Origin of the sequence: Actinomycetospora sp. NBRC 106378 (genome assembly GCF_030269685.1) — a bacterium.
Taxonomy (GTDB): domain Bacteria; phylum Actinomycetota; class Actinomycetes; order Mycobacteriales; family Pseudonocardiaceae; genus Actinomycetospora.
The window spans coordinates 1-230,686 of sequence record NZ_BSTT01000005.1; the positions used below are offsets into that span (position 1 = coordinate 1).

The 230,686-nt window shown below is 75.9% G+C and carries 146 protein-coding genes, 4 tRNA genes and 2 pseudogenes (1 of these 152 cut by a window edge); 92 read left to right on the plus strand and 60 right to left on the minus strand.

Translation table 11 applies throughout. The features are described from left to right. The first annotated feature begins 156 nt into the window (after window positions 1-156). Window positions 157-1,404 (plus strand): HNH endonuclease signature motif containing protein, encoded by a 1,248-nt coding sequence (locus tag QSK00_RS13575; RefSeq protein WP_285591499.1) that lies wholly within the window; start codon window positions 157-159, stop codon window positions 1,402-1,404. On the opposite strand, the gene QSK00_RS13580 is transcribed toward QSK00_RS13575, so the two are convergent. Further along, the gene (locus QSK00_RS13580; protein ID WP_285591501.1) at window positions 1,364-2,185 is read right to left on the minus strand and encodes a class I SAM-dependent methyltransferase; all 822 of its coding nucleotides are present in this window, start codon (window positions 2,183-2,185) and stop codon (window positions 1,364-1,366) included. The two genes, QSK00_RS13575 and QSK00_RS13580, sit on opposite strands and share 41 nt — an antisense overlap. A 106-nt stretch (window positions 2,186-2,291) precedes the next feature. Between QSK00_RS13580 and QSK00_RS13585 the strand changes: the two genes are divergently transcribed. From QSK00_RS13585 to QSK00_RS13615, 7 genes are all read left to right on the plus strand, one after another. Beyond that, window positions 2,292-3,530 carry an oxidoreductase gene (locus QSK00_RS13585; RefSeq protein ID WP_285591503.1) on the plus strand — a complete coding sequence of 413 codons (1,239 nt, stop codon included), beginning with the start codon at window positions 2,292-2,294 and terminating at the stop codon, window positions 3,528-3,530. Between the two features lie 69 nt (window positions 3,531-3,599). Then, window positions 3,600-4,259: an NADPH-dependent F420 reductase gene (locus QSK00_RS13590; RefSeq protein ID WP_285591508.1), complete on the plus strand. Its 660-nt coding sequence runs from the start codon at window positions 3,600-3,602 to the stop codon at window positions 4,257-4,259. A 134-nt stretch (window positions 4,260-4,393) separates the two neighbouring features. Then, window positions 4,394-4,573, plus strand: coding sequence for a hypothetical protein (locus tag QSK00_RS13595; RefSeq protein WP_285591510.1), 180 nt, complete (start codon window positions 4,394-4,396; stop codon window positions 4,571-4,573). 25 nt (window positions 4,574-4,598) lie between these two features. Further along, complete coding sequence (locus QSK00_RS13600) at window positions 4,599-5,570, plus strand: NADPH:quinone oxidoreductase family protein (protein WP_285591512.1); 972 nt, start codon at window positions 4,599-4,601, stop codon at window positions 5,568-5,570. A gap of 50 nt (window positions 5,571-5,620) precedes the next feature. After that, window positions 5,621-6,409 (plus strand): alpha/beta fold hydrolase, encoded by a 789-nt coding sequence (locus QSK00_RS13605; protein ID WP_285591514.1) that lies wholly within the window; start codon window positions 5,621-5,623, stop codon window positions 6,407-6,409. Between the two features lie 31 nt (window positions 6,410-6,440). Then, on the plus strand, window positions 6,441-6,620 hold the full coding sequence (locus tag QSK00_RS13610) for a hypothetical protein (protein ID WP_285591517.1): 180 nt from the start codon (window positions 6,441-6,443) through the stop codon (window positions 6,618-6,620). Between the two features lie 2 nt (window positions 6,621-6,622). After that, window positions 6,623-7,063 carry an OsmC family protein gene (locus tag QSK00_RS13615; RefSeq protein WP_285591519.1) on the plus strand — a complete coding sequence of 147 codons (441 nt, stop codon included), beginning with the start codon at window positions 6,623-6,625 and terminating at the stop codon, window positions 7,061-7,063. On the opposite strand, the gene QSK00_RS13620 is transcribed toward QSK00_RS13615, so the two are convergent. The 7 genes from QSK00_RS13620 to QSK00_RS13650 form a co-directional block, all read right to left on the minus strand. Beyond that, complete coding sequence (locus QSK00_RS13620; protein WP_285591521.1) at window positions 7,060-7,809, minus strand: IclR family transcriptional regulator; 750 nt, start codon at window positions 7,807-7,809, stop codon at window positions 7,060-7,062. The genes QSK00_RS13615 and QSK00_RS13620 overlap by 4 nt on opposite strands. A gap of 55 nt (window positions 7,810-7,864) precedes the next feature. Beyond that, on the minus strand, window positions 7,865-8,962 hold the full coding sequence (locus QSK00_RS13625) for a COG4315 family predicted lipoprotein (RefSeq protein WP_285591523.1): 1,098 nt from the start codon (window positions 8,960-8,962) through the stop codon (window positions 7,865-7,867). 272 nt (window positions 8,963-9,234) lie between these two features. Beyond that, complete coding sequence (locus QSK00_RS13630) at window positions 9,235-9,825, minus strand: hypothetical protein (protein ID WP_285591525.1); 591 nt, start codon at window positions 9,823-9,825, stop codon at window positions 9,235-9,237. 80 nt (window positions 9,826-9,905) lie between these two features. Beyond that, window positions 9,906-9,977 (minus strand) — tRNA-Val (locus QSK00_RS13635). 1 nt (window position 9,978) lies between these two features. Further along, a tRNA-Cys gene (locus tag QSK00_RS13640) sits at window positions 9,979-10,050 on the minus strand. Between the two features lie 27 nt (window positions 10,051-10,077). Continuing rightward, a tRNA-Gly gene (locus tag QSK00_RS13645) sits at window positions 10,078-10,150 on the minus strand. A gap of 92 nt (window positions 10,151-10,242) precedes the next feature. Beyond that, entirely contained in the window at window positions 10,243-10,662 is a 420-nt protein-coding gene (locus QSK00_RS13650; protein WP_285591526.1) for an SsgA family sporulation/cell division regulator, read from the minus strand. 305 nt (window positions 10,663-10,967) lie between these two features. Between QSK00_RS13650 and QSK00_RS13655 the strand changes: the two genes are divergently transcribed. The 6 genes from QSK00_RS13655 to QSK00_RS13680 all read left to right on the plus strand — a co-directional run bounded on the left by QSK00_RS13655 (window position 10,968) and on the right by QSK00_RS13680 (window position 14,588). Further along, a complete protein-coding gene (locus QSK00_RS13655; RefSeq protein ID WP_285591527.1) occupies window positions 10,968-11,552 on the plus strand; it encodes an RNA polymerase sigma factor in 585 nt (194 codons plus the stop codon). After that, complete coding sequence (locus tag QSK00_RS13660; RefSeq protein WP_285591529.1) at window positions 11,549-12,388, plus strand: anti-sigma factor domain-containing protein; 840 nt, start codon at window positions 11,549-11,551, stop codon at window positions 12,386-12,388. Before QSK00_RS13655 ends, QSK00_RS13660 begins: the two co-directional genes overlap by 4 nt. A 41-nt stretch (window positions 12,389-12,429) precedes the next feature. Continuing rightward, window positions 12,430-12,924, plus strand: coding sequence for a TIGR02611 family protein (locus QSK00_RS13665; protein ID WP_285591531.1), 495 nt, complete (start codon window positions 12,430-12,432; stop codon window positions 12,922-12,924). A 20-nt stretch (window positions 12,925-12,944) separates the two neighbouring features. Beyond that, window positions 12,945-13,016 (plus strand) — tRNA-Val (locus QSK00_RS13670). 390 nt (window positions 13,017-13,406) lie between these two features. Continuing rightward, complete coding sequence (locus QSK00_RS13675) at window positions 13,407-13,646, plus strand: hypothetical protein (RefSeq protein ID WP_285591534.1); 240 nt, start codon at window positions 13,407-13,409, stop codon at window positions 13,644-13,646. An 81-nt stretch (window positions 13,647-13,727) separates the two neighbouring features. Beyond that, complete coding sequence (locus tag QSK00_RS13680) at window positions 13,728-14,588, plus strand: SGNH/GDSL hydrolase family protein (RefSeq protein ID WP_285591536.1); 861 nt, start codon at window positions 13,728-13,730, stop codon at window positions 14,586-14,588. A 24-nt stretch (window positions 14,589-14,612) separates the two neighbouring features. On the opposite strand, the gene QSK00_RS13685 is transcribed toward QSK00_RS13680, so the two are convergent. Beyond that, a complete protein-coding gene (locus tag QSK00_RS13685; protein WP_285591539.1) occupies window positions 14,613-15,254 on the minus strand; it encodes a TetR/AcrR family transcriptional regulator in 642 nt (213 codons plus the stop codon). Window positions 15,255-15,339: 85 nt separating this feature from the next. On the opposite strand from QSK00_RS13685, the gene QSK00_RS13690 reads away from it, so the two are divergent. After that, window positions 15,340-16,557 (plus strand): cytochrome P450, encoded by a 1,218-nt coding sequence (locus QSK00_RS13690; RefSeq protein WP_285591541.1) that lies wholly within the window; start codon window positions 15,340-15,342, stop codon window positions 16,555-16,557. A gap of 42 nt (window positions 16,558-16,599) precedes the next feature. On the opposite strand, the gene QSK00_RS13695 is transcribed toward QSK00_RS13690, so the two are convergent. Continuing rightward, on the minus strand, window positions 16,600-16,938 hold the full coding sequence (locus QSK00_RS13695) for a DUF1330 domain-containing protein (RefSeq protein WP_285591542.1): 339 nt from the start codon (window positions 16,936-16,938) through the stop codon (window positions 16,600-16,602). A 95-nt stretch (window positions 16,939-17,033) separates the two neighbouring features. On the opposite strand from QSK00_RS13695, the gene QSK00_RS13700 reads away from it, so the two are divergent. Continuing rightward, window positions 17,034-17,432: a hypothetical protein gene (locus QSK00_RS13700; RefSeq protein WP_285591544.1), complete on the plus strand. Its 399-nt coding sequence runs from the start codon at window positions 17,034-17,036 to the stop codon at window positions 17,430-17,432. Further along, window positions 17,429-17,761 carry a YnfA family protein gene (locus QSK00_RS13705; protein ID WP_285591546.1) on the plus strand — a complete coding sequence of 111 codons (333 nt, stop codon included), beginning with the start codon at window positions 17,429-17,431 and terminating at the stop codon, window positions 17,759-17,761. The genes QSK00_RS13700 and QSK00_RS13705 overlap by 4 nt, the downstream gene beginning before the upstream one ends. Here QSK00_RS13705 and QSK00_RS13710 read toward each other — a convergent pair. After that, entirely contained in the window at window positions 17,674-19,473 is a 1,800-nt protein-coding gene (locus QSK00_RS13710; protein ID WP_285591548.1) for a chorismate-binding protein, read from the minus strand. The genes QSK00_RS13705 and QSK00_RS13710 overlap by 88 nt on opposite strands. A gap of 55 nt (window positions 19,474-19,528) precedes the next feature. Here QSK00_RS13710 and QSK00_RS13715 point away from each other — a divergent pair, with 55 nt between their 5' ends. Then, window positions 19,529-19,831, plus strand: a complete 303-nt coding sequence (locus QSK00_RS13715; RefSeq protein WP_285591550.1) for a hypothetical protein — start codon at window positions 19,529-19,531, stop codon at window positions 19,829-19,831. 3 nt (window positions 19,832-19,834) lie between these two features. Here the strand turns inward: QSK00_RS13715 and QSK00_RS13720 are convergent, their stop codons facing one another. Continuing rightward, a complete protein-coding gene (locus tag QSK00_RS13720; RefSeq protein WP_285591552.1) occupies window positions 19,835-20,893 on the minus strand; it encodes a LacI family DNA-binding transcriptional regulator in 1,059 nt (352 codons plus the stop codon). A 301-nt stretch (window positions 20,894-21,194) separates the two neighbouring features. On the opposite strand from QSK00_RS13720, the gene QSK00_RS13725 reads away from it, so the two are divergent. The 3 genes from QSK00_RS13725 to QSK00_RS13735 all read left to right on the plus strand — a co-directional run bounded on the left by QSK00_RS13725 (window position 21,195) and on the right by QSK00_RS13735 (window position 27,946). Next, window positions 21,195-24,092, plus strand: a complete 2,898-nt coding sequence (locus QSK00_RS13725; protein ID WP_285591554.1) for an ATP-binding protein — start codon at window positions 21,195-21,197, stop codon at window positions 24,090-24,092. Between the two features lie 345 nt (window positions 24,093-24,437). Next, a complete protein-coding gene (locus tag QSK00_RS13730) occupies window positions 24,438-27,374 on the plus strand; it encodes a helix-turn-helix transcriptional regulator (protein ID WP_285591556.1) in 2,937 nt (978 codons plus the stop codon). Continuing rightward, window positions 27,371-27,946, plus strand: a complete 576-nt coding sequence (locus QSK00_RS13735; protein WP_285591558.1) for an NUDIX domain-containing protein — start codon at window positions 27,371-27,373, stop codon at window positions 27,944-27,946. Before QSK00_RS13730 ends, QSK00_RS13735 begins: the two co-directional genes overlap by 4 nt. A gap of 62 nt (window positions 27,947-28,008) precedes the next feature. Here QSK00_RS13735 and QSK00_RS13740 read toward each other — a convergent pair whose 3' ends face one another. Genes QSK00_RS13740 through QSK00_RS13750 form a run of 3 tightly spaced genes read right to left on the minus strand, consistent with a single transcriptional unit; the run spans window position 28,009 to window position 33,111 of the window. Next, on the minus strand, window positions 28,009-29,433 hold the full coding sequence (locus QSK00_RS13740) for a glycosyltransferase (protein ID WP_285591560.1): 1,425 nt from the start codon (window positions 29,431-29,433) through the stop codon (window positions 28,009-28,011). A 49-nt stretch (window positions 29,434-29,482) separates the two neighbouring features. Continuing rightward, window positions 29,483-31,321 (minus strand): ABC transporter ATP-binding protein, encoded by a 1,839-nt coding sequence (locus QSK00_RS13745; protein ID WP_285591563.1) that lies wholly within the window; start codon window positions 31,319-31,321, stop codon window positions 29,483-29,485. After that, the gene (locus QSK00_RS13750; RefSeq protein ID WP_285591565.1) at window positions 31,318-33,111 is read right to left on the minus strand and encodes an ABC transporter ATP-binding protein; all 1,794 of its coding nucleotides are present in this window, start codon (window positions 33,109-33,111) and stop codon (window positions 31,318-31,320) included. The genes QSK00_RS13745 and QSK00_RS13750 overlap by 4 nt, the downstream gene beginning before the upstream one ends. Before the next feature lie 281 nt (window positions 33,112-33,392). On the opposite strand from QSK00_RS13750, the gene QSK00_RS13755 reads away from it, so the two are divergent. From QSK00_RS13755 to QSK00_RS13775, 5 genes and pseudogenes are all read left to right on the plus strand, one after another. Further along, complete coding sequence (locus tag QSK00_RS13755) at window positions 33,393-34,424, plus strand: GDP-mannose 4,6-dehydratase (protein ID WP_285591567.1); 1,032 nt, start codon at window positions 33,393-33,395, stop codon at window positions 34,422-34,424. 123 nt (window positions 34,425-34,547) lie between these two features. Continuing rightward, window positions 34,548-63,041: a type I polyketide synthase gene (locus tag QSK00_RS13760; protein WP_285591568.1), complete on the plus strand. Its 28,494-nt coding sequence runs from the start codon at window positions 34,548-34,550 to the stop codon at window positions 63,039-63,041. Window positions 63,042-63,052: 11 nt separating this feature from the next. Then, window positions 63,053-80,014, plus strand: a complete 16,962-nt coding sequence (locus QSK00_RS13765) for a type I polyketide synthase (protein ID WP_285591570.1) — start codon at window positions 63,053-63,055, stop codon at window positions 80,012-80,014. A 57-nt stretch (window positions 80,015-80,071) separates the two neighbouring features. Next, a pseudogene (locus tag QSK00_RS13770) lies at window positions 80,072-86,251 on the plus strand (type I polyketide synthase); the annotation flags it as partial. After that, a complete protein-coding gene (locus QSK00_RS13775; RefSeq protein ID WP_285591575.1) occupies window positions 86,248-87,507 on the plus strand; it encodes a cytochrome P450 in 1,260 nt (419 codons plus the stop codon). The pseudogene QSK00_RS13770 and the gene QSK00_RS13775, both read left to right, overlap by 4 nt. An 87-nt stretch (window positions 87,508-87,594) precedes the next feature. On the opposite strand, the gene QSK00_RS13780 is transcribed toward QSK00_RS13775, so the two are convergent. From QSK00_RS13780 to QSK00_RS13790, 3 genes are read right to left on the minus strand one after another with little or no spacing between them, the layout of a single operon-like run. Beyond that, window positions 87,595-88,803, minus strand: coding sequence for a cytochrome P450 (locus QSK00_RS13780; protein ID WP_285591578.1), 1,209 nt, complete (start codon window positions 88,801-88,803; stop codon window positions 87,595-87,597). Further along, a complete protein-coding gene (locus tag QSK00_RS13785; RefSeq protein WP_285591580.1) occupies window positions 88,800-89,858 on the minus strand; it encodes a DegT/DnrJ/EryC1/StrS family aminotransferase in 1,059 nt (352 codons plus the stop codon). The genes QSK00_RS13780 and QSK00_RS13785 overlap by 4 nt, the downstream gene beginning before the upstream one ends. Window positions 89,859-89,872: 14 nt before the next feature. Next, window positions 89,873-91,264 carry a glycosyltransferase gene (locus QSK00_RS13790; RefSeq protein WP_285591583.1) on the minus strand — a complete coding sequence of 464 codons (1,392 nt, stop codon included), beginning with the start codon at window positions 91,262-91,264 and terminating at the stop codon, window positions 89,873-89,875. A gap of 243 nt (window positions 91,265-91,507) precedes the next feature. Between QSK00_RS13790 and QSK00_RS13795 the strand changes: the two genes are divergently transcribed. The 4 genes from QSK00_RS13795 to QSK00_RS13810 all read left to right on the plus strand — a co-directional run bounded on the left by QSK00_RS13795 (window position 91,508) and on the right by QSK00_RS13810 (window position 137,514). Beyond that, entirely contained in the window at window positions 91,508-94,531 is a 3,024-nt protein-coding gene (locus QSK00_RS13795) for a type I polyketide synthase (RefSeq protein WP_285591585.1), read from the plus strand. 46 nt (window positions 94,532-94,577) lie between these two features. Then, window positions 94,578-104,228: a type I polyketide synthase gene (locus QSK00_RS13800; RefSeq protein WP_285591587.1), complete on the plus strand. Its 9,651-nt coding sequence runs from the start codon at window positions 94,578-94,580 to the stop codon at window positions 104,226-104,228. 23 nt (window positions 104,229-104,251) lie between these two features. After that, a complete protein-coding gene (locus tag QSK00_RS13805) occupies window positions 104,252-136,636 on the plus strand; it encodes a type I polyketide synthase (RefSeq protein WP_285591588.1) in 32,385 nt (10,794 codons plus the stop codon). A 122-nt stretch (window positions 136,637-136,758) separates the two neighbouring features. Next, window positions 136,759-137,514, plus strand: coding sequence for a thioesterase II family protein (locus QSK00_RS13810; protein ID WP_285591590.1), 756 nt, complete (start codon window positions 136,759-136,761; stop codon window positions 137,512-137,514). Between the two features lie 60 nt (window positions 137,515-137,574). On the opposite strand, the gene QSK00_RS13815 is transcribed toward QSK00_RS13810, so the two are convergent. The 8 genes from QSK00_RS13815 to QSK00_RS13850 all read right to left on the minus strand — a co-directional run bounded on the left by QSK00_RS13815 (window position 137,575) and on the right by QSK00_RS13850 (window position 144,082). After that, complete coding sequence (locus QSK00_RS13815; RefSeq protein ID WP_285591592.1) at window positions 137,575-137,772, minus strand: acyl-CoA carboxylase epsilon subunit; 198 nt, start codon at window positions 137,770-137,772, stop codon at window positions 137,575-137,577. Continuing rightward, a complete protein-coding gene (locus tag QSK00_RS13820; protein ID WP_285591594.1) occupies window positions 137,769-139,355 on the minus strand; it encodes an acyl-CoA carboxylase subunit beta in 1,587 nt (528 codons plus the stop codon). The genes QSK00_RS13815 and QSK00_RS13820 overlap by 4 nt, the downstream gene beginning before the upstream one ends. 67 nt (window positions 139,356-139,422) lie before the next feature. Further along, window positions 139,423-139,968 (minus strand): response regulator transcription factor, encoded by a 546-nt coding sequence (locus QSK00_RS13825; RefSeq protein WP_285591596.1) that lies wholly within the window; start codon window positions 139,966-139,968, stop codon window positions 139,423-139,425. Between the two features lie 388 nt (window positions 139,969-140,356). Then, entirely contained in the window at window positions 140,357-140,641 is a 285-nt protein-coding gene (locus QSK00_RS13830) for a hypothetical protein (protein ID WP_285591598.1), read from the minus strand. 142 nt (window positions 140,642-140,783) lie between these two features. Then, window positions 140,784-141,305: a MarR family winged helix-turn-helix transcriptional regulator gene (locus QSK00_RS13835; protein WP_285591600.1), complete on the minus strand. Its 522-nt coding sequence runs from the start codon at window positions 141,303-141,305 to the stop codon at window positions 140,784-140,786. Window positions 141,306-141,529: 224 nt separating this feature from the next. Beyond that, window positions 141,530-142,312 (minus strand): FHA domain-containing protein, encoded by a 783-nt coding sequence (locus QSK00_RS13840; protein WP_285591604.1) that lies wholly within the window; start codon window positions 142,310-142,312, stop codon window positions 141,530-141,532. Between the two features lie 4 nt (window positions 142,313-142,316). After that, on the minus strand, window positions 142,317-143,591 hold the full coding sequence (locus QSK00_RS13845; protein ID WP_285591605.1) for an FHA domain-containing protein: 1,275 nt from the start codon (window positions 143,589-143,591) through the stop codon (window positions 142,317-142,319). Next, window positions 143,588-144,082 (minus strand): hypothetical protein, encoded by a 495-nt coding sequence (locus tag QSK00_RS13850; protein WP_285591608.1) that lies wholly within the window; start codon window positions 144,080-144,082, stop codon window positions 143,588-143,590. The genes QSK00_RS13845 and QSK00_RS13850 overlap by 4 nt, the downstream gene beginning before the upstream one ends. Window positions 144,083-144,307: 225 nt before the next feature. Between QSK00_RS13850 and QSK00_RS13855 the strand changes: the two genes are divergently transcribed. From QSK00_RS13855 to QSK00_RS13925, 15 genes are all read left to right on the plus strand, one after another. Next, complete coding sequence (locus QSK00_RS13855; RefSeq protein ID WP_285591611.1) at window positions 144,308-145,402, plus strand: ferredoxin reductase; 1,095 nt, start codon at window positions 144,308-144,310, stop codon at window positions 145,400-145,402. Window positions 145,403-145,418: 16 nt separating this feature from the next. Beyond that, a complete protein-coding gene (locus QSK00_RS13860; protein WP_285591613.1) occupies window positions 145,419-146,618 on the plus strand; it encodes a fatty acid desaturase family protein in 1,200 nt (399 codons plus the stop codon). Between the two features lie 187 nt (window positions 146,619-146,805). Beyond that, entirely contained in the window at window positions 146,806-147,177 is a 372-nt protein-coding gene (locus QSK00_RS13865) for a hypothetical protein (protein ID WP_285591615.1), read from the plus strand. After that, window positions 147,174-147,938, plus strand: coding sequence for a cadherin-like domain-containing protein (locus tag QSK00_RS13870; RefSeq protein ID WP_285591617.1), 765 nt, complete (start codon window positions 147,174-147,176; stop codon window positions 147,936-147,938). Before QSK00_RS13865 ends, QSK00_RS13870 begins: the two co-directional genes overlap by 4 nt. A gap of 323 nt (window positions 147,939-148,261) precedes the next feature. Continuing rightward, the gene (locus QSK00_RS13875; protein ID WP_285591618.1) at window positions 148,262-148,966 is read left to right on the plus strand and encodes a helix-turn-helix transcriptional regulator; all 705 of its coding nucleotides are present in this window, start codon (window positions 148,262-148,264) and stop codon (window positions 148,964-148,966) included. A 153-nt stretch (window positions 148,967-149,119) separates the two neighbouring features. Beyond that, window positions 149,120-149,326, plus strand: a complete 207-nt coding sequence (locus tag QSK00_RS13880; protein WP_285591620.1) for a hypothetical protein — start codon at window positions 149,120-149,122, stop codon at window positions 149,324-149,326. Then, window positions 149,323-149,559: a hypothetical protein gene (locus QSK00_RS13885; protein WP_285591622.1), complete on the plus strand. Its 237-nt coding sequence runs from the start codon at window positions 149,323-149,325 to the stop codon at window positions 149,557-149,559. Before QSK00_RS13880 ends, QSK00_RS13885 begins: the two co-directional genes overlap by 4 nt. A gap of 72 nt (window positions 149,560-149,631) precedes the next feature. Next, window positions 149,632-151,743, plus strand: a complete 2,112-nt coding sequence (locus tag QSK00_RS13890; protein ID WP_285591624.1) for an AfsR/SARP family transcriptional regulator — start codon at window positions 149,632-149,634, stop codon at window positions 151,741-151,743. Between the two features lie 6 nt (window positions 151,744-151,749). After that, on the plus strand, window positions 151,750-152,082 hold the full coding sequence (locus QSK00_RS13895) for a hypothetical protein (RefSeq protein WP_285591626.1): 333 nt from the start codon (window positions 151,750-151,752) through the stop codon (window positions 152,080-152,082). Window positions 152,083-152,162: 80 nt separating this feature from the next. Then, window positions 152,163-153,458, plus strand: a complete 1,296-nt coding sequence (locus QSK00_RS13900) for a DUF222 domain-containing protein (RefSeq protein WP_285591628.1) — start codon at window positions 152,163-152,165, stop codon at window positions 153,456-153,458. A gap of 41 nt (window positions 153,459-153,499) precedes the next feature. Further along, window positions 153,500-154,144 (plus strand): luciferase domain-containing protein, encoded by a 645-nt coding sequence (locus QSK00_RS13905; protein WP_285591630.1) that lies wholly within the window; start codon window positions 153,500-153,502, stop codon window positions 154,142-154,144. Window positions 154,145-154,377: 233 nt separating this feature from the next. Then, a complete protein-coding gene (locus tag QSK00_RS13910; RefSeq protein ID WP_285591631.1) occupies window positions 154,378-155,514 on the plus strand; it encodes an ABC transporter substrate-binding protein in 1,137 nt (378 codons plus the stop codon). A 7-nt stretch (window positions 155,515-155,521) separates the two neighbouring features. Continuing rightward, window positions 155,522-156,373 carry an ABC transporter permease gene (locus tag QSK00_RS13915; protein ID WP_285591633.1) on the plus strand — a complete coding sequence of 284 codons (852 nt, stop codon included), beginning with the start codon at window positions 155,522-155,524 and terminating at the stop codon, window positions 156,371-156,373. Beyond that, window positions 156,361-157,176 (plus strand): ABC transporter permease, encoded by an 816-nt coding sequence (locus tag QSK00_RS13920; protein WP_285591635.1) that lies wholly within the window; start codon window positions 156,361-156,363, stop codon window positions 157,174-157,176. Before QSK00_RS13915 ends, QSK00_RS13920 begins: the two co-directional genes overlap by 13 nt. Further along, window positions 157,173-158,372, plus strand: coding sequence for an ABC transporter ATP-binding protein (locus tag QSK00_RS13925; RefSeq protein WP_285591637.1), 1,200 nt, complete (start codon window positions 157,173-157,175; stop codon window positions 158,370-158,372). Before QSK00_RS13920 ends, QSK00_RS13925 begins: the two co-directional genes overlap by 4 nt. Here QSK00_RS13925 and QSK00_RS13930 read toward each other — a convergent pair. Then, window positions 158,354-158,767, minus strand: a complete 414-nt coding sequence (locus QSK00_RS13930) for an ACT domain-containing protein (RefSeq protein ID WP_285591639.1) — start codon at window positions 158,765-158,767, stop codon at window positions 158,354-158,356. The genes QSK00_RS13925 and QSK00_RS13930 overlap by 19 nt on opposite strands. Before the next feature lie 33 nt (window positions 158,768-158,800). On the opposite strand from QSK00_RS13930, the gene prpB reads away from it, so the two are divergent. Beyond that, window positions 158,801-159,697 carry a methylisocitrate lyase gene (gene prpB, locus QSK00_RS13935; protein ID WP_285591640.1) on the plus strand — a complete coding sequence of 299 codons (897 nt, stop codon included), beginning with the start codon at window positions 158,801-158,803 and terminating at the stop codon, window positions 159,695-159,697. Here the strand turns inward: prpB and QSK00_RS13940 are convergent. Further along, a complete protein-coding gene (locus tag QSK00_RS13940) occupies window positions 159,652-160,878 on the minus strand; it encodes an FAD-dependent monooxygenase (protein ID WP_285591641.1) in 1,227 nt (408 codons plus the stop codon). The genes prpB and QSK00_RS13940 overlap by 46 nt on opposite strands. Window positions 160,879-160,971: 93 nt before the next feature. Between QSK00_RS13940 and QSK00_RS13945 the strand changes: the two genes are divergently transcribed. Next, window positions 160,972-161,466 (plus strand): MarR family winged helix-turn-helix transcriptional regulator, encoded by a 495-nt coding sequence (locus QSK00_RS13945; protein WP_285591642.1) that lies wholly within the window; start codon window positions 160,972-160,974, stop codon window positions 161,464-161,466. A 43-nt stretch (window positions 161,467-161,509) separates the two neighbouring features. Next, window positions 161,510-161,713, plus strand: a complete 204-nt coding sequence (locus tag QSK00_RS13950) for a DUF397 domain-containing protein (RefSeq protein ID WP_285591644.1) — start codon at window positions 161,510-161,512, stop codon at window positions 161,711-161,713. Between the two features lie 6 nt (window positions 161,714-161,719). Here the strand turns inward: QSK00_RS13950 and QSK00_RS13955 are convergent, their stop codons facing one another. Genes QSK00_RS13955 through QSK00_RS13980 form a run of 6 tightly spaced genes read right to left on the minus strand, consistent with a single transcriptional unit; the run spans window position 161,720 to window position 169,079 of the window. Further along, on the minus strand, window positions 161,720-163,225 hold the full coding sequence (locus QSK00_RS13955; RefSeq protein ID WP_285591645.1) for a sodium:solute symporter: 1,506 nt from the start codon (window positions 163,223-163,225) through the stop codon (window positions 161,720-161,722). 9 nt (window positions 163,226-163,234) lie between these two features. After that, window positions 163,235-164,290 carry an SIS domain-containing protein gene (locus tag QSK00_RS13960; protein ID WP_285591646.1) on the minus strand — a complete coding sequence of 352 codons (1,056 nt, stop codon included), beginning with the start codon at window positions 164,288-164,290 and terminating at the stop codon, window positions 163,235-163,237. Beyond that, the gene (nagA, locus tag QSK00_RS13965) at window positions 164,287-165,408 is read right to left on the minus strand and encodes an N-acetylglucosamine-6-phosphate deacetylase (protein ID WP_285591647.1); all 1,122 of its coding nucleotides are present in this window, start codon (window positions 165,406-165,408) and stop codon (window positions 164,287-164,289) included. The genes QSK00_RS13960 and nagA overlap by 4 nt, the downstream gene beginning before the upstream one ends. Beyond that, window positions 165,405-166,538 carry an anhydro-N-acetylmuramic acid kinase gene (locus QSK00_RS13970; RefSeq protein ID WP_285591648.1) on the minus strand — a complete coding sequence of 378 codons (1,134 nt, stop codon included), beginning with the start codon at window positions 166,536-166,538 and terminating at the stop codon, window positions 165,405-165,407. Before QSK00_RS13970 ends, nagA begins: the two co-directional genes overlap by 4 nt. A 7-nt stretch (window positions 166,539-166,545) precedes the next feature. Next, the gene (locus QSK00_RS13975) at window positions 166,546-168,354 is read right to left on the minus strand and encodes an N-acetylmuramic acid 6-phosphate etherase (protein WP_285591649.1); all 1,809 of its coding nucleotides are present in this window, start codon (window positions 168,352-168,354) and stop codon (window positions 166,546-166,548) included. Beyond that, a complete protein-coding gene (locus tag QSK00_RS13980; RefSeq protein WP_285591651.1) occupies window positions 168,351-169,079 on the minus strand; it encodes a GntR family transcriptional regulator in 729 nt (242 codons plus the stop codon). The genes QSK00_RS13975 and QSK00_RS13980 overlap by 4 nt, the downstream gene beginning before the upstream one ends. 109 nt (window positions 169,080-169,188) lie before the next feature. Between QSK00_RS13980 and QSK00_RS13985 the strand changes: the two genes are divergently transcribed. Next, the gene (locus QSK00_RS13985; RefSeq protein ID WP_285591652.1) at window positions 169,189-169,752 is read left to right on the plus strand and encodes an MOSC domain-containing protein; all 564 of its coding nucleotides are present in this window, start codon (window positions 169,189-169,191) and stop codon (window positions 169,750-169,752) included. A 74-nt stretch (window positions 169,753-169,826) separates the two neighbouring features. Further along, window positions 169,827-170,435 (plus strand): dihydrofolate reductase family protein, encoded by a 609-nt coding sequence (locus tag QSK00_RS13990; RefSeq protein ID WP_285591653.1) that lies wholly within the window; start codon window positions 169,827-169,829, stop codon window positions 170,433-170,435. Window position 170,436: 1 nt separating this feature from the next. Here the strand turns inward: QSK00_RS13990 and QSK00_RS13995 are convergent, their stop codons facing one another. The 4 genes from QSK00_RS13995 to QSK00_RS14010 are packed head-to-tail and all read right to left on the minus strand — an operon-like array spanning window position 170,437 to window position 173,351. Then, window positions 170,437-171,210, minus strand: coding sequence for a transporter substrate-binding domain-containing protein (locus tag QSK00_RS13995; protein ID WP_285591654.1), 774 nt, complete (start codon window positions 171,208-171,210; stop codon window positions 170,437-170,439). A 10-nt stretch (window positions 171,211-171,220) separates the two neighbouring features. Further along, window positions 171,221-171,652: a hypothetical protein gene (locus tag QSK00_RS14000; RefSeq protein ID WP_285591655.1), complete on the minus strand. Its 432-nt coding sequence runs from the start codon at window positions 171,650-171,652 to the stop codon at window positions 171,221-171,223. A gap of 20 nt (window positions 171,653-171,672) precedes the next feature. After that, window positions 171,673-172,614 carry a DUF389 domain-containing protein gene (locus QSK00_RS14005; RefSeq protein WP_285591656.1) on the minus strand — a complete coding sequence of 314 codons (942 nt, stop codon included), beginning with the start codon at window positions 172,612-172,614 and terminating at the stop codon, window positions 171,673-171,675. A 29-nt stretch (window positions 172,615-172,643) separates the two neighbouring features. Beyond that, window positions 172,644-173,351, minus strand: a complete 708-nt coding sequence (locus QSK00_RS14010) for an IclR family transcriptional regulator (RefSeq protein ID WP_285591659.1) — start codon at window positions 173,349-173,351, stop codon at window positions 172,644-172,646. 85 nt (window positions 173,352-173,436) lie between these two features. Here QSK00_RS14010 and QSK00_RS14015 point away from each other — a divergent pair, with 85 nt between their 5' ends. The 6 genes from QSK00_RS14015 to QSK00_RS14040 all read left to right on the plus strand — a co-directional run bounded on the left by QSK00_RS14015 (window position 173,437) and on the right by QSK00_RS14040 (window position 179,451). After that, window positions 173,437-174,531 (plus strand): mandelate racemase/muconate lactonizing enzyme family protein, encoded by a 1,095-nt coding sequence (locus QSK00_RS14015; RefSeq protein WP_285591660.1) that lies wholly within the window; start codon window positions 173,437-173,439, stop codon window positions 174,529-174,531. An 11-nt stretch (window positions 174,532-174,542) separates the two neighbouring features. Beyond that, window positions 174,543-175,715: an iron-containing alcohol dehydrogenase family protein gene (locus QSK00_RS14020; protein WP_285591661.1), complete on the plus strand. Its 1,173-nt coding sequence runs from the start codon at window positions 174,543-174,545 to the stop codon at window positions 175,713-175,715. A gap of 94 nt (window positions 175,716-175,809) precedes the next feature. Beyond that, window positions 175,810-176,814, plus strand: coding sequence for a flavin reductase family protein (locus QSK00_RS14025; RefSeq protein WP_285591663.1), 1,005 nt, complete (start codon window positions 175,810-175,812; stop codon window positions 176,812-176,814). Window positions 176,815-176,963: 149 nt separating this feature from the next. Further along, window positions 176,964-178,127 (plus strand): fatty acid desaturase family protein, encoded by a 1,164-nt coding sequence (locus tag QSK00_RS14030; RefSeq protein ID WP_502872040.1) that lies wholly within the window; start codon window positions 176,964-176,966, stop codon window positions 178,125-178,127. A 47-nt stretch (window positions 178,128-178,174) separates the two neighbouring features. After that, window positions 178,175-178,948 carry a GAF and ANTAR domain-containing protein gene (locus QSK00_RS14035; RefSeq protein WP_285591666.1) on the plus strand — a complete coding sequence of 258 codons (774 nt, stop codon included), beginning with the start codon at window positions 178,175-178,177 and terminating at the stop codon, window positions 178,946-178,948. An 89-nt stretch (window positions 178,949-179,037) separates the two neighbouring features. Further along, entirely contained in the window at window positions 179,038-179,451 is a 414-nt protein-coding gene (locus tag QSK00_RS14040) for an STAS domain-containing protein (protein ID WP_285591667.1), read from the plus strand. Between the two features lie 22 nt (window positions 179,452-179,473). On the opposite strand, the gene QSK00_RS14045 is transcribed toward QSK00_RS14040, so the two are convergent. Next, window positions 179,474-180,784 carry a PucR family transcriptional regulator gene (locus QSK00_RS14045; RefSeq protein ID WP_285591668.1) on the minus strand — a complete coding sequence of 437 codons (1,311 nt, stop codon included), beginning with the start codon at window positions 180,782-180,784 and terminating at the stop codon, window positions 179,474-179,476. 134 nt (window positions 180,785-180,918) lie between these two features. On the opposite strand from QSK00_RS14045, the gene QSK00_RS14050 reads away from it, so the two are divergent. The 5 genes from QSK00_RS14050 (at window position 180,919) to QSK00_RS14070 (ending at window position 186,613) form a co-directional block, all read left to right on the plus strand. Beyond that, window positions 180,919-182,199: an alpha/beta hydrolase gene (locus tag QSK00_RS14050; protein ID WP_285591669.1), complete on the plus strand. Its 1,281-nt coding sequence runs from the start codon at window positions 180,919-180,921 to the stop codon at window positions 182,197-182,199. 177 nt (window positions 182,200-182,376) lie between these two features. Next, on the plus strand, window positions 182,377-184,443 hold the full coding sequence (gene thrS / locus QSK00_RS14055) for a threonine--tRNA ligase (protein WP_285591670.1): 2,067 nt from the start codon (window positions 182,377-182,379) through the stop codon (window positions 184,441-184,443). Window positions 184,444-184,455: 12 nt separating this feature from the next. Further along, a complete protein-coding gene (locus tag QSK00_RS14060) occupies window positions 184,456-185,070 on the plus strand; it encodes an HIT family protein (protein WP_285591672.1) in 615 nt (204 codons plus the stop codon). Beyond that, entirely contained in the window at window positions 185,067-185,738 is a 672-nt protein-coding gene (gene pgsA, locus QSK00_RS14065) for a phosphatidylinositol phosphate synthase (RefSeq protein WP_285591674.1), read from the plus strand. Before QSK00_RS14060 ends, pgsA begins: the two co-directional genes overlap by 4 nt. Further along, complete coding sequence (locus QSK00_RS14070; protein WP_285591676.1) at window positions 185,735-186,613, plus strand: phosphatidylinositol mannoside acyltransferase; 879 nt, start codon at window positions 185,735-185,737, stop codon at window positions 186,611-186,613. The genes pgsA and QSK00_RS14070 overlap by 4 nt, the downstream gene beginning before the upstream one ends. On the opposite strand, the gene QSK00_RS14075 is transcribed toward QSK00_RS14070, so the two are convergent. Further along, window positions 186,606-187,031 carry a MarR family winged helix-turn-helix transcriptional regulator gene (locus QSK00_RS14075; RefSeq protein WP_285591677.1) on the minus strand — a complete coding sequence of 142 codons (426 nt, stop codon included), beginning with the start codon at window positions 187,029-187,031 and terminating at the stop codon, window positions 186,606-186,608. The two genes, QSK00_RS14070 and QSK00_RS14075, sit on opposite strands and share 8 nt — an antisense overlap. A 54-nt stretch (window positions 187,032-187,085) precedes the next feature. Between QSK00_RS14075 and QSK00_RS14080 the strand changes: the two genes are divergently transcribed. Next, window positions 187,086-188,054, plus strand: coding sequence for a zinc-binding alcohol dehydrogenase family protein (locus QSK00_RS14080; RefSeq protein ID WP_285591886.1), 969 nt, complete (start codon window positions 187,086-187,088; stop codon window positions 188,052-188,054). Here QSK00_RS14080 and QSK00_RS14085 read toward each other — a convergent pair whose 3' ends face one another. The 3 genes from QSK00_RS14085 to QSK00_RS14095 are packed head-to-tail and all read right to left on the minus strand — an operon-like array spanning window position 188,055 to window position 189,489. Further along, window positions 188,055-188,729 (minus strand): DUF427 domain-containing protein, encoded by a 675-nt coding sequence (locus QSK00_RS14085; protein WP_285591678.1) that lies wholly within the window; start codon window positions 188,727-188,729, stop codon window positions 188,055-188,057. Beyond that, window positions 188,726-189,112: a VOC family protein gene (locus QSK00_RS14090; RefSeq protein WP_285591680.1), complete on the minus strand. Its 387-nt coding sequence runs from the start codon at window positions 189,110-189,112 to the stop codon at window positions 188,726-188,728. The genes QSK00_RS14085 and QSK00_RS14090 overlap by 4 nt, the downstream gene beginning before the upstream one ends. Next, window positions 189,109-189,489, minus strand: a complete 381-nt coding sequence (locus QSK00_RS14095; RefSeq protein WP_285591681.1) for a hypothetical protein — start codon at window positions 189,487-189,489, stop codon at window positions 189,109-189,111. The genes QSK00_RS14090 and QSK00_RS14095 overlap by 4 nt, the downstream gene beginning before the upstream one ends. A 119-nt stretch (window positions 189,490-189,608) precedes the next feature. Between QSK00_RS14095 and QSK00_RS14100 the strand changes: the two genes are divergently transcribed. The 3 genes from QSK00_RS14100 (at window position 189,609) to QSK00_RS14110 (ending at window position 192,164) form a co-directional block, all read left to right on the plus strand. Then, the gene (locus QSK00_RS14100; protein WP_285591887.1) at window positions 189,609-190,106 is read left to right on the plus strand and encodes a CGNR zinc finger domain-containing protein; all 498 of its coding nucleotides are present in this window, start codon (window positions 189,609-189,611) and stop codon (window positions 190,104-190,106) included. Between the two features lie 81 nt (window positions 190,107-190,187). Continuing rightward, window positions 190,188-190,907 (plus strand): GntR family transcriptional regulator, encoded by a 720-nt coding sequence (locus QSK00_RS14105; RefSeq protein ID WP_285591683.1) that lies wholly within the window; start codon window positions 190,188-190,190, stop codon window positions 190,905-190,907. A gap of 42 nt (window positions 190,908-190,949) precedes the next feature. After that, window positions 190,950-192,164, plus strand: a complete 1,215-nt coding sequence (locus QSK00_RS14110) for an alpha/beta hydrolase (protein WP_285591684.1) — start codon at window positions 190,950-190,952, stop codon at window positions 192,162-192,164. A gap of 124 nt (window positions 192,165-192,288) precedes the next feature. Here the strand turns inward: QSK00_RS14110 and QSK00_RS14115 are convergent, their stop codons facing one another. Then, window positions 192,289-192,411 carry a hypothetical protein gene (locus QSK00_RS14115; RefSeq protein ID WP_285591686.1) on the minus strand — a complete coding sequence of 41 codons (123 nt, stop codon included), beginning with the start codon at window positions 192,409-192,411 and terminating at the stop codon, window positions 192,289-192,291. Between QSK00_RS14115 and QSK00_RS14120 the strand changes: the two genes are divergently transcribed. Next, window positions 192,410-192,664, plus strand: a complete 255-nt coding sequence (locus QSK00_RS14120; RefSeq protein WP_285591687.1) for a hypothetical protein — start codon at window positions 192,410-192,412, stop codon at window positions 192,662-192,664. The genes QSK00_RS14115 and QSK00_RS14120 overlap by 2 nt on opposite strands. 78 nt (window positions 192,665-192,742) lie before the next feature. On the opposite strand, the gene QSK00_RS14125 is transcribed toward QSK00_RS14120, so the two are convergent. Then, window positions 192,743-193,876 carry an adenylate/guanylate cyclase domain-containing protein gene (locus tag QSK00_RS14125; protein WP_285591689.1) on the minus strand — a complete coding sequence of 378 codons (1,134 nt, stop codon included), beginning with the start codon at window positions 193,874-193,876 and terminating at the stop codon, window positions 192,743-192,745. A gap of 103 nt (window positions 193,877-193,979) precedes the next feature. On the opposite strand from QSK00_RS14125, the gene QSK00_RS14130 reads away from it, so the two are divergent. The 6 genes from QSK00_RS14130 (at window position 193,980) to QSK00_RS14155 (ending at window position 201,951) form a co-directional block, all read left to right on the plus strand. Then, window positions 193,980-195,191: an ROK family transcriptional regulator gene (locus tag QSK00_RS14130; RefSeq protein ID WP_285591690.1), complete on the plus strand. Its 1,212-nt coding sequence runs from the start codon at window positions 193,980-193,982 to the stop codon at window positions 195,189-195,191. 159 nt (window positions 195,192-195,350) lie between these two features. After that, entirely contained in the window at window positions 195,351-196,154 is an 804-nt protein-coding gene (gene otsB, locus QSK00_RS14135; RefSeq protein WP_285591691.1) for a trehalose-phosphatase, read from the plus strand. A gap of 49 nt (window positions 196,155-196,203) precedes the next feature. After that, window positions 196,204-198,717: a glycoside hydrolase family 65 protein gene (locus tag QSK00_RS14140; protein ID WP_285591692.1), complete on the plus strand. Its 2,514-nt coding sequence runs from the start codon at window positions 196,204-196,206 to the stop codon at window positions 198,715-198,717. 11 nt (window positions 198,718-198,728) lie between these two features. After that, a complete protein-coding gene (locus QSK00_RS14145) occupies window positions 198,729-199,475 on the plus strand; it encodes an HAD family hydrolase (RefSeq protein ID WP_285591693.1) in 747 nt (248 codons plus the stop codon). 8 nt (window positions 199,476-199,483) lie between these two features. Then, the gene (locus QSK00_RS14150) at window positions 199,484-200,491 is read left to right on the plus strand and encodes an ROK family glucokinase (RefSeq protein ID WP_285591695.1); all 1,008 of its coding nucleotides are present in this window, start codon (window positions 199,484-199,486) and stop codon (window positions 200,489-200,491) included. Continuing rightward, window positions 200,488-201,951 carry a sugar porter family MFS transporter gene (locus tag QSK00_RS14155; protein ID WP_285591697.1) on the plus strand — a complete coding sequence of 488 codons (1,464 nt, stop codon included), beginning with the start codon at window positions 200,488-200,490 and terminating at the stop codon, window positions 201,949-201,951. The genes QSK00_RS14150 and QSK00_RS14155 overlap by 4 nt, the downstream gene beginning before the upstream one ends. On the opposite strand, the gene QSK00_RS14160 is transcribed toward QSK00_RS14155, so the two are convergent. Further along, a complete protein-coding gene (locus tag QSK00_RS14160) occupies window positions 201,897-203,816 on the minus strand; it encodes an RNA polymerase sigma factor (protein ID WP_285591698.1) in 1,920 nt (639 codons plus the stop codon). The two genes, QSK00_RS14155 and QSK00_RS14160, sit on opposite strands and share 55 nt — an antisense overlap. After that, window positions 203,816-204,175, minus strand: coding sequence for a YciI family protein (locus QSK00_RS14165; protein WP_285591699.1), 360 nt, complete (start codon window positions 204,173-204,175; stop codon window positions 203,816-203,818). Before QSK00_RS14165 ends, QSK00_RS14160 begins: the two co-directional genes overlap by 1 nt. 96 nt (window positions 204,176-204,271) lie before the next feature. On the opposite strand from QSK00_RS14165, the gene QSK00_RS14170 reads away from it, so the two are divergent. Beyond that, on the plus strand, window positions 204,272-204,886 hold the full coding sequence (locus QSK00_RS14170) for a DUF998 domain-containing protein (protein WP_285591700.1): 615 nt from the start codon (window positions 204,272-204,274) through the stop codon (window positions 204,884-204,886). A gap of 110 nt (window positions 204,887-204,996) precedes the next feature. Here the strand turns inward: QSK00_RS14170 and QSK00_RS14175 are convergent, their stop codons facing one another. Next, window positions 204,997-205,755: an SDR family NAD(P)-dependent oxidoreductase gene (locus QSK00_RS14175; protein ID WP_285591702.1), complete on the minus strand. Its 759-nt coding sequence runs from the start codon at window positions 205,753-205,755 to the stop codon at window positions 204,997-204,999. 212 nt (window positions 205,756-205,967) lie between these two features. On the opposite strand from QSK00_RS14175, the gene QSK00_RS14180 reads away from it, so the two are divergent. From QSK00_RS14180 to QSK00_RS14190, 3 genes are read left to right on the plus strand one after another with little or no spacing between them, the layout of a single operon-like run. After that, complete coding sequence (locus QSK00_RS14180) at window positions 205,968-207,035, plus strand: thiamine pyrophosphate-dependent enzyme (RefSeq protein WP_285591703.1); 1,068 nt, start codon at window positions 205,968-205,970, stop codon at window positions 207,033-207,035. Next, on the plus strand, window positions 207,032-208,000 hold the full coding sequence (locus tag QSK00_RS14185; RefSeq protein WP_285591704.1) for an alpha-ketoacid dehydrogenase subunit beta: 969 nt from the start codon (window positions 207,032-207,034) through the stop codon (window positions 207,998-208,000). The genes QSK00_RS14180 and QSK00_RS14185 overlap by 4 nt, the downstream gene beginning before the upstream one ends. An 8-nt stretch (window positions 208,001-208,008) precedes the next feature. Then, the gene (locus QSK00_RS14190; protein ID WP_285591705.1) at window positions 208,009-209,241 is read left to right on the plus strand and encodes a dihydrolipoamide acetyltransferase family protein; all 1,233 of its coding nucleotides are present in this window, start codon (window positions 208,009-208,011) and stop codon (window positions 209,239-209,241) included. Here the strand turns inward: QSK00_RS14190 and QSK00_RS14195 are convergent. Next, window positions 209,227-209,682 (minus strand): Lrp/AsnC family transcriptional regulator, encoded by a 456-nt coding sequence (locus tag QSK00_RS14195; RefSeq protein WP_285591706.1) that lies wholly within the window; start codon window positions 209,680-209,682, stop codon window positions 209,227-209,229. The two genes, QSK00_RS14190 and QSK00_RS14195, sit on opposite strands and share 15 nt — an antisense overlap. Window positions 209,683-209,721: 39 nt before the next feature. Between QSK00_RS14195 and QSK00_RS14200 the strand changes: the two genes are divergently transcribed. The 7 genes from QSK00_RS14200 to QSK00_RS14230 all read left to right on the plus strand — a co-directional run bounded on the left by QSK00_RS14200 (window position 209,722) and on the right by QSK00_RS14230 (window position 215,193). Continuing rightward, entirely contained in the window at window positions 209,722-210,891 is a 1,170-nt protein-coding gene (locus QSK00_RS14200) for a glycosyltransferase family 4 protein (RefSeq protein ID WP_285591707.1), read from the plus strand. A 9-nt stretch (window positions 210,892-210,900) separates the two neighbouring features. Beyond that, window positions 210,901-211,944 (plus strand): NUDIX hydrolase, encoded by a 1,044-nt coding sequence (locus QSK00_RS14205; RefSeq protein ID WP_285591708.1) that lies wholly within the window; start codon window positions 210,901-210,903, stop codon window positions 211,942-211,944. Window positions 211,945-212,021: 77 nt separating this feature from the next. Next, window positions 212,022-212,924, plus strand: coding sequence for a pyridoxal 5'-phosphate synthase lyase subunit PdxS (gene pdxS, locus QSK00_RS14210; protein WP_285591709.1), 903 nt, complete (start codon window positions 212,022-212,024; stop codon window positions 212,922-212,924). A gap of 79 nt (window positions 212,925-213,003) precedes the next feature. Further along, a complete protein-coding gene (locus QSK00_RS14215) occupies window positions 213,004-213,588 on the plus strand; it encodes a hypothetical protein (RefSeq protein WP_285591710.1) in 585 nt (194 codons plus the stop codon). A 31-nt stretch (window positions 213,589-213,619) separates the two neighbouring features. After that, window positions 213,620-214,042 (plus strand): hypothetical protein, encoded by a 423-nt coding sequence (locus QSK00_RS14220; protein WP_285591712.1) that lies wholly within the window; start codon window positions 213,620-213,622, stop codon window positions 214,040-214,042. A 12-nt stretch (window positions 214,043-214,054) separates the two neighbouring features. Next, window positions 214,055-214,693, plus strand: coding sequence for a pyridoxal 5'-phosphate synthase glutaminase subunit PdxT (pdxT, locus tag QSK00_RS14225; RefSeq protein ID WP_285591713.1), 639 nt, complete (start codon window positions 214,055-214,057; stop codon window positions 214,691-214,693). Between the two features lie 32 nt (window positions 214,694-214,725). Continuing rightward, window positions 214,726-215,193, plus strand: a complete 468-nt coding sequence (locus tag QSK00_RS14230) for a winged helix-turn-helix transcriptional regulator (protein ID WP_285591714.1) — start codon at window positions 214,726-214,728, stop codon at window positions 215,191-215,193. A 2-nt stretch (window positions 215,194-215,195) separates the two neighbouring features. Here the strand turns inward: QSK00_RS14230 and QSK00_RS14235 are convergent, their stop codons facing one another. After that, window positions 215,196-215,699, minus strand: coding sequence for a PaaI family thioesterase (locus tag QSK00_RS14235; RefSeq protein WP_285591715.1), 504 nt, complete (start codon window positions 215,697-215,699; stop codon window positions 215,196-215,198). Window positions 215,700-215,752: 53 nt separating this feature from the next. Beyond that, a complete protein-coding gene (locus tag QSK00_RS14240; protein WP_285591716.1) occupies window positions 215,753-217,951 on the minus strand; it encodes an HNH endonuclease signature motif containing protein in 2,199 nt (732 codons plus the stop codon). A 305-nt stretch (window positions 217,952-218,256) separates the two neighbouring features. On the opposite strand from QSK00_RS14240, the gene QSK00_RS14245 reads away from it, so the two are divergent. The 3 genes from QSK00_RS14245 to QSK00_RS14255 all read left to right on the plus strand — a co-directional run bounded on the left by QSK00_RS14245 (window position 218,257) and on the right by QSK00_RS14255 (window position 220,317). Next, the gene (locus tag QSK00_RS14245) at window positions 218,257-219,015 is read left to right on the plus strand and encodes a YebC/PmpR family DNA-binding transcriptional regulator (protein WP_285591717.1); all 759 of its coding nucleotides are present in this window, start codon (window positions 218,257-218,259) and stop codon (window positions 219,013-219,015) included. After that, a complete protein-coding gene (locus QSK00_RS14250; RefSeq protein WP_285591718.1) occupies window positions 219,015-219,515 on the plus strand; it encodes a GNAT family N-acetyltransferase in 501 nt (166 codons plus the stop codon). The genes QSK00_RS14245 and QSK00_RS14250 overlap by 1 nt, the downstream gene beginning before the upstream one ends. 64 nt (window positions 219,516-219,579) lie before the next feature. Then, window positions 219,580-220,317 (plus strand): hypothetical protein, encoded by a 738-nt coding sequence (locus tag QSK00_RS14255; RefSeq protein WP_285591719.1) that lies wholly within the window; start codon window positions 219,580-219,582, stop codon window positions 220,315-220,317. A gap of 38 nt (window positions 220,318-220,355) precedes the next feature. On the opposite strand, the gene QSK00_RS14260 is transcribed toward QSK00_RS14255, so the two are convergent. From QSK00_RS14260 to QSK00_RS14270, 3 genes are all read right to left on the minus strand, one after another. Then, on the minus strand, window positions 220,356-221,030 hold the full coding sequence (locus QSK00_RS14260; protein ID WP_285591720.1) for a recombinase family protein: 675 nt from the start codon (window positions 221,028-221,030) through the stop codon (window positions 220,356-220,358). 530 nt (window positions 221,031-221,560) lie between these two features. Beyond that, a complete protein-coding gene (locus QSK00_RS14265) occupies window positions 221,561-222,139 on the minus strand; it encodes a GNAT family N-acetyltransferase (RefSeq protein WP_285591721.1) in 579 nt (192 codons plus the stop codon). A 58-nt stretch (window positions 222,140-222,197) separates the two neighbouring features. Next, window positions 222,198-222,437 (minus strand): hypothetical protein, encoded by a 240-nt coding sequence (locus QSK00_RS14270; protein ID WP_285591722.1) that lies wholly within the window; start codon window positions 222,435-222,437, stop codon window positions 222,198-222,200. A gap of 121 nt (window positions 222,438-222,558) precedes the next feature. Between QSK00_RS14270 and QSK00_RS14275 the strand changes: the two genes are divergently transcribed. Then, the gene (locus tag QSK00_RS14275) at window positions 222,559-222,873 is read left to right on the plus strand and encodes a hypothetical protein (RefSeq protein WP_285591723.1); all 315 of its coding nucleotides are present in this window, start codon (window positions 222,559-222,561) and stop codon (window positions 222,871-222,873) included. 31 nt (window positions 222,874-222,904) lie between these two features. Continuing rightward, on the plus strand, window positions 222,905-223,237 hold the full coding sequence (locus QSK00_RS14280; RefSeq protein WP_285591725.1) for a hypothetical protein: 333 nt from the start codon (window positions 222,905-222,907) through the stop codon (window positions 223,235-223,237). A gap of 43 nt (window positions 223,238-223,280) precedes the next feature. Here the strand turns inward: QSK00_RS14280 and QSK00_RS14285 are convergent, their stop codons facing one another. Beyond that, window positions 223,281-224,702 carry an MFS transporter gene (locus QSK00_RS14285; RefSeq protein WP_285591726.1) on the minus strand — a complete coding sequence of 474 codons (1,422 nt, stop codon included), beginning with the start codon at window positions 224,700-224,702 and terminating at the stop codon, window positions 223,281-223,283. 318 nt (window positions 224,703-225,020) lie between these two features. Here QSK00_RS14285 and QSK00_RS14290 point away from each other — a divergent pair, with 318 nt between their 5' ends. Then, complete coding sequence (locus tag QSK00_RS14290; RefSeq protein ID WP_285591727.1) at window positions 225,021-225,146, plus strand: hypothetical protein; 126 nt, start codon at window positions 225,021-225,023, stop codon at window positions 225,144-225,146. 53 nt (window positions 225,147-225,199) lie between these two features. On the opposite strand, the gene tenA is transcribed toward QSK00_RS14290, so the two are convergent. After that, window positions 225,200-225,850 carry a thiaminase II gene (tenA, locus tag QSK00_RS14295; protein WP_285591728.1) on the minus strand — a complete coding sequence of 217 codons (651 nt, stop codon included), beginning with the start codon at window positions 225,848-225,850 and terminating at the stop codon, window positions 225,200-225,202. A gap of 26 nt (window positions 225,851-225,876) precedes the next feature. Between tenA and QSK00_RS14300 the strand changes: the two genes are divergently transcribed. Then, a complete protein-coding gene (locus QSK00_RS14300) occupies window positions 225,877-226,815 on the plus strand; it encodes a cobalamin biosynthesis protein (protein WP_285591729.1) in 939 nt (312 codons plus the stop codon). A gap of 61 nt (window positions 226,816-226,876) precedes the next feature. Here the strand turns inward: QSK00_RS14300 and QSK00_RS14305 are convergent, their stop codons facing one another. The 4 genes and pseudogenes from QSK00_RS14305 to QSK00_RS14320 all read right to left on the minus strand — a co-directional run bounded on the left by QSK00_RS14305 (window position 226,877) and on the right by QSK00_RS14320 (window position 229,348). After that, a complete protein-coding gene (locus QSK00_RS14305; protein ID WP_285591730.1) occupies window positions 226,877-227,686 on the minus strand; it encodes an SURF1 family cytochrome oxidase biogenesis protein in 810 nt (269 codons plus the stop codon). A 23-nt stretch (window positions 227,687-227,709) separates the two neighbouring features. Further along, complete coding sequence (locus tag QSK00_RS14310; protein WP_502872039.1) at window positions 227,710-228,501, minus strand: fructosamine kinase family protein; 792 nt, start codon at window positions 228,499-228,501, stop codon at window positions 227,710-227,712. Next, window positions 228,498-228,959, minus strand: coding sequence for a low molecular weight protein-tyrosine-phosphatase (locus tag QSK00_RS14315; RefSeq protein WP_285591731.1), 462 nt, complete (start codon window positions 228,957-228,959; stop codon window positions 228,498-228,500). Before QSK00_RS14315 ends, QSK00_RS14310 begins: the two co-directional genes overlap by 4 nt. Window positions 228,960-228,977: 18 nt before the next feature. Continuing rightward, window positions 228,978-229,348: pseudogene (locus tag QSK00_RS14320) on the minus strand (VOC family protein). Between the two features lie 57 nt (window positions 229,349-229,405). On the opposite strand from QSK00_RS14320, the gene QSK00_RS14325 reads away from it, so the two are divergent. Next, window positions 229,406-229,837 (plus strand): MarR family winged helix-turn-helix transcriptional regulator, encoded by a 432-nt coding sequence (locus QSK00_RS14325; protein ID WP_285591732.1) that lies wholly within the window; start codon window positions 229,406-229,408, stop codon window positions 229,835-229,837. Between the two features lie 48 nt (window positions 229,838-229,885). Further along, window positions 229,886-230,686, plus strand: the 5' portion of a protein-coding gene (locus QSK00_RS14330) for a Nif3-like dinuclear metal center hexameric protein (protein ID WP_285591733.1). 24 nt of this gene lie beyond the right edge of the window; only the first 801 of its 825 coding nucleotides appear in the window; it begins with the start codon at window positions 229,886-229,888; the stop codon falls past the right edge of the window.

A 230,686-nucleotide genomic window follows, 5' to 3' on the forward strand; every position in this document is an offset into this window, starting at 1 on the left:
TCTCGAACCCTGTCCTGCCCACAGCCGAGCAGGCTGGTCACCACCGTGACCAACCCACCCAGCGGGCCTGCTCAGTGTCCGCGATGTGCTGAGACATCAACTGTCCTCGATGTCCTGAGCACAGACATGTCCGGGTTGGACGACGCCGTACTCACGATGGCTGAGGAGCAGCTCGCCGCTTTGGCGGCGACGCATTCCCCGAAGCGGTTGTATGCGGCGGCCCGGGTGATCGCGGATCGGCTCGACCCGGACGGGGCCGCCCCGAAGGACGACGATCCGGCGGGGAACGAGTTGCACTACGCGACGCGGCGCAACGGGAACCTGCACGCGAAGCTGGTGCTGCGCGACCCCGCGGCGGCGGCGTTGTTCGACGACGCGATCCGCGCCGCCACCCCGCCGCCGGCCTCGGCGGCGGTGACCGACCCCGACGTCGAGCCCGGGCAGGTGTTGCGGGACGAGGCCCGCGACACCAAACCCGCCCGCCAGGCCTCCGGGATGCTCGACCTGATCTCGGCCTCGCACCGCGCTGGGCTCGACCACATCGAGGAGGAGCAGGCCCCGGGCAGCCCCACCGCCTCGATGCCGCTCCCGGACCTCGACGACCACCACACCAGCCGCAGCGACACCGACGTCGACGTCGAGGAGCCCCTGCCCGGCAACGGCGCCGCTGCGAACGACGAGGCCGCCGACCGCGAGGCCACCGAGGACGAGGCCACCGAGGACGAGGCCACCGACCCCGAGGCGCCCGACGAGTTTGTCGACACCGACGACACCGACGACACCGACGACACCGACGACACCGACGACACCGGCGAGCGCGGCGACACCGGACCGCCCGGCGGTCCACCGCCGCACCGGCCGTGGACCCCGCCGGACCTCACGGGCATGACCCTGCCCGGGCGGGAACGGGTCACCCTCACCGTCACCCTGAACTACCAGACGCTGCGCCAACAACTCACCGACACCAGCACCGCACTCGCACTACTGGGCGACTCCACCTTCATCCGCCCCGAGACCGCGCGCCGGTTGGCGTGCGACGCCGACGTCATCCCGATCGTCCTCGGCTCGAAGGGCGAGGTCCTCGACGTCGGCCGCAAGACCCGGGCGATCCCCACCGCCACCGGACGCGCGGTCACCCTCCGGGATCGGCACTGCGCGTTCCCCGGCTGCCGCCGCCGCGCCCGCACCGCCCAGATCCACCACATCGTCCATTGGGCCCATGACGGCGAAACCGAGCCGGACAACCTGGTGTGCCTGTGTCGGTATCACCACGACCTGGTCCACCACAGCGGCTGGGACGTGATCATGGTCGATCACCTGCCCTGGTTCCGGCCACCGGCCTGGCTCGACCCCACCCGCACCCTCAGACACAACCGACCCTGGCAGCTCGTCGATCGCGGCTGAACGCCGTCGCGAGCTCGACGGCGACGGAGCGGACGACCGGGCCGCCCGGCTGGGCGCGGAGACGCTCACGCAGGCAGGCGAAGAGGCCGTCGCGGCGCCACGCGGGCAGCGCACGGTGGTTCGAGAACGTGCCGATCAGGTCCAGGTACTGCTCGGGGTCGTAGTGGTGGTCGACGCGGAACCGCCGCATCTCCGCGCTGTGGAAGTCCTCGGCGTCCTCGATGCCGTAGGCGCTGGCCGCAGGCAGGTCCTCCGCGCGGGGGAGTCGCAGGCCGGGCGGGGTGTCCGGGTCCCACCGCTCGTAGCAGGTCTGGGCGCCCGCGAAGAAGGCGTCGGACGGACCTGCGACGGCGATGGTCTGCACGAGTGCCAGCACCCCGCCCGGCCGGAGCAGGCGTGCGGCGCGGGCGAGCCGCGTGTCCGGATCGAGCCAGTGGAAGGCCGTGGCGCACACGACGACGTCGAACCCGGCCACCTCCGGCTCCCACCGCTCGACGTCGGCGGTCACCACCTCGACCTGCGGGAAGCCGGCGAGTCGGCTCCGGGCGAGCTCGGCGAGGGCAGGCCCGAGTTCGACCGCGACGACCCGGTGACCACGGCGCGCGAGATCGATGGTGGCCTGCCCGGTGCCGCAGCCGATCTCCAGCGTCCGTGGAGCCGTCGTCGCCACCCGCCGGTCGATCTCGTCGAACACCGCCGCCGGGTAGGTCGGACGCGCCCGGTCGTACCGGTGCGGGTCCTCGTCGAAGGTCGCGCGGAGCGTCTCGCGGTCCTCGGCCACGTCAGCAGTGTGGCCGTCGCGGGGCGGGTGACCGCGGGTCCACGGAGGGACACACGTTCGCAACAGGAGCGAGCGCCAGTGGAAACGGTTGCGCACAACATTAACGATGAGTACCTCCTCCGACCTCGAAAGGCTCACCGTGGCCGACCTCTTCAGCTCGTTCACCCTCAAGGGCGTGACGCTGCGCAACCGCATCGGGATGTCCCCGATGACGCAGCACGCGTGCGAGGACCGCAGCGGGAAGATGAACGACTATCACGTGATGTACCTGGGGGCCCGCGCCGCGGGGGGCTTCGGGCTGATCTTCCCCGAGCAGGTCGCGATCGTGCCCGAGGGACGGACCACCGTCGACTGCGCGGGCATCTGGGACGACGACCAGGTCGAGGGCCACGCCCGGGTCACCGCGATCATCAAGCGGCAGGGCGGCGTCGCGGGCATCCAGCTCGGGCACACCGGCCGCAAGGGCAGCGAGGTCGCCGCGCACGACCGCATCGGCGAGTACGGCCCCGGCGCCCAGTTCCCGCCGGACCACGACCGCGGCTGGCAGTGCGTCGGCCCGTCGAACGTCCCCTACGGCGGGGACCACCCCTTCGACGTCCACGCCCTGTCCGTCGACGAGATCAAGAGCCTGCACCGCTCCTACGCCGACGCCGCCCGCCGCGCGGCCGACGCCGGGTACGAGTGGCTGGAGATGCACTTCGCGCACGGCTACCTCGGCGCCGAGTTCTTCTCGCCGCTGGCGAACCGGCGCGACGACCAGTACGGCGGGTCGCTGGAGAACCGGGCCCGCTTCCTGCTCGAGGCCCTCGACGCCGTCCGCGAGGTGTGGCCCGAGCGGCTGCCCCTGACGATGCGGCTGGGCTCGGACGACTTCCACTCCCAGGGCGTCCAGTTCGAGGAGTCGGTGCAGGCGGTGGCGTGGATGGCCGACCACGGGCTCGACGCCGCCGACATGAGCCTCGGGTTCAACACCGACGACATGGAGCGCAAGCCCCCGATGAACGACCCGGGCTTCATGCTCGAGCGGTCGTCGCAGATCAAGCGCGAGGTCGGCATCCCGACCGTCTGCTCCTGGAACCTCGGGGTGCCGCAGAACGCGAACCGGGCGATCGAGGCCGGTCTGACCGACGTCGTCCTGCTCGGGCGTCCCGCGCTGTCCAACCCGCACTGGCCGCTGTGGGCGGCGCGCGAGCTCGGCCACGAGGCGCCGTTCTCGATGCTCCCCGACGACTGGCGGCACTGGCTGGAGAACTTCCGCGGGCACGCGGCCTCGATCGGGCTCCCGCCGACGGGTGCCTGGTCGCCGGCCCCGGAGGACGAGATCGCGATGCTCCGGTCCGCGTGACCTCGTGACCTCGTGACCCGCCCCGGCCGACGCGGGAACACCCGCGTCGGCAGGGCGGTTGCCCCGCGCATGAGGATCGGCATCATCGGAGCGGGCAACATCGGCGGCACCCTGACGCGGCGGCTCACCGCCCTCGGCCACGAGGTGCGGGTGGCCAACTCCCGCGACCCGGAGACCCTGGCGGACCTGGCCGGGGAGACGGGCGCCACCGCGGTGTGGGCGAAGGACGCCGCGCAGGACGCGGACCTCGTCATCGTGAGCATCCCGCAGAAGAACACCCCGGACCTCGCGCCGGGGATCGTCGCGACCGCGAAGCCCGGCGCCCCCGTCGTCGAGACCAACAACTACTACCCGCAGCAGCGCGACGGCCGGATCGAGGCCCTCGAGGACGGGACGCCGGAGAGCGTCTGGGTCAGCGAGCTGCTCGGCGTCGACGTGTACAAGGTCTTCAACGGCATCTGGTGGAAGTACCTGCTCGAGCGCGGGGTCCCGCAGGGCACGCCCGGCCGGATCGCGCTCCCGGTCGCCGGCCCGGACGGGCCCGCCAAGGACGCGGTGCTGGCCCTCGTCGACGAGCTCGGCTTCGACCCGGTCGACGCCGGGTCCCTCGAGGAGTCGTGGCGCCAGCAGCCCGGTACGCCGGTCTACGGCACGGACCTCGACGCCGACGGGGTGCGGAAGGCCCTCGCCGAGGCCCCGCGGGAGCGCCCGGCGGAGTTCAGCGCCTGACCGGGATCGTGACGTACTCCATGAGGTCGAGTCCGTGAGGATCTCCGCGCGGCGAACGTCCTACTCGTGAGTGCGGCGGTCGGATGATCTCCGGCCGTCGCCCACGACCGGGCCGCCGACGTCAGGAGGACAGGATGGCTCCGCTGCACGACACGACCGAGCAGGAGCGCACGAACGACCGGGCCGAGGGCACCACCGGCTGGTCGGCCTGGCTCGCGACCCCCGGGGCGATCCGGGGCGGGCTGGCCCTGCTGGTGCTGCTCGCCATCTACGTGGTGGGCGCGCTCTCGCACCTGCACGTGCTCGGTCTGTAGACCCGGGGTGGGGCATGATCGCCCCATGCGCGCAGTCCAGGTGAGCAAGCTCGAGGGTCCGGAGGCGCTCGAGGTCGTCGAGATCGACGAGCCGGTCGCCGGTCCGGACCAGGTCCTCATCGACGTCGAGTCCGCGGGCGTGGTCTTCCCCGACCTGCTGCAGACCCGCGGCGAGTACCAGATGAAGCCCGAGCTGCCGTTCGTGCTGGGCTCCGAGGTCGCCGGCACCGTGCGGACGGCGCCGGACGGGTCGGGCTTCGCGCCCGGCGACCGGGTCGCCGCGTTGTGCGTCGTCGGCGGGTTCGGCGAGACCGTCGCGGCCCCGGTCGACCAGACCTTCCCGCTGCCCGACGCGGTGTCGTTCGACGTCGGCGCCGGGCTGCCGATGAACTACCTGACCGCCGAGTTCGTGGTCGCGACCCGCGGGCGCCTGGCCGACGGCGAGACCGTGCTGGTCCACGGGGCCGCCGGCGGCGTCGGGATCGCCTGCATCCAGTTCGCGAAGGCGCGCGGGGCGACCGTCGTCGCCGTCGTGTCCACCGAGGGGAAGGCCGAGGTCGCCCGCGCGGCCGGCGCGGACCACGCCGTCCTCGTGGACGGCTTCAAGGACGCGGTCCTCGAGCTGACCGGCAAGCGGGGCGTCGACGTGATCGTCGACCCCGTCGGCGGTGACCGGTTCACCGACTCCCTGCGCTCGCTCGCCCGGGGCGGACGGCTCGTCGTCGTGGGCTTCACCGGCGGCGACATCCCGACGGTGAAGGTCAACCGGCTCCTGCTGCGCAACACCGAGGTGGTCGGCGCGGGCTGGGGCGAGTGGGCCTGGAACAACCCCGGCTACATGCGCCGCCAGTGGGACGAGCTCACCGGGGACATCGCCGCCGGCCGCCTCGCCCCGCCGATCAGCGGCGTCTACCCGCTCGCCGAGGCCGCCGCCGCGGTGGGCGAGCTCGCGGAACGGCGGGTCACGGGCAAGGTCGTGATCCACACCCGGGAGTAGTCCGGCTACCGTCCGTCGGGCATCGTCGCCGTCGTCGTGGAGGTCCGGTCATGCTCGCCCACAGCCGCACGGGATCCGGGGAACCGCTGTTCCTGCTCCACGGCATCACCCACCGCCGGCAGGGCTGGGACCCCGTGCTGCCGCTGCTGGAGCGCGAGCACGAGGTGATCGCCATCGACCTGCCCGGGCACGGCGAGTCCGCCGACGTCGACCCGGGCTTCGACGGGTCGCCGCGGCCGCTGGTCGAGGCGGTCGAGGGCCTCGCCGACGAGCTCGGGATCGACCGTCCGCACATCGCGGGCAACTCCCTGGGCGGCCTGATCGGGCTCGAGATGGCGGCGCGGGGCTCGGTGCGCTCCGCGACGGCGCTCTCGCCCGCCGGGTTCTGGTCGCCGGTCGGGCGGCTGTGGGCCAAGGCGCTCCTGGGCGGTGCGTCGAGCGTGCTGCAGGCGTGGTCGCGGGAGCGCCTCGACTCCGTCCTGTCGACGCCCGCGGGCCGGTACGCGCTGCTCGGGGCCCTCGTCGCCCACCCCGGACGTGACCACTACGCGGCGATGGGGGACGACCTGCAGGGTCTCGCCCGGCCGCGCGAGGGGTTCGCGACGATGCTTGCCGCTCTCGACACCTGGACCGCGCCGCGGCGGTCGGACGTGCCGACGATGGTCGGCTGGGGTTCGCGTGACCTGCTGCTGCCGCGCGCCCAGATCCGGCGGCTGCGCCGGGTGCTGCCCGACGCCCGGGTCGTGGTCCTGCCGGGATGCGGGCACGTGCCGATGGCCGACGACCCGGAGCTGACCGCCGAACTGATCCTGGGCACGGCGCGGCTGTCGCGGGCATGAGCCCATGCGCATCCGTGGCAGAGTGACGCCCGTGGCCCACGAGAACGAGTGGTACTACTGCCTGAAGCACAACACGGTGGAGCCCTACGAGGGCTGCCGCGCGGCCGACCGCCTCGGTCCGTACCCCGACGAGGACACCGCGGCCCGCGCGCTCGAGATCGCCCGGGAGCGGACCGAGGAGGAGGACCGCCGGGACCGCGAGGGCCGGTAGCGGTGGCGCACGAGTACCGGCTGACGGTGTCCTGGTCGGACGACCCGGGCACCGTCGACTACCGCTCCTACACCCGCGACCACACCGTCGCCGCGGACGGGAAGCCGACGCTCGACGGCTCGGCCGACCGCTCCTTCCGCGGTGACCCCGCGCGGTGGAACCCGGAGGAACTGCTGGTGGCGGCGCTGTCCGAGTGCCACCTGCTGAGCTTCCTGCACGTGGCCGCCGAGGCCGGCGTCGTCGTGACCGCCTACACCGACCACCCGGTCGGACGGATGACCCGCGACGACGACGGCGGCTGGTCCTTCGCGTCCGTGGTCCTCCACCCGCGGGTGACGACGACGGGTCCGGCCGGCGACCAGGAGAAGCTCCACCACGCGGCGCACGAGGCGTGCTTCATCGCCCGCAGCGTCGCGTTCCCCGTGACGGTGGAGCCGGACTAGCGGTACCAGAGCCGGTGGGCGGTGCGGGCGACGTCGGTGACGGCCCGGATCGTCGCCGCGCGGCACGTGTCGAGCTGGCGGGTGGGCATGGAGACGGCGAGGCAGGCTGCGACCCGCCCGCCCGGGTCGGCCACCGGCGCGGCGACGCAGCTGAAGCCCTCCGCGAACTCCTCGCGGTCGAGGGCGTAGCCGACCCGGCGGACCGTGGCGAGCTCGGCGTCCAGGGCGATCGGGTCGGTGATCGTGGTGGCCGTGAAGCGGGTCCACGTCGCGCCCTCGAGCCGGGTGCGACGGGCCGAGGAGAACGCCATCAGCACCTTCGCGGCCGCGACCGCGTGCGCCATCGTCGGGGGTACGCGGGCGGGGAGGTCGGGGATGCGCGCGAGCCGTTCGTGGCCGCGGGCGTCGAGCAGGTCGACGTGGTCGTCGTCGGTCCACTCCGCGAGGTAGGCGCGGGCCCGGGTCCGGCGGTGCAGTTCGGTGACCGCATCGGCCAGCATCGTCGGGACCTCCGCCGCACGGGCGACCGGACCGGACGGGGCCGGCGCCGGACCCGGGCGCATCCGGAAGGTGCCGGTGGGCGTCCGTTCGACGTACCCGCCCGCGACGAGCGCGTCGACCGTCGCGCGGGCCGAGTCGGCCGGACGCCCGAGGTGACGGCCCGCGTCCCGCAGGTCCAGCCCGTCCGGGTTCGCCGCGAGCAGACGGAGGGCGCGGAGCGTGCCGGCTGGCGCTACGGTCGTCACGCTCCGGAGCGTAGATTCCGGAGCGTGACGCGTCGTTGAGCTGAACAGGTGAAGCTCAGTAGCCGTACGACCCGCCGCTGTCACCGTAGGACGTCGAGCCGCCCGCGGCCGGAGCCGAGTAGCCGCCCTGACCGGCGGGCTGGCTCTGCTGGGCCTGCTGGCCGCCCGCCTGGCCCCCCTGCTGCTGGGCCCCCTGCGCGCCCGCGGCGGGGGCGTTCGGGGCGACCGGCTTGCCGTCGGGGCCCACGGCGCGCCAGGTGCCGCCGACGCCGTTGCCGGCGGTCTCGCCGGGCGCGGTGTCCTTCGCGAACCGGTACAGCGGCCAGCCGTTGAGGGTGAGCTGCTTGGTGCCGTCGGGCCGGTCGACGGTGCCGACCCGGCTGGCGTCGATACCCTTGAGCCACGGGTCGGCGTCGGAGGCGAGGACCGGCGGCCACTGCTCGGCGCACGTCCCGGTGCAGGTGCTCGCCGCGGGCTTGTTCGAGTCCTTCGTGAACGAGTACAGCGTGTACCCGTCACTGGTGGCGACGGTGCCGAGCGGCGTCTGGCGGGTCGCGAGGTTCGCACCGGTCAGCGAGGTCGGTGCGACCTGACCCGCACCCGCCGTCGTCGTGACCGCCTGGTCGGAGGTGCCCCAGTGGGCGATCGCGACGTAGCCCGCCGCGCCCGCGGCGACCGCGCCCGCGGCGACGAGGGCGAGCAGGGCCGAGCGGCCGCGTCGACCCCGCCCGGCGCCACCGCCGCGACGGTGCCCGGACGTCGGCAGCGGGCCGCTCGGGTGCGCGTCGCGCGGGCGGGCCTCGACGTCGTCGGCCAGGCGCCGGCGGACGGTCGGGTCGGAGGCGCCACGGACGGGGATGTCGTGGGGGAACGAGTGCGGGCCCGACAGGGGGCGCTCGGAGGGCCAGGCGCCGGTGCTCGGGCCACGCCCGGCGACGGGCTGCGGACCGGAGGCGGGCATCGCGGCGTGGGCGCCGGATCCGTAGGGGCTCACCGGCTGGGGGCCCGACACGGGGCCGTAGCCGCCGGTCGGGTAGCTGCCGGTGCGCGGAGCGGTGCCCGGGCCGTCGGGGTGGCCGTCGTAGCGACGCGCCTCGCGCGGCACGGGGATGCCGAACTCCGGTCGCGGGTCCTGCTGGACATCGGGGCGCATGGGGGAGGTACCTCCGGTCGCGGGGGAGCGGTGCCGCCGCGGGAGTCGGGGGCTTCCCGCGGCGGCGCAGCCAGAACGGTAGGGACCGCCTCCCCGACGACCCCCGTTTGCTGAGAGCGAGCGGGCCCGCACACCGGGCAGGGGCTCGTCCGACGCGGCGAACGGCGGCAGGTTCCTCCGGACGGCGCGTCGAGTTGCGCCGTATGCCGATGTCACGGTTCAGCAACGGCGAGGTCGCCGGGTCCCCGGACGGATGCTGGGCGGACGAGGTCTCAGGGGCGGTGCGGCGTGGCCTCCGACCGGTCGTCCTCGGCGGACGAGCGGACGCCGCGACCGGTCGCGGTGGCGACGGCGGTGCCGAGCAGTCCGGGGTTGTCCGCGCCGGCGAACTCCCAGGCCCGGCCGATACCGAGTACGAACAGGACGATGACGACGACGCTCAGGCCGTCGACCGCCGCCGCGTCGTCGGGGCGGGCGGACAGAGCGACCCCGTCGGTCACCTGCAGGACGTAGAGCACCGCCTGGCCGACCACCAGCACGACGCCGCGGATCCGCGGGCCGACCGGGGTGGGGCGGTCGGAGGCGAGCAGGATCAGGAGGGTCGCCATGGCCACGAGTCCGAGGGCGCCGAGGGTGACCGCCACGTCGCCGAGCTGGGGCCGTGGACGCAGGGCCAGCAGGGAGAGCACGAGCGTGTCGAGGAAGGCGGACAGCGCGGCGATCGCGCGCAGTCGGGTGGTGCTGCGGGCCGAGCGGCTCGCGCCCTCGGGGTGGACCGAGATGGCGACGAAGAGGAGACCGATGAGCGCGCCCGCCACCGTCGCCGTCGCGAGGAAGAAGTCGCCGTAGCCGTCGGGAAGCACGGCAAGATGTTAGCGAGGCCAACGACGGCGGGTCCGGGGACGACAAAGGCCCTGGTCACAAGCGTGACCAGGGCCTGTTGTGGGCGATACTGGGATTGAACCAGTGACCCCTACCGTGTCAAGGTAGTGCTCTCCCACTGAGCTAATCGCCCGAGGCGGAGGCGGGAATCGAACCCGCGTACAGGGCTTTGCAGGCCCTTGCCTAAACCACTCGGCCACTCCGCCGGGATCCTCGGAGGCCTGTGCTCCCCGAGCGGACGACGGGACTCGAACCCGCGACCCTCACCTTGGCAAGGTGATGCGCTACCAACTGCGCTACGTCCGCATGTCATCGGGGGAAAGTTCCGGGGAAGTTCTCCCTGCCGATGATGAGAACTCTACTGCATCGTGCGCGGCCCCCGATCAGGGGGGTGGTGATCAGCTGGGGTCGGTCGAGAGCAGCAGGCCGAGGGCGTGCTCGAGGTCCAGCCAGTCGTCCTCGGCGCCCGGCTCGATCACCTCGTGGGTCCGCTGGAGGAACTCCGAGACCTCCCGGGCGAGGGCCCGGAACGTCGCGTGGCCGGAGGGGGAGGAGAGCTCGATCTCCACCGACTCGCCCTCGGAGGGGCGGATGCGGACGTCTCCGTCCCCCGCCGCGTCGATGAGTCCCTCGGTCAGGAGGTCCCGCGAGAACACCCACTCGACCCACCCGGCGCGGCCGGTGCGGAACGCCGCCTGCACGGCGTACGGGTCGCGGGTGTCGTAGCGGAGCTCGACTTGGACCGGGACGGGCGGGTTCGGCGGACCGACGAGGTCGAACACCGCCGTGGACCGGATCGTCACGTGGTCGTTGTGCATTCGAAGGCTGCCTTTCGCGCACGCTGCTGTCGAAGAGGGGAACGACCGGCGGCCGAGCCTGTGACGCCGGTTCACCCGGCTCACGCACCGAGCACATCTTAGGAGTACCCGGTCGAGCCCTTACCCGGTCCGCCTCCGTAACGGTCGACCCTCCCTGCCCGAGCGCCCGCCACTACCCGACCGCACTAACCTGGGCCGCATCGGACCCGGGCACGACGGCACGAGGAGGAGGTGAACCCGTGGCGGAGGCGTCGCAGAGGCGATCCGAGGCGACTGCGGAGCGTGACGGTCGGTCCGGCGACGCCGTGGCGGACGCCACACTGCTCCGCGCCGTGGCCGAGCGGGCCCCTCGGGCGCTCGAGGCGTTCTACGACCGCTTCGACCGCCGGGCCTACTCCCTCGCCCGTCGCATCTGTGTGGACGAGACGCTCGCCGAGGACGTGGTCCAGGAGGTCTTCCTGCACGTCTGGCGGCACCCGGACCGGTTCGACCCCACCCGCGGGAACGTCGCGACCTGGTTGATGACCATGGTCCACCACCGCGCGGTCGACGCCGTCCGGCGCGAGGCCACCCGCCGCAAGTACACGGTGCCCCCCATCGACGACGGTGACGACTGGACCGGCCAGGACCGCCTCCCGCTGGGCCCGGGCGCCGACGAGGCCGCGCTGGACCGGGTCGAGGCCGGTCACGTGCGGGACGCGCTGGAACGCCTCCCCGCCGAACAGCGCGAGGCGCTGACCCTCGCCTACTTCGGGGGTTTCACCCAGCGGGAGGTCGCGAGCATCGCCGGCGTCCCGTTGGGCACGGTGAAATCGCGCATGTTCACCGCGGTGCGCACGCTGCGGGGGATGCTGGAGGGACAGGTCGGGCGAGGGGAGGGGACCCCATGAGCACCACACCGGGTGGTCACCGCGAACTCGCCGTCGCCCGGGCCCTGCATGCCCTGGACCCCGAGGCGGACGCGGAGTTCACCGCGCACCTCGACGGGTGCCCGGAGTGCCGGGACATCGTGGCGGGGACCGAGGAGGTCGCCGTCCTGCTGGGAACTGCGGTCGAGCAGGTGTCGCCGCCGCCGTCCTTGCGGGCGCGCATCCTCGCGGCGGCGGAGGACGACGAGGTCCCCGATGACGTCCCCGATGACCTCCCCGATGGCCTCCCCGATGACAGGAAAGCGTCGTTGCCGGCGTCCGGTGGCAGGGACGCCGCATCGTCGAACGTGGTCCCGCTGCGTCGTCGCCGGCGTCTCGTGGCCGGGCTGGCGGTGGCGGCCGCGGCCGCGCTCGTCGTCGTGATCGGCGGGCTGGTGAACGCCAACCGCGACCTCGCCCAGGAACGGGACGCGGCGACCGCCCAGGCCGACCGGAGCCGTCAGGTCGTGGAGCTCGTCGACGCGGCGGCCCGGCCGGGGACGCCGCATGCGGTGCTGGCGTCGGCCGACGGGGGGTTCGTGGGGCTCGTCGTGGACCGGGGCCGGGGTCCCGAGTTCCTGGCCACCGGACTGCCGGCCAACGACGGTGCGCACACCTACGTGCTGTGGGGGCTCGCGGGCGGGCGACCGGTCGGACTCCAGGCGTTCGACATGTCCGGTTCGGGGCCCGTGACGGCTTCCGTACCCTCGACCTTGGCGGATCGCCGCTTCGCCGGGTTCGCGGTCTCCTACGAGCCCGGTCGGACGGTGCCCGCCACGCCGACGCAGGTCGTCGCGAGTGGTCAGCTGGCGGGCTGACCCTCCGCGGGCCCGCACCGACGACGAGGCCAGGGAAGGCGATGACCCAGGACCAGGGCACCACCTCCGCGCGACCGACCACGACCGCCCCGGGCGAGCCGAGCGACCCGCCGTCGAGAAGGCGCCTGCACGGCCTGCGCGTCCGCCTGCGGGCCTTCCGTATGACGGTGCGCGCCCGGCCGCACTGGAACCTCGCCTGGCGCTGCGGCATCGGGTTCCTCGGCACCGTCGTGCTGATCCTCGGGGTGATCGCCATCCCGTACCCGGGCCCGGGGTGGCTGATCGTGTTCACCGGCCTCGGGATCCTGTCCACCGAGTTCGAGTGGGCCGGCCGCGTCCTGCGCTTCGCGCGCCGGTACTACGACCGGTGGGTGGCGTGGGTGAAGCGGCAGAACACCTTCGTGCAGCTCCTGTTGGCGCTGGCCACCGGCCTGATCGTGCTGGCGACGCTGTGGCTGCTCGATGCGCTGTGGATCGTCGCCAGGCTCGTGGGCCTCGGTCACTGGACCTGGCTGCACAGCCCGATCATGGCGTGAGTTAGGCTTCTTCCTGCTGCGGGCGATTAGCTCAGGGGGAGAGCGCTTCGTTCACACCGAAGAGGTCACTGGTTCGATCCCAGTATCGCCCACTCGCAGGCAGGCCCGGTTCCCGTGCAGGGAGCCGGGCCTTCGTCGTTCCACGGCCTGGGGTGCGCGGCGAGGCGTCACCCATCGGTCCGAGCCGGGCGCTGCAGGCTGACCGGTGACGTCTCGGCGCCGGGTGGGACGACGTCCGTGGCATCGGGGGCACTCAGGTCGCCCCGGTGCCACTGACGTGTCGATGGTTTCCCGACGGCGGGTCCGGCCGGCTCGACGATGCGGCGAACCTGCCACTGGACGCCAGCAACGACGCTTTCCTGCCACGGAGGCCACGGAGGCCACGGCCACGGAGGCCACGGCCACGGGGAGACTGGTCCGGACCACATGGTTGTGTCCAACCGACTTTCGTGGGAACGGTTGAGCGTTCTAGTATCTCGCTCGTGCACGAAGCGACGGTGTGGGGCGAGCGGGCTCGCCTGGCGGCGTGGTCTGCCCTGGTGAACATCGACGAGCTGGGGCTCGACGACGACGGCCGCGTGCGGGTGGTGGAGCTCGCGCGGTCGCTGACCGAGCTCCCCGACCAGCGCAAGGCGCGGCTCCTGCGCGAGGCGCTCTCGCGGTCGACCGGCCTGACCGTCAGCACGGTCGTCTCGTGGCTCGACGAGGTCCCCGCGGCCTGACCCGGTCGGCACCCGCTCTTCTGCTCGTCGGGGGGTGCCTCTACCGTCCTGCTCGGTCGGGTGACACGGGGAGGACATCGCATGGGTGCACGTCGGGCCGTGGTCGCCGCGGCGGCGGTGATCGGGCTGTTCCTGGTGGGGACGGTGGCCTGGGCGAACCAGGCGCAGCCGCTGCGCTACGTCAACCTGGGCGACAGCTACAGCTCGGGTGCGGGCATCCAGCCGGCCGCCCCCGGATCGGCTCCCGCGTGCAGCCAGTCGCAGCTCAACTGGGCGCACGACATCGCCGCCGACACGGGTGCGACGCTCCGCGACGCCTCCTGCAGCGGGGCGGACACGCAGGACTTCCGGACGTCGCAGTCGGTCGGGGTCCCGCCCCAGCTGGACGCGATCGCCTCGGACACGCAGCTGATCACGCTGACGATCGGCGGGAACGACAACAACGTCTTCGTCTCGACGATCCAGAAGTGCGCCACCGCCGCGCTGACGACGGCCGGCCAGGGTAACCCGTGCCAGCGGACGTACGGCTCGAGCTTCGTCGACACGATCAACACCAGCAACTACCCGAACATCGTCCGGGCGCTGCAGGACGTGAAGAAGAAGGCCCCGAAGGCCCGGGTCGCCATCTCGGGCTACCTGCGCATCCTGCCGGCGGAGAAGGGCTGCTACCCGATCATGCCGGTGGCCGCCGGGGACGTCCCCTACCTCAACGGCATCCAGGGCGCGCTCAACGACGCCGTGAAGCGGGCGGCGGCGAAGACCGGGGTGACCTACCTCGACGTCACGGCGATCTCCACCGGCCACGACGCCTGCCAGCTCCCGGGCGTGCGCTGGGTCGAGCCGGTGGTCCCGGTCAACGCCGCCCCGGTGCACCCGAACGCCATCGGCGAGCGGGAGATGGCGAACAACGCGATCGCGAAGCTCGGGCTCGCCCGGGCCTGACCCGGTGAGCCGGGCGGCTCGACGTCACGGACGCCGGGCCGGGAGCTCCGTCAGGGCGCGGAGCTCCTCGGCCAGGCGGTCGCGGTGCTCGTCGAGCATTCCCGACGACGGGTCGGCGCCGTCCGACCACGCGAGGGCGTCGGAGAGGACGCGCAGTGCCGCGTTCACGGCCGCCGCGCGCACGAGGACCGTCAGGTCGTCCGCGGGCAGGCCGAGCCGCTGCCCGAGCGCGGCCGCGAACACCGGCTCGGCCCGCTCGTGGAGCACCAGCCACACCGCGCGCACCCCCGGCTCGTCGCGCGACATCCGCACGACAGCGAGCACCGCCTCCAGGTCCTCCGGGGGCATCACGTAGGCCGCGCGCAGGTGCTCGCCGAGTTCCGCGGACTCCGGCCACGAGCGCAGGACGTGCACGAACGCGTCCAGCGAGACCGACAGCAGCGGCTCGACGCAGGACTCCTTCGTCCGGAACAGCCGCCACAGCGTGCGCTCGGAGACCCCGGCCGCGCGGGCGATCTGCTCGCCGGTCGTCTCGGCGACGCCGTGCTCCCGGAACAGGGCCACCGCCTGCCGGGAGATCTCCAGCCGTCGCCGCCGGCGCTCCTCCTCGGTCACCGGAGGCCGGCCGCGGCGGCCGGCCGACCCGTCGTCGGGAGCTGTGCTCATCCGCACATCTTACCCACCTTTTAATGGCAGGGACTGCCACAAAGACGTACGGTCGGTGATGTCGCCGTCACACCGAGGAGTCCTCATGACTGCCACCACCGACCGGACCGCGGACCTGACGCTGCCGTTCGCGCGCCCGAACATCCTCGAGCTCGCCCCGCTGTACGAGGTCCTGCGCCGCGAGGCCCCGGTCGCCGCGGTGACGACGCCCGCGGGCGACCCGGCCTGGCTGGTCACCCGCTTCGAGGAGGTGCGCGACCTGCTCGGCGACAAGCGGCTCGGCCGCTCGCACCCGCACCCCGAGCAGGCCTCGCGGATCACCGACGGCGCCGTGCAGGAGGGGCCCTCGGGGAACTACGAGACCGAGGAGGCCGACCACACGCGGATGCGTCGCCTGCTCACGCCCGCCTTCTCCGCCAAGCGGATGCGGCGGATGGGTGAGGACGTCCAGGGCCTCGTCGACGGTTATCTCGACACCCTCGTCGCCGCGAAGGAGGCCGACGGCGTCGCCGACCTCCACGAGACGCTGGCGGTGCCGCTGCCGGTCGCGGTGATCTGCCGCCTGCTGGGCGTCCCGCACGACGACTCGGGCTACTTCCGCGACCTCTCCGACCGCATGGCGAGCTACGGCCACGGCGACGACGCCCAGGCGGCCCGGGCGGAGTTCGGCCGCTACATGGCGGGGCTCGCCGAGCAGAAGCGCGCGGACCGTACCGAGGACGTCATCTCCGACCTGGTCACCGCCCAGGAGGAGGACGAGAGCTACGACTACGCCGAGATGATCCGGCTCTCGGTCGGCCTGCTCTTCGCCGGCCACGAGACCACCGTCAACCGCATCGGGCTCGGCGTGCTCATGCTGCTCACGCAGCCGGAGCGGTGGCGCTACCTCGTCGAGGACCCGGCGGGGCGCACCGACCGGGTCGTCGAGGAGATCATGCGGCTCGGGGCTCCCGGCGACCTCGGCCTGCTGCGCTACGCGCACACCGACGTGGAGGTGGGCGGCGTGACGATCCAGGAGGGCGACGCGGTCATCCTCTCGGTCAACGCCGCGAACCGGGACCCGCAGGCCTTCGCCGACGCCGAGGCGTTCGACCCCGAGCGCGAGGAGCGCGCCCACGTCGGCTTCGGTCACGGCGGGCACTTCTGCATCGGCGCGAGCCTCGCCCGCACCGAGCTGCGGACGGTCTTCCGGACGCTCGCCGAGCGCCTCCCCGACCTCCGGCTCGCCGTCGACCTCGACGACATCGACGTCCGCACGCAGCACCTCACCGGCGGCGTGAAGGCCCTGCCCGTCACCTGGTGAGCGCCGGGCGTCCCGGGGCCGCCCGGCGGCCCCGGGTCGTGCTCACCGGCTCGCCGCGATCTCGTCGGCCATCGCGGCGCTGTCGTGGTCCGGCCCGCAGCCCTCGAGCAGGAACGTGATGCTGCGCGTGTTGCGGGTGCGCAGCGGGAGCAGTTCCTGGTACCCGGGGGATCCGTACCAGGCCCGCGCCGACCCGACATCGGGGAAGCCGATCAGGACCACCACCCCGTCGAAGGGGCCCTCGAGCACCTCCGGCATGGAGCCGTGCACGAGGAAGTGCCCGCCGTAGGGGTCGAGGGTCGCCTGGATGCGACGCAGGTAGTCGAGGATCTCGTCGTTCTGGTCGATGTCGTGGAGCAGGCCCACCGCGTATGCGTTCACGACGACGAGCGTGGTCCGCTCCGGTCACCGGCGCGATGACCTCGCAGGTCATGGCCGGGTTGCCCCCGACCCGCGCGTCGCGCACCGTGGGAGGCGTGACCAAGGCGGTGCAGGACCTCATGATCGCCGTGGAGCGGGTGCACGACGCCCTGCACGCGGCGATCCGCGCCGGCGCCCCCGTCGCCCACCTCCTGGCGCAGGACGCGACCTTCGACGTCCTGCCGGCCGGCGTCGGCGCCACCGGGGCCGACGAGGTGGAGCGCTTCGTCGCCGAGCAGGTGGTCGTGCCCGGGGACCTCACCGTGCGCCGGACCTCCCGCACCGGCGACCGGTTCCGCGTGGTGGACGAGGAGGTCTTCGCCTTCACGCACGACCGCGAGCTGGCGTGGCTCCACCCCGGACCACCGACCGGGAAGCCGACCGAGCTCGTCGTCGTGACCCTGACCGCGGTCAAGCGTGGGCAGGTGACGCGGTCCCGGATGATCGTGGCGTGACGCTCCGGTCGGTCCTGCTGTTCCTGCTCGCCGCCGTGACCGAGATCGGCGGGGCGTGGGCGGTGTGGCAGGGGGTCCGGGAGGACCGCGGGTGGGTGTGGATCGCGGTCGGGATCGTGTCCCTCGCGGCCTACGGGTTCGTCGCGACGCTGCAGCCCGACGCCACGTTCGGCCGGGTGCTCGCCGCGTACGGCGGTGTGTTCGTGGCGGGATCGCTGGCGTGGGGCACGGTGCTCGACGGCTACCGGCCCGACCGGTTCGACGTGCTCGGCGCGCTGCTCTGCCTGGCCGGCGTCGCCGTCATCATGTATGCGCCGCGCAGCGTCTGAGCCGGCCGCCACCCGCGCAGGCTGTTCACGACGGCGAGCCCGGTCGCCTCGTCCAGGTCGGCGGCGGTGAGCGTGCGCTCGACCAGCTCGCCGCGTTCGACGAGCTCGGCACGGGCCACCCCCGGCAGGGCGCCGCCCCCGAGCGGCGGGGTATACCAGGTGCCGCCGAGCCGCACGGCGAGCGTGGCGGTCGTGGTCTCGGTCAGCTCGCCCGCGGTGTTGACCAGGATCGCGTCGTCGGCGTCGGGGTACGCCCGGCGCGCCGCGGCCAGCCGCTGCTCGTAGGGGGAGCGGTCGGTGGTCTTGTGGTGCGGCCAGGTCGCCGTCGGGTCGACCGGCTCGCACGCGTCGGGCGGGGCGAGCCGGACGGGACCACGGCCGGCGTCGGGAAGCGGATGCAGCTCGACAGACGGCGTCCCGGAGCGGGGGAGCACGAGCCGGACCCGGGCGTCGCGGACACCGCGCAGGCGGGTGGCGAGCTCGGACCGCACGCGGCGGTCGTCGAGATCGAGGTGGGCCGCCGAGTCGGCGAGCCGTGCGAGGTGGCGCTCGAGGCGGACGGGGTGTCCGTCGCGGACGGCGAAGGTCTCGAGCAGGCCCTCGACCGGTCGGTGACCGAGCACGGTCGCCTTGGCCCGCAGCTCGGCCCACTCCGCGTCGGCGCGGGAGTCCCACGTGATGCCGCCGCCGGTGCCGTAGACCGCGCGTCCGGTCGCGCGGTCGGCGACCACGGTGCGGATCGCCACCGCGAACTCGGCACGCGACCCGGGCCCGACCCAGCCGATCGCCCCGCAGTACACCCCGCGCGGGGAGTCCTCGAGTTCGGTGATCAGGCGCATCGTCGCGATCTTCGGCGCCCCGGTGACCGAGCCGCACGGGAAGAGCGCGCGCATCGTCGCGAGCAGCCCCGTGCCGGGCCGGGCGGTGGCGGTGATCCCGCTGGTCAGCTGCCAGACGGTCGGGTAGCGCTCCGGGGTGCAGAGGTCGGTGACCCGGACGTCGTCGCCGACGCGGGCGACGTCGTGGCGGAGCAGGTCGACGATCATGACGTTCTCGGCGCGGTCCTTGGCGCTCGCGTGCAGGGTCGCGGCGGCGGCTGCGTCCTCGCCGGTCGTGCGCCCGCGCGGCGCGGTGCCCTTCATCGGCCGCACCGTCACCGTGTCGCCGTCGCGGCGCACGAAGAGCTCGGGGCTCGCGGAGGCGACCACCCAGCGGCCGAGGTCGAGCCGGGCGTGGTGCGCGCCGCGCTGCGCGTGGACCAGGGCCGGATAGAGGTCGGCCGGGTCCCCGCGCACCGTGCCGTCGACCCGGCCGGTGAGGTTGACCTGGTAGGTCTCGCCCGCCGCGATGCGGTCGTGGATCCGCGCGACGGCGGCCGCGTGCGTCGCGGCGTCGGTGCGCAGCGACCACGCCGCCGGCGGCGGGGGGCCGGGTGCGACGACGGGGACCGGGCGCGGCGGGACGTCGCTCAGCGCGAACCGGGCCACGGGCGGGCCGTCCGGGTCCGGCCGGTGGGTGACCAGGTCGGGGTCGAGACCCGGCGCGGCCTCGTAGGCGAGGTAGCCGTAGGCCCAGCGGCCCGATGCGGTGGCCGCGTCGACGGCGGCGAGGACGTCGGGCACCTCGTCGGCCCGACCCGCCGTCAGGACCTCGGCGGGACGGTCGAAGGCGACGGCGGAGTCGGCGCGCAGGTCGTCGAAGCGGGCGCGCATCGCCCGGAGCCTTCCCGACGCCGGGGGCCGGAGTCGATGCGCGTACCGTCACACCATGCTCGCGGAGCTCCTCGGCCGTCTCGCCGGCCGGATCACGTGGCCCCCGCCGGACACCGACCGGAACCGCTTCCTGTTCCGGCTCACGTTCCCGCTGGCCGCGCTCGCCGCCGTGTACGTGCTGACCTTCGCGCTGGTGAGCAACGGCTGGCTGCCCTACCTGGTGGCGGTGATCCTGCTGGTGGTCACCGGCGTCAGCGGGATCGGCCTGCTCCTGATGCGCGCGCACCGCCAGGAGGTGGCGCGCGCCGAGGCGGCCGAGCTCGCGCGGGTCGAGGGCCGCTCGCCCGCGACCCCCTAGCCGTCACGACGTCCAGCGCCCGGTCGTCGCGGGGGTGCCGGCGACCTCCGGGGTCGGGGAGCACCCGCACGACGCGCGCAGGACGAGGGCCGGCGGCAGGCGCAGCGCCTCCGGCGTCGCGTCCGGTCGCGCGCGTCGGCGCTGGAGCAGCCGGATGGCCTCGGTGGCGATGCGGTCGAAGGGCTGGGCCATGACCGTGAGCCGGGGTTCGAACAGGTCCGCCCACGCGAAGTCGTCGAAGGCGACCAGCGCGAGGTCCGCCGGGACCCGGACCCCGGCGTCCCGCACGGCCCGCATGACCCCGATGGTCATGCTGTTGTTCCCGACGACGACGGCCGTCGGCGGTCGCGGCGCGGCCAGCAGCGCCGCCATGGCGGCCCGGGCGGGCTCGGTCGCCGACTCCCCGGAGACCTCCAGGGCGGGGTCCCGCTCGATCCCCGCCTCCGTGAGCGCGCGGACGAACCCGGCGCGGCGCTCCTCGGTCGTGGAGAGGCCCGGCAGGCCCGCGACCAGCGCGATGCGCGTGTGGCCGTGCTCCACGAGGTGGCGGCACAGCGTGGCCGTGGCCTCGAGGCACTCGCTGCCGATCTGGTCGAGCCCCGCGGCGGGCCCCTCCTCGGCGAACCGGTCGAGCAGCACCGTCGGGACCTCGTGCTGCGCGAGGTAGCCCAGCGCGGCCTCGGGCTGCGCCGACGGCGCGAGGACGATGCCGTCGACCCGGTGGTGGTGCAGGCGCGTGACGACCGTGTGCTCGTACTCCGGGTCCTCGTGCGGGTCCACGACGAGCAGGGTGTAGCCGTCGGCCGCCGCCGCGGACTCGGCCGCCGAGAGCAGGTCGCCGAAGTAGGGGTTCGTCAGCGCGGAGAGGACCAGCCCGAGCGTCATCGTGCGGCGGGTGGCCAGGGAGCGCGCGACCGTGTTCGGGGTGTAGCTCGTCTCGTCCACGGCCGCGAGGACCGCGGCGCGCGTCTCCGCGCGGACCGAGCGCGTGTTGTTCAGGACGTGCGAGACGGTGGCCGTGGAGACCCCCGCCCGGCGTGCGACATCCGCGATCGTCACCATCCGTGATCCTCCGACGGGTCGTCCGGCGAACTCGGCAACGCCCGTCGGGCACGGGGTGCGTGTAACCCGGCCGCTGCTGCACCGGGAACCCTAGTGAAGCGGGGACTGGGGATTGTCCCAGTTCGTCCGAACCTCCGCCGGGACGCAGGGGCCGCCTGGCACGGTGGTCCTGCCCCTACGGACACCGCGTCCGTGATCACTTGCCGGGTCGTCGCGCCGCTGTCGATACTGCCTCCGACCCGGGGGGAGACGTCGATGGTGGCGGCCGGCGGCGTCCGAGGTCCCTGACCGCGTCGAGGAGGTGGACCCCGTCGACGCCGACGACGTGCAGACCGACGAGCAGGCGGACGGGCGCGACGGCGTCCCCGCGGGGACGGGCCCCGGCGGCCCGCTGCTCGAGCGCGACCACGAGCTGGCGGTGCTGGACGAGGTCACGGACCGGCTCCCGGCGGGCCGTAGCGCGGTGGTGGCGATCGCCGGGCCCCCGGGGGTCGGCAAGACGCGCCTGCTCTCGGTGGTGCGGGAGCGGGCGGCGGCGGCCGGGGCCGTCGTGCTGCACGCCGCCGGCGAGGAGCTGGCGGAGGCCCGGGCGCCGTTCGAGGTGGCGCGTGCCCTGCTCGGCCCGACCCTGCGGGCGGCGGACCCCGCACACCGCGAGGCGCTGCTCGCCGGGGCCGCCCGCCACGCCGCGGCGGTGCTGGAGGAGGACCCGGAGGGTCAGGACCGCGGATCGGCGTCGGGCGGAGCCGCGGTGCACGGCCTCTACTGGTACACGGTGGCGCTCTCCGACTCCGCCCCGCTCGTGCTGATCGTCGACGACCTGCAGTGGGCCGACGACCCGTCCACCCGCTGGCTGCTCCACCTCGTGCACCGCCTCGAGGACCTGCCGGTGCTCGTCGTCGTGGTGGTCCGGACGGGGGAGGAGGGCAGCGACGTGCTCGCCGAGGTCGCCGAGGCCCCCCGCTGCCGCGTCCTGCGTCCGGCCGCGCTGTCCGCCGACGGGGTCGCCGAGCTCGCGGGCGACCTGCTCGGCGGGACCCCGGACGAGGCGCTGGTCGACGCCTGCGTCGAGGTGGCCGCGGGCAACCCCCTGCTCACCGTCGACCTGCTCGAGCGCGTGGCCGCAGCACCCGAGCACGTGGCGGGCCCGGCCGCGGCGGTGCGGGCGCGCGCGGTGGAGGTGTTCGACGACCGGGTCTTCGCCACCCTGGACCGCCAGACCGCGCCGGCGACGGCGCTCGTCGAGGCGGTCGCCGTGCTCGGCGAGGACGCGGACGCGGAGACCTCGGCCCTGGTCGCGGGGCTCGACGGCGCCGAGCGGGACCGGCTCGCGGCGTCCCTCGTCGCCGCGGGCCTGCTGAGCCCGGCGCAGTGGCGGTGCCGCCACCCCCTCGTGCGGGCGGCGGTCGTCGAGCGCATGTCGGCCGCCGACCGGGAGCGCGGGCACGCGCGGGCGGCCCGGGTGCTCGACTCGCTCGCCCGTCCGCTCGACCGGGTCGCCGCGCACCTGCTCGCCGCCGGCCCGCCCCCGGACGAGGCCACCGTCGACGCCCTGGCGGGGGCCGGGCGACGGGCCATGGCCCGGGGGGCGCCCGCCGAGGCCGAGCGGTTCCTGCGCAGCGCCCTCGAGGGACCGACGTCCCGCCGGGCCCGGGTCGGCCTGCTCACCGACCTCGGGGTGGCCGAGCGCCTGCGCTCGCCCGAGGAGGCCCGGGAGCACCTCGCCGAGGCGCTCGGGCTCATCGACTCGCCCCGTGAGCGGGCCGCCACCGTGCTCCACCTCGTCCCGCTGCTCAGCGGCCAGGACGCCGCGGGCCTCGCCGTGCTGCTGGGCGAGGTGCGCGACGAGCTCGCCGACGCCGTCGACGGCCCCGAGGACGTCGAGCTGGTCGCGCGCCTGCGGGCGCTGCACCTCTACTGCTCCTCCGAGCACCGCGATCACGTCCACCGGCTCTGGACGTGGTTGGACGCCACCGACCCCGGGACCCTGGGGGCGGGCGCGGGCAGCGGTGCGCAGCTCGGTGTGCACGTCTACTTCGCGGCCGCCGGACTGCGGGGCGACGCCCGCACGCTCGCCGACCTGGCCCGGCGCTCGCTGCACGGCGAGATGGCCCAGCACGAGCTGTTCCAGCCCATCTCGATGGGCGTGCTCGCCATCCTGGCGTGGGCCGAGCAGGAGGACGAGCTGGCCCCTCGCTACGACGCGGTGCTCGAGCTCGCCCGGGCCCGGCACTGGCCGATGGTCTACGCCTTCGTGTGCGGGGTGCGATCGGCCTCGGCGTTCCGCAACGGGCGGATCCCCGAGGCCCTCGCGGACGCGCGGACCGCGTCGGAGCTGCGCCGCCCGAGCCTCAACGACGAGGTGCGCATGATGCTGGCGCCGGTCGCGGCCGCCCCGCTCGTCGAGCTCGGCGAGGTCGACGAGGCCGCCGCGATGCTGTGGGCGCCGTTCCCGGCCACGAGCGAGAACTCGTGGCGGTGGAGCTGGGTGCTCGAGGGGCGGGCCCGCGTGCACGCCGCCCGGGGCGAGCGGCGGGCCGCGCTGGCCGCCCTGCGGGCCGCGGGCGAGCACCTGCACCGCTTCGGCATCGTCAACCCGGCCGCCATGCCCTGGCAGGGGGCCGCGGCGTTGCTCGCCCACGAGCTCGGCGAGGAGGCCGAGGCGCTGGCGGCGGCGGAGGAGCACCTGCGGCTCGCGCGGCGGTGGGGGACCCACGGGCACGTCGGGGCGGCGCTGCGGGTGCTCGGCGTGGTGCGGGGCGGCCGGGCCGGGCACGAGCTGCTCGAGCAGGCCGTGGCCGACCTGGAGCGCTCGCCGAAGGCCCTGGAGGCGGCCCGGGCCGTGGTCGACCTGGGGATGTCGCACCACCGTCTCGGCCGGGTGCGCGAGGCCCGGGCCGTGCTGCGCCGCGGCCTGGACCTGGCCGACGCGTGCGGCTCGGTCCTGCTCGCGCGCCGCGCCCGGCAGGAGCTGGTCGCCGCGGGCGGGCGGCCCCGGCGCAACCGGCAGTCCGGGCCGGAGGCCCTCACGCCGTCCGAGGCCGACGTCGCCCGCTTCGCCGCGCGGGGGCTGTCGAACCGCGACATCGCGCAGGCCCTGTTCGTCACGCAGCGCACCGTCGAGCTGCACCTGACGAACTGCTACCGCAAGCTCCACATCGACGGGCGCACGCAGCTCGCGGGGAGCCTCGACGGGTGATCGGCCCGCGAGGTGTGGGGAAAAGCCCGGATCCGTCGTGGTGCCCTGGGTCCCGGTGTCGGCGGTCCGGCCGGCACCGGCGGCCGGTCCGGCCGCGGACGCCCCCCGGGAGGACCGTCGATGGCACGCCCGCCCCGCACGGGACGCCCGGGCCCGTCCCGGCAGGGACGGTCCCCGACCGGACGACACGTGTCGTTTTCCCCGTCGTCGCCCCAGGACGGTGTTCCACTCCTAGACTCACCGGTCCGGGCAGGCGGGGGCGGGCCGGCACCCGCCGCGGTCGGCGCCGGTTGCGAACCCGGCGGTCGGACGGTGCGGTCCGCGTGCCCCGACGGACGGAGGCCCGTGCTCCAGGAACGTGACGAGCAGCTCGGCGTGATCGCCCGACTCGTCGAGCGGGCGCGGACCGGGGTCGGGGCGGTCGTCGGCGTCACCGGACCGGTCGGGGTCGGGCGGACGGCGGTGCTCGTCGCCGCGGGGGCGGCCGCGGAGCGGGCCGGGGCGACGGTGCTCCGGGCCCGCGGCACGCCGATCGAGCGCGGGTTCACGCTCGGGCTCGCGCGCCAGATCGCCGAGTCGGTGCCCGCCGACTGCGGCCGCGAGGAACTCGCCCTGCTCGACGAGCTCGTCTCGGACCTCGCCGGGGCCGACCTCGAGCATCCGGACGCCGCGACGACCGCCCGCCTCCAGCGGGCGTTCGCCGTCCTGCTGGAACGGATCCGCGCCCCGGCCCGGGAGAACCCCGTCGTCCTGGTGGTCGACGACCACCAGTGGAGCGATCCCGCCTCCCGGTACTGGCTCGCGCACCTCGCGCGGCGCATCGACCGGCTCGGCGTCGTGGTGCTCGCGGCGGTGCTCGACGGCGACGGCGGGGCACCGGGCTGGTCGGCGAGCGCCCTGCACGCCGACGCCGTCACGCTCCCGCTCGCCGGCCTGACGGCGGCCTCGGTCGCGGCCGTGGTGACCGAGCGGTTCGGGGTGGCGGGGGACGAGGCGTTCCTGGCGGCGTTGCGCGAGGCGGGGGGCCGGACCCCGGCCGCGCTCCACGCCCTGCTCGACGAGGTGGTGGCCGCCGGCGGACGCCCCGACGCCGGGCAGGCCGTGTTGGTCCGCACCGCACGTCCGAGCCTGCTGCGCGAGCGGCTCCTGCGCACCGTGCGGGCGCAACCGCCCTCGACCCGCCGCTTCCTCGCGGCGCTCGGGGTCTTCGACCGGCCCGTCGGGCCCGAGCTGCTCGCCCGGCTCGCGGATCTCGACGACGCCGACCGGGCCGCGGCCCAGGACTCCGCCCGCCGCCTCGGCCTGGTGGTCGAGGACCCGTCCCCCCGGCCGGCCGAGCAGGTCCGGGAGGCCGTCGAGGGCCTGCTCGGGGCCGGCGAGCGCCGGGAGCTGCAGCTGCGGGCCGCGGAGCTCGGCCGGGACGGCGCCCTCGGGGTGGAGCAGGTGGCCGGTCACCTCATGGCGGCGACCCGCCACGGGACCTCGTCCGCCGACGTCGGGTGGGCGTCGGGGGTGCTGCGCGCGGCGGCGGTGGCGGCGGCGCGTCGGGCCGGGGCGCCGGAGGCGGTGGTGCCGCTGCGGCACGCGCTCATCGCGCTGCCGCTGCCCGACCAGGAGCGCGCCGAGGTCCTGGTGGAGCTGGCGACGCTCGAGCGGGACCTCGACATGGGGATCGCGCTGCGGCGCATCGCGCAGGCCGTGCCGCTGCTGCCGGACGCCGCGGCCCGGGCGGACGCCCTGGTGCGGATCCCCGTGTTCGCCCTGGTCGACCTGCCCGAGAGCCTCGTCGTGAGCATGCGGGACGTGGCCGGGCGGGTCGCCCCTGCCGCGGACGGCCCGGACGGTGCGGCGCGGGAGTCCGCGCTCGCGCTCGAGGCCCGTGTGCGCTTCCTCGACCTCGCCGACCGGGAGGGCCTGGCGGCCGCCGCCGACCGCTACGCCGACCGGCTGCCGCTGCCGCTGGACACGCCGGCCGAGCGCGATCTCGCGACCGTGCTCGTCTGGGCCGCGGCCGTGGCGGGTCGGATCGACGCCGCGCGGGTGGGAGAGCACGTCGGTGACCTGCTGCGCCGGGAGCCGGCCTCGTCGAGCCACGTGCACCGGCCGATCTCGCTGCTCGTGGAGTGCGCGTGCATGGCCGAGAGCTCGCTCGACGACCTCGTCCCGTGGCTGGAGATCGCCGTGGACCAGGCCACCCGGCACGCGCTGCGCTCGAGCGAGGCCGTCATGCGGGCGCAGCTCGCCGCCGTGCTCGTGTGCTCGGGGCGCCGCACCGAGAGCGAGGAACAGCTCCGACGGGCCCAGGCCCTGCTCGGCGAGGGGCTGGTGGACGACCCGCTCCTGCCCGACGTCGTGCTCGCACCGCTGCTGCTAGGGGCGGGGGACACCGACCTCGTCGAGCGCACCCTGCGCCGGGTGCGCCCCGGCGGCCGTCGCTTCGCGCCCTTCGACGCCCTCCTGCAACTGCTCCGGGCCCGCCTCGCGATCGAGGCCGGTGAGCTCGCCGCCGCCCTCGAGTACTGCCTCGACTGCGGACGCCGCCTCGAGCAGGCCGGGCGGCGGGGCGTGGTGCCCCTGCCGTGGCGCTCCTTCGCGGTCGCGGTGGCCCTCCACCTCGGCCAGCGTGAGCAGGCCCGGGCCCTCGCGGAGGCCGACCACGCCGAGTCGCTGCAGTGGGGTGCGCCGCTGGCCGTCGGGCGCAGCCTGCGGCTGCTCGCCGCGACCGGCGAGCCCGCGGCGGCGGGGGAGCTGCTCGAGGCGGCGCTCGACCTGCTGCGGGGCTCCGCCGACCGGAGCGAGCTCGTCGGGGTGCTGCGCGAGCTCGCCGCCCACCGGCGGGAGCACGGCGGGGCCGATCCCGCCCTCGACGAGGAGGCCGACCGGTGCGAGGCGGCCCTCGGCCTGCCGGCGACGTCGCCGCCCCTGCGCCCCGAGCGACCGGACCGGTCCGAACGGGTCGACCCGGCCCGGGGCCCGGCGGGGCCGTCGGCGCCACCGGCGCCGTCGGCACCGGAGGCGGACGGGGTCGACCGGGCCGGGAGGAGCCCGGGGCGGCTCACGCTCTCGGAGCGCCGCGTGGCGGGGCTCGCCGCGAGCGGCATCACCAACCAGGACATCGCCGAGCAGCTGGGGGTGTCGGTGCGTGCGGTGGAGAAGCACCTCACGTCCACCTACCGCAAGCTCGGGCTGCCGGGGCGCGGTGCGCTCATCTCGATGTGGACCGACGCGCGCGGCGACGGCGGCGACCGGTCCGCCGCCCCCCGACCGACCCCCGACCGGTGAGCGCCGACGACGGGGCCGCCGCCGGACCGACCGGCGGCTGGTCCACCCACGGCCGGCGGGTCCGCTACACCTCGCCGTGGATGGCGCTCGAACTGCTCGACGTCGCCACCCCCGACGGCCGCCGCTACGAGCACCACGTCGCGCGGCTGCCCGCCAGTTCCTCGGCGCTGGTCCTCGACGAGCACGACCGGGTGCTGCTGATGTGGAAGTACCGGGTCGTCACCGACCGCTGGGGCCACGAGCTCCCCGGTGGCATGGTCGACCCGGGCGAGGCCCCGGCCGCGGCGGCCGCCCGGGAGTGCGCGGAGGAGACCGGCTGGTGCCCGGTGGGGGAGTCCGAGCAGCTGCTGTCCCTCGAACCGCTGCCCGGTCAGGTCGTGGCGCCCTGCGAGGTGCACCTGTGGCACGGGGCCCGGCCCTCCGGGGCGCCGATCGACCCGGAGGAGACGGGGGAGGTCCTGTGGGTCCCGCTCGACGACGTGCTCGGGCTGGTCACCAAGGGCGCCCTCGCCGGTGCCGCCACGCTCGCGGGCCTGACGACGCTGCTGGCCCGGCGGGCCGCCGGCGTCTGACGGGGCGCGGCGGCCCGGGCCGGCCGGCGGACCGGGGTGGTCAGCCGGTGGTCAGCCGGTGCTCAGCTACCGGCCCCCGCGCGCTCGGCGTCGAGCCCGGCGAGGACGTCGAGCACCAGGTCGGCCGCGGCGTCCAGCCCGCCGGCGGCGCGCTGGAGCTCGCCGAGGACCTCGGCCCGGCGCGCGAACGCCCCGTCGCCCAGGACGCGGCGCAGCTTGGCGGTGACCTCGTCGACGTCGACGCGGTCCGGCCGCGCGACGGCGAGCCCGATGCCGGTGTCCACGGCGCGGACGGCGTGGTCGTACTGGTCGACGTTGGTGGGGCGCACGAGCAGGGGGGTCCCGAAGAAGAGCCCCTCGTGCACGCTGTTGCTGCCGCCGTGGGTGAAGAAGGCGCGGACGTGCGGGTGGGCCAGGACGGCGTGCTGGTCGTGCACCCAGTCGACGACCCGCAGGTTGCGCGGCAGCTCCGCGGCGGGCGGCAGGAACCGCTGCTGGTCGCGGCGCAGGACCCAGAGCACGGCGTGCTCGCCCTCCAACTGCCGCGCGACCTCCACCATCGCCCCGACCTGGGCGGCGGTCATCCGGGTGATCGAGCCGAAGGCCGTGTACACGCAGGAGGGCCGGTCGGCGAGCCACGCGTGGACGTCGGCGTCGCGCTCGTCGCCGGACACCGGCGGCACGAGCGCGCCCACCAGGTGCACCTCCGGCGGGATCGGGAAGGGGTAGTCGACCTCGGCCACGGAGAAGCAGAGGAGGCCGCGGGCCGCCGCGTTCTGCACCGGGACCCGCGCCGTCGACGGGTCGATGCCCAGCTCGCCCATCCGCCGGTGCATCGCCACGGCCGCCCGGAGGATCGTGCGGTCGAGGAACAGCGTGCCGGTGCCCACGCGGAACCACGCGTGCGCGAGGCGCTGCGCGAGGGTGCGTCGCAGGGGCAGGCCCGAGGACGGGCGCGGGAAGCCGCGGGGGAGCCGGTCCTCGACGAGGCTCGAGGGCAGGCAGGGCGCGGTGATGACGTAGGGGATCCCGCGCGTGAGCGCCAGCTGGATCGCGTGGGTCGCGAAGCGGTTGACCACGAGGAGCGCGGGCTGCACGCGGTCCACGACCTCCTCGAGGGCCCGGTAGCGCCCGAACAGGTGCTCGACGTCGAAGAGCTGGCGGGCCCGGGCGCGCAGGCCCCGCACCCGGGAGCGCTGGTGGATCCGCGCGTAGGTCCGGTCGTCGACCATCGTCAGGGCGACGGCGGGGTTGACCTCGCCGAGCGAGGCGAACCGGACCGGGGAGGCGCCGTCGAGCTCGGCCACGGGGGCACGCAGGTTCTCGTCACCGGCGAACCACAGGTCGGGGACGCCGCGGCGGGCGAGCTCCCCGGCCAGCACGATGCTGGTCGTCGCCTCGCCCGTCGAGTGCGTGGCGCAGAACAGGATCGGCGCCCGGCCCCCGCTCGTCGCCGGTTCCCGCTGCGTCCCGACCGTCTGCGCCATGCCCGAATCCGACCACCCCCGGCGTCGGGAAAACCCCAGCACCGGGCGGTCAGGCCGGGGCGTCCGGGCCCGCGTGCAGGCGCGCGTAGTGACCGCCGGCGGCGAGGAGCTCCTCGTGGCCGCCTTGCTCGACGATGCGCCCGGCGTCCATCACGACGATGGTGTCCGCCTCGCGGACGGTGGAGAGCCGGTGGGCGATGACGAGGCTCGTGCGCCCGGCGCGCAGCGCGCCCATGGCGCGGGAGATGAGCAGTTCGGTCCGGGTGTCCACGGCGCTGGTCGCCTCGTCGAGGACGAGCACGGCGGGCCGGGCGAGGAAGGCCCGCGCGACCGTGATCAGCTGCTTCTCCCCGGCGCTCACGCCCGCGGCGTCGTCGTCGAGCACGGTGTCGTAGCCGTCGGGCAGCGCCCGGACGAACCCGTCCACGCAGGTCGCCCGCGCCGCCTCGACGACCTCCGCCCGGGACGCCGACGGCGACCCGTAGGCGATGTTGTCGGCGATCGTGCCGCCGACCAGCCACGTGTCCTGGCCGACCAGCCCGAACTGTCGGCGCAGGTCCGCGCGCGACAGGCTGGTGACGTCGGTGCCGTTGATGAGGATCCGGCCGGAGTCCACGTCGTAGAAGCGCAGGAGCAGGTTGCCGAGCGTGGTCTTCCCGGCGCCGGTCGGACCGACGACCGCGACGGTCGCGCCGGGCGGGACCACCAGCCAGAGCCGTTCGATGAGCGGGACGTCGGGGGCGTACCGGAACGACACGTCCTGGAACTCCACCCGGCCGGTGATGCGCCCGGGACGGACGGGATCGTCCGGGTCGGGGGCCTGCTCCGGCGCGTCGAGCAGCCCGAACACGCGCTGGGCCGACGCGACGCCCGCCTGGAGGCGGCCCGCGACGGACGCGATCTCGACGATCGGCTGGCTGAACTGCCGGGCGTAGAGGATGAAGGCCTGGACGTCGCCGAGGGTGAGGGTGCCCGCGAGGACCTTCCACGCGCCGACGACGGCGACGGCGAGGTAGCCCAGGTTCGCCACGAACATCATCACCGGTTCCATGGCGCCGGACACGAACTGGGCCGCGGAGCCGGCGCGGGTGACGGCGGCGTTGTGGGCGGCGAACTCCCGCTCGACGGCGTCCCGCCGATGGTGGGAGCGCACGAGGGCGTGCGCCGTGCAGACCTGCTCGACGTGCCCGGCGAGCGCACCCCCGGCCGTGTACTGGGCGGCGAACGAGGGCTGGGCCCGCCGTGCCAGCAGGGCGGCCAGGGCCGCGGCCACCGGCAGGCTCGCGAGCATCACCCCGGCCAGCAGGGGCGAGATCCACAGCATCAGCCCCAGCATCACCAGCACCGAGAACGTCGAGGTGACGAGCTCGGCCAGGGACTGCTGCAGGGTCTGCTGGAGGTTGTCGACGTCGGTGGTGGTGCGGCCCAGCACGTCGCCCGTCGCGTGCCGGTCGAAGTGCCGGACCGGGAGCCGCGCGAGCTTGGCGCGCGCGTCCGCCCGCAGCCGGTGCACGACCTGCCAGACCGCCGAGGCGACCAGCCGGCCCTGCCCGAGCATCAGTCCCGAGGCGGCCACGTACACCGCGAGCAGGACGCCGAGCAGGCGGCCGATCGCGGCGAAGTCGACGCCCGCGCCCGGGGGACCGGTCACGCCGGCGACGATGATGTCGGTGATGCGCCCGAGCAGCAGCGGGCCGACGGCGTTCAGGGCGGTCCCGCCCAGGCCGGCGAGCAGGGCGAGCAGGGCGGCGCCGCGGTGGGGGCGCAGCAGGCCGACGAGCCGCCGGACGGCGGTCCCCGCCGGCAGGTCGGGCTCGGTGGCGCGGTCGGGCTCGGTGGCGCGGTCGGGCTCGGTGGCGCGGTCGGGGTCCCGGGCGGTCGCCGTCATCGGCCGACCTCCTCCATCGCGTCCTCGGCCGCGTCCTCCACGGCGTGCTCGACCGTGTCCTCGACGGGGTCCTCCACCGCCTGCGAGCGGGCGATCTCCCGGTAGGTCCCGCTCGTGGCGAGCAGCGTCCGGTGGGTGCCCGTGGCGACCACCCGCCCGGCGTCCAGGACCACGATCCGGTCCGCGTCCCGGGCGGCCGCGATCCGCTGCGCCACGAGGAGCACGGTGGCGCCGGCGGTGCGCTCGGCGACGGCCGCCCGCACCTCGCGCTCGGTGACCTGGTCGAGGGCCGAGAAGCAGTCGTCGAACAGGTAGACCGCGGGGCGGCGCAGCAGCGTTCGCGCGAGGCAGAGCCGCTGCCGCTGACCGCCCGAGACGTTGCGCCCGCCCTGCGCGAGCGGCGCGTCCAGCCCCCCGGGCATCTGCGCGACGAACTCGTCCGCGCGGGCGACCCGCAGGGCCTCCCACAGCTCGGCGTCGTCGGCGTCGGGGTGTCCGAAGCGCAGTGCCTCCGCCACCGTCCCGCTGAACAGGAAGGGCCGTTGGGGGACGACCCCGACCGTCGCGGCCAGCAGGGCGGGGTCGAGGTCGCGCAGGTCCGTGCCGCCGACGAGGACCTCGCCGGCCGTCGGGTCGCTCGCCCGGACCAGGAGGTCGACCAGGGTGCTCTTGCCGCTGCCGGTGCCGCCGAGGACCGCCACCCGCTCGCCGGGCTCCAGCAGCAGGTCGAGGTCGTGCAGCACCGCGCGCTCCGCGCCGGGGTAGCGGAACTCGACCCCGCGCAGCTCCACCCGGCCCGGGCGGGTCCGCAGCCCGACCGGCGCGGCCGGCGGCCGGGCGCCCGGCTCGCAGTCGAGGATCTCCTGGATGCGGCCCGCGCAGACCCGGGCACGCGGCACGGCCAGCAGCACGAAGGCGAGCATCACCACCGACATGAGGATCAGTGCGAGGTAGCTCAGCAGGGCGCTCAGGGTGCCGACCGGGGTGGCGCCGGCGGCGATGCGGTGCGCCCCGACCCAGAGCAGCGCCACGGTCGCCAGGTTGAGGATGAGCAGGACCAGCGGGAGCATCGAGGCGATCAGCCGCCCGGCCCGCCGGGAGAGGTCCAGGAAGTCGTCGTTGCGGTCGGCGAAGCGGGCGATCTCCCGGTCGTCGCTGACGAACGAGCGCAGCACCCGCACCCCGGAGATCGCCTCCCGCAGCAGCACCCCCAGCCGGTCGAGGGCCACCTGCATCCGCCCGTAGACCGCGGCCATCCGCGCCAGGAGCAGCCCGAACCCGACCGCGACCACCAGCACCATCGCGACCAGCAGCGCGGCCATCGGTACGTCCAGCGAGAGCGCGAGCACGACGCTGCCGAGACACATCAGCGGGGCCGAGACCAGCACCCCGAGCCCCGAGCGGGCGAGGTTCTGCACCTGGGTCACGTCGTTCACGGTGCGGGCGACGAGCGAGGCGGTGCCGAAGCGGGCGACCTCGCGCCCGGAGAGGTCCAGGACCCGGGAGAACACCGCGGCCCGCAGGTCCCGCCCCATGCCGGTCGAGACGTGGGCGGCGAGTCCGGCCGCGACCAGGGCGGCGACGACCTGGACCACGGCCACCGCGACCATCACCGCGCCGAGCGTCGCGATCCGGTCGCCGTCGCGGCGCAGAACGCCGTCGTCGATCACGGCCGCACCCAGGGTCGGCAGCGCGAGCGTCCCCGCGATCTGCACCGCCTGGAGCACCACCAGGACGCCGACGGCCGGCAGCCAGCCGCGCAGCCGGTCCTTCGCGAGTCGTACCAGCACCGCTCCGCCCTCGCCCCGGTCGTCTCGTGTCGTGTCGTCGACGCTTCGTCGGCCCGGGCATCCGAACGCATCGCGCACCGAGAAATCCCCAGTCCCCGACGGAATGCGCCGCGCATTCCGCGAGGCACTCGGGATTTCCTCGGCAACGGTGCGGTCTCGTTGACATCGCGTTCGCGGCGTTGCGAGCGTCCTGCTCCGTCGAGGAGCGCGGAGCACACCTTCCGCCGGCGCCGCCCGGACCGGGCGCGGACGCCACACCGTCGTCGAAGAGGGGAATCCCCATGTCGAAGCGCGCTCTGGTGACCGGTGTCACCGGCCAGGACGGCTCCTACCTGGCCGAGCACCTGCTCGGGCAGGGTTACCAGGTCTGGGGCCTGATCCGGGGTCAGGCCAACCCCCGCAAGTCCCGGGTCAGCCGGCTCGCGTCGGAGCTGGACTTCGTCGACGGCGACCTGATGGACCAGGCCAGCCTGGTCGCCGCCGTGGACTCCGTGCAGCCCGACGAGGTCTACAACCTCGGGGCGATCTCCTTCGTCCCGCTGTCGTGGCCGCAGGCCGAACTGGTCACCGAGGTCAACGGCATGGGCGTGCTGCGCATGCTCGAGGCGATCCGGATGGTCTCGGGGCTGAGCACGTCCCGCACGGCCGCGCCGGACGGGCAGATCCGCTTCTACCAGGCGTCGTCGTCGGAGATGTTCGGCAAGGCCGCCGAGACCCCGCAGCGCGAGACGACGCTGTTCCACCCCCGCAGCCCGTACGGGGCCGCCAAGGCCTACGGCCACTACATCACGCGGAACTACCGCGAGTCGTTCGGGATGTACGCGGTCTCGGGGATGCTGTTCAACCACGAGTCCCCGCGCCGCGGGCAGGAGTTCGTCACCCGCAAGATCTCCCTCGCGGTCGCGCGGATCAAGCTGGGCCTGCAGCAGGAGCTGGCGCTGGGCAACCTCGACGCCGTCCGCGACTGGGGCTACGCCGGGGACTACGTCCGCGCGATGCACCTCATGCTCCAGCAGGAGGAGTCCGACGACTACGTCATCGGCACCGGGCAGATGCACTCGGTGCGCGACGCCGTCGCGATCGCCTTCGACCACGTCGGGCTCGACTGGCGCGACCACGTCGTCGTGGCCCCGGAGCTCGTCCGGCCGGCCGAGGTCGAGGTCCTGTGCGCCGACAGCGCCCGCGCGCAGGTCCGGCTGGGGTGGAAGCCCGAGGTCGAGTTCCCCGAGCTCATGCACATGATGGTCGACGCCGACCTGGAGCAGGTCGCCCGGGAGACCCGGATGGGCGAGCTGCTCGCCGGCACCTGGTAGCCCCGCCGCACGGGCATCGATTCCAAGGAATTCCCGCCGGGAGCGCCTCGACACTCCACGTCGAGGGTGCGGTGACCGACCGCGCCCGCGCCGCCCTCGGCCGCCGAGACGGGTTGGGACGAGATGGACAACGAAGCAAAGCTCCGCGACTACCTCAAGCGCGCCACCACCGATCTGCGGCGCAGCCGCCGACGCGTGGACGAGCTCGAGGCCGCCGCCGGGGAGCCGATCGCCATCGTCGGCATGACCTGTCGCTACCCGGGCGGCGTCACGAGTCCCGAGGACCTGTGGCGCCTGCTCGAGGCGGGGCGGGACGGCATCACCGCGCTCCCGACCGACCGCGGCTGGGACGTCGACGCCCTCGCGGACGCGTCGGCGGTGGCGGGCGGCTTCCTGCACGACGCGCCCGAGTTCGACGCGGAGTTCTTCGGCATCTCCCCGCGGGAGGCCGTGGCGATGGACCCGCAGCAGCGGGTCGTCCTCGAGGCCGCGTGGGAGGCCTTCGAGCGGGCCGGGCTCGAGCCGACCTCGCTGCGCGGCACCCACACCGGCGTGTTCATCGGCGCCATGGGCCAGGACTACCGGGTCGGGCCGGCCGACGGCGCCGAGGGCTTCGCGCTCACCGGGACCACCGGCAGCGTCCTCTCCGGGCGCATCGCCTACAGCTTCGGCACGGTCGGGCCGGCCGTCACCATCGACACGGCCTGCTCCTCGTCGCTGGTGTCGGTGCACCTGGCCACCCAGGCGCTGCGGGCGGGGGAGTGCACCCTCGCCCTCGCGGGCGGCGTCACCGTCATGTCCGGCCCCGGCACCTTCCTCGAGATGGGCCGCCAGGGCGGCCTCTCCGCGGACGGGCGCTGCCGGTCCTTCGGCGACACCGCGGACGGCACCGGCTGGGCCGAGGGTGTGGGCCTGCTCGTCCTGGAGCGGCTCTCCGACGCGGTGCGGCACGGGCACGACGTCCTCGCCGTCGTCCGCGGGACCGCGGTCAACCAGGACGGGGCGTCGAACGGGCTGACCGCGCCGAACGGCCCGTCCCAGCAGCAGGTCATCACCCAGGCCCTCGCCAACGCCCGGCTCTCGCCCGGCGACGTCGACGCCGTCGAGGCGCACGGCACCGGCACCACCCTCGGCGACCCCGTCGAGGCCCAGGCCCTGCTCGCCACCTACGGCCGCGCGCGCCCCGAGGGCCGCCCGCTGCTGCTCGGCTCGGTCAAGTCCAACCTCAGCCACACCCAGGCCGCCGCCGGCGTCGCCGGGATCATCAAGATGGTCCTCGCGATGCGGCACGGCGTGCTCCCGCGCACCCTGCACGCCGAGGTCCCCACCCACCACGTCGACTGGGGCGACGGCGACGTCCGGCTCGTCACCGAGAACACCCCGTGGCCGGAGACCGGCGCCCCGCGCCGGGCCGCGGTCTCGTCCTTCGGCATCAGCGGCACCAACGCCCACACCGTCGTCGAGCAGGCACCGGCCGGGGAGGCGCCCGACGCGGACCCGGCGCCCGCGCTGGTCCCGGGGACCGTCCCCGTGGCGGTCTCCGGACGCAGCTCCGAGGCGCTGCGCGCCCAGGCCGCGACCCTCGCCGACGCGTGGGACGGCGACCGGCCCGCGGACCTGCGCGACACCGCCTTCTCCCTCGCCACCACCCGCACCGCGTTCGCCCACCGGGCCGTCGTCCTCGCGTCCGGACCCGACGACCTCGCCGCGCCGCTGGCCGCGCTCGCCGCCCCCGACGCGGACGCGACGGCCCTGCCCGGCGTCGTCGCCGGCACGGCCGTCGACGAGCCGGAGCTCGCGGTCCTGTTCACCGGCCAGGGCAGCCAGCGCCTCGGTGCCGGCCGGCAGCTCGCCGCCCGCTTCCCGGTCTTCGCGGACGCGTTCGACGAGGTCCTCGCCGCGCTCGACGAGCACCTGCCGCGTCCGCTGCGCGAGGTACTGCACGGCGACGACCCCGACCTGCTCGACCGCACCGCCTACGCCCAGCCGGCGATCTTCGCCGTCGAGGTCGCGCTGTACCGCCTGGTCACCTCGCTCGGGGTCGCCCCCGCCCACCTGATCGGCCACTCCGTCGGCGAGATCGCCGCAGCGCACGTCGCGGGCGTGCTGTCCCTGCCCGACGCCGCGGCCCTGGTCTGCGCCCGCGGGCGGCTCATGGACGCCCTGCCCGCCGGCGGGGCGATGGTCGCGGTGGCGGCGTCCGAGGACGAGGTCGCCCCGCTGCTCGGTGAGGGCCCGGTCGCGATCGCGGCCGTGAACGGTCCCCGGTCGGTCGTGCTCTCCGGCGAGCGGGCCGCCGTCACCGCGGTCGCCGCGGACCTGGCGGCCGCCGGCCACCGGACCCGCGAGCTGCGCGTCAGCCACGCCTTCCACTCCCCGCTGATGGAGCCGATGCTCGACGGGTTCCGGGCGGTGGTCGAGGGACTGGAGCTGCACGCGCCGCAGGTCCCCGTCGTCACCGACGCCACGGTCGCCGACGACATCACCTCGGTCGGGTACTGGGTCTCCCACGTCCGCCGCGCCGTGCGCTTCGGCGACGGCGTCGGGCAGCTCGTGCAAGACGGGACGACCGCGTTCCTGGAGCTCGGCCCGGACGCGGCCCTCACGGGCCTGGTGCGCGACGCCGTGCCCGCCGACGCCGTGTGCGTGCCCGCCCTGCGCGCCGACCGCGACGAGGAGACCACGCTCACCGCGGCGCTGGCCGCCCTGCACGTCCACGGCGTGGCGGTCGACTGGTCCGCGTGGTTCGCCGGCACCGGCGCCCGGCGCGTCGAACTGCCGACCTACGCCTTCCAGCGCCGCCGCTACTGGCCGCGCGGCGACCAGGGCACCGCCGACCTGCGCGCCGCCGGGCTCGGCGTCGCCGGGCACCCCCTGCTCGCCGCCGTCACGTCCCTCGCCGACTCCGACGGCGCCCTGCTCACCGGACGGATCTCGGTCCGCACCCACCCGTGGCTCGCCGACCACGCCGTGGGCGGACGGACCCTCCTGCCCGGGACCGCGGTGCTCGAGCTGGCGGTGCGGGCGGGCGACGAGGTCGGCTGCGACCGGGTCGAGGAGCTCGTCCTCGCCGCCCCGCTGGTCCTGCCCGCCGACGGCGGGGTCGCCGTGCAGCTCGCGATCGGCGCCGCCGACGGCGCCGGCCGGCGACCGTTGACCGTGTACGCGCGGCCCGACACCGGCGCCGCGACGGACGACGAGATCTCCTGGACCGCCCACGCGACCGGCGTCCTCGCCCCGGCCACCGCCGTTCCCGCGCCGGTCGACGACGCCGCGGTCTGGCCGCCCGCCGGCGCCGAGCCCCTCGCCGTCGAGGACCACTACGACGTCCTCGCCGGACTCGGGTTCGCCTACGGCGCGACCTTCCGCGGCCTGTCCGCGGCGTGGCGCCACGACGACGACGTCCTCGCGGAGGTCGTCCTCCCCGAGTCCGCCCGCGCCGACGCCGAGACCTTCGGGCTGCACCCCGCCGCGCTCGACGCCGCCCTGCACGCCGTCCCGCTGCTCGCGCCCGACGGCCGGGGCGAGGCCCGGGTCCCGTTCTCCTGGGAGGGCGTCACCCTCCACGCCGGCGGGGCCACCGTCCTGCGGGTCCGCGTGTCGCCCGTCGCCGACGACACCGTCGCGCTGACCGTGACCGACCCGACCGGCTCCCCGGTGCTCTCCGTCGACGGCCTCGTGCTGCGCGCCGTGGCCAGCGGTGTCAGCGATGCCGACGGCGAGGCCGCGCTCGCCCGCGAGGCGCTGTTCCGCCTCGACTGGACCGCCGTCGCCGCGGCCGCCGCCGGGCCCGGTCCGGTCGCGCTCGTCGGCGCCGACCCGTTCGGTCTGCACGCCGCCGCCGACCTGACCGACGCCGTCCGGGTCGCCGACCTCGCCGACCTCGCCTCCCGCCCGGCCGGCATCCCCGCCACCGTCGTGCTCGCGCTCACCGACGACCGCGACACCGCCGACGACCGCGACACCGCCGACACCGTCCCGGCCGCGGCGCACCGCCTCGCCGCCGCCGCCCTGCGGACCGTGCACGCCTGGCTCGGACTCGGCGCGGCCGTGGACGGCGCCCGGCTCGTCCTGGTCACCCGCGGGGCCACCACCGGCCACGACCTCGCCTCGGCCGCGGTATGGGGCCTCGTGCGCTCCGCGCAGTCCGAGCACCCGGGCCGCTTCGTCCTGGTGGACCTCGACGCCGCCGCGGCCACGGCGGACGGGTCCGGGTTGCCCGCCGGGACGCTGGCCGCCACCGGGCCGCAGCTGCGCGTCGTCGGCGGCGAGCTGCAGGCCGCCCGCCTCGCCCGCGCCACCCTGCCCGTCGGGGAGACGGGCCGCGGCTTCCCCGGCGGCCGCCCCGTGCTGGTCACCGGCGGCACCGGCGGTCTCGGCGCCCTGCTCGCCCGCCACCTCGTCACCGACCACGGCGTCCGCGACCTCGTCCTGGCCAGCCGTCGCGGTCCCGCGGCCCCCGGCGCGACGGAGCTCGCCGCGGACCTCGTCGCCGCCGGCGCCCGGGTCGAGGTCGTCGCCGCCGACGTCTCCGAGGTCGACGCGGTGCACGACCTGTTCACCACCCACGGCATCGGGTCGGTCGTGCACACCGCGGGCGTGCTCGCCGACGGCGTGGTCGAGTCGCTGACCGACGAGCGCCTCGCGCAGGTGCTCACCCCCAAGGTCGACGCCGTCTGGCACCTGCACGAGGTGCCGGCCCGGCTCGGGGTCGACCTCGACGCGTTCGTCGTCTTCTCGTCGGTCGCCGGCATCTTCGGCAGCGCCGGCCAGGCCAACTACGCCGCCGCGAACGCCTTCGTCGACGCGGTCGTCGCCCACCGACACGCCGCCGGGGCGCCCGGGCTCTCCCTCGCGTGGGGGCCGTGGGAGTCCGGCGCCGGCATGACCGGCACCCTGACCGACGACGAGGCCGAGCGGATCGCCCGCTCCGGCGTCCCGCCCCTGACCCGCGCGCAGGGGCTCGCGCTGTTCGACCTCGCCCTGCGCACCGACGACCCGGTGCTCGTCCCGGTCCGCCTCGACCTCGCGGCGCTGCGCGAGCGTGGCGTGCCGGTCCCGCTGCTCGAGGCCCTCACCCGTCCCCGGCGCCGCCGTGGCGTGGCCGCCCCCGCCACGCCCGCCGGCACGGGCCTCGCGCAGCGACTCGCCCGCCTCGACGCGCAGGGCCGCGACGACCTCGTGCTCGACCTGGTCCGCGCGCAGGTGGCGCTGGTGCTGGGGCACGCCGACGTCGGCGACGTGGACGCCGGGCGGGCCTTCCGCGACCTGGGCTTCGACTCGCTGACCGCCGTCGAGCTGCGCAACCGGCTCGGCGCGGCGACCGGGCTGCGCCTGCCCGCCACCCTGGTCTTCGACCACCCGACGGTCCGCCGGCTCGCCGACCACGTCCTCGCGGAGCTCGCCGGTCTCGCCGAGCCGGCGACGACCGGCGCGCCGGTCACCGCCGTGGGCGCCGACGACCCGATCGTCGTCGTCGGGATGGCCTGCCGGTACCCGGGCGGGGTGTCCGACCCCGACGAGCTGTGGGACCTGGTCGTCTCCGGCACGGACGCGGTGAGCGGGTTCCCGACCAACCGCGGCTGGGACGTCGAGCACCTCTACGACCCCGACCCCGACCACCCGGGGACGACGACGACCCGCCACGGCGGGTTCCTGCACGACGCGGGGGAGTTCGACCCGGCGTTCTTCGGGATGAGCCCGCGGGAGGCCCTGGCGACGGACGCGCAGCAGCGGTTGCTGCTGGAGTCGTCGTGGGAGGCGATCGAGCGGGCCGGGATCGACCCGACGTCGCTGCGCGGGACGGCGACCGGCGTGTTCGCCGGGGTCATGTACAGCGACTACTCGGCGGTCCTGGCCGGTCCGGAGTTCGAGGGGTTCCAGGGCAGCGGCAGCTCGCCGAGCATCGCCTCCGGCCGCGTGGCGTACACGCTGGGCCTGGAGGGGCCGGCGGTCACGGTGGACACCGCCTGCTCGTCCTCGCTGGTCGCGATGCACTGGGCGATGCAGGCCCTGCGCTCGGGCGAGTGCTCCCTCGCCCTGGCGGGTGGCGTCACCGTGATGGCCACCCCCACCACGTTCGTCGAGTTCTCCCGCCAGCGCGGCCTCGCCCCCGACGGGCGGTCGAAGGCGTTCGCCGACGCCGCCGACGGGGTCGGCTGGTCCGAGGGCGTCGGGATGCTCGTGCTGGAGCGCCGCTCGGACGCGGTGCGCCAGGGCCACGAGATCCTCGCGGTCGTCCGTGGCTCCGCGGTCAACCAGGACGGCGCCTCCAACGGGCTCACCGCACCGAACGGGCCGTCCCAGCAGCGCGTCATCCGTGCCGCCCTGGCCTCGGCCGGGCTCACGACCGCCGACGTCGACGCCGTCGAGGCCCACGGCACCGGCACCACGCTCGGCGACCCCATCGAGGCGCAGGCGCTGCTCGCCACCTACGGCCGCGACCGCGACGAGCCGCTGCTGCTGCGTTCGGTGAAGTCGAACCTGGGCCACACCCAGGCCGCCGCGGGTGCCGCGGGGATCATCACGATGGTCCAGGCGATGCGCCACGGGGTGCTGCCGGCGACGTTGCACGTCGACGCGCCGTCCTCGCACGTGGACTGGTCGGCCGGCGAGGTCGCGCTGGTCACCGAGGCGACCCCGTGGCCGGCGGTCGACCGGCCGCGCCGGGCCGGGGTGTCGTCGTTCGGTATCAGCGGCACCAACGCCCACGTGGTCCTCGAACGGCCCGAGCCGGAGACCCCGGCTCCCGCCGACGTCCCCGTCGACGTCCGCACCCCGGGGACCGTGCCCCTGCTGCTCGGCGCGCGCAGCGCCGCGGCCCTGCGCGGCCAGGCCGCCCGGCTCGCCGCGCACCGGCGCGCCCACCCCGGGCAGACGGCCGCCGACCTCGCCCTCTCGCTCGCCACGACCCGCGCCCGGTTCGACCACCGGGCCGCGGTGGTCACCGACGGGTCCGACGACACCCTCGACGCCGCCCTCGCCGCCCTCGCCGCCGGCCGGAGCGACCCGCACGTCGTCACCGGCGAGCGCGCGTCGACCCCGCGCCTCGCCGTGATCTTCCCCGGCCAGGGCAGCCAGCGCGCCGCCATGGGCCGCGACCTGGCCCGCTCCGAGCCGCGCTTCGCGGCCGCCCTCGACGCCGTGTGCGCCGAGCTCGACCCGCTGCTCGACCGCCCGCTGCGCGACGTGCTGTTCGCCGAGCCCGGGTCCGACGACGCCGCGCTGCTCGACCGCACCGGCTGGACCCAGCCCGCGCTGTTCGCGATCGAGGTCGCCCTGTACCGGCTCGCCGAGGCCTGGGGCCTGCGCGCCGACGCCGTCGCGGGCCACTCCGTGGGCGAGATCGCCGCCGCCCACGTCGCCGGGGTGTTCGGTCTCGCCGACGCCGCCCGCCTGGTCACCGCGCGCGCCGCGCTCATGGACGCCCTGCCCGACGGCGGGGCCATGGTGGCGCTCGAGGCGGCCGAGGACGAGGTGGCCGACCTGCTCTCCGAGCGCGTCGGGATCGCGGCCGTCAACGGCCCGGACAAGGTCGTCGTCTCCGGGGACGTCGACGCCGTCCGCGGCGTCGCCGACACCGTGGCCTCGTGGGGGCGTCGCACCCGCGAGCTGCGGGTGAGCCACGCCTTCCACTCGCCGCACGTCGACGCCGTCCTCGACGACTTCCGGGTCGTCGCCGAGTCGCTGACCTACCACGCCCCACGTGTCCCGCTGGTCTCCGACCTCACGGGCGAGCGCCTCGACGAGGCCACCGCCCGCTCCGCGGACTACTGGGTGCGCCACGTGCGCGGCACCGTCCGCTTCGCCGACTGCGTGCGCACCCTGCGCGCGGGCGGCGCCACCGCCTTCCTCGAGCTCGGCCCCGACGGCCTGCTCACCGCCCTGGCCCGCGACGTCCTCGGCGAGGACGACGACGCCGAGCTGGTCCCGTTCCTGCGCACCGACCGCCCGGAGCCGGTCGCGGCCGCGACCGCCGTCGCGCGGCTCGCCGTGCGCGGCACCGACCCCGACCTCCCCGCGCTGCTCGCCGGGACCGGGGCCCGCCGCGTCCCGCTGCCGACCTATGCCTTCTCCCACGAGACCTACTGGCCCGAGCGCCCGCCCGCGGCGCCGGGCGTCGGCGCCGACCCCGCCGACGCGCGCCTGTGGGCGGCCGTCGACCGCGGCGACGCCACCGAGCTCGCCGGACTGCTCGGGCTCGACGCCGCCGACGGCGGCGTGGACGACCTGCTGCCGGCCCTGTCGGGCTGGCGGCGCGGCAGCGGCGAGCGCACGCTGCTCGACGGTCTGCGCTACCGCGAGACGTGGACCCGGCTGCGCCGTCCCGCGGCGCCGGTGCTCGACGGCACGTGGCTCGTCGTCGCGGGGGCGGCCACCGTCCGCGACGACGCCGCGACCGTGGACGGCGTCGCCGAGGCGCTCGGCGCACACGGTGCCCGGGTCCGGCGGCTCGTCCTCGACGGCACCCCCGCCGACCGCGCCGCGCTGGCCGCGGAGCTGGACGCCGTCGCCGGGCCCGACGCCCACGTGCTGTCCCTGCTCGCCCTCGACGAGGACCCCGCCGACGACCCCGGGCACGCCCCGCTGCGCCGCGGCCTCGCGCTGACGATCGCCCTCGTGCAGGCCCTGGCGGCGCGCTCCGGCGCGGAGCAGGCCCCCGGGCGCCTGTGGGCGGCCACCCGGGGAGCGGTCTCCACCGGCCCCGCCGACCCCCTGACCCACCCCGCCCAGGCCGCCGTGTGGGGCCTCGGGCGCGTCGTCGCCCTGGAGCACCCGCAGCTCTGGGGCGGTCTGGTCGACCTGCCCGCCGTCCTCGGCCGCCACGACGGCGGACGGCTCGCCGCGGTGCTCGCCCCCAAGGACGGGCCCGACGGGGAGGACCAGGTGGCGCTGCGCCCCGACGGGGCGGCCGGACGCCGCCTGGTCCGCGGCGGCGCCGAGACCCTCCCGGCGCCGGAGGCGTTCACGATCACCGGCACCGTCCTCGTCACCGGCGGGACCGGCGGGCTCGGTGCCGAGGTCGCCCGCTGGCTCGCCCGCTCCGGCGCCGACCGCCTCGTCCTCACCAGCCGCCGCGGCCCCGGGGCCCCCGGCGCCGAGGCCCTCGCGGCCGAGCTCACCGCCCTCGGACCCGCCGTCGAGATCGTGGCCTGCGACGTCGCCGACCGCGCCGCGCTCGCTGCCCTGCTCGCGGACCGCCCCACCGGCGAGCGCCTCGCCGGCGTGGTGCACACCGCGGGCGTCGGGCACTTCGACGCCCTCGACACGCTCTCGGTCGGCCAGGTCGCCGACCTCGCCGCCGCCAAGCTCGCCGGTGCCGCGCACCTCGACGACCTGCTCGGCGACGCGGAGCTCGACCTGTTCCTGCTGTTCGGCTCGATCGCCGGCGTGTGGGGGAGCGGGCGGCAGGCCGCCTACGCGGCCGCCAACGCCTACCTCGACGCTCTCGCCCGGGCCCGCCGCGCCCGGGGGCGGACGGCGACCAGCGTCGCCTTCGGGCCGTGGGCGGAGGCGGGGATGGCCGCCGACGACACGATCGCAGAGTCGCTGCGCCGCCAGGGCCTCGGGCTGCTCGACCCCGGCCCCGCCATGACCGAGCTCCGCCGCGCGGTCGTCGCCGGCGAGCCGTGCGTCACCGTCGCGGACGTGGACTGGGCGCGCTACGCCCCGCTGTTCACCTCCGCCCGTCCCAGCGCGCTGCTGGCCGAGCTGCCCGAGGCCGCCGCGGCGACCGCGGACGGCGATGCCGCGGCGTCCGGTTCCTCGGAGCTCGCCCGCCGGGTCGGCGACCTCGACGAGACCGCGGGGACCGCCCTGCTCACCGACCTCGTCCGCACCGAGGCCGCCGCCGTGCTCGGGCACGCGGGGACCGCCGACGTCGTGGCCGACCGGGCCTTCCGGGACGCCGGGTTCGACTCGCTGACCGCGGTCGAGCTCCGCCGCCGCCTCGCCGGCGCCACCGGGCTCGCGCTGCCCGCCACGCTGGTGTTCGACCACCCGACGCCCACGGCGCTCGCCGGGCACCTCCGCGCCGAGCTGCTCGGCGCCCAGGACGGGATCGCGGTCGCGCCCGTCGCGGCGGCGAACGCGGACGAGCCGATCGCCATCATCGGCATGGCGTGCCGCTTCCCCGGCGGGGTCACCTCGCCCGAGGGCCTCTGGGACCTCGTCGTCGGCCGCGTCGACGCGACGAGCGAGTTCCCCACCGACCGCGGCTGGGACACCGCCGCCCTCTACGACACCGACCCCGACCACGCCGGGACGACCTACTCCACCCGCGGTGGCTTCCTGCACGACGCCGGCGACTTCGACCCGACCTTCTTCGGGATCTCGCCCCGCGAGGCCCTCGTCATGGACCCGCAGCAGCGCCTGCTGCTGGAGACGACCTGGGAGTCCTTCGAGCGCGCCGGGATCCGCCCCGACACCGCCCGCGGCAGCGCGACCGGCGTGTTCATCGGCTCGAGCTACCAGGAGTACGGCGAGGGGGCCGGCGAGGGCAGCGAGGGACACCGGGTGACCGGGAGCAGCCCGAGCGTGCTGTCCGGGCGTCTCGCCTACGTCTTCGGGCTCGAGGGCCCCGCGGTCACCGTCGACACCGCGTGCTCGTCGTCGCTGGTCGCCCTGCACCTGGCATGCCAGTCGCTGCGGCACGGCGAGTCGACGATGGCGGTCGCCGGCGGTGCCACCGTGATGACCACGCCGAACCCGTTCGTCGCGTTCAGCCGGCAGCGCGCCCTGGCCCACGACGGGCGCTGCAAGGCCTTCGGCGACGACGCCGACGGCATGACCCTCGCCGAGGGCGTCGGCGTCCTGCTGGTCGAGCGGCTCGCCGACGCCCGCGCGAACGGGCACCCCGTGCTCGCGGTCGTCCGCGGGTCGGCGGTCAACCAGGACGGCGCCTCCAACGGGCTGACCGCGCCGAACGGGCCCTCCCAACAGCGGGTCATCCGCCGCGCGCTGGCCGACGCCGGCCTCGAGCCCGGCGACGTCGACGTCGTCGAGGCCCACGGCACCGGCACCCCGCTCGGCGACCCGATCGAGGCGCAGGCCCTGTTCGCCACCTACGGCCGGGGCCGTGACCCGGAGGCGCCGCTGCTGCTCGGCTCCGTGAAGTCGAACATCGGGCACACCCAGTCGGCGGCCGGCGTCGCTGGCGTCATCAAGTCGGTCATGGCGCTGCGCCACGGGATGCTGCCGGCCACCCTGCACGCCGACGAGCCCTCCACCCACGTCGACTGGTCGCCGGGGACGGTGCGCCTGCTCGACGAGGGGCGCGACTGGCCCGCCGTGGACCGTCCCCGCCGCGCCGCCGTGTCCTCCTTCGGGATCAGCGGCACCAACGCCCACACCCTGCTCGAGCAGGCCCCCGCCGCCGCGGAGCCCGCGCCCGCGCTCCCGGTCGCGCCGGACGTCGTCGTGCCCTGGGTGCTGTCCGGCCACGGCCCGGCCGCCCTGCGCGACCAGGCGGACCGCCTGCTCACCCACCTCGCGAGCACGCCGGAGCGCCCGCTCGACGTGGCCTCGTCGCTGGTCAGCTCCCGGGTCGCCCTCCCGCACCGGGCCGTCGTCGTGCCCGCGGCCGGGACCGGGCCGGCCGAGGGACTGCGGGCGATCGCCCTCGACGGGCCGTCGGCTACCGTCGCCCGCGGCGTCGCCGACGTCGCCGGTCGGACCGTGTTCGTCTTCCCGGGCCAGGGCTCGCAGTGGGTCGGGATGGGTGCCGCCCTGCTCGACGCGTCACCGGTCTTCGCCGAGCGGATCGCCGAGTGCGCGGCCGCCCTCGCGGAGTTCACCGACGTCGCGCTGCTCGACGTCCTGCGCGACCCCGACCCGTCCGCGCTGGAGCGGGTCGACGTCGTCCAGCCCGCCTCCTTCGCCGTCATGGTGGCGCTCGCCGAACTGTGGCGCTCCTACGGCGTCGAGCCCGACGCCGTCGTCGGGCACTCCCAGGGTGAGATCGCGGCCGCCGTCGTCGCCGGGGCGCTCTCGCTGCGCGACGGCGCCCGCGTCGTCGCGCTGCGCAGCCGCGCGATCGCCGCGTCCCTCGCCGGGCGCGGCGGGATGATGTCGGTGGCCCTGCCGGTCGCCGAGGTCGAGGCCGCACTGGCCGACCGCGACGGGATCTCCGTCGCCGCCGTCAACGGCCCGCGCGCGGTCGTCCTCGCCGGGACCCCCGAGGCCCTCGACGTCCTCACCGCCGACCTCACCGCCCGGGACGTGCGCGTCCGCCGCATCGCGGTGGACTACGCGTCGCACTCCGAGCAGGTCGAGGACCTGCGCGCCGAGCTGCTCGACGTCCTCGCCGACGTCGCGCCGACCGCCGCGCGCATCCCGCTGTTCTCCACCGTGACCGGCGGATGGCTCGACACCACGACGATGGACGCGACCTACTGGGTCGACAACCTGCGCCACCGCGTGCGCTTCGCCGAGGCGATCGCCGCCCTCGTCGCGGGGGAGTACCGCGCGTTCGTCGAGTCCAGCCCGCACCCCGTCCTCGCGATGGCCGTGCAGGACGTCATCGACGAGGCCGGCGTCCCGGGCGTCGCCGTCGGCACCCTGCGCCGGGGCGAGGGCGGGCCCGCACGGATGCTGCTCTCGGCCGCCGAGCTGTCCGTGCGCGGCGTCGACGTCGACTGGTCCACGGCGTTCGCGGGCACCGACGCCCGCCGCGTCGACCTGCCCACCTACGCCTTCCAGCACGAGCACCTCTGGGCCGTCCCGCCCGCGGCCCGTCCGGGGTCGGCCGACCCCGCCGACGACGCCTTCTGGGACGCCGTCGAGGACGGCGACGTCGCCGCCCTCGGCGCCACCCTGGGCGCCGACGACACCGCGGTCGCCGCGGTCCTGCCCGCCCTCGCCTCGTGGCGGCGGTCCCGCCGCGAGCGCTCCACCGTCGACGCGTGGCGCTACCGCACGGCCTGGCGCCCGCTGCCGACGCTGCCGCCGCGCCCGCTCGGGGGGACCTGGCTGCTGGTCGGCCCCGACGGTCCCGCTCCCGACGGGAGGGGCGCGCTCGACCTCGACGTGCTCGCGACCGCCCTGGCCGGACGCGGAGCCGAGGTCCGTCGCCTCCTCCTCGACCCCGCCGACGCCACCGCCACCGACCGGGCCCGCCTGGCGGAGCGGCTGGCCGTGGCGGCCGACGGTGCCGACGACGGCCTCGCCGGGGTGGTCTCGCTGCTCGCCGCCGGCGCCGCGGACGCCCCGACCGGCACCGTCGTCGCGACGACCGCCCTGGTCGCGGCCCTCGGTGACGCCGGCGTCACCGCGCCGCTCTGGGCGCTGACGCGCGGCGCCGTCTCGACCGGTCCGGCCGACGTCGTCGTCGCCCCCGAGCAGGCCCTCGTGCTCGGCGTCGGCTGGACGGCCGCGCTCGAGCACCCCGACCGCTGGGGCGGGACGATCGACCTGCCCGCCACGCTGGACGACCGTGCCGCCGACCGGCTCGCCGCCGTCCTCGCCGGCGGCGCCGGCACCGAGGACCAGCTCGCGCTGCGCGCCTCCGGGGTGCTCGCCCGCCGGGTGGTGCGTGCCGACGCGACACCGGCCCGCCCGGCGGGCCCGGGCCCGCGGGGCACGACGCTGGTCACCGGCGGCTCCGGCACCCTCGCGCCGCACCTGGCGCGCTGGCTGGTCGCGCGCGGCGCCGAGCACGTGGTGCTCTGCAGCCGCCGCGGTCCGGACGCGCCCGGTGCCACCGACCTGGTCGCCGAGTTCGACGACGCCGCGACCACCGTCGAGGCCCGGGCCTGCGACATCACCGACCCCGAGGCGGTCGCCGCCCTGCTCGCCGACCTCCGCGACGCCGGGCGCCCGGTCCGCACCGTGCTGCACACCGCGGCGACCATCGAGCTGCACACCATCGCCGACGCCACCCCCGAGGGGATCGCCCGCGTCCTGGACGCGAAGGTCACCGGAGCCCGCGTCCTGGACGACCTGCTCGACCCCGCCGAGCTCGACGCCGTCGTCCTGTTCTCCTCCGTCGCCGGCCTGTGGGGCAGCGGCGCCCACGCCGCCTACGTCGCGGGCAACGCCTACCTCGGCGCGCTCGCCCAGGCCCGGCGCGCCGCCGGGGTGCCGACGACCGCCGTCTTCTGGGGCATCTGGGCCGACGACCTCAAGCTCGGTCGCGTCGACCCGACGGCCATCCGACGCAGCGGCCTGGACTTCATGGACCCGGCGCTCGCGCTCGCCGGCCTGGGCCGCGCCCTCGACGACGGCGAGGCCGCCCTCGCGGTCGCGGACGTCGACTGGGCGACCTACCACCCGGTCTTCACCTCCGGGCGGCCGACCAGCCTGTTCGACGAGGTCCCCGAGGTCCGCGCCCTCACCGAGGCGGCCGACGCGCCCGACGAGGCCGCGCGCGGCGAGTTCGCCGCCCGGGTGGCCGACCTGTCCGCCGCCGAGGCGCAGCGCGCCGTCCTCGAGACCGTCCGCGCCGAGGCCGCCGCGGTCCTGGGCCTCGCCTCGCCCGCGGAGCTCGGCGACCGGCGCGCCTTCCGCGACGTCGGGTTCGACTCGCTGACCGCGGTCGCCCTGCGCAACCGGCTCGCCCAGGTCACCGGCCGCACGCTGCCCTCGACCATGGTGTTCGACCACCCGACCCCGGAGGCCCTCGCCAGCTTCCTGCGCGGCGAGCTCGCCGGGAGCGCGGGCGGGCCGACCGCCGTCGTCGCGGACACCGCCCCGGCCGAGGACGACCCGATCGCGATCGTCGGCATGAGCTGCCGCTACCCGGGCGGCGTCGCGTCGGCCGAGGACCTCTGGCGGGTCGCGCTCGACGAGGTCGACGCCATCTCCGGCTTCCCCGCCGACCGCGGCTGGGACGCCGGGCGGCTCTACGACCCCGACCCCGACGCGGCCGGACGCACCTACTCCACCCAGGGCGGCTTCCTGCGCGACGTCGCCGACTTCGACCCCGCGTTCTTCGGGATCTCCCCGCGCGAGGCGCTGTCGATGGACCCGCAGCAGCGCCTGCTGCTGGAGACGACCTGGGAGGCGTTCGAACAGGCCGGCATCGACCCGACCGCGCAGCGCGGCAGCCGCACCGGCACGTTCGTCGGCGCGAGCTACCAGGACTACGGCAGCGGCACCCCCGCCGCGGAGGGCGCCGAGGGCCACATGATCACCGGGACGCTCCCGAGCGTCCTGTCCGGCCGGGTCTCCTACCTGTTCGGCTTCGAGGGGCCCGCCGTCACGCTGGACACCGCGTGCTCGTCGTCGCTCGTCGCGATGCACCTCGCCTGCCAGTCGCTGCGTCACGGCGAGAGCTCGCTGGCGCTGGCCGGCGGCGTCAGCATCATGTCCACCCCGATGCCGTTCATCGGCTTCAGCCGCCAGCGCGCCCTCGCCGTCGACGGCCGCTGCAAGGCCTACGCCGACGGCGCCGACGGCATGACCCTCGCCGAGGGCGTCGGCGTCGTCCTGCTCGAACGCCTCTCCGACGCCCGCCGCCACGGCCACCGGGTCCTCGCGGTCGTCCGGGGCTCGGCGATGAACCAGGACGGCGCCTCGAACGGGCTGACCGCGCCGAACGGGCCGTCGCAGCAGCGCGTGATCCGGCAGGCGCTCGCGAACGCCGGCGTCGGGCCCGGCGACATCGACGTCCTGGAGGGCCACGGCACGGGCACCGCGCTCGGCGACCCGATCGAGGCGCAGGCCCTGTTCGCCACCTACGGGCGCGACCGGGACCCGGAGCGCCCCCTGCTCCTCGGCTCGGTGAAGTCCAACATCGGCCACACCCAGATGGCCTCCGGCGTGGCGAGCGTGATCAAGCTCGTCCGTGCCCTGCAGGAGGGGGTCGTGCCCCGCTCGCTGCACATCGACCGGCCCTCCACCCACGTCGACTGGTCCGCCGGGACGATCTCCCTGCTCGCGCAGCGGACGTCGTGGCCGGAGACCGGCCGGCCCCGCCGCGGCGCGGTCTCGTCGTTCGGGATCAGCGGGACCAACGTGCACACCGTGCTCGAGGCCGCCCCCGCGGCCGAGCCGGCCGCCGTCGTCGAGGGCCCCGCCGGACCGGTCGTGGCCTCGCTGTCCGGGCGGAGCGCGACCGCGCTGCGCGCCCAGGCCGACCGTCTGCTCGCCCACCTCGCCGCGCACCCGGAGCTCCCGCTCGCCGCCGTCGCGTCCTCGCTCGCCACCACGCGGGCGGCCCTCGAGCACCGCGCCGCGGTGATCGCCGAGGACCCGGACGAGCTGACCCGTGGCCTGCTCGCCCTGCGCGACGGCCTGCCCGGCCCCGGCGTCGTCACCGGCACCGCGGGGCGCGGTCGCACCGCCTTCCTCTTCACCGGCCAGGGCAGCCAGCGGCCCGGCGCCGGGCGTGAGCTCGCCGCCGCCCACCCCGTGTTCGCCGACGCCCTGGACGCGATCTGCGCCCGGTTCGACGGCGGGCTCGACCGCCCGCTGCGCGACGTGCTGTTCGCCGACGAGGGCAGCGCGGACGCGGCGCTGCTCGAGAACACCGGCTACGCGCAGCCCGCCCTGTTCGCGCTCGAGGTGGCGCTCTTCCGGCTCCTCGAGTCGTGGGGCGTCGTCCCCGACCACCTCGCCGGGCACTCGGTCGGCGAGATCGCCGCCGCGCACGTGGCCGGGGTGCTCTCCCTGGACGACGCGGTCACCCTCGTCGCCGCCCGCGCCCGCCTGATGGCGGCCCTGCCCGCCGGCGGCGCGATGGTCGCCGTCGAGGCGGGCGAGGCCGAGGTCGCCGCGGAGCTGGACGGCGTCGTCGACGTCGCCCTCGCCGCGGTCAATGGGCCCGGCGCGGTCGTCGTGGCGGGTGCCGAGGAGCCGACGCTCGCCCTGGCCGCGCGCCTGGCCGAGGGCGGGGCGCGGACCCGCCGGCTGCGCGTGAGCCACGCGTTCCACTCCCCGCTGATGGAGCCGATGCTCGACGAGTTCGCGGCCGTCGCCCGGGGCCTGACCTACCACGCCCCGGCGATCCCGTTCGTCTCGAACGTCACCGGCGGCCCGGCCGCCCCGGAGCAGGTCACCGACCCCACCTACTGGGTCACCCACGTCCGCGCGGCGGTCCGCTTCGCCGACGGCGTGCGCTGGCTCGCCGGCCCGGGCGGCGTGCGGACCTTCGTCGAGCTCGGCCCGGACGGCGTGCTCAGCGCCGCCGCGGGCGAGTCGCTGGCCGCGCTCGGCGCCGAGACCGGCGACGACGAGGTCGCGGCCGCCGCGACCCTGCCCGTGCTGCGCCGCGGCCGGCCCGAGGTCCGCGAGGTCCTCGCGGCGGTCGCGGCGGCGCACGCCCACGGGACGGTCGTCGACCGCGCCGCGCTCGCCGGCCCGGGGACGCGCACCGTCGACCTGCCCACCTACGCGTTCCAGCGGCAGCGCTACTGGCCCGACGCCGCGGCTGCCGCGGGCGCGGTCGGCCCTGCGGGTCCCGCGGCCGACGCCGAGTTCTGGGCGGCGGTCGAGCACGACGACGTCGCCACCCTCGCCGGCACGCTGGACCTGCCCGACGAGATCGTCACCGCGATGGTCCCGGCCCTGTCCGCGTGGCGCCGCCGCCGGGACGAGGCCGCCGACCAGGACGCCCTGCGCTACCGCGTCAGCTGGACCCCGGCCGCCGTCGCCCCGGGCGCGGCCGCCGGGCGCCACCTCGTCCTCGTCCCCGCCGACGGGTTCGCCCCCGCCGACCCCGGATGGATCGACGCGGTCCTCGCCGCCGTCGGCTCGCCCGCCGGCCCGTGCCCCGTAGTGCCGGTGGCCGGCATCGACCGCGCGGCGCTGGCCGCGGCGATCACCGCGGCGGTGGGCGACGCCACCGAGGTGACGGGGGTCCTCTCCCTGCTCCCGGCCGCCTCCGGCGACACCGGTGGCGCCCCCGCCGCCCTCGGCCTGACGCTCACCGCGATGCAGGCCCTCGGCGACGCGGGCCTCGACGCCCCGCTGTGGAACGTCACGTGCGGGGCGGTCGCGGTCGGTCGCGGTGAGCAGGTCGGCGATCCGGCCCGTGCCGGGGTGTGGGGCCTGGGGCGCGCCGCGCTGCGGGAGCTGCCCGCGCGCTTCGCCGGCACCCTCGACCTGCCCGCCGTGATCGACGACGCCGTCGCCCGACGGCTGGACGCGGTCCTCGCGGCGCCCGGCGTGGAGGACGGGTACGCCGTCCGCGCGTCCGGGGTGTTCGTCCCCCGTCTCGTGCACGCCCCGGCCGGGCCCGGCGTCGGGTCGGCCACCCGCCCGGACCTGCGCACGGGCACCGTCCTCGTCACCGGTGGCACCGGGGGACTCGGGTCGCACGTCGCCCGCCGGCTCGCCGCCGACGGCGCGGAGCACCTGCTGCTGGTCAGCCGCCGCGGCGCCGACGCCCCCGGCGCGGACGCGCTGCGCGCCGACCTCGAGGGCGCCGGGGCCCGCGTGAGCGTGGTCGCCTGCGACCTCGCCGACCGCGAGGCGCTCGCCGCCGTGCTCGCCGCCGTCCCCGCCGAGGTGCCGCTGCGCGCCGTGATCCACACCGCCGGTGTCGTCGACGACCACGTCCTCGACGCCCTCACCCCCGGCGGGTTCGCGACCGTCCTGGGGGCCAAGACCGTCGCCGCGACCCACCTCGACGAGCTCACCGCGGACGCGGACCTCGCCGCGTTCGTCCTCTTCTCCTCCACCTCCGGCGTCCTCGGCGCCGCCGGCCAGGGGAACTACGCCGCCGCCAACGCCACCCTCGACGCCCTCGCGGCGGCCCGGCGGGCCCGCGGGCTCGCCGCGACCTCCGTGGCGTGGGGACCGTGGGACGGCGCGGGGATGGTCGCCGGTGACGGGACCGACGGCGGGCTCGCCGCCCGCATGCGCCGGGGCGGCCTCACCCCGCTCGCCCCGGCCGCCGGGGTCGAGGCGCTGCTGCGCGCCCTCGACGCCGACGACACCGACGTCGTCGTCGCCGACGTCGACTGGGCCGTGCTGCACCGCGCCCTCGGTGCGACCCGCCCGCTCCCGCTCGTCGCCGACCTGCCCGAGGTCCGGGCCCTGGCCGCGGACCCGACCGACGGCGCCGCGGCCGGCCTGGCGGCCCACCTCTCGGCGCTCGCCGAGCGCGACCGCCCCGGGGCGGTCCGCGAGTTCCTGCGGGTGCGGGTGGCCGGGGTGCTCGGGCACGCCGACGCCTCCGGGATCGACGACGACCGCCCGTTCCGCGACCTCGGCTTCGACTCGCTGACGGTCCTGGAGCTGCGCAACATCCTGACCGCCGCGACCGGGCTCGACCTGCCGGCGACCCTCGTCTACGACCTGCCCACGCCCCGCGAGCTCGCGCGCTTCCTGCTCGACGAGCTGCTCGGCACCCTGCCCGCGGACGGCGACGCGACGGCTCCCGCGCCCCGCGCGGGCGTGGACACCGACGACCCGATCGCCGTCGTCGGGATCGGCTGCCGCTTCCCCGGCGGCGTCCGCACCCCCGACGAGTTCTGGACGCTGCTCGACGAGGGCCGCGACGCGATCGGCGCCTTCCCCGCCGACCGCGGCTGGGACCTCGCCGCCCTCGGCGCCGGGGCGTCCGCCACCCTCTCCGGCGGGTTCCTCGACGACGTCGCCGACTTCGACGCCGGGTTCTTCGGCATCTCCCCGCGGGAGGCGCTCGCGATGGACCCCCAGCAGCGCCTGCTGCTGGAGACCTCGTGGGAGGCGATCGAGCGGGCCGGGATCGACCCGGAGTCGCTGCGCGGGTCGGCCACCGGCGTGTTCGTCGGGACCAACGGCCAGGACTACGCGACGGTGCTGCGCCGCTCGGTCTCCGACGTCGCCGGCTACGCCGCCACCGGCACCACCGCGAGCGTCATGTCCGGCCGGCTGTCGTACACGCTCGGGCTGGAGGGCCCCGCGGTCACCGTCGACACCGCGTGCTCGTCGTCGCTGGTCGCGATGCACTGGGCCGGCGGCGCGCTGGCCGCGGGGGAGTGCGACCTCGCGCTCGCCGGCGGGGTGTCGGTCATGTCCGGTCCCGACTCGTTCGTCGAGTTCTCCACCCAGGGCGGGCTCGCGCCCGACGGGCGCTGCAAGCCCTTCTCCGACGACGCCGACGGCACCGCCTGGTCCGAGGGCGTCGGTGTGCTCGTGCTGGAACGGCTCTCCGACGCCGTCCGCAACGGTCACCGCGTGCACGGCCTGGTCCGCGGCTCGGCGGTCAACCAGGACGGCACCTCGAACGGGCTGACCGCCCCGAACGGGCTCTCCCAGCAGCGCGTGATCCGCGCGGCCCTGGCCTCGGCCGGGCTCACGACCGCCGACGTCGACGCCGTCGAGGCCCACGGCACCGGCACCACGCTCGGCGACCCGATCGAGGCGCACGCCCTGCTCGCGACCTACGGGCGGGACCGGGACGCCGAGCGCCCGCTGCTGCTCGGCACCGTGAAGTCCAACGTCGGGCACACCCAGGCCGCGGCCGGCGTCGCGGGCGTGATCAAGATGCTGCTCGCGATGCGGCACGGTGTGCTGCCGACGACGCTGCACGTCGGGACCCCGTCGCGGCACGTGGACTGGACGACCGGTGCGGTCGCCCTGCTCGACGGGGCCCGTACCTGGCCCGCGTCCGACCGGCCGGCCCGGGCCGCGGTCTCCGCGTTCGGGGTGAGCGGCACCAACGCCCACGTCGTGCTCGAGGCCCCGCCCGCTGCGGTGGAGGCGGACGCCCGGACCGTCGAGGGTGTCGACACCGCCGACGGCTCCGACACCACCGACGGCTCCGACACCATCGACGGCACCGACACCATCGACGGCACCGACACCGCCGCGGGCGCCGTCCCGTGGGTCGTCGCCGCCCGCAGCGCGACCGCGCTCGACGCCCAGGTCGCCCGCCTGGTCGCGGGCACCCGGGGAGCGTCCACGCTCGACGTCGGTGCCACCCTGGCCGGCGCCCGCAGCCGCTTCGCGCACCGGGCCGTCCTGCTGGCCGGCCCCGACGGGACCCGCGAGGTCACCCGCGGCCGCGCCCCCCGCCACCCCGGACGCACCGCGTTCCTCTTCTCCGGGCAGGGGTCGCAGCGCCTCGGGGCGGGCCGCGACCTCGCGGCGCGCCACCCGGTGTACGCCGAGGCCCTCGACGCGGTCCTCGCCCGCTTCGACGCCGAGCTCGACGTCCCGCTGCGCGCCGTGCTGTTCGCCGCCCCCGGCACCGCCGAGGCCGACCTGCTCGACGAGACCGGGTGGGCGCAGCCCGCGCTGTTCGCCACCGAGGTCGCGCTGTTCCGGCTGCTCGCGTCGTGGGGGGTCACCCCCGACGTCCTCGTCGGGCACTCGATCGGCGAGCTCACCGCCGCGCACCTCGCCGGGATCCTCTCGCTCGACGACGCGTGCACCCTCGTGGCGGCCCGGGCCCGGCTGATGCAGGCCCTGCCCCGCGGCGGCGCCATGGTCGCCGTCGCCGCGAGCGAGGACGACGTCGCCCCGTACCTCGGCGACGACGTCGCGCTCGCCGCGGTCAACGGCCCGACCGCGGTGGTCCTCTCCGGGGGCGAGGAGGCGGTCGAGGCCGCCGCCGCCGAGCTGGCCGCGAACGGACACCGCACGCGGCGGCTGACGGTCAGCCACGCCTTCCACTCGCCGCGCACGGAGCCGATGCTCGCCGCGTTCGGGCGGGTCGCCGCCGGCCTGACCTACGGCGAGCCCCACCTGCCGATCGTCTCCACCGTCACCGGCACGGTCGCCGACGAGGCCCTGCGCACCCCGGAGTACTGGGTCGAGCAGGTCCGGGCCCCCGTGCGCTTCGCCGACGCGGTCGCGGCCCTGCCCGCGGCCGGGGTCACCACGGCCGTCGAGGTCGGGCCGGACGCCGCGCTCGCGGCCGCCGCCGGTCCCGTCCTCGAGCAGGCCGACGCCGGGTCCGCCGCGGTCGGGCTCGCGCGGCGCGACCGGGACGAGGGGACCGCGCTGCTGGAGGGCCTCGCCGCCCTGCACGTCCGTGGCGCCGGCCCCGACTGGTCGGCCTGGTTCGCCGGCACCGGCGCGCGGCTCACCGAGCTGCCCACCTACCCGTTCGAGCGCGAGCGGTTCTGGCCGGAGCCGGCACCGGCCGTGGCGACGGCCGACCCCGCCGACGCGGCCTTCTGGTCGGCGGTCGAGCGGGCCGACGTCGCCGAGCTCGGGAACACCCTGGGCCTCGACGACGACACCGTGGCGGGCGTCGTGCCGGCCCTGTCCGCCTGGCGCCACCGCCGCGAGACCGGCTCCGCCGCCGCGTCCCGGCGCTACCACGAGACGTGGCGCACCCTGGCCGACGCCACCGCGGCGACCGGCTCGCCGGCGGGCGCGGTCGTCCTCGTCCCGGCGGAGCTGCCGGACGCCCTCGCCCCGGTCGTGGCGGCGCTCGGCGGCACCACGGTCACCGTCACCGCCGACCCGGACGCGGGCCTCGCGGTCCTCTCCACGCTCGACACCACGCCCGACGTGGTCGTGTCCCTGCTCGGGGCGCTCGGCGGCGAGCCCCCCGCCGCCGCCCACCCGGAGACTCTCCTCGACGCGCTCGAGCGGGCCGGGTGCACCGCGCCGCTCTGGTGCGTGACCCGCGGGGCGGTCGCCGCGCGGGAGGGCGCCCCCGTCGATCCCGCGGCCGCGTCGCTGTGGGGTCGTGGCCGGGTGGCCGCGCTCGCCGCACCGGACCGGTTCGCCGGTCTGCTCGACCTCCCGCCGGTCCCCGGGGCGGAGGCCGCCACGCGGCTCGCCGCCCACGTCGCCGCCCCCGGCCGCGAGCGGGAGGTCGCGGTGCGTGGCGGCGCCGCCCTCGGGCGCCGCCTCGTGCGCACCGCCGCCGGGGCCGTGCCGGCCGCGCGCCCCACCGGCACCGTCCTGGTCACCGGGGCGCCCACCGCCGACGTCCGGGCGGTCGCCCGCTGGGCGGACGCGGGCGGGGCGCAGCTCGTGGTGGCCCCCGGGAGCACCGGGACGGCCGGGGACAGCGACCCCGACCTCGGTCGGACCGTCCCCGGCGACCTCACCGACCCCGCGTTCCTCGCGGCCCTGCTCGACGAGGTCACCGGCCCCCTCACCGTCCTGCACACCGCCGGGACGGTGGGCGCGGAGACCCTGCTCGACGCCCTGGCCGACCGGACCCCGGACGCCGTCGTGCTGTTCGGCTCGGTCGCCGGGGCGTGGGGGGTCCGGGGGCGCGCCGACGAGGCCGCCGCGGGCGCCCACCTGGACGCCCTCGCCCGGGCCCGGCGCGCGACCGGCATGCCGGTCCTCGCGGTGGCCTGGGGAGCCTGGTCCACCGCCGCGGACGCCTCGACCGCCGCGCACCTGCGGGTCAACGGCCTGCCCGTGCTCGACCCCGACGTGGCGCTGGCCGCGATGCTCGCCGCGCTCGGGGACGGGGTCGCCGCGGAGGTCGTCGCCGACGTCGCCTGGGAGACCTTCGCCCCGGCCCACGCCACGCCGACCGCGCTGTTCGACGCCCTGCCCGAGGCCCGGGCGGCGCTCGACGCCGCCGCGACGGCCGCTCCGACCGCCTCCGGGGAGCTCGGACGCCGCCTCGCCGAGCAGTCCGACGCCGAGCGCGACGCGTTCCTGCTCGACCTCGTCCGCGCCCGCGCGGGCGCCGTGCTCGGGCACACCGACCCCGGCGCCCTCGAGGCCGACCTGCCGTTCCGCGACCTCGGGTTCGACTCGCTGACCGCGGTCGACCTGCGCAACCAGCTCGGGGCCGCGACCGGGCTCGACCTGCCCGCCACCCTCGTCTTCGACCACCCCACGCCGGCCGAGCTCGCCGCCCACCTGCGCGACGAGCTGCTCGGGTCCCGCCCGGTCGTCCTCACCGCGCAGGGCGGCCGGGGCGCGCGGGGCACCGCGGACGACGCCGACGACCCGGTCGTCGTCGTCGGGATGGCCTGCCGCTACCCCGGCGGCGTGTCCTCGCCCGAGGACCTGTGGGCGCTGATGGTCGACGAGGTCGACGCGGTCGGGGCCTTCCCGACCGACCGCGGCTGGGACCTCGACACCCTCGCCGGCGACGGCGCGGGCCGCAGCGCCACCGCGCAGGGCGGGTTCCTGCACGACGCGACCGACTTCGACCCCGGCCTGTTCGGGGTGTCGCCGAACGAGGCCCTCGTCATGGACCCCCAGCAGCGCGTGCTGCTCGAGACGACCTGGATGGCCCTGGAGCGGGCCGGGATCGACCCGACCGCCCTGCGGGGCACCGCCGACACCGGGGTGTTCGTGGGTGGCGGCGCCGGCGACTACCGCCCGCCGGAGGAGGCCGGCCAGTGGCAGACCGCGCAGGCCGCGAGCCTGCTCTCCGGCCGGGTCGCCTACACCTTCGGGCTACAGGGACCGACGGTGTCGGTGGACACCGCGTGCTCGTCGTCGCTGGTGGCCCTGCACCTCGCCGCCCAGGCGCTGCGGGCGGGGGAGTGCTCGATCGCCCTCGCGGGCGGCGTCACCGTCATGGCCACCCCGGTCGGGTTCGTCGAGTTCAGCGCCCAGGGCGCGCTGTCGCCGGACGGCCGCTGCCGCGCGTTCTCCGACGACGCGGACGGCACCGGCTGGTCCGAGGGCGTCGGCATGCTCGTCGTCGAACGGCTCTCCGACGCCCGGGCCCGCGGCCACGACGTCCTCGCCGTGCTGCGCGGGTCGGCGATCAACTCCGACGGCGCCTCCAACGGCCTGACCGCCCCGAGCGGACCGGCCCAGCAGCGCGTCATCCGGCAGGCGCTGGCGAACGCCGGGCTCGCCCCCGCGGACGTCGACGCCGTCGAGGCGCACGGCACCGGGACGACCCTCGGCGACCCGATCGAGGCGCAGGCCCTGCTCGCCACCTACGGGCAGGACCGCGACGAGGCCGTGCTGCTCGGCTCGCTGAAGGCGAACCTCGGGCACACCCAGGCGGCCGCGGGCGTCGGCGGCGTGATCAAGATGATCCTGGCGATGACCCACGGGCGCCTGCCGCGCTCGCTCTACACCGAGAACCCGTCCTCGCACGTGGACTGGACGACCGGGCGGCTGGCGCTGCTGACCGCGGCGACCGACTGGCCGGCGACCGGCCGGCCGCGCCGGGCCGCCGTGTCCTCCTTCGGGGCCAGCGGCACCAACGCCCACCTGATCCTCGAGCAGGCTCCGGCGGTCCCGGTGCCGGCGACGGTCCCGGACGACGGCGCCGTCCTGCCGGTGGTCCTCTCCGCGCGGTCGGACAACGCGCTGCGGGAGACCGCCCGCCGGCTCCTCGACCACGTCGAGGGCCACCCCGAGGACGGCCGCCACGACCTGGCACACGCCCTCGCCACCACCCGCGCCGCCCTCGAGCACCGCGCCGTGATCACCACGACGGACCGCGAGGACCTGCGCACGGGGCTCTCCGCGCTCGCCGCGGGCACCCCCGCCGCCCACGTCGTCGGCCACCACCTCCGCGGTGCCGGGCGGACCGCCGTGCTGTTCTCCGGCCAGGGCTCGCAGCGCCCCGGCACGGGGGAGGAGCTCGCCGCCCGGTTCCCGGTCTTCGCCGAGGCCCTGGACGAGGTCTGCGCCCGGCTCGACGCCCACCGGGACGCCGGGACCCCGATGCGGACGGTCCTGCGCGACGCGGACGCGGCGACCCTGTCCGGGACCGGGCTCGCCCAGCCGGCCCTCTTCGCGGTCGAGGTGGCGCTGTTCCGCCTCGTCGAGTCGTGGGGGGTGCGCGTCGACGCCGTCGCCGGGCACTCCGTCGGGGAGATCGCCGCCGCCCACGTGGCCGGGGCCCTCCCGCTCGACGACGCCTGCCGCCTGGTCGCCGCGCGCGGCCGGCTCATGCAGGCGCTGCCCTCCGGCGGCGCGATGGTGGCGGTCGACGCGACCGAGGCCGAGGTGACGCCGCTGCTCACCGACGGCGTCGCGATCGCCGCGGTCAACGGGCCCGCCGCCGTCGTCCTGTCCGGCGACGACGCCGCGGTGACGGCCCTGGCGGCCGACCTCGCCGCCCGGGGTCACCGCACCACGCGCCTGGCCGTCAGCCACGCCTTCCACTCCGCGCTGATGGAGCCGATGCTCGAGGAGTTCCGGGCCGTCGCGCAGAGCCTGACGTCCGCCGCGCCGCGGATCGCCGTCGTCTCCACGCGGACCGGCGGGCCCGTCGACGCCGACGAGCTCGGCTCGCCCGAGCACTGGGTCCGCCACGTCCGCGAGACCGTGCGGTTCGCCGACGCGGTCGGCACCCTCGCCGGTCGCGGCGTCACGACCTTCCTCGAGCTCGGCCCGGACGCGGTGCTCACGGCGATGGCCCGGGCCTGCGTGCCCGACGCCGTCGTCGTCCCGGCCCTGCGCCGGGACCGCCCGGAGGAGGCGACCCTGCTCGGGGCCCTGGCGACGCTGCACGTGCACGGTGTCGGACCCCGGTGGGCCGACGTGCTCGGCCGCGGCCGGGTCGGCGGGCGGGGCCGCCGGGTCACCCTGCCGACCTACCCCTTCCAGCGCGGCCGGTTCTGGCCCGACGTCCTGCCCGGGGCTCCCGTTCCGGCGCCGGCGTCGGCCGTCGCGGTCCCGGCGGGGCAGGCCGACGTGGACGCCGCGTTCTGGGCGGCCGTCGCCCGGGAGGACTTCTCCACGCTCGAGACCGAGCTCGCCGTCTCCGGCGACGCCCTCTCGGAGGTGCTGCCCGCCCTGCGCGACTGGCGCGGCCGCACCGAGACCGAGGCCCGGATGGCGTCCTGGCGCCACCGCGTGGTGTGGAAGCGCCTGACCGGAGCCGCCCTGGCGCACCGCCGCCCGTTGTCGGGCACCTGGCTCGCGCTCCTGCCGTCGGCCGCCGCCGACGACCCGTGGGCGGGTGCGGTCCTCGCCGGGCTCGGTGTCCCGGTGGTCCGCGTCGAGACCGCGGGCCTGGACCGCGCGGCGCTCGCCGAGCGGCTCCGCTCCGTGCTCGCGGACGGCACCCGGCCGGCCGGGGTCGTCTCGCTGCTCGCGGTCACCGACGAGCATGACCGGGACGTGCCCTGCGGGGTCGCCCTGACCACGGTGGCGGTGCAGGCCCTCGGGGACGCCGGGATCGACGCCCCGCTGTGGACGGTCACCCGCAGCGCGGTCGCGACCGCCCCGGACGAGACGCCCGCGCGGCCCCTGCAGGCCGCGGTGTGGGGGCTCGGCCGGGTCGCGGCCCTCGAGTACCCGCAGCGGACGGGGGGCCTGGTCGACCTGCCCGAGACCCTCGACGCCCGCTCGCTCTCCGGCCTCACGGCGGTCCTGGCCGGACTCGACGGGGAGGACCAGGTGGCCGTCCGGGCCACCTCGGTGCTCGCCCGGCGGCTCGTCCCGGTCGTCCGGGACGGCCGGGACGGGCGGGACGGACCCGGCGCGGCGTGGTCGGCGTCCGGGACGGTGCTCGTCACCGGCGGCACCGGTGCCCTCGGCGCCCACGTCGCGCGGCGGCTCGCCGCGGACGGCGCCGCCCACCTCGTGCTCGTCAGCCGTCGCGGCCCGGACGCCCCGGGCGCGGCCGAGCTCGTGGCCGAGCTCGAGGCCCTCGGCACGACGGTGACCGTCGCGGCCTGCGACGCCGCCGACCGGGACGCGCTCGCCGCCGTCCTGGCCGCGATCCCGGCCCGGGCGCCCCTGACGGGGGTGGTGCACGCGGCCGGCGTCCTCGACGACGGCGTCCTCGACCGGCTCACCCCCGAGCGGTTCCAGGCGGTCTTCCGCGCCAAGGTGACCGCGGCGCTCGTCCTCGACGAGCTGACCCGCGAGGCCGACCTCGCCGCCTTCGTGCTGTTCTCGTCGGCCTCCTCGGCGGTCGGCAACCCCGGGCAGGGCAACTACGCGGCCGCCAACGCCGTGCTCGACGCCCTGGCCGAACGCCGCCGGGGGCAGGGCCTCGCCGCCACGTCGATCTCGTGGGGCGTCTGGGGCGGCGGTGGCATGGCCGGGGGCGAGGCCGCCGACGAGGCCGCCCGCCGCGCCGGGATCGTGGCCATGGCCCCCGCCCTCGCCGTCGAGACGATGTGCCGGCTCGTCGGGGAGCGGCACGCCACGGCGCTGGTCGCCGCGGTCGACCTCGACCGGTTCGCCGGCGCCTTCGGCAGCGGCCGCCCGAGCCCGCTGCTGCGCGAGTTCCCCGGCTACGCCGAGCGGATCGCCGCCCGCGAGGCCCCGGCAGCGGGGACCGACCTCGCGGGCCGGCTCGCGGGCCTGTCCCCGGCGCGGCGCCGGGACACCGTCGTCGACCTGGTCCGCGCCCGCGCGGCGCAGGTCCTCGGCTACCCCGACACCGATGCGGTCGGTGCCGAGCGTTCCTTCCGCGACCTCGGCGTCGACTCGCTCGGCGCGGTCGAGCTGCGCAACCAGCTCGCCGCCGCCACCGGCCTGACGCTGCCCGCGACGCTGGTGTTCGACCACCCGAGCCCGCAGGCGGTCGCCGACCACGTGCTCGCCGAGCTGGCCGGCGGGGCGGACGGGGCGGACCCCGGCGACGACGCCGAGCTCCGCGCCCTGCTCGCGTCGGTGCCGCTCGACCGCCTCCGCGAGATCGGGGTGCTGGAACCGCTGCGGGCGCTGCTCGCGTCGGGCGGTCCCGCCGCCGACCCGACCGGCCCGGGCGCCGACCCGACCGGCCCGGACGCCGACGCGGAGGGCCCGAGCGCCGACGTCGACGAGATGAGTGTGGACGACCTGGTCCGGGCCGCGCTCGACGGCCGGTCCGACGACGAGTCCGAGTGATGGAGCAGACGATGAACGCGTCGAACACGACGAACGCACCCGGCACCGATGTCGTCACCGCCCTGCGCGCCGCGGTCAAGGAGACCGACCGGCTCCGCCGCGCCAACCGCAGCCTCGTCGCGGCGGCCAGCGAGCCGATCGCCGTGGTCGGCATGGCGTGCCGGTTCCCCGGCGGGGTCGACTCGCCCGAGGCGTTCTGGGAGATGGTCGCCTCCGGGACCGACGTCGTCGGCGGGTTCCCGACCGACCGCGGATGGGACCTCGCCGCCCTCGCCGGCGGGGGCGTCGACGCCCGCGACACCGAGGTCAGCCAGCAGGGCGGGTTCCTCGACGGCGTCGCCGACTTCGACCCCGGCTTCTTCGGGATCTCCCCGCGCGAGGCCACGACGATGGACCCGCAGCAGCGGCTGGTCCTGACCACGGCGTGGGAGGCGATCGAGCGCGCCGGCATCGACGCGACCGACCTGCGGGGCTCGCGGACCGGCGCGTTCGTCGGGACCAACGGGCAGGACTACGCCTACCTGCTGGTCCGCTCGCTCGACGACGCCACCGGCGACGTCGGCACCGGCATCGCCGCGAGCGCGGTGTCCGGCCGGCTGTCCTACACGCTCGGGCTGGAGGGCCCGGCTGTCACCGTCGACACCGCGTGCTCCTCGTCGCTGGTCGCGATGCACCTCGCGATGGCCTCGCTGCGGGCGGGGGAGTGCGGCCTCGCGCTGGCCGGCGGCGTCAACGTCATGTCGACCCCCGGGTCGCTGGTCGAGTTCAGCCGCCAGGGCGGGCTCGCCCGCGACGGCCGCTGCAAGGCCTTCTCCGACGACGCCGACGGCACCGGCTGGTCCGAGGGCGCCGGCATCCTGCTGCTGGAGCGGCTGTCCGACGCCCGCCGCCACGGCCACCCCGTGCTGGGCGTGCTCCGCGGGTCCGCGGTCAACCAGGACGGCGCCTCGAACGGGTTCACCGCCCCCAACGGCCCCGCCCAGCAGCGGGTCATCCGCCAGGCCCTCGCCGCCGCCGGACTCGGGACCGGCGACGTCGACGCGGTCGAGGCCCACGGCACCGGGACGCCGCTCGGCGACCCCATCGAGGCCCAGAGCATCCTCGCCACCTACGGCCGGGACCGGGAGCCCGGGCGTCCGCTGCTGCTCGGCTCCGTCAAGTCGAACATGGGCCACACTCAGGCCGCCGCCGGCGTCGCGGGCGTCATGAAGATGGTCCTCGCGATGGCGCACGGAACGCTGCCGCGCACCCTGCACGCCGAGCGGCCCTCACGTCACGTCGACTGGTCCGCGGGCGGGGTGGAGCTGCTCGGCGAGGCCCGGCCGTGGCCGGAGCTGGACCGCCCGCGCCGGGCGGGCGTGTCGTCGTTCGGGGTGAGCGGCACCAACGCGCACGTGATCGTGGAGCAGGCGAGCGAGGCGCCGGCCCCGGCGCGGGCCCCGGAGCACACGCCCGAGGCGCTGCCCTGGGTGCTCTCCGGGCGCACCGAGGGCGCGCTGCACGGGCAGGTCACGGCCCTGCTCGACCACCTCGGGCGCGCCGAGGGTCCCCACGTCGCCCTCGACACCGCCTTCTCGCTCGCGACCGGCCGCGCCGACCACCAGCACCGGCTCGCCGTCGTCACCGACCCCTCCGGCGCCGGGGGCCGGGCCGCCCTCGCGGCGTGGGCGGAGCACGGCAGCGCCCGCGACGTCGTCACCGGCAGCGTCGTCGGGCGCGCCCGGGTCGGGATGCTGTTCTCGGGCCAGGGCGCGCAGCGCCTCGGGGCCGGCCGCGAGCTCGCCGCCCGCTTCCCCCGCTTCGCCGCTGCCCTCGACGAGGTCCTGGAGCTGCTCGACGCCGAGCTCGGTCACCCGCTGCGCGAGGTGATCTGGGGGGACGACGCGGCCGCCCTCGACGAGACCGGCCACACCCAGCCCGCCCTGTTCGCGGTCGAGGTGGCCCTCGCCCGCCTCGTCGAGTCGTGGGGGATCACGCCCGACCACGTCGCCGGGCACTCGGTCGGCGAGATCGCCGCCGCCCACGTCGCGGGCGTGCTCGACCTGCCCGACGCCTGCCGGCTCGTCGCCGCCCGCGCCCGCCTCATGCAGGCGCTGCCCCGCGGCGGGGCGATGGTCGCGCTGGAGGCGACCGAGGACGAGGTGACGCCGCTCCTCGCCGGATCCCCCGACGTCGCCCTCGCGGCCGTCAACGGGCCCCGCGCCGTCGTCGTCTCCGGGGCCGGGGCGGCCACCCTCGCGGTGGCCGAGCAGATCGCGGCGCGCGGGCGGCGCACCCGGCGGCTCCCGGTCAGCCACGCGTTCCACTCGCCGCTGGTGGACCCGATGCTCGACGACTTCCGGGCGGTCGTCGAGACCCTCCACCTCGCCTCGCCCACCGTCCCGGTCGTCTCCACCCTCACCGGGGCGCCGGCCTCCGACGCCGAGCTCACCGACCCCGGCTACTGGGTCCGCCACGCCCGCGGCACCGTCCGCTTCGCCGACGCGGTCGACACCCTCGTCGCGGCCGGGACCGACGTCCTGCTGGAGGTCGGCCCGGACGGGGTGCTCGCCGCCCTCGCCGCGCAGAGCACGGAGGTCCCCGCCGTCCCGCTGCTGCGCGCCGACCGCGACGAGGAGGCCGCCGCCGTCGCCGCCCTCGCGCGCCTGCACACCGCCGGCGTCACCGTCGACTGGCCCGCGGTCCTCGCCGGGACCGACGCCCGCCGCACCGACCTGCCCACCTACGCGTTCCAGGAGGAGCGCTACTGGGCCGCCCCGGGTCGTCGGGTCGCGGACGCCGGCGGGCTCGGGCTCGTCGCCACCGACCATCCCCTGCTCGGTGCGGCGATGTCCGTCGCCGGTTCCGACGAGCTGCTGCTGACCGGCACCCTGTCGCTCGCCACCCACCCGTGGCTCGCCGACCACGCCGTCGGCGGCATGATCTTCTTCCCCGGCACCGGCTTCCTCGAGCTCGCCGTCCGGGCCGGCGACCAGGCCGGCTGCGGGCACGTCACCGAGCTGATGCTCGCCGCCCCGCTGATCCTCCCGACCACCGGCACGCTCGGGGTGCAGATCGCGGTCGGCGGCGCCGCCGACGACGGCTCCCGCGACCTGCGGGTCTACTCCCGTCCCGACCCCGACCCGGCCGAGGGGGCCGACGCCTGGACCCTGCACGCGACCGGCCGCGTCGCGCCCGGCGAGCAGGTCCTGCCGTTCACCCCCGGGGTGTGGCCGCCGCCCGGGGCGACCCCGGTGGACATCGACGGCCTCTACGACCGCTACGCCGGCAACGGCCTGGTCTACGGCCCCGTGTTCCGCGGGCTCCGGGGCGTGTGGCGCCACGGCGAGGAGGTCCTCGCCGAGGTCGAGCTGCCCGCCGACGTCACCGACGCCGACGCGTTCGGCCTGCACCCGGCCCTGTTCGACGCGGTGCTGCACAGCACCGTCTTCGCCTCCGCGGACGGCGACGACCGCAGCCTCCTGCCCTTCGCCTGGCGCGGGGTCTCGCTGCACGCCGCCGGTGCCCGCGCCCTGCGCGTGCGCGTCGTCCCCCGCGGCGAGGACACCGTCGAGATCGCCGCCGTCGGCCCCGACGGCGGGCCCGTGGTCTCGGTCGCGGGCCTGACCCTGCGGGCGGCCGACCCGGCGGCGACCGACCCGACCGCCCGGGCCGGGCGGGAGGCGGCCGACTCCCTGTTCCGCGTCGAGCTCACGCCGTGGGCCGCGAGCACCCCGGCCCCGCAGCGCTGGGCGGTGCTCGGCGCGGACCCGCTCGGCCTGCTCGACGCCCTGCGCGGCGACGACGCCGTGACCGACGTCCGGGCGGTGCCGACCCTCGCCGAGCTCGGCGACGACGTCCCCGGCGTCGTCGCCCTCGGGGTCACCGCCGGGGAGGGACCCGTCCCGGACGCGGTCCACCGCGTGACCCGCGAGGTCCTCGCCCTCCTGCAGGGCTGGCTCGCCGACGACCGGTACGCCCACAGCCGGCTCCTCGTCGTGACCCGGGCCGCCTCCGACCTCGCCGCCGCCGGCGTCCACGGCCTGGTCCGCGCCGCGATCACCGAGAACCCGGGCCGGTTCGGGCTCGTCGACCTCGACGACACCGCCGAGTCCGTGGCCACGCTGCCGAGCTGGCCCGCGCTGGCCGCCGAGGACGAGCCCGAGGCCGCCGTGCGCGCGGGGACCGTCGGGCTGCCGCGCCTGGCCCGCCTGCACACCGGCCCGGACCTCGTCCCGCCCGGTGGCCCGTGGCGGCTCGGCAGCACCGCGAAGGGGAGCCTGGACGGGCTCGCCCTGCTCGACCACCCGGAGGCCCACGCACCCCTGACCGGACACCAGGTCCGCCTCGACGTCCGGGCCGCCGGCCTGAACTTCCGGGACGCCCTCAACGCCCTGGGCATGTACCCGGGCGACGCGGGCCTCTTCGGTTCCGAGGCTGCCGGCACCGTGCTCGAGGTCGGGCCCGAGGTCACCGACCTCGCGGTCGGCGACGCCGTCATGGGCATGGTCTTCGGCGGCATCGGCCCGGTGGCCGTCGCCGACGCCCCGCTGCTCACCCGGATCCCTGCGGGCTGGGACTTCGCGACGGCGGCGTCGGTGCCGTTGGTGTTCCTGACCGCCTGGTACGCGCTGGTGGATCTGGCCGGGTTGCGTCCGGGGGAGAAGGTCCTGGTGCACGCGGGGGCCGGTGGGGTGGGGATGGCCGCGATCCAGATCGCGCACCACCTCGGGGCGGAGGTGTATGCGACGGCGTCGGAGCCGAAGTGGGAGGTGCTGCGCTCGTTGGGGGTGGCCGAGGACCGCATCGCGTCGTCGCGGGATCTGGGGTTCGCGCAGCGGTTCCCGACGGTGGATGTGGTGCTCAACGCCCTGTCGGGGGAGTTCGTGGACGCCTCGCTGGGGTTGTTGGGGGCGGGTGGCCGGTTCCTGGAGATGGGCAAGACCGACATCCGGGAGACGGCGCCGGAGGGGGTGATGTATCGGGCGTTCGATCTGGGGTGGGTGGAGCCGGGTCGGATCGCGTCGATGTTGGGCGAGCTGGTGGGGTTGTTCGGGGTCGGGGCGCTCGAGCCGGTGCCGGTGCGGTGTTGGGACGTGCGGCGGGCGCGGGAGGCGTTCCGGTTCATGTCGATGGCCCGGCATGTCGGGAAGATCGTGTTGACGGTTCCGCGGGGGCTCGACCCGGAGGGGACGGTGCTGGTCACGGGTGGCACCGGTGGTCTGGGTGGGTTGCTGGCCCGGCACCTGGTGGCCGAGCGGGGAGTGCGCTCGCTGCTGCTGTCGAGTCGTCGTGGGATGGATGCGCCGGGGGCGGCCGAGCTGGTCGCCGAGTTGGAAGCCCTCGGCGCGAGCGTGCTGGTGCGGGCGTGTGACGTGGCGGACCGGGCGCAGGTGGACGAACTGGTCGCGGCGGCGGAGCGGCCGTTGACCGCCGTGATCCACACCGCCGGGGTCCTGGCCGACGGGGTGCTCACCTCGCTCGACGCGGACGCCGTCGACACCGTTCTCGACCCGAAGGTCGACGGCGCGTGGCACCTCCACGAGGCCACCGCCGGCCTCGACCTCGCCGCGTTCGTCCTCTACTCCTCGACCGCCGGGCTGATGGGCGGCGCCGGGCAGGGCAACTACGCGGCGGGCAACGCCTTCCTCGACGCCCTCGCCGTCCACCGCCGCGACCTCGGCCTCCCCGCGACCTCACTCGCCTGGGGCGCCTGGGAGCAGAGCACCGGGATGACCGCCGGGCTCGACCAGGCCGTCCGTCCCGGCGGCCTGCCGCTCATCACCGCCGAGCGGGGCCTCGCCCTGTTCGACGCCGCCACCCGCGCCGTCGAACCGCTGGTCGTGCCGCTGCCGATCACCGCCTCGTCGGGCGCGGCCGCCGGCCCGGTGCCCGCGCTGCTGCGCGGCCTCGTCCGTTCCGCGGGGCGCCGCGCCCGGGCGGCGGGCCGGGCCGGCGGCGACGCGAACGGCCTCGCCGCGCGGCTCGCCGGTCTGGCGCCGGAGGAGCGCACGGCGTCCGTCGTCGACCTCGTCCGGACCGAGGCCGCGGCCGTCCTGGGCCACGGCAGCGCGGCCGGGGTGGACGCCCGCCTGGAGTTCCGGGCGCTGGGCTTCGACTCGCTGACCGCGGTCGAGCTGCGCAACCGCGTCGCGGCCGCGAGCGGGCTGACCCTGCCCGCGACCCTCGTCTTCGACTACCCGACCCCGGAACGGCTCGCCGAGCACCTGCTGGCCGAGCTCGACGGGACCGACGGGACCGACGGGACCGACGGGACCCCGACCACCGTCGTGCCCGCCGCGACGGCGGACGTCGACGACCCCGTCGTCATCGTCGGCGTCGGATGCCGGTTCCCCGGTGGTGTGCGCACCCCGGACGACCTCTGGGACCTCGTCGTCGCCGGCACCGACGCCATCACCGAGGTCCCCGACGACCGCGGGTGGGACCTCGGCGCCCTCGACCCGACCGCGGCGCACCGGCCCCGCGGCGGGTTCCTCGACGACGTCGCCGGGTTCGACGCCGGGTTCTTCGGGATCGCCCCCCGCGAGGCGCTGGCGATGGACCCGCAGCAGCGGGTCGTCCTCGAGGTCGCGTGGGAGGCCGCCGAGCGGGCCGGGATCGACCCGACCACGCTGCGCGGCTCCCGGACCGGGGTCTTCCTCGGGGTCAGCGGACAGGACTACGCCGGGCTCGTCATGGACTCCCGCGACGACGTCGCCGGGCACGCCACCACCGGTCTGGCCACCAGCGTCGTCTCCGGCCGCGTCGCCTACGTGCTCGGGCTCGAGGGCCCGGCCCTCACCGTCGACACGGCGTGCTCGTCGTCCCTGGTCGCCCTGCACCTGGCCGTCCGGGCGCTGCGCGCGGGGGAGTGCGACGCCGCCCTGGTCGGCGGCGTCACCGTCATGTCCACCCCGGCCAACTTCACCGGCTTCTCCCGCATGGGCGGGCTCGCCGACGACGGCCGCTGCAAGGCGTTCTCCGACGACGCCGACGGCACCGGCTGGTCCGAGGGCGCCGCCGTGCTCGTGGTCGAGCGGCTCTCCGCCGCGCGGTCCGCGGGCCACCCCGTCTGGGCCGTCGTCGCCGGATCCGCGGTGAACTCCGACGGTGCCTCCAACGGCCTCACCGCGCCCAACGGGCCGTCCCAGCAGCGGGTCATCCGCGCGGCCCTGGCCGACGCGGCCGTCCCCGCCGGCGAGGTCGACGTCGTCGAGGCGCACGGGACCGGGACGCCGCTGGGCGACCCGATCGAGGCCCACGCCCTGCTCGCCACCTACGGGCGCGACCGCGACCCGGAGGCGCCGCTGCTGCTGGGCTCGATCAAGTCGAACATCGGTCACACCCAGTCCGCGGCGGGCGCGGCCGGCGTCATCAAGGCCGTGCTGGCGATGCGGCACGGCGTCGTCCCCGGCTCCCTGCACGTCACCGCCCCCTCGCGGCACGTCGACTGGACCGACGGCGGCGTCGAGGTCGTCACCGGGGCCGTCGACTGGCCGCAGCGGTCGCACCCGCGCCGGGCCGCGGTCTCGTCGTTCGGGATCTCCGGGACGAACGCCCACGTCGTGCTCCAGGCCGCCCCGGCCGAGCCCGTCCCCGCCGAGCCGGCCACCACCGAGCCCGACCCCGCCGAGCCCGCCGTCGTGCCCTGGGTCCTCTCCGCCCGCTCACAGGATGCGCTGCACGGTCAGGTCGAGGCCCTGCTCGCGCACCTCGACGCGTCCCCGGGGTGCTCCCGGGTCGACGTCGCGGCCGCCCTGGCCGCGCGCTCGCGCTTCGGCCACCGCCTGGCCGTGCCCGCCGGTCCCGACGACGACGCGGCACGGGCTGTCCTGCGCGCCTGGCAGGACGGTGGCAGCGCACCCGGCGTCACGACCGGCACGGTCGTCGGCGCCCCGCGGTGCGCGGTCGTGTTCTCCGGGCAGGGGGCGCAGCGGCTCGGCAGCGGCCGCGAGCTGGCCGCCGTCTCCGAGGTGTTCGCCGCGGCCCTCGACGAGGTGCTGACCGCGCTCGACGCCGAGCTCGGCGGCGACCTGCGGGCCGTGCTGTGGGGCGAGGACCCCGCCGCCCTCGACGACACCCGCCACACCCAGCCCGCCCTGTTCGCCGTCGAGGTCGCCCTCTACCGGCTGCTCGAGAGCTGGGGGCTCGCCCCGGCCGCCGTCGCGGGGCACTCGGTCGGGGAGATCGCCGCCGCGCACGTCGCCGGGGTGTTCCCGCTGGCCGACGCGGCCCGGCTGGTCGGCGCCCGCGCCCGCCTCATGGCGGCCCTGCCCGCCGGAGGCGCGATGGCGGCCGTGGCCGCGGACGCCGACGAGGTGGCCGCCGTCCTCGCCGGGACCGACGCGTCCGTGGAGATCGCCGCGATCAACGCGCCCCGCTCGGTGGTCGTCTCCGGGACCGCGGCCGGCGTCGACGAGGTCGTCGCGATCATGGCGTCCCGCGAGCGGCGCGTCACGCGGCTGCGGGTCTCGCACGCCTTCCACTCGCGGCTCGTCGAACCGATGCTGGCCGACTTCCGGGCCGTCGTCGGGACGATCACGTTCGGCGCGCCCCGGCTGCCGCTCTACTCGGGGCTCTCCGGCGCGGCGGTCACGGACGAGGTGTGCGACCCGGAGTACTGGGTGCGCCACGTGCGCGAGCCCGTCCGGTTCGCCGCCGCGATGGGCAGCATCGGCGCCGACGGTGCCGCGGACGTCGTCCTCGAGGTCGGGCCGGACGCGGTGCTCGCCGGGCCGGTCGCGGCGACGCTCCCGGACGCCGTCGTGCTCACGCTGCTCCGCGGCCCCGACGGCGAGGCGCACGCCGCGGTCGCCGCCCTGGGCGGCCTCGTGGCCGCCGGGATCGACGTCGACCTCGCGGCGAGCTGGGCCGGCCACCGCCCGCGGCGGGTGGAGCTGCCGACCTACGCCTTCGCCCACGAGCGCTACTGGGTCTCGCCGTCGCGCCGCACCGGGAACGCGGGCGGGCTCGGCCTCGTCGCCACCGACCACCCGCTGGTCGGCGCGGCCCTCCCCGTGGCCGGCGCCGACGAGCTCTACCTGACCGGCTCGGTCTCCCTCGCCACCCAGCCGTGGCTCGCCGGGCACGTCGTCGGGGGCGTCGTCCTCTTCCCCGGGACCGGCTTCCTCGAGCTCGCCGTGCGCGCGGCCGACCAGGTCGGGTGCGACCGCGTCGACGAGCTGGTCCTCACCGCCCCGATGGTCGTCCCCGCCGTGGGCGCGCTGCAGGTCCAGCTCGCCGTCGGCACCCCGGACGACGACGGTGCGCGCACGGTCGACGTGCACTCCCGCCCCGCCGGCGACCCGGCCGCGGCCTGGACCCGGCACGCCACCGGACGTGTCGCCCGGGCCGCGACCCCCGCGTCCCCGGTGACGGTGCCGGAGGCCGCGGTCGGGGTCGACCTGGCCGGGCTCTACGACCGGTACGCCGCGAACGGCCTCGTCTACGGCCCGCTCTTCCGCGGACTGCACGGCGTGCGCCGCCACGACGGCGAGGTCTACGCCGAGGTCACCCTGACCGGGGAGGGCTCCGAGGACGCCGCCGAGTTCGGGCTGCACCCCGCCCTGCTCGACGCCGTCCTGCACGCCTCCGCGTTCGCGACGACCGCCGACGGACCCGGCGCCGGCGACCGCAGCCTGCTGCCGTTCGCCTGGCGCGGCGTCACCCTGCACGCCGGGGGCGCCACCGACCTCCGGGTGCGGATCACGCCCGGGGGCGAGGACACGGTGGCCCTCGCCGCCGTCGACCCGTCCGGGTCGCCCGTCCTCACCGTCGAGGGGCTGACGCTGCGCGCAGCCGGCCCGGGCGACCCGGCCGGCGTCGCGAGCGCCGCCCCGGACGCCGCGTCCGGACTGCTGCGACCCGGCTGGACACCGACCGCACCGCCCGCCCCCGACCCCGCCGCGACCTTCGCCGTCGTCGGCGCCGACCCCTTCGGGATCGCCGGTCTCGTCCCGGCCGCCGCTGCGGACGCCGCGTCCGTGCTCGTCGTGGGCCTCGACGGGCACGACGGGTCCCTCCCCACCGCCCCCGCCGCCCACGCCCTGACCCACCTCGCGCTCACCCGCGTGCAGGAGTTCCTCGACGGCCCGGCGACCACGACCCTGCTCGTCCTGACCCGCGGGGCCGTGCTCGACGGCGGTGCGCCGACCGACCCCGCCGCCGCGACCGCCCGCGGGCTCGTCCGCGCCGCGCAGACCGAGAACCCCGGCCGCATCGTCCTGGCCGATCTCGACCCGGCCGTCGTCTCCGGTCCCGCCGCGGACCCGGCCCTGCTCGCGGCCCTGCCCGCGCTCGCCGCCCGGGGCGAGCCCGAGGCCGCGCTGCGCGACGGGGAGCTCCGCCTCGCCCGTCTCCAGCCGGTCGGCACGACCTCCCTCGTTCCGCCGACCCGTGGGCCGTGGCGGCTCGGGTGTGCGACGAAGGGCAGCCTCGACGGGCTCGCCCTGCTCGAGCACCCCGACGCCGAGGCCCCCCTGACCGGTCACGAGGTGCGGGTCGCGGTCCACGCCGGAGGGGTCAACTTCCGCGACGTCCTCAACGCCCTCGGCATGTACCCCGGCGAGGCGGGTGAGCTCGGCGCGGAGGCCGCCGGCGTCGTCACCGCGGTCGGCCCCGACGTGACCGGGGTCCGCCCCGGCGACCGCGTCCTGGGCACGATCTTCGGGGCGCTCGGCCCGGTCGGCATCGCCGACGCCCGCATGCTGCACCGGGTTCCCGACGACTGGGACCTCCCGACGGCGGCCTCGGTCCCGCTGGTGTTCCTCACCGCCTGGTACGCCTTCACCGAGCTCGCGGGGCTGCAGGCGGGCGAGAAGGTCCTGATCCACGCGGGGGCCGGTGGCGTCGGGATGGCCGCGATCCAGATCGCGCACCACCTGGGGGCGGAGGTGTACGCGACGGCCTCGGAGCCGAAGTGGGAGGTGCTGCGGTCCCTGGGCGTGGCCGAGGACCACATCGCGTCGTCGCGGGATCTGGGGTTCGCCGAGCGGTTCCCGACGGTGGACGTGGTGCTCAACGCCCTGTCCGGGGAGTTCGTGGACGCCTCGCTCGGGTTGTTGGGCGCGGGTGGCCGGTTCCTGGAGATGGGCAAGACCGACGTCCGGGAGAGCGCGCCCGACGGCGTCGTCTACCGCGCGTTCGACCTCGGCCAGGCCGGCCCCGAGCGCACCGGCGCGATGCTCGCCGACCTCATGGCCCGCTTCGCCGACGGTGCCCTCGTCCCGCTGCCCACGGCGCGCTGGGACGTCCGTCGCGCCACCGACGCGTTCCGGTTCATGTCGATGGCCCGGCACGTCGGCAAGATCGTCCTGACCGTCCCGCAGGGCCTCGACCCGGACGGCACGGTCCTGATCACCGGTGGCACCGGAGGCCTGGGCGGGCTCCTGGCCCGGCACCTGGTCGGTCGCGGTGCCCGTCACCTGCTGCTCTCCAGCCGTCGTGGCCCGGATGCTCCCGGGGCGGGCGAGCTGGTCGCGGAGCTGGAGGCGCTCGGGGCGTCGGTCTCGGTGCGGGCCTGCGACGTGTCCGACCGCGCGCAGGTGGACGCCCTGGTGGCCGCCGCGGACCGGCCGCTGACCGCCGTCGTCCACACCGCCGGCGTCCTCGACGACGGCGTCGTCGGCTCGCTCACCGCCGAGCGCGTCGACACCGTCCTCGCCCCCAAGCTCGACGGCGCCTGGCACCTCCACGAGGCCACCGCCGGGCTCGACCTCGCCGCCTTCGTGCTCTACTCCTCGACCGCCGGGCTGATGGGCGGCGCCGGCCAGGGCAACTACGCCGCGGGCAACGCGGGCCTCGACGCCCTCGCGGCCCACCGCCGGGGGCTCGGCCTCCCGGCCACCTCCCTCGCCTGGGGCGCGTGGGAGCAGACCGCGGGGATGACCGCCGACCTCGGCGCGACCCTGCGGCCGGGCGGGCTCCCGCTGCTCACGGCCGAGCGGGGTCTCGCCCTGTTCGACGCCGCCACCGGCGCCGACGAGGCCCTCGTCGTCCCGCTCGACCTGCCCGCCGGGACGGGCGCAGCCGCGGCTACGGTGCCCGCCCTGCTGCGCGACCTGGTGGCCCCGGCCGCCCGCCGTGGCCGGGCGGGGACCGGCGCCGGTCGGGACGCGAACGTCCTCGCCGACCGGCTGCGCGACCTGCCGGAGCCCGAGCGGATCGACGCCCTCGTCGCCCTGGTGCGCTCCGAGGCCGCCGCCGTCCTCGGTCACGGCTCGGCCGACCGCGTCGACGCGCGGCTGGAGTTCCGGGCGCTGGGCTTCGACTCGCTGACCGCGGTCGAGCTGCGCAACCGCGTCGCGGCCGCGAGCGGGCTGACCCTGCCCGCGACCCTCGTCTTCGACTACCCGACCCCCGACCGGCTCGCCGCGTTCCTGCTCGAGGAGCTGGCCCTGGGCGGGCCGGCCGACGCACCCACCGGCGGGCCCGTCGGCGCGGGTGGTGCCGACGACCCGGTCGTGATCGTCGGGATCGGGTGCCGCTTCCCCGGCGGGGTGGCCTCGCCCGAGGACCTGTGGGACCTCGTCGCCTCCGGCACGGACGCCATCACCCCGGTGCCCGTCGACCGCGGCTGGGACGTCGGGTCGCTCGCGGCCGACGGCGCCACCGCGCGGGGCGGGTTCCTCGACGACGTCGCCGGGTTCGACGCCGAGTTCTTCGGGATCGCCCCCCGCGAGGCGCTGGCGATGGACCCGCAGCAGCGCCTCGTGCTCGAGGTGGCCTGGGAGGCCGCCGAGCGGGCCGGGATCGACCCGTCGTCGTGGCGCGGATCGCGGACCGGGGTCTTCCTCGGGGTCAGCGGGCAGGACTACGCCGGGCTCGTCATGGGCTCGGAGGAGGTCGCCGGGCACGCGACGACCGGCCTCGCGACGAGTGTCGTGTCCGGCCGCGTGGCCTACGTGCTGGGCCTGGAGGGCCCGGCCCTCTCGGTCGACACGGCGTGCTCGTCGTCGCTGGTCGCCCTGCACCTCGGGGTGCGGGCGCTGCGGGCGGGGGAGTGCGACGCCGCCCTCGTCGGGGGCGTCACGGTCATGTCCACCCCGGCGAACTTCGCGGGCTTCTCCCGGATGGGCGGCCTCGCGCAGGACGGGCGCTGCAAGGCGTTCTCCGACGACGCCGACGGCACCGGCTGGTCCGAGGGCGCGGCGGTCATGGTGGTGGAGCGGCTCTCGACGGCCCGCGCCGCCGGACACCCGGTGTGGGCGGTGGTCGCCGGGTCCGCGGTGAACTCCGACGGCGCCTCGAACGGGCTCACCGCGCCCAACGGCCCGTCCCAGCAGCGGGTGATCCGCGCGGCCCTGGCCGACGCGGCCCTGGCCCCGGAGGACGTGGACGTCGTCGAGGCGCACGGGACCGGGACGCCGCTGGGCGACCCGATCGAGGCCCAGGCGCTGCTCGCGACCTACGGCCGCGACCGGGATCCGGAGCAGCCGCTGCTGCTGGGCTCGATCAAGTCGAACATCGGCCACACCCAGTCTGCGGCGGGCGCGGCCGGGGTCATCAAGGCCGTGCTGGCCATGCGCCACGGGACGGTCCCGGGTTCGCTGCACGTCACCCGACCGTCCGCGCACGTCGACTGGGCCTCCGGGGCCGTCGACGTCGTGACCGGCGCCGTCGACTGGCCGCAGCGGTCGCACCCGCGCCGTGCCGCGGTCTCGTCGTTCGGGATCTCCGGGACCAACGCCCACGTCGTGCTCGAGGCGCCGCCGGTCGTGCCGGCCCCGCCGTCCCCGGCCCCCGGGCCGGTGCGGGAGGAGGTGCGGGAGGAGGTGCGGGAGGAGGTGCGGGAGGAGACCGTGCCGTGGGTGCTCTCGGCCCGCAGCGCCGAGGCCCTCGACGCGGGGATCACCCGGGTGCGCGCCCACCGGGAGCGCCACCCCGACGTGGCCGCCGCCGACGTGGCGGCGGCGCTGCTGCGCACCCGCGCGCACTTCGAGCACCGTGCGGTCCTGCTCGCCGGCCGCGACGGGATCACCGAGCTCGCCCGGGGTGAGGCCCGGTCGCGCACCGCGGCGATGCTGTTCTGCGGGCAGGGCGCCCAGCGCCTCGGGATGGGGCGGGAGCTCGCCGCGCGGGTCCCCGCCTTCGCGGAGCGGCTCGACGAGGTGCTCGACGTCCTCGACGCGGAACTCGGGCATTCCCTGCGCGCCGTGCTGTGGGGTGAGGACATGGCCGCGCTCGACGACACCGCCGCCACCCAGCCGGCGCTGTTCGCGGTCGAGGTCGCCCTCTACCGGCTGCTCGAGAGCTGGGGTCTCGCCCCGGCCGCCGTCGCGGGGCACTCGGTCGGGGAGATCGCGGCGGCCCACGTCGCCGGGGTGTTCCCGCTGGCCGACGCGGCCCGCCTCGTCGCGGCACGGGCCCGTCTCATGGCGGCCCTGCCCGCGGGCGGTGCCATGGTCGCGGTCGACGCCGGGGAGGAGGAGGCGCTCGCCCTGCTCGGCGAGTCGGTCGCGGTGGCCGCCGTGAACGGGCCCGCGGCCGTGGTCCTCTCCGGTGCCGAGGCCGCGGTGCTCGACGCCGCGGAGCGCCTCGCCGCCGCCGGTCGTCGCACCTCCCGGCTGCGGGTGAGCCACGCGTTCCACTCGCCGCTGATGGCACCGATGCTCGACGAGTTCCGCGAGGTCGCCGCGTCCCTGCGCTACGCCGCGCCGAGGCTGACGGTGGTCTCCACCCTCACCGGCTCCGTGGCCGGAGCGGACACGCTGGGCGATCCCGAGCACTGGGTGCGCCACGTCCGGGAGCCGGTCCGCTTCGCCGACGGCGTCCGGGCCCTCGCCGACCTCGGGGTCACCGCCTTCGCCGAGGTCGGCCCCGGGGGCTCGCTCGCGGCGATGACGCGGGACGTGCTCGACGACATCGACGACACCGACGCCGGGTCCGCCGCGGACACCGTGGTGGTGCCGACCCTGCGGCCGGGCCCGGACGAGCCCCGTGCCCTGCTGACCGCGCTGGCGCGCCTGGGCTGCGCCGGGGTCGACCTGGACTGGTCGGCGGTCCTCGCGCACCCGGACGCGCGTCCGCTCGTCCCGGACGTCGCCCTGCCCACCTACCCCTTCCGGCACCGCCGGTTCTGGCCGACGCCGGCCGCGGGCGCCGGGTCGGACGGCCCGGGGGGCGACGGCCTCCTCGGAGTCGACTGGAACCCGATCGCCCCGTCGGGGCCGGACACGTCCCCCGTCCTCCACGGCGAGCTCGCGCCCGCCGGGGAGGTGCCGCCGATCGTGGTCCTGCCGGTCTCCGGCGAGGGCGGGGGCGGGCTGGCCGAGGGCGTCCCCGCGGCGGCCCACCGCGTCGCCACGGAGGTCCTCGCGGTGCTGCAGGGCTGGACCGCCGACGCCCGCACCCGGGCGTCCCTGCTCGTCGTCGTCACCCGGGGCGCGGTCGACACCGGCTCCGGGGTGACCGACCCGGCGGCCGCCACGGCGTGGGGGCTGGTCCGCTCGGCCCAGTCCGAGGAGCCGGGCCGCGTGCTGCTGCTCGACCTCGACCCCGCCGCGGACCGGACCCGCGACGTGCCCGACGGGCTGGCCGACCTCGCGTCCGCCGGCGAGACCCAGCTCGCGGTGCGCGACGGGCAGCTCCTCGCCGCCCGTCTCGTGCCGCGCCCCGCGGGCGCCGGGGGCGATCCGTCGCCCAGCGCGGAGGGCACCGTCCTCGTCACCGGCGGCACGGGCGGCCTCGGCGGGCTGCTGGCCCGTCACCTCGCCGAGCGGGGGGCACGGCACCTGCTGCTGACCAGCCGCCGCGGCCCGGCCGCCCCGGGGGCCACGGAGCTGGTCACCGACCTGGAGGCGCTCGGGGCCACCGTCACCGTGCAGGCCTGCGACGTCACCGACCGCGCCGCCGTCGACGCCCTCGTGGCCGCCGCGGAGCCGCCGCTCACGGCGGTGGTGCACACCGCCGGCGTCCTCGACGACGGGGTGGTGGGTTCGCTGACCCCGGAACGGGTCGACGCGGTCCTCGCGCCGAAGGTGGACGCGGCCTGGCACCTGCACGAGGCGACCCGCGACCGCGGACTGACCCACTTCGTCCTGTACTCCTCGCTCGCCGGGGTGACCGGCGGGCCCGGACAGGCCAACTACGCGGCGGCCAACACCTTCCTCGACGCGCTCGCCGCCCACCGGCGTGCGCTGGGGCTGCCCGGCCTGTCGCTGGCGTGGGGACCGTGGGAGCACGGTGCCGGGATGACCGGGGGGCTGGCCGACGCCGACCGCGCCCGGATGACGCGCTCCGGCGTGCCGCCCCTGACCCCGGCCCAGGGCCTGGCCCGGTTCGACGCCGCGCTCGCCGCCGGCGGGCCCCTCGTCGTCGCGGCCCGGCTCACCGGCGCGGTCCCGACCGGACCGGGGGTGCCCGCGCTCCTGCGCGACCTCGCCGCCGCGGCCGGGACCGGGAGCGCGCCGCCGGCGCCCGCCGGGCCCGCGCTCGACCTGGGCGGGCTCGAGCCCGCCGCCCGCACCGCGCTGCTGCTCGACACCGTGCGCACCGCCGTCGCCGGCGTGCTCGGGCACGAGGGCACGGCCGACGTGCCGGGGGACCGGGCGTTCGACCGCCTCGGCTTCGACTCGCTCACCGCGGTCGAGCTGCGGGTGCGCCTCGGCGAGGCGACCGGGCTGCGGCTGCCGTCGACGCTGGTCTTCGACCACCCGACCCCGGCCGCCGTCGCCGCGCACCTCGACGCGCTGCTCGGCGAGCGGGAGGCGGCCGACGCACCCTCCCCGCTCGAGGAGCTCGACCGGCTCGAACGGCTGCTCTCGCCGGGCGAGGCCGACGACGACACCCGCAGCGGGGTCGCGCAGCGCCTGCGCCGGATGCTCGCCGCCTGGGAGGACGCGCAGCGCGTCCCGGCCGGACCGGCCGGGACGGGCTCCGACTCCGTCGCCGCCCGGCTCGACGGTGCGAGCACCGACGAGGTCCTCGCCTTCATCGACAACGAACTCGGCCGGTCGGGGCAGCTCGCCGACCCGACCCGCTCGCCGCACCCGTAGAGAAGGGCGACCGCCACCATGCCGCAGGACCAGCACCAGCAGCAGGACGACCCGAAGCTCGTCGACTACCTCAAGTGGGTCAGCGCCGACCTGCAGAAGACGCGGCAGCGGCTCGCCGAGGTGGAGGCCGACCGCGCCGAACCCGTCGCCGTCGTCGGGATGGCCTGCCGCTTCCCCGGTGGTGCCGACACCCCCGAACGGTTCTGGGACCTGCTCGCCGCGGGACGCGACGCCGTGTCGGAGTTCCCGGACGACCGCGGCTGGGACCTCGCCGAGCTCGCCCGCGGTGGCGCGTTCGGCGCGAGCACCACCCGCCGCGGCGGGTTCGTCGACGGCGCCGCCGACTTCGACCCGGGGTTCTTCGACATCTCGCCACGCGAGGCGCTCGCCATGGACCCGCAACAGCGGTTGCTGCTGGAGGGTGCGTGGGAGGCGCTGGAACGGGCCCGCATCGACCCGGCCACGCTGCGCGGCACCCGCACCGGGGTGTTCGTCGGCACCAACGGCCAGGACTACGCGCACCTCGTCCTGCACGCCGACGACGACCTCGGCGGATACGCCGGCAACGGGCTGGCCTCCAGCGTCCTGTCCGGCCGCGTCGCGTTCGCGCTCGGGCTCGAGGGCCCGGCGGTCACCCTGGACACCGCCTGCTCGTCGTCGCTGGTGTCGCTGCACCTCGCCGCCCAGGCGGTGCGCGCGGGGGAGTGCGGGCTCGCGCTCGCCGGCGGGGTCACCGTCATGACGACCCCGGCCAACTTCGCCGGCTTCAGCCTGCAGGGCGGGCTCGCCGCGGACGGGCGGTGCAAGGCGTTCTCCGACGACGCCGACGGCACCGGCTGGGCGGAGGGGATGGGCCTCGTCGTCGTCGAGCGGCTCTCCGAGGCGCGCCGCCTCGGCCACCCCGTGCTCGCGGTGCTGCGCGGATCGGCCGTGAACTCCGACGGGGCGTCCAACGGGCTGTCGGCCCCGAACGGCCCCTCCCAGCAGCGCGTGATCACCCGCGCCCTCACCGTCGCCGGGCTCACCCCCGCCGACGTCGACGCCGTCGAGGCGCACGGCACCGGGACCGCGCTGGGCGACCCGATCGAGGCCCAGGCCCTGCTCGCCACCTACGGACGCGACCGCGCCCGGCCGCTGCGCCTCGGCTCGGTGAAGTCGAACATCGGCCACACGCAGGCCGCCGCCGGCGCCGCGGGAGTCATCAAGATGGTGCTCGCGCTCCAGCACGGATCGCTGCCCGCGACCCTGCACGCCGCGACGCCGTCCTCGCACGTCGACTGGAGCGCCGGGAACGTCGAACTGCTCGACGCCGCCGTCGACTGGCCGCGCGGCGAGCGCGTGCGTCGTGCCGCGGTCTCCGGCTTCGGCATCAGCGGGACCAACGCCCACGTCGTGCTCGAGGAGGCCCCCGACCCCGCCGCCGATCCCGCCGGTCCCGCCGGTCCGGTCCCGGCGCTGGGCGCCGCCCCCTCCCGCACCGTGCCGTGGCCGGTCTCGGCGCGCTCGGCCGGCGCCCTCGACGGCCAGATCGCCCGCCTCGACGAGCTCGCGGCGACGCCCGACCCGGCCGGTGTCGCCCGGTCGCTGCTGCACACCCGCACCGCGTTCGCGCACCGCGCCCTCCTGGGCCACCGCGACGGCGCGCTCCGCGTCCTCGCCCGCGGCGAGGTGCCGACCGGCCGCACCGGTGGGGTCGCGCTCGTCTTCCCGGGCGTCGGGTCCCAGCGCCTCGGCATGGGCCGCGAGCTGCACGCGGCGTTCCCGGTCTTCGCGGGGACGTTCGACGAGGCCGTCGCCGCGGTCGACGCCCGGCTCGGCGGCTCGCTGCGCGACGCGATCTGGGGCACGGACCCGGCCGTCCTCACCGACGCCCGCGTCCTGCAACCCGCCCTGTTCGCGGTCGGCGTGGCGACCGCCCGGCTCCTCGCGTCGTGGGGCGTGCACCCCGACCACGTCGCCGGACACTCCACCGGGGAGATCGCCGCCGCGCACGTCGCGGGGGTCCTGGCGCTGACCGACGCCGCCACCCTGGTCGCCGCCCGCGCCGAGCTCATGGCGGGCCTGCCCGACGGCGGCACGATGCTCGCCGTCGGCGCCGCCGAGCACGAGGTGGTCCCGCTGCTGCCGCCCGAGGTGTGCGTGGTCGCGGTCAACGGTCCGCGGTCCGTCGTCGTCGCCGGCCCCCGCGAGGCGGTGCTCGCCGTCCGGGAGCGGATGGACGCCGACGGGTCGCGCACCAAGCTCCTGCCCGCCGACTACGCGGCGCACTCCCCGCTGACCGACCCGATCCTGCCGGCGCTCGGCGAGGTCGCGGCCGGACTCACGTTCCACGAGCCGACGACCACCATGGTGTCGACGGTGACCGGCGAGGTCGCGGGCCCGGGCACCGTCGCCACGCCCGGGTACTGGCCGCGCAACGTCCGCGAGCCGGTGCGCTTCGACGACGCGGTCCAGGTCCTGCTCGGACGCGGGGTGCGGACGGTGGTGGAGGTCGGCCCGGGCGGGGTGCTCACCGCCCTGGTCGCCGACCGCGCCGCGGACCACGGCGCGGTCGCCGTCCCGGGACTGGCGGCCCGGTCCGCCCCGACGACCGACACCGACACCGAGGCCCTGCTCGCCGCCGTCGGCACGCTCTGGAGCCGGGGCGCCGCGGTGGACCTCGACGCCCTCCGCAGCGCGGTCACCGGGGACGCACCCGGGCCGGGCAGGCCCCTCGACCTGCCCACCTACGCCTTCGACCGCCGCCGGTTCTGGCCCTCGCTGCGGGTCGCCGCGCTCGACCCCGAAGGTCTGGGCCTCCGCGCGGCCGGCCACCCCGTGCTCGGCGCCAGCGTGTCGCTCGCGGGCAGCGACCAGGTGGTGCTCACCGGCCGGATCGGCACCCGCACCCACCCCTGGCTGCTCGCCCACCGTGCCCACGGCCGGGTCACGCTGCCGGGCGCGCTGCTCGCCGAGCTCGCCCTGCGCGCCGGCGACCAGGTCGGGGCCCCGACCGTCGAGCACCTCGAGCTCGCCGCCCCCGCCCGGCTCGACGCCGACACCCCGCTCGCCCTGCAGGTCCTCGTCGGTCCGGACGACGACGGCCGGCGCACCGTCGAGATCCACTCGCGGCCGGCCGACGCCGACGCCGACGACGCCCCCTGGACGCCGCGCGCGCACGGCACCCTCGCCGTCGCCGACCCGGAGCCGGCACCCGCCGTCGCCGCGCCCGCCGACGCCCGCCCGGTCGCGACCGACGTGCTGGAGGCCCGCGCGACGGAGGCCGGCTACGAGCTCGCGGCCCCGTTCCGTGGTCTCGACGACGTCCGGGCCTCCGACGACGTGGTCGTCGCCCGGGTGCGCCTGCCCGCGGGGTCCGTCGGGTCCGGCGACACCGGCTTCACCGTGCACCCCGCCCTGCTCGCGACCGTGCTCCGGTCGGCGGCTGCGCTCGGTCTCGACGCGGGCGGCTCGCCGACGATGCTGCGGGGGCTGGTCGTGCACGCCGAGGGCGCCGATGCGGTGCGGGTCCACCTGGCCCGCACCGGCCCCGACACCTGCCGGGTGGCGGTGACCGACCCCGACGGCCGGCCGGTCCTGGACATCGACGAGGTCCGCCTCGGCGCGGCCGCGGACGGCCGGGAGGGGCAGGACGCCGCGACCCCGGCCGGTCGTGGCCGGCTGCACGTCCTCGGCTGGGAGCCGCTCGAGGCGCCGGACCGCGCCACCGGCACCCGGTGGGCGGTCGTCGGGGCCGACGAGCTCGACCTCGGGTACGCCCTGCACCGCGCGGACGAGACCGTCGCGGGCTACGCCGACACGCTCGTCGGGACCCTCGCCGGGAGCGGGAGCGCCCCGGACGTGTTCCTCGTGCCGGTCGACGGCGCCGCCGACCGCCGCGCGGGCGTCGACCCGGCCGCGCGCGTCCTCGCCCTGCTGCAGGAGTGGCTCGGCGACCCGCGCCTGGCCGGCTCCCGGCTCGTCGTCGTCACCCGGGGCGCGGTCGCGCTCGACGGCGAGGACGTCACCGACCCGACCGCCGCGCGCGTGTGGGGGCTCGTGCGGTCGTTCCAGACCGAGAACCCGGGTGCGGCGACCCTGCTCGACCTCGACGACACCTTCCTGTCCGCCGGCGTGCTGCCGCGCCTGGTCACCCTCGCCGAGGAGCAGCTGGTCGCCCGTCGGCACGCGCTGTCCGGCGCCCGCCTGCGTCCGGCGCCCGCGCCGGGGGCGGCGCGCGCCTGGGCGCCCGAGGGCACGGTGCTCGTCACCGGCGGCACCGGCGGGCTGGGTGCGGTCCTGGCCCGCCACCTCGTCGGGACCGGCCGGGTCCGACGGCTCCTGCTCGCCGGGCGCCGCGGTCCCGACGCCCCCGGCGCGGCGGCGCTGCGCGACGAGCTGGTCGCCGCGGGCGCCCACGTCGACCTCGTCGCGTGCGACGTCGCCGACCGCGCCCAGGTGGACGCCCTGGTCGGCGGGGTCGACCCGGCCCACCCGCTCACCGCGGTCGTGCACACCGCCGGCGTCCTCGACGACGCCCTCGTGGACGCCCTCACCCCGGCCCACCTCGCCCGCGTCCGGGCCCCCAAGTCCGACGCGGCGTGGCACCTGCACGAGGCCACCCGCGGGTGCGACCTCGCCGCCTTCGTCCTCTACTCCTCGCTGGCCGGGACGCTCGGCAACGCCGGGCAGGGCAACTACGCGGCGGCCAACGTCGAGCTCGACGCCCTCGCCACGCACCGCGTCGCCGCCGGCCTGCCCGCCACGTCGCTCGCGTGGGGCCCGTGGGAACCGGCCGGGGGCATGACCGGCCGCCTCGAGGGCGACGAGGTGGACCGGATGGCCCGCACCGGCGTCCCACCGCTCCCGGTCGCCGACGGCCTCGCCCTGTTCGACGCGGCGCTGGCCACCGCCGCGCCGGTGCTCGTGCCCGCCCGCGTCGACGTTTCCGGTCTGCGCCGCCAGCAGTCGCTCCCGGCGTTGTGGCACGAGCTGGTGCCGCCGACGCGCCGCCGCGCCTCCGCGGGCGGCGCCGCGACCACCGTCGCGGTGCGCGACCGGGTGCTGCGCCTCGATCCGCCGGCCCGCCACGACCTGCTCGTCGAGCTCGTCACCGCCTACGCCGCCGGCCTGCTCGGCCACGACGACCCCTCGGCGGTCGACCCCGGACGCGCGTTCCTCGAGCTCGGCTTCGACTCGCTGGTCGCCGTCGGGCTGCGCAACCAGCTCGGCGAGGTGCTCGGCCTGCGCCTGCCGGGGTCGATCGTGTTCGACACCCGCACCCCGGTCGGCCTCGCCGCGGCGCTCGGGGAGCTCGTGGCCGCCGACTCCGGCTCCCGCCCCACGATCGCCACGGTCGACGCGCCGTCGTCGGGCACGGTCGCCGCCGACGGCGAGGAGACCCTCGTCGGGCTCTTCCACCGCGCCCGCCGCAACGGGCGCAGCGTCGAGGCGATGCGGATGCTCGTCGCCGTCGCGAACACCCGGCCGACCTTCCACAACCCCGCGGAGCTGGAGGAGCTCTCCGAGCCGGTCACCCTGGCCGACGGGGCCGTCGAGCCCCGGCTGATCTTCGTGAGCGCCCCGGGTGCCACGGGCGGGGTGCACCAGTACGCCCGCATCGCCGCGCACTTCCGGGGCCGCCGGCACGTCTCGGCGCTGCCGCTCATGGGCTTCGCCGCCGGGGAGCCCCTGCCGGCCGACGCCCGCGCGGCCGGCCGGGTGGTCGCGGAGAGCGCCCTGCTGGCCAGCGAGGGCGAGCCGTTCGTCCTCGTCGGGCACTCCAGCGGCGGCTCGCTGGCCTACCTGGCCGCGGGCGTGCTCGAGGAGACCTGGGGCGTGCGCCCGGAGGGCGTCGTCCTGCTCGACACCCCGTCCATCCGCTACCGCGACGGGGAGCACAACGACCTCGACCGGACGATGTCGTTCTACCTCGCCGACGTCGACTCGCCGTCGGTGACGCTCAACAGCGCGCGGATGTCGGCCATGGCGCACTGGTTCATGGCCATGACCCGCATCGACAGCGCCCCGACCACCGCGCCGACCCTGCTCGTGCGCGCGACGCAGCCGAACAACGGGCTGATCTTCGACACCTCGGCGGCCCCGGCGGACGACCGCCGCGAGATCGCGGCCGACCACCTGTCCCTGGCCAAGGAGCACTCCTCGCTGACCGCCGCCGCGATCGAGGACTGGCTGACCGAGCGCTTCGGGGCCACGAGCACCCCCGCGCACCCCGCGACGAACGGAGTCCCGGCATGACCTCCTCCCCGACGGCCTCCTGCCCGATCACCGGGCACGGCGCCCCCGCCGACGCGACCGACCCGGCGCTGCGGCCCGAGCCCGCGCCGTACACCTCCGAGACCGTGCTGCCGCCGCGGCTGCTGCGGGTCGACGAACGTCTGACCGAGCTGCAGCGCGAGGCCCCGGTCTGCCGCGTGCGGACCCCGGCCGGCGACCACGGATGGCTCGTGACCCGGCACGCCGAGCTCAAGGACCTGCTCCACGACGAGCGTCTCGGGCGTGCCCACGACGACCCCGAGAACGCCGCGCGGTTCGTCCGCAACCCGTTCCTCGACATGCTCATGGGCGACACCGTCGAGGAGGCGCACGCCGCCCACGTCCGCATGCGCCGGCTGCTCAGCCCGCAGTTCTCCGCGCGCCGGGTCCTCGACTTCGAGCCGACCGTGCACGCCATCGCCGAGGACGTCCTCGGGCGGATGGTCGCCGGCGGGTCCCCGGCCGACCTGCGGACCGCGTTCTCCGCGCCGTTCTCCCTCGGTGTGCAGTGCGGCCTGATGGGCATCGAGGCCGACGACCGGCCCCGCCTCGTGGAGATCCTCGCCGAGATGCGCTACGTCGACGGCGCCGACGCCGTCCTCGCCGCGCAACGCCGCATGTTCGACCTGCTCGGTGACCTCGCCCGCCGGCGCCGCGCCGACCCCGGCGACGACGTGGTGTCGCGCATGGTCGCCCGCGAGGAGTCCGACGAGCGGGTCTCGCACATCCTGACCGGCCTGCTCTTCGCGGGGCTGGACAGCGTCGCCGGCCACGTCGACCTCGGGGTGGTCCTGCTCGACCGCCACCGCGACCAGCTCGCCGCGGCGCTCGCCGACGAACGGGTCATGCGCTCGGCGGTGGAGGAGGTCCTGCGCAGCGCCAAGGCCGGCGGGTCGGTGCTCCCGCGCTACGCCCTCGCCGACATCCCGTGCGGGGACGTGACCATCCGCGCGGGTGACCTGGTCCTGCTCGACTTCACGCTCGTCAACTTCGACACCGACGTCTTCACCGACCCGGAGACCTTCGACGTCGGGCGGACCGAGAACCCGCACCTGACCTTCGGGCACGGGATCTGGCACTGCATCGGCGCGCCGCTCGCGCGCGTGCAGCTGCGCGTCGCGTTCACCCTGCTCTTCACTCACCTGCCCGAGCTGCGGCTGGTCCGGCCCTTCGAGCAGCTGCAGATGGTCGGTGGCCAGCTCTCCGCCGGGCTGACGGAGATCCCGATCACCTGGTGACGGCGGGCCGCACGACGAGGGCCCCACCTCCCGGCCGGGAGGTGGGGCCCTCGTCGTCGTGGCCGCGGGGCGGCGGGGATGGCGGGATCAGTCCCAGGTGACGGGCAGGGCGTGCAGGCCGAACAGCACGCCGTCGTACTTCAGGGGCAGCTCGTCGACGTCGACCGCGAGACGCAGCGTCGGGATGCGCTCGAACAGGGTGCGGTAGGCGATCTCCATCTCCGCGCGGACGAGGTGCTGCCCGAGGCACTGGTGCACCCCGAACCCGAAGGCGACGTGCGAGCGCGCCGAGCGCTCCGGGTCGAAGCCGTCCGGGTCGGCGAACACGTCGCGGTCGTGGTTGGCGGCCGCGAGCAGCGGCACGATGCCCTCCCCGGCGCGGATCCGCCGCCCCCCGATCTCGACGTCCTGGGTCGCCACGCGGAACGCGACGAGGTCGGCCACCGAGTAGAAGCGCAGCATCTCCTCGACGACCCGGTCGTCCCCGATCCAGCGGGGGTTGGTCAGCAGCTGCACGATGCCGAGCCCGATGTTGTTCGCCGTCGTCTCGTGGCCGGCGATGAGCAGCAGCATCGCGACCCCGGACAGCTCGTGCGGTTCGATCGTCCCGGCGGCGATGAGCTTCGAGATCAGGTCGTCGCCCGGGCGGCTGCGCCGGATCCGGATCAACCGGTTCAGGTAGCGCAGCAGCCCCGCCGACGCGGCGTCGCGCTCGGCGTCGGTCGAGCTCAGGGTGACCAGGACCTTCGTCTGGGCCTCGAAGAAGTCACGGTCCGCCCGCGGCACCCCGAGCATCCGGGAGATGACCAGCGAGGGCACCGGCAGCGCGAAGTCCTCGACGAGATCGGCGCGGGTGCCGCGGGCGAGCATCGTCGTGACGAGCTCGTCGACGATCTCCGCGATGGCCGGACGCAGCTCGCGGACCTTGCGCACCGTGAACTCGGGGATGAGCGTGCGGCGGAACCGGGCGTGCTCGGGCTCGTCGAGGGAGACGAACCAGCCCGGGATCTCCGCCTGGGACGGCGCACCGCCGGTCCGGGCCGCGCGGGGGAAGCCCGGCCGGGAGGGGTCGGCGCTGATCCGCGGGTCGGTCAGCACGGCCCGGACGTCCTCGTGGCGGGTGACCAGCCACAGCGGGCCGCTCGGCAGCTCCGAGCGCACCGGGCCGGCGTCGCGGTAGGTGGCGTACTCCGGGGGCGGGAAGGGGCAGCCGGGTCGGCGCAGCGGGAAGGCGACCGGGCACGCCGCGGTCGCCGTGGTGTCTGCCGTGGTCCCGGTGTCGGTGTCGGTGCTCATGCCGCTCCGTAGAACGCACGGACCTCGTCGGTGATGTACTCCTGGTCCTGCGCCGTCAGCCCCGTGTGGGTCGGCAGGTAGAAGCCGTCGTCGCTCAGGCGCGAGGCGTTGAGGTCCGGCCACGCCGGGTCGTAGTAGTCCGGCTGGCGGCTCATCGGCTTGAAGAACACCCGGGTCTCGACGCCGCGGTCGGCGAGGTGGGTGAGCAGCTCGTCCCGGCACTCGGCCCGCAGGTCGTACATCCACAGCACGTCGCGCTGGGGCATGAGGGTGACGCCGGGGACGTCGGTCAGGGCGTCGTCGTACCGCTTCTCGATGTCGCGGCGGGTCTCGAGGATCTCCTCGAGCTGCTCGGTCTGGGCGTAGGCGACGGCGGCCTGCATGTTCGTCATCCGGAAGTTGTAGGCGAGCTTCTTGTGCAGGAAGCTGTGGTCGCGGGTGAAGGCCATCGCGCGCAGGTGCGCCATCTGCTCGGCGAGGTGCGGGTCGCGGGTCACGCAGATCCCGCCCTCGCCCGCGGTGATGATCTTGTTGGCGAAGAGCGAGAAACAGGCGATGTCGCCCACCGGCCGGACCCCGTGGGCCTCCGCCGAGTCCTCCACGACGCGCAGGTTGTACTCGTAGGCCAGCCCCATGATCGCGTCCATGTCGGCCCGGCGGCCGTAGACGTGGACGGGCAGGATCACCTTCGTGCGCGGGGTGATCTTCTCCTCGATCCGGGTGACGTCGATGTTCAGGTCGTCGGCGCAGTCGACGAACACCGGGGTCGCGCCGGTGTAGGTCACCGCCCACGCCGTCGCGATCATCGTGAACTCGGGGACGATCACCTCGTCGCCGGGCCCGACCCCGAGCGCGCGCAGCGCGAGGGTCAGCGCCGTCGTGCCGGACGAGCACGCGACGCCGTGCGGGTAGTCGTTGAAGGCGGCGAACGCCTCCTCGAAGCGGGGGATGTAGGGCCCCTGGGAGGAGATCCAGCCGCCGGAGACGGCCTCGGTCACGTACTCCAGTTCGCGGCCGGCGAGCCAGGGCCGGGACACGGGATGGGTGTAGGGCATCGGGCGCTCCTCGATCAGGCGGGGGCCGGGGCGTGGAGCCCGAGCACCAGGTCGGCGGCGGCCTCCCGGCCACCCGCGGCGTGCAGCAGCCCGGCGACGTGTTCGGCGCGGGCGGTGAAGGCGGGCTCGTCGAGCACGCGGACGAGCTTGTCGACGACGTCGTCGGGGTCGACGTCCTGCGGGTCGTCGAGGGTGAGGCTCACCCCGGCGTCGCGGCCGCGGACGGCCTGGTCGTCGCAGTCGACCCACAGCGGGCGGACGACGAGCGGCTTCCCGAAGTAGAGGCCCTCGTGGTAGCCGTTGCCGCCGGCGTGGGTGAAGAAGACCTTGACGGCGGGGTGGGCGAGCACGTCGAGCTGCGAGGGCAGCCAGCTCTCCACCCGCAGGTTCCCGGGTCGTTCCGCGGCCGGCGGCAGCATCGCCTGCTGGTCACGGGGGAGCTTCCAGAGCACCTGATGGCCGCGGTCGTCGAGCCGTCGGGCGACCTCGACCAGCGCCGCGACCTGCCCGCGGGTCAGCCGGGTGATCGTCCCGAAGCCCATGTAGACGACCGACTTCTGCGCGTCCAGCCAGTCGGTGAGCTCGTCGTCGCCGGGGCTCTGGGGCAGCGGCGGCACCATGGTGCCGACCAGCCGGAGCTTCGCGGGGAGATCGAAGGGATAGTCCAGCTCGGGCACCGAGTAGCAGAGCACGGCCTCGGCGTGGTCGATGCGCGCCATCAGCTGCCGCGCCTCGGGGGCGATGCCCAGCTCCGCCCGCACCTCGAGGTCGCGGGCCGCGACCGCCCGCATCCGGGGCCCGACGAACATCGCGAGGGTCCGCCACCGGAACAGCTGGTTGGCCAGGCGCTGCCGCAGGGTCATCCGCGCCGGGAGTCCCGAGTGCGGGACCGGGAAGCCGCGCGGGGTGTAGGACCGCGCGAACGGCACGTGCGAGGTCAGCACGTTGCTCGCGACGAAGGGCACCGAGAGCACGAACGGGATGCCGCGCGTGATCGCCACCTCGACCCCGAAGTCGCACATGCTCTCGACGACCATGAGCCCGGGCCGGACCTCGTCGACGATCCGTTCGAGCGCCCGGTACTTCGGGATGCGGGCCTCCGGGGAGAACGAGTGCTCGATGACGGCGCGGTGCGCCCGGAAGCGCGAACGCTGGGTCACCGCCGCGTAGGTCTCGTCGTCCCACGTCACCGCGGACATCCGGGAGACGGTCCCGCCGAGGGAGGCGAATTCCACCGGGGTGCCGACGCCGGCGGCGGTCACCTCGTCGCGCGCCTTCTCGTCGGCGGCGAACCACAGGTCCCGGACCCCTCGCCGTGACAGTTCCTCGGCCAGCACGAGCATCGGATTGAGCAGTCCGCTCTCCGCGTAGCTGACGAAGAGAACCGGACCCCGATCCTCAACCATGGACAGCACCCTCCCCGCGGTCGTGCGCCGCGCCGCCCCGCGTCGGGAACGGTCGCCGGCGCCGGGGAGACGGCGTGCGCCCCCCGTTGTTCCGGTGCGTTCCTTGGTCCCACGCGGGAGCCCCGGGAATCCCTAGTCCGTCCCCGACCCCGGCGGCGGGTTGTTGGGGAAAACCTCAGCCGCGGCGACCCTACGGTCCGGTCCATGCCAGTCCAGGGGCCGTCCGCCGGAGGTGGGACCGAGGTGACCGATCCGATCGCGGTCGTCGGGACCGCCTGCCGCTACCCGGGCGGGGTCCGCACGCCGGCAGACCTGTGGGAGCTCGTGCGTGCCGGCCGCGACGCGGTCACCGCGGCACCCGACGACCGGGGATGGGACACGACGACCCCGGTCCGGGGCGGGTTCCTCGACGGGGCCGCCGACTTCGACGCCGCCTTCTTCGGCATGTCCCCGCGCGAGGCGCTGTCCACCGACCCGCAGCAGCGTCAGGTCCTCGAGTGCGCGTGGGAGGCCCTGGAGCGGGCCGGCCTCGACCCGACCGCGCTGCGCGGCAGCCGGACCGGGGTCTACCTCGGCGTCAGCGGTCAGGACTACGGGGCGGTCACCCGCGACGCCGCGGAGGACCTCGGCGGGCACGCGCTGACCGGCCTCACGCCCGGCGTCGCCGCCGGCCGGCTCGCCCACCTGCTCGACCTGCGCGCGCCGGTGCTCACCGTCGACACCGCCTCCTCGTCGTCGCTGTCCGCGCTGCACCTCGCCGTGCGGGCCCTGCGCGCGGGGGAGTGCGACGCGGCGCTGGCGGGCGGGGTGTGCGTGATGTGCACCCCGACCGGGTTCGTGGCGCACGGCCGACAGGGTGGCCTCGCCGCCGACGGGCACGCCAAGGTCTTCGCCGACGACGCCGACGGCACGGTGTGGTCCGAGGGCGTCGGCGTGGTGCTGCTGGAGCGCCTATCGGTCGCGCGGGCGGCCGGTCACCCCGTCCTCGCCCTCGTCCGCGGATCGGCGGTCAACCACGACGGCGCCACCGACGGCCTGACCGCCCCGAGCGGGGACGCCCAGCGCGCGCTGGTCGCGCTCGCGCTCGACGACGCCGGCCTGACCCCCGCGGAGGTCGACCTCGTCGAGGCCCACGGCACGGGCACCCGCCTCGGCGACCCGGTCGAGGCGGCCGCGCTCGTCGCCGCCTACGGCCGCGACCGCGACCCGGCCCACCCGCTGCACCTGCGCTCGCTGAAGTCGACCCTCGGGCACACCCAGGCGGCGGCCGGCGTCGCCGGCCTGATCCTCACCGTCGAGGCCCTGCGCCACGAGCTGATGCCCCGGACCGACCACGTCACCGTCCCGACGACCGCGGTCGACTGGAGCGCCGGATCGGTCCGCCTGCTCACCGCCGAGGTCGCCTGGCCACGCACGGGACGTCCCCGTCGCGCCGGGGTGTCGTCCTTCGGGATCAGCGGCACCAACGTCCACGTCCTGCTCGAGGAGGCCCCGGCCGAGGTCGCGCCGGACGCGGCGCCGACCGTCGCGGGTGCCCCCGACGCCGCGCCGTGGCTCGTCTCCGCCGCCACCCCGGCGGCCCTCGGCGCACAGCTCGCGCAGCTCGCACGGCTGGGCGGCCGCCCCGCCCCCGCCCCGCGGGACGTCGCGTTCTCCCTGGCCACCGGGCGTGCCGGGCTGCCCCACCGCGCGGTGCTGCTGCCGGGCCCCGACGGTCACGTCGAGGAGACGCGCGGCACGGCGCGCACCCCGCGGGTCGCGGTGCTGTTCGCCGGGCAGGGCAGCCAGCGGCTCGGGATGGGCCGCGAGCTCGCCGCCCGGTTCCCGGTGTTCGCCGACGCCCTCGACACGGTGTGCGCCGAGCTGGACCCGCGTCTGGACCGCCCGGTCCGGGAGGTGGTCTGGGGCGACGACGCCGAGGAGCTGCACCGCACCGGTGCCGCCCAGCCCGCCCTGTTCGCGCTCGAGGTGGCGCTGTTCGCGCTCGTGACCTCGCTCGGCCTGCGCCCCGAGGCGGTCGCCGGGCACTCGGTGGGGGAGATCGCGGCCGCGCACGTCGCCGGGGTCCTCTCGCTGCCCGACGCCGCCGAGCTCGTCGCGGCGCGCGCCCGCCTCATGCAGGCCCTGCCCGCCGGCGGCGCGATGACCGCGATCGCGGCGAGCGAGGACGAGGTGACGCCGCTGCTCGGGCCGGACGCCGCCCTCGCCGCCGTCAACGGGCCCCACTCCGTGGTCGTCGCCGGCGCCGGCGAGGCCGTCGAGCGGGTCGCCGCCGAGCTCGCCGGGCGGGGCCACCGCACCAGCCGGCTGGCGGTCTCCCACGCCTTCCACTCACCGCTGATGGACCCGATGCTCGCGGACTTCCGGTCGGTGCTCGCCGGGCTCCGGTTCGCGGAACCGACGATCCCGGTGCTCTCCACCCGGACCGGGCGCCTCGCCGACCCGGCGCTGTGCACCGTCGAGCACTGGGTGCGGCACGCGCGCGACACCGTCCGCTTCGCCGACGGCGTCACGACCCTCGTCGCCGGCGGCGCCGACCTGCTCGTCGAGCTCGGGCCCGGCGGGACGCTCGCCGCCATGGCCCGCGAGACCCTCGGCGACGCGGGGGTGGACGTGGTGTCGGTCCTGCGCGCGACCCGCCCCGAGGAGAGCGCGCTCGCCGGGGCGCTCGGGCGCCTGCACGTCCTCGGCGTCCCGCTGGACTGGGACGCCTACTTCGCCGGCACCGGTGCCCGCCGGGTCGAGCTCCCGACGTACGCCTTCACGCGGACCCGCTACTGGCCGACGCCGGCCGGCGTCCGGGCGCCGCGGACCTCCGGCGGGCCCGCCGACCCGACGGACACCGCCGGCCCGGCCGACGGGGCCGACCCGTCCGACGCGGTGCGCGCCCGGCTGGCGGCGATGGCCCCGGCCGCGCGGGAGCGGCACCTGCTCGAGCTGGTCCGCGACCACGCCGCGGCGGTGCTCGGGCACCGGCGCACCGACGAGATCGGGCCGGCGGCCCGCTTCCGGGAGCTCGGGTTCGACTCGCTCGCGGGGGTCGAGCTCTGCGCCCGGCTCGTCGCGGCGACCGGCCTGCCCGTCCCGGCCACCCTCGCCATCGACTTCCCGACCCCGCAGCGGGCCGCCGCCCGGCTCGCCGGGCTGGCCGGGGAGGACCGCCCGGCCGCGGCCGGACGAGGAGCCGCCCCGGAGGCCGACGACCTGTCCGGTCTCGCGGTCTCCGACCTGCTCGACCTCATCGACGACGAGTTCGAGACGACCTGAGCGACGCGCTGCCCGCAGTTCGTGCGAGAGAAGTGAGGACGGATCGATGCCGGAATCCCGGAACGGCGCGCAGGAATCGCAGGAATCACAGGAATCGCCCGACCGCGTCGTCGAGTATCTGCGTCGGGTCACCGCGGACCTGCGTCGCGCGAAGGCGCGGATCGCGGAACTGGAATCGCGCGACGGCGAGCCGGTGGCCATCGTCGGGATGGGCTGCCGGCTGCCCGGCGGCGTCGATTCCCCGGAATCGCTGTGGGACCTGGTCGAGCGCGGCGGGGACGCCGTCTCCACCTTCCCGGTCGATCGCGGCTGGGACCTGGAGGCGCTGCGCACGGCCAGCGCGACCGGCCACGGCGGCTTCCTCGACGACGCCGCCCGGTTCGACGCCCCGTTCTTCGGGGTGTCGCCGCGCGAGGCGGCCGCGATGGACCCGCAGCAGCGGCTGCTGCTCGAGGTGTCGTGGGAGGCCCTGGAACGGGCGGGGATCCCGCCGACCGCCCTGCGCGGGACCGCGGCCGGGGTGTTCGTCGGCTCCTACTCGTGGGGCGCCCCGTCGGCCGGGGCCGGTCCCGAGCTCTCCGGGCACGCCCTCACCGGGACCGCCGCGAGCGTGCTCTCCGGCCGGCTCGCCTACACCCTCGGTCTCGAGGGGCCCGCGGTCACCGTCGACACCGCCTGCTCGTCGTCGCTGGTCGCCCTGCACCTCGCCGCCCACTCGCTGCGGACGGGGGAGTCGTCGCTGGCCGTGGTCGGCGGGGTGACGATCCTGCGGGACGCGGCGGCGTTCGTGGAGTTCACGGCCCAGGGCGGCCTCGCCCCGGACGGGCGCTGCAAGGCGTTCTCCGACGCCGCCGACGGCACCGGCTGGGCGGAGGGCGTCGGGGTCCTGGTCGCCGAGCGGCTCTCCGACGCCGTCGCCCACGGCCACCCGGTGCTCGCCGTGCTGCGCGGCTCGGCGGTCAACCAGGACGGCGCGTCCGACGGGCTCACGGCCCCGAACGGCCCGGCGCAGGAGCGGGTGATCCGCCAGGCCCTCGCCGCCGCCGGGCTGACCGGGGGCGACGTCGACGTGGTCGAGGCCCACGGCACCGGCACCCGCCTCGGCGACCCCATCGAGGCACAGGCGCTGCTCGCCACCTACGGCCGCGACCGCGCCGCCGACCGTCCGCTCTGGCTCGGCTCGCTGAAGTCGAACATCGGGCACACCCAGGCCGCCGCCGGGGTCGCCGGCGTGATCAAGATGGTGATGGCGCTGCGGCACGGCGTGCTGCCGCGCACCCTGCACGCCGGCGAGCCGACCGCGCACGTGGACTGGTCCGCGGGCTCCGTGCGGCTGCTCGGCGAGCCGGTCGCCTGGCCTGCCGGCGAGCGGGTGCGGCGTGCCGCGGTGTCGTCCTTCGGCATCAGCGGCACCAACGCCCACGCCGTGCTCGAGCAGGCCCCGGACCCGGCTCCGGTGCCGGCGGCCGCCACCGACGACGTCCCCGCCGGACCGGTGCCCTGGGTGATCTCCGGGCACACCGAGCCCGCCCTCCGGGCCCAGGCCGCGGCCCTGCACGCCGCGCTCGACGGGGCGGGGGACGGCACGGGGGACGGCGCGGGGGACGGCGCGGGGACGCCCCACCCGCGCGACGTCGCCCACGCCCTCCTCGCGACCCGCGCGCGCCACGAGCACCGGGCCGTCGTCGTGGGGGAGGACCCCGCCGAGCTGCTGGCCGGCGTCGCCGCGGTCGCGACCGGCCGGCCGTCCCCGGTGGTGGTGCGCGGCGCCGCGGACGTCGCGGGCCGGGTGGTGTTCGTCTTCCCCGGGCAGGGGGCGCAGTGGGTGGGCATGGGCGCCCGCCTGCTCGACGAGGACCCGGGCTTCGCCGCGTCGATCGACGCGTGCGCGGCTGCGCTGGCCGAGTTCACCGACGTGCCGCTCGTCGAGGTCCTGCGCGACCCCGACCCGGCGGCGCTCGACCGGGTCGACGTGGTGCAGCCGGCGTCGTTCGCGGTGATGGTGGCGCTGGCGGAGCACTGGCGGCGACGCGGGCTGGAACCGGACGCGGTCCTCGGCCACTCGCAGGGCGAGATCGCGGCCGCGGTCGTCGCGGGGGCGCTCTCGCTGCGTGACGGCGCCCGGGTCGTCGCGCTGCGCAGCCGCGCGATCGCGGGGTCGTTGGCCGGTCGCGGCGGGATGATGTCCGTGGCGCTGCCGGTCGCCGACGTCGATGCCCGCCTCGCCGGCCGGGCCGGGGTGTCGGTGGCGGCGGTCAACGGCCCGCGGGCGGTGGTGGTCGCCGGGGCGACGGAGGCCCTCGACTCCCTCGCCGCGGAGCTGGCCACGCAGGAGGTGCGGGTCCGGCGCATCGCGGTGGACTACGCGTCGCACTCCGAGCAGGTCGAGGACCTGCGCGCCGAGCTCCTCGACGTCCTCGCCCCGGTCGCCCCTCGCGCGGCGACGGTCCCGATGCTCTCCACCGTGACGGGGGAGTGGCTCTCCGGTCCGGAGCTCGACGGCGGCTACTGGTTCGACAACCTGCGTGGCCGGGTGCGGTTCGGCGACGCCGTCACGACGCTGCTCGCGCAGGGCCACCGGGCCTTCGTCGAGGTCTCCGCGCACCCGGTGCTCGCGATGGCGGTGCAGGACGCGATCGACGCGGCCGGGGTCCCGGGGGTCGCGGTGGGCACGCTGCGCCGCTGCCACGGCGGGTCCGCGCGGCTGCAGCTCGCCGCGGCCGAGCTCGCCGTCCGGGGCGTCGAGGTGGGCTGGGACGACGCGCTCCCCGGGCCCGGCGCCCCGGTCGCCCTGCCGACCTACGCCTTCCAGCACGAGCACTACTGGCCCTCGCCCGCCCCGGCACCGGCCGCGGACACCGCGGCACCGGCCGACGACGAGTTCTGGAGCGCGGTCGACCGCGCGGACCTCCCGACGCTGCGCGACGCCCTCGGCACCGACGCCGAGTCCGCCGCCGCGATCCTCCCGGGCCTGACCGCGTGGCGCCGCGCCCGGGCCGACCGCGCCTCGGTCGAGGCCTGGCGCTACCGCGTGGGCTGGACGCCGGTCACCCGGACCCGCCCCGCGGCCCCGACCGGCCCCTGGCTGGTCGTCGCCGGGACCGACGCGGGCACCGGGCCGGCCGGGGCCACCGACGCCGTCGTGGCCGCCCTGGCGCGCTCCGGGGTCGACGTGGACACCCTGCTGCTCGACGGCACCGAGGACGCCGACCGTGCGCACCTCGCCGACCGCCTCCTCGCTGCCGGCGCGGACCGCGTCACCGGGATCGTGTCGATGCTCGCCGAGGCCGAGGAGGACGACCGGGCCGCGCCCGGCGCCACCCGCGGGCTCGCCCTGTCGGTCGCGCTGGTCCAGGCCCTCGGGGACGCGGGGATCGGCGCCCCCCTGTGGTTCCTCACCCGCGGGGCCCTCGCCGCGACCCCGGCCGAGACCCTCACCGCGCCGCGGCAGGCGCTGGTGCTCGGTCTCGGCTGGACCGCCGCGGTCGAGCACCCGGAGCGCGTCGGCGGCACCGTCGACCTCCCCGCCGAGCTCGACGAGCGCAGCCTGGGCCGCCTCGCCGGGGTCCTCGCCGGTGGGACCGACGGGGAGGACCAGCTCGCGCTGCGCCCGTCCGGTGTGCTCGCCCGCCGCATCCTGCGCGCCCCGACCACCGCCGGCCCGGCGTCGCGCACCTGGAGTCCCCGGGGCACCACCCTCGTCACGGGCGGTTCCGGCACCCTCGCGCCCGACCTGACCCGCTGGCTCGCCGAGCAGGGCGCCGAGCACGTGGTGCTCGTCAGCCGTCGCGGGCCGGACGCCCCGGGCGCGGCCGACCTGGTCGCGGAGTTCGCGGGCTCGCCGACCGAGGTCACCGTGGCCGCCTGCGACGTCGCCGACCGCGCCGACGTCGCCGCCCTCCTCGACGGGCTGCGCGCGGACGGCCGCACGGTGCGCACGGCGATCCACACCGCGGCCGTCATCGAGCTCGCCGCGATCGCCGACACGACGGTCGCCGAGGTCGCCGAGGTCGTCCGCGCGAAGGTCACCGGCGCGGAGATCCTCGACGAGCTGCTCGACGACGACGAGCTCGACGCGTTCGTCCTGTACTCCTCCACCGCAGGCATGTGGGGCAGCGGCATCCACGCGGCCTACGCCGCGGGCAACGCCTACCTCTCCGCCCTCGCCCACGCCCGTCGTGCCCGCGGCGCGGCCGCGACGTCGGTGCACTGGGGCAAGTGGCCCGACGAGGCCGAGCGTGCGCTCGCCGACCCGCACCAGATCCGCCGCAGCGGCCTCGAGTACCTCGACCCGCCGCTGGCCCTGGCCGCGCTGCGCCGCGTGCTCGACGACGACGAGACCGTCCTCGGGCTGATGGACATCGACTGGGACGTCTACCACGACGTCTTCACCGCGGGCCGACCGTCCCGGCTGTTCGACGACGTCCCGGAGGTCCGCCGCCGGCTCACGCCCGCCTCCCCGGACGCCGTCGCGGCCCCCGCGGACGGTCTCGCGGGCCGGCTCGCCGGGCTCGGCGACGCCGAGGCGCGCCGCCTGGTCCGCGACCTGGTCCGTGCCGAGGCCGCCGCCGTCCTCGGGCACGACGGGGCCGACGCGGTCGGCGAGCACCGGGCCTTCCGCGACGCCGGCTTCGACTCCGTCACCGCGGTGGCCCTGCGCACCCGGCTCGCCGCCGTGACCGGTCTCGTGCTGCCCTCCACCCTCGTCTTCGACCACCCCAGCCCCGCGGCCCTCGCCGACCACCTGCGCGAGCTCGTCGGCGGGCCCGGTCCGGCCGCCGCCGGGCCGGTCCCGGCCCCCGTCGCGGCAGCGGACCCGGACGAGCCCGTCGCCGTCGTCGGGATGGCCTGCCGCTACCCGGGCGGGGTGAGCACACCGGAGGAGCTGCTGGCGCTCGCCCTCGACGGCGTCGACGCCATCTCCGCGTTCCCGACCGACCGGGGGTGGGACACCGCCGGGCTCTACGACCCCGACCCCGACCGGGAGGGCCGCACGTACGCCCGCGAGGGCGGCTTCCTGCACGACGCCGCGCAGTTCGACCCCGCCTTCTTCGGGATCTCCCCGCGGGAGGCCGTCGCGATGGACCCGCAGCAGCGGCTGCTGCTGGAGACCACGTGGGAGGCCCTGGAGCGGGCCGGGATCGACCCCGCGGCCCTGCGCGGCACGGCCGCGGGCACGTTCTTCGGCGCCACGTACGCCGACTACGCCGAGGTCGCCCGGACCGGCGGTGCCGGCACCGAGTCGCACATGGTCACCGGCACGGCCGCGAGCGTGCTCTCCGGCCGGGTCTCCTACCTGTTCGGGCTGGAGGGGCCGGCCGTCACGATCGACACCGCCTGCTCGTCGTCGCTGGTCGCGATGCACCTCGCGTGCCAGTCGCTGCGCAGCGGGGAGAGCTCCCTGGCCCTCGCCGGCGGCGCCGCGATCATGTCGACCCCGCAGGCGTTCATCGGGTTCGCCCGGCAGCGGGCGCTCGCGACCGACGGGCGCTGCAAGCCGTTCTCCGACGCCGCGGACGGCATGACCCTCGCCGAGGGCGTCGGCGTCCTCGCCCTCGAGCGGCTCTCCGACGCGCGCCGCCACGGCCACCGCGTGCTCGCGGTGATCCGCGGGTCCGCGGTCAACCAGGACGGTGCCTCCAACGGGCTGACCGCCCCGAACGGCCCGGCTCAGCAGCGGGTGATCCGCCAGGCCCTCGCCCACGCCGGGCTCGAGGGCGGCGACGTCGACGTGGTCGAGGCGCACGGCACCGGCACGGCCCTCGGCGACCCGATCGAGGCGCAGGCGCTGCTCGCGACCTACGGCCGCGACCGCGACGAGCCGCTGCTGCTGGGCTCGGTCAAGTCGGTCATCGGGCACACCCAGGCCGCGGCCGGCGTGGCCGGCGTCATCACCATGATCGGTGCGATGCGGGGCGGGCGGCTGCCCGCGACCCTGCACCTCGACACCCCGTCCACCCACGTCGACTGGTCGTCGGGCGCGGTGTCCCTGCTGCACGAGGGCCGGGACTGGCCGGCGACGGGGGACCGACCCCGCCGCGCCGGTGTCTCGTCGTTCGGGATCAGCGGCACCAACGCCCACCTCGTGCTCGAGGCGGCCCCGGCCGACGAGCCGCTCGAGGAGCCCCGTCCCGACGACGGCCGCCCGGTCGCCTGGCCGCTCGCCGCGGCCTCGCCCGCGGCCCTCCGGGACCAGGCCGCCCGCCTGGCCGCCGCCCTCGCCACGACGCCGGACCTCGGGCCCGCCGCCGTCGGCCACGCCCTCGCCACCACCCGGGCCGCGTTCGGGCACCGCGCCGTCGTCGTCGGCCGGGACCGCGCCGCGCTGCTCGACGGCCTCACCGCCGTCACCGGCGGGCAGCCGGACGCCGGGGTCGTCCGCGGGGTCGCCGAGGCCGCCCCGGCCGGTCCGGTCCTGGTCTTCCCCGGGCAGGGTGCGCAGTGGCGGGGGATGGGCCGGGAGCTGCTGGACACCTCGCCGGTGTTCGCGGCCGCCGTCGACGACTGCGCCGCCGCCCTCGCCCCGCACGTCGACTGGTCGCTGACCGCCGTGCTGCGCGGCGAGGTCGACCCGGCGCTCGCCGACCGCGTCGACGTCGTCCAGCCCGCGCTGTTCGCGATGATGGTGTCCCTCGCCCGCCTCTGGCGCTCGCACGGGGTCGAGCCCGCGGCCGTCGTCGGGCACTCGCAGGGCGAGATCGCCGCGGCCCACGTCGCCGGGGCGCTGAGTCTCTCCGACGCCGCGCTCGTCGTGGCCCGCCGCAGCCTGCTCCTGCCGCGCCTGTCCGGCGCCGGCGGGATGGTGTCGGTCGCCGCGCCCGCCGCCCGGGTCGCCGAGCTGATCGGCCCGTTCGACGGGGCGATCTCGGTCGCGGCCGTCAACGGACCGTCGTCGGTCGTCGTCTCCGGGGACGCCGCCGCGCTCGACGAGCTGCTCGTCGTCGCGCCGGCCGCGGGCGTCCGGGCCCGCCGGGTCCAGGTCGACTACGCCTCGCACAGCCGGCACGTGGACACCCTGCGCGACGAGCTGGACCGGGTGCTCGCCCCGATCCGGCCGCAGGCGCCGACCGTGCCGTTCTTCTCCACGGTCACCGGCGCCCGGCTCGACGGGGCCGCGCTCGACGCCGGCTACTGGTTCACCAACCTGCGCGGCACGGTGCGGCTGCAGGACGCCACCGAGGCCCTGCTCGAGGCGGGCCACCGGGTCTTCGTCGAGATCAGCCCGCACCCGGTGCTCACCGCTCCGGTGCAGGAGACCCAGGAGGCGCACGCCGCCGCGGCGGACGGGGCGCCCGCCGTCGTGCTCGGGACCCTGCGCCGCGACGACGGCGGCCCGGTGCGGGTGCTGACCGCCCTCGCCGAGGCCCACGTGCACGGGGCGACGGTCGACTGGTCGACCACGGTCCCGGCCGCCGGCCGGTTCGTGGACCTGCCCACCTACCCCTTCCAGCGGCGCGCCTACTGGCCCGATCCCGCCCCCGCCCCGACGGCGGCCGGGTCGGGCGACCCCACGGAGGCGGCGTTCTGGGACCTCGTCGAGAGCCAGGACCTCGCCGGGCTCGCCGACACGCTCGGCGTCCCCGCCGACGCCGACGCCGGCCCGCTGGGGGCGGTCCTGCCGGCCCTGTCCGCGTGGCGGAGCGCCGCCCGGGCCCGGTGGCGGGTCGGGGAGCTGTGCCACCGCGTCACGTGGACGCCGGTCACCCCCGGCCCGCCGGCCGCCGGCGGCACCCGGCTCGTCCTCGTGCCCGCCGCTCGGGCCGAGGACGGATGGGTCCGCGCGGTCCTCGACGCCCTCGGCCCCGACGTGGTGCGCTGCGACGTCGGGTCGGCGATCGACACCGGTCGCGCCGCGCTCGCCGCCCGGCTCGCCGACGTCGCCGCCGCGACCGACCTCGCCGCCGTCGTGTCGCTGCTCGCCCTCGACGACGCGCCGCGCCCGGAGCTGGGCGGCACCCCGGTCGGGCTCGCCCGCACCCTCGTCGCGCTGCAGGCCCTCGGCGACGCCGGGGTCGACGCGCCCCTGTGGTGCGTCACCCGGACCGCCGTCGCCGCCGCCGACGACGACCCGGTGACCGACCCGGCGGGCGGTGCGGTCTGGGGTCTCGGGCGCGTCGCCGCCCTGGAACACCCGGACCGCTGGGGCGGCCTGGTCGACCTGCCCGACGAGCTCGACGACCGCCTCCTCACGTCCCTGCGCGCCGTCCTCGCCGGACCTGCGGGGGAGGACCAGCTGGCCGTCCGCCGTCGCGGGGTCCTCGCCCGCCGGCTCGAGCACGCCCGTCCGGGCACGGAGCCGGGCACGACCCCGGAGCCCCGCCCGGCGACCGGCCCGCGGTCGGTCCGGATGGGGTGGGGCACCGTCCTCGTCACGGGCGGCACCGGCGGGATCGGGGGCCGCGTCGCCCGCTCGCTCGCCGAGCGCGGCGCCCGGCACCTGCTGCTGACCAGCCGCCGCGGGGAGGACGCCCCCGGGGCCGCCGCGCTGCGCGCCGAGCTGGAGGCGCTCGGCGCCCGCGTCACGATCGCGGCCTGCGACGTCGCCGACCGGGGCGCCGTGGCCGCGACGCTCGCCGCCGTCCCCGCGGAGCTCCCGCTGACCGCCGTCGTCCACGCCGCCGGGGTCGCCGACGGTGACGCCCCGGCCGCCGGGCTCTCCCTGCCCGCCCTCGACGCGCTGCTGGCCGCGAAGATCGCGGCGGCCCGGCACCTCGACGAGCTCACCGAGGGCGCCGACCTGGAGGCGTTCGTGCTGTTCTCCTCGGGCGCGGCGACGTGGGGCAGCGGCGGGCAGGCGGGCTACTCCGCGGCCAACGCCTACCTCGACGCCCTCGCGGCCCGCCGCCGCGCCGACGGTCGGACGGCGACCTCGATCGCCTGGGGGACGTTCGGGGAGGTCGGGATGGCGGCCGACCCGGCGGTCCACGAGCGGCTGCACCGCCAGGGGGTGCTCGCGATGCCGCCGCAGGACGCCGTCGACGCGCTGTGGACCGCGGTCGACGCCGACGAGACCGCCGTGACCGTCACGCGGATGGACTGGGACGTCTTCGCGCCGGCCTTCACCGCCGTGCGGCCCAGCCCGCTGCTCACCACGATCCCCGAGGCGGTCGCCGCGCTCGCGGCCGACGCGGACCCCGCGACCGAGACGACGGACGAGGTCCCCGCCCTGCGCCGCACCCTCGAGGGCCTGCCCGCCGCCCAGCGCCGCCGCGCGCTGGTCGACGCGGTGCGCGCCGAGGCCGGGGCGGTCCTCGGGCACGAGGCCCGCGACGCCGTCCCTGCCGGCCGCGCCTTCCGCGACGTCGGGTTCGACTCGGTGACCGCGGTGGAGCTGCGCAACCGGCTCCGTGCGGCCCTCGGCCTGGCCCTGCCCGCGGCACTCGTCTTCGACCACCCGACGCCGACGGCGCTCGCGGCCCACCTGGGGACGCTGCTCTTCGGTGATGCGGAGGCCCCCGACGAGCACGCCGACGACCCCGACGCCGCCGTCCGCGCCGTCATCGCCAGCGTCCCCGTCGGGGCGCTGCGCCGGGCCGGCCTGCTGGACCTGGTGCTGCGGCTCGCCGACACCGGGACCGGCGCCGGGACCGCCGACCCCGCCCGCGACGAGCCCGCCCCCACCGGCGGCACGGACTCCCTCGACGACCTCGACGCCGCGGCCCTGCTGCGGCTGGCGACCGAGACCTCGGCGAACTGAGCCGGGAGAGCTGGAGCACACGCATGAGCACGCCGAGCAACGAGTACGTCGAGGCCCTGCGGACGTCGCTGAAGGAGATCGAGCGGCTCCGGCGCCAGAACGAGGCGCTCGTCGCCGCGGCCGCGGAGCCGGTCGCCGTCGTCGGGATCGGCTGCCGCTTCCCCGGCGGCGTCGCGTCGCCGGAGGACCTGTGGCAGGTCGTCGTCGAGGGTCGCGACGTGCTCGGCCCGTTCCCCACCGACCGCGGCTGGGACCTCGAGCGGCTCGCCGGCGACGGCGAGGGGGCGAGCCTCGCGCAGGTCGGCGGGTTCCTCGACGACGTCGCGGGCTTCGACCCCGGGTTCTTCGGGATCTCCCCGCGCGAGGCGGTCGCGATGGATCCGCAGCAGCGCATCCTGCTGCAGATCACCTGGGAGGCCCTCGAGCGCGCGGGCATCGACCCGTCCGGCCTGCGCGGCAGCGACACCGGCGTCTTCGTCGGGACCACCGGTCAGGACTACGGCGAGGTGATCGCGGCCTCCGACGAGGACGTCGAGGTCTACTCGACGACCGGCCACGCGGCGAGCGTGATCTCCGGGCGGCTCTCCTACACGCTGGGCGCCGAGGGACCGGCCGTCACGGTCGACACCGGGTGCTCCTCCTCGCTCGTCGCCCTGCACCAGGCGGTCGCCGCCCTGCGCGCCGGCGAGTGCTCGATGGCCCTCGCCGGCGGCGCCTCGGTGATGGCGACCCCCGGCCCGTTCGTCGCCTTCACCGCCCAGAGCGGCCTCGCGGCCGACGGGCGGTGCAAGCCGTTCTCCGACCGCGCCGACGGCACCGGCTGGGCCGAGGGCGCCGGCGTGCTCGCCCTCATGCGGCTCTCCGACGCGCAGCGCGCGGGCCGCCCGGTCCTCGCGGTCCTGCGGGGCTCCGCGATCAACCAGGACGGGGCGTCGAACGGGCTGACCGCCCCGAACGGGCCCTCCCAGCAGCGGGTCATCCGCGCCGCCCTGCGCAGCGCGGGCCTCGCGCCCGGCGACGTCGACGTGGTCGAGGCGCACGGCACGGGCACGACCCTCGGCGATCCGATCGAGGCGCAGGCGCTGCTCGCGACCTACGGCCAGGACCGCGACGAGCCCCTGCTGCTCGGCTCGGTGAAGTCGAACATGGGCCACACCCAGGCCGCGTCCGGCGTCGCCGGCGTCATCAAGATGATCATGGCGCTGCGCGCGGCCACCGTGCCGCGCAGCCTGCACGCCGAGGAGCCCTCCACCGACGTCGACTGGACCGCCGGGGCCGTGCGCCTCGCCGCGGACGCCGTCCCGTGGCCGGAGCGGGGCCGGCCCCGGCGGGCCGGGGTGTCGTCGTTCGGCATCAGCGGCACCAACGCCCACCTGCTCCTCGAGCAGGCCCCCGTGGCGACCGGGAACGAGCCCGCCGGGACCCCGCCCGCGCTGGTCCCGTTCGCCCTCTCGGCGCGGACCGCCGCGGGCCTCGACGCCCAGCGCGACCGCCTGTCCGCGCACCTCGCCACCCACCCCGAGCTGCGCCCCGTCGACGTCGGCCACTCCCTGGCCGCGGGGCGCGCGACCCTCCCGCACCGCGCGGTCCTGCTCTGCGCCGACGCCGTCCCGGCCGCCGCCACCGAGATCGCCCGCGGCGTCGCGGGCGAGGGCGGCACCGCCCTCGTCCTCTCCGGCCAGGGCTCCCAGCGCCTCGGCGCGGGGCGCGAGCTGTACGCCCGGTTCCCCGCGTTCGCGGCGGCGTTCGACGAGGCCTGCGCCCGGCTCGACGAGCACCTCGCCGGCCACACCGACCGCCCGCTGCGCGAGGTCGTGTGGGGCACCGAGCCGGAGCTGCTCGACGACACCGGCTGGGCCCAGCCGGCACTGTTCGCCCTCGAGGTCGCCCTCTACCGGCTCGTCGAGTCCCTCGGTCTCGTCCCCGACGCGGTCGCCGGCCACTCGGTCGGCGAGATCGCCGCGGCCCACGTCGCCGGGGTGCTCACCCTCTCCGACGCCGCCGCCCTCGTCGCCGCCCGCGCCCGGCTCATGGCCGCGCTGCCGTCCGGGGGGTCGATGGTCGCCGTCGCCGCCACCGAGGAGGAGGTGACGCCGCTGCTCGGCCCCGGGGTCGCGCTGGCCGCGGTCAACGGGCCGGCCGCCGTGGTCGTCTCCGGCGACACGGACGCCGTGGCCGCGACCGTCGCCGCGGTCGGTGAGCGGTTCGGTGACCGCCGGACGACGGCCCTGCGGGTCAGCCACGCCTTCCACTCCCCGCTCATGGACCCGATGCTCGACGCGTTCCGGTCGGTCGCCGAGGGGCTGACGTACGCCGAGCCGACGATCCCCGTCGTCTCCACCCTGACCGGCGCGCTCGCCGGTGCCTCCGACCTGCGCAGCGCCGACTACTGGACCCGGCAGGTCCGCGGGTCGGTCCGCTTCGCCGACGCCGTCTCCGGTCTCGTCGGGCTGGGCGTCGACACCCTCGTCGAGCTCGGTCCCGACGCGGTGCTCTGCGGCATGGCCGACGACTCCCTGCCCGACGCCGCCGTCGCGGTCCCGCTGCTGCGCCGAGACCGCCCGGAGGAGCGGACGCTCCTGGCCGGCCTCGCCGCCGCGCAGGTCCGCGGCGCGGGCGTGCGGTGGGACGCCCTGCTCGCCGACGCCGGGGCCCGCCCGGTCGACCTGCCGACCTACCCGTTCGCGAACCAGCGCTACTGGCCGGCGGCCACCAGGGGCGCCCGCGACGTCGCCGCCGCGGGCCTCGACGACGCCGGGCACCCGCTGCTCGGCGCCGCCGTCGAGCTCGCCGACGGCGGAGGGGTGCTGTTCACCAGCCGCCTCTCGCTGCGCACCCACCCCTGGCTCGCCGACCACGGTGTCCGTGGGCGTGCGCTGCTGCCCGGCACCGCGTTCGTCGAGCTCGCGATCCGCGCGGGCGACGAGGTGGAGTGCGACCGGATCGAGGAGCTGACCCTCGCCGCGCCGCTCGTGCTGCCCGAGCGCGGGGCGGTGCAGCTGCAGGTCCGCGTCGGGGCTCCCGACGACGACGGCCGGCGAACGCTGGGCATCGCCTCCCGCGCGGAGGGCGGGCTCGACCCGTCGTGGATCCAGCACGCCACGGGCGTCCTCGGGGTCGGCGGCGGTCACCCGGACCCCGCGTTCGACGCGGCGGCCTGGCCGCCCGCCGACGCCGAGGAGATCGACCTCACGGGCTGCTACGAGCGGCTCGCCGACCTCGGCTTCGACTACGGCCCCGCCTTCCGCGGGCTGCGGGCCGCCTGGCGCCGCGGCACCGAGATCCTCACCGAGGTCGCGCTGCCCGAGCGCTGCGGCACCGAGGCCGCGGGCTTCGGCCTGCACCCGGCCCTGCTCGACGCCGCCCAGCACGCGGCCGCCTACGGCGAGTGCGGCCTGCTCAGCTCCGGCGGCCTGCCCTTCGCGTGGTCCGGGGTCCACCTGGCCGCCTCCGGCGCCGGCACCGTGCGGGCCCGGATCGTCCCCGACGGCGAGGACACCGTGTCGATCGCCGTGTACGACACGACCGGCGAGCCCGTGCTCGCCGTCGACGCCCTCGTCTCCCGGGCCGTCCCCGCCGGCGAGCCGGACACCGCCCTGCGCGACGCCCTCTTCCGGGTCGAACCCACCGTCCTGGCGCCGGTCGACGGTCCCGGGCCGGCCACCGTCGGCGTGCTCGGCGCCGACGACGACCTCCCGACGGTGCTCCGCGCGGCCGGGTGCGCCGTGGTCGAGGACCTCGCGGCGGGCCCGATGCCCGAGGTCGTGGTGGCCGCCCTGCCCGCGGGCTCCGGCGGGCACCCGGCGACCGCCGCGCACGAGGCGGTCACCGCCACGCTGGCCCTGCTCCAGGCCTGGCTCGCGGACGACCGCGCCCTCGACGCCCGCCTGGTGCTCACCACCCGCACCACCCGCACCGCGGCGGCCGACGGGCCCGACGCGCCCGCCCGCCTCGCCGCCGCGGCCGCCGCGGCGCTCGTCCGGACCGCCCGCACCGAGAACCCGGGCCGGGTGGCGCACCTCGACCTGCCCGCGGGCGACGTCGACCCGGCCCTCCTGCGCGCCGCGCTCGCCGCCACCGGCGAGGAGCCCGACGTCGCGGTCGTCGACGGGGAGCTGCGCGCGCCGCGGCTGGCCCGCGAGACCCCGGCGGGCAGCACCCCCACCTTCGACCCCGGGGGCACCGTCCTCGTCACCGGCGGTACCGGCGGCCTCGGCGGGGTCCTCGCCCGCCACCTCGTCACCGCCCACGGCGCCCGCCGGTTGCTGCTCGCGAGCCGCCGGGGCGCGGCCGCGGACGGTGCGGCCGCCCTCGTCGACGAGCTGACGGCACTCGGCGCCCACGTCGAGGTGGCCGCCTGCGACGTGACCGACCGCGCCGCCCTCGCCGGCCTGCTCGCCGGGATCCCGGCCGAGCACCCGCTGCGGGCCGTCGTGCACACCGCCGGCACCGTCGACGACGGTGTCGTCGGCACCCTCGACCCCGCCCGGGTCGACGCCGTGCTCGCCCCGAAGGTCGACGCCGCGTGGCACCTCCACGAGCTCACCCGGGACCTGCCGCTCGACGCGTTCGTGCTGTTCTCCTCGGTCGCCGCGGTGTTCGGCAGCCCCGGGCAGGGCAACTACGCCGCCGGCAACGCGTTCCTCGACGCCCTCGCCCGGCACCGCCGTGCCGCCGGCCTGCCCGGCCTCGCGCTCGCGTGGGGGCCGTGGACGAGCGAGGTCGGCATGACCGCCGCCCTGTCCGCCGTCGACGCCGAGCGCATCGCGCGCTCCGGGCTGCCCCCACTTTCCCTCGAGCAGGGGACCGGTCTGTTCGACGCCGCGCTGCGCTCCGCGGCGCCCGCCCTCGCCCCGGTGCGCCTCGACCTGGCCGTGCTCCGCTCGCGCGGCGAGATCGCGCCCGTGCTGCGCGGCCTGGTCCGCGCGCCGGCCCGCCGTGCCGCCGCGGTCTCCACCGCCGCCACCGGGACCGACGGGCTCGCCGCCCGCCTCGCCGGCCTGGCCGGTGCCGGGCGCCGCGAGGTGCTGCTCGACCTCGTCCGGGCCCGGATCGCCGACGTCCTCGGCCACACCGACGCCGCCGAGATCGAGGCGGGCCGCCCCTTCGGCGAGCTCGGCCTGGACTCGCTGACCGCGGTCGAGCTGCGCAACGGGCTGAACGCCGCCACCGGGCTCCGCCTGCCCGCGACCATGGTCTTCGACCACCCCACCCCGAACGCCCTGGTCGACCACCTCGACGCCGAGCTGCACGGCTCCCTCGACGCGACCGCGGCGGCGGCGGCCCCGGCACCCGCCGTCGTGACCGGGACCGACGACCCCGTGGTGGTGGTCGGCATGGCGTGCCGCTACCCGGGCGGGGTCGCCTCGCCCGAGGACCTGTGGGCGCTGCTGGTCGCCGACGGCGACGCCACCGGACCGTTCCCGACCGATCGCGGCTGGGACCTCGCGGACCTCTACGACCCGGACCCCGACCGTCCGGGGCACACCCACGTCCGCGCCGGCGGGTTCCTGCACGGCGCCGGGTGGTTCGACCCGGAGTTCTTCGGGATGAGCCCGCGCGAGGCGCTCGCCACCGACGCCCAGCAGCGCCTGTTGCTGGAGACGACCTGGGAGGCCGTGGAGCGCGCCGGGATCGACCCCACAAGCCTGCGCGGCAGCGCCACCGGCGTGTTCGCCGGGATCATGTACAACGACTACGCCGATGCCCTGACCGACGACGAGTACGAGCCGTTCCGCGGCAACGGCAGCGCGCCGAGCGTCGCGTCCGGCCGGGTGTCCTACACGCTGGGCCTGGAGGGCCCGGCCGTCACGGTCGACACCGCCTGCTCGTCCTCGCTGGTCGGGCTGCACCTCGCCGCGGCGGCGCTGCGGGCGGGGGAGTGCACGCTCGCCCTCGCGGGCGGCGTCACGGTGATGTCGACCCCGAGCACCTTCGTCGACTTCTCCCGGCAGCGCGGCCTCGCCCCCGACGGCCGCTCCAAGGCCTTCGCCGACGCCGCCGACGGCGTCGCCTGGTCCGAGGGCGTCGGCATGCTCGTGCTCGAGCGCCGCTCCGACGCGGAGGCGAACGGGCACCGGATCCTCGCCGTGCTGCGCGGATCGGCGGTCAACCAGGACGGCGCCTCCAACGGGCTGACCGCCCCGAACGGGCCGAGCCAGCAGCGGGTCATCCGCCAGGCCCTCGCCGCCGCCGGCCTCACCCCGGCCGACGTCGACGTCGTCGAGGCCCACGGCACCGGCACCACCCTCGGCGACCCCATCGAGGCGCAGGCGCTGCTCGCCACCTACGGCCGCGACCGCGACCCGGAGCGGCCGCTGCGGCTCGGCTCGGTCAAGTCGAACCTCGGGCACACGCAGGCCGCCGCCGGCGTCGCGGGCGTCATCAAGATGATCCTCGCGATGCACCACGAGGTGCTCCCGCGGACCCTGCACGTCGACGCCCCGTCGCGGCACGTGGACTGGACCGCGGGCGCGGTCGAGCTGCTCACCGACCCCGTCGCCTGGCCCGCCGCCAGCGCGCCCCGCCGCGCCGGGATCTCCTCGTTCGGGATCAGCGGCACCAACGCCCACGTCGTGCTCGAGGCCGCCCCGCAGCCCGCCCCGACGACCCCGGACGCCACGCCCACCGACCTCCCGTGGGTCCTCTCCGCCCGCACCCCGACCGCCCTCGGGGAGCAGGCGGCCCGGCTGCTCGCGCACGTCGAGACCCACCCCGGGCTGGACCCGGCTGCCGTCGGGCACGCCCTGCTCACCGCCCGCGCCGCCTTCGACCACCGCGCCGTCGTCCTCGGCGACGCTGGCGAGCGCGCCGCCGCCCTGCGTGCCCTCGCCGCCGGGGCCCCGGACACCGCGGCCCGCACGGGGGCCGTCGCCCGCGGCCGCGTCGCGTTCCTGTTCACCGGCCAGGGGTCGCAGCACCTCGGCATGGGCCGCGAGCTCGCCGCCCGGCACCCGGTGTTCGCGCGGACGTTCGACGCCGTCGTGCAGCGCCTCGACGCAGGCCTCGGGCAGAGCCTGCGCGACGTCGTGTGGGGCTCCGACGCCGCGGCGCTCGCCCGCACCCGCATCGCCCAGCCGGCCATCTTCGCCGTCGAGGTGGCGCTGGCCGCGCTCCTCGAGTCGTGGGGGATCGTGCCGGACGCCGTCGCCGGCCACTCGGTCGGCGAGATCGCCGCCGCCCACGTCGCGGGGGCGCTGGATCTCGACGACGCCTGCCGGCTCGTCGTCGCCCGCGGCACCCTCATGGACGCCCTGCCCGACGGCGGCGCCATGGTCGCGCTCGCGGCGGACGAGGACGAGGTCACCCCGCTGCTGGGGCCCGACGTGTCACTCGCGGCGGTCAACGGCCCTCGCGCGGTCGTCGTGTCCGGCGCCGAGGACGCCGTGCTCGCCCTCGCCGCGCAGGTCGCCGCCCTCGGCCGGCGCACCACCCGGCTCGACGTCAGCCACGCGTTCCACTCCCCGCTGATGGAGCCGATGCTCGACGACTTCCGGGCCGCCGTCGCGGACCTCGCCCCGGCCGCACCGCGGGTCCCGCTGGTGTCCACCCGCACCGGCGCCCTCGCCGACGCCGACGCGCTGGGCTCGGCCGAGCACTGGGTCCGCCACGTCCGCGACACCGTCCGGTTCGCCGACGGCGCGGCGTCCCTGGTCGACCTCGGTGCGACGACCTTCGTGGAGGTCGGTCCCGACGCCGTCCTCGCGGCCCTGGTCGCCGACGCCCTGCCCGCCGGTGGGGCGGCCGTCCCCACGGTGCGTGCCGAGCACCCCGAGGCGCGCGCGCTGCTGGAGACAGCTGCGGCGCTGCACGTCCGGGGCCTGCCCGTGGACTGGGCCGCCGTGACCGGTGCGCTCCCGGGCGCCCCGGTCGACCTGCCGACCTACCCCTTCCAGCACCGGTGGTTCTGGCCGGTCGCGCGCCCCGGCACCACGGGCGACGTCCGCGCCGCCGGGCTCGGCGCCGCCGGGCACCCGCTGCTCGGCGCGGCCGTGCACCTCCCCGACGACGACGGCGTCCTGCTGACCGGCCGGGTCGGTCCGACCACCCACCCGTGGCTCGCCGACCACGTCGTCTCCGGCGCCGTGCTCCTGCCCGGCACCGCGCTGCTCGAGTGCGCCGTGCGCGCCGGCGACGAGGTCGGTGCCTCCCACGTCGAGGAGCTGACCCTCGCCGCGCCGCTGGTGCTGTCGCCCGACGGTGCGGTCACGCTGCAGGTCCGGGTCGGGGCTCCCGACGACGCCGGCGCCCGTCCGCTCACCCTCCACGCCCGCCCCGAGGCCGACGCCGACGGGCCGTGGACCCTGCACGCCTCCGGCACGGTGGCGCCCGCGGTCGCCCCGGCGCCGGCCTCCGACACCGTCTGGCCGCCGGTCGGCGCCGAACCGGTCGAGGTCGAGGGCTGCTACGAGGCCTTCGCCGACGCCGGGTTCGCCTACGGCCCGACCTTCCGCGGCCTGCAGGCGGCCTGGCGGGACGCGACGAGCGTGTACGCCGAGGTCGCGCTGCCGGTCACCGACGCGGCCGAGGACGCCGAGCACGCCGTCGCCGGCTTCGGTCTGCACCCCGCGCTGCTCGACGCCGCGCTGCACGCCGCCCTGCTCACCGCCCGGGGGCCCGGTGGCCTGCCGTTCGCGTGGGAGGGCGTCACCCTGCACGCGACCGGGGCCACCGCGCTGCGCGTCCGGCTCACCACGGACGCCACCGGTGGGACCGCGATCGCCGTCTCCGACACCGCGGGCGCCCCGGTCGCGACCGTCGACCGCCTGCTCGCCCGGCCCGTCGACGCCGGCGCCCTGCGTGCCGACCCGACCCGCGACGCCCTGTTCGCCCTCGACTGGGTGCCGGCCGCCGCGCCGGCCGACCGACCCCTGGGCCCCGTCGTCGTGCTCGGCGCCGGTACGGCGGCGGACCTCGCCGCCTCCCTCGTCGCGGACCTCACGGACGCCGGTGTCACCGTCACCGCCCTGCCCGACGTGGCCGCCGTCGCCGACCACCCCGGAGCCACGGTCGTCCTCCCCGTCGTCGGTGACCGGACCGGGTGCGGCGACCCCGCGACGGCCGCGCACGCGTGCTCCACCGACGTCCTCGCCCTCCTGCAGACGGGGACCAGGGTCGTCGCCGTGACCGCCGGGGCCGTCGACGCCGGGGACAGCGGCGTGACCGACCCCGCGGCCGCCGCGGTCTGGGGTCTCCTGCGCACCGCCGCGTCCGAGGACCCCGGCTCCGCGCGCCTCGTCGACCTCGACCCGCACCGCACCCGGAGCACCGTGGCCCACGGCGAGCAGCTCGTCGCCGCGCTGCGCAGCGACGAGATGCAGCTCGCGCTGCGCGAGGACGCCCTGCTCACCCCCCGCCTCGCCCGGGCCGCGACGGAGACCGACCTCGTCGTCCCCGACGGAGGGCACTGGCGGATGGACAGCCCGGCCCTGGGCAGCCTCGACGCCCTCACCCTGGTCCCCGCCGAGGCCGCGGACGCACCCCTCGGCGCCCTCGACGTGCGCGTCGACCTGCGCGCGTCCGGCCTGAACTTCCGCGACGTCCTCAAGGCCCTGGACATGTACCCGGGCGACGCCGGACCCTTCGGCCACGAGGGCGCGGGTGTCGTCGCCGAGGTCGGCGCCGAGGTCACCGACCTCGCGGTCGGCGACGCCGTCCTCGGCGTCATGACCGGGAGTCTCGCCTCCCGCACCGTCCAGGACTCCCGGCGCCTCACCCGGGTGCCCGCCGGCTGGGACTTCGCGACGGCGGCGTCGGTGCCGTTGGTGTTCCTGACCGCCTGGTACGCGCTGGTGGATCTGGCCGGGCTGCGTCCGGGGGAGAAGGTCCTGATCCACGCCGGGGCCGGTGGGGTGGGGATGGCCGCGATCCAGATCGCCCACCACCTCGGCGCCGAGGTGTATGCGACGGCGTCGGAGCCGAAGTGGGAGGTGCTGCGCTCGTTGGGGGTGGCCGGGGATCACATCGCGTCGTCGCGGGATCTGGGGTTCGCGCAGCGGTTCCCGACGGTGGATGTGGTGCTCAACGCCCTGTCGGGGGAGTTCGTGGACGCCTCGCTGGGGTTGTTGGGGGCGGGTGGCCGGTTCCTGGAGATGGGCAAGACCGACGTCCGGGAGGCCGGGTCGGTGCCGGAGGGGGTGATGTATCGGGCGTTCGATCTGGGGTGGGTGGAGCCGGGTCGGATCGCGTCGATGTTGGGCGAGCTGGTGGGGTTGTTCGGGGTCGGGGCGCTCGAGCCGGTGCCGGTGCGGTGTTGGGACGTGCGGCGGGCGCGGGAGGCGTTCCGGTTCATTTCGATGGCCCGGCATGTCGGGAAGATCGTGTTGAGGGTTCCGCGGGGGCTCGACCCGGAGGGGACGGTGCTGGTCACGGGTGGCACCGGTGGTCTGGGTGGGTTGCTGGCGCGGCATCTGGTGGCCGAGCGGGGAGTGCGCTCGCTGCTGCTGTCGAGCCGTCAGGGTCCCGACGCGCCGGGGGCGGCGGAGCTGGTCGCCGAGTTGGAGGCCCTCGGCGCGAGCGTGCTGGTGCGGGCGTGTGACGTGGCGGACCGGGCGCAGGTGGACGAACTGGTCGCGGCGGCGCCGCGGCCGCTGACCGCCGTGATCCACACCGCCGGTCTCGTCGACGACGGGCTCCTGAGTTCCATGACCCCCGAGCGTCTGCACCGCGTGCTGGCGCCGAAGGTCGACGGTGCGTGGCACCTGCACGAGGCCACCGCCGGGCTGGACCTGGCGGCCTTCGTCCTCTTCTCCTCGGCCGCCGGCGTGCTCGGCAGCGCCGGCCAGGGCAACTACGCCGCGGGCAACGCCTTCCTCGACGCGCTGGCCGTCCACCGCCGCGACCTCGGCCTCCCCGCGACCTCACTCGCCTGGGGCGCCTGGGCGCAGGGCGTCGGCATGACCGCCGAGCTGTCCGACCGCGACGTCGCCCGCGCCGCGGAGTCCGGGATGCCGCTGCTCGACGTCGAGCAGGGCCTCGCGCTGTTCGACGCCGCCACCCGCAGCGGGGCCCCGGCTCTCGTCCCGGTCCGGATCGACCCGGCCGCGCTGCGCGCGGCGGAGGTCGTGCCGCCGCTGCTGCGCGGACTCGTCCGGACCCCCGCCCGCCGGACCGCGAGCGCCGACCGCGGGACCCTCGCGGCGCTCGGGGGCCTCGACCGCGCCGCCCGTCGCGAAGCGCTGCGCGACCTGGTGCGGACCCAGGCCGGCCTCGTCCTCGGCCACGGGGGCGACGACGAGATCGACCCGGAGCGTGCCTTCCGCGACCTCGGGTTCGACTCCCTGACCGCGGTCGAGCTGCGCAACCGCGTCGGCACCGCCACCCGGCTGCGCCTCCCTGCGACGACCGTGTTCGACCACCCCAGCGTCGCCGCCCTCGCCGAGCACCTGCTCGACGAGCTCCTCGGGCCGGACACCACCCCGGCGACCCCCGCCGGGCCGCACCCCGCCGACCCCGCGGACCTCGCCGACGACCCGATCGTCATCGTCGGCATGAGCTGCCGCTTCCCGGGCGGGGTCACCTCACCCGAGGGACTCTGGTCGGTCCTCGCCGAGGGCGCCGACGTCATGTCCGGCTTCCCGACGAACCGCGGATGGGATCTCGACGCCCTCTACGACCCCGACCCCGCGCACACCGGCACCTCCTACGCCCGGGAGGGCGGGTTCCTGCACACCGCCGGCGACTTCGACGCCGACTTCTTCGGGATGAGCCCACGCGAGGCCACCGCCACCGACGCCCAGCAGCGCCTGCTGCTGGAGACGACGTGGGAGGCCATCGAGGGCGCCGGCATCGACCCGACGTCGTTGCGGGGCAGCGCGACCGGGGTGTTCGCCGGCGTCATGTACAGCGGCTACGTCACCACCGTCCACGGCGAGGAGCACGAGGGGCTCGGCGGGCAGGGCAGCGCCCTGTCGGTCGCCTCCGGCCGCGTCTCCTACACGTTCGGCCTCGAGGGCCCGGCGATGACCGTCGACACGGCGTGCTCCTCCTCGCTGGTCGCCATGCACCTCGCCGCGCAGGCCCTGCGGGCGGGGGAGTGCTCCCTCGCCCTGGCGGGCGGCGCGACCGTCATGGCCGTCCCCGACACCTTCGTCGAGTTCTCCCGACAGCGTGGGCTCGCCCCGGACGGACGCTCCAAGCCGTTCTCGGAGTCCGCGGACGGCGTCGGCTGGTCCGAGGGCGTCGGCATGCTGGTCCTGGAGCGCCGCTCGGACGCGCTGCGCCACGGCCACGAGATCCTCGCCGTGCTGCGCGGGTCGGCGGTCAATCAGGACGGGGCCTCGAACGGGCTCACGGCACCGAACGGCCCCAGCCAGCAGCGGGTCATCCGCGCCGCCCTGGCGTCGGCCGGGCTGACGACGGCCGACGTCGACGTCGTGGAGGCGCACGGCACCGGCACCACCCTGGGCGACCCGATCGAGGCGCAGGCGCTGCTCGCGACCTACGGCCGCGAGCGGGACCCGGAGCAGCCCCTGCTGCTCGGCTCGGTGAAGTCGAACCTCGGGCACACCCAGGCCGCTGCCGGCGCCGCCGGGGTGATCAAGATGATCCTGGCGATGCGCCACGGGACCCTGCCCGCCACCGCGCACGTCACCGAGCCCACCTCCCACGTCGACTGGGCGTCCGGCGCGGTGGAGCTCCTGACCGCGACGACGCCGTGGCCCGAGCGCGGACACCTCCGCCGGGCCGGCGTGTCGTCGTTCGGCATCAGCGGCACCAACGCCCACCTCATCGTCGAGGCTCCCGGTTCGGCGCCCGTCCCGGAGCCGGCTGCCGGGACCGGGCCGGTGCCGTGGCTGCTCTCCGCCCGGACGCCGGCCGCCCTGCGCGACCAGGCCGGCCGCCTCGCCGAGGCCGTGGCCGTGCTCCCCGCCGAGCAGACCGCCGACGTGGGCGCAGCGCTCGCGACCTCGCGCGCCCTCTTCGAACACCGCGCCGCGGTCGTCGCGGGGGACCGGGACAGCGCGGTCGCCACGCTGCAGGCCTTCGCGGCCGGTGACGACACGGCGGCCACCGTCGGTCGGGCCCGGTCCGGCCGGACCGCGGTGCTGTTCTCGGGTCAGGGGTCGCAGCGGTGGGGGATGGGTCGTGAGCTCCATGGCCGGTTCCCGGTGTTCGGGGCGGCGTTCGACGCGGTGGTGGCCGGGTTCTCCGGTCTGCTGGATCGGCCGTTGGGCGAGGTGGTGTGGGGTTCGGACCCGGAGTTGCTGGACGAGACGGGGTGGGCGCAGCCGGCGTTGTTCGCCCTGGAGGTGGCGCTGTTCCGGCTGGTGGAGTCGTGGGGGGTGGCCCCGGATGTGCTGGTGGGGCATTCGATCGGGGAGATCGCGGCGGCGCACGTGGCGGGGGTGTTCTCGCTGCCCGACGCCTGTCGTCTGGTGGCGGCGCGGGCGTCGTTGATGCAGGCCCTGCCCACGGGTGGGGCGATGGTGGCGCTGGAGGCGACCGAGGCGGAGGTCTCGACGTGGCTGACCGGTGAGGTGTCGATCGCAGCGGTCAACGGTCCCCGCTCGGTGGTGGTCTCGGGCACCGGCGACGCGGTCGCGGCCGTCGTCGGGCAGTTCGCGGAGCGGCGCAGCACCACCCTGCGGGTCTCGCACGCGTTCCACTCGCCGTTGATGGAGCCGATGCTGGCGGAGTTCGCCACCGTGGCGGAGTCGCTGGACTACTCGACGCCGCGACTGCCGGTGGTGTCCACGGTGACCGGGAACGACGCGGATCTGAGCGATCCGGGCTATTGGGTGGAGCAGGTCCGGGCCACGGTGCGGTTCGCCGATGCGGTGGAGACGCTCGAGGCGCGTCGGGTGGGGACGTATCTGGAGGTGGGTCCGGGCGGGGTGCTCTCGGCGATGGTCGCGGGGGCGCTCGGTGGGGACGCGGTCGTGGTCCCGGCCCTGCGCCACGGCACCGGCGCCGACACCGACACCGGCACCGACGAGATCGAGGCGATCACCGCGGCCTTCGCGACCCTGCACGTCAGCGGCGCGCCGGTCGACCGGGGAGCCTGGTTCGCCGGGCCGGCGTCGCGTCGCGTCGCGCTGCCGACCTACGCCTTCCAGCACACCACCTACTGGCCCACGGCCAAGCCGCCGGCCGACGCCGCGGCCCTCGGCCTCACCGCCACCGGGCACCCGCTGCTCAACGGCGCCGTGGAGCTCGCCGACGACGGCGGGGCGCTGCTCACCGGGCGCGTGACCCTCGCCGGGCAGCCGTGGCTCGCCGACCACGTCGTGGCCGGCACGGTCGTGCTGCCCGGGACCGCGCTGCTCGAGTGCGCCGTGCGCGCCGGGGACGAGGTCGGCGCCGGCCGGGTCGAGGAGCTGACCCTCGCCGCGCCGCTCGTGCTCCCGCCCACCGGCGCGGTGCTCCTCCAGGTCCGGGTCGGTCCCGACGACGGCCGCGGCCGCCGTTCGGTGACCCTGCACGCCCGGCCCGAGGCCGGCGGTGACGGCTGGACCCTGCACGCCTCCGGCGCCCTCACGGCCGCCACCACCGCGGCCACCGGCACGGCCCTCGACGGCGAGTGGCCGCCGCCGCGGGCCACCGCCCTCGACGTCGAGGACTGCTACCCGGCGTTCGCGGCGGCGGGCTTCGGCTACGGCCCCGCCTTCCGCGGGCTGCGCGGCGCCTGGCGCGACGACCGCGACCACCGGGTCCGTTACGCCGAGGTCGTCCTCCCCGACGCCGCCGGCGACGGCACCGGGTTCGACCTGCACCCGGCCCTGCTCGACGCCGCCCTGCACGTCGCACTCCTCGCCGCCGGCGGCGAGGAGACCGCCGGCCTGCCCTTCTCCTGGGAGGGCATGACGCTGCACGCGACCGCCGCCACCGCGCTGCGGGTACGACTCGCTCCGGCCGCGGGCGGCGGGACCACGATCACGGTCGCGGACGCCGCAGGCGCCCCCGTCGCGCACGTCGACCGCCTGCTCGCCCGGCCGCTCGAGGCCGCCACGCTCGCCCCGGCCCCGCGGGTCGCGGACGCCCTGTTCGGCGTGGACTGGACCGAGATCGACCTGCCGGCCGTCGACCTCCCGGCGGAGCCGGCCACCCTGGGTCGCCGCGACGTCCTCCCCGGCTCCACCGGCCGGCACCACGACACCCTCGACGACCTCCTCGCCGCCGACGCCGTCCCGCCGGTCGTCCTGTTCCCGGTCGTCGCCGACGGTCCCCTGCCGGAGGCCGCGCACGCGGCCGTGCAGGAGGTGCTCGCGCTCGCGCAGCGCTGGACCGACGAGGAGCGCCTCGCGGCCTCCCGCCTCGTCGTCGTGACCCGGGGCGCGACGCCCGCCGGCGGCACGCCCGTGACCGACCTCGTCGGCGCGGCCGTGGCCGGCCTCGTCCGCGTGGTGCAGACCGAGCACCCGGGCGCGGTCGCGCTCCTCGACCTGCCCACCGACCCGACCTCCGACGCCGCGCCCTCCGCCCTCGCCGGGGCGCTCGCCCTCGACGAGCCGTGGCTCGCGCTGCGCGCGGGCCGCGCCCTCGCCGCCCGCCTCGCCCGGGGGAATCCGACCGAGCCGGTCGCCCTCGACCCCGAGGGGACCGTGCTGGTCACCGGGGGCACGGGAGGCCTGGGAGCCGTCGTCGCCCGCCACCTCGTCGGGGAGTACGGGGTACGGCACCTGCTGCTCACCAGCCGTCGGGGCCCGGACGCCCCGGGTGCGGACGAGCTGACCGCAGACCTCGAGGCCCTGGGCGCCACGGTCTCCGTGCGGGCCTGCGACGTCGCCGACCGTGCCGCGCTCGACGCGCTGCTGACCGAGGCTCCGTCGTTGACCGCGGTGGTCCATGCGGCCGGGGTGCTCGAGGACGCGACGGTGGCGTCGTTGACCCCGGAGGCGGTGGAGCGGGTACTGGCGCCGAAGGTCGATGCGGCGTGGCACCTGCACGAGGCGACCGCCGGGCTGGAGCTGGCGGCGTTCGTGCTGTTCTCCTCGGCCGCCGGCGTGTTCGGCGGGGCCGGCCAGGGCAACTACGCCGCCGCGAACGCGTTCCTCGACGCCCTCGCGCACCACCGGCGAGCGCTCGGGCGGCCCGCCACCGCGATCGCGTGGGGCGCCTGGGCGCAGGAGGCCGGCATGACCGCCGGGCTCGACGAGCGCGACGTGCGCCGCGCCGCCGAGGCCGGGATGCCGCTCCTCGACGTGGAGCAGGGCCTCGCCCTCCTCGACGCCGCCGTGGGGGGCGACACCGCCGCGCCCGTCGCCGCCCGCCTGGACCTCGGGGTCCTGCGCAGCCGCCCGGTGGTGCCGGCGCTGCTGCGCGGCCTCGTCCGCGCCCCCTCCCGGCGCGCCGCCGCCGGCGGCACCGCCGACGGCGAGCTCGTCGAGCGCCTGCGTCGCCTCGCGCCCGTGCAGCGGGCCGAGGCCCTCGTCGACACGGTGCGCGGAGCGGTCGCGATGGTCCTCGGCCACGCCGACGGGTCCGCGCTCGAGGCGGACCGTGCGTTCCGCGACCTCGGGTTCGACTCCCTGACCGCCGTCGACCTCCGCAACCGCCTCGGCTCGGTCGCGGGCCTGCGGCTCTCGGCGACCGTCGTCTTCGACCACCCGACGATCGCGGCGCTGGCCGAGCACCTCGACGCCGAGTTGTTCGGCGACGAGCAGGCCGACGCCGCGGACGCCGTGCCGCTGCGGGCCCTGCCGCCCGTGGCGGACGACCCGATCGTCGTCGTCGGGATGGCCTGCCGGTACCCGGGCGGGGTCGCCTCGCCCGCGGACCTGTGGCGGCTGGTCGCCTCCGGGACCGACGCGATCAGCGGGTTCCCGACGAACCGCGGGTGGGATCTGGACGCCCTCTACGACCCGGACCCCGAGCACCTCGGCACCTCCTACGCCCGGGAGGGCGGGTTCCTGCACGACGCGGGGGAGTTCGACCCGGCGTTCTTCGGGATGAGCCCGCGCGAGGCCACCGCCACCGACGCCCAGCAGCGCCTGCTGCTGGAGACGACGTGGGAGGCGATCGAGCGGGCCGGGATCGACCCGACGAGCCTGCGCGGCAGCGCGACCGGCGTCTTCGCCGGCGTCATGTACAACGACTACTCCGACGCCCTCGCCGGCAAGGAGTACGAGGGCCTCGGCGGACAGGGCAGCGCGGGCAGCGTCGCGTCCGGCCGGGTGTCCTACACCTTCGGGCTGGAGGGCCCGGCGGTCACGGTGGACACGGCGTGCTCGTCGTCGCTGGTCGCGATGCACTGGGCGATGCAGGCCCTGCGTTCCGGGGAGTGCACGCTCGCGCTCGCCGGGGGCGTCACCGTCATGTCGAGCCCCACCACCTTCGTCGAGTTCTCCCGCCAGCGCGGCCTCGCCCCCGACGGCCGGTCGAAGGCCTTCTCCGACGACGCCGACGGCGTCGGCTGGTCCGAGGGCGTCGGCATGCTGGTCCTCGAGCGCCGTTCCGACGCGGAGGCGAACGGCCACCCGGTCCTCGCCGTGCTGCGCGGGTCGGCGGTCAACCAGGACGGCGCCTCCAACGGGCTCACGGCCCCGAACGGCCCGAGCCAGCAGCGGGTGATCCGCCAGGCCCTCGCCTCCGGGGGCCTGACGACCGCCGACGTCGACGTCGTGGAGGCCCACGGAACCGGCACCACCCTCGGTGACCCGATCGAGGCGCAGGCCCTGCTCGCGACCTACGGCCGGGACCGGGACCCGGAGCGGCCCCTGTGGCTCCGGTCGGTGAAGTCGAACCTCGGGCACACCCAGGCCGCCGCCGGGGTCGCCGGGATCATCACGATGGTCGAGGCGATGCGCCACGGCGTCCTGCCGCCCACCCTCCACGCCGGGACCGCCTCGTCGCACGTCGACTGGACGGCCGGCGAGGTCGCCCTCGTCACCGCGGCGACACCCTGGCCGTCGGCCGGGCGGCCGCGCCGTGCGGGGGTGTCGTCGTTCGGGATCAGCGGCACCAACGCCCACGTCGTCCTCGAGGCCGGACCGGGTCTCGGGACGACTCCGTCGTCGGAGCCGGTGGAGACCGGCGCCCTCCCGTGGGTCCTCTCCGCCGCGTCCGCGACGGCGCTGCGCGACCAGGCCGACCGGCTGCGGGACCACCTCGACTCGACGCCCGGGCTGCGCGCCCAGGACGTCGCGCTCGCCCTCGCGGGCACCCGCGCCACGCTGGCGCACCGCGCTGTCGTGGTGGCCGAGCCGCAGCAGGTCGACGCCGCGCTGGCCGCTCTCGCCGAGGGGCGCGAGGACCCGGCCGTGACGACCGGTGTCGTCGCGTCCGGCCGGACCGCGGTGCTGTTCTCGGGTCAGGGGTCGCAGCGGTGGGGGATGGGTCGTGAGCTCCATGGCCGGTTCCCGGTGTTCGCGGCGGCGTTCGACGCGGTGGCGGCCGGCTTCTCCGGTCTGTTGCCGGAGCCGTTGGACGAGGTGGTGTGGGGTTCGGACCCGGAGCTGCTGGACGAGACCGGGTGGGCGCAGCCGGCGTTGTTCGCCCTCGAGGTGGCGCTGTTCCGGCTGGTGGAGTCCTGGGGGGTGACCCCGGATGTGCTGGTGGGGCATTCGATCGGGGAGATCGCGGCGGCGCATGTGGCGGGGGTGTTCTCGCTACCCGACGCGTGTCGTCTGGTCGCGGCGCGGGCCACGTTGATGCAGGCCCTGCCCAAGGGTGGGGCGATGGTGGCGCTGGAGGCCACCGAGGACGAGGTGGCGCCGCTGCTGACCGGTGAGGTGTCGATCGCAGCGGTCAACGGACCCCGCTCGGTCGTGGTGTCCGGTGCCGCGGACGCTGTTGCTGCGGTGGTGGGCCGGTTCGAGGGGCGGCGGTCGACGAGTCTGCGGGTCTCGCACGCGTTCCACTCGCCGTTGATGGAGCCGATGCTGGCGGAGTTCGCCCAGGTCGCGGGGTCGCTGGAGTACCGGGCCCCGCAGCTGCCGGTCGTCTCCACCGTGACCGGTGGTGAGGCGGATCTGAGCGATTCGGGCTATTGGGTGGAGCAGGTCCGGGCCACGGTGCGGTTCGCCGATGCGGTGGAGACGCTGTCGTCCCGGGGCGTCCGGCGGTTCGTCGAGCTCGGCCCGGACGCCACCCTTGCCGGGCTCGTCGGGCAGACCGTCACCGACCCCGACGTGCTCACCGTCGCCGCCCTGCGCCGCGACACCCCGGAGCCGAGGACCGCGCTGATCGCCCTGGCCGCCCTGCACGTCCACGGGGGTCGCGTCGACCCCGCCGCGGCTCTCGTCGGGCTCGGGGCATCGACCGTCGAGCTGCCGACCTATCCCTTCGAGCACACCACCTACTGGCCCCGGGCCCGGCGACGCAGCGACGCCGCCGCGCTCGGGCTGACCGCCGCCGCGCACCCGCTGCTCGACGGCGCCGTGGAGCTCGCCGACGCCGACGGCGTCCTGCTCACCGGGCGGCTCGCGACCGCCACCCACCCGTGGCTCGCCGACCACGCCGTCGCCGGCCGGGTCCTGCTCCCCGGCACCGCGTTCGTCGAGCTCGCGCTGCGCGCCGGGGAGGAGGTCGGCTGCGACCACGTCGAGGACCTCACCCTCGGCGCCCCCCTCGCCCTGCCCGAGCACGGCGCCGTCCGGGTCCAGGTCCGCGTCGGGCCCGACGCCGGGTCCGGCCGACGGTCGCTGACCGTCCACGCCCGCCCCGACGGCGACCCCGACGCCCCCTGGACCCCGCACGCCACCGGCACGCTCGCCGACCGGCCCGCTCCTGCGGCCGAGCCGATCACGGTCTGGCCCCCGGCCGGCGCGGACGCCGTCGACCTCACCGGCTTCTACCCGGCGCGGGCCGAGGAGGGCTTCGGGTACGGCCCCGCCTTCGCGGGCCTGCGCGCCGCCTGGCGTCGCGGGGAGGAGGTGTTCGCCGAGGTCGCGCTGCCCGAGCACGTCCACGACGACGCCGCGACCGCCGCCCTGCACCCGGCCCTGCTCGACGCCGCCCTGCACGCGGCGTGGCTGCTCGACGGCCCGGGCGGGGACGTGCCGTTCGCCTGGACCGGGATCTCGGTGCGCGCCGCCGGCGCGACGGCCCTGCGCGTGGCCCTGCGCCGCGCGCCGGACGGCACGCTCGCCGTCGCCCTCGCCGACCTCACCGGCACGCCCGTCGCCGAGGTCGCCGAGCTCACCACCCGAGCCCCGGCCCGCGCCGACGACCCGCGCGACGACGCCCTGTTCCGCCTGGACTGGGTCCCGTTGACGATCGGCGCGGCCGGCCCGGCCGGGCCCGTCACCGTCCTGGGGCACGACCCGCTCGGCCTCGTCGCCGCCCTCGCCGACGCGGGCGCCGTCCACCGTGCCGAGCTGCCCGACGAGGTCCTCGTCGGCACGGTGCTGAGCACGCTCGACGAAGCCGGCGAGCCGGAGGAGGACGTCCCCGCCCGGGCGCACCGCCTCGCGCGCCGCGCCCTCGCGCTGGTGCAGACCCACCTGGCCGACCCGCGCCTGGCGGACACGCGCCTCGTCGTCGTGACCCGCGGGGCGACGACCGGCGCCGACCCGGCCGCGGCCGCGGCCTGGGGTCTGCTGCGGGCCGCCCGGTCCGAGCACCCCGACCGGTTCGGCCTGCTGGACCTCGACGCGGAGGCCTCCGCCGACGGGTCCCTCGTCGTGCCCGCCGCCGCCCTGGGCGGCGACGAGCCCGAGCTGCGCCTGCGCGGTGCGGCGGTCGAGGCCGCGCGCCTGGTCCGCGCGCCCGTCCCCCCGGTCGCCACCGACGACGCCGCGCCGCTCGACACGCACGGCCCCGTCCTGGTCACCGGCGGCACCGGTGGTCTCGGTGCCCTCGTCGCCCGCCACCTCGTCACCGGGCACGGTGTGCGCGACCTGCTGCTCGTCAGCCGACGCGGCGAGGACGCGACCGGGGCCGCCGAGATCACGGCGGACCTCACCGCCGCCGGGGCGCGGGTGCGCGTCGCGGCGTGCGACGTGACCGACCGCGCCGCACTGGACCGCCTGCTCGCCGGGACGCCGGTGTCGGCGGTCGTGCACACCGCGGGTGTCCTCGACGACGGTGTCGTCGAGGCCCTCACCCCCGAGCGCCTCGATCCGGTGCTGGCGCCCAAGGTGGACGGGGCGTGGCACCTGCACGACGCCACCCGCCACCTCGACCTGCGTGCCTTCGTGGTGTTCTCCTCGATGGCCGGCACGTTCGGCAGCGCGGGGCAGGCCAACTACGCGGCCGGCAACGCGTTCCTCGACGCCCTCGCGGCGCACCGCCGCGCCGCGGGCCTGCCCGGGCTCTCGCTGGCATGGGGCCCGTGGTCGGCGGGCAGCGGCATGACCGGCACCCTCAGCGAGGCCGAGCTCGAGCGGATCACCCGGTCCGGGGTGCCGCCGCTCGACCCGGCCACGGGGCTGGCCCTGTTCGACGCGGCCCTCGCCGGCGACGACGCGGCCCTCGTCCCGGTGCGCCTGGAGCTCGCGACCCTGCGCGCCCAGGGCGGGCCGGCGCCGCTGCTGCGCTCCCTCATCCGCACCCGCAGCCGACGGGGCGTCGTCACGGCGTCCCCGGTCGCGGACGACCTGCGGGCCCGGCTGCTCGCGCTCGACCCGACCGGGCGTACCGAGGTCCTCGCCGACCTCGTCCGCAGCCAGGTCGCCCTGGTGCTCGGCCACGGCGGCGCCGGCGAGGTCGACACGACCCGCGCCTTCCGCGACCTGGGCTTCGACTCGCTCACCGCGGTCGACCTGCGCAACCGCCTCGGCGCGGCCACCGGACTGCGCCTCCCGGCCACGACCGTGTTCGACCACCCGAGCGTCGACTCCCTCGTCGCCCACCTGCGCGACGAGCTGGTCGGGGACGAGACCCCGGTCGAGGCCGTGCCGGCCACCGCCGTCGTCACCGACGACCCGATCGTCGTCGTCGGGATGGCCTGCCGGTACCCGGGCGGGGTCGCCTCGCCCGAGGACCTGTGGCGGCTGATGGCCGACGGGACCGACGCGATCAGCGGGTTCCCGACCAACCGCGGCTGGGACCTCGCCGGGCTCTACCACCCCGACCCGGACCACACCGGCACCTCGTACACGGCCGCCGGCGGGTTCCTGCACGACGCGGGCGAGTTCGACCCGGCGTTCTTCGGGATGAGCCCGCGCGAAGCGCTCGCGACGGACGCCCAGCAGCGGCTGCTGCTGGAGTCGTCGTACGAGGCGATCGAGCGGGCCGGGATCGACCCGACCTCGCTGCGCGGCAGCGCGACCGGCGTCTTCGCCGGCGTCATGTACAACGACTACTCGACCGTCCTGGCCGGGCCCGAGTTCGAGGGCTTCCAGGGCAGCGGCAGCTCGCCGAGCATCGCCTCCGGTCGCGTGGCCTACACCCTGGGTCTCGAGGGGCCGGCGGTCACCGTCGACACCGCGTGCTCGTCGTCCCTGGTCGCGATGCACTGGGCCATGCAGGCCCTGCGCTCCGGCGAGTGCTCCCTCGCCCTCGCTGGGGGCGTGACGGTGATGTCGACGCCCGCGGTGTTCGTCGACTTCTCCCGCCAGCGCGGCCTCGCCCCCGACGGCCGGTGCAAGCCCTTCTCCGACGACGCCGACGGGGTCGGCTGGTCCGAGGGCGTCGGCATGCTCGTGCTGGAGCGCCGCTCGGACGCCGAGCGCCACGGTCACGAGATCCTCGGCGTGATCCGCGGGTCGGCGGTCAACCAGGACGGTGCCTCCAACGGGCTGACCGCCCCGAACGGGCCGTCCCAGCAGCGGGTGATCCGGCAGGCCCTCGCCGCCGGGGGACTGAGCGCCGTCGACGTCGATGTCGTCGAGGCGCACGGCACGGGCACGTCGCTGGGAGACCCGATCGAGGCGCAGGCGCTGCTCGCCACCTACGGCCAGGACCGCGACGAGCCGCTGCTGCTCGGCTCGGTCAAGTCGAACCTGGGCCACACGCAAGCCGCCGCGGGTGTCGCCGGCGTGATCAAGATGCTGCTCGCCATGCGGCACGGCGCCCTCCCGGCGTCGTTGCACGCGGCCACGGCCTCCTCGCACGTCGACTGGACCGCGGGCGACGTCGCGCTGCTCACGGAGACGACCCCGTGGCCCGAGACCGGCCGCCCGCGCCGCGCCGGGGTGTCGTCGTTCGGCATCAGCGGCACGAACGCCCACGTGGTCCTCGAGCAGCCCGTCCCGGAGCCGCCGGCGCCCGCCGTCGCGGACGGCCCCGTCGGCGCGGTGCCCTGGGTGCTCTCGGCCGCGTCCCCGACCTCGCTGACCGACCAGGCCGCCCGGCTGCTCGATGCGGTCGAGCACGGCGGCCTGCTCGACGACGGCCGCACCCCGGCCGACGTCGCCCGCGCGCTCGCCGACACCCGCGCCCGCCTCGACCACCGGGCCGTGGTGCTCGTCGACGACCGGGAGACCGCGACCGCCGCCCTGGCCGAGCTCGTGGCGGAGACGGACGCGGCTGCGGTCACCGGCCGGGCCCGTCCGGGTCGCCTGGCCGTCCTGTTCTCGGGTCAGGGGTCGCAGCGGCTGGGGATGGGGCGTGAGCTCCACGCCCGGTTCCCGGTGTTCGCGGCGGCGTTCGACGCGGTGTGTGCCGGGTTCTCCGGTCTGCTGGATCGGCCGTTGGGCGAGGTGGTGTGGGGTTCGGACCCGGAGTTGCTGGATGAGACGGGGTGGGCGCAGCCGGCGTTGTTCGCGCTGGAGGTGGCGCTGTTCCGGTTGGTGGAGTCGTGGGGGGTGGCCCCGGATGTGCTGGTGGGGCATTCGATCGGGGAGATCGCGGCGGCGCATGTGGCGGGGGTGTTCTCGCTGCCCGATGCGTGTCGTCTGGTGGCGGCGCGGGCGTCGTTGATGCAGGCCCTGCCCAAGGGTGGGGCGATGGTGGCGTTGGAGGCGACCGAGGACGAGGTGGCGCCGCTGCTGGCCGGTGAGGTGTCGATCGCGGCGGTGAACGGGCCCCGCTCGGTCGTGGTGTCCGGTGCCGCGGACGCGGTTGCTGCGGTGGTGGGCCGGTTCGAGGGTCGGCGGTCGACGAGTCTGCGGGTCTCGCACGCGTTCCACTCGCCGTTGATGGAGCCGATGCTGGCGGAGTTCGCCGTCGTGGCGGGGTCGCTGGAGTACCGGGCCCCGCAGCTGGCGGTGGTGTCGACGGTGACCGGTGGTGAGGCGGATCTGACCGACCCGGGCTATTGGGTGGAGCAGGTCCGGGCCACGGTGCGCTTCGCCGATGCGGTGGGGACGCTGTCGTCCCGGGGCGTCCGGCGGTTCGTCGAGCTCGGCCCGGACGCCACCCTCGCCGGGCTCGTCGGGCAGACGGCCGAGCCGGACGCCGCCGTCGTCGCGACCCTGCGTCCCGACACCGAGGAGCCGCGCTCCCTGCTGGCGGCCCTGGCCGCGCTGCACGTCGACGGCGAGCCGATCGACTGGACCGCCGTCCTCACGGGGTCGGGCGCGCGTCGGGTGCCGCTGCCGACCTACGCCTTCGCGCGGCAGTGGTTCTGGCCGACGGTCTCGGCGGCGCGCGGTGACGTGCGCGCGGCGGGCCTCGGTTCGCCGGGGCACCCGTTGCTGGGAGCCGCGGTGGAGCTGGCGTCCGGGGGCGGGTCGGTGCTGACCGGCCGGCTGTCGCTGGCGAGCACGCCGTGGCTGGGGGAACACCGGGTGATGGGCCAGGTCGTGGTCCCCGGGACCGCGCTGCTGGAGATGGTGCTGCGTTCCGGCGACGAGGTCGGAGCCGCCCGGGTGGAGGAGCTGACGCTGGCCGCACCGCTGGTGCTGCCCGAGACCGGCGCGGTCCGCGTCCAGGTCGTCGTCGAACCCGCCGGTGGGACCACCCGTCGCGTCGCGGTGTACTCCTGCCCGGACGACGCGGCCGAGCACGGCTGGACCCGGCACGCCGAGGGCGTCCTCGCCCCGGACGTCGCCGCGGCGCCGGGCTTCGACACCACCGTCTGGCCGCCCCGTGACGCCGAGCCGCTCGACGTCCTCGGGTGCTACGACGCCTTCGCCGACGCCGGCTTCGCCTACGGACCGCTCTTCGCGGGCCTGCGCGCAGCCTGGCGGGACGGCGACGTCCACTACGCCGAGGTCGCCCTGCCCGAGTCGACCGGGGACACCGCGGGAGGCTTCGGCCTGCATCCCGCCCTCGCCGACGCGGCCCTGCACGCCTCTCTGCTCACCGCCCTGGACCACGGCGACGCCACCGCGGTGCCGTTCGGCTGGCACGGGGTCACCCTCGCGGCCGCCGGGGCGACGACCCTGCGGGTGCGGCTGGCCCCGGCCGGCGCGGACGCGCTCGCGATCGACGCGGTCGACCCCGCGGGAGCACCGGTCTGGCACGTCGACGCTCTGGAGACCCGGGCACTGACCCCCGAGCACCTCGCGGGCCGGGACCCCGTGCTGCGCGATGCCCTGTTCGTCGTCGAGCACGCCCCGCTCGCGGCCGCCGACCTCCCGGCCCCGGCCGACGTCGCCGTCCTCGGGACCGACGGGCTCGGCGTCGCGAGCACGCTGACCGCGCTGGAGGTGGCCGTCTCGACGTGGTCCGACGTCGCGGCCCTCGCCGCGGCCGTGGCCGACGGGTCGACGCCTCCCGAGGCCGTCCTCCTGCCGGTGGGACCCGGGGGTGACGACCCCACGGCCGCCACCACCGCCGTGCTGGCCGTCCTGCAGGCGTGGCTGGCGCACGACGCGCTCGCCGGGATCCGGCTGCACGTCGTGACCCGCGGCGCCCCGGTCGATCCCGTTGCCGCGGCGGTCGGGGGACTGGTCCGGGCCGCCGCGACCGAGCACCCGGGCACCCTCGCCCTGGTCGACCTCGACGGCTCCGCCGCGTCGGGCGCCGCCCTGCTCCCGGCGCTGCGCCGGGACGAGCCGGAGATCGTCGTGGCCGAGGGCGAGGTCACCGCCCCGCGCCTGACCCGGCTGCCCGCCCCCACCGAGGAGCGGAGCGCCTGGGACCCGACCGGCACCGTCCTCGTCACCGGCGGCACCGGCGACCTCGGCGGGCTGCTCGCCCGTCACCTCGTCGCCGAGCACGGGGCGCGGCACCTGCTGCTGGTCGGCCGTCGTGGCCCGGAGACCCCGGGGGCGACCGAGCTCGCGGCGGAGCTCGAGGCGTTGGGGGCGTCGGTGTCCGTGGTGGCGTGCGACGTCGCCGACCGGGCGGCCGTGGACGCGCTGCTGGCCGGTGTCCCCGCCGAGCACCCGCTGACCGCCGTGGTCCACGCGGCCGGGATGCTCGACGACGCCACCATCGCGTCGTTGACGCCGGAGGCCGTCGAGCGCGTGTTCGCGGCCAAGGTCGACGCGGCCCGCCACCTGCACGAGGCGACCGCCGGGCTGGACCTGGCGGCGTTCGTGCTGTTCTCCTCGGCGGCCGGCGTGTTCGGCAGCGCCGGGCAGGGCAACTACGCCGCCGCCAACGCCTCCCTCGACGCGCTCGCCCGCCGACGCCACGAGCAGGGACTCCCCGGCGTCGCGCTGGCGTGGGGTGCCTGGGAGACCGGCGGCGGCATGGCGACCGGCGCCACCGCGCGCCTCGGCCGCTCGGGCATGCTCGCCGTCGACCCCGACGAGGGCCTCGCCCTGTTCGACGCTGCCCTGGGCGCCAACCGTCCCGTCGTCGTCCCCGCGCGCCTCGATCTCGCGGCGCTCGCCGGGCGCGACGACGTGCCCGCCCTGCTGCGGGGGCTGGTCCACGGCCGCAGCCGCCGGATCGCCGCCGGTGACGCGGTCGGCGGGTCGGCGCTCGCCGACCGGCTCGACGCGCTCACGCCGGAACAGCGGCGCGCCGAGCTGCTCGAGCTCGTCCGCACACACGTGGTGCGCGTCCTCGGGCACACCGACGCCGCCGCCGTCGATCCGACCACCTCGTTCCGCGACCTCGGGTTCGACTCGCTGACCGCCGTCGAGTTCCGGAACCGGCTCGGCACCGCCGCCGGCCTGCGGCTCCCGGCGACCGTCGTGTTCGACTACCCGAGCGTCCTCGCCCTCGCCGAGCACCTCGACGCCGAGCTCGGCGGCACGGCCGCCGACGAGCCGACGGTGGTCCCCACGGCCGTGCCCGGGACGGACGACCCGATCGTCGTCGTCGGGATGGCCTGCCGGTACCCGGGCGGGGTGTCCGACCCCGACGGGCTCTGGGACCTGGTCGCCTCCGGCACCGACGCGATCAGCGGGTTCCCGACGAACCGCGGGTGGGATCTGGACGCCCTCTACGACCCGGACCCCGCGCACACCGGCACCTCCTACACGCGCCACGGCGGATTCCTGCACGACGCGGGGGAGTTCGACCCGGCGTTCTTCGGGATGAGCCCGCGGGAGGCGCTCGCGACGGACGCGCAGCAGCGGTTGCTGCTGGAGTCGTCGTGGGAGGCGATCGAGCGGGCCGGGATCGACCCGACGTCGCTGCGCGGCAGCGCGACCGGGGTGTTCGCCGGGGTCATGTACAGCGACTACGGCAGCACCCTGGGCGGAGGTGAGCACGAGGGGTTCCAGGGCCAGGGGAGCGCCGGCAGCGTCGCGTCCGGCCGCGTGTCCTACACGTTCGGCTTCGAGGGCCCCGCGATGACCGTCGACACGGCGTGCTCCTCCTCGCTGGTCGCCATGCACCTCGCCGCGCAGGCCCTGCGCTCGGGCGAGTGCTCGCTGGCACTGGCCGGCGGTGTCACGGTGATGGCCACCCCCGGCGCATTCGTCGAGTTCTCCCGGCAGCGCGGCCTCGCCCCCGACGGCCGGTCGAAGGCGTTCGCCGACGCCGCCGACGGGGTCGCGTGGGCCGAGGGCGTCGGCATGCTGGTCCTCGAGCGCCGGTCGGACGCGCTGGCCCACGGCCACGAGATCCTCGCCGTGCTGCGCGGATCGGCGATCAACCAGGACGGCGCCTCCAACGGGCTCACCGCACCGAACGGGCCGTCCCAGCAGCGGGTCATCCGGCAGGCGCTCTCCGGTGCCGGCCTGACCCCGGGAGACGTCGACGCGGTCGAGGCGCACGGCACGGGCACCTCGCTGGGGGACCCGATCGAGGCGCAGGCGCTGCTCGCGACCTACGGCCGCGAGCGGGACCCGGAGCAGCCCCTGCTGCTCGGCTCGGTGAAGTCGAACCTGGGCCACACCCAGGCTGCCGCGGGCGTCGCCGGCGTGATCAAGATGATCCTCGCGATGCGCCACGGGGTGCTGCCGGCGACGTTGCACGTCGACGCGCCGTCCTCGCACGTGGACTGGTCGGCCGGCGAGGTCGCGCTGGTCACCGAGCCGACTCCGTGGCCGGCGGTCGACCGGCCGCGCCGGGCCGGGGTGTCGTCGTTCGGTATCAGCGGCACCAACGCCCACGTGGTCCTCGAGGCGCCCAACGGCCCCGCACCGACGACCGTCGATCGGACGCCACCGGCCCCGGGGACGGGCGTCGTCGGCACCGTGCCGTTCGTGCTCTCCGCGCGCACCCCGGAGGCACTGCAGGCCCAGGCCGGCCGGCTGGCCGACCTCCTCGAGGCCCGCCCCGCGCTGCGGCCGCTCGACGTCGGGTTCTCCCTGGCGACGACGCGGTCCGCCTTCCCGCACCGCGCCGTCCTCCCGGCCGCCGCCGGGACCGACCTGGTCGCCGCGCTGCGCTCGACGGCGGGATCGTCGCCGATGATCGTCGGCGAGGCCGACGGGACGCCCCTGGCCGTCCTGTTCTCGGGTCAGGGGTCGCAGCGGTGGGGGATGGGGCGTGAGCTCCATGGTCGGTTCCCGGTGTTCGGGGCGGCGTTCGACGCGGTGGTGGCCGGGTTCTCCGGTCTGCTGGATCGGCCGTTGGGCGAGGTGGTGTGGGGTTCGGACCCGGAGTTGCTGGATGAGACGGGGTGGGCGCAGCCGGCGTTGTTCGCCCTGGAGGTGGCGCTGTTCCGGTTGGTGGAGTCGTGGGGGGTGGCCCCGGATGTGCTGGTGGGGCATTCGATCGGGGAGATCGCGGCGGCGCATGTGGCGGGGGTGTTCTCGCTGCCCGACGCGTGTCGTCTGGTGGCGGCGCGGGCGTCGTTGATGCAGGCCCTGCCCACGGGTGGGGCGATGGTGGCGCTGGAGGCGACCGAGGCGGAGGTCTCGACGTGGCTGACCGGTGAGGTGTCGATCGCAGCGGTCAACGGTCCCCGCTCGGTGGTGGTCTCGGGCACCGGCGACGCGGTCGCGGCCGTCGTCGGGCAGTTCGCGGAGCGGCGCAGCACCACCCTGCGGGTCTCGCACGCGTTCCACTCGCCGTTGATGGAGCCGATGCTGGCGGAGTTCGCCACCGTGGCGGGGTCGCTGGACTACTCGACGCCGCGACTGCCGGTGGTGTCCACGGTGACCGGGAACGACGCGGATCTGAGCGATCCGGGCTATTGGGTGGAGCAGGTCCGGGCGACGGTGCGGTTCGCCGATGCGGTGGAGACGCTCGAGGCGCGTCGGGTGGGGACGTATCTGGAGGTGGGTCCGGGCGGGGTGCTCTCGGCGATGGTCGCGGGGGCGGTCGGTGGGGACGCGGTCGTGGTCCCGGCCCTGCGCCACGGCGCCGACACCGACTCCGACACCGGCACCGACGAGATCGAGGCGGTCACCGCGGCCCGCGCCGTGCTGCACACGCGCGGACGCGCCGGCGGCTGGGACGACGTCTTCGTCGGGACCGACGCCCGTCGGGTGGAGTTGCCGACGTACGCGTTCGCGCGGCAGTGGTTCTGGCCGGCGGTGTCGGCGGCGCGGGGTGACGTGCGGGCGGCGGGTCTGGCCTCGCCGGGTCACCCGTTGCTGGGGGCGGCGGTGGAGCTGGCCTCGGGTGGTGGGTCGGTGTTGACCGGTCGGCTGTCGCTCGCGAGCGCGCCGTGGCTGGGTGAGCACCGGGTGATGGGCCGGGTGGTGGTGCCGGGCACGGCGTTGTTGGAGATGGTGTTGCGGGCCGGGGACGAGGTGGGTGCACCGCGGGTGGAGGAGTTGACGTTGGCGGCGCCGTTGGTGCTGCCGGAGACCGGCGCGGTCCGCGTCCAGGTCGTCGTCGACGCCCCCGACGACGCGGGCCACCGCACGGTCGGCGTCTTCTCCCGCGACGACGACGCCACCGCGTGGAGCCGGCACGCCGAGGGCGTGCTGTCGGCCGGCACGGCGATCCCCACCGGGAGCACCGTCTGGCCGCCGCGGGACGCCGAGCCGCTGGACACCCGGGACTGCTACGACGCCTTCGCCGCCGCCGGGTTCGACTACGGCCCGCTCTTCCAGGGCCTGCGCGCGGCGTGGCGGCAGGGCGACGACGTCCTCGCCGAGGTCGAGCTGCCCGCCGGAGCCGGCGGGGAGCCCGCCGACGCCTTCGTCCTGCACCCCGCCCTCGCCGACGCGGCCCTGCACGCCTCCCTGCTCGCCGCCCTCGACGGCGACGCGGAGGGCGCCGCCCTGCCGTTCGGGTGGCGGGGTGTGACGGTCGGCGCGAGCGGAGCGACGAGCCTGCGGGTCCGGCTGGCCCCGGCCGGTCCGGACGCCGTCTCCGTCGACGCGTCCGATCCGGCCGGCGTCCCCGTGTGGCACGTGGACTCCCTGCTGACCCGCCGCGTCACCCCCGACCAGCTGTCGCCCGCCGGGCGCGACGACACCCTGTTCGCCGTCACGTGGGCCGACGTCACCCCCGACGTCACCCCCGACGTCGCCTCCGACGTCGCCACCGACGGGCCCGCCCCGTCGGTCGCCGTGCTCGGGGCCGACCCGGCCGGGCCGGGGGACCCGTTCGCCGACGCACCGCGCGTGGCGGACCTGGCGGACCTGGCCGCGTCGTCCGGGCCGCTGCCCGACCTCGTGCTGTTCCCGGTCGAGGGCGCCGGGCCGGACGTGCCCGGTGCCGCGCACGCGGCGACGCGGCGGGTGCTGGCGGTCCTGCAGCAGTGGCTCGCCGACGACACCGTCGCGGCGTCCCGCCTCGTCGTGGTCACCCGCGGCGCGGTCGCCGTGCAGGAGGGAGCCGAGGACGTCACCGATCCCGCGGCCGCGGCCGTCCGTGGGCTGGTCCGCGCCGCCGCGAGCGAGCACCCCGGGGTGTTCGGTCTGCTGGACCTCGATCCCGCGGTCCCGGTCGCAGAGGACGTCCTGGTCCGTGCGACGGGCGCGCTGCGGGACGAGCCGGAACTCGCCGTGCGCGCCGACCGGCTCCGCGCTCCGCGGCTCGCCCGTCAGGAGGTGCCGGACACGACCGCACCCTCCTGGGACCCGGACGGCACGGTGCTGGTCACCGGGGGCACGGGTGGTCTGGGGGCCGTGGTGGCCCGGCACCTGGTCGTCGGATACGGGGTGCGGCACCTGCTGCTGACCAGTCGGCGTGGTCCGGAGGCTCCGGGGGCGGCGGAGCTGGCCGCGGATCTGGAGGCGTTGGGGGCGTCGGTGTCGGTGCGGGCCTGCGACGTGGCCGACCGGTCGGCGGTCGACGCGCTGCTGGCCGGGATCGTTGCTGAGCATCCGCTGACCGCGGTGGTCCATGCGGCCGGGGTGCTCGAGGACGCGACGGTGGCGTCGTTGACCCCGGAGTCGGTGGAGCGGGTGCTGGCGCCGAAGGTCGATGCGGCGTGGCACCTGCACGAGGCGACCGCCGGGCTGGAGCTGGCGGCGTTCGTGCTGTTCTCCTCGGCCGCCGGCGTGTTCGGCAACGCCGGGCAGGGCAACTACGCCGCCGCGAACGCGTTCCTCGACGCCCTGGCGGCCCGTCGTCGCGAGCAGGGGCTGGTGGCGACGTCGCTCGCCTGGGGTGCCTGGGCGCAGGACGCCGGGATGGCGCGGGCGGCCACCGAGCGGCTGGGTCGCTCGGGCACGGTCGCCGTCTCCACCGAGGAGGGACTCGCAGCCCTCGACGCGGCCCTGGCCGCCGACCGGGCCCTGCTCGTCCCCGTCCGGCTCGACCTCGCCGTGCTGCGCGGCCTCGAGGAGGTGCCGCGACTGCTGTCGGGCCTGGTCCGGGGGCGGGTCCGCCGGGCCGCCGCGGCGGACGGCGCCGGTTCGGCGGAGGACCTCGGTCGTCGCCTCGCCGGGCTGGACGCGCGCGGCCAGGAGGAGCTGCTGCTCACCCTGGTCCGCGACCGGGCGGCCGAGGTCCTCGGCCACGCCGACGGCCGTGCGGTCGCCCCCCGGACCCGGTTCTCGGAGCTCGGGTTCGACTCGCTCACCGCCGTGGAGTTCCGCAACCGGCTGAACGCGGCCACGGGCCTGCGCCTGCCGGCCACCCTGCTGTTCGACCGGCCGACGGCGCTCGACGTGGTCGCGGACCTGCGGGAGCGGCTCGTCGTCGAGGAACCGACCGGGGCCGCGACGGTCCTCTCGGCCCTCGACCGGCTGGAGCGGGCCATGGCGGCCCTCGAGCTCGACGACGAGAGCGAACACCGCCGGGTGGCGGGGCGCATCGACGTCCTGCGCACGAAGTGGGCCCAGGTGGCTCTCCCGGCGGGGGACGAGGAGCCGGAGGACCTCGCCGACCTCGACGACGCCGACGACGACGCCATGTTCGCCCTGCTCGACGGCGAGCTGTCCTGACCTCGCCGCGGGGCGGGGGTGATCCCCGCCCCGCGGCGCAGGACTGGGGAATCGTCGGCCGTCGATGACGTCCACTCGGGACCGGGGACCGTTCCGCCCCGTCCCACCCCGAGGAGGACCCCATGACGACCGCGACCGATCCGAGTCTCTGGCTCCGGAGCTTCCACCCGCAGCCGAGCAGGCCCGTGCAGCTCGTCTGCTTCCCGCACGCCGGCGGCTCGGCGTCCTTCTACTTCCCGGTCTCCGCGGAGCTCTCCGCCGTGGCCGACGTCGTCACGCTGCAGTACCCGGGCCGCCAGGACCGGCGCACCGAGACCAGCCCCGCCGACCTCCACGAGCTCGCCGACCTCGTCCACGGGGCGCTGCGCGGCGTCGTCGGCAACCGGCCGACCGTGTTCTTCGGACACAGCATGGGGGCGACGCTCGCCTTCGAGGTGACGCGCCGGTTCGAGGCCGAGGGCACGAGCCCGGCGCTGCTCGTGGCGTCCGGGCGCCGCGCGCCGTCGTGCGCGCGCCCCGAACAGGTCCACCGCCTCGACGACGAGGCGGTCGTCGCGGAGCTGACGGCGCTGGCCGGCACCGACACCGCGGTCCTCGGGGACGAGGAGATCCTGCGGATGGTCCTGCCGGCCATCCGCAGCGACTACCAGGCGATCGAGACCTACCGGTGCCCGCCCGACGTCACGGTGACCGCGCCGGTGCACGTGCTCACCGGCGACGCCGACCCCAAGACCACGCTCGAGGAGGCGCGGGCCTGGGAGCGCCACACCACCGGCGCCTTCGACCTCGAGGTCCACCCCGGCGGGCACTTCTTCCTGACCTCGCGCGCCCCGCAGATCCTGGCGTGGCTGCGGGACCGCCTCACCGCGCTCTCCTGACCGGCGCACGACGAGGGCCCCGCACCGGTCTCGGTGCGGGGCCCTCGTCGTGCGGTCGACTCAGCGGTGGGGACCGGTCCAGCTCGTCGGGGCCACCCACCCGTCGTGGTGGACCCACGGGGCGGTGCGGACGGGTCGGCCCGGGTCGGGTGCGGGTGCGGCGGCCGTGGCGAGGAGGGCCACGACCACGGCCGCCAGCTCGTCCGCGGTCGGGGCACCCGCCACGACCTGCAGCAGGGGCCCCGTCCCGCTCGTCACGTCGGCGGGTTGCCGTGCTTGCGCGACGGCAGGTCGGCGCGCTTCGCGCGCAGGACGGCGAGGGCGTCGACCAGGGCCGCCCGCGTGTCGGCCGGGTCGATGACGTCGTCGACGAGACCGGCCTCGGCGGCGTAGTAGGGGTGCATCAGCTCCTGGCGGTACTGCTTGATGCGCTGGGCGCGGGTCGCCTCGGGATCGGGGGAGGCGGCGATCTCCCGGCGGAAGATGACGTTGGCGGCCGCCTCCGCCCCCATCACGGCGATCTCGTTCGTCGGCCAGGCGAGGGAGATGTCGGCGCCGATCGAGCGGGAGTCCATGACGATGTACGCCCCGCCGTAGGCCTTGCGCAGGATGAGCTGCACGCGGGGGACGGTCGCCGCGCAGTAGGCGTAGAGCAGTTTCGCGCCGTGGCGGATGATGCCGCCGTGCTCCTGGTCGCCGCCGGGCAGGAAGCCCGGGACGTCGACGAGGGTGACCAGCGGGATGCTGAACGCGTCGCAGGTGGAGACGAACCGGGCGGCCTTCTCGGAGGCGGAGATGTCGAGCACCCCGGCCAGCGACGAGGGCTGGTTCGCGACGATGCCGACGGTGTGCCCGTCGAGCCGGGCGAGCCCGCAGACGATGTTGGTGGCCCAGGACGCGTGGACCTCGAACAGGTCGCCGTCGTCCACGATCTCGGCGACGACGTCGCGCATGTCGTAGACGCGCGAGGCGTCCGCGGGGACGAGGTCGAGCAGTGCCTCGGTGCGACGGTCGGCGGGGTCGCCCGTCGGCACGACCGGAGGGGCCTCGCGGTTGTTCGCGGGCAGGAGCGAGACCAGGTGGCGGACGTCGGCGAAGCAGCTCTCCTCGTCGTCGTAGACGAAGCCGCCGGACCCCGACCGGGTGCCGTGCACCTCGGCCCCGCCGAGTCCCTCGTGGTCGATCGTCTCGCCGGTCACCGCGGCCACGACGTCGGGGCCCGTGATGTACATCTGCGCGATGTCGCGCACCATGAAGACGTAGTCGGTGAGGGCGGGGGAGTAGGCGGCCCCGCCGGCGCACGGGCCGAGCATGACGCTGATCTGGGGCACCACCCCGGAGGCGCGGACGTTGCGCCGGAAGATCCCGCCGTAGCCCGCGAGGGCGGTCACGCCCTCCTGGATGCGGGCCCCGGCGCCGTCGCTGAGGCTGATCAGCGGTGCGCCCGAGGACTCCGCGAGGTCCATGAGCTTGTGGATCTTCGCCGCGTGCGCCTCCCCGAGGGAGCCGCCGAAGATGCGGAAGTCGTGGGCGTAGACGAAGACCGTGCGGCCGTCGATCCTGCCCCAGCCCGTCACGACGCCGTCGGTGTGCGGGCGCTGGTCCTCCAGCCCGAAGCCGTGGGAGCGGTGCCGGCGGAACTGCTCGATCTCGCGGAAGGAGCCCTCGTCGAGGAGCAGGTCGAGACGTTCGGTCACCGTCAGCTTGCCCTTGGCGTGCTGGCGCTCGGTCGCGTGCGGGGACGGGCCCTCGGCGGTGCGGGCTCGCAGGTCGTGGAGCTCGGACACCCTCGACCGCAGGTCCGCGGTCCGCGTGTCGCCGACGTTCTCGATGGTGGTCATGGTGAACCTCTTCGGTTCCGGCGGCCCCGCTCCTCGCGTGGCGCGCGGCGGCGTGGGCGACAGCGACTCACTGCACGTGGTCGGGGAGGACGTGGGGCGGCCAGGCGCCGATCTCGAAGAGACCCTGGGCGTACGCCTTGGAGATGAGCGCGGGGCGGTTCTTGACCTTGAAACGCCGCAGCAGCGAGGTGACGTGGTACTCCACGCCCCCGCGGCTGAGGAAGAGGTTGGCCGCCAGCTGGACCGTGGAGGCGCCGGACGCGACCCCCTGCAGGATCTTGGCGTCCATGTCGGTGAGCTGTCGGGACGGGCCGGTCGGGGAGGCGGACCGGCCGCCGCCCTCGGGGTCCAGCACCGCGACCACGCCGTCGACGTGTCCGGCGGTCCGGACCACGGCCGTCGCGGTGAGGTGTCCCCGGACGTCGGCACCGCGGCCGAGCAGCGTCACGGGGGTGCGGCGCATCCGGGCGTTCTGCCCGTCGAAGAGCCGCTCCAGGCCGGCGCGAGCGAGGGCCCGCACGCTCGGGTCGAGCAGGTCACAGAACGAGGTGCCGCACAGGTCGCCCGGAACCGCGTCCCGGAAGACGCGGAAGGTCTCGTCGTTTGCCGCCACGATGCGGAGGGAACGGTCGAGGGAGACCGTGCACGAGGGGCGCATGTCGGTGGCGGGGGAAGCGGTCGCGGGCGCAGGTGCGGCGGGAAGAGAACGCATGTCCTGTCCTCCGTCTTCAGAGGGCTCCGAGCCGTGTCGGAGAGGCGAGAGACGATCGCCGGGTGGCCTCTCCGACGTTAGGAACGGCGTCGAAACCCCGTCAACGGCCCGGGGAGTAAACGCTTAACACTGTGGTTCGGCCGGTGGGGGTGTGGTTCGGGGTCGGTACGGTGCGTGGTCGACCGCACTACGGTGCCGCCCCGGACGAGGTAGGGCTTTCACCAGCACGACCGGGTCCACAGTGGGGCCATGGCGTGTGCCGACGGCCCAGACGACGGGGACGAGCGGCCTAACGGGCGACGAACCCCGAATAGGCCAATCGTTCCAGCCACTCCGACATGCGGTCACGCAGCGTCCACGGTTCGACGCCCCAGTTCTCCGAGAGCATCAACGCGGCGTCGCCGAGGCTCCACGCGTTGCGACTCAGCGCGACCCACATCGCCGTCTCCTGCGCCGTGCACAGCAACGCCTCCGGGGTGCCGGGCGCGTGCAGCTCCATCCAGCCGTTCGACAACACGTCGATGCGCAGCCCGGCGACCGGCTCCCACGGTCGGGTGTCCGAAGGCGAATCCACGACAGCCACCTCTTCACCACCGGGCCGGGCACTCGGGCCCCGCCGTCTGCTCGTCACCCGTCATCTCGTCGGCGTTCAGGATGGTACCCAGCGGGGAGATGGATATCACTACTATCGAATGGCTCCGGGACGGTCCCGGGCCCTACCCCTCCGCGACCTTCTCCCAGCGCTCGGCGAGCCGGTCCAGGTCGCCGAGCAGCGCGGCGAACTCGCCCTCGCCGTCGGGGGATCCGTCCGGGGCACCCATCAGCTCGGCGTGCAGGCGCGAGACCTTGGCGGTCACGTCGTCGAACAGCGTCACGCCCTGATCGGTCAACGTCAGCAGCTTGCGGCGCCCGTCCGATGGCGCCGTGTCGCGGCGGATCAGCGACCGGTCCTCGAGCCGCCGGCAGACGTCGGCCATGGTGGAGCGGTCCAGCGCCACGCAGGCCGCGAGCGAGCCCTGGTCGACCTCCGGGTACTCCCGCACCGCCGTGAGCACGGCGAACTGCGGTCCGGTCAGCGTGGTGTCGACGTGGCGCAGCCACGCCGCCGAGTAGGCCTGGTACAGCCGCCGTGCGAGGAACCCCGGCGACCCGCGCAGCGTCTCGGGCGTCGTGGGCCGTCCCGGCGGGTGGGGCGGCACCGTCGCCGCCGTGGTGGTCCCGTCGTCGTCTCCGGTCATCGGTCGTCCTCGTTCCCCCGGGCGCCGGAGGAGCCCACGCGGACGGTCACGAGGAGTCGCCCTCGGTGATGAAGACCGACCGCGTCCTCCGTCCGACGCGTCCTGCGCGTCACCCGTCCGGCGTGGACGGTGACGCCTTCCCCCCAATACGTCGCGTGACGCGACACGGTTGAGCACGCTACGACCTCACCGGGGTCGCAGGCGAGAGGACACGGCGCGAAGCGTCAGGACGATCGGGACGCCAGGGGGGCCGGGACCTCGGCCGGGAAGAGCCGCCGGACGTCGTCGAGGGTCACCAGCCGCAGTCCGATGACCTGGTCGACCACCGCGACCCGCCAGCCGCGGGTCTTGTCGTTCAGGCGCACCCCGCGCAGCCACCGCTGGGCGTGCCGGAACGCCTCGCTCTGCGTCTTCGGGCTCGGCACCGGCCGGCCTGCGGCGCGGTGCCAGCCGGCGATCTGGTCGGCGTCGCCGTGGACGTCCCTCGCCACACCGTCCGGGCTGAGGGCGGCCGCGATGAGGGTCGGCCCGCACGCGGCCACCAGCACCGACCACCACGTCTCGTCGGTGGGCAGGGCCGCGTTGACCGTCCGGCCCCCGGAGAGGTCGTCGCGGTCCGCCGCCGCGGCGGTGGGCGCGAACGCGAGCAGCGCCAGCGTCACCTCGCGTCCGTCGGCGAGCCAGAGCCCAAGCGAGGCCCGGGAGTCGCGCACGAGCAGGCCGTTGCCCTCCCGGATCCGGTCCTGCCCGGCGACCCCGGGGACCACGAGGGTCAGCTGCCCGCCGTGGCGCTGCCGGTTGATGACCAGGTACGCGTCGTCGCGGATCTCGATCTCGGCCGCGACGCGGGAGACCTGGTCGTCGTCGACCTGGACGTGCCGGTCGGTCGCGCCGTTGCGTCCGATGGTGGCCGTCTCGCCCCACGGGACGGACAGCCGCCGCTCGGTGCGGACGTCGAGCAGCGCCAGCCCTCCCCGGGGGAGGCGCCCGACCGCCGCTTGCCGCACGCGATCAGTATCCCCGGACGACGACCTGCGTGGTCGTGGTCGTGGCCGGGTCGGTGCCCTCGGCCGCGAGCAGCCGCAGTCGGGGGCCGTCCGTGCCGAGGGTGATCTCGGCGCCGGGCGGGAGCGGGGTCGGCCCGTCGATCCGCCGGCCGTCGACCCGCGTGCCGTTGGTGGAGCCCAGGTCGGTCGCGACCCAGCGGCCGGAACGGTCGGGCGCGAGGCGCAGGTGCCGCCACGACACCCCCGGGTGCTCGACCGGCAGGCCCGCCGAGGGGTCGCGGCCCAGGTCGACGGCCCCGGTCAGGTCGGTGTCGGTCAGGCGCGCGCCCGCCGCGTCCTCCACGACCAGCACGGCCTTCGGTCGGGTCCCGACGACGAGCGTGCGCAGCGCTGCCGGCACGGCGCCGGTCATGCGGGTCGCCAGGGCGGCGAGGCCCCCGGCGGGGGGTCCACCCCGGCCCGGCGTCCGCCGTGGCCCACCGCTGACGTCCGACGTCAGCAGCTCGCCACGGCCGCCGGGCCGGGGGCCCTGGTGTCCGGGGGCGCGCCTCCCGCCCCCGGACCCGGGAGGGACGGGGCCGCTGCCCCGGCCGTCCCACCCGGTGCCCGGCCCGAGCGCGGCCGGGCCCCCTCCCGCTCCCCGCGCCGGGGCGAGAGGGACCGCCGTCGACGCACACGCGGCGGCGACGGGGGTCTGTTGCGGCTCGGAGAAGGCCGCGGTGACGACGACGCGGCCGAGCGGCACGTCGTCGGTGACGAGCAGGTGCACCCAGGTCCGCTCGGCGAGGCGGCGCACGCCCCGGTCGCGCCCGCGCTCGACGTAGCCCTCGGCGAGCTCGCGGGCCAGTGCCTCGAGCGGGCGCCGCTGCGCGACCTCCGCGCCGTCGACGGGGTTCCACTCCACCCACAGGTGCGGCGCCGCGACCTGCTGGCCGCGCGGCGTCCACACGAGGGCGTCGTCGCCGTCGAGGCGTTCCGCGGTCACCCGCAGCAGGCCGTCGCCGTGCACCCAGGGCCGCGCGAGCACGGCGCGCAGGGCCCGGCGGACCGGCGCCGCGGCCGTCGGGGCGACGGCCAGGTCCACGGTCGCGGTGGTCGACGGGGGAGCGGCGAGCGGCTCCGGCCGCGGCCGTGCCCAGGCGGTGACGACGACGGCGAGCCCGGCGGCGAGCGCGACGAGGACGACGATCAGGACCGCGACCAGCAACGATCCGGTCGTCCACCACAGCAGCAGGAGCCCGACGAGGACCCCGCCGGCGACGAGCCGGGTGCGGTTCATCGGTCCGACCCGATCGCGGTGACCCGCTCCAGTCCGGGCACCTGACCCGCGACCTGGGCCGGCGTCGGGAGGTGCGCGGCCGCCGTCGTCAGGACCCCGCTGTTCTCGGCGGCACGGCCGGCCCAGGCCGGACCGATCGCGATCACGGCCGCGCCGATCAGCACGCACACCACCAGCGCGAGGCCGCCGTGGGCGAGGACCCCGACGGCGCGGTCGACCAGCACCGGGCGCGCGTACCGCCCGTCGGCCCGCGCGGCCAGGGTGTCCGCGAGGCGGCGCCCGAGGCCCAGGCCGATCAGGCCCGCGACGAGCACGCAGGCGATGAGCAGCGGAGTCGAGGCGGCGTCCCACCACCCGGCGACGGCGGCGCCCACGATCACGCCCACGGCGGCCCCGGCCAGCGAAAGCACCAGGGACGTCCCGCCGCGACGCCAGCCGCGCCAGGCGGCGAGGGCGACGACGGCGAGCACCACGAGATCCACGAGCGTCACGGGTCCTCCTCGGACTGAAGCGGTCTCCACCGAGTGAAGCGACGCGGCGAGGACCGCGGGGACCCGTCGTCGGGAACTAATTACCGAGTCCCGGGCGGCGCGTGACCCGGCGCACGCCGGCGATTGTGACCCGGATCGTGGGGTCTATTCGGTACCGTGGGTAGCGGTAACCGCAAGTCTCCGGTACTCCTGGTACCTAGAAGTTCACCAGGCAGAGGAGACACCGTGACGGCCGCACTCTCACCACGCGTTCGGCGCCTGCGTGATCTGGCGACCCGCCTCACCACGCCGCTGCTCCCGGACGACTACCTGACCCTGATCAACCCGCTGTGGTCCGCCCGTGAGCTGCGGGGCCGGATCGTCAGCGTCACCCCGGAGGCCGAGGACGCGGCGACCCTCGTCGTCGAGCCCGGCTGGGGCTGGGACTTCCCGCACGCCGCCGGCCAGTACATCGGCATCGGCGTCGCCATCGACGGGCGCTTCGTCTGGCGCTCGTACTCGCTGACCACGCCGCCGTCGCGCGACGGCAAGCGCCTCGTGATCACCGTCCGCGCCATGCCGGACGGGTTCGCCTCGCAGCACCTCGTCTCCGGCGTCGCACCGGGCACCGTCGTGCGCCTGGCCCCGCCCGCGGGCGAGTTCGTCCTGCCCGACCCGCTCCCGTCGAAGGTCCTCTTCCTGACGGCGGGTTCCGGCATCACCCCGGTCATGGCGATGCTGCGCTCGCTCGACCGACGCGGCTCCGAGGACGACGTCGTGCTCGTCCACTCGGCTCCCGACGCCGACCGGGCGTTGTTCGCCGACGAGCTCGACCTGCTCGCCCGCCGCCACCCGACGTGGCGGATCGTGCAGCGCCACACGCGGACCGAGGGCCACCTGACGCTGCCCGCCGGGCTCGACGACGTCGTGCCCGACTGGCGGGAGCGCCAGACCTGGGCCTGCGGCCCCGCCGAGATGCTCGACGACGCCGAGCAGGCGTTCGCCGACGCGGGCCTCGCCGACGCGCTGCACCTCGAGCGGTTCGCGGCCTCGTTCTCCGGCTCCGCCGAGGGCGGCACGATCACGTTCGCCCGCTCCGGCCGCACCGTCGAGACCGACGGCGCCACCACCGTCCTCCAGGCCGGCGAGCAGGCCGGCATCCCGATGCCCTTCGGCTGCCGCATGGGCATCTGCCACACCTGCGTCGCGCCCCTGAGCTCCGGCGCCGTGCGCGACCTGCGCGACGGCACCGAGTCGCGCGTGGCCGACACCGACCAGTCCACCCGCACCGTCCAGACCTGCGTCACCGCCGCTTCCGGTGACTGCACGGTCGACCTGTAAGAGAGGAGCCACCACCATGGCCATCTCCGACATCAAGGAATTCGCCCACCTGACCGAGGCCGACGTCGAGGCCCTCGGCGAGGAGTTCGACCAGATCCGCCGCGACGTCGAGGCGTCGCGCGGGGCGGCCGACGAGGAGTACATCCGCTCCATCATCAAGACCCAGCGCCGCATCGAGATCGCGGGCCGGGCGGCGCTGTTCGGCAGCGTCGTGCCGCCGCTCTGGATGGCGGGCGCGGCCCTGCTCGGCGTGGCCAAGATCCTCGAGAACATGGAGATCGGCCACAACGTCATGCACGGCCAGTGGGACTGGATGAACGACCCGGAGATCCACTCGGCCACCTGGGAGTGGGACAACGTCTGCCCCGCCGAGCAGTGGAAGCACTCCCACAACTACCTGCACCACACGTACACGAACGTCCTCGGCAAGGACAAGGACGTCGGCTACGAGATCCTGCGGGTCACCTCGGACCAGAAGTGGAACCCGATCAACCTCGGGCAGCCGGTCTTCAACACGCTGCTGATGCTGCTCTTCCAGCACGGCGTGGCCATCCACGACCTCGACATCGAGGGTCTGCTCCGCCGGGACATCGAGGACCCGGAGGAGTTCAAGGCCAAGCTCGAGCAGGTCGGGCGCAAGATGCGCAAGCAGATGGGGAAGGACTACATCCTCTTCCCGCTGCTGACCGGGCCGCAGTTCATCACGACGCTCACCGCGAACATGGCGGCGAACCTCATCCGCAACGTGTGGTCCTACGCGATCATCTTCTGTGGTCACTTCCCCGACGGGGCCGAGGTGTTCACCGAGGACCAGCTCGAGAACGAGACGCAGGGGGAGTGGTACCTGCGCCAGCTGCTCGGCTCGGCCAACTTCACCGGCAACCGGCTCATGCACGTCATGTCCGGCTCGCTCGGCTACCAGATCGAGCACCACCTGTTCCCCGACCTGCCGTCGAACCGGTACCCGGAGATCGCGGAGCGGGTCAAGGAGATCTGCGCGAAGTACGACCTGCCCTACAACATCGGGCCGTTCCCGAAGCAGTTCTGGCGCTCGATCCGCACCATCTGGCGGCTCGCGCTCCCGAACAAGAAGTTCGCGGCCGAGCAGCAGGCCCACGAGTCGGAGGGCCTGCGTCGCGAGAACGCGACGAGCACCCCGGCCGCCGAGGCCGACGCCCGCCGCACCGCACGGGCGGAGGAGCCCGTCGCGGCGTGATCCGCTGACCCGACCGGACGGCACCCTTGCACTGCGGGGGTGCCGTTCGTGCGTCCCAGGTCGGGAGCCTCCGGGTCCTCACCCACCACTCGCCGGACCTGGGGATTTTCCCCAGGGTGCCGCCGCGGCCTGATCCCTCACGTCCCGTCCGAGTCGTGCCGTCGAGGTCGTGGTGACAGGAGCGTTCGTGGGTTTCGTGATGGATCGTCGGTCGTCGATGGTGGCAGCGGGATCGGCGGGTGTGCTCGCCACGGCGCTGCTGGTGGGAGGAGCGGTCGTCGCGACCGCGGCGCCCGCGCAGAGCACCGCCCCGACGGTCACCGTCTCCGGTGCCGCCCAGTTCCGCTCGGCCGGGCAGACCTACAACCTCAGCCTCGACGTCCGCGGCACCGCCGCCGGCAGGAGCGGTCGCTGCGCCGTCAGCGGCCCCGGGCTCGCCGCGTCGTGCACCGGCATCTCCTCGGTGACCCGCGGCACGGGCACGGCGTCCGACAGCGCCACGGTCGTCGGCACGGTCCGCACGTCCGCGGCCAGAACGTCGCCTTCCGGGCCGTCGTGACCGACCGCGCCAACCCCAACGGCGCCGGCCGGGACACCGTCAGCGCGACCGTCGACGGCCGGACCGTCCAGGGCACCGTCTCCAACGGCAACCTCGTCGTCGCGGGGACCACCCCGACGACGCCCCCGACGACGACCACCCCGACGACCACCACCACGACCCCGCCCGCCAACCAGGCGCCGGTCGCGCGGAGCGACAGCTACACCACCCCGAACGACACGGCCCTGACCGTCGCCGCGCCCGGCGTGCTGGCCAACGACAGCGACCCCGACGGCGACCCGCTCACGGCGAGCGTGTCCGCGCTGCCGACGCGCGGGACGCTCGTGTTCAACGCCGACGGGTCGTTCACCTACACCCCGCAGCAGGGCTACTCCGGCGCGGACAGCTTCACCTACACCGCGAGCGACGGCCGGAGCGCCAGCGCCCCCGCCTCCGTCTCGATCACGGTGCAGCCCCCCGCGCCGAAGGCCAACCCCGACAGTGACACGGTGTCCGACGACCGTCCGCTCGCGACGGGCAACGTCCTGAGCAACGACACCCCCAACACCGCGGACAACCCCCTCATGGTGAAGGACCCCAGGGAGGTCGAAGGGACGTACGGCACCACCACGATCAACCGCGACGGCAGCTACACCTACGTCCTCAAGGACGCCTCGTCGCGTCCCGACCCTGACGCCCCGCAGTCGGACGAGGTCTCCTACACCGCCGTGGACTCCCTGGGGCGAGAGAGCCGCTCGTTCCTGACGATCACCGTGAAGTGAGCGCGGACCGACGGGACGCACCCCGGCGGGACGGGATCGGATCCGGGACCGCACACGACGACGTCGACGGGGCGACGTCGTCGCGGTCACCGGAGTGTCGGCCTTGCGTGGTGAGCGCGATCACACTCGTCAGCGGCGGCGCACCGCGCCTCCACGACCTGCGCTGGTCAGGCAGGTCGTGCATCCGGTGTAGGTCGTTCGGACGAGCTGCTCACACGTAAGCGGTTGACCGGTGACGTTCGGCGACAACAGATCACCAACACGACGACAACTCGCGCTCCTCATAGTCGCCTCACAGCCCGTCCCGACGTGAGGAGTTCGACGTGCGTGCCCTCGCCGTGGCCCCGACCGCCACCACCGGCCCGACCGTCCCCGGGTCGCCCGTCCGCCCCCGGCCCGGTCGCCCCGTCACCGTCGGTGTGCACAGCGACGACCCGCTCGGTCGGGAGGCCGTGCAGGCCTACCTGGGCGGCCGCCGCGAGATCGAGATCGTGTCCGGCGACCGGCGCGCCGACGCCGAGGTGCTGCTGTGGTTCACCCCCCACGTCACCGACGAGACGCTGGAGGCGATCGGCGTGGTCGTCGCGGACGCGGCCCGCCCGCCGCGGCTCGTGCTCGTCACCGAGACCATGCGCGAGCAGCACCTCTGGCGGGCGGTGGCCCTCGGCCTGTCGGCAGTGGTGCCCCGGACGGCGGCCACCTGGGACCGGGTGGTCGGTGTCGTCACCGCCGCCCGCGCGGGACGCGGTGAGATGCCGCCGGTGGCCGTGGGCTGGCTCCTCGACCAGGTCCGCGCGCTGCAGGCCGACGTCCTCGGGCCCGCGGGACTGACGGTGGCCGGGCTGACCACCCGGGAGGTCGAGGTGCTGCGCCTGCTCGCCGACGGACTCGACACCGTCGAGATCGCGACGACCCTGCGCTACTCCGAGCGCACCATCAAGAACGTCATCCACGGCATGATCTCCCGGCTCGGGCTGCGCAACCGGTCGCACGCGGTCGCCTACGCCCTGCGGGCCGGCGCCCTCTGACCTCCGCCGGACGCCGCGACCGGTGACCTGGCGGGCAGGCCCGGGCGACGGCGCGGGCACGACGGGCCGTGGGCCTCCCCACCCGGGTCCGTCGCCCGCCACGCTCGGTCCCGTCCGCCCGGAGGTGGACGCGACGAACCCGAGGAGCGTGCGGTGCGCCACGAGGCGGTGCGGTTCGGGATCGACCGGTGCGAGTCCGGTGAGCGGGTGCTCGCCGACCTGCTGGCCCGCGGGACGGACGGTCCCCCGGGCCGGCGTGCGGTGACGGTCCGCGTGGCGGGGATCGCCCTCCTCGACAACGTCCGCGAACTGCGCGCCAGCCTGGTCCGGCTCGACGTCGCCCTCGTACCCCGGCCATGACCACCCCCGACGAGTGCCGTCGCGCGGTCGCGGCGGTGCGTGCCGACCTGCGGCACGCGCTCGAGGTCCTCGACGCCGAGGCGGACGCCGCGGCCGGGACCTGGCCACCCGCCGCCCGTGCGGTGTGGGAACGCGAACGCGCCCGCATCGCCGAGTCGATGGCCGAGATCGACGCGCTCGCCGCGATCCTCGACGAGAACCTCGACGAAAAGCTCGGCCGTCCGGCCCTGTGAGGGCGGCCGTTCGGGTGGAGATCCACAGCCCCCGGTCGGCCGTGCACAACCGGCCGGTGTTGGATGATCGGCATGGCCGGTGACGGAGCGGATGCTGCGGCGACCGCGCCGACGCCGCCGCTGCGGGTCTCGGTCCTCGGGCCCCTGCTCGTCGAGCACGAGGGACGTCCCGTCGAGATCGGGCCCCCGCAGCGCCAGGCCGTCTTCGCCGCGCTGGTGCTGCGCGGCGGCCGGCACATCAGCACCGCCGGGCTCGTCGACTGGGTCTGGGGGGACGACCCGCCGCACAAGGCGGAGGCCGCCATCCGCGCGCACGTCTCCGTCCTGCGCCGCGTCCTCGAGCCCCGCCGCGCCTCCCGGTCGCCGTCCGGCGTCGTGGTCTCCGGCTCCTCGGGATACGCGATGCCGCCCGCGGTGGCGTCGCTGGACGCCGCCCGCTTCCGCGCGCTGGTCGCGGAGGCCGAGTCCCACCGCGAGCAGGGCCGTCCCCTGCAGGCCGGGCAGGCGCTGCGCTCCGGGCTCGACCTCTGGCGCGGTGAGGACGCCCTCCCCGGCATCCCCGGTCCGGGCTCCGCGTCGGCCCGGCGCGTCCTGGAGGAGGAGCGGCTCACGGCGTGGGAGGACTACCTCGACGGCGAGCTCTCCCGCCGCGGCCTCGAGCGGCCGGTGCACTCGGCGCTGATCCGGGCGCTGGCCAACCGCCCGCACCGGGAGCGCCTGCACGGGCTGCTCGTCCGGGCCTTCTGGCGCCAGGGTCGCCGGGCCGAGGCGCTCGCCGCGTACGCCTCGGCGCGCGACGTCCTGCTCGCCGACCTCGGCGTCGAGCCGGGCGCCGCGCTGCAGGAGCTGCACCGTCGCCTGGTCGCCGACGAGCCGCTGGAGCCGGAGGCGGGGCGCGCCGCCGTCCCGGCCCCGCCCGCCGAGGAGGAGCCGGACCGGTCGTCGGGCGGTCCGTCGTTCGTCGACGCGATGGGGCCCACGGTGGGCGTGGAGGCCGAGCCCCCGCCGACGGTGTTCGCCCGGGACCACGCCGGCCCGTTGCCGCGCTGCCCGCCACTGCTCGGCCGCGGGGTCACCGTCGGGATGGTCGCGGAGGCCCTGCGCGAGGCGCGGGACGGGCTGCACGCGGGCACGGTGCTGGTGCGCGGGTTGCCGGGGATCGGGACGAGTGCCGTGGCCCTGGCCGGCGCGCGGGCAGCGATCGAGGCCTTCCCGGGGGGCGGGGTCGTCCTCGGCCGCGAGGCCTCCGACCGCGCCTGGACGCAGGCCCTCACCGAGCTCGACCCGCGCGAGGCGTGCCTGCTGGTCGTCGACGGCTGCCGCGAGCCCGAGGACGGCGTCCGCGCGATGCGTGCGCGGGACGACCTGCACACGGCCGGCGCGGAGGACGTCGTCGTCCTGACGACGGGGACCCACCGCCTGCCCCGGGTGCGGGGCCGGCGGATCGAGGTGGCGCCGCTGGACGAGGCGGAGTCGACGACGTTGTTCGCCCGGGCCCTCGGAGACCGGCGGGCGGAGACCGAGCGGGCGGCCGTGGCGGTGATCGTGGGCCTGCACAGCGGCTTCCCCCAGATCCTGGAGGCGACCGCGGGGGTGCTGGCGTCGCGGCCGTCGTGGTCGCTGACCGACTGGGTCAACGACCTCATGGTCCGGCAGGGCTCGTGGAGCTCGCTGCAGCGCCACGGGCTGGGGCTGTTCTTCACCCCGCACTACGACGCGCTCGACGTCGCCGAGGCCACCGTGTTCCGGGCCGGCGGGCTGCACCCGTTCGCCCCGCTGACCGTCGACGTCCTCGGGGCGATGCTCGCGGTGCCGGCCGACCGCGTCATGTTCCTGCTGGAGCGGCTGCACGACCGCGGCCTGCTCGAGTCCCCACGTCCCGCCGAGTACCTCATGCCGTTCCTGCTGTGGAACTACGCCCGGATCGTCGGGCTCGCCGACGACGACCCCGCCGTCCGCGCGGGCCAGGCCGACCGGATGCTCGCCTGGTACCGCGACCGCCTCGCCGAGCGGGCGGAGGTGCTCGCGACGGGGTTCGACGTCGAGGCGGCGGGCTGGGTCGACAAGCATCGCGGGGCCCTCGAGTCGCTGCGCCACGAGTACGCCGGGCACCCGACCGGCCGCGCGGTCTCGGACCTGCTCGACGCCACCGACGCGGTCCGGCAGGCCGGACGGGCAGACTGAGCCCCCGTGAGGACCTGGGAGCGCGTCCGGGAGTCCCTCGGCGGCTTCGTCATCACCTTCTGGGTGGGGCTCGCCGCCATCGTCGGGCTGTTCGTGGCGTCGGCCGAGCTGCAGGACCACGCCGACACCAGTGAGGTCTGCACCTCGCACGCGGCCCTGCGGGTGCCCGACACCGACTGCACCGGTCACCGCCCGGGCGACACCTGGGTCTACTACCGCGCCGGCCTGCCGGTCCCGCCCGTCGGCGGCTCGACGGCGGGTGCCTCGACCGACGCCCCGGCCGGGAGCGCGGTGCCGGGGACGCCGGAGACGGGCGGGCCCGCCGCACCCGACTCCTGAGGCACGACGGTCCCGCCCCGGGTCCATGGGGGAGTGCCGGTACGGCGGTGAGTGTCGGGGGTCGCTGCTAGCTTGCGAACATGAGTTCGAACGAGGCGGTGGATACGGTCGCGGAGGAGCTGACCGCACTGCTCACCCGCCTCGGTGAACTCGCCGAACTGCCCACCGACCCGGCTCCTGGTGACGATGGCGCCGCCTGTGTGGACCGGATCGCGGTCCTGGAACGGGCCCGCGCGGCAGTGGCGGCGGCCCAGCACACCGCGATGGTCGCGTTCGGCCGCGCCCAGGTCGAAGCGCAGCTCGCCCAGATCGCCACCGGCCGGCTGGACCCGGAGAAACTCGGCCGCGGCATCGCCGACCAGATCGCCCTGGCCGCGCACGTCTCCCCGCACGTCGCCGACCGGCGCCTGTCGGCGGCGCGGGCTCTCGCGTCGGACCTGCCGTGCACCCGAGCCCTGCTGGCCGCGGGGCGGATCAGCGAGTGGCTCGCCGAGCAGATCGTGTCCCTGACCTCCCACCTCGACCCCGAGACCCGCCGCCTGGTCGACAAGCAGGCCGCGGAGGCCGGGCTCGACGAACTGGGCCGCAAGGCCGCGGTCGCGGCGGTGAAGAAACTCGCCTACGAGGCCGACCCGATCGGGTTCACCGCCCGCGGGCGCACCGCCCGGAAGGACCGTCGGGTCACGCTGCGCCCCGCCCCGGACACCATGGCCGTGCTCTCCGGGCTGCTCCCGGTCGAGCAGGGCGTCGCCTTCATCGCCGCCCTCCGGCAGTACGCCGACAGCCTGATCGCCACCGGGGACACCGACGACCGCACCCGGGATCAGATCATCGCCGACACCCTCGTCGAACGACTGACCGGGCAGGTCTACGCCGAGGACGTCAACGTCGAGGTCGGGATCGTGCTCCCGCTCGACGCGTTGACCGACCCGGACAGCCCGAAGACCGCCGAACTGGTCGGGCACGGGCCGCTGCCGTCCGGGATCGTCTCCGACCTGCTGCGCTACACCGGCGGGCAGCGGTGGTGGCGGCGACTGTTCGCCCACCCCGCCCACGGCACCCTCGTCGGCGGCGATCCCCGACGCCGCCTGTTCGACGGGTTCCTCGCGACCCTGATCGCGCTCCGCGATCACGGGATGTGCCGCGACCCCTTCTGCGGAGCCCCGATCCGCCACACCGACCACATCAAGGGCAGGAAAGCCGGCGGGCCGACCAGCCTGGGCAACGGACGGGGGACCTGCGTGCGCGGCAACCACCTCAAGGAGATGCCCGGCTGGATCACCCTCCTGCTCCACGACGGCCTCGGCGACCAACCCCACACCGTGCAGACCACCACCCCGACCGGCCACACCTACACCAGTCGAGCCGGACCATGAGCATCCCGAGGTCGGCGACCACGTGGGTACCGTCCTGGGCCATGACCGGCCGGACGGTGCTCCGTACCGCAGTGCTCGGCGGAGCCCTGGCCGCGGCCCGGTGGGCTCGTCGCGACGTCCGGGCGTGGCGAGCGCTCGGCCCGGGCGGCCTGCCGCCCACGTGGTGGGGCTGGTTGCGTATGAGCGCCCTGCGGGTGCTCGCCACCCTGCCCGCGCCGACCGCCGGGACCGCGGCCGCGGACGACCCGACGCCGACGGTCGAGGCCCTGCCCGGGCGCGCCACGCCACGACCGCGCGTGGCGCCCTATCCCGTACCCCACCGGGTGCTCGACCAGCGGGCGCCCGCCGCGCTCGTCGCGGCGCTGGAGCGCGAGCTCGAGGACCTGGCCGGGCGACACGGCCTGCAGATGGCCACGAGCCGCTGGGAACGGCACCACGTGGCGTTGTGGTCGGACACCGACGACGAGATCGCGCACGTGCACCCCGTCGACGGCTCCTGCCACGTCGTCCTCGCGCCGGCCGATCACGCGGTCGTCCTCGCCCGGGGATGGGGTGTCGTGCACCCCCTCGCCGGTCGCGGCGGCCTCCCGCGGACGTACACACTGCTCTTCCCGCCGCGCGACCCGACCGAGGCCGAGAACGTCGTCGCCGTCCTCCGGGCCGCGGCGGTCGAGCCCGGCGGCTGACGGGCGTCAGACGGGCGCGGCCGCCGGCAGCGGCGCAGCGCCTCGTCGGGCGACCGTGTCCGATACGTCCGGCTGCGCGCAACCGTTCACGTCCCGTTCCCCGTGGCGGACGGGACGGCGTGCCACCGGTTCAACTCCGCGTAGCACTGTCCGCGCGGGCTTGTCGCGAGAACAGGTGACGACACCGCCTGCCCGTCACGGCGGGCTCCTTTCCACACCGCGGGAGAACTCGGATGTCACGGCTGCCTCGCAGGCGTCTCTCGGTCCTGGTGGCCTGTGCGGCGGCGGCCGCGCTCGCCCTGACCGGGTGCAGTTCGTCGTCGTCGAACCAGGATTCCCAGGCCGCGAAGGCCACCACCGTGGCCGAGGCGGGCGGCATGGACGCGCTCGTCGCCGCGGCGAAGGCCGAGGGGCAGCTGAACACGATCACGCTGCCCGCGAACTGGGCCAACTACGGGAACATCATCCAGACGTTCCAGAACAAATACGGCATCACGATCAACAACGCGAACCCCGACGGTTCGAGCCAGGACGAGATCAACGCGGTCACCCAGCTCAAGGGTCAGGACCGCGCGCCGGACGTGCTGGACCTGGGGCAGTCGTTCGCCATCGGCGCCGCGAACCAGGGCCTGCTCGCGCCGTACCGGGTGGCGAGCTGGGACCAGATCCCCGGCAACGCCAAGGACACCCAGGGACGCTGGGCCTCCGACTACGGCGGCTACATCGCCATCGGCTACGACCCGGCCCGCGTCCCGGTGCCGCCCACGAGCCTCAAGGACCTGCTCGACCCCCGGTACCGCAACCAGGTCGGGATCAACGGCGACCCGACGCAGGCCGGTGCCGCCTTCGCCGCCGTCTACGCCGCCGCGCTCGCCAACGGCGGGAATTTCGACAACATCACGCCGGGCGTCGACTTCTTCAAGCAGCTGAAGCAGGCCGGCAACTTCGTGCCGGTGAAGGGCAGCGCCGCGACCGTGCAGAGCGGGCAGACCCCGATCCTCGTCTACTGGGACTACCTGCAGGTCTCGCAGGTCCAGGCGCAGGTGCCGAACTACAAGGTCACCATCCCCACCGACGCCGCGTACGCCGCCTACTACTCCCAGGCGATCAACGCGACCGCCCCGCACCCGGCCGCGGCCCGGCTCTGGGAGGAGTTCCTCTACTCCACCGAGGGTCAGAACCTCTGGCTGCAGGGCGCGGCCCGACCGATCCTGCTGCCGACGATGGTGGCGAACGGCACGGTCGACCAGGCTGCCTACGCCAAGCTGCCGCCCGCTCCGGCCGGGGCCCCGCAGTACCCGAGCGACGCCCAGCAGACCGCGGCGAAGCAGGTCGTCAGCCAGCAGTGGGCCCAGGCGACCGGCAGCTGATCGAGCGATGAGACAGCGAGAGCTCCCGGCCTGGGTGGGCGTCGTCCCGTTCGCGGCCTACACGCTGGTGTTCCTCGGCGTGCCGGTGGTGGCCGTCGTCCTCGGGGCGTTCGTCGACCCGGCGACCGGCGGCGTCACCATGGCCAACGTCGGCATCGCCACCTCGGGGGTCTATCTCCGCGGGTTCGGCTCCAGCATCGGGCTCTCGCTGGTCACCGCGCTCGTCCCTGGAGTACTCGGACTGGTGCTCGCCCTCGCGGTGCGCGCCAGCCCGAGCCTCCGGCTGAAGCGCGCGGTGGCGACCGCGTCCGGGGTGTTCGCCAACTTCGGCGGCGTCCCGCTCGCGTTCCTGTTCGTCGCCACGCTCGGCTCCACCGGCCTCGTCGTCGAGCTGGTGAAGGCGGTCGGCGTCGACCTCTACGGCGCCGGCTTCAGCCTCTACAGCTTCTGGGGCGTGGCGATCGTCTACGGCTACTTCCAGATCCCGCTCATGGTCCTTGTCATCACCCCCGCCCTCGATGGCCTGCGGCCGCACTGGCGCGAGGCCGCGGACAACCTCGGCGCCACGCCCGTGCAGTACTGGCGCCACGTCGGCCTTCCCGTCCTCGCGCCCGCCGTGCTCGGCTGCATGCTGCTGCTCTTCGGCTCGGCGTTCTCCGCCTACGCCACCACCAGCGCGCTGACCAGCGGCAGCCTCGCCCTCACACCGATCCAGATCGGCTCGTTCCTCAACGGCAACGTCCTCTCCGGTCAGGAGAACGTGGGCCGCGCGCTCGGCGTCGGGATGATCGTCGTCGTCGCCGTGCTCATGGCCCTCTACGCGCTGCTCCAGAGGAGGGTCTCGCGATGGCTGCGGTGATCACGGCGCCCCCGCGCGCGCCCGAGAAGCGTTCCCGACGACGGGGCGGCGCGGCCTGGGCCCGCCGGCTCGTCTTCGTGATCGCGGGCCTGTACTTCCTGGTGCCGCTCTACGCCGCGTTCCGCTTCGCGATCAGCACGCCCGACGGCGGGATCTCCGGCGCGGTGTTCGCCGGTATCCCCGCCCAGGAGGGGTTCCTCGACGCGATCACCCTGACCGTGCGCCTCGCCGTGATCTCCCTGGTGATCACCCTGGTCCTCGTCGTGCCCACCGCGGTCTGGGTGCACCTGCGGATGCCGCGGCTGCGCCGGGTGCTCGAGGGCGTGACGCTGCTCCCGATCGTCGTGCCGCCGGTCGTGCTGATCATCGGGGTCCTCGAGGTCGCGCCGCCCGCCCTGAAGGGCACGCCCGACCTGCTGGCCCTGGTCTACGTCGTGCTCGCCCTGCCCTTCGCCTACCGGGCCCTCGACTCCGGACTGCAGGCGATCCCGCTGCGGACCCTGGTCGAGGCGTCCCGCTCCCTCGGCGCCGGCTGGGGCCGCACGCTCGTGTCGGTGGTCCTGCCCAACCTGCGCTCGGCGCTGCTCGCGGCCGTGGTGCTCACCGTCGCGATGGTGTTCGGCGAGTACACGATGGCGAGCCTCGACCAGTACGAGACGTTCCCGGTGTGGATCGTCGTCTTCCAACAGGCGAACGCCCGGGTCTCGGTCGCGGTCTCGCTGCTCGCCCTGCTCGGCACCTGGGCCCTGCTCTGGCTCATCTCCCTCGTCGACCGCCGCCGCCCGTCCCCGGAGGACGCATGACCACCACCGACACCGGACGCGAGTACGGGACCCGCACCGACCCGGCGTCGGGAACGCGCACCGGGGTGGCCGTCGCGCTGCGCGACCTGAACCGCCGGTTCGGCGAGGTCAGGGCCCTCGACGGGTTCTCCCTCGACCTCGCGCCCGGCGAGCTCGTCACCCTGCTGGGGCCGTCGGGCTGCGGGAAGACGACCGCGCTCCGCGCCCTGGCCGGGCTGGAGGACGTGGACTCGGGGACGGTGGTGGTCGGCGGCCGCGACCTGCGCGGCGTGCCCGTCCGGCAGCGCGACATGGGGATGGTCTTCCAGAGCTACAGCCTGTTCCCGAACCTGACCGCCCGCGACAACGTCGCCTTCGGGCTGCGCGTCCGGGGGCAGGACAAGGCGGCGCGACGGCGTCGGGCCGACGAGCTGCTCGAGTTGGTGGAGCTCGCGGGCCGCGGCGACCGCTACCCCCACCAGCTCTCCGGCGGCCAGCAGCAGCGGGTGGCGCTGGCCCGCGCCCTCGCCCCGGAGCCGCAGGTCCTGCTGCTCGACGAGCCCCTGTCCGCGCTCGACGCCAAGGTCCGGGTCGCCCTGCGCGAGCAGATCCGGGCGGTGCAGACCCGGCTCGGCACGACGACGCTGTTCGTCACCCACGACCAGGAGGAGGCGCTGTCGATCTCCGACCGGGTGGGCGTGATGCGCGACGGGCGCCTCGAGCAGATCGCCTCGCCCGCCGAGCTCTACGCGCGGCCCGCGACGGCCTTCGTCGCGGAGTTCGTCGGGACCATGAACCACCTGCCCGGCACGACGACGGCCGACGGCGTCGAGGTGCTCGGCCGGCGGCTCCCGGCCACGACCGACCGGCCCGCCGGCGCCGAGGTCGACGTCCTGCTGCGCCCGGAGGCCCTCGTGGTCACGCCCGACCCGCGGGGGAGCGGGGTGGTCGTCGCGACGACGTTCCTCGGCGCCGTCACCCGCGTGCACGTGCGGCTGGGGGAGACGCAGCGCAGCGGAGCTCGACCCGGGCAGGGGGAGACGCAGCGCAGCGGAGCTCGACCCGGGCAGGGGGAGACGCAGCGCAGCGGAGCTCGACCCGGGCAGGGGGAGACGACGGTGCTGGTGGACCGGCCGAGCAGCGCCGTCGCCGACCTCGCTCCCGGCGCCGGAGTGACCGTCGAGCCCGCCCCCGACGCTCAGCCGCTGGTCGCCTGACGACCTGTACCGCGCAGGGACCGCAGCACCGCGAGGGCCCGGTCGCGCGCGGCGGCCGGGACCAGCAGGTGGTCGTGGTGGAACCCCGCGAGCACGTTGCAGCTGATCCCCGCGTCGCCCAGTGCCCGGGAGAACGCCGCGGTGAGCCCGACGGCGTCGAGCGCGGAGTGCACGGTCAGCGTCAGCCACACCGCGACGAAGCCGTACGACACCCCGAGCGCGTCGGCGTCCGCGCGGCGCAGGACCAGCGTGACGCCCTCGTCCTCCACGACGACGGCCTGCGCACGTCCGGTGGCCGGGTGTCCGGCCCCCACCGTGGCGTAGACGAACTCGCCGTCGCGGGCGACGGCGTCGAGGCTCGCGAGCATCGCGGCCAGGTCACGTGAACCGGTCACCCGCGCAGCCTCGCACCGGACGATGATCGGGGCGTGCTGCACACGACGACGACGCCCTCCGGGCGGCGGAAGGCGTTCCGGTCCGGGCTCGCCTCGGACACCCTGCAACGCCTGCCCGGGGCACCGAACCCGCTCGCCGCCCGCATGATCGCCGAGGCCGGTTTCGAGGGCGTCTACCTGTCCGGCGCGGTGGTCGCGGCCGACCTGGCCCTGCCCGACGTCGGGCTCACGACGCTCAGCGAGGTCGCCGGTCGCGCGGGCCAGGTGGCCCGCGTGACCGACCTGCCGCTGCTCGTCGACGCCGACACCGGGTTCGGCGAGCCGCTGTCGGTCGCACGCACGGTGCAGGTCCTCGAGGACGCGGGCGCCGCCGGGTGCCACGTCGAGGACCAGGAGAACCCGAAGCGGTGCGGCCACCTCGCGGGCAAGCACGTCCGCTCGCCGGAGGCGATGGAACGCACCCTCGCCGCGGCGGTCGGCGCCCGCCGCGACCCCGACTTCGTGATCTGCGCCCGCACCGACGCGGCCGCGGTGGAGGGCCTCGACGCGGCGATCGGGCGGGCGCGCCGCTACGTGGACGCGGGCGCGGACATGATCTTCGCCGAGGCCATGGCCGGCGCGGCCGAGTTCGCCCGCGTCCGCGCCGCGATCGACGTCCCGCTGCTGGCCAACATGACCGAGTTCGGGCGCAGCGAGCTGCTGACCACCGCGCAGCTGACCGACGTCGGCGTCGACGCGGTCATCTACCCGGTGACCCTGCTCCGGCTGGCGATGGGTGCGATCGCGGACGGGTTGACGACGCTCGCGGCGGAGGGCACCCAGGTCGGCCTCGTCGACCGGATGCAGACCCGCGACGAGCTCTACCGCGTCCTCGACTACGACGCCTACGCGGAGTTCGACAGCTCCGTGGCCGACTTCCGCCCGGAGTAGTCGGGCAGGACGATCAGGTTGACCGGCGGTTCGGGCACCACGGACCGGAAGCGCCCGACGGTGGCGCGGACCGGACCGGCCAGCAGACGGGCCCCGGTCCGCACGAGCCGCCGCTGCCACTCGGCGTGCGGGTGGCTCGACGGGCCCATGACGAAGGTCTGGGCCCGGTCGGTCGCGGGCCGCAGCAGGCGCTCGTAGCGGGCGAAGGCCCCGGGGACGTCGTCGGGCGTGGCGCCGAGCTCGCCGGCGAGGACGTAGGCGCCGGACAGCGCAGTGGTGGTCCCGGTGCCGAAGGGGCCGGCGCACCAGGCGGCGTCCCCGAGGACGGCCACCCGGCCGCGGTGCCACGACGGCATCCGGACCTGGGCGACCTGGTCGACGTGCAGCGAGCCGTCGTCCAGCTCCGCGAGCACCCGCGGCGTCTCCCACCCGACGTCGGCGAAGGTCGCGCGCAGCACCGCGACGATCGAGGCGCGGTCGAGGGCGCCGAGCCCCCGCAGGTCGGTGTGCAGGCTCAGCATCGCGCGCGTGGTCCCCACCGCGTCGGGACGCAGGTGGACCAGTCGGCCGCGACCGGCGAGGTGCACGCGCCACCGGCGGTCGTCGGACGCGGTCCGCGGGATCGTCAGGTAGGCGAAGACGAGCCCGAGCTCGTGGAGCTCGACGTCGTCGAAGACCAGGTCGCGGGTCGCGGACCGGGTGCCCTCGGCGATGACCACGGCGTCGAAGCGCCGGGACGGACCGTGCGCGAACTCGACGTCGACGCCGGCCCCGTCGTCGTGCAGGGCGGTGACGTGATCGCCGAACACGTACCCGGCGTCGCCGGCGGAGTGCTCGCACAGCACCCGTGCGAGCTGTCCCCGCAGGATCTCCAGCTCGGCGGTCGGGGCGCCGTCCCGGTCACCGGTGCCGGCGGGGAAGGCGGCGTAGGCGTGACCGTCGGCGTCGACGAACGCCTGTCCGGTCTCGCTGGTGTGGAGGCGGGCGACGGCGTCCTCGAGGCCCATCCGTCGCAGCACCTCGCGCCCGGTGCCGCGGACGTCGACGTTCTGTCCCTCCTCCCGGAGGTGGTCGGCGCGCTCGACGACGGTGACGTCCCAGCCGGCCGCGGCCAGCCAGGACGCGGCGGTGGGTCCGGCGATGCTCGCGCCGGAGATCAGGACGGTGGGGCTGCGTGTCACGGGGTCCTCCGAGCTCGGGTGTCGCCCTCGGATAGCCTCTGCTTAGAGCATCTAAGCTTCGAAATTCTAAGTATCTGCGCGGAGGTCCGAGGGATGACGGACGCGGCCCGGCACGAGGCCATCCGGCGCTTGCCGGGGCTGGCCGACCTGGACGACGCGACCCTCGCGGTCAACGACGTCATCGCGGCGTCCCGCGACCTCACGGTGCGGGCGGCCCGGGCGATGGGGATGAACACGACCGACATGGCAGCGCTCCACCTGCTCGCCGAGATCGGGCCGATGGGCACCACCGGCCTCGCCGCCCGCCTGAACATCTCCCAGGCCTCGACGACGGTCCTCATCGATCGGCTGGAACGGGCCGGGCACGTCGAGCGGGTCCGCGACACCGCCGATCGCCGTCGCGTGGTCGTCACCGATACCGAGGCGGCCCGGGAGGCGAACCGGGTGGCGTGGCAGCCCGCGATCCGGGGGATCGACGAGGTGTGCCGCTCCCTCTCCGCGGCCGAACGGGAGTTCACGCTCGACCTGCTGGCGCGCCTGCGGGCGGCCATGGACGCGGGGGCCCCGGCCCGGGAGGACGTCACGTAGGATTGTTACGGCCGTATTACCGATCCGACCGGAGTGGTCAGCAGTGAACGCGCAGGGACAGCGGTGGCAGTCGAGCACCTTCTCGAGCGGCGGCCCCAGCCGCGTGGAGTGGCGGTTCGACGACGGACAGGTGCAGCTGCGGCACGGCGGGCACAGCGAGCAGGGCACCCTCACCCTGAGCCGCGCCGAGTGGCAGGCCTTCCTCGCCGCCGCCAAGGCCGGCCAGGCCGGGTCGATCGCCTACTGACCGCCCTCATCCCGTCGTGACGGGTTCCGGGTCGGCCTCGGCCGACGCCGGCTCCCGGCGCGGCCGGACGAGCGAGACGAGTCCGCCGACGACGAGCGTGACCACCACGCCCAGCACGACGAACCACGGGAAGGCGAGCGCCTTGCCGTCGATCGAGACCCCGAGCGCGATCACCAGGGTCACCACCAGGGTGGCGACGAACGCGGTGAAGGCCGCGACGCCGTCGGCCCGGCGGATCAGCAGCCCCAGCAGGAACGCCCCGAGCAGCGCCCCGTAGGCGTAGGACGCGATCGAGAGCCCGAGGACGACCACCGGGTCCTTGGACGAGGTGAACAGCGACGCGAACGCCACCATGATCACCGCCCACGCCCCGGTCATCCAGCGCGCGACCCGCAGCATCGTGCCCTCGTCCGGCCGCCAGCCCAGCCAGGCGCGGCCGAGGTCGGCGAGCGTCGAGGTGGACAGCGAGTTCAGCGCCGAGGACAGCGAGCCCATCGTCGCGGCGAGGATCCCCGCGACCAGGAGCCCCGAGAGCCCCATCGGGAGTTCCCGCAGGATGAAGGCCGGGAAGATCTCGTCCGTCGACCCCAGGCCCAGCGACGCGACGGAAGCCCCGCCGTTGCGGGCCCACAGCAGCGCCCCGACCAGGGAGAACAGCGCGAACTGCACCATGATCGCGAGCGCCGAGCCGAGCATCGCCCTGCGGCCGTCGGAGAGCGAGCGGCACGAGAGCACGCGCTGCACGATGAGCTGGTCCGAGCCGTGCGAGCCCATCGTCAGCACCGCCCCGCCGATGACCGCGGTGAGGAACGCGTAGGGGTTGTTCAGCACGGGCCCGTCGAACTGGAACACCGTGAACTTCCCGGCCTCCCACGCGGCCGACCAACCGGCCCCGTCGACCTGGGTGGCCAGGACGACCACGCACACGACCGCCCCGGCGACGTAGAGCCCCATCTGCAGGAAGTCGGTCCAGACGACGGCCTTCATCCCGCCGACGTAGGTGTAGGCGACGGTCACCGCCGTGATGACCAGGACGATGACGAAGTAGTTCACGTCCAGGCCGAACTCGGCGAGCAGCAGCTTGATCGGGATGGCCCCCGCGAACAGGCGCACGCCTTCCGCCAGCAGTCGCGTGACGAGGAAGGTCAGCGACGCGAGCCCCTGGGTATGCCGGCCGAAGCGCTGCCCGAGGTACTCGTAGGCGGAGACGAAGCCGCCCCGGAAGTACAGCGGCATGAGCACGAACGCCACCAGGGTGCGGCCGATCAGGTAGCCGACGGCGAGCTCGACGTACGAGAACGACCCGCCGTAGGCCACGCCCGGCACGCTGATGACGGTGAGGGTGGAGGTCTCGGTCGCGACGATCGAGAACATCACCGCCCACCACGGCAGGGAGCGCTCGCCGGTGAAGTAGTCGGTGGCCGAGCGCTGGCGCCCGGAGAGCTTCAGCCCGATCACCGCGATCGCCACGAGGTACGCGACGATCACGGCCAGGTTGACGACGTCGTGCATCGTCGGCTCCTATTCGGTTCTGGTGATCTTGTGCAGGCCGCCCGGCGCGTCGACGTCGACCCCGCGGGCCACCGCCAGCCGCCAGGCCAGCGTCTGCGCGGGCACGACGGCGACGATCGGGGAGACCAGGGGCGGGGTTCCGGACGGCAGGTCGGGTCCGATCACGACGACGGGTGCGCCGCGCTCCCGGAGCTCGTCGCGCAGCTCGAGCACCGAGCGGCTGCCGGCCTCGCCGTCGGGTGCGACGAGCAGGGTCGGCGTGCCGGGTCCGACCGCGCCGATCGGGCCGTGCCGCAGATCGGCGGGGGAGAAGGGCGCGACGAGGGAACCGGTCAGTTCCGTGAGCTTCAGGGCGGCCTCGTGGGCGGTGGCGAGGTTGACCCCGCGACCCACGGTCACCCCGCGCCAGGACGCGCCGAACACGTCGACGGCCTCGTCCACGTCGACCGCCAGCGCCTGCTCGACGAGGGCCGGGACGCGGTCGAGGTCCGCGAGCAGTGCCTCGGCCGCCGGTTCGGGGGCGAGGCCGGCCGCGACCACGGCGAGGGCGGCGAGCGACGCGGTGTACGTGCCGGTCGCGGCGACCGACCGCTCCTCGTCGACGTGCAGCGGCAGCACCAGGTCGGCCTGCGCGGCGAGGTCGGAGCCGGGGTCGTTCGTGACGGCGAGCGTGGGCGCGCCCCGTTCCCGGGCGTCGCGGAGCACCGCCACGATGTCGGGCGAGCTGCCGGACTGCGAGATCCCGACGACGAGCCGCCGGTGGACGACGGGGGAGGCCCCGTAGGTGGTGACGAGGCTCGGCGTGGCGAGCGTGACCTCCCGCTCGGCGACCAGCGGGACGAGGTACTGCGCGTAGCGCGCGGCGTTGTCCGAGCTGCCCCGCGCGGCGAGGACGACCCCGCAGGCCGCCGCGGCGAGCTCGCGCACGGCCGCGGCGGCCGGACCCGCCGTCGTCAGGAAGGTACGGAGGGCGTCGGGCTGCGCATGCAGCTCGCGCTCGAGCCTCGATGGTCGAGCTCCCCTGTCGGCGTGCTCCCCTGGATGCTCCGTCTCCTGCGGGCTCACCGGTCGACCTCCTCGCCACCGAGCAGCACCCGGGTGACCTGGAGCCCGTCGTCGAGGACGGTCACGTCGGCGACCCCACCGGGTCGCAGCACGCCGAGGTCGGGGTGCGGGCGGTGCCCCGGACCGACCAGCCGCGCCGGGGTGGCGGTCGCCGCCACGAGGGCGTCGGCGAGGTCGATCCCGGCGGCCACCGCGACGCGCACGCAGCCCGCGAGGGTCGCCGCACTGCCGGCGAGGGTGCCGTCGGGGTTGCGGACCGCCCCGTCGGCGAGGGTCAGCTCGACGTCGCCGAGCCGGAAGGTGCCGTGGGTCCGGCCCAGGCCGGCGGCGGCCGTCGCGTCGGTGATGAGCGCCCAGCGCCCGCGGGCCGCGGCCGCGACGACGCGCAGCACGTCGGGGTCGACGTGGTGGCCGTCCGCGATCACCGTGACGACGGTGCCCGGGTGGGCCAGCGCGGCCGCGGCGAGGCCGGGGGCGCGGTGGTCGAATCCGGACATCGCGTTGAACAGGTGCGTCGCGCCGGTGATCCCGGCGTCGAACCCGGCGCGCGCGTCGGCGGCGGAGGCGTCGCTGTGCCCGGCCATCACGGTCACCCCCGCCTGCAGGGCGGCCGCGAGCACGGCGTGCGCGCCCGGGAGTTCCGGGGCGATCGTGGTGATCGCGACCGCACCCGCCGTCCGGAACGCCTCGAACGACGCCGGGTCGGGCGCGCGCAGGAACTCCGGCGGGTGCGTGCCGGGCCGCGCGGGGGAGAGGAACGGGCCCTCGACGTGGGCGCCGAGCAGGCGCGCACCGTGGGGCGAGGGGCGCGCGGAGTCGAGCGTGCGCAGGGCGGTCGTGGTCGTGTCGGGTGCGGCGGTGATGACGGTCGGCGCGACCGCCGTGACCCCGTCGCGGGCGAGGGCGGCGCGGAGGGCGTGGACGTCGGCAAGGTCGTCGGCGGCGGTGAGGTCGACGCCCGCGTAGCCGTTGCACTGCACGTCGACGAGTCCCGGCACGGCGACGGCACCGCCTGCGGCGGGGGGCAGCCCGACCGCCGCGACGCGGCCGTCGACCACCGCCACGTCCCCGCGGTGCAGCACGCCGCCGACGAGCGCGGCGGAGACCCCGAGCCTCATCGGACGATCTCCAGCGCGTGGACGGCGGGCACGGGCTCGGGCAGGCGCAGCGGGCGGTGCCCGGTGCTGAGGCGGCCCAGGACCCGGGGCGTGGCCGAGCCGGTGGCGCCGGGCAGCACGCCGGGTACGCCGTGCCAGGTCAGGGCGCCGAGCAGGGCGGTCAGGACGGCCTCCTTCGCGTCGGACGGCAGGCCCCGCTCGTCCGCGGACACGAGCGGGACCGGATCGAGCGCCGCGGCGAGCGCCGCCCGCAGCGTCGGGTTCGCCATCCCGCCGCCCGAGCCGACGACCTCGACCGCCCCGTGCGCGCGGCACGCGGCCGCGACGGTCCGGGCGGTCAGCGCGACGAGCGTGGCGGCCAGGTCGGGCGAGGAGATCCCGGGCGCGGCGTGCGCGACCGCGGCGTCGAGGGCCGGGGCGGTGAATCGCTCCCGCCCGGTGGTCTTGGGCGGCGGCGCGGCGTAGTAGGGCTCGGCGAGGAGGTGCCCGAGCAGGACCGTGTCGACGGTGCCGGACGCCGCCAGCGCGCCGTCGACGTCGTACCCGGCGCCGGTGGCCCGCTGCGCGACGACGTCGAGCCAGCAGTTGGCCGGGCCCGTGTCGAACGCGGTGAGCGCGCCCGGCGCGACCACCGTGACGTTCGCGATCCCGCCCAGGTTCAGCGCGATGCGGGTCTCGGCGCCCGCCAGCCAGAGGGCGTCCAGCGTGCTCGCCAGGGGTGCGCCGTGCCCGCCCGCGGCGATATCGGTGGAGCGCAGGTCGCTGACCACCGGCAGCCCGGTCGACTCGGCGATCCACGCGGGCTGGCCGAGCTGCAGACCGCCGGTGGCCCGGCCGCCCTCGATGCCGTGGAACACGGTCTGGCCCAGCCACGCGACGAGGTCGGCGTCGTGCCCGGTCGCCGCCAGCGCGGCGGCCTGCCCGACGGCGTGGTCGAGCGCCGCGATCTCGCCGACCGTCGTCGTCGCGGGCGGCAGCACGGCCAGGAGCCGCTCCTGCAGCCCGGCCGGCCAGTCGACGGCCGCGTGGTGGCGCACCGCGAGCCTCGTCGTCGGCCCGACCTCGACGTCGCAGACCGCCACGTCCAGCCCGTCCGCCGAGGTCCCCGACAGCATCCCGACGACGATCACCGCGCGATCACCGACCCACCGCCGCGCGCACCGAGCCCGCCCTCGTCAGGCGATCGCGCGCGGCGGGGGAGTCCAGGCCCGCGAGCAGCGCCACGACCGCCGCGGCCACGTCGTCGCCCGCCGCGACCAGCGCCGCCCGGGCGGTGTCCTCGTCGGTCCCCGTCGCGTCGCGCACGATGCGCTCCGCGCGGCGGCGCAGCTTCGCGTTCGTCACCCGCACCCCGACCATCCACGGGCCGTACGTCGCACCCGCGCGCACCATCGCCGCGGTCGTCAGGGTGTTCAGGGCGATCTTCTGCGCGGTGCCGGCCGCCAGGCGCGTGGAGCCCGCGAGCACCTCCGGGCCGGTGACCAGCTCGACGGCGACGTCGGCGAGGTCGGCCACGGGGCTGCCGGTCGCGTTCACCACGGCGACGGTGGTCGCCCCGCGCTCCCGCGCCGCGGTCAGCGCGCCGAGCACGTAGGGGGTGCGCCCGGAGGCGGCGACGCCGACCACGACGTCGCCCGGCCCGACCCCGGCGTCGTCGACGTCGGCCCGCCCGGCCACGTCGTCGTCCTCGGCGCCCTCGACCGCCGCGTCCGCCGCGTCGCGACCGCCCGCCAGCAGCGCGATCGCCCGCGCCGGGTCGAGGCCGAACGTCGGCGGCAGCTCGGCCGCGTCCTGCGTCGCGAGGCGGCCCGAGGTGCCCGCCCCGACGTAGACGAGCCGCCCGTGGGCGCGGAATGCCGCGCCGAGCAGGTCGGCGGCGCGCGCGAGCCGGTCGCTCGCGGCGGCGACGGCCCGGGGCGCGGCGCTCTGCCCGTCGACCAGCCGCGCGACGAGGTCCGGGGTCGCCAGGGCGTCGAGGTCCTCCGAGCCCGGACGGACGGCCTCGGTCGGGAGCCGGTCGGTGTCGGCGGCGGGCCCGGTCGCCTCGGCCCGTTCCCGACGCCGGGTCACGCTCGCCTCGTGCGCGGTGGTCACGTCGGCCGCGAGGGTGAGCAGGCCGTCGAGGGCGTCGCCCTGCGGGTCGTGCAGCGTCAGCCCGGCGGCCCGGAGCCGGTCGGCCAGGGGTGCGGCGAGTCCGCCGACGAGGGCCACCCCTCCCGGTGGCAGGAAAGCGTCGTTGCTGGCGTCCAGTGGCAGGGAAGGCGCATCGTCGGCCGCCGCCCGCACCGTCGCCACCAGCTCGGCCACGGCCGCGTCGACGATCCTCCCGGCCACGGCGTCCCCGTCCTCCGCCGCCGCGAGCACGGCCGGCGCGAAGGCGGCCAGCTCGGCGGGCGTGGTCGGTCGTCCGCCGAGCACCGCGTCGGCCGGGTCGGTCAGGGCCGTCGCCGGACCAGCTCCCTCGAGCGCCCGCAGCGCCGCTCGGAGACCCTGCTGCCCGATCGACGCGCCGCCTCCGGTGTCGCCCAGCAGCAGCCCGTGACCGTCGACGCGGCGCACCGTGCCGCGCGCGTCCACCCCGAGCGCGACCGCCCCGGTCCCGACCGCCAGCACTACCCCCGCCGCGTGCCCGCCGAACACCCCGACGTGCCAGGCGACGACGTCCGAGGTCACGGCCACCGCCTCCGGCGCCCGACCCGACCACCCCGTCGTCAGGAGCTCGGCGACCTCGGCGGCCGCGTCGGGCGACGTCAACGCACCCGGGACACCCAGCGCCAGCGTCCAGCTCTCCCCGGGCGGTGACCCGAGGGCCGCGCGCACCACCGCGGCCACCGCCGGGGCACCGCCGGCGTCGCCGAGCCCAGCACCGGTCGTCGTCGAGGAGCGGTGGCCGTCGACGGCGACGCGGGCGCCGGAGCGGCCCAGGTCGACCGCGACGACGCTCACGGGGCGTCCGCCGAGACCAGCGTGCCGACGGTGGCTGCCTCTCCCGGCGGGATGATGTCCATCTCGATGAGGTACCGGTCGCCCCGGGCGAACGACTCGACCCGCTCGACGACCTCGCCGCGGTGGTCGCGCGAGGTGCGCACGAAGCGCAGCGCGGGGGAGCCGGGGGGCACCCCGAGCAGCTCGGCGTCCTTCGCCGCGAGCACCACCGGCGCCACGGACTGCGTCCCGGAACGGATCCGCCGGTCGAAGCGCTCGGCGAGGATCTCGTAGTAGGAGGAGGGGCCGTCGAGGTCGTCGCCGGTCAGGCCGGGCACGCGGGCGGCCGGGACGTGGAGGGTCTCGAGGGTCATGGGCTCGTCGTCGGCGAGCCGCACGCGACACACCCGCAGCACCGGCTCGCCCCCGGGCATCTCGAGGCGGGCGGCGAGGTCGGTGTCCGCGACGACCGTGTCCCACCACAGCAGGCGCGAGGACGGCTCCAGCCCACGGCGGCGCATGTCATCGCCGAACGAGGTGGCCATGAGCGGCTGCGCGACGGCGGGTCGGCGCACGAAGGTGCCCGCACCGTGGCGGCGCTCGACGATCCGCCGTGCCATGAGCTCCTCGAGCGCTTTGCGCACCGTCGCCCGGGACACACCGAAACGGGTGGACAGGTCCCGTTCGCCTGGAAGCATGGCGCCCGGCCCGAGTTCGGCGCACAACGCCGCGACCTTGGCGCCCACCTCCGTCGATCGTGTCACCGCCACCGGAAGAGGTATAGACCTGTGACCGGTGTGAATCAAGAGGTACGTACCATTCGCCCTCCTTGATCGGCGCGCGCAGAATCGGACCGTGGAGATCGTCCGGCTGGTGGTGTCCCGGGAGCACGCCTACGTCGGTCGCCCGTCCGACGGGCCGGCCCGGGTGGGGACCGTGCAGCCGTCGTCGATCGAGCTGCGGGCCGGGTTCGGGGTCGTCGGCGACCGCTACGCCGGTCGCGCCGCGCACCGCGACGCCGCGCTGACGATCGTCGCGGCGGAGGCGATCGAGGCCGTCGCGGCCGAGCTCGGCGTCCCGCCGTTCGACCCGCTGCTCCTGCGGCGGACCGTCGTCACGCGGGGTCTCGACGTCGAGCGCCTCCGCGGCACCGACGTGCTCCTCGACTCGGGCGACGGCCCGGTCCTGCTCGGCGGTCGCCGCCCCGCCGCCCCCTGCGGCTGGATGGACGCCGTCCTCGCCCCGGGCGCGCACGCGCTGCTCCGTGGCCGCGCCGGGGTGCGCTTCGCCGTCCTCGGCTCGGGCACCCTGCGCGTCGGCCCGCTGTCGGTCTCCTTCCCGACGACCGCCGGGGGCCTGTTCGACGAGGAGGTCCTGCTCGACCCGGCCCGGGCAGCCGTCGGGAGCCGACGGCGCTGACGTCTCGACGCGGCCCTTCCCCACCCTGCTACGGTCCCGAGTGATTGCAGAGTGCAACTCCCTCGGAGGGTCGGATGACGGACACCACCTGCCACATGTCGGTCTCGCTCGACGGCTTCGCGGCCGGCCCGGACCAGGCGCGCGACAACCCGCTGGGCACGCGCGGGGTCGAGCTGCACGGCTGGCACATCGGCGACCCGCGGGCCACCGAGGCCGACGAGACCGCGACGGGCTGGCTCATGCGTCCGCGCGGCGCCTACGTCATGGGTCGCAACATGTTCGGCCCGGTCCGGGGGGAGTGGGACGAGGACTGGCGCGGCTGGTGGGGCGACGAGCCGCCGTACCACGCGCCGGTGTTCGTCCTGACCCACCACGCGCACGACCCGATCGAGATGGAGGGCGGCACGACCTTCCACTTCGTCACCGACGGGTTCGACGCCGCCTACGCGCAGGCCGTCGAGGCGGCCGGTGACCTCGGTGTCGACATCGCCGGAGGCGCCTCGACGGTGCAGCAGGCGCTGCGAGCCGGGGTGATCGACGAGTTCACCCTCGACATCGCCCCGACGCTGCTGGGCGCGGGGGAGCGGCTCCTCGACGGCGTCGACACCTTCGACTTCGAGCCCGTCGAGGTCCTGCACTCGCCGCTGAGCACCCACATCCGCTACCGCCGGAGCCGGAGCTGACTCACCCCAGCCAGGGCCTCGCGGCCCGCCCCCACGTCCCGTCGGCCAGGGCCGTCGTGAGCCACCGGTTCACGGTGTCGACGAAGGCCGGGTCGCCGGGCGGGACCAGGTACGCCTTCTGCGAGTGGTCGAACGGCGCGTCCGGGTGCTCCGCGCACAGCACACCCGGACGGGCCGCCGCCTGCCACCGCGCCTCGATCGCGTCGGTGATCATCAGGTCGGTGCGGCCGTCGGCGACGGTGTCGTGGATCGTGTTGTTGTCCGGGTAGGGCACCACGGTGGCGGCCTGCAGCCGGCCCCGGACGAACCGCTCGTTGGTCCCGCCCGGGTTCACCACCACCCGCAGGCCCGGCCGGTCGATCTGCGCCAGGGTCGCGTACCGCCCGAGGTCGGCGCACCGGACGATCGGGGTCTTGCCGTCCTGCAGGTAGGGCACGGTGAAGGTCGCCCGCGCCGCCCGGTCGGCGGTCACCGAGATGCCCCCGACGGCGAGGTCGCACCGTCCGCCGGTGACGTCGTCGAGCAGCGTCGACCAGGTCGTCGGCACCATCGTGACCCGCGCGCCGAGCCGGGCCGCGAGGTCGTGGGCCAGGTCGACGTCGATGCCGGACCAGGCGCCGGACGCGTCCCGGTAGGTCAGCGGCCGGTAGTCGCCGGTGGAGCAGACCCGCAGCTCGTGGGTCGCCGCGATTCGGTCGGTCGGGGTGTCACCTCCGCCCGAGCACGCCGTCAGCACACCCAGCAGGGCCACGAGGACCAGCACCGTCCGCCGCACGGCCGGCACCCTAGCCCGACGCGGCGAGCGCCATCCCCGCCGCGACCACCCCGCCCGCGGTCCACGCGACGACGCGGTACCAGTTGGTGCGCACCAGCCGTGCGAGGACCTCGTCGTCGTAGCCGGCCGACAACCGCTGGTGGCAGGGCACCGAGACCAGCACGGTGACCGCCACCGTCGCCGCCCCGCACACCCCGGCCAGCGCCGCGGCCCAGAACGGGACGCCGTCGGGGCGCCACACGAGCAGCACCGCACAGGTCACGCCCTGCACCGCCCACGGCGCGGACACCGTCCACGCCATGAGGCGGGTGTGCCGGTCGTGCCAGGCCGACCACGCGGCCCGGTCGATCCCGGCGAACCCGGGGTAGACGAGCACCTGGACCACCCAGACGAGCCCGACGCAGAACCAGACGGCGGCGGTGTGGACGACGAGGAGCGGCACCGCACTGCAGTACCCCGGGATCAGCCCTCCGAGAGCCGCCGTCCGAGACCCCGTCGCCGGTAGGTCCGGGTCCGCAGCAGCAGCACCACGGCGGCCGCGACCACGATCCCGACGAGGTTGACCGCCAGCTGCGCGAGCGAGGACAGGCAGCGCGACCAGTCCCCGAGGGTGGCGGCGACGGCCGCGTAGCCCGCCGCGGGCACGGTGGTCACCGAGATGAACACCCCCACGAGGGCGGCCGACTTCGCCGACGTCATCGCGAGCATCCCCGCCGCCCCGGCGAGCAGCGCGACGATGAGCGAGAACGGTCCGACCTGGTAGATGAAGTCGACCTGGTCGGCGCTCTCCAGCGGGCTCACGGTGACGAGGCCCGCGGCCTCCGCCACCACGGCGGCGACGGCGGTCACGACGAGCGCGAGCGGGAAGCCGACACCGAGAGCACGCAGCGCGCGTCCCGCGAGGTCGCCCCGACGACCGACGAGACCGACCGCCAACGCCGCGAGCGGCCCGAACTCCGGGCCGACCACCATCGCCCCGACGATCGTGACGGGGGAGTTGGTGACGACGCCGATCGCCGCGAGCAGGCAGGCGATGATCAGCAGCGCGAGGAAGCTCACCGAGGGCCGCGCCTCCTCGCCGGTCCGGCCGACCAGCTCGTCCCAGACGAGGGCGTCCGACCCGAGCCCGGGGGCCGCCTCCTCGGCACGGTCGGCCGCGTCGGACAGGACCGTCTCCAGCGGTTCGACCGTGATCCCGCCGACCCGGTCCACGCCCCGGTCCGAGAGCGCCGCGAGGACGCCGTCGACGGCCTCCCGGGCGACGTCGGCGGCCACCAGGTCACCCTCCGGTGCGACCGCGGCCCCGCGGGTGAGCGTCAGGTGCGCGGTCCCGGGCGTCGCGCGCAGGCAGTCGACGACCTCGTCGGTCCGGTCCGGGGGGCACACCACCCTGACGTGCAGCACCGCGCGAGACTGCCACGTCGCGAGGGTGCTCAGGCCCCGAGCCGGGCCGACAGGTCGGCGGCCGCCTCCACCGTCGCGGCCACGATCTCGGGCAGCGCCGGGCGCACCCGGCCGACCGGGCCGGAGACGTTGATGGCCGCGACCACACCGCCGTGCACGTCGCGCACCGGGGCGGACGCGCCCGCGAGGCGGCGGTCCAGCTCGCCGTCGACCACCGCGTGCCCGTCGCCGAGGGTGCGCCGGGCGATCGCGGGGTCGAGCCCGGCGGCGCCCAACCGACGGACCAGCACGGCCTCGTCGCGGAAGGCGAGCAGCACCCGGCCGGCCGAGCTGACCTCGACCGGGACGTCGGAGACGTCGAACGCGACCCGCGGCGGTGACCCGTCCCCGGCCACCGTCAGCACCGTCGCGACGGCGTCGCCGTGCAGCCGGCAGAGGTGCGCGCCGACGCCCAACCGCGCGGCGAGCACCGTCAGCACCCGCCCCGCCGTCCGGACCAGCCGCGCCTCGGTGGTGCGGGCGGCGAAGGCGTAGAGCCGCCACCCGAGCGCGTACCGCCGGGTGCGGGCGTCGCGCTCGACGAGGCCCTCCGCGGCGAGGGCGGCGAGGGCGCGCGACACCTGGCTCTCGGTCCGTCCGGTCAGCGCCGCCAGCCGGGCCACGCCCAGGCCGCCGGCCTGTGCCTCGGGTGCGGTGAGGGCGTCGAGCAGGTCGACGTCGCGTCGCAGCCCCTCCACCCGGCCAGGCTACTTGCGCTGAGTGCAAGAGCCGCTTGCCCGCCGTCGGGAGCGCAGGTGCACTGCCACCCGGGAGGTGGCGACCGTGAAGATCACCGACATCCGCATCACGGAGCACGTCGTCGAGCTCGACCCGCCGATGCACGCGGCGTGGGACCCGGACCCGCGGCACACGTTCGCCGCGACCGTGGTGCGGGTGGAGACCGACGCCGGGATCACCGGGATCGGCTCCGGCGACACGATGGCCGGGTTCGCCCCGCACGTCGGTCACTTCCTCGGCACCGACCCGCTCGCGATGGCGGTCCAGGTGCGCCGCATCGAGTCCGTCGCCTTCCACGGCGGCCGCTTCTGGCCGCTCGAGGCCGCCCTGTGGGACGTCGTCGGACAGGCCGCCGGGCTCCCGGTCTCGGTGCTGTTCGGCGGGACCGCCGACCGGCTCCCGGTGTACGCGTCGTGGTGCTCGGTACAGCCCGCCGCGCGCCGGGCGCAGGACGCCGCGGACCTCGCGGCGCTGGGCTTCCGGGCGGTGAAGGTCCGCGTGGACCCGCGGGACCCGGAGCCCGGCATCGCCTCGGTGGCCGCGGTGCGGGAGTCGAGCGACCTCGACGTGCTCGTCGACCTCAACCAGGCCTGGCGCATGGCGGGTGACGTCCGGCCCGCCGTCGAGCTCGTGGAGATCCGGCGGCTGGTGCGCCTGCTCGCCGAGTTCGAACCCGGCTGGATCGAGGAGCCGCTGCCCTACGACGACGTCGAGGGCCACCGGCTGCTGCGCGCCGAGAACCCGGGACTGCGGATCGCCTCGGGCGAGATGTGCGACAACCGGCCCCAGCTCGACGCCCTCGTCGACGCGCTGGACGTGGTCCAGACCGACGTCGTGCTCTCCCTCGGGATGGCACGCACGCGCGCGCTGGCCGAGTCGCTCGCCGCCCGCCACCGCCGCTTCACCCCGCACACCTGGTCCAACGGCCTCGGCCTGCTCGCGAACCTGCACGTCGCGGCCGGGGTGGGCGCGGGCCCGTACCTGGAGTTCCCCTACGACCCCGCCGGCGGCTGGACCCCCGAGCGGCGGGACTTCCTGCTCGCCGAACCGCTGTGGCCCGCCGCCGACGGCACCCTCGCGGTCCCGCAGGCGCCGGGCCTCGGCGCCGTCCTGCACCCCTCGCTGTCGGACGCCTCATGACGGAGCCCTCCATGACCACCGTGCCGGCGAGCGCCTGCGCCTGCCCCGCGACCACGTCGTTCCTGCACGAGCCCGGTCCGGCGGTCGACTCCGGGCCGGGGGCCCTCGCGCGGCTCGGGGACCACGTCCTCGACGTGCACGCCGGCGCGCGGACCGGGGGCGTCGTCGTGGTCACCGACGCGGGCCTGCGGGCGACGGGCATCGTCGACGAGGTCCTCGCCGTGCTCGCCGCGGCGGGCCAGCCGACCGTCGTCGTCGACGACGTCCCCGGCAACCCGACCGTCCCCGCCGTCGAGGCCGGTGCGCGGGTGGTCGCCGAGGCGTTCCCGGCCACCCGCCCGGTCGTCGTCGCGGTCGGCGGGGGTTCGGCGCTCGACGCGGCCAAGGGCATCGCCCGGCTCGCCGCCGACCCCACGGGCCCGGGGCTCCCGCTCATCGCGGTCCCGACCACGGCGGGCACCGGCGCCGAGACCAACGGCTTCGGCGTGCTGGAGGACCCGGTCCGGCGCTGCAAGGTCTACTGCGGCGACACCACGACGACGCCGCGGGTCGCCCTGCTCGACCCGCTGCTGACCCACGGCCTGCCGCCCGGCGCGACCGCCGCGACCGGGGTCGACGCCCTCGTCCACGCGCTGGAGTCGCTGGTCAGCCGCGGCCGCAGCCCGGTCTCCGAGGCCTTCGCCGCCGAGGCGTTGCGCCGCGTGTGGCGGTGGCTGCCGGTCGCCCACGCCGACGGCGCGGACCCCACCGCCCGGGCCGAGATGCTGGTGGGCGCCCACCTCGCCGGGCAGGCGCTCACCCGGTCCGGGCTCGGCCTCGTGCACGGCCTCGGCCACGCCCTGACCGCCCACCACGGTGTGGTCCACGGCCGGGCGCTCGCGATGGTGCTGCCCGAGGTGGTGGCGTGGTCGCTCGACGACGTGGGCGCCGTCGACGCCGGAGCCTGGGCCCGGGTCACCGAGCTGCTCGGCCTGCGCCACCCGGGCGAGCTGCCGGGCGCGCTCGCGCGGTGGACCGACGCCGTGGGCGTGCCGCCCGGCATCGACCGCGCCGCGCTCGGGCCGGGGCCCTCCGGGCTGGAGGTGCTGGCCGCCACGGCCGCCGCCGATCCGGTGTGCCGCAACGCACCCCGGGCGGCCGACCGGACGGCGTTGGCGGGTCTGCTCACACGCTCGGCCCACTGACCCGGCGTGGTTTGTCGAGATGCAACAGAACCCGTGAGGCAGTCGTCGTTTCGGCTGTAGCGACCCGGGCAAGGGCGTCCTTACCGTCGGGAACATGATCGCTGGAGTGCTCGGCCGGGCCACGCGGGCGTTGACGACGCCGCTGCTGCCCGACGACTACCTGGCCTTCGTCAACCCACTGTGGTCGCTGCGCACCCCGCGGGCCCGCGTCGTCGCGACCCGACCGGTCGGTCCGGCGACCACCGAGCTCACCCTCCGCACCGGCGTGGCGTGGCGTGGGCACCGCCCGGGCCAGCACGTCGGGCTCGGGGTGGACCTCGGGGGCCGGCGGCACTGGCGGACCTACTCGATCACCTCGGCCCCCACCGACGAACACCTCACCGTGAGCGTCACGGCCGTGGTCGACGGCTCGGTGTCGACCCACCTCGCGCGGATCGCCCGCCCCGGCGACCTCCTGGGCCTCGGCCCCGCCGCCGGTGGGTTCACCGCCGACGGCCCGCTGCTGATGATCTCCGGCGGCAGCGGCATCACGCCGATGCTCGGCCTCCTGCGCGGCGGCGCCGTCGCGGACGCGGTGCTCGTGCACTCCGGGCGCGGCGGCCACGTGCACGCCGACGACCTCGCCGACCTCCCGGCGACGGTGCACCGCCACGACAGCACCGGCGGGCACCTGCGCCCCGCCGACCTCGACGACCTCGTGCCCGACTGGCGCTCCCGCACGATGCTCGTGTGCGGACCGGCCGGGATGCTCGACGCCTTCTCCACGGCGGCCACCGACGCCGGCGTGCCCTGCGTCGTCGAGCGGTTCCGCCCGCCCGAGCCGGTCGCGACCGGCACCGGGGGGACCGTCACCTTCACGACGTCGGGTGTGGTCGCGACCGCCGACGCCGTCACCCCGCTCCTGCGTGCCGGCGAGGACGCCGGCGCGCTGCTCCCCAGCGGCTGCCGCATGGGCATCTGCCACACCTGCGTCGGGCGACTCTCCGCCGGCGCCGTCCGCAACCTGCACACCGGTGAGCTCGAGACCGCCGACGAGGGCGACGTCATCGTCCGCACCTGCGTCTCGGCCGCCGCCGGCGACTGCGTCGTCGACCTCTGACCTCCGCTCCCCAGCACCGAGGAGACCCCATGACCGCGCTCGACCACCGCCCGCTCACGAACCCGGAGACCATCCCGGAGCACGTGACCCGGATCAACGAGGCCAAGACCCCCACGGGTCCGGGGCGCCCCGGGGCGTCGACCGCGCACATCACGGCGTCGACGGCGCACCTGTCCGTCGAGGACGTCGAGCGCATCGGCGCCGAGCTCGAGGCCATCCGCGAGCAGGTGATGTCCTCCCTCGGGGAGGCCGACGCCCGCTACATCCGCCGCGTGATCCGCACCCAGCGCGGGTGCGAGATCGCCGGGCGCATCCTGCTGCTCGGCGCGCTCTTCCCGCCGGCCCTCGTGGCCGGGACGGCCTCGCTCGCCGTCGCGAAGATCCTCGAGAACATGGAGATCGGGCACAACGTCCTGCACGGTCAGTGGGACTGGATGCGCGACCCGGAGATCCACTCCACCACGTGGGAGTGGGACCACGTCTCCACCGCCTCGTCGTGGCAGCAGACCCACAACTACCTGCACCACACCTACACCAACGTCCACAACAAGGACCGGGACATCGGCTACAACGTGCTGCGGGTCGACCCCGACCAGCCGTGGCACCCGACGTACCTGTTCCAGACGATCACGAACCTGGGCCTCGCGCTCATCTTCGAGTACGGCATCGCGGCCTTCGACCTCGAGCTGGACCAGGTCCAGCGCGGCGAGAAGACCTGGGCCGAGAAGATGCCCGAGATCAAGGTGATGCTGCGCAAGGCCGGCAAGCAGGCGCTCAAGGACTACGTGGTCTTCCCGGCGCTGTCCGGGCCGTCGTTCGTGCCCGCCCTGGTCGGCGGCCTGCTCGCCAACACCATCCGCAACGTGTGGTCGCACGCGGTGATCTTCTGCGGGCACTTCCCGGTCGAGGTGGAGACCTTCGACGAGGAGCGCCTGGAGAACGAGTCGCAGGCCGAGTGGTACGTCCGCCAGATGCTCGGCTCGGCGAACATCGAGGGTTCGCCGCTGCTGCACATCATGACCGGCAACCTCTCGCACCAGATCGAGCACCACCTCTTCCCGGACATGCCGTCCAACCACTACGCCCGGATCGCGCCCCAGGTGCGCGACCTGTGCCGCCGCTACGGGCTGCCCTACCACGCGGGCCCGATGTGGAAGCAGTACGGCGGGGTGCTGTGGAAGATCGCGCGGCTGTCGTTCCCCGGCGGCCACGAGACGATCGCGAAGCGTCAGCGGAAGGCGCTGCCGGTGGGCCGGAAGGCCGCGGCCACGCTGCGCCGGCTGCGCGAACGTGCGCTGCCGCACGCCGCCTGAGCTGCGTGCGCGCCCGACCCGCACCCGGTGTTGCCTATGATTCGTCCGTGACGGACGAACGTCGGTGGCAGGAGGATCGGGAGCGGTTCGTGGACAGCAACTCCGACGACGCGCTCGGCCCCCTGGCCGAGCAGTTCATGGCGCTCGGCCAGTCCCTGGTCGGCCCGACCGAGGGCGGCGTGACCGCGGTGCTCGAGCGCATCGTGCAGGCCGCGCGCGAGGTCACCGGGGTCGACGTGGTGTCGGTGACGCTGCGCGAGGACGACGGCTTCACCACCCCGGTGGAGACCGATCCGGTGGCCACCAAGGCCGACGCCGTGCAGTACGAGGTCGGCGAGGGGCCCTGCGTCGAGGCCACCGTCGAGGAGGGGCTCGGCTACGCGGCCTCGTCCGACCTCGCGCACGACTCGCGCTGGACCCGGTTCGGGCCCGCCGCGGCCGAGCTCGGCCTGCACGCGGTGTTCGCCACCGGGATGTTTCCGGGCGACGCCCACCCGCGGCTCGGGGCGCTCAACTACTACTCCCGGCAGGTGGGCGGTCTCGACGACGTCGACCGCGACATGGCGCTGATCTTCGCCACCCACGCCGCGATCGTGCTCCAGGGCGCCCGGGCCGTCGAGGCCGCCGAGATGCGGGCCGCGCAGCTGCAGGAGGCGGTGCGCTCGCGCGACGTCATCGGCCAGGCCAAGGGCATCCTCATGGAGCGGCGCGGTCTCTCCGCCGACCAGGCGTTCGACACGTTGCGCCGCACCTCGCAGGAGCTCAACGTCAAGCTCCGCGACCTGGCGACGACGCTGGCGTCGCGGCGCGCGGACCTCTGACCGGTTTACGCAGCCCGCGCGTTCGGGCATGCTCGGCCACCCGTGGAGACCACGCGGGACGACAGTCACCGTGTCTCCCGGAGGTTCCCGTGGCCGCCCCCACGCCGTCCGAACTCCCCACCGGCCTCGACGAGCGACGTCGGCACGCCCGATCCGCCGCTGCCCGCCGTGCCGTCGCCGGCATCGGGACCAGCTGGTACGACGACGGGTGCGTCGCGCTCGCCGTCGTCGGGACGGCCGGTCCGGCCCAGGTCCGGGCGCTGCGCGACCTGCGCCCGCAGCTCGCCCGCGAGGCGTGGGCCGAGCTCGTCATCGACCTGGGACACCTCGACGGCGAGTGCGGCCCGGCCCTCGTCCGCGTGCTCGGTCAGCTCCGCGTGCAGCGGCTGACCGCCGGGGCCCGGGTCGAGGTGCACGGCGCCCCGCCGGAGGTCGTCTCCGAGCTCGGCGCCGCGCCCGCGACCGCCTTCACCGTCTCCGACGAGCCGGCACCCGCGCGGTGAGCCCGGCCCGACCCGCCGCCGGTCAACCCTCGACGGCGGGTTCGGGGGCGAAGGCCATGCCGAACCGCAGCGCCAGCGCCACCTCGAGCCGGGCCACCGGGTCGTCCAGCGCCCCCGCGAACGACTCCTTGAGGCGCGCGAGCCGGTAGCGCACGGTCTGGGGGTGCACGTGCAGGGTGCCCGCGGCCTCCGCGACGTCGCCGTGCGCGTCCAGCCACGCCCGCAGCGTCTCGACCGCGCGGTCGCGGGCCGAGGCCGTCATCCGGCGCAGCGGTTCGAGGCGCTGCGCCACCAGGTCCGCGGTGACCGAGACGTCGGCGTGCAGCAGCAGGGCGAGCAGGTGGTCGTCGGAGCGCACGAGCCGCGACGGGGGCCGGTTGCCGCGGGTGGGTCCCTCGACGGGAACGATCTCGCCCGCCGCGACCAGGGGCCAGGCGGACCGGGCCCGCGTGACGGCGCGGGCGATCTGGTCGGTCCCGACCGTCGGCCCCACGACCGCCGTGACCCCGGCGGTGGCCTCGGCCAGGTCGTCGGCCCGGCCGGGTGCCTCCGGGTCGGGGACGACGACGACGCCGAGGCCGTCGACGCGGGCCCCGATCGCATCGGGCGGCATGCGGCGGCACACCGCCTGCAGCGACTCCTCGTCGCAGACCAGCACGGTGAGGCGGCGGGGCAGGGCCCACTCCGCGTCGCGGGCCAGGCGCTCGAGCTCGGGGCCCTCCGGCGGGGGTGTCCGCATCAGCGCCGACACCAGCGCGTGCCGACGGGCCTGCCGGGACCCCGCGGTGAGGCTCTGCTCGTGGGCGTACCCGGCGACCGACGCCGCCGCGAGCTGCTCGGTGTAGGCGAAGAGCGCCTCGGCGAGCCGGAAGATGTCGTCCGGGGTGAGCCCGTAGTCGTCGCTCCCGGCGGAGATGCGCCGCCACAGCACGCGGGTGCCGACGCGGTAGGCGGTCTGCAGCGCGTCCATCGTCCGGCCGTGGCGGTGCTCCACACGGCCGAGCTCGAAGTAGACGCGGGTGTCGGGGAGGTCGGCGTCGGTGCCGAGCAGCTGGAGGAACTGCTCGAGGGCGACCGAGACGCCGCGGCGGATGTTCTGGCCGAACACCCCGTTCATCGACAGGGCGTACTCGGCGATCTGGGCGCGGACCTGCTCGATGATGTCGTCGGAGGTGTCGAGGACGGCGGCCCGCATCCGGTCCGCGGCCGCCGGCGGCACCTCGGCCCACGGGTGGCGGCGCGCGGGGTGGAGGTGGGCGCAGCCGTCGACGGCGCGCAACGGAGGGCGCGCCGCATCCGCGGGGCTCCCGTCCACACTCGCTCCGTCGCTCACGATCGCCATTGTGACCCAGACGCCGCGCCGTGGGGGAGAGTCGGCGATCCGGGACACAGCGCCTGCACAGCCGTACCCGTCAAGGTTCAGGAGGGCGATCGTCGTGGGTACGGGACCCGACGAGGAGGTGGCGCGTGCCGGATGCCGTGATGGGGCCACCCCGGGGCGCGGGGCGGCTCGCGCTGCTCGGCGGGGCGGGGGCCGCGCTCGTCACGACGGCGGGCTTCCGGCCCCTGACCCGTCGCTGGCCCGCCGCGATCGGCGCCTCGCTGCTCGCCGCGTTCGCCACCGAGCTGCCGCGTCCGACGGCCCTCCTGACCGGCGGCGTCGCGCTCGTCGCGGCCCGGCGGGGCGCGGGACGGACGGTCGCCGGTCGGGTCGGGCTGGCACTCGCGGTCGGCTCGGTGGGGGCGCTGCTCACGCTCGACCGCCGGGCCCGGAGGACCGACGGGGTGCTGCGGGACGCGCTCGTCGACGCCTTCGGCGTCACCGGGCCGGAGCCGGAGCCCGCCCGGTGGCTCTCGCCGCGGGCGGTCACCGCCCCGCGGCGGTTCCGGGCGGCGGGGGCGCGGGACGTGTCCTTCGGGCCGCACGGCGTGGCGAACCTGCTCGACGTGTGGCGTCACCCCGACCTGCCCGACGACGCCGGCGCGCCCGTGCTCGTCGAGATCCACGGCGGTGCGTGGTCGTCCGGGCGCAAGGAGGGCGAGGGCAACCCGCTCATGGCGTACCTGGTCTCGCGGGGCTGGGTGTGCGTCACGGTCAACTACCGGCTCGGGCCGCACCACCGGTGGCCGGCGATGATCGACGACGTCCGGGCCGCGCTCGGCTGGGTGCACACCCACATCGCCGAGCACGGGGGAGACCCCGGCTTCGTCGCCGTGAGCGGGGGCTCGGCTGGTGCGCACCTCGCGGCGCTGGCCGCGCTCACCGGGCGCGACGACGACCACAGCCGCGTCGACGCCGCCGTGACGCTCTACGGCATCTACGACCTCACCACCGACGACGGCAGCGGCACCCTCGACGAGCTGCTGGCCGAGACGATGATGTCCGGGACCCCCGCCGGCTGGGCGGGCGCCTCGCCGACCCACCGGGTCTCGGCGGGCGCGCCACCGTTCTTCGTGCTGCACGGCACGGGCGACGCCATCGTGGTCCCGGAGCAGAGCCGCGGGTTCGTCCGGGCGCTGCGCGCGGTGTCGCGCGCCCCGGTGGCCTACGCCGAGCTGCCCCACGCCCAGCACGCCTTCGACGCGCTGCCCACCCCGCGCACGATGCTCGTGGTGCGGGCGGTCGAGGCGTTCCTGGTCGGCGTGCTGGGCCACCGCCCGACCCGACCCGGGGCGGAGGCGCTCGTGGCGGGACGGGGCCCCGGGGGCGCCCCGCCGGTGCCGGCGTCGCCTCCGGGCGGTGCGTGAGGCAGCCTCCCCGGCCCGCCGGCCCGGACGGTGTACCTCTCGCGGACGGCCCGGCACCGGGCGCGGTCGCGACGACGCCACCCCGTCCTGCCGCCCCGAACGAGGTCGACGGCGATCGATAGGCTGGACGCACCGCGGGGGAGACCGTCCGCCGCACGTGATCGCAGGAGTTCCACCGTGTCCTCGCCAGCCTCGCCCGCCTCCACCCAGCACGTCCGGGTCGCCGCGGGCACGACGGCGGGGCAGGCCGTCCGCGAGGCGGGGTTCCCGGGCAGCGGGCCACAGGCCGTCGTCGTCGTGCAGGCCCCCGACGGCACCCTGAAGGATCTGGCGTGGGCGCCGGACGAGGACGTCGACGTCACCCCGGTCGCGGCCGACACCGAGGACGGCCGCGCCGTCATCCGGCACAGTGCCGCGCACGTGCTCGCCCAGGCGGTCCAGCAGAAGTTCCCGGACGCGAAGCTCGGGATCGGCCCGCCCGTCACCGACGGCTTCTACTACGACTTCGCGGTGGAGCGCCCCTTCACCCCCGAGGACCTCGCGGACCTCGAGAAGTCGATGAAGAAGATCATCAAAGCGAAGCAGCGGTTCGCCCGCCGCGAGTACTCCTCGCTCGACGAGGCCCGCGCGGAACTGAAGGACGAGCCGTTCAAGCTCGAGCTCGTCGACCTCAAGGGCAACTCCGACGCCGAGGCCGACGGCGAGATCATGGAGGTCGGGGCGGGCAACCTCACCGCCTACGACAACATCCACGCCCACACCGGCGAGCGGGTGTGGGGCGACCTCTGCCGCGGCCCGCACGTCCCCACCACGGGCTACATCCCGGCCTTCAAGGTCACCCGCAGCGCCGCCGCCTACTGGCGCGGCGACCAGCGCAACGCCCAGCTGCAGCGCATCTACGGCACTGCGTGGGAGTCGCAGGAGGCGCAGGACGCGTACCTGGAGCGGCTCGCCGAGGCCGAGCGGCGCGACCACCGTCGTCTCGGGTCGGAGCTCGACCTGTTCAGCTTCCCGGACGAGATCGGCTCCGGCCTCGCGGTCTTCCACCCCAAGGGCGGGGTGATCCGCAAGGAGCTCGAGGACTACTCGCGGCAGCGGCACGCCGAGGCGGGCTACGAGTTCGTCAACACCCCGCACGCCACCAAGGGCGAGCTCTTCTCGACGTCGGGTCACCTCGACTGGTACCGCGAGGGCATGTTCCCCGCGATGCACCTCGACGCCGAGTACGACGAGGCGGGCGCGCTCAAGCGGCAGGGGCAGGACTACTACCTCAAGCCGATGAACTGCCCGATGCACAACCTGATCTTCCGGTCGCGCGGGCGGTCCTACCGGGAGCTGCCGCTGCGGCTCTTCGAGTTCGGCACGGTCTACCGCTACGAGAAGTCGGGCGTGGTGCACGGCCTGACCCGGGCGCGGGGCTTCACCCAGGACGACGCGCACATCTACTGCACGCGCGAGCAGATGGCCGGCGAGATCGCCTCGCTGCTCGAGTTCGTGCTGAACCTGCTGCGCGACTACGGGCTCGACGACTTCTACCTGGAGCTCTCCACCCGGAACCCGGAGAAGTCGATCGGGTCCGACGAGGCCTGGGAGGAGGCGACCGACGCCCTGCGGGAGGCGGCCTCCAGCTTCGGCCTCGACCTCGTGGACGACCCGGGCGGCGCCGCCTTCTACGCGCCGAAGATCAGCGTCCAGGCCAAGGACGCGATCGGCCGGTACTGGCAGATGTCGACCATCCAGGTCGACCTCATGCTGCCCGACCGTTTCGAGCTCGAGTACACCGCGAGCGACGGGTCCCGGCAGCGTCCGGTGATGATCCACCGCGCGCTCTTCGGGTCGATCGAGCGGTTCTTCGGCGTCCTCACCGAGCACTACGCGGGCGCCTTCCCGGCCTGGCTCGCGCCGGTGCAGGCGGTCGCCATCCCGGTGTCGAACGACCAGGCCGACTACGTCGACGGCATCGTCGGGAAGCTCAAGCGCCTCGGCCTGCGGGTCGAGGCGGACCACTCCGACGACCGGATGCAGAAGAAGATCCGCACCCACACCCTGCAGAAGGTGCCGTTCCTGCTGCTGGCCGGCGGGAAGGACGCGGACGCCGACGCGGTGTCGTTCCGCTTCCGGGACGGCAGCCAGGTCAACGGCGTCCCCGTGGACCGTGCGGTCGAGGCGATCGCGGACTGGGTCGCGCGCCGCGAGAACACCTCGCCCGACGAGGCCTCCTTCGGGCCGCGGGTGGCGGGCTGACGCGATGGGACCGTGGTGACCGACGGGGTGACGCCGGGTCTGCCGCCCCAGCCGGGGCGGCCGGACTCGGGGGTGCCGGTGGAGCACCCGCAGGGTGCCGACGAGCTGGCCGGGGCGGGCACGCCCGACGGTTTCCGCCGGCTCTGGGCGCCGCACCGCATGGCCTACATCGCCGGGGAGCAGGGCACCGGTGAGATCGACGGCGGGTGCCCGCTCTGCGCCATCCCCGGCCGCTCCGACGCCGACGGCCTCGTCGTCGCGCGCGGCGAGCAGGTCTACGCCGTGCTCAACCTGCACCCCTACAACCCGGGCCACCTCATGGTGGTGCCCTACCGTCACGTCGCGAAGCTCGACGAGCTCACCGACGACGAGTCCGTCGAACTGGTGCGGGTGACGCAGCAGGCGATCCGAGCGCTGCGGACGATGTCCTCCCCGCACGGCTTCAACGTCGGGATCAACCTCGGTCACGTGGCCGGGGGCTCCCTGGCCGACCACCTGCACCAGCACGTCGTGCCCCGCTGGGGCGGCGACGCCAACTTCATCACCGTCATCGGCCAGACCAAGGTCATCCCCGCGCTGCTCGCGGAGACCCGGGACCGGCTGGCGGAGGTCTGGACACCGACATGATCAACGACTGGGGCCGCGCGGCCATCAACCGCAGCCTCGAGCCCGCGGGGCACTGGCTCGTGCGCCGGGGCATCCACCCCGACGCGATGACCGTCTTCGGGACGGCGGGTGCCACCGGGTTCGCGATCTGGCTCATCCCGACCGGGCACCTCTTCGCCGCCTCCATGATCGTGTGGGGCTTCGCGATGCTCGACGTCCTCGACGGGGCGATGGCCCGGGCGCGGGGTGTCACCAGTCCGTTCGGCGGGGTGCTCGACTCGCTCTGCGACCGCATCGTCGACGGCACCGTCTTCGCCGGGATCGCGTGGTGGGCGGCGTCGAACGACCGGTGGGTGATCGTGGCGCTCAGCCTCGTCTGCCTCGTCACCGGGCAGCTGATCTCCTACATCAAGGCGCGCGCGGAGGCCGCCGGGCTGGCGGGCGGGGGCGGGGTCGTCGAGCGGGCGGAACGGCTCATCCTCGGCCTGACCGGCATCGGACTCACCGGCCTCGGGCTGTGGTGGGCGGTCGACGTGGCGCTGTGGCTGCTCACGATCGGTTCGGTCGTCACGGTCGCGCAGCGCATCCGGACGGTGTGGGTCAGCGCCCGCGAGCAGTACGGCGCGGCCACCGGCCGGACCGACGTGCCGGCCCTCGACCCGGGCGGCCCCGCCCGGGACGCCGGGTGACGCTCGCCGAACGCGCGGCCGATCTCGGGTACGCCGCGGGCTGGCAGCTGGTCCGCGGCCTCCCCGAACCGGTCGCACGCGGGGCCTTCGACCTCGGCGCGGACCTCGCCGCCCACCGCGGCGGACCCGGCGTGCGGCGCCTGCGCGCGAACTACGCCCGCGTCCGCCCGGACCTCGACGACCACGCCCTCGACGAGCTCACCCGCGCCGGCGTCCGCTCGTACGCCCGCTACTGGCGTGAGGCCTTCCGGCTGCCCGCGATGAACCCGTCGACGCTCGCCGACCAGGTCGACGACGACGTCGTCGGGCGCGAGCACCTCGACACCGCGCTCGCCCGCGGCCGCGGCGCGGTCGTCGCGCTGACCCACTCGGGCAACTGGGACGTCGTCGGCTCCTGGGCGGTGCAGCGCTACGGCGGGTTCGTGACGGTGGCCGAACGTCTGCGTCCGGAGTCGCTCTACCAGCGGTTCGTCGCGTACCGCGAGTCGCTCGGGTTCGAGATCCTGCCGATGACCGGCGGGGAGGCACCGGTCCGCGGCCTGCTCCGGGCGCTGCGGGGCGGCCGGATCGTCTGTCTCGTCGCCGACCGGGACCTGTCCCACCACGGGGTCGGCGTCAACTTCTTCGGGCACCGGGCGGCGATGCCCCCGGGCCCGGCGTCGCTCGCCGCCGCCACCGGCGCCCCGCTGCTCCCGCTCGGCTGCTGGTTCACCGAGCGCGGCTGGGGGTTCCGCATCCACCCGCCGATCACGGTCGGCTCCCGGACCGACGTCGCCACCGCGACCCAGGCGATGGCCGACGCGTTCGCCGAGGAGATCGCCGAGCACCCCCAGGACTGGCACATGCTCCAGCGCATCTGGCCCGACGTCAGGTAGGGGACAGCCGGGCGCGCAGCCCGGCCAGACCCGCCGTCAGGAACGCGACGTCGTCCGGGCCCAGGTGACGACGCAGTTCGTCGGCGACGACCGTCTCGGCGCGCTCGTGGGCCGCGCGGCCGGACGCGGTGGGGACGAGGACCGAGGAGCGGCGGTCCGCGGGGTGGGGTTCCCGGACGACGAGGCCCCCGAGGACCAGGCGGTCGGTGAGCTTGCTGGCCGCGCCGACGGTCACGCGCAGGGCCGTCGACACGTCCTGCACGCGGCACGACGGGACGCGCACCACCGCCCGCAGCGCCTCGACCCGCCCGAGCGGGAGGCCGAGGTCGGCGCGGACCCGCCGGTCGACCGCCTCCCACAGGGCGATCTGCACGCGGACGAGGTCGTCGAAGACGTCGACGACCGAGGTACCTTCCATGGAAGCATTTTCCACGGAAGCCTGTTGGGGGTCGACATGAGCCTTCCCGAGACCATGCGTGCGGTCGTCCTCGACGCCCCCGGGCCGCCCGAGTCGCTCCAGGTGCGCGACGTGCCCGTCCCCGTCCCGACGTCGGGTGAGGTGCTGATCCGCGTGACCGCCTCCGGCCTCAACCGCTCCGAGCTCCACACCCGGCTCGGGCTCGCCGAGGGGGTCGTGTTCCCCCGGGTGCTCGGGATCGAGACCACGGGGGTCGTGGCCGCCTGCCCCGGCGGCGAGTTCGAGGTCGGCACCCGCGTCGTGGCGATGATGGGCGGCATGGGCCGGACGTTCGACGGCGGGTACGCCGAGTACACGAGCGTCCCCGCGCGCCAGGTCACCGCGATCCGCACCGACCTGGCCCCCGAGGTGGTCGGGGCCCTGCCCGAGATGCTGCAGACGGCGTACGGGTCCCTGACCGTCGGGCTCGACGCCCGCGCCGGACAGACGCTGCTCGTCCGCGGCGGGACGTCGTCGGTGGGGCTCGCGGCCGCGGTGCTCGCGAAGCGGATCGGGATGACGGTGCTCGCCACGACCCGCGACCTCGACCGGGCCGACCTGCTCATCGACGCCGGCGTGGACCACCCCGTCCTCGACGACGGGACGGTGGCGGCGCGGGTGCGGGAGATCGTGCCCGAGGGGGTCGACGCCGCCCTGGAGCTCGTGGGGACGCCGACGCTGCGCGACACCCTCGAGGCGGTCCGCGTCCACGGGGTGGCGTGCGTGTCGGGGATGCTCTCGAACGTCTGGACGATCCCGGACTTCTATCCCATCGCCTACATCCCGCGGGGCGTCCGGATGACCGGGTACGGCGGCGACGCCTCGGACCTGCCGGCGGAGGTGCTGCAGGGCTTCCTGGACGACCTCGCCGCCGGTCGCGCCGCGATCCCGACCGGGCGGGTGTTCCGGCTCGAGGAGATCGCCGAGGCGCACCGCCTCATGGAGTCGGGGCACGCGGGCGGGAAGCTCGTCGTCGTGCCCTGATCACGGCGCCACCGTCACCTCCACCCGGCCGTCGTCGAACGCGACCAGCCCGGCGATCGCGGCGAGGGCGACCGTCGGCGTGCCGTAGCTCCACGCCACGTCCCCGAGCCCCTCGGCGCTCCACCAGTCGGTGGTCACGCCCTTGTAGGGGCACCGGGTGACGGTGTCGGTCGGGGTCAGCAGCGGCCACGCGACCGTGGTCGGGTCGAGGTACCAGCGCGGCGGCAGGCCGGTCTCGAACACGGCGACCGGGGCCGACGACCGGGCCAGCAGCTCGCCGGACCCCGGCAGGTGCACCGTGACGGTGCGCTCGGAGCGCAGGGCGTCGACCCGCACGTACGGGCTGCGGGGATGGCCGTGGACCGGTTCGGACTCCTCCAACCACGCGAAGGCCGCGTCGAGCGGGACGACGACGTGGTCGCAGAGCCGCTCGTCGGGCGGGGCCGGGCGGGCGGTCGCCGCGAGCCGGTCGGCGAGGTCGGCGCGGGGCACCGCGTACTGCGGGTAGTACGGGTGCTCCCACGCGTAGAACGCCCGGGTGGTGTCCAGCGCCCAGCCCCGGTCGTCCCGCGCCCGGACCCGGCGCGGGCACGGCGCGACGTGGCCGGCGGCGACCGGCGGGCCGGGGAAGTGACCGGGGGCGATGCCCTCGGCGGCGGGCCGGCCCGCGGTCACGGGGTCACCTGCCCGGCGCCGTCGGACGGCCCGAGCACGCAGAACTCGGTGCCCTCCGGATCGGCGAGCACCACCCACGGATGGTCCGGGGCGGGGTCGACCACCCGGGCGCCGAGGCCGGTCAGCCGGTCGATCTCGGCCTCCTGCGTCCCGTCCTGCGCCCGCAGGTCGAGGTGGACCCGGGCCTTCCCGGGGGTCGGCGCGGCGACCTGCTGCACGAGGAGGCCCGTGCCCTCGTCCACGGGCACGGCGAGGTACGTCGTGCCGTGGGCGTCGGTCGAGCGCTCACCCACCGCGACGCCGAGGGCCGCCGCCCAGAACGTGGCGACCGCGACCGGGTCGACGGCGTCGATCGTGACGGCGAGCAGGGTCGACCGGCTCACGACGTCACCGCCGTCGTCGCGGCGGCCCGCGCCACCAGGAGCTCGCACAGCTCGTCCCACTGGCCGGGCCGCCCGACCCACCGGACGCGACCGGGCGACCCGGCGAGCAGGCGGAGCAGGGCGAGCCGGTCGGCCGCGCGGGCCGGACCGTCCAGGGCCGGGTGCGCGGAGAACGTCGTCCGCCACCGCGGGGGATCGAGGACGACGACGTGGTCCGCGTCCGGGTCGGCGAGCGCGCTCGGATCGGCGGGGTCCGCGACCCGGGCGTCGGCGAGCCCGGCCAGCAGGGTGACGGCCCGGTCGGCGGCCCGGCGCCCCCGTGCGTCGGGGCGGACGGGGACGACGAGCACGGTCGGCAGCGGCGGGGAGAGCGACATCGACAGCCTCCGGATAAGGGTTAAAGTATCGCTGATGCGCTTACCGTAGGAGAGGTGAGTAAGGCGTGCAAGTTGCTTTTGACGATTACGCGTGGTCGGCCGGCGTCGTGACGGACCTCGTGAACAGCTCGCCGCTCGTCTGGCGGGGAGTGGATCGGATGCCCGACGTCACGGCTCTGCGCGCGTTCCTCGACGAGCACGGGCTCGCCGCGTCCCGCCCCGTGGGCGACGCCGACCTCGCCCCGGTGCACGCCCTGCGGACCCGCCTGCGCCCGCTGGTCGAGGAGGCCGACACGGAACGTCGGGTCGCCGAGGCCGGGGCGCTCACGGCGGCGCTCGGTGGTGTCACCCTGGCCGGTGGCGGCTGGGTGGGCACCGTCCCGGACGACGTCCCGGTGGCCGATCTGCTCGGGGTCGTCGCGGGGGTCGGCCTCCTCGCGGTGCAGCTGCACCTCGGCGCCGAGCGCTTCCGGCCGTGCTCCTCGGACACCTGCGAGGGCGTCTTCATCGACACCAGCCGTCCCGGTCGGCGCCGGTACTGCATGCCCGGCCTGTGCGGGAACCGGGCGAACGTGGCGGCGCACCGCGCCCGCCGGCGGGCCGCCGGGACGCGATGACCCCCAGGGATCGTGGACAATTCAACAGCGCAATCGGTTACGGGTACCCGAGGTACCGGACACGCGTGGTAGGACGACAGGATGGAATCGCGCGTCGCGCACGTCCGGGCCGAGGTGGAGCGCCTGTGCCGCACCCTCGGTCCGGGCGCACTGCTCCCCGGGGAGCGTGAACTCGCCGAGAAGTGCGCGGTGTCGCGCTCGACGGTGCGGCTCGCGCTCGCCGACCTGACCAGCCGTCGGGTGGTCGAGCGCCGGCACGGAGCCGGGACCTACGCCCGGCGGACCGCTCCCGCCCACCCCCTGGACGTGGTGTCCTTCCACGACGACATGGCGCGACGCGGTCTGCGCCCGGACACCCGCGTCCTGCGCAGCGACGAGATCCCCGCCGACGAGGAGCTGGCGGCAGGTCTCGCCGTCGAGCCGGGCGATCCCGTCGTCCGGATCGCCCGCCTGCGCCTCGCCGACGACGAGCCCATGGCGCGGGAGGTGCTGCACGTGCCGGCGGCCGTCGCCCCGGGGCTGCGCGGGTCCGACCTCGACGGCGGGGCGTCGTGGTACGAGCTGCTGGAGCTCCGCTACGGCCGCCGCGTGGCCGAGGGCACCCAGACCGTCGAGCCCGTGCTCGCCCTCGACGACGACGCCGCCCTGCTCGAGGTGCCCTCGGGGAGCCCGGCCTGGCGCTTCGTGCGCACCTCGCGGGACGAGACCGGCGACGTCGTCGAGCGGGTGGACGCGCTGGTGCGCGCCGACCGGTACCTCGTCGAGCTGCCCATCACCCGTCCGCGCGGTCGGGGGTACTGAACGCCGACGGACCGGCCGGGTGCGCCCGTAGGGTTCCCGACCGTGACGGCCACCAGCGCACCGCCCGGCCCCCGCCACCGGGCGGGCGCCGTGCTCGCCGGGCTCGCGCTGGTGCTGCTCGGCGCCGTCGCCGTGCTCCTCCTGCTGGTCGTCCTCGGGGCCCTCGTCCCGGGGCTGGGACCGCTGTCGGGGAACGCCACGAGCACGGTGCAGACCTACGGGCCCCCGCTCGTCGTGATCGGCGTCGTCGCCACCCTCCTCGCGTTGGTGCTCCGCCTCCGGCTGCGGCGCGCGGGCACCGTGGTGGTGGGGCTGGGGCTGGTCGGCACGGTCGTGCTCGGCGTGATCGTGGGACTCGTCGTCGCGGCGGCGGGTGCCGCGGGCGGGGCCGTCGACCTGGTGCGCGCCGTGGATCCGCACGGCGACGTCTCGTTGCCCGACGGCTACCCGCAGTACGGCGTCGGGCCCGACGGCGCGCCCCTGCGTGCGGCGGTCTACCGGCCCGGCGGTGCGGTGGGGCCCGCACCGATCCTCGTCTACGTCCACGGCGGCGGCTGGGCGGCCGGCTCCGAGCTGGACAACTCGTCGGACCTGCGGTGGTTCGCCCAGCGCGGCCGGTTGGTGATCAGCGTCGGGTACACCCTGGCGACCCCGCAGCGACCCACGTGGGACGTCGCGGCCGCCCAGGTGGCGTGCGTGCTGTCCCAGCTGCCCGCCCTCGCCCCGGGACTCGGCGGCGACCCCACGCGGATCGTGCTGGCCGGCGACTCCGCCGGGGGACAGCTGGCGGTGTCGGTCGGCTACCACGCGGCCTCGCGGACCCAGCCCTCCGCGTGCGGCGGTCGGGTGCCGGTGCCGCAGGGCGTGCTCGTGCAGTACCCCGCGGTCGACCCCGTCGGCGCCTGGCGCGACGGCCACTTCCCCGGCGAACCCGACTCGCCCGGCCGGGTGCTGCTCGAGACCTACACCGGTGGCACGCCGTCGCAGGTGCCCGACCGCTACACGGCGATCGCCGGGATCCCGGCGATCACCCCGGGCGCGCCCCCGACGCTCGCCCTGGTGCCCGCCGACGACGAGCTCGTTCCGCCGGCCGGGCCCGAGGCGTTCGTGGCGGCGGCGCGTGCGGCGGGCGTGGACGCCACGCTGGTGAGCGTGCCGTTCGCCAACCACGCCTACGACGTCGGCGGGATCGGCTCGCTGGGCAACCAGGTCCGGCGCAGTGTCGGCGAGCGGTGGCTCGCCGACCACGGCTGGTGAGCCGGCGGTCGGGTCGGGTGCCGCAGGGGTCCGACCGGCACGGGGGTTGACCCGCTCGGAGGCGCGGGTGTTCAGTGATCGTCGGTGTCCCACCCGAGGCGAGGAGGTGCGCGATGAGTCCCGGTCACAGTCCCGGTGCCGGACCCCGGCTCCGCTCGGCCCACCCCTCCTCGCCCGCCTCCCGCCCGGTCTGACCCCGGCGCGTGGCGCGGGCGTGCCCGCCCGCGTCCCGGAACGAGGCCGCCATGAGCATCACCATCACGATCACCGTCCCCGCGCCCACGGTCCTGACCCGTCGTCCGGACCTGACCTGGCGCACCGTCCGTCCGCTGGTCCCCGTGCTGCTCGCCGGCGCCGAGCAGCTCGTCCCGGGGCTCGGCCTCGTCGTGGCGATCGCGGGCGTGGTCGGGGTGCGCGCCGCGGTCGAGGTCCCCGACCCGGTCGTCGAGGAGCCGCCGACGGACGACGCCGAGGAGCGGTTACTCCGGCTCGTCGCCTGACGCACGCGGTCGCGAGATGTCCGTCAGGCAGGTCCCGGGGCTCGCCGGGATGCCTGACGTGCCCCTCGCGGCGGCGCGTCAGCCTCCGTCGCCCGACGTGACCCCGGTGAGGTCGACGACGGCGAGGGTGCCCGCGTCGCGCAGGGCCTTGTGGTCGTCGCCGGCCAGGTCGGCGAGCGGTCGGTAGGTCAGGCGCAGCGGGTCGATCCCGAGTGCCCCGGCGTCGTCGGGCTCCAGCCGTTCCACCAGGGTCTTCGACACGAGCGTCTGTCCGCCCGAGGCCACGTGCTCCACCCGCGCACACTCGTTCACCTCGTCGCCGAGCGCGGTGACCTCCAGACGGCCGCCGGTGACGATCTGCCCGATGTAGAGGTCGGCGCCCCAGTGGACGCCCACGTTGACCCGGCAGTCGTCCGTGGTCAGCCCCGCGCCGTCCTCGGCGAGGGCCTCGACGATCGTGCAGACCTCCTCGGCGAGCGCCAGCCCGACCGCCAGCGCCGCGCGGGCGGCGGAGGATTCGGATCCACCCGCCGCGAGGAAGAACGCGGACGCGCCGTCCCCGGCGTGCTTGCCGACGATGCCGCCGTGGCGCGCGACGAGGTCGTCGAACACCGTGGTGAAGCGCCGGACGAGGTCGAAGTAGACCGGCGTGGGCAGGCGCCGCGCGAGCGGCCCGGAGGAGTCGATGTCGGCGAACAGCACCGCGGTCGGCCGACGACCGGGCTCGGTGAGGTCGGCCATCCGCGTGAACATCGCCTCGTCGCCCTCGCTGACCAGCGCGAGCACGCGAGCGGGCAGCAGCGGCGCGAAGACGAGGGCGGTACCGGCAGGGCGGCCGTCGGGGGCGCGCAGGCTCAGCCCGAGCATCCCCACCGGGCGGGAGCGGCCCGCGAGGTTCAGCTCGACGGGCGAGACCCACAACGGCGGCAGGTCGTTCCCGGGGTGCAGCCGCCGCGACAGGTCGGCGCGCAGGGCGTCCCGCGTGGACTCCGAGAGCATGCCCGACCAGATCGGGAGGTCGAGGCCCTCGTCGAGGTGCATGCCGAGGCCGACCTCGGTCGACGCGTCCGCCCCGGCGAGCTGCAGCAGCTGCTCGGAGACCCACTCCAGCCGCCCGTCGTCGTCGTGCACCTGGGACGCGGTGCGACTGTCGACGAGGGCCTCGATCACGGCCTCGCGCAGCGCGCGGAGCTCTGCCTCGGGATCGGCCACCGGACGGACGCTAGCGCTGGTCCGGATGCCCTGCCGCCGGGCCGGTGTCGAGACCGTACGAGTGGGGGTGACACAGGACACAACCTACGGCTACGTTCATCGGATGAACGCGGTGCGGCCCGGCTCCCCGGCGGGTCTGCGGGAGGCGAACCGGCGTCGGGTGCTCGATGCCGTCCTCGCCGCGGGGGAGCCGACGCAGTCCGGCATCGCCGCCGCGACGGGTCTCGCTCCGGCCACGGTGTCCAACATCGTCCGCGACCTCTGCCGGGAGGGTCGGCTCACCGCCTCGACCACGGTGCGGGACGGACGCCGGGTCCGGGCGGTCCGTCGGACGCCTCCGCCGGGGGTGGTGGCGGGCATCGACTTCGGGCACCGCCACGTGCGCGTCGGCATCGCGCGGGCGGCCGACACCGGGCGGCTCGAGGGTGGCGCGGCGGACCGGCTCCTCGCCGAGCGGGCCTGCGAGCTCGCCGAGGCCCACGACGCCGGCGTCGGCCTCGACGCCGCCGCGGCGCTGCTCGAGGACGCCCTCTCCGCCGCGGACGTGCCCCGCGCCGAGCTGCTCGCCGTCGGGATCGGCCTGCCCGCGCCCGTCGACGCGCGGACGGGAGCCGTGGGGGAGCCCGGCATCCTGCCCGGCTGGGTCGGCATCCGGCCCGCGGCGGCGGCCGCCGAACGGTTCGGTGCGCCCGTCGTCGTGGACAACGACGCGCTGCTCGGCACCCTCGCCGAGCAGGCGTGGGGCGCGCTGAGCGGCGTCGACGACGGGATCTATCTGAAGCTCTCGGACGGGGTCGGCGCGGGCCTCGTGCTGGGCGGGCGCCCGTACCGGGGCCGGGCGGGGACGGCGGGCGAGCTCGGCCACGTGGTCGTCGACGACTCCGGCGGTCCGCCCGGGGGCGCGGTGTGCCGGTGCGGCAACCGCGGCTGCCTCGAGACGTGGGCCTCGACCGCGACCGTCGTCGGCCTGCTGGAGCCGCTGCTCGGGGCCCCGCTCTCCGTCGACGAGGTGGTCGCCCGCGCGCGCGGCGGCCACGCCCCGTCGCGCCGGGTGCTGGCCGACACGGGCGCCCAGGTCGGGCGCGCACTGGGGGGCCTGTGCAGCGTCCTGACCCCCGCCCGGATCGTCGTCGGAGGCGAGCTGGCCCAGGCGGGGGAGCTGCTGCTCGACCCGTTGCGCGCCGCGCTGGAGCGGTGGGCCCTCCCCGGGGCGGCCGACGGGGTGGAGGTCACCACGGCCCGGCTGGGGCGTCACGCGCACGTCCTCGGAGCCGTCGCGCTCGCTCTCGACCACGTCCTCGCCACGCACGGCTGACCAGCAGGACACCGCTGGACACGCGTGCCAAGATCGGCGCCGCGCGTTCATCGGTTGACCGCGTGAAGGCCCGGAACTAGCCTGTGAAGCGCGTCACAAGTCGGCGGGTGACCGCCCGGACGGGGACCTGACGCACGCCGACGTGGAGGTCGCAACCGGATGAGCGCGCGTGCGTCGAAGCTGCCCGGGCCGGCGGAGGTCCTCGCCGAACGCGGTGAGCGACGGGTGCCCGCGGTCTTCCTGGACTACGACGGCGTGCTCACGCCCATCGTCGACCGGCCCTCGGACGCGGTCATGACCGACGAGATGCGCCGCATCGTCTCCGATCTCGCGCAGCGCGCCAGCGTCTGCGTCGTCTCCGGACGCGACCGGGCCGTCGTCATGGAACTCATGGGTCTCGACGACCTCGTCGTCGCCGGCAGCCACGGGTTCGACATCCACCACCCGCGGACCGGCCGCATCACCCACGACGCCTCGACGGGGTTCGAGGAGCTCGTCGAGGAGGTCACGCGCGAGGTCACCGACCGCGCGGGCGGGATCGAGGGCACGCTCGTGGAGCCCAAGCACGCCTCGGTCGCCCTCCACTACCGCGGGGTGGACCCCGCCGAGCACGACCGCGTGCAGCGCCTCGTCGACGACGTGCTGGCCGCGCACCCCGATCAGCTCCGGGTGACCCCGGGCAAGTTCGTCCACGAAATCCAGCCGAAGATCGACTGGAACAAGGGCCGCGCGGTCGAGCACCTGCTCGACGTCCTGGACCTGCGCGGCCCCGACGTCCTCCCGATCTACGTCGGCGACGACGTCACCGACGAGGACGCCTTCCGTGCCCCGAGCATCGCCGACGGCGGGCTCGGCGTCCTCGTGATCGACCCGGCCGACGCCGAGGCCCGCGAGACCGCCGCGTCGGCGGTCCTCCCCGACGTCCGGTCGGTCGGGGCCTTCCTCGACGCGCTCGCCCGGTGAGCGCGCCGCCCACGCCACCCGCTCGAGAAGCAGCAGGAGGAGACCGACGGTGACCACCGACGAGCCGACCGAGTCCGGGCACGACCCCGAGGGCTGGACCCTCACCTGGCGCGGCATCGACCCCGAGGAGGAGGGCCTGCGGGAGGCGCTGTCCTCCACCGGCAACGGCTACTTCTGCACGCGCGGTGCCGCCGAGTGGGAGGAGACCGACCCGCCGAACCACTACGCGGGCACCTACGCCCACGGCGCCTACAACCGCGAGACGACGATCCTCGGCGGCCGGCCGGTGCTCAACGAGGACCTGGTCAACCTCCCCAACTGGCTCACCCTGATGCTGCGCATCGAGGGCGAGGAGGCCATCACCCTCGACAACGTCGAGGTGCTCGACTACGAGCACTCCTACGACATCCGCACCGCCCTGGTCACCCGCACGCTGCGCTTCCGCGACCGCAAGGGCCGCGAGACGAGCCTGCGCAGCCGCCGCTTCGTGTCGATGGCCCACAGCCACCAGGCCGCGCTGGAGTGGGTGCTGACGCCGGAGAACTGGTCCGGGCAGATCGGGATCGTCACCGCCATCGACGGCCGCGTCGACAACGACATGGTCGCCCGGTACCGCGACCTCGAGGGCCGCCACCTCGACCCGGTCACGCCCCGGACCTTCGGCCCGGAGATCATCGCCCTCAAGGTCCGCACCCGGCAGTCGAACCTCTACATCTCCGAGGCGGCGCGCACCCGGGTCGCGCGCAGCCGCGGGCGCTCGTGGCAGGCCGTCGAGCCGAAGCGCACGTTGCACCAGATGAACGACTACATCCAGCAGGTGCTCGACCTCGAGGCCCACGAGGGCGAGTCGATCAAGGTCGAGAAGCTGGTCGCGTTCTTCACCAGCCACGACAACGCCATCACCGAGACGCTCACCGCGGCGGGCCGGCACGTCGAGCGCTACCCCGACTTCACCGAGGCGTTCGCCGAGCACGAGTCCGCCTGGACCGAGCTCTGGGACGTCTGCGCGATCGACCTGCCGTCGGAACCCCGCGTGCAGCTGCTGCTGCGCTTCCACACCGCGCACATCCTGCAGGTCTGCTCCCGCCACACCGCCCGCCACGACGCCGGGGTGCCGGCGCGCGGGCTCAACGGCGAGGCCTACCGCGGCCACGTGTTCTGGGACGAGCTCTACGTCTACCCGTTCCTCAACTTCCGCCTCCCGGAGATCACCCGCGGGCTGCTGATGTACCGCTACCGGCGCCTCGCCGAGGCGCGTGCGGCGGCCGCCGAGGCCGGCTACTCGGGCGCGATGTTCCCGTGGCAGTCGGGCTCCGACGGGACCGAGGAGACGCAGGTCGTCCACCTCAACCCGCTCTCGGGCCAGTGGGACCCCGACCACTCGCACAACCAGCGCCACGTCAACGCGGCGATCTTCTACAACGTCTGGCAGTACTACCAGGCCACCGACGACCTGGAGTTCCTGCGCGACTACGGCGCCGAGTTGATGCTCGAGATCGCCCGGTTCTGGGCGTCGATCGCCCACAAGAACCCGCAGACCGGGCGCTACGAGATCCACGGCGTGATGGGCCCCGACGAGTTCCACGAGGGCTACCCGGGCGCCGAGACCGGCGGCCTGCGCAACAACGCCTACACCAACGTCATGGTCGCGTGGATCTGCTCGACCGCCCCGCGGGTGCTCGACCTGCTCACCGCCAGCCGCCGCCGCGCCCTGCGCAGCCGCCTCGGCATCACCGACGCCGAGATCGCGCGCTGGGAGGAGATGACGCGGCTGATGTACGTGCCCACCCACGACGTGGGGGACGGGCACCGCGTGGTCAGCCAGTTCGAGGGCTACGAGGCCCTCGAGGAACTGGACTGGGAGGGCTACCGCGCCAAGCACACGAACATCCAGCGCATGGACCGCATCCTCAAGGCCGAGGGCGACGACCCGGACCGCTACAAGGTGGCCAAGCAGGCCGACGCGGTGATGCTGTTCTTCCTGTTCTCCGACGTCGAGCTGCGCGAGGTGCTCGACCGCCTCGGGTACGGCGAGATCGCCGACGACCCGGACTTCGCGCGCCGTGCCATCGACTACTACGACCACCGCACCTCGCACGGCTCGACGCTCTCGCTGGTCGCGCACGCGGCCGTGCTGGCCGGCATCGACCCGACGTCGTCCTGGGAGCGGTTCCTCGTCGCGCTGGAGTCCGACGTCGGCGACGTGCAGGGCGGCACGACGAAGGAGGGCATCCACATGGGGGTCATGTCGGGGACCCTCGACCTGCTGCAGCGCGCCTACGTCGGGTGCGACGTCCGCGACGGGGTGCTGCACTTCGCCCCGCGGGTGACCACCCGGCTCGACGGGCTGCGCTACTCGATGGTCTTCCAGGGCACGTCGCTGCACGTGTCGGTGACCGACGGCGAGCTCGTCGTCGAGGTCGCCACCGAGGGCTTCTCGCACCCGGTCAAGGTCGACCTCGGTGGCGAGGTCCGCGAGATGAAGGCCGGCGACCGCGCGGCCGTCCGGCTCGTCGACGACCCGTCGCACATCCCCGGTCCCACCGAGCTCGAGCACGTCTGAGGAGACACGTAGTGACTGGTTATCAGGGCGGCATCTTCGACGTCGACGGCGTCCTCGTCGACTCGCCCCACGAACAGGCCTGGCGGGAGTCGCTGCAGGAGCTCATGGAGGGCCCCTGGTCGGACATCCGCGACCAGACCTCCTGGACCCCGGAGGGGTTCACCAGCGAGCTCTACCACCAGCGCATGTCCGGGAAGCCGCGCAAGGCGGGCGCCACGGCCGCCCTGGAGTACTTCGGCGTGCCCGACATCGACCGTCGCGTCACCGAGTACGGCGACCACAAGCAGGAGATGATCATCCGGCTGATCAAGGACGGGAAGTTCTCGGCCTACGACGACGCCGTGCGCTTCGTCATCGCGGTCAAGAACGCCGGCATCCCGATCGCCGCGGCCTCCTCGTCGAAGAACGCCAAGCTCTTCCTCGAGCGGATCGACCTCGCGAACTACGGCGGTTCGGGCAACCTGCACGAGGCCTTCGACGTGGACGTGTCCGGGCGCGACTTCGCGCAGGGCAAGCCGCACCCGGAGATCTTCCTGACGGCGGCGAAGGAGCTCGGCGTCGACCCGCACGACGCCTTCGTCTGCGAGGACGCCACGAACGGCATCCAGGCGGCGAAGGCCGGCGAGTTCTCCGCGATCGGGGTCGCCCGGGCGGATGACTCCGACGCGCTCGCGGCCGAGGGGGCCGACATCGTGGTCACGGACATGGGGACCATCGACGTCGAGGCACTGACGTCCCACGAGCTGTCGACCAGGTAGGTGGGGCGATGACCGCAGCAGGACCCGAGGACGTTCCCGACGACGGGTTGACCGTCGGGGTCGACGTCGGCGGCACCAAGATCGCGGCCGGCGTGGTCGACGGCGCGGGCAAGCTGCTCGCGCACACGCGGCGCGAGACCCCCGCGCAGTCGACCGAGGGCGTGCTGTCCGGGATCGCCGACGCGGTCCGGGAGCTCACCGCCGCCCACGAGATCCACGCCGTGGGCATCGGCGCGGCGGGCTTCGTCGACGCCGCCCGGTCCACCGTGATGTTCGCGCCCAACCTCGCGTGGCGCGACGAGGACCTGCGCTCGAAGCTGTCGGACCGGCTCGGCCTGCCCGTCGTCGTCGAGAACGACGCGAACGTCGTCGCCTGGTCGGAGTCCCGCTTCGGGGCAGGCCGCGACCACGACGACCTGGTGGCCATCACGATCGGCACCGGCGTCGGCGGCGGCATCGTGTCGAGCGGTCGCCTGCTGCGCGGCGGGTTCGGGGTGGCGGCCGAGATCGGCCACATCACGATGGTCCCGTACGGCCGCCGCTGCGGCTGCGGGTTGCAGGGCTGCTGGGAGCAGTACGGCTCCGGGCGCGCCCTGGTCACCGAGGCACGCGAGATCGCCCGGCACTCCCCGGCCTTCGCCGCGGGCCTGCTCGACCGTGCGGGTGGCGATCCCGACGCCATCACCGGCGAGATGGTCACCGAGCTCGCCCAGCGCGGCGACGTCGGTGCCCTGCACTGCTTCGACGAGATCGGACGCTGGATCGGGCTGGGCTGCGCCCAGCTCGCGGCCGTCCTCGACCCGTCGTTGTTCGTCATCGGCGGCGGAGTGTCCGAGGCGGGGGAGGTGCTGCGGACCCGGGTCGAGGCGACCTTCCGCGGCAACCTCACCGGCCGCGGGCACCGGCCGGTGGCGGAGGTCCGCCTGGCCGAGCTCGGCTGGGAGGCGGGCATGGTCGGCGCGGCCGACCTGGCACGGACACATCCCGACACGGCAGTCACGAGAGGCACGTCATGACCACTGATTCGCCGGCGGGTCCGGGGGGCTCGTCGGTCTCCGGCACCGCGCCGAAGACGACGACGAAGGCCATCCTGGTCTCGATCGTCGCCGCCGTCGGCGGCTTCCTGTTCGGCTTCGACTCGAGCGTCATCAACGGCGCCGTCGACGCGCTGAACAACCAGTTCGGCCTCACGAACTCCCCGCTGCTCGCAGGCTTCACCGTCGCCTGTGCACTGCTCGGTTCGGCGGTCGGCGCGTGGTTCGCCGGGCCGGTCGCCGACCGGTACGGCCGTGTGCGCGTCATGCTCATCGCGGCGGCGCTGTTCGCGATCAGCTCGATCGGCTCCGGCCTGGCGTTCGCCGTCTGGGACCTGATCATCTGGCGCATCCTCGCCGGTGTCGGCATCGGCATCGCGTCGGTGATCGCGCCGGCCTACATCGCCGAGATCGCGCCCGCGCACATCCGCGGCCGGCTCGGCTCGCTGCAGCAGATGGCGATCGTGCTCGGCATCTTCGTCGCCCTGCTCTCCGACGCGCTGCTCGCCGGGGTCGCCGGCGGCGCGGCCAACGAGTTCTGGCTCGGCCTCGAGGCGTGGCGCTGGATGTTCATCGTCGGGATCATCCCGTCGGCCATCTACGCCGTGCTCGCCCTGCGCATCCCGGAGTCCCCGCGCTACCTGGTGGCGAAGGGGAGGCTGGAGGAGGCCGGACAGGTGCTGCACTCCGTCGAGGAGTCGCGGTCGATGGACTCCGTGCAGCGCAAGGTCACCGAGATCGCGGACTCGCTGCGCCGGGACGTGAAGCCGTCGCTGCGCGACCTCACCGGTCAGCGGTTCGGGCTCAAGCCGATCGTCTGGGTCGGCATCCTGCTGTCGGTCTTCCAGCAGTTCGTCGGCATCAACGTGATCTTCTACTACTCGACGACGCTGTGGCAGGCCGTCGGCTTCTCCGAGTCGCAGTCGTTCCTGGCCTCGGTGATCAACGGTCTGATCAACGTGCTCTCGACGATCGTCGCGATCCTCATCGTGGACCGGGTCGGCCGTCGTCCGATGCTGCTCGCGGGCTCCCTCGGGATGACGGTCACGCTGCTCGTCATGGCGATCTCGTTCTCGCAGGCCGTGCCGTCGGTGAGCGAGAGCGGTGAGTCCACCGTCGCCCTGCCGGGGGCCTGGGGCCCCATCGCGCTGGTCGCGGCGAACCTGTTCGTCGTGTCCTTCGCCATCACGTGGGGCCCGGTGGTCTGGGTGCTGCTCGGCGAGATGTTCCCGAACTACCTGCGCGCCGCCGCCCTCGCCGTCGCGGCCGCCGCGCAGTGGCTCGCGAACTTCCTCATCACCGTGACGTTCCAGTCGCTGGCCGACGTCGGACTGACGCTGGCCTACGGGCTCTACACCCTGTTCGCGCTGCTCAGCTTCGTCTTCGTCTACAAGGCGGTGGCCGAGACGAAGGGCAAGGAGCTCGAGGAGATGGTCGCCTGAGCGCGCAGTGAGCGCAGGGTCGAGCCGCCGGAGGCCTGCTTGAACAGGTACTCGGCGCGCTCGTAGGAGAGTCGGCGACGCCCGGTGAGCGGACAGAGGTCCCGCGCACCGGGCGTTCGCGTCGGTCCGGGCCGCCGGTCGGAGAGGAAGATCGGCCCGCGTGTCCGCGTCCCCACGAGGGCCCGCAGCAGTCCCGCGGTCGCGGGGGAGAAGCGGACCGGGCCGGCCCGGCGCCCGGCGAGGTCGAGGTCGTCGACGTCGAGCCCCAGCACCGCGGTGACGGTGGCACCGGAGTCGGCCAGGAGGGCCCACAGCGCCCGCTCGCGCAGGGCGCCGTCGGGAACCGTCGGGACGGGGACCGGCGGGCGGGCCGCCGGGGTGCGGCCCGGGATGGTGGCCCCGAGTCCGGGCCGACCCAGCCACGCCCCGAACGACCGGATCGCGGCCCGGTGTCGGTTCCAGGTGGCGGGGGACACCGCGTCCCACGTGGTCGTGACGACGACGCCGACGCGATCGGGGTCGAGGCCCGTGAGCGGCAGGGCGTCGCCGAGGGCGTCGACGAGACGGTGCAGGGTCTGGCCGTAGGACCGGCGCGAGGCGGGGGACAGGTCCTCGCGCGCGAGGAAGCGCTGCACGGCGGGTCCGAGGGTCGGGCCGGTGGCTGCGGCGGCCGCCAACGCGTCCGCGCGGCGCAGCAGCACCGCCCGCTCGGCGGCGTTCGCCGTGGACGCGGCCGCCCGCCGCCACTCGATGCGCGCCTCGGCGTCGCGGCCGAGCCGGCCGAGGAGGTCGGCCCGGACCGCGGGCAGCAGGTGGTAGTCCGGCAGGAGCCCCTCGTCCACGAGCGCGTCGACCTGGTCCAGGCCCGTCCGGGGCCCGTGCGCCCGCCCGTGGGCCACGGCGCGGTTCAGCCGGACGACGGGCGTGGGCAGGGTGGCCACGAGCAGGTCGTACAACGCGGCGACCTGGTCCCAGTCCGTGCCGTCCGGCCGGGCGTGCCCGACGGCGATCGCGGCCTGCAGCACGTACGGCCCCGGCGGGCCGTCCTGCACCTCGCGGGCGTGCAGCAGGGCCGTGAGGCCACGGCGGATCCCGGCGGCGTCCCACCGCGTCCGGTCCTGCTCGTCGAGCGGCACCGGCGCGCCGCTCCTGTCGGTGCGCGCGGCCGAGCGGGAGGCCTGCAGTTCCATCAGGGCCAGCAGGCCGTGCACCTCGGGCTCGTCCGGGGCGTGCCCGACGAGGAGCCGCCCGAGGCGCAGGGCCTCCTCGGTGAGGGCCGGGCGCAGGAGGTCGTCCCCGGCGGTCGCGGTGTAGCCCTCGTTGAAGACCAGGTAGACGACCTCGAGGACGGATCCCAGGCGGTCGCCCGCCCGCGACGGCGGCTCGACGCCCAGCTCCGCGAGCCGTCGTCTCGCGTGCGCGATCCGGGCGACGACCTGCGGTTCGTGCAGCAGGAAGGCCCGGGCGATCTCGGCCGTGGAGAGCCCGGCGACCAGACGCAGGGTCATCGCGGTGCGCTCGTCGCGGGCGAGCGCGGGATGGCAGGTCAGCAGCACCAGGCGCAGGACGTCGTCCGGAGCCGCGGCGTCGGGCTCCGGGGCCGGGGACGTCCCGTCGTCGGGCAGCTCGGCGAGCCGCCCCGTGCGACGCAGGTGGTCGACGGCCCGGCGACGCGCGACCGTGGTCAGCCAGGCCGCCGGGGCGTCGGGGACCCCGGCCGTGGGCCACTGCTCGAGGGCGGCGACCAGCGCGTCCTGGGCGAGTTCCTCGGCGAGGCCGACGTCGCCGACCAGCCGGACCAGGCCCCCGACGATCGTCGCGGACTCGGCGCGCCAGACGGCGGCGGCGACCTCCCCGGCGTCCATCAGGGCGTGAAGACCTGGTGGATCGTCGACTGCCCGTCGCCGACGATGGCGCGGAAGCGCCGGGCGAACTCCATCGCCTCGTCCCAGGTCGGGGCGTCGATGATCGCGAAGCCGAGGACGGCCTCCTTGGCCTCGACGAACGGGCCGTCGGTGACGGTGACCTCGTCGCCGGCCGTCTCCATCCGCCGGGCGCCGGGGGCGAGGCCGCCGGTGAGGACGAGATGGCCGGCCGTGGTCATCTCCTCGATGAACGCGCCCATCTCGGCGAAGAGGGCGTCGTCGGGGCGGCGGCTGTTCTCGCCGGTCGTCATGAGGAAGCGCATCGGATTCTCCCGGGGGTGGTGCGGCTCGGTCGTCATGACGTCGGCTCGGTCGATGTGACAGGGAATGTAGCCGTTCCCTGTCACATCGTGTCGTGCGACGTCCTGCCGACAGCCCGATCCGAGGAGGACGCCATGACCGCCACGCTCACCACCCGCTCCGCCACGCCGACGACGACGGCCACCACCACCCGCCGCCTGCTGCTCGCCGGGGCGATCGCTTCCCCGCTGTGGGGCACGGTCGCCCTCGCCCAGGCCGCGCTCCGGTCGGACTTCGACTTCACCGTCGAGCCGCTCTCGGCGCTGTCGACGGGCTCACTGGGCTGGTTGCAGATCACGAACTTCGTCGTCGGCGGACTCCTCACCGTCGCCGGCGCCCGAGGTCTCGGTCGCACGGTCTCCCGCGCCGTCGGGCGGTCGTGGGCGGTGAGCGGCCTCGGGCTCGTCGCGGCCGGCGCCCTCGTGCTCGACGCCCCCGGCAGCGGCACGCTGACCTGGCACGGGGCCGGCCACCTGCTGGCGGGCACGGTGTCGTTCGCCGCCCTCGCCGTCACCTGCGTCCTGCTCGCCGGGCACGTCCGTCGGGCGGGGCGACGCGGGGCCGCCGTGGTCTCGGTCCTGGCGGCCGTGAGCGTCGTTGCCGGCAACGCGTGGGCGATGACCGGCGGCGCGTACGGCTCGATGACGCTGGGGTTCGGCGTCCTCGCGGCGATGCTGTGGGTGTCCGGGGTGTGCGCTGCGCGCAGGTGAACAGAAGAAGGTCGCCATCGCGACCCTTTCTGCTCACGAGTCGGGCGGGGCGTGGTCCACCCACGGCCCCAGCGCGCTCCCTTCCTGACGACAGGTGTGGCGGGGTCCGGTCAGCCGCTCATGCCGCCGTCGATGGCGAAGGTCGAGCTGGTCACCATCGCGCTCGCGTCGGAAGCGAGGTAGAGGGCGGCCTGCGCGATCTCGTCCACCGTCGTGTGGCGTCCGAGCGGGATCATGGCGTCGAAGTCGCGGGCGGCGTCGGCCTGCGACTTGCCGGTCGCGGTCATCTCGATGTCGTCCTGGAACGGCGTCGAGGTGGGCCCGGGGTGCAGCGTGTTGACGCGGATGCGCCGGCCCGCGACCTCCTTGGCGGCCGACCGCATGAGGCCCACCTGGCCGTGCTTGGCGGCGACGTAGGCCGACAGGTCCCCGAAGCCGACGAGCCCGACGACGCTCGAGGTGATGATGACGCTGCCCCCGTCGTTCATCCGGGGCAGCGTGTGCTTGAGGACGTGGAACGCCCCGCCGATGTGCACGGCGAGGGTCCGGGCGAAGACGTCCTCCGGGTAGTCCGGGATCTTCGCGACGGCGCCGGAGATGCCGGCGTTGGAGAACACCACGTCGAGCGGGCCGAACTTCTCGACCCCGGCGGAGACCGCGGCGGCGACGGCCGCGGAGTCGGTCACGTCGGCGACGACGGCGAGCGCGTGCTCGGAGCCGATCTCCTTCTCGGCGGCCTCCAGCGCGGCCTGGTCGATCCCGACGAGGACGACCTTCGCGCCCTCGGCCACGAAGAGCTTCGCCGAGGCGAGCCCGATCCCGCTCTCGCCGCCGGTGATCAGGGCGACCTTGTCCTGGAGCTGCGTCATGAGACCAGTGGTAGGGGACGGAGGAGTCGTGAGCAAGACCACACTACCCGACCGGCCAGGGTCAGGCGGACGATCATCCGGTTCTGGGCGTCAGAGACTGGACACGAGCGCACAGCAAGCGCATGCTGGTGGACACATGGCCAGTCCGGGGGTCGGTGATCCCGACTCCTCGGACCGCGTCGACGCACCGCGACCCGGTGGAGAGACATCAGATGGAGACCAGGGACACGTACGCCCTGCTCGGTACGAACGGCCGGCTGGCCGACGATCCGGCTGCCCGGGACGTGACACCCGAGCTGTGCCGGGGCCTGTACCGCGACATGGTGCTGGCCCGGCGACTGGACTCCGAGGCCTATCACCTGCAACGCCAGGGGGAGCTCGGGCTCTGGCTGCAGTGCCTCGGTCAGGAGGCTGCCCAGGTCGGTTCGATCCGCGCGATCCGCGACGACGACCCGGTGTTCCCCTCCTACCGCGACCACGCCGCCGCCCTCTGCCGCGGCATCGGCCCCGAGGCGCTGCTCGCGCAGTGGCGCGGGGTCCGGCAGAGCGGCTGGGATCCGGCCGAGCACCGCTTCGGGCTCTACACCCTGGTGCTCGCCGCCCAGTTGCTCCACGCCGTCGGCTACGCGATGGGCGTGCAGCGCGACGGGACCGACGAGGTCGTCCTCGCCTACTTCGGCGACGGCTCGTCGAGCGAGGGCGAGGCGAACGAGGCCTTCAACTGGGCGGCGACGGTGAGCGCCCCGGTGGTCTTCTTCTGCCAGAACAACCAGTGGGCGATCTCGACGCCCACGAGCCGGCAGTTCGGCGCCCCGCTGCACCGGCGGGCCGCCGGGTTCGGGTTGGCCACCGAGCTCGTCGACGGCAACGACGTGCTCGCCGTGCGGGCCGCCACGGCCCGCGCCGCCGAGGCCGTGCGGCGGGGTGGCGGACCGGCCCTGATCGAGGCCACCACCTACCGGATGGCCGGGCACTCGACGTCCGACGACCCCACCCGCTACCGCACCGAGGCCGAGCTCGACCACTGGCGGGCGCGCGACCCGGTCGACCGCCTGCGCGCGCTGCTCGACCGCGAGGAGTGGGCGGACGCGGCGTTCCACGCCGACCTCGACGCCGAGGCCGACGCGCTGGGCGCCGAGACGCGCCGGGCCTGCCGGGCGATGCCCGACCCCGACCCCGCCGAGATGTTCGACCACGTCCTGCCGGGCGGCTCGCCGGCGATCGACCGGCAGCGGGACGCCTACGCCGCCTACCTCGCGACCCTCGAGGAGGACCGGTGACGACGACGCTCTCCGCCGCGATCACCACGGCGCTGCACCACGCGCTCGAGACCGACCCGAAGGTCCTGGTCATGGGCCAGGACGTCGGCGGGCTCGGGGGCGTCTTCCGCGTGACCGACGGCCTGCAGAAGGACTTCGGGCCCGAGCGGGTGCTCGACACCCCCATCGCCGAGGCCGGCATCGTCGGCACGGCGATCGGCCTCGCCCAGCGCGGCTACCGGCCGGTGTGCGAGATCCAGTTCGACGGCTTCGTCTACCCGGCGTTCAACCAGATCACCTCGCAGCTCGCGAAGATGCACGCCCGCAGCCGAGGGCGGCTCACCCTGCCCGTCGTCATCCGGATCCCGGTCTCGGGCGGTATCGGCGCGGTGGAGCACCACTCCGAGTCCAACGAGGCCTACTTCGCCCACACTGCGGGGCTCCGGGTGGTCGCGGCGGCCACCCCGCAGGATGCGCACTGGTTGCTCCGGCAGGCGATCGAGTCCGAGGACCCGGTCATCTTCTTCGAGCCGAAGTGCCGCTACTGGTCCAAGGGCGAGGTCGCCGCCGAGGCCGATCTCGCCCTCGACGCCGCCCGCACCGTCCGACCCGGGGCCGACGCGACGCTGCTGACGTGGGGCTCGATGGTCGAGACCTGCCTGGCGGCCGCCGCGGCCGCCGAGGAGGAGGGGCACGACCTCGAGGTGATCGACCTCCGGTCGCTCTCGCCCGTGGACGTCGACGCCCTCACGGGTGCCGTCGCCCGCACCGGCCGTGCGGTGGTCGTCCACGAGGCGCCGACCTTCGGCGGTCTGGGCGGCGAGGTCGCCGCCACGCTCGCCGAGCACTGCTTCGACCGGCTCGAGGCCCCGGTCCTGCGCGTCGGGGGCTTCGACGCGCCCTACCCGGCCGCCCGCCTCGAGTCCCACTACCGCCCGGACCTCGACCGCGTCCTCGACGCCGTCGACCGCGTCCTGACCTACTAGGGAGTCCGGTGAGCCGCGAGACCTTCCGCCTCCCCGACGTCGGCGAGGGCCTGACCGAGGCCGACGTCCTGCACTGGCACGTGGCCGTCGGGGACCCGGTCACGGTCAACCAGACCCTCGTGGAGGTCGAGACCGCGAAGGCCGCCGTCGAGCTGCCCTGCCCGTTCGACGGCACGGTGCACGAGCTCCTCGCCGCCGAGGGGGACACGGTGGCCGTCGGGTCCCCGCTGGTCGCGATCACCACCGGGGAGGACGAGCCCGCCGCGCCCGAGGGCTCCGGCAGCGTCCTCGTCGGCTACGGCACGAGCGCCTCCGCCACCCGGCGTCGGCGCCGGCGACCGGTGACACCCGAGCCGGCCCGACCCGGCGTCGGGAACGGGGAGCGGCAGGACGGGGGAGCGGGACCGCGCGCGACGCCGCCGGTGCGGAAGATGGCGAAGGACGCCGGCGTCGATCTGGCCGCGGTGGCCCACGACGGCGAGCGCATCTCGCGCGACGACGTGCGCCGGCACCTCGAACGCAGCGAGCACCCCGAGCCCCCGGGCGACACCCGCGAGCGCATCGCGGGGGTGCGGAAGGCGACCGCCGCCGCCGTCACCACCTCGGCCTTCACCGCCCCGCACGTCACCGAGTTCCTCACCGTCGACGTCACCGCGACGGTGGCGACCGTCGCCGCCCTGAAGGAACACCCCGCGTTCGCGGGGATCCGGGTGACGCCGCTGCTGCTGGTCGCGCGGGCCCTGCTCTCGGCGATCCGCCACCACCCGGAGGTCCACGCGCGGTGGGACGAGGCGAACCAGGAGATCGTCCGGCTCCGGACGGTGAACCTCGGGATCGCGGCCGCCACCGAGCGCGGGCTGATCGTGCCGAACGTTCCCGACGCCGGGTCGCTGACGCTGCCCGGGCTGGCCCGGTCGCTCGAGGACCTGACGACGACGGCCCGCGCGGGCCGGACGCCCCCCGAGCGGATGCGGGGCGGGACGGCGACGATCACCAACGTCGGGGTGTTCGGCGTGGACGCCGCGACGCCGATCCTCAACCCGGGCGAGTCGGCGATCCTGTGCGTCGGAGCGATCCGGCGCCGGCCGTGGGAGTACCGCGGGGAGGTCGCGCTGCGGGAGGTGACCACCCTGTCCCTGTCGTTCGACCACCGGCTGGTCGACGGCGAGCTGGGCTCGAAGGTCCTCGCGCGGGTCGGGGCGGTCCTGGGCGATCCGGCCGGGGAGCTACTCCTCGACTGAGCCGGTCCGGCGGCGGGTGTCGAGGATGATCATCGTCTCGCTGTGCTGGAAGTCCGCCACCGACCAGACGTCGGCGAGCAGCACGTCGCGCAGGTGGTTCTGGTCGCGCACCAGCAGGGTCAGCACGAGGTCCCACCGGCCGGTGACCAGCTGGATCGACCGGACCTCGGCGATGCCCGAGAGCAGGTCGATCGTCGTCTCCACCGGCTTGCCCTGGCGCAGCTCGATCGCCACCAGCACCTCGAGGCCGTAGCCGAGGGCGGCCGGGTCGACGTCGAGGGTCCACCCGCGGATCACACCGCGCTCCTGCAGCCGTTCGAGGCGCTCGCCGACGGCGCCGGGGGACATGCCGATCGCGCGGGACAGGCTGCGCGCGGAGGCCCGTGGGTCGGCGCCGAGCAGCCGCAGCAGCTGCCGGTCGACGTCGTCCACCTGGGCCATCGGTGCACGGTACTCCCGGCTCCCGGCAGACTGTGGCCAATGCGCGTCGGCATCGTGTGTCCCTACTCGCTGGACGTGGCGGGTGGCGTGCAGGCGCACGTGCTGGACCTCGCCCGGGCCCTGCGCGGGCTGGGCCACGACGTCGACGTGCTCGCCCCGGCGAGCGAGTCGACCCCGGTGCCGGAGTTCGTCACGCGGGCGGGCCGGGCGGTGGCGATCCGCTACAACGGGTCGGTCGCGCGTCTGACCTTCGGCCCGGTGTCGATGCACCGGGTGCGGCGCTGGCTCGCCGCGGGCGACTTCGACGTGCTGCACCTGCACGAGCCGACCGCGCCGAGCCTGTCGATGCTGGCGCTCGCGGTCGCCGAGGGACCCGTCGTCGCGACCTTCCACACCTCCACCCCGCGGTCGCGCACCATGCTCGCCTTCCAGCCCGTGCTGCGGCCGCTGCTCGAGCGGGTGACCGCGCGCGTCGCGGTGTCGCCGCTGGCCCGCCAGGTGTACGTCGAGCACCTCGGCGGCGACGCGGTGGAGATCCCGAACGGCGTCGACGTGCCGGCCCTCGCGTCGTCCGCCGCCGACCCGCTGCCGCGCCCGCCGGGTCCGCCCACCGTGGGCTTCGTCGGCCGGTTCGACGAGCCCCGCAAGGGGATGCCGATCCTGCTCGAGGCGCTGGCGCCGCTGGACGCCCGCCTGCTCGTCGTCGGGCGCGGCGACGTGGCCGAGCTGCGCCGCCGGCTGCCGGCGGCGCTCACCGACCGGGTCGAGGTCCTGGGTGCCGTCGACGACCGCACGAAGGCGCGCGCGCTCGGCGCGATGGACGTGCTCGCGGCCCCGAACACCGGCGGCGAGAGCTTCGGCATCGTCGTCGCCGAGGGCCTCGCCGCGGGCACTCCGGTCGCCGCGAGCGACATCGAGGCGTTCCGCCGGGTCCTCACCGACCCCGACACCGGCGCGCCGGCCGGCCTGCTGCTGCCCCCGGACGACCCCGCCGCCTGGACCGCGGGCCTCGCCGGACTGCTCGAGGACCCGTCCCGACGGCGGGTGCTCGCGGACGCCGGGCGGGCGCGGGTGCGAGCCTTCGACTGGAGCGCCGTCGCGGCGGCCGTGCTGCGGGTGTACGAGGTCGCGGTGGCGGCCGACCCGCGGCGGGTGGCGGCCCTCGCCGAGCCCGCCCTGCGCGCCGGGCGGGCCGCGCCCCGGCGGTAACCTCCCGGGGTGAACGTCTTCGGGCCGGGCGGGTGGGTCCTCGTCGTCGTCATCGCCGTGGTCGTCGTGCTGTTGCTGGTGACGGCGCTCGTCGCGATCGGCCGGGCGCGCCGGCTCGACCGGCTCCACGTGCGGGTGGACGCCGCCCGCCTCGGGCTCGTCGCCGCGCTCGACCGGCGGGCGGCCGTGGTCCGCGCGGTCGCCGCGACCGCCCCGCCGTCGGCGCTCTCACCGACCGACCGTCGGGCGCTGCGCGCCGCAGCCCGCGCGGTCGAGGCCGCGGGGGAGGGGGAGTCCCGCGAGGCCGCCGAGAACGACCTGGTGGCGCGCCGGGCGCCGCTGGAGACGGCGACGCTGTCGCCGGACCTCTCGGCCGAGCTCGCCGACGCGGACGCCCGGGTGGTGGTGGCCCGCCGCATCCACAACGACGCCGTGCGCGACACCCGTGCGCTGCGCGGCCGCCGGATGGTCCGCGCACTGCGGCTCGCGGGCACCGCTCCGTACCCGGAGTACTTCGAGATCGCCGAGCCGGCCGCCGACCCCGGGCCGGCCGGGTCCGCCGACGACGCCGAGGGGCCCGCGGTGGCCCGCGACGCCGCCCGCGTCGTCGTGCTCGACCCCGACGAGCGGGTGCTGCTCTTCGAGGGCGTCGACCCCGCCCGCCCGACCGAGACCTTCTGGTTCACCCCGGGTGGCGGCGTCGAGCCGGGGGAGGAGCCGGCCGGGGCCGCGACCCGCGAGCTGCGGGAGGAGACCGGGCTGACGGCGGGTGACCTGGCCGGCCCGGTCTGGGTGCGCGACGTGATGTTCAGCCACGACGGCGTCTCCTACGCCGCCCGCGAGCTGTTCTTCCTGCTGCGCGTGGACCCGACGCCCGAGATCGACGTCTCGGGCTTCACCGAGCTGGAACGGCGCACCGTGCGCCGGCACCGCTGGTGGACGCGCACCGAGCTCGCCGCCACCGTCGACGTCGTCTACCCCCGCCAGCTCGGGGACCTGCTCGGCGACCCGGGCTCGCTGGACCCGGTGGACGCCCCGGTTCCCATCCAGTAGCCCTCGTCACCCCGACGTCGTCGGGGGTGGCGTTTAGCATCGGGGGTGAACCCACCGTCGTCGTTGGAGGCACGCTCGTGACCCGCCCGACCCAGACCACCACGCCCCAGACCGGCTCCGACGGGGTGAAGCGCGGCCTGGCCGACATGCTCAAGGGCGGCGTCATCATGGACGTCGTCGACACCGAGCAGGCGAAGATCGCCGAGGACGCCGGCGCCGTCGCCGTCATGGCGCTCGAGCGCGTCCCCGCGGACATCCGTGCCAACGGCGGCGTCGCCCGCATGTCCGACCCGGAGATGATCACCGGGATCGTCGAGGCCGTGTCCATCCCGGTCATGGCGAAGGCCCGGATCGGTCACTTCGTCGAGGCGCGGGTGCTGCAGTCGCTCGGCGTCGACTACGTCGACGAGTCCGAGGTGCTCACCCCGGCCGACGAGGCGCACCACATCGACAAGTGGGCCTTCACCGTCCCCTTCGTCTGCGGGGCGACCAACCTCGGTGAGGCGCTGCGCCGCATCGGTGAGGGCGCGGCGATGATCCGGTCGAAGGGCGAGGCCGGCACCGGCAACGTCGTCGAGGCCACGCGGCACATGCGCGCGATCCGCAGCGACATCCGCCGCCTCGCGCGGATGGACGCCCAGGAGCTGTACACGGCGGCCAAGGAGCTGCAGGCCCCGCTGCCGCTGGTCCAGGAGATCGCCGAGTCGGGCCGGCTGCCCGTCGTGCTGTTCACCGCCGGCGGCATCGCCACCCCGGCCGACGCCGCGATGATGATGCAGCTGGGCGCCGAGGGCGTGTTCGTCGGCTCCGGCATCTTCAAGTCGGGTGACCCGGCGCGGCGCGCCGAGGCCATCGTCAAGGCCACCACCTTCCACGACGACCCCGACGTGATCGCCAAGGTCTCGGCCGGCCTCGGCGAGGCGATGGTCGGTCGCACCGACCTGTCCGACGCGGAGCGGCTCGCCGTCCGGGGTTGGTAGGCGGTTGGCAGGCGGTGAGGTAGGCGGCTGGTAGGCGGCCCCACCCGGTCCACACACGCGGATGGGAGGATCGCGGGCGATGACCGCGGAGACGAACCAGGGCGCCCGGCGGCGCGTCGTGCCGATGCAGCCGGTCGACGCGCCCACGGACGTGCTGCCCGTCGTGGGTGCCGCGCGCCCGACCCCGAGGCCCACCCCGACGCCGGGCCCTGCCGCACCTCGACCTCCCGCCCCCGTGCAGCCGGCGGCGCCCGAGGCCGAGTCGGAGCAGCCGGAACAGTCCGGGAAGCCGGAGCGCCGCGCGGGCATGGGGCTGCCCGCCCTGGTCCTCGGGGTGCTCGCCGCCGGGACGGCCTGGAGCGGGTGGGCCGGGGTGGTCCTCGGCCTGTTCGCGGCCGTGGCGGGGTTCCTGGGCGCCCGGCGGGCGTGGCGGGGGCTGGCCACCGACGGTGCCTACTCGCTCGGGGGGCTCGTGCTCGGGGCGGTGGGCCTCGTGTGGGGCGCGGTCGTCGTGTCCCAGAGCTTCTTCGGCGGCGGGGCGTTCGGTGACGGGCTGACCCTGGACCAGTGCCTGTCGCAGGCCACCTCGTCGTTCGAGATGCACATGTGCAAGTCGCAGCACATCACCGAGTTCAACCAGCGCTTCCCCGACGCCGCGGAGTAGCGGTCGCGCCGCGCGTGGGAGCATCCTGCGCATGACGACCTCCCGCCCCGCCGACGTCTCGCGTGACCGCGAGGGTCGCGGCCTCGCCGGCTGGGGCACCCCGGCGTTGGTCCTCGGCGTCATCGCGGTGGGCACCGCGTGGGTGCTGGGCTGGGTCGGCGTGGTCGCCGGGCTGGCGGCGGTCGTCGTGGGATTCATCGGGGCCCGCCGTGCGTTCCACGACCCGGAGCGTTCCGGCGGCGCTGCCCTCGCCGGGCTGGCCCTCGGGCTGGTCGGGCTGGTCTGGGGGCTGACGGTCGTCGTGCCCGCCCTGCTCGGGACCGGCACCTTCGGTGAGGGGCTCACCCTCGACGAGTGCATGTCCCAGGCGAACGGGCAGCAGGAACAACGGATGTGCGCGACACAGCACCTGGACGAGTACCGGGCCCGCTTCCCGGGCCGGGCCAACATGTAGGAGACGGGGACGATGACGGTGACGACCGGAGGGGGCGCCTCGGCGCCCGTCGGGGTCCTGGCACTGCAGGGCAACGTCGCCGAGCACCTCGACGCGCTCCGGGCCTGCGGTGCCGACGCCCGGCCGGTGCGGCGCCCGGCCGAGCTCGACGAGGTGGCGGGGCTGGTGCTGCCGGGTGGTGAATCGACGACGCTGTCGAAGCTCCTCGTGGCGTTCGACCTGCTCGAGCCGCTGCGCGCCCGGCTCGCCGCCGGGATGCCCGCGTTCGGTTCGTGCGCGGGGATGATCCTGCTGGCCCGCGAGGCGATCGACGCCCGGCCCGACCAGCACCAGCTCGGTGCCCTCGACATCGTGGTCCGGCGCAACGCCTTCGGTCGTCAGGTGCAGTCGTTCGAGTCCGACCTGGCCGTGACCGGGATCCACGGGGGTCCCGTGCGGGCCGTGTTCATCCGCGCCCCGTGGGTGGAGTCGACCGGTCGCGGGGTCGACGTGCTGGCCCGCATCCCGGGCAGCGTGAGCGGCCCGGCGTCGGGCAAGGTCGTGGCGGTGCGTCAGGGCCCGGTCATGGCCACGGCGTTCCACCCGGAGCAGACCGGCGACGCGCGGTTGCACGACCTGTTCCTGCAGCGGGTCCGCGAGTACACCGCCTGAGTTCCGGGCCGCCACCCAGCTATTCTCGGGTCATGGACTGGCGCGAGCTCGACTCCGCGACGTGCTCGATCGCGCGGACGATGGCCGTGCTCGGCGAGCCGTGGACGGTGCTCGTGTTCCGGGACGTGCTGAACGGGGTGCGACGGTTCGACGAGCTCGTCGAGCACCTGGGCATCGCCCGCAACGTGCTCACCCGGCGGCTGGGGACCCTGGTCGAGGCGGGCTTCGTCGAGACCCGGGAGTACCGCGAGCCCGGGCACCGCGCTCGCCGGGAGTACCGGCCGACCACGGCCGGACGCGACCTGCGGCCCGTGCTCCTGGCGTTGATGGCCTTCGGTGATCGGCACTCCGCGGGGGAGGCCGGCCCGCCCGCGTTCGCGGTGCACGAGTGCGGCGCACTGGTCGCGCTGCAGGAGGTGTGCGCGGACGGGCACGTGCTCGCCCCGACCGACCGGGTCCGGGTGGTGCCCGGCCCGGGTGCGCGGCGTCGGTCGGCCTGAGCTCAGCTCAGGAGCAGGCAGCTCGACGTGGCCTCGCCGAGGAGGCGGCCCGTGCCGTCGGTGATCGACGCCCGGGCCAGGACGACCCGTCGCCCGGCCGAGACCACCGTGCCCTCGCAGCGCACCGGACCGGTGTCCGACGACATCGGCCGCAGGAACCGCACGCTCAGGTCGAGGCTCGTGTAGCCGACCCCGGCGGGCAACGTGGACTGCACCGCGCAGCCGCAGGCCGAGTCGAGCAGCGTTGCGAAGACCCCGCCGTGGACCGAGCCGATGGGGTTGTAGTGGAACTCCGCCGGCGTCAGCGTGAAGACGACCCACCCCGCCTCGACTGACTCCACCCCTGCGCCGATCGTCGCCATGATCGGCGGCGGCGGGAGCTCCCCGGACACCAGCGCCTGCAGGAACTCCAACCCGGTGCGACCGGCGATCTGACCGGCCAGAGCGCGGGGGTCCTCCCAGGTGTAGGCGCGTTCCCGGACGACGGGCGTGGTGTCGGTGCTCACCGGACCTCCTGAGTTGCAGTGGGAAACTCAGACGCTACTGCATCGGGGTGCGGTCAGAACGGCGGCTCGTCGTCGTGGGGGTTCGGAGGTTGGTTCTGCTGTTGGCGTCTCCTGCGGTCGAGGTCGTGGAGGGTCTGTCGTTGGGCGTCGGTGAGGTGGCCGTGTTGGTCGGTGCGTGGCTGCCAGGGCCGCGTTGGGCGGGCTGTGGTGTGGGGGTCGGTGATGCCGTGGTCGAACCGGTCTCGTGCGACCGGTCGTAGGGGTCGGTAGGGGTCGGGTTCGACGAGGTGGTGGGTGCCGGTGGGGGCGGTCCACACGAATCGGCCGGGTCTGGTCTGGCGGACGGTCCAGCCGGAGGTCGGGTCGTGTTTGCGGAGGTGATCACCCACGGAGAGGGGGCCGAGGTTGTCGGCCTGGGTGGGTCCGCCGTGGGTGTGGTCGTGGGTGTGGTCGATGGGGCAGGCGACGGCGGGGACGGTGCACATCGGGAACCGGCAGGTGCGGTCGCGGGCGTGGATCCAGCGGGTCAGCTCGGCGCCGGGGAACCGGTGGCCGGCCTCGCGGGTGCTGTGGGCGGGGTGCTCGTCGACGGGTCGTTCGCGGGCGGCAACGAGGGCTCGTCGGGTGCGGCGGGCGAGTTCGGCCCAGCTCCCGATCAGTTGCCGCTCGGGGTCGAGGGTGTCGACCTCGCTGGTGTGGGCGGTGAGTTCGACGACCTGGCGCCGGTAGCGCGGGTCCGCGGCGGGCTGCTGTGGAGCACGAACGAGCAGCACGTGTTCGAGGGCGCCGTCGGGGTCGTAGAGCAGCACCCGGAACTGGGCGCAGGTTCTCGCCCACGCCGCGCGGTAGGCGTCCCAGCCGGTCAGGGTGCCGGCACCGATACGGCCGTGGGCGCGTTGCAGCCCGAGCACGCACGCCAACGTGGTGCGCAGGGTGGCGGGTGGGAACACCAGCCCGCGTTCGGTCCACCGCGCCGCCAGGTCGGGCGGCGGCTCGGTGGTCGGCACCCGGGGGTCGGGCGTGTCCGGTGGCGGCGGGTCGGGTTCGGGGCCCCCGGGCTGCCACCCCGGCGGTGAAGCAGTGGGCAAGAGAGTGTCGAGGTCCTCCGCGGTAGCTGCGTCAGGCGCGTGGTCGCTCCACCGGCCGGCGTCGGGGCGTTCGTCCGGACCGCCGTCGTCGCTCGGGGAGGGGCCGCTCTCCGAGGGGCCACCGGCCGAGCGGGCGCCGTCCGAGGGGCCACCGTCGTCGGGGCCGCCGTGGTCGTCCGGGCCAGCGCCACAGGAGCCTCTGTCGTCGGGCCCGTCATCCGGGCCGTCGTCGTGCGGGCCGTCGTCGGGCCCGTCGTCCGGCCCGTCGTCCGGCCCGTCGTCCGGGCCGTCGTCCGGCCCGTCATCGGGGTCGGGGAGGTCGTCGAGGTCGGGCAGGTCGTCGAGATCGTCGGCCGGGCCGGCGGGGGTGGTGAGGTCGAGGACGACCTGTTCCAACACCGCGAGGTCATCACTGCCGTGCGGGCAGCCGTGCAGCAGCCGCAGATAGACCTGGGCCTGCACCTTCGCCGGCCCCACCGAGTTCCCGGCCGCCTTCAACCGCTCCACCGCGACCTCGGCGACCGCGGCGATCCGCTCGAACGCCGGCACCGCCATCCCCGGATCCAAATCCAGCCCGTGGATCTCCGCCGCCCCCGACGGCGCGATCCGCGTCGACACCCGCGACCGGGCGACCGCCGCGTCGCGGCGGTTCTCCGCCCCGAGCGGGTCGACGTCCTTCACCGCGGCGGCGATCCGTTGCTGCAGCTCCCACACCCCGAGCTTCGGGGCCTGCGAGATCAGGGCGTCGACCACCACCGTGGCCTGCTCGTCGGTGACATCGCGCAGCCCGGCGACGAATACCGCGGCCTTGGCGTGTTCCACCCGGCCCTCCCGCATCGCCTCCCCGAGCCGGGGCAGCCGCTCCAACGCCCCTTGCGCGGTCTCCAACCGGGACGCGGCCATCGCCACCGACCACCCCAGCCGGGCGGCGATCACCCGCGGGTCCGGCTCCGGCCACCGCTGCAGCGTGTCCGCGCGGGCCCGGGCCGTCTCCAGCATCCAGCACGCCCGCCGCCACTCGTCGTGCACCATCCGGGCCTGCCAGGCCACCAGCCCGGCCTCACACTCCTGCCCCACCGCATCCCGCGGGTCGGCGAACGGCACGCCGGGCAGCGGGGTGTCGAACACCCCGTCGCCCACCGCGAACCCCGCCTCCACCGCCATGACTCGAACTGTAGTTCGAACTCCTGACAGTCACGGCCGCAGAACGCCAGGTGGAGCCCCGAAGCAAGATCACGAGTTGATCACGATCGACCACAGGATCCGCCGAGGCGCGACCTACCCGGCTCGGGGACGACCCGTCGTCGGGAAGGGCGGACCGCCGGTAGACTGGGTGGCCGAGGTAGGAGCGCGACGGGCCCCGCAGTGGGCCCTCGCCGCCCGTGCCGGCGCCGGCACCCTCCCCCGTGGAAAGCGTGGTGGCCCGGCGCCGCACGGCCACGCGCGAGACGACGAAGGGCGGGAGAGCCATGAGCGGCCACTCCAAGTGGGCGACGACGAAGCACAAGAAGGCCGCCATCGACGCCAAGCGCGGCAAGATGTTCGCGAAGCTGATCAAGAACATCGAGGTCGCGGCGCGGACCGGCGGCGGCGACCCGGGCGCCAACCCGACGCTCTACGACGCCATCCAGAAGGCGAAGAAGACGTCGGTCCCGAACGACAACATCGACCGAGCGGTCAAGCGCGGGTCGGGCGCCGAGGCCGGTGGCGCCGACTACCAGGCGATCACCTACGAGGGCTACGCGCCGGGCGGCGTCGCGGTGCTCATCGAGTGCCTGACGGACAACAAGAACCGGGCCGCGGGCGAGGTCCGGATCGCGATGAGCCGCAACGGTGGCGCGATGGCCGACCCGGGTTCGGTCGCCTACCTGTTCAACCGCAAGGGCGTCATCATCGTCGCCAAGGAGCAGGGCGGGACCGAGCTGGCCGAGGACGACCTGCTGCTCGCGGTCCTCGAGGCCGGCGCCGAAGAGGTCAACGACCTGGGGGAGAACTTCGAGATCCTCAGCGAGGCGACCGACCTCGTGGCCGTCCGGAAGGCCCTCCAGGAGGCCGGGATCGACTACGAGTCGGCGGAGGCGTCGTTCGTCCCGTCGATGAACGTCGAGGTCGACGCCGACGGCGCCCGCAAGGTCCTCCGGATCATCGACGCGCTCGAGGACTCCGACGACGTCCAGAACGTCTACTCCAACTTCGACGCCTCCGACGAGGTCATGGCCGAGGTGTGATGGCCTCCCTTCCCGACGTCGGGTCGGTGCCGGTCCTCGTGGACCGGCTGCGGCCCGGACACGCCGGTGAGGCGCTCACCGTGCAGTACGCCGCGTTCCTCTCCGAGGGGCGGCTGTACGGCACGTTCGCCATCCCACCGCTCGTGGAGACCGTCGACCAACTCGCTGCCGACCTGGAGCGGCCGGGCACGCGCGGGTGGGCGGCCTGGATCGGTCCTCGTCTGGTCGGGAGCGTGCGGCTGCTCGGGGTCGACGGGCCGGGGCCGGTGGGGTTCGCGCGGTGCTCGGTGGCGCCGGACCTCCAGGGGCGGGGGATCGGCACCGCCCTGATCGAGGCAGCCCACGCGAGCCTCGCGCCGGGTGTCGAGTCGGCCCTGGTCACCGGCGACCGCAGTGCCGGCAACCTCGCGCTCTACGCCCGGCACGGGTACGTCGAGAGCGGACGCGAGTTCGACTCGGCCGGTGTGGCCGTCGTCCGGATGCGGCGCGTGGCGCCCTGAGGTGGACCGTCACCCCGGGCCGTCCCCGTCCGTTGCCCCTCCTGTGAGGAGCTCCCGACGCCGGGTGGCGCTGCCCTGGTACTGCGTCCACGAGTCCGGGGGCGCGGCGGCCTCGACGATGGTCGCGGCGGGCCTGGTCGCGGCGGCCGCCCTCCTCGCCGCGCTGGGGCTGGTCGTCGCCGGCGCGTGGGCCGTCGCGGTGATCGCGTTCGGGGTGGGGCTCGTCGCCGGCGTCAACTCCTGGGCGGCCGGGCGCACCCTGCAGTGGTTCGACCGGGGACGACCGGCGGCGTCCAGGGCGGCGGAGGTCCCGACGGCGGGCCCGCCCGCTCCCGCGACGCCTCCCGTCCGGCCGGTGCCGGCGCCGCCGCGCCCGGTGGCGCCGATGCCGGTGCGTCCGCCGCACGGCGGCCCGGCCGCGGCCGTGACCGTTCCGGCGGCCCCACGTCCGCTCCACCCGGTGTCCGGGACGGGTCCCGGTGTGAACGCGCCGCCGTCGGCGCCCGCGCGGGCGACCACCCCGGCCCCCGGTCCACGTCCCGCCGGGCCCTCACCCGCTCCTCCGACCCCCGCCGCCCCTGCGCCCGGACGGCCGCCGTCCGTCCCGCTGTCGGGCGGCCCCGCTGCGGCTGCTGCCGGCGCGGCCGCCGAGGTGCACCCCGAGCAGGCCCCGACCGAACAGACGCCGTCCGAGGACGGCGCCGAGCGCCCCACGGTCCGTGAGGCGGCGCGGGCGGCACGGGTCCGCACGCGGACGACCGGTGGCGCGCGGCGACGCGTCGCGGGGTCGCGCCCGACCTGACGGGCGGGGGCGCAGCCCACACCCGTTCCCCGGGGAGCTCAGTCGCCCGGCGTCGGCGCGGGTTCGGAGGCGGGCGGGACGACCTGACGTCCGCCGAGCTCGGGGACGTGCTTGTAGAGCGTGGAGCGACTGACCCCCAGGAGCCGCGCGATCGAGGCGACGGAGTTCTCCGGGCGGGCCAGCATCGACCGCGCCTGGGACACCTGGTCCGGCGACAGGGCCGGCGGACGACCGAGGCGCTGACCGCGGGCGCGGGCGGCGGCCAGACCGTCCCGGGTGCCCTCGACCAGCAACTCCCGCAGGAACTCCGCGAGGGCCGCGAACACGTGGAACACGAGGCGGCCACCCGGGGTGGTGGTGTCGAGGCCCTCGTGCAGCGACCGGAACCCGACCCCGCGCGTCCGCAGCTCGCCCACGAGTCCGACGAGGTGGGGTAGCGACCGGGTGAGGCGGTCGAGTCGCACCACGACGAGGACGTCGCCGGGTTCGAGCGAGCCCATGCACGCGTCGAACTCCGGCCGGGCGGCGCCGCCCTTGCCCGACGAGGCGTCGACGAACATCCGGGTGCACCCGGCGGCCAGCAGGGCGGCGCGCTGCTCCTCGGGATCCCCCGCGTCGCTGGGCATGCTGGTCGACCCACGGCCGTACCCCACGACCTCCCCGGAGGTGTCCTCCGGCTCGGCCGCGAGCAGGTCGCCATGAGCAGGTTCCACGGGGCGGAATGCTACGGATAACGGACGGACACCGCTCATTCCGGGGCAACCTGCGATTTCACAACGGGTTTCTCGTCGCCCGTTCGGCGGGAATGCGGGTCGGGATCGGGGCAGAAGGTGCGCCCGATGCGCCTGATCCTCTCACTGGATGAGTGATCACCATTCCGTTGAGACCTGGACGATTTCAGCGGGATTTCGCCCGATCGGGCGCAGCCGGTCGTCAACGGGTTCACGGGCCGCGTCAGGGCCCTGCGACGCTCGGGGGTGAGGTGCCCGTCCTTGCAGGTGAAGGACTTACTCGCGGGCACCGGAGCAAGGGCCGGCCGGGCGCACCGTGGCGGCGGGCGCCCGGCCGGACGTGCGGACGCCGTCGAGGTGATCCGGCGCCCGACGATGGAACGGTTACCGGTCGCGCGCGTGACGCCGAGGACGCGCATTCCGCGTAATCGTGTGCGGCGGCGGCGTCGCGGCCTGTCGAAAATCCGGCGAGCGCACGCGCTGCTCGTCGGACGAAACGGCGGCGGTGATCGTCAGGGTCGGGCCTGCAGGTCTTTCTGCATGATCACGGTGTCGACCCACTGGCCCTGCTTGTAGCCGACCGCCGGCATCCGGCCGACCACCTCGAAACCGAGCCGGCGGTGCAGGACGATCGAGGGGGTGTCGTGCCGCGCGTCGGGCAGTGTCGCGATCACGGCGACCACCTGCCGGACGTCGGTGTGCGCGAGGCCGTCCACGAGCGCGGAGAGCAGGCGCCCGCCCAGCCCGCGCCCGGTGGCCTCGGGAGCGATGTAGACCGAGTCCTCGACGGTGTAGCGGTAGGCGGCGTGCGGCCGGAACTGGGAGCAGGCGGCGAACCCGGCCACGGACAGCCCCGGGGCCGACGTGCCCGGTCCGCCGGCCGGGAGGTCCGCGACCACGAACGGCAGCTTCTGTTCCCGGGCGGCGGCGATCCGTTCGCGCCACACGTCGGCGGACGGCGGGTCCTCCACGAACGTCGCGATGGAGGCGAGCACGTAGCCCCCGAAGACGTCGGCGATCCGCGGGGCGTCGTCCTCCTCGGCCGGACGCACGACGATCTCCGGGTGGGTCTGCGGCGCGGCTCCCGTCATGGCCCGCATCCTCCTCCGCGGGCCCGCGCCCGCGCCACGAGCGGGACGCGCCGCGCCGTCACTCGACCCGGACCAGCTGGTACTCCCACTCCTCGGCCTCGTTGCGCGCCGTCCGCTCGTAGATGGCGTGGCCCTGACCGCCGACCATGCGCGACATCGTCTCCCGCAGGCCGCGCTCGGTGGTGGGGAGCGGGATGCGTTGCACCAACGGCGGCTCCGCGGGCCCGTCGTCGGGCAGTGAGACCGCTCCGGTGCCCTGCAGCGGTCCGTTGACGTAACGGACGGCGACTTCCCTCATGCACCCCTCCTGATGATCGCTCGTGCGCACCATACGGGCGCGCTCCGCGCACGTCACCAGGACGGACGACTACCCGAACAGAGCAGCGCGGTCGGTCGAGGCATCACCTACCGTGCTGAGGATGCGCACGGCGGTCCTGCTGCTCACGGGTTTCGCGCTGCTCGCCGTCGGGGTCGCGACGATCGCCCTGGGGCACCTGCTGCCCGGCCTCGTCCTCGTCGTGGTCGCCCTGGCGGCCAAGGCCGCCGGCTTCCTCCTCGGGGACTCGACGGCCCAGGCACCCGGCCGTGGCCCGCAGACCCTCGCCGGCCGTTCGGTCGAACGGCCACGGGCCGGGATCCCCGTCGGGCGGGCCAACCTGCGCCGCGGGGTGGTGTCCCCGCTGCGGCCGCCACGCGCGGTGCCGCCGACGTCGCGGCACGAACGCGCGTCGTGAGGGACCGGACCGACGTGCCAGGCTGCCGCGGGTGACCGCCTGGGAGTACGCGACCCTCGAGATCTCGGCCGTGCAGCTCGCGAAGGCCGACCTGGACCCGTCGTCGTCGAGCCACGAGACGGCGGAGTGGCAGGCCTACGCGATCGGCCCGAAGGACGAGCTGATCTTCGAGGAGTACCGGCCCTACAGCGTCCCGTGGGCCCGACTGTTCGCCGAGCACCTCAACCGGCTCGGCCGCGACGGCTGGGAGCTCGTGCAGTTCGGCGGCCCCCAGCACGCGCTCTACCCGACCGGGTACGTGCACTCCTCGGGCACGTACACGACGGTCGTGGAGAGCCGGTTCGTCCTGCGCCGCCCGGCCTGATCCTCGACGACGGGTCCAGCACCGACCCGTCGTCGGGAACGGGCTAACCGCGTGCCGTCGCGCCGGTGGCCTCGAGCTCGCGGGCCTCCTCCGGGGTGGAGACGCTCGGGTTCGAGCCCGGGAGGGGCCGCCCCGCCGGGTCGCGGAGGGCGATGACGGCGACGAGACCCGCGAGCCCACCGAAGATCAGGTAGACGGCGGGCCAGTAGGCCCACCCCGTGCCGATCACCAGGGCGGACATGATCAACGACGTGGTGCCCGCGAACGCGGAGACGAAGATGTTGAAGGTGATGGACAGGCCGCCGTAGCGGATCTCGGTCGGGAACAGCGCCGGCAGCGTCGAGGGCGACGTCGCGCTGAAGAGGATCAGCATCAGGGCCATGACGGCGAGGCTGACGCCCACCAGGGCGACCGACCCGAGCGTGACCAGGTAGATCATCGGGAAGGCCAGCACGATCGTCCCGATCGCCGCGGTGAGCATGAGGGGCTTGCGACCGATGCGGTCGGACAGCCGGCCCAGGGCCGGGATGATGAACACGACGACCCACAGGATGATGATCTGCGTGATCTGGGACGTCGTGGAGTCGATGGCCTGACCGCCGGTGCGGGTGACGTCCTCCTCGAGGAACGTCGGCATGTAGCTGGTCAGCATGTAGTTCGGGATGTTCCAGGCCATGACGATGCCGCCGGCGATGAACATGACCGGCCAGTACTTCGTGAACAGCGTCTTGATGCCGGCGCCCGCCTGCGTGCCCTCCCGCTCCTCGGACTCCGAGAGCAGCGTCTGGAAGGCGGGCGTCTCCTCGAGCTTCACCCGCAGGTACACGCCGGTGATGCCGAGGGGGAGTGCGATGAAGAACGGGATACGCCAGGCCCACGTGGACGCGAACTCGGGCGAGGAGACCAGCGGGATGACCGTGGCGACCGTGGCGCCGAGCGCGTAGCCGATGAAGGTGCCGCACTCGAGGAAACTGCCGAAGAACCCGCGCCGTCGGTCCGGCGAGTACTCGGCGATGAAGGTCATCGCGCCCGCGTACTCGCCGCCGGTGGAGAAGCCCTGCACGACGCGACAGAGCACCAGCAGGATCGGGGCCCAGATACCGATCGCCGAGTAGGGCGGGATGAAGCCGAGCAGGAAGGTCCCGACCGCCATCATGATGACGGTGATGGAGAGGACCTTCGTGCGACCGATCCGGTCGCCGAGCGGCCCGAAGAACAGTCCGCCCAGCGGCCTGACCAGGAACGACACCGCGAAGCCCGCGAAGACGCCGATCTGGGCGAGGGGTCCCGGTGGGAAGAAGTTCGACTCGATCGTCGTCGCCAGGTACGCGTAGACGCCGAAGTCGAACCACTCGGTGATGTTGCCGACCGCCGCCGCGCCGACGGCACGTTTCATCGTCGCGTCGTCGGTGACCGTGATGTTGGCCGGCGTCCCGCCGGACCCTGCCTCCGCCGTATCCGTCACGTCGTGTCCTCCCCGCCTTGCGAACGCGTGCCGCGCCACTGGTTCGAACCATTAACCATGCGGTGCGCCGAAGAAACTCGCCCGACGATGTTCGGGCAAATGTCCGAATTGCCTGCTTTGCTCGCGAAACTGCTTGGGGCAGGGTGACACGGCACACGAAGATCCACCGGTCGGAACATGGAACACGCCCCGAGATCGATGCGTCATACGGGGTGGATGCAGCCAGCATCCGACGCTCGCAAGCGCCGTCCCTCCGGTCGGGTCATCCGGACCCGGTCACCGGACGCGGCGCGTGCACGTGGTGAGGAGGAGCCACCCGTGGCTGCTGTTTTCGTGTCGATGGTCGTCGTTGCCGGTGCAGGATTCGGAGTGGCCTCGAGCCTCGCCGCCTACGCGCACCGCAACTGGCGCCGCACCTCGGCGACCGAGCTCGTCGAGGCCTGACCTCCCGACTCCACGACGGCGGGTCCCCGGTCGGGGGCCCGCCGTCGTCGTGTTCAGACCGGCCAGGTCTCCTCGCGCCGGGCCGCGTCCCAGAACATCCACTCGTAGCGCGAGGTCGTGCGGTAGTGGTCGAGCACGCGGGCACGCTCCGCGGGCGCGAGGTCGTCGGCCACCCGGTCCATGACGCCCACCGCCGCGTCGACCACGGCCTGGAACTCGTCGCCGCCATACATCGCGATCCAGCGCGCGTAGAGCGGGTCGGGGGACGACTCGACGAGCAGTGCCGCGCCCACCCGCGCGTAGATCCAGTAGCACGGCAGCACCGCGCCGAGCCCCTCCGCGAACGACCCGCCGTGCACCGTGGCCAGCAGGTAGCTGGTGTAGGCGAGCGTGGTGGGCCCGGGCGGCGTGGCGCGATCGGTGTGCAGGGCGTCGGAGAGCTCCGCGTGCATCTCCTGCTCCGCGGCGATCGCGCCCGCCGCGTGCTGGGCGAAGAGCGTGGTGTCGTCCTCGGTCGGTGCCCGCGCCGCGAGCACGGCGAGGGCCCGGGCGTAACCGCGCAGATAGTGGCTGTCCTGCGTGACGAAGTAGCCGAACGCGGAGTGCGGCAGCGTCCCGTCGGTGAGGCCGGTGAGGAACGGGTGGGCGCGGACGGCGTCGTAGACGTCGGCCGCGGAGTCCCAGAGCTCGTCGCTGAAGGTCACGCCACCGACCCTGCCATGATCGACCGATGTCCTCGCGAGCGCTCGGTCTGCTGCTGGGAGTCGCCGCGGACGCTGTACTCGGTGACCCGCGACGCGGCCATCCGGTCGCCGTCTTCGGGTCGGCGGCCGCCCGGCTCGAGCGGGCCTGGTGGGCGGACTCGCGACCCCGCGGCGCGGCCTACTGCGCGGTGCTCGTCGGCGGGGTCGTGGCCGGTGGGGCGCTCGCGGAGCGGGCGGTCGCGCGCTCGTGGTCGGGGCGGGTGCTGGTCACGGGCGTCGCCACCTGGGCCGTGCTCGGTGGCCGGTCGCTCGCGGCCGAGGGATCGGCGCTGGCCGCGGAACTCGCCGCCGACGACCTCGCCGCCGCCCGCCGCCGGCTGCCCTCCCTCTGTGGGCGGGACCCGTCGTCGCTCGACGCCGACGGCCTCGCCCGCGCGGCGCTGGAGTCGGTCGCGGAGAACACCTCGGACGCCGTCGTCGCGCCGCTGGTCTGGGGCGCGGTCGCGGGTGTGCCGGGGCTGCTCGGGTACCGGGCTGCGAACACCCTGGACGCCATGGTCGGCCACCTCTCGGAGCGCCACCGTCACTTCGGGTGGGCGAGCGCCCGCCTCGACGACGTCCTCAACGGGGTCCCGGCCCGGCTCGCCGCGTTCCTGACGGCGGGTGCTGCCCCGGTGGTCGGAGGCCGCCCCACCCGGGCGGTCGCGGCCTGGCGGGCCGACGCCGCCCGCCATCCCAGCCCCAACGCCGGGCCGGTCGAGGCCGCCTTCGCGGGCGCGCTGGGGCGGCGGCTCGGCGGGCGGACCGTCTACCCCTACGGCGTGCAGGAGCGGCCGACGCTCGGCTCGGGCCCGCCGCCGCGCGTCGCCGACCTGGCCCGCGCGGTCCGGCTCTCCCGGGTGGTCGTCGCGGCGTCCGCGCTCGTGACGGCGGGCGCGGCGGTGGCACTCGCGAGGGTCACGTGAGACAGGTCCGGGCTCGCCGGGTCGTCCCTGGTGTGACCGTCGCGGAGGGGAGGGTGCGGCCTCAGCGGCCGTACCGGTCCGCGAGGACCTCCGCGGTGGTGCGGGGGGTGGGCTCCGCAGCCGGGCCCGACCCGGCGTCGGGAAGGCTCTCCTGCTCCTGACGTGTGCGGTACTCGAGGCGCACGAAGTAGAACCAGCCGCCGATCGCCATGACCCCGAAGATCAACCACTGCCAGGCATAGGAGTACGAGGAGTTCGGGTCGGGCGGGGGGAGCGGGACCGCGGTCAGGCTGCCGGGCTGGTCGGGGAGCAGCTGCAGGTAGCCGGGGCTGAGCGGTGCGCCGACCACGGGACCGATCTGCGCGGCGTCGATCGCGTAGAACTGCCGGTACCCGGCCTGGTCGATCGGGGCGCGGTCGGTGGGCGACTCGTCCGGGCGCTGGTAGGCGACGAGCGTGACCACACCCCCGGGGGCCGGTGCGATCGGCGGGAGCACGACGCCGTCGGGGCGGACGTAGCCGCGGTCGACGAGGAGGGTGTCGCCGTCCGTCGTCCGGAACGGCGTGAGGACCTCGCTCGCCGCGCTCCCGTCGACCGAGCGGAGCCGGGCCAGGACGTCGGTGCCCCGGTAGGAGCCGGTGACGACCACCTGCCGCCAGGCCGCGTCGGCGTCGGGCTCCGCGCCCCGCGGCACGAGCTCGCCGCGCGGCACCGGAGCGGTGGACACGGCCCGGACGAGCGCGGCGTTCGCCCCGTCGCGCTCGGTGCTGCGGTGGAACTGCCAGGGCGCGAGCAGGTAGTAGCAGCCGAACGCGAACCCGGCGACCGCCAACGTCAGGGCGATCCAGCCGGGACGGAGCAGGAAGCGCACCCCCTCAGTATGCCGCCGTCGTGTCAGGTCACCGCTCGGAGCGCCGCGTCGCCGTACCCGCCGCCGAACAGCGTCGCGTGCACGAGCAGCGGGAAGAGCTGGTGCAGCCCGACCCGGTCGCGCCAGCCGTCGGCCAGCGGTGCGGCCTCGTCGTACGCGGCGAGCACCGTCTCCAGGTGCGGGCAGCCGAAGAGGGCGAGCATGGCGAGGTCGGTCTCCCGGTGCCCGCCGTGCGCGGCCGGGTCGATCACCCAGGCCCGGTCGTCCGACCACAGCACGTTCCCGCTCCAGAGGTCGCCGTGCAGCCGGGCGGGCGGCTCCTCGGGGCCCGGTCGCAGCGCCGCACCCTCGATGCGCGACGCCGCCGAGGCCGACAGCGCGCCCCGGTCGACGGCCGTCCGCAGGTAGGGCTGCACCCGGTCGGCGAGGTACCAGTCGAGCCAGGGTCCGTCGTGCGGGACGTTCCGCATCGGGGCCTCCCCGATCCACGCCCCGGTCGGTCCGCCCGGGGGCGGCGCGCCGAACGCCGGCGCCCCTGCCGCGTGCAGGGCCGCCAGGGACCGGCCGAAGGCCTCCGCGGCCGGCCGCGACGCCGAGCCGCGGGGCACCGTCGTCGTCACCAGCACGGTCCCGTCCGCGTCGAGCACCTCCGGCACCGCGACCGCCCCGGGCTCGGCCAGCCAGCGCAGACCCGCCGCCTCGGCCGCCACGTCACCTCGCTTCACGACGACGTCCCGCCCGTCGTCGAGCGTGCAGAGCTCGACCGACCCGAGGGAACGGGTCGAGACGACGGCCTGCCCGAGCAGACGGGTCACACCCGCTCCTTCGCCCACGCCACCACCCCGGGCGCCGCCGCCTCGATCATCGCCAGCACCTCGTCGAAGCCCTCGTCGCCGCCGTAGTAGGGGTCGGGCACCTCGGCGCCGTCGGGCGCGGCGGGGTCGAACGAGCGGAGCAGCCGGACCCGTCCCGGGTCGGCCCCGGCGCGGCGCAGGTCGCGGGCGTGGTCGGCGGTGGCGGCGAGCAGCAGGTCGGCCCCGACGACGTCGTCGTCGACCTGACGCGCCACGTGGTCGGTGCCGTACCCGTGCGCCGACAGCGTCGCCGCCGCCCGCCGGTCCATCGGTTCGCCGACGTGCCACGGGCCGATGCCGACGCTGGAGAGCTCGACCTGTCCGCCCACGCCGGCGTCGTCGAACGCCGCGCGCAGCACCTGCTCGGCCATGGGGGAGCGGCAGATGTTGCCGGTGCAGACCGTGACGACTCGGATCACGGCGCCCAGTGTCCCGCCTCAGGCCTGGTCGTGGACGGTCACGGCGTAACCGTCGGGATCGGCGAACGTGAACTGGCGGCCGAAGGGGCCGTCGCTCGGCGCGGCGAGGACCGTCACCCCCGCGGCGGCGAGGTGATCGTGCAGGCCCTGCGCGTCGTCGGCGTGCAGCCACAGCGCCACGCCGTGGCCGGGCCGCGGCACGACGGCGTCGAGGTCGACGCCGGGGAGCGGCTCGCGGACCGCGAACGCGATCGGGCGGGTGGCGAACACGACCGCGCCGGGCGGTGCGACGGGGCGCGGGTCAGACCGAGCGTGTCCGCGTAGAAGGCGGCGGCGCGCTCGAGACCACGGACCTGCAGGGCGATGAAGCTGGGACCGGTGACGGCCATGTCGACTCCTCGATGTCAGCCTGATTGACACTCACGGAGGTGTGTCAGGATTTTGACATGAGTCAAGTCGGCGATCTCGGGATGTCGGTGGGCTACGTGCTCAAGCAGGCCGCCGCCGCGCTGCGCGGGGCGATGGACGACGCCCTGCGTCCCCTGGACCTGACGGTCTCCCAGTACTCGTGCCTCGAGGTGCTGGGGCAGCGCTCCGGGCTGTCGAACTCCGAGCTCGCCCGCGCCACGTTCGTGACCCGTCAGGCCATGAACCAGGTCCTGCGCGGTCTGCAGGAGCGGGGTCTGCTCACCCGCCCCGCCGAGGCCTCCCACGGCCGGTCCCGGCCGACGGAGCTCACCGACGAGGGACGGCGCGCCCTGGCGGCGGCGAGCCGGGCGGTGGCGGCGGTGGAGCAGCGGATGCTCGCCGGGTTCGACGACGACGGGCGACGGCGGCTGCTCGGCGACCTCCTGACGTGTCGGGACGCGGTCTCCTGATCCCGATCACCACCGCGGGCTCCGCCGTGGACCACAATGGCGCCCGCCATGCCATCACTGCTCCGTGACGCCGTCGCCGCCCTCGAGGCCGCCTACCCGCCCGCGCTCGCCCAGGACTGGGACGCGGTCGGCCTGGTCTGCGGGGACCCCGACGAACCGGTCACGCGGGTCCACGTCGCGGTCGACCCGACGGCCGCGGTCGTCGAGGACGCGATCGCCGACGGCGCCGACCTGCTCGTCACCCACCACCCGTTGCTGCTGCGCGGGGTCCACGGTGTCCCGGCCGACCAGCCCAAGGGTGCGGTGGTCCACCGCCTCGTCCGGGCCGGGGTCGGGCTGTTCGCCGCCCACACGAACGCCGACGCCGCCGAGCCCGGCGTGTCCGACGCGCTCGCCGACGCCCTCGGGGTCGTCGTCGAGGCGCCGCTCGACGTGTCGTCGAAGATCGGGCGCATCGGCCGGCTGCCCGCGCCGGAGTCGTTCGAGGCCTTCGTCGGGCGGGTCGCGGCAGGCCTCCCGACGACGGCCTGGGGCGTCCGGGGCGCCGGGGACCCGGCCCGCACGATCGAGCGGGTCGCCGTCTCCGGCGGCGCGGGCGACTCGATGCTGCACCTCGCGCGGGCCGCCGGGGTCGACGCCTACGTCACCGCCGACCTGCGCCACCACCCCGCCGACGAGCACCTGCAGCTCCCCGGGGCGCCCGCGCTGGTGGACGTCGCGCACTGGGCGTCGGAGCACCCGTGGTGCGCGCAGGCCGCCGACGTGCTGCGCCGGGCGCTGCCCGACCTCGCGGTGACGGTCTCGACACGGCGCACCGACCCCTGGACCCTCGGCGGACACCCCGCCGCA

Bases quoted from the DNA above. Each gene is read 5' to 3' on its own strand.
- QSK00_RS13575 (WP_285591499.1), top strand. From the start codon at position 157: ATGGCTGAGGAGCAGCTCGCCGCTTTGGCGGCGACGCATTCCCCGAAG.
- QSK00_RS13585 (WP_285591503.1), top strand. From the start codon at position 2,292: ATGAGTACCTCCTCCGACCTCGAAAGGCTCACCGTGGCCGACCTCTTC.
- QSK00_RS13590 (WP_285591508.1), top strand. From the start codon at position 3,600: ATGAGGATCGGCATCATCGGAGCGGGCAACATCGGCGGCACCCTGACG.
- QSK00_RS13595 (WP_285591510.1), top strand. From the start codon at position 4,394: ATGGCTCCGCTGCACGACACGACCGAGCAGGAGCGCACGAACGACCGG.
- QSK00_RS13600 (WP_285591512.1), top strand. From the start codon at position 4,599: ATGCGCGCAGTCCAGGTGAGCAAGCTCGAGGGTCCGGAGGCGCTCGAG.
- QSK00_RS13605 (WP_285591514.1), top strand. From the start codon at position 5,621: ATGCTCGCCCACAGCCGCACGGGATCCGGGGAACCGCTGTTCCTGCTC.
- QSK00_RS13625 (WP_285591523.1), bottom strand. From the start codon at position 8,962: ATGCGCCCCGATGTCCAGCAGGACCCGCGACCGGAGTTCGGCATCCCC.
- QSK00_RS13650 (WP_285591526.1), bottom strand. From the start codon at position 10,662: ATGCACAACGACCACGTGACGATCCGGTCCACGGCGGTGTTCGACCTC.
- QSK00_RS13660 (WP_285591529.1), top strand. From the start codon at position 11,549: ATGAGCACCACACCGGGTGGTCACCGCGAACTCGCCGTCGCCCGGGCC.
- QSK00_RS13665 (WP_285591531.1), top strand. From the start codon at position 12,430: ATGACCCAGGACCAGGGCACCACCTCCGCGCGACCGACCACGACCGCC.
- QSK00_RS13680 (WP_285591536.1), top strand. From the start codon at position 13,728: ATGGGTGCACGTCGGGCCGTGGTCGCCGCGGCGGCGGTGATCGGGCTG.
- QSK00_RS13685 (WP_285591539.1), bottom strand. From the start codon at position 15,254: ATGAGCACAGCTCCCGACGACGGGTCGGCCGGCCGCCGCGGCCGGCCT.
- QSK00_RS13690 (WP_285591541.1), top strand. From the start codon at position 15,340: ATGACTGCCACCACCGACCGGACCGCGGACCTGACGCTGCCGTTCGCG.
- QSK00_RS13710 (WP_285591548.1), bottom strand. From the start codon at position 19,473: ATGCGCGCCCGCTTCGACGACCTGCGCGCCGACTCCGCCGTCGCCTTC.
- QSK00_RS13715 (WP_285591550.1), top strand. From the start codon at position 19,529: ATGCTCGCGGAGCTCCTCGGCCGTCTCGCCGGCCGGATCACGTGGCCC.
- QSK00_RS13720 (WP_285591552.1), bottom strand. From the start codon at position 20,893: ATGGTGACGATCGCGGATGTCGCACGCCGGGCGGGGGTCTCCACGGCC.
- QSK00_RS13740 (WP_285591560.1), bottom strand. From the start codon at position 29,433: ATGGCGCAGACGGTCGGGACGCAGCGGGAACCGGCGACGAGCGGGGGC.
- QSK00_RS13745 (WP_285591563.1), bottom strand. From the start codon at position 31,321: ATGACGGCGACCGCCCGGGACCCCGACCGCGCCACCGAGCCCGACCGC.
- QSK00_RS13755 (WP_285591567.1), top strand. From the start codon at position 33,393: ATGTCGAAGCGCGCTCTGGTGACCGGTGTCACCGGCCAGGACGGCTCC.
- QSK00_RS13760 (WP_285591568.1), top strand. From the start codon at position 34,548: ATGGACAACGAAGCAAAGCTCCGCGACTACCTCAAGCGCGCCACCACC.
- QSK00_RS13765 (WP_285591570.1), top strand. From the start codon at position 63,053: ATGAACGCGTCGAACACGACGAACGCACCCGGCACCGATGTCGTCACC.
- QSK00_RS13775 (WP_285591575.1), top strand. From the start codon at position 86,248: ATGACCTCCTCCCCGACGGCCTCCTGCCCGATCACCGGGCACGGCGCC.
- QSK00_RS13780 (WP_285591578.1), bottom strand. From the start codon at position 88,803: ATGAGCACCGACACCGACACCGGGACCACGGCAGACACCACGGCGACC.
- QSK00_RS13785 (WP_285591580.1), bottom strand. From the start codon at position 89,858: ATGCCCTACACCCATCCCGTGTCCCGGCCCTGGCTCGCCGGCCGCGAA.
- QSK00_RS13790 (WP_285591583.1), bottom strand. From the start codon at position 91,264: ATGGTTGAGGATCGGGGTCCGGTTCTCTTCGTCAGCTACGCGGAGAGC.
- QSK00_RS13800 (WP_285591587.1), top strand. From the start codon at position 94,578: ATGCCGGAATCCCGGAACGGCGCGCAGGAATCGCAGGAATCACAGGAA.
- QSK00_RS13805 (WP_285591588.1), top strand. From the start codon at position 104,252: ATGAGCACGCCGAGCAACGAGTACGTCGAGGCCCTGCGGACGTCGCTG.
- QSK00_RS13810 (WP_285591590.1), top strand. From the start codon at position 136,759: ATGACGACCGCGACCGATCCGAGTCTCTGGCTCCGGAGCTTCCACCCG.
- QSK00_RS13820 (WP_285591594.1), bottom strand. From the start codon at position 139,355: ATGACCACCATCGAGAACGTCGGCGACACGCGGACCGCGGACCTGCGG.
- QSK00_RS13835 (WP_285591600.1), bottom strand. From the start codon at position 141,305: ATGACCGGAGACGACGACGGGACCACCACGGCGGCGACGGTGCCGCCC.
- QSK00_RS13845 (WP_285591605.1), bottom strand. From the start codon at position 143,591: ATGAACCGCACCCGGCTCGTCGCCGGCGGGGTCCTCGTCGGGCTCCTG.
- QSK00_RS13860 (WP_285591613.1), top strand. From the start codon at position 145,419: ATGGCCATCTCCGACATCAAGGAATTCGCCCACCTGACCGAGGCCGAC.
- QSK00_RS13885 (WP_285591622.1), top strand. From the start codon at position 149,323: ATGACCACCCCCGACGAGTGCCGTCGCGCGGTCGCGGCGGTGCGTGCC.
- QSK00_RS13890 (WP_285591624.1), top strand. From the start codon at position 149,632: ATGGCCGGTGACGGAGCGGATGCTGCGGCGACCGCGCCGACGCCGCCG.
- QSK00_RS13900 (WP_285591628.1), top strand. From the start codon at position 152,163: ATGAGTTCGAACGAGGCGGTGGATACGGTCGCGGAGGAGCTGACCGCA.
- QSK00_RS13905 (WP_285591630.1), top strand. From the start codon at position 153,500: ATGACCGGCCGGACGGTGCTCCGTACCGCAGTGCTCGGCGGAGCCCTG.
- QSK00_RS13910 (WP_285591631.1), top strand. From the start codon at position 154,378: ATGTCACGGCTGCCTCGCAGGCGTCTCTCGGTCCTGGTGGCCTGTGCG.
- QSK00_RS13915 (WP_285591633.1), top strand. From the start codon at position 155,522: ATGAGACAGCGAGAGCTCCCGGCCTGGGTGGGCGTCGTCCCGTTCGCG.
- QSK00_RS13920 (WP_285591635.1), top strand. From the start codon at position 156,361: ATGGCTGCGGTGATCACGGCGCCCCCGCGCGCGCCCGAGAAGCGTTCC.
- QSK00_RS13925 (WP_285591637.1), top strand. From the start codon at position 157,173: ATGACCACCACCGACACCGGACGCGAGTACGGGACCCGCACCGACCCG.
- QSK00_RS13945 (WP_285591642.1), top strand. From the start codon at position 160,972: ATGACGGACGCGGCCCGGCACGAGGCCATCCGGCGCTTGCCGGGGCTG.
- QSK00_RS13955 (WP_285591645.1), bottom strand. From the start codon at position 163,225: ATGCACGACGTCGTCAACCTGGCCGTGATCGTCGCGTACCTCGTGGCG.
- nagA (WP_285591647.1), bottom strand. From the start codon at position 165,408: ATGAGGCTCGGGGTCTCCGCCGCGCTCGTCGGCGGCGTGCTGCACCGC.
- QSK00_RS13990 (WP_285591653.1), top strand. From the start codon at position 169,827: ATGACGGACACCACCTGCCACATGTCGGTCTCGCTCGACGGCTTCGCG.
- QSK00_RS14020 (WP_285591661.1), top strand. From the start codon at position 174,543: ATGACCACCGTGCCGGCGAGCGCCTGCGCCTGCCCCGCGACCACGTCG.
- QSK00_RS14025 (WP_285591663.1), top strand. From the start codon at position 175,810: ATGATCGCTGGAGTGCTCGGCCGGGCCACGCGGGCGTTGACGACGCCG.
- pgsA (WP_285591674.1), top strand. From the start codon at position 185,067: ATGATCAACGACTGGGGCCGCGCGGCCATCAACCGCAGCCTCGAGCCC.
- QSK00_RS14075 (WP_285591677.1), bottom strand. From the start codon at position 187,031: ATGGAAGGTACCTCGGTCGTCGACGTCTTCGACGACCTCGTCCGCGTG.
- QSK00_RS14080 (WP_285591886.1), top strand. From the start codon at position 187,086: ATGCGTGCGGTCGTCCTCGACGCCCCCGGGCCGCCCGAGTCGCTCCAG.
- QSK00_RS14095 (WP_285591681.1), bottom strand. From the start codon at position 189,489: ATGTCGCTCTCCCCGCCGCTGCCGACCGTGCTCGTCGTCCCCGTCCGC.
- QSK00_RS14105 (WP_285591683.1), top strand. From the start codon at position 190,188: ATGGAATCGCGCGTCGCGCACGTCCGGGCCGAGGTGGAGCGCCTGTGC.
- QSK00_RS14120 (WP_285591687.1), top strand. From the start codon at position 192,410: ATGAGCATCACCATCACGATCACCGTCCCCGCGCCCACGGTCCTGACC.
- QSK00_RS14115 (WP_285591686.1), bottom strand. From the start codon at position 192,411: ATGGCGGCCTCGTTCCGGGACGCGGGCGGGCACGCCCGCGCCACGCGC.
- QSK00_RS14130 (WP_285591690.1), top strand. From the start codon at position 193,980: ATGAACGCGGTGCGGCCCGGCTCCCCGGCGGGTCTGCGGGAGGCGAAC.
- otsB (WP_285591691.1), top strand. From the start codon at position 195,351: ATGAGCGCGCGTGCGTCGAAGCTGCCCGGGCCGGCGGAGGTCCTCGCC.
- QSK00_RS14150 (WP_285591695.1), top strand. From the start codon at position 199,484: ATGACCGCAGCAGGACCCGAGGACGTTCCCGACGACGGGTTGACCGTC.
- QSK00_RS14155 (WP_285591697.1), top strand. From the start codon at position 200,488: ATGACCACTGATTCGCCGGCGGGTCCGGGGGGCTCGTCGGTCTCCGGC.
- QSK00_RS14160 (WP_285591698.1), bottom strand. From the start codon at position 203,816: ATGGACGCCGGGGAGGTCGCCGCCGCCGTCTGGCGCGCCGAGTCCGCG.
- QSK00_RS14165 (WP_285591699.1), bottom strand. From the start codon at position 204,175: ATGACGACCGAGCCGCACCACCCCCGGGAGAATCCGATGCGCTTCCTC.
- QSK00_RS14170 (WP_285591700.1), top strand. From the start codon at position 204,272: ATGACCGCCACGCTCACCACCCGCTCCGCCACGCCGACGACGACGGCC.
- QSK00_RS14175 (WP_285591702.1), bottom strand. From the start codon at position 205,755: ATGACGCAGCTCCAGGACAAGGTCGCCCTGATCACCGGCGGCGAGAGC.
- QSK00_RS14180 (WP_285591703.1), top strand. From the start codon at position 205,968: ATGGAGACCAGGGACACGTACGCCCTGCTCGGTACGAACGGCCGGCTG.
- QSK00_RS14195 (WP_285591706.1), bottom strand. From the start codon at position 209,682: ATGGCCCAGGTGGACGACGTCGACCGGCAGCTGCTGCGGCTGCTCGGC.
- QSK00_RS14200 (WP_285591707.1), top strand. From the start codon at position 209,722: ATGCGCGTCGGCATCGTGTGTCCCTACTCGCTGGACGTGGCGGGTGGC.
- QSK00_RS14215 (WP_285591710.1), top strand. From the start codon at position 213,004: ATGACCGCGGAGACGAACCAGGGCGCCCGGCGGCGCGTCGTGCCGATG.
- QSK00_RS14220 (WP_285591712.1), top strand. From the start codon at position 213,620: ATGACGACCTCCCGCCCCGCCGACGTCTCGCGTGACCGCGAGGGTCGC.
- pdxT (WP_285591713.1), top strand. From the start codon at position 214,055: ATGACGGTGACGACCGGAGGGGGCGCCTCGGCGCCCGTCGGGGTCCTG.
- QSK00_RS14230 (WP_285591714.1), top strand. From the start codon at position 214,726: ATGGACTGGCGCGAGCTCGACTCCGCGACGTGCTCGATCGCGCGGACG.
- QSK00_RS14240 (WP_285591716.1), bottom strand. From the start codon at position 217,951: ATGGCGGTGGAGGCGGGGTTCGCGGTGGGCGACGGGGTGTTCGACACC.
- QSK00_RS14245 (WP_285591717.1), top strand. From the start codon at position 218,257: ATGAGCGGCCACTCCAAGTGGGCGACGACGAAGCACAAGAAGGCCGCC.
- QSK00_RS14250 (WP_285591718.1), top strand. From the start codon at position 219,015: ATGGCCTCCCTTCCCGACGTCGGGTCGGTGCCGGTCCTCGTGGACCGG.
- QSK00_RS14265 (WP_285591721.1), bottom strand. From the start codon at position 222,139: ATGACGGGAGCCGCGCCGCAGACCCACCCGGAGATCGTCGTGCGTCCG.
- QSK00_RS14270 (WP_285591722.1), bottom strand. From the start codon at position 222,437: ATGAGGGAAGTCGCCGTCCGTTACGTCAACGGACCGCTGCAGGGCACC.
- QSK00_RS14275 (WP_285591723.1), top strand. From the start codon at position 222,559: ATGCGCACGGCGGTCCTGCTGCTCACGGGTTTCGCGCTGCTCGCCGTC.
- QSK00_RS14300 (WP_285591729.1), top strand. From the start codon at position 225,877: ATGTCCTCGCGAGCGCTCGGTCTGCTGCTGGGAGTCGCCGCGGACGCT.
- QSK00_RS14325 (WP_285591732.1), top strand. From the start codon at position 229,406: ATGAGTCAAGTCGGCGATCTCGGGATGTCGGTGGGCTACGTGCTCAAG.